This is a genomic window from Enterobacter sp. CRENT-193, assembly GCF_002787395.1.
In the GTDB taxonomy this organism is placed as follows: domain Bacteria; phylum Pseudomonadota; class Gammaproteobacteria; order Enterobacterales; family Enterobacteriaceae; genus Enterobacter; species Enterobacter hormaechei_C.
Genome location: NZ_CP024812.1, coordinates 4449328 through 4680013, shown reverse-complemented (window position 1 = coordinate 4680013; position 230686 = coordinate 4449328). Strand labels below are relative to the sequence as shown.

At 55.0% G+C, this 230686-nt stretch carries 214 protein-coding genes, 2 tRNA genes, 1 other RNA gene, 5 pseudogenes and 1 other annotated feature (1 of these 223 cut by a window edge); of the genes and pseudogenes, 126 read left to right on the top strand and 96 right to left on the bottom strand.

Annotated elements, in window-relative coordinates; all coding sequences use genetic code 11:
- Positions 1 to 677, top strand: the 3' portion of a protein-coding gene (gene dkgB, locus CU081_RS23320; RefSeq protein WP_003863253.1) for a 2,5-didehydrogluconate reductase DkgB. The gene continues 127 nt to the left of window position 1, outside the view; 677 of the gene's 804 nt are visible here — the last part of the coding sequence; its start codon lies off the left edge, out of view; its stop codon occupies positions 675 to 677.
- A gap of 30 nt (positions 678 to 707) precedes the next feature.
- Here the strand turns inward: dkgB and yafC are convergent, their stop codons facing one another.
- Entirely contained in the window at positions 708 to 1613 is a 906-nt protein-coding gene (gene yafC, locus CU081_RS23315; protein WP_003863251.1) for a DNA-binding transcriptional regulator YafC, read from the bottom strand.
- Positions 1614 to 1716: 103 nt separating this feature from the next.
- On the opposite strand from yafC, the gene CU081_RS23310 reads away from it, so the two are divergent.
- From CU081_RS23310 to CU081_RS23300, 3 genes are all read left to right on the top strand, one after another.
- The gene (locus CU081_RS23310) at positions 1717 to 2892 is read left to right on the top strand and encodes an MFS transporter (RefSeq protein WP_003863248.1); all 1176 of its coding nucleotides are present in this window, start codon (positions 1717 to 1719) and stop codon (positions 2890 to 2892) included.
- 137 nt (positions 2893 to 3029) lie between these two features.
- A complete protein-coding gene (locus tag CU081_RS23305) occupies positions 3030 to 3830 on the top strand; it encodes an endonuclease/exonuclease/phosphatase family protein (RefSeq protein WP_003863247.1) in 801 nt (266 codons plus the stop codon).
- Between the two features lie 77 nt (positions 3831 to 3907).
- On the top strand, positions 3908 to 4681 hold the full coding sequence (locus CU081_RS23300) for a class I SAM-dependent methyltransferase (protein ID WP_003863245.1): 774 nt from the start codon (positions 3908 to 3910) through the stop codon (positions 4679 to 4681).
- Positions 4682 to 4733: 52 nt separating this feature from the next.
- On the opposite strand, the gene mltD is transcribed toward CU081_RS23300, so the two are convergent.
- Positions 4734 to 6098 (bottom strand): murein transglycosylase D, encoded by a 1365-nt coding sequence (mltD, locus tag CU081_RS23295; protein WP_022650424.1) that lies wholly within the window; start codon positions 6096 to 6098, stop codon positions 4734 to 4736.
- A 68-nt stretch (positions 6099 to 6166) separates the two neighbouring features.
- Positions 6167 to 6925, bottom strand: coding sequence for a hydroxyacylglutathione hydrolase (gloB, locus tag CU081_RS23290; protein WP_022650425.1), 759 nt, complete (start codon positions 6923 to 6925; stop codon positions 6167 to 6169).
- A 32-nt stretch (positions 6926 to 6957) separates the two neighbouring features.
- Between gloB and CU081_RS23285 the strand changes: the two genes are divergently transcribed.
- Positions 6958 to 7674, top strand: coding sequence for a class I SAM-dependent methyltransferase (locus CU081_RS23285; protein ID WP_003863240.1), 717 nt, complete (start codon positions 6958 to 6960; stop codon positions 7672 to 7674).
- On the opposite strand, the gene rnhA is transcribed toward CU081_RS23285, so the two are convergent.
- A complete protein-coding gene (rnhA, locus tag CU081_RS23280) occupies positions 7675 to 8253 on the bottom strand; it encodes a ribonuclease HI (RefSeq protein WP_160840538.1) in 579 nt (192 codons plus the stop codon).
- Between rnhA and dnaQ the strand changes: the two genes are divergently transcribed.
- On the top strand, positions 8207 to 8938 hold the full coding sequence (dnaQ, locus tag CU081_RS23275; RefSeq protein ID WP_003863237.1) for a DNA polymerase III subunit epsilon: 732 nt from the start codon (positions 8207 to 8209) through the stop codon (positions 8936 to 8938). The genes rnhA and dnaQ overlap by 47 nt on opposite strands.
- A 132-nt stretch (positions 8939 to 9070) precedes the next feature.
- Positions 9071 to 9147, top strand: a tRNA-Asp gene (locus CU081_RS23270).
- A gap of 100 nt (positions 9148 to 9247) precedes the next feature.
- Here CU081_RS23270 and CU081_RS23265 read toward each other — a convergent pair.
- Together CU081_RS23265 and fadE are read right to left on the bottom strand one after the other, a co-directional pair.
- Positions 9248 to 10018 carry an amidohydrolase gene (locus CU081_RS23265; RefSeq protein WP_003863235.1) on the bottom strand — a complete coding sequence of 257 codons (771 nt, stop codon included), beginning with the start codon at positions 10016 to 10018 and terminating at the stop codon, positions 9248 to 9250.
- Between the two features lie 108 nt (positions 10019 to 10126).
- Positions 10127 to 12571 carry an acyl-CoA dehydrogenase FadE gene (gene fadE / locus CU081_RS23260; RefSeq protein ID WP_022650426.1) on the bottom strand — a complete coding sequence of 815 codons (2445 nt, stop codon included), beginning with the start codon at positions 12569 to 12571 and terminating at the stop codon, positions 10127 to 10129.
- 239 nt (positions 12572 to 12810) lie between these two features.
- Between fadE and lpcA the strand changes: the two genes are divergently transcribed.
- Positions 12811 to 13389 carry a D-sedoheptulose 7-phosphate isomerase gene (gene lpcA, locus CU081_RS23255; RefSeq protein WP_003863232.1) on the top strand — a complete coding sequence of 193 codons (579 nt, stop codon included), beginning with the start codon at positions 12811 to 12813 and terminating at the stop codon, positions 13387 to 13389.
- A gap of 48 nt (positions 13390 to 13437) precedes the next feature.
- On the top strand, positions 13438 to 14205 hold the full coding sequence (locus tag CU081_RS23250; protein WP_003863229.1) for a class II glutamine amidotransferase: 768 nt from the start codon (positions 13438 to 13440) through the stop codon (positions 14203 to 14205).
- On the opposite strand, the gene dpaA is transcribed toward CU081_RS23250, so the two are convergent.
- Complete coding sequence (dpaA, locus tag CU081_RS23245) at positions 14176 to 14916, bottom strand: peptidoglycan meso-diaminopimelic acid protein amidase (protein WP_003863227.1); 741 nt, start codon at positions 14914 to 14916, stop codon at positions 14176 to 14178. The two genes, CU081_RS23250 and dpaA, sit on opposite strands and share 30 nt — an antisense overlap.
- A 300-nt stretch (positions 14917 to 15216) precedes the next feature.
- Between dpaA and CU081_RS23240 the strand changes: the two genes are divergently transcribed.
- The 8 genes from CU081_RS23240 to dinB all read left to right on the top strand — a co-directional run bounded on the left by CU081_RS23240 (position 15217) and on the right by dinB (position 22422).
- Positions 15217 to 16560 carry a Na(+)-translocating NADH-quinone reductase subunit A gene (locus CU081_RS23240; RefSeq protein WP_003863224.1) on the top strand — a complete coding sequence of 448 codons (1344 nt, stop codon included), beginning with the start codon at positions 15217 to 15219 and terminating at the stop codon, positions 16558 to 16560.
- 2 nt (positions 16561 to 16562) lie between these two features.
- A complete protein-coding gene (locus CU081_RS23235; RefSeq protein ID WP_022650427.1) occupies positions 16563 to 17798 on the top strand; it encodes an NADH:ubiquinone reductase (Na(+)-transporting) subunit B in 1236 nt (411 codons plus the stop codon).
- Positions 17791 to 18585 carry a Na(+)-translocating NADH-quinone reductase subunit C gene (locus CU081_RS23230; protein ID WP_003863221.1) on the top strand — a complete coding sequence of 265 codons (795 nt, stop codon included), beginning with the start codon at positions 17791 to 17793 and terminating at the stop codon, positions 18583 to 18585. Before CU081_RS23235 ends, CU081_RS23230 begins: the two co-directional genes overlap by 8 nt.
- Positions 18578 to 19216 carry an NADH:ubiquinone reductase (Na(+)-transporting) subunit D gene (locus CU081_RS23225; protein WP_003863219.1) on the top strand — a complete coding sequence of 213 codons (639 nt, stop codon included), beginning with the start codon at positions 18578 to 18580 and terminating at the stop codon, positions 19214 to 19216. The genes CU081_RS23230 and CU081_RS23225 overlap by 8 nt, the downstream gene beginning before the upstream one ends.
- A 6-nt stretch (positions 19217 to 19222) precedes the next feature.
- Entirely contained in the window at positions 19223 to 19819 is a 597-nt protein-coding gene (gene nqrE / locus CU081_RS23220) for an NADH:ubiquinone reductase (Na(+)-transporting) subunit E (protein WP_003863217.1), read from the top strand.
- A gap of 10 nt (positions 19820 to 19829) precedes the next feature.
- Positions 19830 to 21053, top strand: a complete 1224-nt coding sequence (gene nqrF, locus CU081_RS23215) for an NADH:ubiquinone reductase (Na(+)-transporting) subunit F (protein WP_003863214.1) — start codon at positions 19830 to 19832, stop codon at positions 21051 to 21053.
- Between the two features lie 2 nt (positions 21054 to 21055).
- Entirely contained in the window at positions 21056 to 21256 is a 201-nt protein-coding gene (gene nqrM / locus CU081_RS23210; protein ID WP_003863212.1) for a (Na+)-NQR maturation NqrM, read from the top strand.
- A gap of 107 nt (positions 21257 to 21363) precedes the next feature.
- Complete coding sequence (gene dinB, locus CU081_RS23205; protein ID WP_003863209.1) at positions 21364 to 22422, top strand: DNA polymerase IV; 1059 nt, start codon at positions 21364 to 21366, stop codon at positions 22420 to 22422.
- A 55-nt stretch (positions 22423 to 22477) separates the two neighbouring features.
- Here dinB and pepD read toward each other — a convergent pair whose 3' ends face one another.
- Positions 22478 to 23935 (bottom strand): cytosol nonspecific dipeptidase, encoded by a 1458-nt coding sequence (pepD, locus tag CU081_RS23200; RefSeq protein ID WP_003863206.1) that lies wholly within the window; start codon positions 23933 to 23935, stop codon positions 22478 to 22480.
- A gap of 259 nt (positions 23936 to 24194) precedes the next feature.
- On the opposite strand from pepD, the gene gpt reads away from it, so the two are divergent.
- The 3 genes from gpt to crl all read left to right on the top strand — a co-directional run bounded on the left by gpt (position 24195) and on the right by crl (position 26460).
- Entirely contained in the window at positions 24195 to 24653 is a 459-nt protein-coding gene (gpt, locus tag CU081_RS23195) for a xanthine phosphoribosyltransferase (protein WP_003863205.1), read from the top strand.
- Between the two features lie 104 nt (positions 24654 to 24757).
- The gene (frsA, locus tag CU081_RS23190; protein ID WP_023295967.1) at positions 24758 to 26002 is read left to right on the top strand and encodes an esterase FrsA; all 1245 of its coding nucleotides are present in this window, start codon (positions 24758 to 24760) and stop codon (positions 26000 to 26002) included.
- A 56-nt stretch (positions 26003 to 26058) separates the two neighbouring features.
- Positions 26059 to 26460: a sigma factor-binding protein Crl gene (gene crl, locus CU081_RS23185; RefSeq protein ID WP_003863201.1), complete on the top strand. Its 402-nt coding sequence runs from the start codon at positions 26059 to 26061 to the stop codon at positions 26458 to 26460.
- Between the two features lie 132 nt (positions 26461 to 26592).
- On the opposite strand, the gene phoE is transcribed toward crl, so the two are convergent.
- Positions 26593 to 27645, bottom strand: a complete 1053-nt coding sequence (phoE, locus tag CU081_RS23180) for a phosphoporin PhoE (protein ID WP_003863199.1) — start codon at positions 27643 to 27645, stop codon at positions 26593 to 26595.
- A 305-nt stretch (positions 27646 to 27950) separates the two neighbouring features.
- On the opposite strand from phoE, the gene proB reads away from it, so the two are divergent.
- The 3 genes from proB (at position 27951) to CU081_RS23165 (ending at position 30506) form a co-directional block, all read left to right on the top strand.
- On the top strand, positions 27951 to 29054 hold the full coding sequence (gene proB, locus CU081_RS23175) for a glutamate 5-kinase (protein ID WP_003863197.1): 1104 nt from the start codon (positions 27951 to 27953) through the stop codon (positions 29052 to 29054).
- 11 nt (positions 29055 to 29065) lie between these two features.
- On the top strand, positions 29066 to 30319 hold the full coding sequence (gene proA / locus CU081_RS23170; protein WP_003863195.1) for a glutamate-5-semialdehyde dehydrogenase: 1254 nt from the start codon (positions 29066 to 29068) through the stop codon (positions 30317 to 30319).
- Between the two features lie 111 nt (positions 30320 to 30430).
- Positions 30431 to 30506 (top strand) — tRNA-Thr (locus tag CU081_RS23165).
- A 14-nt stretch (positions 30507 to 30520) separates the two neighbouring features.
- Here the strand turns inward: CU081_RS23165 and CU081_RS23160 are convergent.
- The 8 genes and pseudogenes from CU081_RS23160 to CU081_RS26930 form a co-directional block, all read right to left on the bottom strand.
- The gene (locus CU081_RS23160) at positions 30521 to 31684 is read right to left on the bottom strand and encodes a site-specific integrase (RefSeq protein ID WP_058647473.1); all 1164 of its coding nucleotides are present in this window, start codon (positions 31682 to 31684) and stop codon (positions 30521 to 30523) included.
- A 161-nt stretch (positions 31685 to 31845) separates the two neighbouring features.
- Positions 31846 to 31911 (bottom strand): annotated as a pseudogene (locus tag CU081_RS26670) (helix-turn-helix domain-containing protein); the annotation flags it as partial.
- A gap of 2 nt (positions 31912 to 31913) precedes the next feature.
- The gene (locus tag CU081_RS23150) at positions 31914 to 32123 is read right to left on the bottom strand and encodes a hypothetical protein (protein WP_003863189.1); all 210 of its coding nucleotides are present in this window, start codon (positions 32121 to 32123) and stop codon (positions 31914 to 31916) included.
- Positions 32124 to 32159: 36 nt separating this feature from the next.
- Positions 32160 to 32708 carry a hypothetical protein gene (locus CU081_RS23145; RefSeq protein ID WP_032628143.1) on the bottom strand — a complete coding sequence of 183 codons (549 nt, stop codon included), beginning with the start codon at positions 32706 to 32708 and terminating at the stop codon, positions 32160 to 32162.
- 8 nt (positions 32709 to 32716) lie between these two features.
- The gene (locus tag CU081_RS23140; protein WP_003863184.1) at positions 32717 to 32917 is read right to left on the bottom strand and encodes a hypothetical protein; all 201 of its coding nucleotides are present in this window, start codon (positions 32915 to 32917) and stop codon (positions 32717 to 32719) included.
- Positions 32918 to 32925: 8 nt separating this feature from the next.
- On the bottom strand, positions 32926 to 33729 hold the full coding sequence (locus CU081_RS23135) for a hypothetical protein (protein ID WP_225622201.1): 804 nt from the start codon (positions 33727 to 33729) through the stop codon (positions 32926 to 32928).
- Positions 33726 to 33974 (bottom strand): VUT family protein, encoded by a 249-nt coding sequence (locus CU081_RS26935; RefSeq protein ID WP_148983995.1) that lies wholly within the window; start codon positions 33972 to 33974, stop codon positions 33726 to 33728. The genes CU081_RS23135 and CU081_RS26935 overlap by 4 nt, the downstream gene beginning before the upstream one ends.
- Before the next feature lie 343 nt (positions 33975 to 34317).
- A complete protein-coding gene (locus CU081_RS26930) occupies positions 34318 to 34431 on the bottom strand; it encodes a DUF551 domain-containing protein (RefSeq protein ID WP_157787724.1) in 114 nt (37 codons plus the stop codon).
- Between the two features lie 162 nt (positions 34432 to 34593).
- On the opposite strand from CU081_RS26930, the gene CU081_RS26925 reads away from it, so the two are divergent.
- The 4 genes and pseudogenes from CU081_RS26925 to CU081_RS26185 all read left to right on the top strand — a co-directional run bounded on the left by CU081_RS26925 (position 34594) and on the right by CU081_RS26185 (position 37440).
- Positions 34594 to 34758, top strand: coding sequence for a hypothetical protein (locus tag CU081_RS26925; RefSeq protein WP_328227990.1), 165 nt, complete (start codon positions 34594 to 34596; stop codon positions 34756 to 34758).
- A pseudogene (locus CU081_RS23120) lies at positions 34751 to 35143 on the top strand (lytic transglycosylase domain-containing protein); the annotation flags it as partial. The gene CU081_RS26925 and the pseudogene CU081_RS23120, both read left to right, overlap by 8 nt.
- Before the next feature lie 155 nt (positions 35144 to 35298).
- Positions 35299 to 35652 (top strand): annotated as a pseudogene (locus CU081_RS23115) (phage head-binding domain-containing protein); the annotation flags it as partial.
- Between the two features lie 483 nt (positions 35653 to 36135).
- A complete protein-coding gene (locus CU081_RS26185) occupies positions 36136 to 37440 on the top strand; it encodes a hypothetical protein (protein ID WP_123839384.1) in 1305 nt (434 codons plus the stop codon).
- A gap of 23 nt (positions 37441 to 37463) precedes the next feature.
- On the opposite strand, the gene CU081_RS23110 is transcribed toward CU081_RS26185, so the two are convergent.
- Positions 37464 to 38684 carry a hypothetical protein gene (locus CU081_RS23110; protein WP_022650438.1) on the bottom strand — a complete coding sequence of 407 codons (1221 nt, stop codon included), beginning with the start codon at positions 38682 to 38684 and terminating at the stop codon, positions 37464 to 37466.
- 667 nt (positions 38685 to 39351) lie between these two features.
- On the opposite strand from CU081_RS23110, the pseudogene CU081_RS26665 reads away from it, so the two are divergent.
- Positions 39352 to 39531 (top strand): annotated as a pseudogene (locus CU081_RS26665) (S24 family peptidase); the annotation flags it as partial.
- 51 nt (positions 39532 to 39582) lie between these two features.
- On the opposite strand, the pseudogene CU081_RS23095 reads toward CU081_RS26665, so the two are convergent.
- The 6 genes and pseudogenes from CU081_RS23095 to CU081_RS23065 all read right to left on the bottom strand — a co-directional run.
- Positions 39583 to 40263, bottom strand: a pseudogene (locus CU081_RS23095) (SAM-dependent methyltransferase); the annotation flags it as partial.
- A 10-nt stretch (positions 40264 to 40273) separates the two neighbouring features.
- The gene (locus CU081_RS23090; protein WP_003863178.1) at positions 40274 to 40531 is read right to left on the bottom strand and encodes a YjhX family toxin; all 258 of its coding nucleotides are present in this window, start codon (positions 40529 to 40531) and stop codon (positions 40274 to 40276) included.
- A gap of 259 nt (positions 40532 to 40790) precedes the next feature.
- Positions 40791 to 42728, bottom strand: coding sequence for a putative bifunctional diguanylate cyclase/phosphodiesterase (locus tag CU081_RS23080; protein WP_022650439.1), 1938 nt, complete (start codon positions 42726 to 42728; stop codon positions 40791 to 40793).
- A gap of 17 nt (positions 42729 to 42745) precedes the next feature.
- Complete coding sequence (locus CU081_RS23075) at positions 42746 to 43240, bottom strand: molybdopterin-dependent oxidoreductase (RefSeq protein ID WP_022650440.1); 495 nt, start codon at positions 43238 to 43240, stop codon at positions 42746 to 42748.
- Between the two features lie 383 nt (positions 43241 to 43623).
- Positions 43624 to 45408: a diguanylate cyclase gene (locus CU081_RS23070; protein WP_022650441.1), complete on the bottom strand. Its 1785-nt coding sequence runs from the start codon at positions 45406 to 45408 to the stop codon at positions 43624 to 43626.
- A 114-nt stretch (positions 45409 to 45522) separates the two neighbouring features.
- Positions 45523 to 46632, bottom strand: coding sequence for an AI-2E family transporter (locus CU081_RS23065; protein ID WP_003863175.1), 1110 nt, complete (start codon positions 46630 to 46632; stop codon positions 45523 to 45525).
- A gap of 157 nt (positions 46633 to 46789) precedes the next feature.
- On the opposite strand from CU081_RS23065, the gene mmuP reads away from it, so the two are divergent.
- The 6 genes from mmuP to tauD all read left to right on the top strand — a co-directional run bounded on the left by mmuP (position 46790) and on the right by tauD (position 52695).
- Positions 46790 to 48190 carry an S-methylmethionine permease gene (mmuP, locus tag CU081_RS23060; protein WP_017383140.1) on the top strand — a complete coding sequence of 467 codons (1401 nt, stop codon included), beginning with the start codon at positions 46790 to 46792 and terminating at the stop codon, positions 48188 to 48190.
- A complete protein-coding gene (gene mmuM / locus CU081_RS23055; protein ID WP_022650442.1) occupies positions 48177 to 49109 on the top strand; it encodes a homocysteine S-methyltransferase in 933 nt (310 codons plus the stop codon). The genes mmuP and mmuM overlap by 14 nt, the downstream gene beginning before the upstream one ends.
- A 173-nt stretch (positions 49110 to 49282) precedes the next feature.
- Entirely contained in the window at positions 49283 to 50245 is a 963-nt protein-coding gene (tauA, locus tag CU081_RS23050; protein ID WP_022650443.1) for a taurine ABC transporter substrate-binding protein, read from the top strand.
- Positions 50246 to 50255: 10 nt separating this feature from the next.
- Entirely contained in the window at positions 50256 to 51023 is a 768-nt protein-coding gene (tauB, locus tag CU081_RS23045; protein WP_003863171.1) for a taurine ABC transporter ATP-binding subunit, read from the top strand.
- Complete coding sequence (tauC, locus tag CU081_RS23040) at positions 51020 to 51847, top strand: taurine ABC transporter permease TauC (RefSeq protein ID WP_003863170.1); 828 nt, start codon at positions 51020 to 51022, stop codon at positions 51845 to 51847. The genes tauB and tauC overlap by 4 nt, the downstream gene beginning before the upstream one ends.
- Complete coding sequence (tauD, locus tag CU081_RS23035) at positions 51844 to 52695, top strand: taurine dioxygenase (protein ID WP_022650444.1); 852 nt, start codon at positions 51844 to 51846, stop codon at positions 52693 to 52695. Before tauC ends, tauD begins: the two co-directional genes overlap by 4 nt.
- Positions 52696 to 52764: 69 nt before the next feature.
- Here the strand turns inward: tauD and CU081_RS23030 are convergent, their stop codons facing one another.
- Positions 52765 to 54489 carry a lysophospholipid acyltransferase family protein gene (locus CU081_RS23030; RefSeq protein WP_022650445.1) on the bottom strand — a complete coding sequence of 575 codons (1725 nt, stop codon included), beginning with the start codon at positions 54487 to 54489 and terminating at the stop codon, positions 52765 to 52767.
- A 128-nt stretch (positions 54490 to 54617) separates the two neighbouring features.
- Entirely contained in the window at positions 54618 to 55592 is a 975-nt protein-coding gene (gene hemB, locus CU081_RS23025; RefSeq protein ID WP_003859169.1) for a porphobilinogen synthase, read from the bottom strand.
- A gap of 452 nt (positions 55593 to 56044) precedes the next feature.
- On the opposite strand from hemB, the gene CU081_RS23015 reads away from it, so the two are divergent.
- The gene (locus CU081_RS23015; RefSeq protein ID WP_022650446.1) at positions 56045 to 58819 is read left to right on the top strand and encodes an autotransporter outer membrane beta-barrel domain-containing protein; all 2775 of its coding nucleotides are present in this window, start codon (positions 56045 to 56047) and stop codon (positions 58817 to 58819) included.
- A gap of 88 nt (positions 58820 to 58907) precedes the next feature.
- Positions 58908 to 59534 carry a helix-turn-helix domain-containing protein gene (locus CU081_RS23010; RefSeq protein ID WP_003859165.1) on the top strand — a complete coding sequence of 209 codons (627 nt, stop codon included), beginning with the start codon at positions 58908 to 58910 and terminating at the stop codon, positions 59532 to 59534.
- 2 nt (positions 59535 to 59536) lie between these two features.
- On the opposite strand, the gene ampH is transcribed toward CU081_RS23010, so the two are convergent.
- The gene (gene ampH, locus CU081_RS23005) at positions 59537 to 60697 is read right to left on the bottom strand and encodes a D-alanyl-D-alanine-carboxypeptidase/endopeptidase AmpH (RefSeq protein WP_003859164.1); all 1161 of its coding nucleotides are present in this window, start codon (positions 60695 to 60697) and stop codon (positions 59537 to 59539) included.
- A gap of 351 nt (positions 60698 to 61048) precedes the next feature.
- Between ampH and sbmA the strand changes: the two genes are divergently transcribed.
- Complete coding sequence (gene sbmA, locus CU081_RS23000) at positions 61049 to 62269, top strand: peptide antibiotic transporter SbmA (RefSeq protein WP_003859162.1); 1221 nt, start codon at positions 61049 to 61051, stop codon at positions 62267 to 62269.
- 12 nt (positions 62270 to 62281) lie between these two features.
- Positions 62282 to 63379: a DUF1615 domain-containing protein gene (locus CU081_RS22995; RefSeq protein WP_003859160.1), complete on the top strand. Its 1098-nt coding sequence runs from the start codon at positions 62282 to 62284 to the stop codon at positions 63377 to 63379.
- Here CU081_RS22995 and CU081_RS22990 read toward each other — a convergent pair whose 3' ends face one another.
- Complete coding sequence (locus tag CU081_RS22990) at positions 63380 to 63682, bottom strand: DUF2755 family protein (protein WP_003859159.1); 303 nt, start codon at positions 63680 to 63682, stop codon at positions 63380 to 63382.
- 248 nt (positions 63683 to 63930) lie between these two features.
- On the opposite strand from CU081_RS22990, the gene CU081_RS22985 reads away from it, so the two are divergent.
- The gene (locus tag CU081_RS22985; RefSeq protein WP_003859157.1) at positions 63931 to 64152 is read left to right on the top strand and encodes a DUF2754 domain-containing protein; all 222 of its coding nucleotides are present in this window, start codon (positions 63931 to 63933) and stop codon (positions 64150 to 64152) included.
- 3 nt (positions 64153 to 64155) lie between these two features.
- On the opposite strand, the gene ddlA is transcribed toward CU081_RS22985, so the two are convergent.
- The gene (ddlA, locus tag CU081_RS22980) at positions 64156 to 65253 is read right to left on the bottom strand and encodes a D-alanine--D-alanine ligase (protein ID WP_003859156.1); all 1098 of its coding nucleotides are present in this window, start codon (positions 65251 to 65253) and stop codon (positions 64156 to 64158) included.
- A 104-nt stretch (positions 65254 to 65357) separates the two neighbouring features.
- Between ddlA and CU081_RS22975 the strand changes: the two genes are divergently transcribed.
- The 5 genes from CU081_RS22975 (at position 65358) to adrA (ending at position 69714) form a co-directional block, all read left to right on the top strand.
- Positions 65358 to 66041: an extensin-like domain-containing protein gene (locus CU081_RS22975; RefSeq protein ID WP_003859154.1), complete on the top strand. Its 684-nt coding sequence runs from the start codon at positions 65358 to 65360 to the stop codon at positions 66039 to 66041.
- Positions 66042 to 66210: 169 nt separating this feature from the next.
- Positions 66211 to 67425, top strand: coding sequence for a multidrug efflux MFS transporter (locus CU081_RS22970; protein ID WP_015571317.1), 1215 nt, complete (start codon positions 66211 to 66213; stop codon positions 67423 to 67425).
- Between the two features lie 208 nt (positions 67426 to 67633).
- Positions 67634 to 67894 carry an anti-adapter protein IraP gene (gene iraP, locus CU081_RS22965; protein ID WP_003859148.1) on the top strand — a complete coding sequence of 87 codons (261 nt, stop codon included), beginning with the start codon at positions 67634 to 67636 and terminating at the stop codon, positions 67892 to 67894.
- A 293-nt stretch (positions 67895 to 68187) separates the two neighbouring features.
- Complete coding sequence (gene psiF, locus CU081_RS22960) at positions 68188 to 68508, top strand: phosphate starvation-inducible protein PsiF (protein ID WP_022650447.1); 321 nt, start codon at positions 68188 to 68190, stop codon at positions 68506 to 68508.
- Between the two features lie 102 nt (positions 68509 to 68610).
- Positions 68611 to 69714, top strand: a complete 1104-nt coding sequence (gene adrA, locus CU081_RS22955; RefSeq protein ID WP_022650448.1) for a diguanylate cyclase AdrA — start codon at positions 68611 to 68613, stop codon at positions 69712 to 69714.
- A gap of 16 nt (positions 69715 to 69730) precedes the next feature.
- Here adrA and proC read toward each other — a convergent pair whose 3' ends face one another.
- Complete coding sequence (proC, locus tag CU081_RS22950; protein ID WP_022650449.1) at positions 69731 to 70540, bottom strand: pyrroline-5-carboxylate reductase; 810 nt, start codon at positions 70538 to 70540, stop codon at positions 69731 to 69733.
- Positions 70541 to 70637: 97 nt separating this feature from the next.
- On the opposite strand from proC, the gene CU081_RS22945 reads away from it, so the two are divergent.
- From CU081_RS22945 to ppnP, 5 genes are all read left to right on the top strand, one after another.
- Positions 70638 to 71096 carry a YaiI/YqxD family protein gene (locus tag CU081_RS22945; protein ID WP_003859141.1) on the top strand — a complete coding sequence of 153 codons (459 nt, stop codon included), beginning with the start codon at positions 70638 to 70640 and terminating at the stop codon, positions 71094 to 71096.
- 144 nt (positions 71097 to 71240) lie between these two features.
- Positions 71241 to 71765, top strand: coding sequence for a shikimate kinase AroL (aroL, locus tag CU081_RS22940; protein ID WP_003859138.1), 525 nt, complete (start codon positions 71241 to 71243; stop codon positions 71763 to 71765).
- A gap of 44 nt (positions 71766 to 71809) precedes the next feature.
- Positions 71810 to 72001 (top strand): protein YaiA, encoded by a 192-nt coding sequence (gene yaiA, locus CU081_RS22935; protein WP_003859135.1) that lies wholly within the window; start codon positions 71810 to 71812, stop codon positions 71999 to 72001.
- 236 nt (positions 72002 to 72237) lie between these two features.
- Positions 72238 to 72915, top strand: a complete 678-nt coding sequence (locus CU081_RS22930; protein WP_003859133.1) for an AroM family protein — start codon at positions 72238 to 72240, stop codon at positions 72913 to 72915.
- A 71-nt stretch (positions 72916 to 72986) separates the two neighbouring features.
- A complete protein-coding gene (gene ppnP, locus CU081_RS22925; protein ID WP_003859131.1) occupies positions 72987 to 73274 on the top strand; it encodes a pyrimidine/purine nucleoside phosphorylase in 288 nt (95 codons plus the stop codon).
- A 47-nt stretch (positions 73275 to 73321) separates the two neighbouring features.
- Here ppnP and rdgC read toward each other — a convergent pair whose 3' ends face one another.
- The gene (rdgC, locus tag CU081_RS22920) at positions 73322 to 74236 is read right to left on the bottom strand and encodes a recombination-associated protein RdgC (protein ID WP_003859129.1); all 915 of its coding nucleotides are present in this window, start codon (positions 74234 to 74236) and stop codon (positions 73322 to 73324) included.
- 123 nt (positions 74237 to 74359) lie between these two features.
- Here rdgC and mak point away from each other — a divergent pair, with 123 nt between their 5' ends.
- Positions 74360 to 75265 carry a fructokinase gene (gene mak, locus CU081_RS22915; RefSeq protein WP_003859127.1) on the top strand — a complete coding sequence of 302 codons (906 nt, stop codon included), beginning with the start codon at positions 74360 to 74362 and terminating at the stop codon, positions 75263 to 75265.
- A gap of 97 nt (positions 75266 to 75362) precedes the next feature.
- Here the strand turns inward: mak and sbcC are convergent, their stop codons facing one another.
- The gene (sbcC, locus tag CU081_RS22910; protein WP_022650450.1) at positions 75363 to 78494 is read right to left on the bottom strand and encodes an exonuclease subunit SbcC; all 3132 of its coding nucleotides are present in this window, start codon (positions 78492 to 78494) and stop codon (positions 75363 to 75365) included.
- On the bottom strand, positions 78491 to 79696 hold the full coding sequence (gene sbcD, locus CU081_RS22905; protein WP_022650451.1) for an exonuclease subunit SbcD: 1206 nt from the start codon (positions 79694 to 79696) through the stop codon (positions 78491 to 78493). Before sbcD ends, sbcC begins: the two co-directional genes overlap by 4 nt.
- A 187-nt stretch (positions 79697 to 79883) precedes the next feature.
- Between sbcD and phoB the strand changes: the two genes are divergently transcribed.
- From phoB to CU081_RS22870, 7 genes are all read left to right on the top strand, one after another.
- Entirely contained in the window at positions 79884 to 80573 is a 690-nt protein-coding gene (gene phoB / locus CU081_RS22900; RefSeq protein ID WP_003859122.1) for a phosphate response regulator transcription factor PhoB, read from the top strand.
- Between the two features lie 21 nt (positions 80574 to 80594).
- Complete coding sequence (gene phoR / locus CU081_RS22895) at positions 80595 to 81890, top strand: phosphate regulon sensor histidine kinase PhoR (RefSeq protein WP_003859119.1); 1296 nt, start codon at positions 80595 to 80597, stop codon at positions 81888 to 81890.
- Between the two features lie 409 nt (positions 81891 to 82299).
- The gene (gene brnQ, locus CU081_RS22890; protein WP_003859118.1) at positions 82300 to 83619 is read left to right on the top strand and encodes a branched-chain amino acid transporter carrier protein BrnQ; all 1320 of its coding nucleotides are present in this window, start codon (positions 82300 to 82302) and stop codon (positions 83617 to 83619) included.
- Positions 83620 to 83700: 81 nt separating this feature from the next.
- Positions 83701 to 85074 carry a proline-specific permease ProY gene (proY, locus tag CU081_RS22885; RefSeq protein ID WP_003859117.1) on the top strand — a complete coding sequence of 458 codons (1374 nt, stop codon included), beginning with the start codon at positions 83701 to 83703 and terminating at the stop codon, positions 85072 to 85074.
- A 162-nt stretch (positions 85075 to 85236) separates the two neighbouring features.
- Positions 85237 to 87054 carry a maltodextrin glucosidase gene (gene malZ, locus CU081_RS22880; RefSeq protein ID WP_022650452.1) on the top strand — a complete coding sequence of 606 codons (1818 nt, stop codon included), beginning with the start codon at positions 85237 to 85239 and terminating at the stop codon, positions 87052 to 87054.
- Between the two features lie 91 nt (positions 87055 to 87145).
- The gene (locus tag CU081_RS22875; protein ID WP_058647474.1) at positions 87146 to 89755 is read left to right on the top strand and encodes a DUF2339 domain-containing protein; all 2610 of its coding nucleotides are present in this window, start codon (positions 87146 to 87148) and stop codon (positions 89753 to 89755) included.
- Positions 89752 to 91131 carry a DUF3999 family protein gene (locus CU081_RS22870; protein ID WP_058647475.1) on the top strand — a complete coding sequence of 460 codons (1380 nt, stop codon included), beginning with the start codon at positions 89752 to 89754 and terminating at the stop codon, positions 91129 to 91131. The genes CU081_RS22875 and CU081_RS22870 overlap by 4 nt, the downstream gene beginning before the upstream one ends.
- Positions 91132 to 91180: 49 nt before the next feature.
- On the opposite strand, the gene CU081_RS22865 is transcribed toward CU081_RS22870, so the two are convergent.
- Together CU081_RS22865 and acpH are read right to left on the bottom strand one after the other, a co-directional pair.
- Positions 91181 to 91783, bottom strand: a complete 603-nt coding sequence (locus tag CU081_RS22865; protein ID WP_003859113.1) for a peroxiredoxin C — start codon at positions 91781 to 91783, stop codon at positions 91181 to 91183.
- 127 nt (positions 91784 to 91910) lie between these two features.
- Complete coding sequence (gene acpH, locus CU081_RS22860; protein WP_022650455.1) at positions 91911 to 92492, bottom strand: ACP phosphodiesterase; 582 nt, start codon at positions 92490 to 92492, stop codon at positions 91911 to 91913.
- Positions 92493 to 92584: 92 nt separating this feature from the next.
- Here acpH and queA point away from each other — a divergent pair, with 92 nt between their 5' ends.
- The 7 genes from queA (at position 92585) to CU081_RS22825 (ending at position 99243) form a co-directional block, all read left to right on the top strand.
- Positions 92585 to 93655 carry a tRNA preQ1(34) S-adenosylmethionine ribosyltransferase-isomerase QueA gene (gene queA, locus CU081_RS22855; protein WP_006809916.1) on the top strand — a complete coding sequence of 357 codons (1071 nt, stop codon included), beginning with the start codon at positions 92585 to 92587 and terminating at the stop codon, positions 93653 to 93655.
- 53 nt (positions 93656 to 93708) lie between these two features.
- The gene (gene tgt, locus CU081_RS22850; protein WP_003859110.1) at positions 93709 to 94836 is read left to right on the top strand and encodes a tRNA guanosine(34) transglycosylase Tgt; all 1128 of its coding nucleotides are present in this window, start codon (positions 93709 to 93711) and stop codon (positions 94834 to 94836) included.
- 22 nt (positions 94837 to 94858) lie between these two features.
- Entirely contained in the window at positions 94859 to 95191 is a 333-nt protein-coding gene (gene yajC, locus CU081_RS22845; protein WP_003859109.1) for a preprotein translocase subunit YajC, read from the top strand.
- 27 nt (positions 95192 to 95218) lie between these two features.
- Positions 95219 to 97066, top strand: a complete 1848-nt coding sequence (secD, locus tag CU081_RS22840) for a protein translocase subunit SecD (RefSeq protein ID WP_017383164.1) — start codon at positions 95219 to 95221, stop codon at positions 97064 to 97066.
- Between the two features lie 10 nt (positions 97067 to 97076).
- The gene (secF, locus tag CU081_RS22835) at positions 97077 to 98048 is read left to right on the top strand and encodes a protein translocase subunit SecF (protein WP_003859105.1); all 972 of its coding nucleotides are present in this window, start codon (positions 97077 to 97079) and stop codon (positions 98046 to 98048) included.
- Between the two features lie 138 nt (positions 98049 to 98186).
- Positions 98187 to 98552, top strand: a complete 366-nt coding sequence (locus CU081_RS22830) for a VOC family protein (RefSeq protein ID WP_022650456.1) — start codon at positions 98187 to 98189, stop codon at positions 98550 to 98552.
- A 10-nt stretch (positions 98553 to 98562) separates the two neighbouring features.
- Entirely contained in the window at positions 98563 to 99243 is a 681-nt protein-coding gene (locus CU081_RS22825) for a helix-turn-helix transcriptional regulator (RefSeq protein WP_022650457.1), read from the top strand.
- A 118-nt stretch (positions 99244 to 99361) separates the two neighbouring features.
- Here CU081_RS22825 and CU081_RS22820 read toward each other — a convergent pair whose 3' ends face one another.
- Entirely contained in the window at positions 99362 to 100246 is an 885-nt protein-coding gene (locus CU081_RS22820; RefSeq protein WP_032610182.1) for a nucleoside-specific channel-forming protein Tsx, read from the bottom strand.
- 268 nt (positions 100247 to 100514) lie between these two features.
- Positions 100515 to 101054 carry a DUF3251 domain-containing protein gene (locus CU081_RS22815; protein WP_003859100.1) on the bottom strand — a complete coding sequence of 180 codons (540 nt, stop codon included), beginning with the start codon at positions 101052 to 101054 and terminating at the stop codon, positions 100515 to 100517.
- 152 nt (positions 101055 to 101206) lie between these two features.
- On the opposite strand from CU081_RS22815, the gene nrdR reads away from it, so the two are divergent.
- The 5 genes from nrdR (at position 101207) to thiL (ending at position 104812) form a co-directional block, all read left to right on the top strand.
- Positions 101207 to 101656: a transcriptional regulator NrdR gene (gene nrdR, locus CU081_RS22810; protein WP_003859099.1), complete on the top strand. Its 450-nt coding sequence runs from the start codon at positions 101207 to 101209 to the stop codon at positions 101654 to 101656.
- A gap of 4 nt (positions 101657 to 101660) precedes the next feature.
- Positions 101661 to 102764 (top strand): bifunctional diaminohydroxyphosphoribosylaminopyrimidine deaminase/5-amino-6-(5-phosphoribosylamino)uracil reductase RibD, encoded by a 1104-nt coding sequence (gene ribD / locus CU081_RS22805; protein ID WP_022650459.1) that lies wholly within the window; start codon positions 101661 to 101663, stop codon positions 102762 to 102764.
- A gap of 87 nt (positions 102765 to 102851) precedes the next feature.
- Positions 102852 to 103322, top strand: a complete 471-nt coding sequence (ribH, locus tag CU081_RS22800) for a 6,7-dimethyl-8-ribityllumazine synthase (protein ID WP_003859098.1) — start codon at positions 102852 to 102854, stop codon at positions 103320 to 103322.
- A 21-nt stretch (positions 103323 to 103343) separates the two neighbouring features.
- The gene (nusB, locus tag CU081_RS22795) at positions 103344 to 103763 is read left to right on the top strand and encodes a transcription antitermination factor NusB (protein WP_006809908.1); all 420 of its coding nucleotides are present in this window, start codon (positions 103344 to 103346) and stop codon (positions 103761 to 103763) included.
- A gap of 77 nt (positions 103764 to 103840) precedes the next feature.
- A complete protein-coding gene (gene thiL / locus CU081_RS22790) occupies positions 103841 to 104812 on the top strand; it encodes a thiamine-phosphate kinase (protein ID WP_022650460.1) in 972 nt (323 codons plus the stop codon).
- Between the two features lie 69 nt (positions 104813 to 104881).
- Here thiL and CU081_RS22785 read toward each other — a convergent pair whose 3' ends face one another.
- The 4 genes from CU081_RS22785 to xseB form a co-directional block, all read right to left on the bottom strand.
- The gene (locus tag CU081_RS22785; protein ID WP_022650461.1) at positions 104882 to 105856 is read right to left on the bottom strand and encodes an aldo/keto reductase; all 975 of its coding nucleotides are present in this window, start codon (positions 105854 to 105856) and stop codon (positions 104882 to 104884) included.
- Positions 105857 to 105918: 62 nt separating this feature from the next.
- The gene (gene dxs, locus CU081_RS22780; RefSeq protein WP_015571294.1) at positions 105919 to 107781 is read right to left on the bottom strand and encodes a 1-deoxy-D-xylulose-5-phosphate synthase; all 1863 of its coding nucleotides are present in this window, start codon (positions 107779 to 107781) and stop codon (positions 105919 to 105921) included.
- A 24-nt stretch (positions 107782 to 107805) separates the two neighbouring features.
- A complete protein-coding gene (gene ispA, locus CU081_RS22775; protein WP_022650462.1) occupies positions 107806 to 108705 on the bottom strand; it encodes a (2E,6E)-farnesyl diphosphate synthase in 900 nt (299 codons plus the stop codon).
- Positions 108706 to 108948 (bottom strand): exodeoxyribonuclease VII small subunit, encoded by a 243-nt coding sequence (gene xseB, locus CU081_RS22770; RefSeq protein ID WP_003859094.1) that lies wholly within the window; start codon positions 108946 to 108948, stop codon positions 108706 to 108708.
- Positions 108949 to 109126: 178 nt separating this feature from the next.
- On the opposite strand from xseB, the gene thiI reads away from it, so the two are divergent.
- A complete protein-coding gene (gene thiI / locus CU081_RS22765) occupies positions 109127 to 110575 on the top strand; it encodes a tRNA uracil 4-sulfurtransferase ThiI (RefSeq protein WP_022650463.1) in 1449 nt (482 codons plus the stop codon).
- Positions 110576 to 110700: 125 nt separating this feature from the next.
- On the opposite strand, the gene yajL is transcribed toward thiI, so the two are convergent.
- Positions 110701 to 111291 (bottom strand): protein deglycase YajL, encoded by a 591-nt coding sequence (yajL, locus tag CU081_RS22760; protein WP_003859085.1) that lies wholly within the window; start codon positions 111289 to 111291, stop codon positions 110701 to 110703.
- Entirely contained in the window at positions 111254 to 112165 is a 912-nt protein-coding gene (panE, locus tag CU081_RS22755; protein ID WP_022650464.1) for a 2-dehydropantoate 2-reductase, read from the bottom strand. Before panE ends, yajL begins: the two co-directional genes overlap by 38 nt.
- Before the next feature lie 125 nt (positions 112166 to 112290).
- Here panE and CU081_RS22750 point away from each other — a divergent pair, with 125 nt between their 5' ends.
- Positions 112291 to 112782: a YajQ family cyclic di-GMP-binding protein gene (locus CU081_RS22750; RefSeq protein WP_017383179.1), complete on the top strand. Its 492-nt coding sequence runs from the start codon at positions 112291 to 112293 to the stop codon at positions 112780 to 112782.
- A 32-nt stretch (positions 112783 to 112814) separates the two neighbouring features.
- On the opposite strand, the gene CU081_RS22745 is transcribed toward CU081_RS22750, so the two are convergent.
- From CU081_RS22745 to CU081_RS22715, 7 genes are all read right to left on the bottom strand, one after another.
- Positions 112815 to 114176: an MFS transporter gene (locus CU081_RS22745; protein ID WP_022650465.1), complete on the bottom strand. Its 1362-nt coding sequence runs from the start codon at positions 114174 to 114176 to the stop codon at positions 112815 to 112817.
- Positions 114177 to 114291: 115 nt separating this feature from the next.
- Positions 114292 to 114939, bottom strand: coding sequence for an L-fuculose-phosphate aldolase (gene fucA, locus CU081_RS22740; protein ID WP_022650466.1), 648 nt, complete (start codon positions 114937 to 114939; stop codon positions 114292 to 114294).
- A 28-nt stretch (positions 114940 to 114967) separates the two neighbouring features.
- On the bottom strand, positions 114968 to 115963 hold the full coding sequence (locus CU081_RS22735; RefSeq protein ID WP_022650467.1) for a LacI family DNA-binding transcriptional regulator: 996 nt from the start codon (positions 115961 to 115963) through the stop codon (positions 114968 to 114970).
- Positions 115964 to 116023: 60 nt separating this feature from the next.
- Positions 116024 to 117613, bottom strand: a complete 1590-nt coding sequence (locus CU081_RS22730; RefSeq protein WP_032645866.1) for an FGGY-family carbohydrate kinase — start codon at positions 117611 to 117613, stop codon at positions 116024 to 116026.
- 11 nt (positions 117614 to 117624) lie between these two features.
- Positions 117625 to 118575, bottom strand: coding sequence for an ABC transporter substrate-binding protein (locus CU081_RS22725; protein ID WP_000858088.1), 951 nt, complete (start codon positions 118573 to 118575; stop codon positions 117625 to 117627).
- 46 nt (positions 118576 to 118621) lie between these two features.
- Complete coding sequence (locus CU081_RS22720; protein WP_017383183.1) at positions 118622 to 119605, bottom strand: ABC transporter permease; 984 nt, start codon at positions 119603 to 119605, stop codon at positions 118622 to 118624.
- Between the two features lie 2 nt (positions 119606 to 119607).
- A complete protein-coding gene (locus CU081_RS22715) occupies positions 119608 to 121107 on the bottom strand; it encodes a sugar ABC transporter ATP-binding protein (protein ID WP_022650469.1) in 1500 nt (499 codons plus the stop codon).
- A gap of 407 nt (positions 121108 to 121514) precedes the next feature.
- On the opposite strand from CU081_RS22715, the gene fucI reads away from it, so the two are divergent.
- The 3 genes from fucI to fucU are packed head-to-tail and all read left to right on the top strand — an operon-like array spanning position 121515 to position 125167.
- Positions 121515 to 123293, top strand: coding sequence for an L-fucose isomerase (gene fucI / locus CU081_RS22710; RefSeq protein ID WP_022650470.1), 1779 nt, complete (start codon positions 121515 to 121517; stop codon positions 123291 to 123293).
- A 49-nt stretch (positions 123294 to 123342) separates the two neighbouring features.
- Positions 123343 to 124746 (top strand): L-fuculokinase, encoded by a 1404-nt coding sequence (gene fucK / locus CU081_RS22705; RefSeq protein WP_032645896.1) that lies wholly within the window; start codon positions 123343 to 123345, stop codon positions 124744 to 124746.
- Complete coding sequence (gene fucU, locus CU081_RS22700) at positions 124739 to 125167, top strand: L-fucose mutarotase (protein ID WP_022650472.1); 429 nt, start codon at positions 124739 to 124741, stop codon at positions 125165 to 125167. The genes fucK and fucU overlap by 8 nt, the downstream gene beginning before the upstream one ends.
- Positions 125168 to 125208: 41 nt before the next feature.
- Here fucU and cyoE read toward each other — a convergent pair whose 3' ends face one another.
- From cyoE to CU081_RS22665, 7 genes are all read right to left on the bottom strand, one after another.
- Positions 125209 to 126096 carry a heme o synthase gene (gene cyoE / locus CU081_RS22695; protein ID WP_003859062.1) on the bottom strand — a complete coding sequence of 296 codons (888 nt, stop codon included), beginning with the start codon at positions 126094 to 126096 and terminating at the stop codon, positions 125209 to 125211.
- 11 nt (positions 126097 to 126107) lie between these two features.
- A complete protein-coding gene (locus tag CU081_RS22690; protein WP_006809888.1) occupies positions 126108 to 126434 on the bottom strand; it encodes a cytochrome o ubiquinol oxidase subunit IV in 327 nt (108 codons plus the stop codon).
- Positions 126434 to 127048: a cytochrome o ubiquinol oxidase subunit III gene (locus CU081_RS22685; protein WP_003859057.1), complete on the bottom strand. Its 615-nt coding sequence runs from the start codon at positions 127046 to 127048 to the stop codon at positions 126434 to 126436. The genes CU081_RS22690 and CU081_RS22685 overlap by 1 nt, the downstream gene beginning before the upstream one ends.
- Complete coding sequence (cyoB, locus tag CU081_RS22680; protein ID WP_022650473.1) at positions 127038 to 129029, bottom strand: cytochrome o ubiquinol oxidase subunit I; 1992 nt, start codon at positions 129027 to 129029, stop codon at positions 127038 to 127040. Before cyoB ends, CU081_RS22685 begins: the two co-directional genes overlap by 11 nt.
- A 16-nt stretch (positions 129030 to 129045) precedes the next feature.
- Positions 129046 to 129993: a cytochrome o ubiquinol oxidase subunit II gene (gene cyoA / locus CU081_RS22675; protein WP_003859054.1), complete on the bottom strand. Its 948-nt coding sequence runs from the start codon at positions 129991 to 129993 to the stop codon at positions 129046 to 129048.
- A gap of 478 nt (positions 129994 to 130471) precedes the next feature.
- Positions 130472 to 131947 carry a muropeptide MFS transporter AmpG gene (gene ampG, locus CU081_RS22670; RefSeq protein ID WP_022650474.1) on the bottom strand — a complete coding sequence of 492 codons (1476 nt, stop codon included), beginning with the start codon at positions 131945 to 131947 and terminating at the stop codon, positions 130472 to 130474.
- A 45-nt stretch (positions 131948 to 131992) separates the two neighbouring features.
- Positions 131993 to 132571, bottom strand: coding sequence for a lipoprotein (locus tag CU081_RS22665; RefSeq protein WP_003859052.1), 579 nt, complete (start codon positions 132569 to 132571; stop codon positions 131993 to 131995).
- A 303-nt stretch (positions 132572 to 132874) separates the two neighbouring features.
- Between CU081_RS22665 and bolA the strand changes: the two genes are divergently transcribed.
- The 11 genes from bolA to CU081_RS22605 all read left to right on the top strand — a co-directional run bounded on the left by bolA (position 132875) and on the right by CU081_RS22605 (position 143953).
- Positions 132875 to 133192: a transcriptional regulator BolA gene (gene bolA / locus CU081_RS22660; protein ID WP_003859051.1), complete on the top strand. Its 318-nt coding sequence runs from the start codon at positions 132875 to 132877 to the stop codon at positions 133190 to 133192.
- 331 nt (positions 133193 to 133523) lie between these two features.
- The gene (gene tig, locus CU081_RS22655) at positions 133524 to 134822 is read left to right on the top strand and encodes a trigger factor (RefSeq protein WP_015571277.1); all 1299 of its coding nucleotides are present in this window, start codon (positions 133524 to 133526) and stop codon (positions 134820 to 134822) included.
- 260 nt (positions 134823 to 135082) lie between these two features.
- The gene (gene clpP / locus CU081_RS22650) at positions 135083 to 135706 is read left to right on the top strand and encodes an ATP-dependent Clp endopeptidase proteolytic subunit ClpP (RefSeq protein WP_006809880.1); all 624 of its coding nucleotides are present in this window, start codon (positions 135083 to 135085) and stop codon (positions 135704 to 135706) included.
- A 127-nt stretch (positions 135707 to 135833) separates the two neighbouring features.
- Positions 135834 to 137108: an ATP-dependent protease ATP-binding subunit ClpX gene (clpX, locus tag CU081_RS22645; protein WP_006809879.1), complete on the top strand. Its 1275-nt coding sequence runs from the start codon at positions 135834 to 135836 to the stop codon at positions 137106 to 137108.
- A gap of 184 nt (positions 137109 to 137292) precedes the next feature.
- Positions 137293 to 139647, top strand: a complete 2355-nt coding sequence (lon, locus tag CU081_RS22640) for an endopeptidase La (RefSeq protein WP_006809878.1) — start codon at positions 137293 to 137295, stop codon at positions 139645 to 139647.
- Between the two features lie 210 nt (positions 139648 to 139857).
- Entirely contained in the window at positions 139858 to 140130 is a 273-nt protein-coding gene (gene hupB, locus CU081_RS22635; protein ID WP_002444653.1) for a nucleoid-associated protein HU-beta, read from the top strand.
- A 212-nt stretch (positions 140131 to 140342) separates the two neighbouring features.
- A complete protein-coding gene (ppiD, locus tag CU081_RS22630; RefSeq protein ID WP_022650476.1) occupies positions 140343 to 142214 on the top strand; it encodes a peptidylprolyl isomerase in 1872 nt (623 codons plus the stop codon).
- 148 nt (positions 142215 to 142362) lie between these two features.
- Positions 142363 to 142743 carry a helix-hairpin-helix domain-containing protein gene (locus CU081_RS22620; RefSeq protein ID WP_022650477.1) on the top strand — a complete coding sequence of 127 codons (381 nt, stop codon included), beginning with the start codon at positions 142363 to 142365 and terminating at the stop codon, positions 142741 to 142743.
- 97 nt (positions 142744 to 142840) lie between these two features.
- Positions 142841 to 143239: a YbgC/FadM family acyl-CoA thioesterase gene (locus tag CU081_RS22615; RefSeq protein ID WP_023315524.1), complete on the top strand. Its 399-nt coding sequence runs from the start codon at positions 142841 to 142843 to the stop codon at positions 143237 to 143239.
- 47 nt (positions 143240 to 143286) lie between these two features.
- Positions 143287 to 143637, top strand: coding sequence for a type II toxin-antitoxin system RelE/ParE family toxin (locus tag CU081_RS22610; protein WP_022650479.1), 351 nt, complete (start codon positions 143287 to 143289; stop codon positions 143635 to 143637).
- On the top strand, positions 143624 to 143953 hold the full coding sequence (locus CU081_RS22605) for a helix-turn-helix domain-containing transcriptional regulator (RefSeq protein WP_022650480.1): 330 nt from the start codon (positions 143624 to 143626) through the stop codon (positions 143951 to 143953). The genes CU081_RS22610 and CU081_RS22605 overlap by 14 nt, the downstream gene beginning before the upstream one ends.
- Positions 143954 to 143956: 3 nt before the next feature.
- On the opposite strand, the gene queC is transcribed toward CU081_RS22605, so the two are convergent.
- Both queC and CU081_RS22595 read right to left on the bottom strand, forming a co-directional pair.
- Positions 143957 to 144652: a 7-cyano-7-deazaguanine synthase QueC gene (gene queC, locus CU081_RS22600; protein WP_015571271.1), complete on the bottom strand. Its 696-nt coding sequence runs from the start codon at positions 144650 to 144652 to the stop codon at positions 143957 to 143959.
- A gap of 66 nt (positions 144653 to 144718) precedes the next feature.
- Entirely contained in the window at positions 144719 to 146419 is a 1701-nt protein-coding gene (locus tag CU081_RS22595; protein ID WP_022650482.1) for an SgrR family transcriptional regulator, read from the bottom strand.
- 101 nt (positions 146420 to 146520) lie between these two features.
- Here CU081_RS22595 and cof point away from each other — a divergent pair, with 101 nt between their 5' ends.
- Entirely contained in the window at positions 146521 to 147339 is an 819-nt protein-coding gene (gene cof, locus CU081_RS22590) for an HMP-PP phosphatase (protein WP_003859037.1), read from the top strand.
- A 39-nt stretch (positions 147340 to 147378) separates the two neighbouring features.
- Here the strand turns inward: cof and CU081_RS22585 are convergent, their stop codons facing one another.
- On the bottom strand, positions 147379 to 148425 hold the full coding sequence (locus tag CU081_RS22585) for a PLP-dependent cysteine synthase family protein (RefSeq protein ID WP_003859036.1): 1047 nt from the start codon (positions 148423 to 148425) through the stop codon (positions 147379 to 147381).
- Between the two features lie 115 nt (positions 148426 to 148540).
- Here CU081_RS22585 and CU081_RS22580 point away from each other — a divergent pair, with 115 nt between their 5' ends.
- The 5 genes from CU081_RS22580 (at position 148541) to amtB (ending at position 154430) form a co-directional block, all read left to right on the top strand.
- Positions 148541 to 148999 (top strand): Lrp/AsnC family transcriptional regulator, encoded by a 459-nt coding sequence (locus tag CU081_RS22580; RefSeq protein ID WP_015571267.1) that lies wholly within the window; start codon positions 148541 to 148543, stop codon positions 148997 to 148999.
- A 30-nt stretch (positions 149000 to 149029) separates the two neighbouring features.
- A complete protein-coding gene (locus CU081_RS22575) occupies positions 149030 to 150784 on the top strand; it encodes a SmdA family multidrug ABC transporter permease/ATP-binding protein (RefSeq protein ID WP_022650483.1) in 1755 nt (584 codons plus the stop codon).
- Positions 150777 to 152558: a SmdB family multidrug efflux ABC transporter permease/ATP-binding protein gene (locus CU081_RS22570; RefSeq protein ID WP_022650484.1), complete on the top strand. Its 1782-nt coding sequence runs from the start codon at positions 150777 to 150779 to the stop codon at positions 152556 to 152558. Before CU081_RS22575 ends, CU081_RS22570 begins: the two co-directional genes overlap by 8 nt.
- A 211-nt stretch (positions 152559 to 152769) precedes the next feature.
- Complete coding sequence (gene glnK, locus CU081_RS22565) at positions 152770 to 153108, top strand: P-II family nitrogen regulator (protein ID WP_006809867.1); 339 nt, start codon at positions 152770 to 152772, stop codon at positions 153106 to 153108.
- 35 nt (positions 153109 to 153143) lie between these two features.
- Complete coding sequence (amtB, locus tag CU081_RS22560; RefSeq protein WP_022650485.1) at positions 153144 to 154430, top strand: ammonium transporter AmtB; 1287 nt, start codon at positions 153144 to 153146, stop codon at positions 154428 to 154430.
- Positions 154431 to 154523: 93 nt separating this feature from the next.
- On the opposite strand, the gene tesB is transcribed toward amtB, so the two are convergent.
- On the bottom strand, positions 154524 to 155384 hold the full coding sequence (gene tesB / locus CU081_RS22555) for an acyl-CoA thioesterase II (protein WP_022650486.1): 861 nt from the start codon (positions 155382 to 155384) through the stop codon (positions 154524 to 154526).
- A gap of 203 nt (positions 155385 to 155587) precedes the next feature.
- On the opposite strand from tesB, the gene CU081_RS22550 reads away from it, so the two are divergent.
- Complete coding sequence (locus CU081_RS22550; protein WP_003859018.1) at positions 155588 to 156115, top strand: YbaY family lipoprotein; 528 nt, start codon at positions 155588 to 155590, stop codon at positions 156113 to 156115.
- Between the two features lie 37 nt (positions 156116 to 156152).
- Here CU081_RS22550 and CU081_RS22545 read toward each other — a convergent pair whose 3' ends face one another.
- Complete coding sequence (locus tag CU081_RS22545) at positions 156153 to 156464, bottom strand: MGMT family protein (RefSeq protein ID WP_003859016.1); 312 nt, start codon at positions 156462 to 156464, stop codon at positions 156153 to 156155.
- A gap of 170 nt (positions 156465 to 156634) precedes the next feature.
- Here CU081_RS22545 and ffs point away from each other — a divergent pair.
- Positions 156635 to 156731, top strand: an RNA gene (gene ffs, locus CU081_RS22540) — signal recognition particle sRNA small type.
- Positions 156732 to 156852: 121 nt separating this feature from the next.
- On the opposite strand, the gene CU081_RS22535 is transcribed toward ffs, so the two are convergent.
- The gene (locus tag CU081_RS22535; protein WP_225622200.1) at positions 156853 to 159342 is read right to left on the bottom strand and encodes a BsuBI/PstI family type II restriction endonuclease; all 2490 of its coding nucleotides are present in this window, start codon (positions 159340 to 159342) and stop codon (positions 156853 to 156855) included.
- Between the two features lie 422 nt (positions 159343 to 159764).
- Between CU081_RS22535 and CU081_RS22530 the strand changes: the two genes are divergently transcribed.
- Positions 159765 to 160016: a hypothetical protein gene (locus tag CU081_RS22530; protein WP_006809862.1), complete on the top strand. Its 252-nt coding sequence runs from the start codon at positions 159765 to 159767 to the stop codon at positions 160014 to 160016.
- Complete coding sequence (locus CU081_RS22525) at positions 160013 to 160228, top strand: hypothetical protein (RefSeq protein ID WP_015571263.1); 216 nt, start codon at positions 160013 to 160015, stop codon at positions 160226 to 160228. The genes CU081_RS22530 and CU081_RS22525 overlap by 4 nt, the downstream gene beginning before the upstream one ends.
- Before the next feature lie 70 nt (positions 160229 to 160298).
- Here CU081_RS22525 and yczR read toward each other — a convergent pair whose 3' ends face one another.
- Positions 160299 to 161720 carry a MocR-like transcription factor YczR gene (yczR, locus tag CU081_RS22520; protein WP_022650488.1) on the bottom strand — a complete coding sequence of 474 codons (1422 nt, stop codon included), beginning with the start codon at positions 161718 to 161720 and terminating at the stop codon, positions 160299 to 160301.
- A gap of 84 nt (positions 161721 to 161804) precedes the next feature.
- Between yczR and yczE the strand changes: the two genes are divergently transcribed.
- The 3 genes from yczE to CU081_RS22505 all read left to right on the top strand — a co-directional run bounded on the left by yczE (position 161805) and on the right by CU081_RS22505 (position 166757).
- Positions 161805 to 162416: a membrane protein YczE gene (gene yczE / locus CU081_RS22515; protein ID WP_022650489.1), complete on the top strand. Its 612-nt coding sequence runs from the start codon at positions 161805 to 161807 to the stop codon at positions 162414 to 162416.
- 77 nt (positions 162417 to 162493) lie between these two features.
- Positions 162494 to 163564 (top strand): LacI family DNA-binding transcriptional regulator, encoded by a 1071-nt coding sequence (locus tag CU081_RS22510; RefSeq protein ID WP_022650490.1) that lies wholly within the window; start codon positions 162494 to 162496, stop codon positions 163562 to 163564.
- Positions 163565 to 163667: 103 nt separating this feature from the next.
- Positions 163668 to 166757 carry a beta-galactosidase gene (locus CU081_RS22505; protein ID WP_022650491.1) on the top strand — a complete coding sequence of 1030 codons (3090 nt, stop codon included), beginning with the start codon at positions 163668 to 163670 and terminating at the stop codon, positions 166755 to 166757.
- A 51-nt stretch (positions 166758 to 166808) separates the two neighbouring features.
- Here CU081_RS22505 and CU081_RS22500 read toward each other — a convergent pair whose 3' ends face one another.
- A complete protein-coding gene (locus CU081_RS22500; protein ID WP_022650492.1) occupies positions 166809 to 168368 on the bottom strand; it encodes an EAL domain-containing protein in 1560 nt (519 codons plus the stop codon).
- Positions 168369 to 168584: 216 nt separating this feature from the next.
- Between CU081_RS22500 and CU081_RS22495 the strand changes: the two genes are divergently transcribed.
- Both CU081_RS22495 and ykgO read left to right on the top strand, forming a co-directional pair.
- Positions 168585 to 168845 carry a type B 50S ribosomal protein L31 gene (locus CU081_RS22495; protein ID WP_015571255.1) on the top strand — a complete coding sequence of 87 codons (261 nt, stop codon included), beginning with the start codon at positions 168585 to 168587 and terminating at the stop codon, positions 168843 to 168845.
- A gap of 2 nt (positions 168846 to 168847) precedes the next feature.
- Positions 168848 to 168988: a type B 50S ribosomal protein L36 gene (gene ykgO, locus CU081_RS22490; RefSeq protein ID WP_003859006.1), complete on the top strand. Its 141-nt coding sequence runs from the start codon at positions 168848 to 168850 to the stop codon at positions 168986 to 168988.
- Here the strand turns inward: ykgO and CU081_RS22485 are convergent.
- Positions 168985 to 169695: a GNAT family N-acetyltransferase gene (locus CU081_RS22485; protein WP_022650493.1), complete on the bottom strand. Its 711-nt coding sequence runs from the start codon at positions 169693 to 169695 to the stop codon at positions 168985 to 168987. The two genes, ykgO and CU081_RS22485, sit on opposite strands and share 4 nt — an antisense overlap.
- A 101-nt stretch (positions 169696 to 169796) precedes the next feature.
- Between CU081_RS22485 and pdxR the strand changes: the two genes are divergently transcribed.
- Entirely contained in the window at positions 169797 to 171257 is a 1461-nt protein-coding gene (pdxR, locus tag CU081_RS22480; RefSeq protein ID WP_022650494.1) for a MocR-like pyridoxine biosynthesis transcription factor PdxR, read from the top strand.
- Here the strand turns inward: pdxR and CU081_RS22475 are convergent.
- The 6 genes from CU081_RS22475 to acrA form a co-directional block, all read right to left on the bottom strand.
- The gene (locus CU081_RS22475) at positions 171229 to 171696 is read right to left on the bottom strand and encodes a YlaC family protein (RefSeq protein WP_022650495.1); all 468 of its coding nucleotides are present in this window, start codon (positions 171694 to 171696) and stop codon (positions 171229 to 171231) included. The genes pdxR and CU081_RS22475 overlap by 29 nt on opposite strands.
- A 116-nt stretch (positions 171697 to 171812) precedes the next feature.
- Positions 171813 to 172364, bottom strand: coding sequence for a maltose O-acetyltransferase (gene maa / locus CU081_RS22470; protein ID WP_022650496.1), 552 nt, complete (start codon positions 172362 to 172364; stop codon positions 171813 to 171815).
- A 208-nt stretch (positions 172365 to 172572) separates the two neighbouring features.
- Positions 172573 to 172791, bottom strand: coding sequence for an HHA domain-containing protein (locus CU081_RS22465; protein ID WP_015571250.1), 219 nt, complete (start codon positions 172789 to 172791; stop codon positions 172573 to 172575).
- 27 nt (positions 172792 to 172818) lie between these two features.
- Positions 172819 to 173193, bottom strand: a complete 375-nt coding sequence (gene tomB / locus CU081_RS22460; protein WP_006809850.1) for an Hha toxicity modulator TomB — start codon at positions 173191 to 173193, stop codon at positions 172819 to 172821.
- Between the two features lie 510 nt (positions 173194 to 173703).
- Positions 173704 to 176850 (bottom strand): multidrug efflux RND transporter permease subunit AcrB, encoded by a 3147-nt coding sequence (gene acrB, locus CU081_RS22455; protein ID WP_022650497.1) that lies wholly within the window; start codon positions 176848 to 176850, stop codon positions 173704 to 173706.
- 22 nt (positions 176851 to 176872) lie between these two features.
- Positions 176873 to 178066, bottom strand: a complete 1194-nt coding sequence (acrA, locus tag CU081_RS22450) for a multidrug efflux RND transporter periplasmic adaptor subunit AcrA (protein WP_058647476.1) — start codon at positions 178064 to 178066, stop codon at positions 176873 to 176875.
- 141 nt (positions 178067 to 178207) lie between these two features.
- On the opposite strand from acrA, the gene acrR reads away from it, so the two are divergent.
- Both acrR and mscK read left to right on the top strand, forming a co-directional pair.
- Complete coding sequence (gene acrR, locus CU081_RS22445) at positions 178208 to 178861, top strand: multidrug efflux transporter transcriptional repressor AcrR (RefSeq protein WP_032645864.1); 654 nt, start codon at positions 178208 to 178210, stop codon at positions 178859 to 178861.
- Between the two features lie 113 nt (positions 178862 to 178974).
- Positions 178975 to 182322 (top strand): mechanosensitive channel MscK, encoded by a 3348-nt coding sequence (gene mscK / locus CU081_RS22440; protein ID WP_022650500.1) that lies wholly within the window; start codon positions 178975 to 178977, stop codon positions 182320 to 182322.
- Position 182323: 1 nt separating this feature from the next.
- Here mscK and rsmS read toward each other — a convergent pair whose 3' ends face one another.
- On the bottom strand, positions 182324 to 182500 hold the full coding sequence (gene rsmS / locus CU081_RS22435; protein ID WP_022650501.1) for a pleiotropic regulatory protein RsmS: 177 nt from the start codon (positions 182498 to 182500) through the stop codon (positions 182324 to 182326).
- 12 nt (positions 182501 to 182512) lie between these two features.
- Entirely contained in the window at positions 182513 to 183040 is a 528-nt protein-coding gene (priC, locus tag CU081_RS22430) for a primosomal replication protein N'' (RefSeq protein ID WP_022650502.1), read from the bottom strand.
- 50 nt (positions 183041 to 183090) lie between these two features.
- On the opposite strand from priC, the gene CU081_RS22425 reads away from it, so the two are divergent.
- The 9 genes from CU081_RS22425 to CU081_RS22380 all read left to right on the top strand — a co-directional run bounded on the left by CU081_RS22425 (position 183091) and on the right by CU081_RS22380 (position 192458).
- On the top strand, positions 183091 to 183468 hold the full coding sequence (locus tag CU081_RS22425; RefSeq protein ID WP_022650503.1) for a DUF454 family protein: 378 nt from the start codon (positions 183091 to 183093) through the stop codon (positions 183466 to 183468).
- 151 nt (positions 183469 to 183619) lie between these two features.
- Complete coding sequence (apt, locus tag CU081_RS22415; RefSeq protein ID WP_000127359.1) at positions 183620 to 184171, top strand: adenine phosphoribosyltransferase; 552 nt, start codon at positions 183620 to 183622, stop codon at positions 184169 to 184171.
- A gap of 88 nt (positions 184172 to 184259) precedes the next feature.
- Positions 184260 to 186188 (top strand): DNA polymerase III subunit gamma/tau, encoded by a 1929-nt coding sequence (dnaX, locus tag CU081_RS22410; protein WP_017383214.1) that lies wholly within the window; start codon positions 184260 to 184262, stop codon positions 186186 to 186188.
- Positions 185518 to 185582, top strand: a sequence feature (DnaX frameshifting element). Its footprint overlaps the gene before it by 65 nt.
- 53 nt (positions 186189 to 186241) lie before the next feature.
- Positions 186242 to 186574, top strand: coding sequence for a YbaB/EbfC family nucleoid-associated protein (locus tag CU081_RS22405; protein ID WP_003858972.1), 333 nt, complete (start codon positions 186242 to 186244; stop codon positions 186572 to 186574).
- Positions 186574 to 187179 carry a recombination mediator RecR gene (recR, locus tag CU081_RS22400; RefSeq protein ID WP_006809843.1) on the top strand — a complete coding sequence of 202 codons (606 nt, stop codon included), beginning with the start codon at positions 186574 to 186576 and terminating at the stop codon, positions 187177 to 187179. The genes CU081_RS22405 and recR overlap by 1 nt, the downstream gene beginning before the upstream one ends.
- Before the next feature lie 110 nt (positions 187180 to 187289).
- Positions 187290 to 189164 (top strand): molecular chaperone HtpG, encoded by a 1875-nt coding sequence (htpG, locus tag CU081_RS22395; protein ID WP_022650504.1) that lies wholly within the window; start codon positions 187290 to 187292, stop codon positions 189162 to 189164.
- Between the two features lie 195 nt (positions 189165 to 189359).
- Positions 189360 to 190004 (top strand): adenylate kinase, encoded by a 645-nt coding sequence (gene adk, locus CU081_RS22390; protein WP_006809841.1) that lies wholly within the window; start codon positions 189360 to 189362, stop codon positions 190002 to 190004.
- Positions 190005 to 190128: 124 nt separating this feature from the next.
- Entirely contained in the window at positions 190129 to 191091 is a 963-nt protein-coding gene (gene hemH / locus CU081_RS22385) for a ferrochelatase (protein WP_022650505.1), read from the top strand.
- Between the two features lie 62 nt (positions 191092 to 191153).
- Positions 191154 to 192458 (top strand): inosine/guanosine kinase, encoded by a 1305-nt coding sequence (locus CU081_RS22380; protein ID WP_022650506.1) that lies wholly within the window; start codon positions 191154 to 191156, stop codon positions 192456 to 192458.
- A gap of 105 nt (positions 192459 to 192563) precedes the next feature.
- On the opposite strand, the gene ybaL is transcribed toward CU081_RS22380, so the two are convergent.
- Together ybaL and CU081_RS22370 are read right to left on the bottom strand one after the other, a co-directional pair.
- Complete coding sequence (ybaL, locus tag CU081_RS22375) at positions 192564 to 194240, bottom strand: YbaL family putative K(+) efflux transporter (RefSeq protein WP_022650507.1); 1677 nt, start codon at positions 194238 to 194240, stop codon at positions 192564 to 192566.
- A gap of 232 nt (positions 194241 to 194472) precedes the next feature.
- Positions 194473 to 195693 carry an MFS transporter gene (locus CU081_RS22370; RefSeq protein ID WP_022650508.1) on the bottom strand — a complete coding sequence of 407 codons (1221 nt, stop codon included), beginning with the start codon at positions 195691 to 195693 and terminating at the stop codon, positions 194473 to 194475.
- A gap of 164 nt (positions 195694 to 195857) precedes the next feature.
- Between CU081_RS22370 and ushA the strand changes: the two genes are divergently transcribed.
- Entirely contained in the window at positions 195858 to 197510 is a 1653-nt protein-coding gene (gene ushA / locus CU081_RS22365) for a bifunctional UDP-sugar hydrolase/5'-nucleotidase UshA (protein WP_022650509.1), read from the top strand.
- 120 nt (positions 197511 to 197630) lie between these two features.
- Here ushA and ybaK read toward each other — a convergent pair whose 3' ends face one another.
- The 3 genes from ybaK to copA all read right to left on the bottom strand — a co-directional run bounded on the left by ybaK (position 197631) and on the right by copA (position 201652).
- The gene (gene ybaK, locus CU081_RS22360; RefSeq protein WP_003858950.1) at positions 197631 to 198110 is read right to left on the bottom strand and encodes a Cys-tRNA(Pro)/Cys-tRNA(Cys) deacylase YbaK; all 480 of its coding nucleotides are present in this window, start codon (positions 198108 to 198110) and stop codon (positions 197631 to 197633) included.
- A gap of 198 nt (positions 198111 to 198308) precedes the next feature.
- Complete coding sequence (locus CU081_RS22355) at positions 198309 to 199103, bottom strand: TraB/GumN family protein (RefSeq protein WP_022650510.1); 795 nt, start codon at positions 199101 to 199103, stop codon at positions 198309 to 198311.
- 50 nt (positions 199104 to 199153) lie between these two features.
- Positions 199154 to 201652: a copper-exporting P-type ATPase CopA gene (gene copA / locus CU081_RS22350; RefSeq protein ID WP_003858946.1), complete on the bottom strand. Its 2499-nt coding sequence runs from the start codon at positions 201650 to 201652 to the stop codon at positions 199154 to 199156.
- A gap of 108 nt (positions 201653 to 201760) precedes the next feature.
- On the opposite strand from copA, the gene cueR reads away from it, so the two are divergent.
- Positions 201761 to 202171, top strand: coding sequence for a Cu(I)-responsive transcriptional regulator (cueR, locus tag CU081_RS22345; protein ID WP_017383222.1), 411 nt, complete (start codon positions 201761 to 201763; stop codon positions 202169 to 202171).
- Here cueR and CU081_RS22340 read toward each other — a convergent pair.
- From CU081_RS22340 to CU081_RS22330, 3 genes are all read right to left on the bottom strand, one after another.
- Positions 202168 to 202620, bottom strand: a complete 453-nt coding sequence (locus CU081_RS22340; protein ID WP_022650512.1) for an NfeD family protein — start codon at positions 202618 to 202620, stop codon at positions 202168 to 202170. The genes cueR and CU081_RS22340 overlap by 4 nt on opposite strands.
- Positions 202617 to 203531, bottom strand: a complete 915-nt coding sequence (locus CU081_RS22335; protein ID WP_003858941.1) for an SPFH domain-containing protein — start codon at positions 203529 to 203531, stop codon at positions 202617 to 202619. Before CU081_RS22335 ends, CU081_RS22340 begins: the two co-directional genes overlap by 4 nt.
- A 153-nt stretch (positions 203532 to 203684) precedes the next feature.
- Positions 203685 to 204539, bottom strand: a complete 855-nt coding sequence (locus CU081_RS22330; RefSeq protein WP_022650513.1) for a hypothetical protein — start codon at positions 204537 to 204539, stop codon at positions 203685 to 203687.
- Positions 204540 to 204681: 142 nt separating this feature from the next.
- Here CU081_RS22330 and fetA point away from each other — a divergent pair, with 142 nt between their 5' ends.
- Both fetA and fetB read left to right on the top strand, forming a co-directional pair.
- Positions 204682 to 205353, top strand: a complete 672-nt coding sequence (fetA, locus tag CU081_RS22325; protein ID WP_015571235.1) for an iron efflux ABC transporter ATP-binding subunit FetA — start codon at positions 204682 to 204684, stop codon at positions 205351 to 205353.
- Positions 205346 to 206128 carry an iron efflux ABC transporter permease subunit FetB gene (fetB, locus tag CU081_RS22320; RefSeq protein WP_003858937.1) on the top strand — a complete coding sequence of 261 codons (783 nt, stop codon included), beginning with the start codon at positions 205346 to 205348 and terminating at the stop codon, positions 206126 to 206128. Before fetA ends, fetB begins: the two co-directional genes overlap by 8 nt.
- Positions 206129 to 206179: 51 nt before the next feature.
- Here the strand turns inward: fetB and CU081_RS22315 are convergent, their stop codons facing one another.
- Genes CU081_RS22315 through tesA form a run of 3 tightly spaced genes read right to left on the bottom strand, consistent with a single transcriptional unit; the run spans position 206180 to position 208515 of the window.
- On the bottom strand, positions 206180 to 207034 hold the full coding sequence (locus CU081_RS22315; RefSeq protein ID WP_003858935.1) for a co-chaperone YbbN: 855 nt from the start codon (positions 207032 to 207034) through the stop codon (positions 206180 to 206182).
- Positions 207035 to 207092: 58 nt separating this feature from the next.
- Positions 207093 to 207902 carry an SDR family oxidoreductase gene (locus CU081_RS22310; protein WP_006809829.1) on the bottom strand — a complete coding sequence of 270 codons (810 nt, stop codon included), beginning with the start codon at positions 207900 to 207902 and terminating at the stop codon, positions 207093 to 207095.
- A complete protein-coding gene (gene tesA / locus CU081_RS22305; RefSeq protein WP_003858933.1) occupies positions 207883 to 208515 on the bottom strand; it encodes a multifunctional acyl-CoA thioesterase I/protease I/lysophospholipase L1 in 633 nt (210 codons plus the stop codon). The genes CU081_RS22310 and tesA overlap by 20 nt, the downstream gene beginning before the upstream one ends.
- Here tesA and ybbA point away from each other — a divergent pair.
- The 3 genes from ybbA (at position 208486) to CU081_RS22290 (ending at position 212911) form a co-directional block, all read left to right on the top strand.
- Positions 208486 to 209172: a putative ABC transporter ATP-binding protein YbbA gene (gene ybbA / locus CU081_RS22300; RefSeq protein ID WP_003858931.1), complete on the top strand. Its 687-nt coding sequence runs from the start codon at positions 208486 to 208488 to the stop codon at positions 209170 to 209172. The genes tesA and ybbA overlap by 30 nt on opposite strands.
- Entirely contained in the window at positions 209169 to 211583 is a 2415-nt protein-coding gene (ybbP, locus tag CU081_RS22295) for a putative ABC transporter permease subunit YbbP (protein ID WP_022650514.1), read from the top strand. The genes ybbA and ybbP overlap by 4 nt, the downstream gene beginning before the upstream one ends.
- 182 nt (positions 211584 to 211765) lie before the next feature.
- A complete protein-coding gene (locus CU081_RS22290; protein ID WP_022650515.1) occupies positions 211766 to 212911 on the top strand; it encodes a porin in 1146 nt (381 codons plus the stop codon).
- Positions 212912 to 213036: 125 nt separating this feature from the next.
- On the opposite strand, the gene mnmH is transcribed toward CU081_RS22290, so the two are convergent.
- The 5 genes from mnmH to ppiB form a co-directional block, all read right to left on the bottom strand.
- Positions 213037 to 214107 (bottom strand): tRNA 2-selenouridine(34) synthase MnmH, encoded by a 1071-nt coding sequence (gene mnmH, locus CU081_RS22285; RefSeq protein WP_022650516.1) that lies wholly within the window; start codon positions 214105 to 214107, stop codon positions 213037 to 213039.
- Positions 214108 to 214191: 84 nt separating this feature from the next.
- Positions 214192 to 215271 (bottom strand): 5-(carboxyamino)imidazole ribonucleotide synthase, encoded by a 1080-nt coding sequence (gene purK / locus CU081_RS22280; protein WP_058647477.1) that lies wholly within the window; start codon positions 215269 to 215271, stop codon positions 214192 to 214194.
- Entirely contained in the window at positions 215268 to 215777 is a 510-nt protein-coding gene (gene purE, locus CU081_RS22275) for a 5-(carboxyamino)imidazole ribonucleotide mutase (protein WP_003858921.1), read from the bottom strand. The genes purK and purE overlap by 4 nt, the downstream gene beginning before the upstream one ends.
- 118 nt (positions 215778 to 215895) lie before the next feature.
- Positions 215896 to 216618, bottom strand: a complete 723-nt coding sequence (gene lpxH / locus CU081_RS22270; RefSeq protein WP_022650517.1) for a UDP-2,3-diacylglucosamine diphosphatase — start codon at positions 216616 to 216618, stop codon at positions 215896 to 215898.
- 3 nt (positions 216619 to 216621) lie between these two features.
- Entirely contained in the window at positions 216622 to 217116 is a 495-nt protein-coding gene (gene ppiB, locus CU081_RS22265) for a peptidylprolyl isomerase B (RefSeq protein WP_000256009.1), read from the bottom strand.
- Positions 217117 to 217291: 175 nt separating this feature from the next.
- On the opposite strand from ppiB, the gene cysS reads away from it, so the two are divergent.
- Entirely contained in the window at positions 217292 to 218677 is a 1386-nt protein-coding gene (gene cysS, locus CU081_RS22260) for a cysteine--tRNA ligase (protein ID WP_022650518.1), read from the top strand.
- Positions 218678 to 218765: 88 nt separating this feature from the next.
- Here the strand turns inward: cysS and CU081_RS22255 are convergent, their stop codons facing one another.
- The 5 genes from CU081_RS22255 to folD form a co-directional block, all read right to left on the bottom strand.
- Complete coding sequence (locus CU081_RS22255) at positions 218766 to 219293, bottom strand: metal-dependent hydrolase (protein ID WP_022650519.1); 528 nt, start codon at positions 219291 to 219293, stop codon at positions 218766 to 218768.
- A 73-nt stretch (positions 219294 to 219366) separates the two neighbouring features.
- The gene (malI, locus tag CU081_RS22250) at positions 219367 to 220383 is read right to left on the bottom strand and encodes a Mal regulon transcriptional regulator MalI (protein WP_022650520.1); all 1017 of its coding nucleotides are present in this window, start codon (positions 220381 to 220383) and stop codon (positions 219367 to 219369) included.
- 83 nt (positions 220384 to 220466) lie between these two features.
- Positions 220467 to 221966 (bottom strand): PTS transporter subunit EIIC, encoded by a 1500-nt coding sequence (locus CU081_RS22245; protein ID WP_003858916.1) that lies wholly within the window; start codon positions 221964 to 221966, stop codon positions 220467 to 220469.
- Between the two features lie 233 nt (positions 221967 to 222199).
- Positions 222200 to 222412 (bottom strand): ribosome-associated protein YbcJ, encoded by a 213-nt coding sequence (ybcJ, locus tag CU081_RS22240; RefSeq protein ID WP_022650521.1) that lies wholly within the window; start codon positions 222410 to 222412, stop codon positions 222200 to 222202.
- A 2-nt stretch (positions 222413 to 222414) separates the two neighbouring features.
- Entirely contained in the window at positions 222415 to 223281 is an 867-nt protein-coding gene (gene folD / locus CU081_RS22235) for a bifunctional methylenetetrahydrofolate dehydrogenase/methenyltetrahydrofolate cyclohydrolase FolD (protein WP_006809817.1), read from the bottom strand.
- A gap of 310 nt (positions 223282 to 223591) precedes the next feature.
- Between folD and fimA the strand changes: the two genes are divergently transcribed.
- The 6 genes from fimA to sfmF all read left to right on the top strand — a co-directional run bounded on the left by fimA (position 223592) and on the right by sfmF (position 229598).
- Positions 223592 to 224155: a type 1 fimbrial major subunit FimA gene (gene fimA, locus CU081_RS22230; RefSeq protein ID WP_003858911.1), complete on the top strand. Its 564-nt coding sequence runs from the start codon at positions 223592 to 223594 to the stop codon at positions 224153 to 224155.
- Between the two features lie 69 nt (positions 224156 to 224224).
- Complete coding sequence (fimI, locus tag CU081_RS22225; protein WP_003858910.1) at positions 224225 to 224767, top strand: type 1 fimbrial protein subunit FimI; 543 nt, start codon at positions 224225 to 224227, stop codon at positions 224765 to 224767.
- A 34-nt stretch (positions 224768 to 224801) separates the two neighbouring features.
- Positions 224802 to 225494 (top strand): type 1 fimbria chaperone FimC, encoded by a 693-nt coding sequence (gene fimC, locus CU081_RS22220; protein WP_022650522.1) that lies wholly within the window; start codon positions 224802 to 224804, stop codon positions 225492 to 225494.
- 14 nt (positions 225495 to 225508) lie between these two features.
- Positions 225509 to 228067: a fimbrial biogenesis usher protein gene (locus CU081_RS22215; RefSeq protein WP_022650523.1), complete on the top strand. Its 2559-nt coding sequence runs from the start codon at positions 225509 to 225511 to the stop codon at positions 228065 to 228067.
- On the top strand, positions 228060 to 229067 hold the full coding sequence (gene fimH / locus CU081_RS22210; protein WP_003858903.1) for a type 1 fimbria D-mannose specific adhesin FimH: 1008 nt from the start codon (positions 228060 to 228062) through the stop codon (positions 229065 to 229067). Before CU081_RS22215 ends, fimH begins: the two co-directional genes overlap by 8 nt.
- A gap of 9 nt (positions 229068 to 229076) precedes the next feature.
- Complete coding sequence (gene sfmF / locus CU081_RS22205; protein ID WP_003858902.1) at positions 229077 to 229598, top strand: fimbria assembly protein; 522 nt, start codon at positions 229077 to 229079, stop codon at positions 229596 to 229598.
- 50 nt (positions 229599 to 229648) lie between these two features.
- Here the strand turns inward: sfmF and fimZ are convergent, their stop codons facing one another.
- Positions 229649 to 230281 (bottom strand): fimbria biosynthesis transcriptional regulator FimZ, encoded by a 633-nt coding sequence (gene fimZ, locus CU081_RS22200; RefSeq protein ID WP_003858901.1) that lies wholly within the window; start codon positions 230279 to 230281, stop codon positions 229649 to 229651.
- Between the last annotated feature and the right edge of the window lie 405 nt (positions 230282 to 230686).

Below are 230686 nucleotides of genomic sequence, written 5' to 3'. Positions count from 1 at the left end.
CTGCCGTAGGCCAGGCCATCGAAGAGAGCGGCGTACCGCGCGACGAACTTTTCGTCACCACTAAAATCTGGATTGAGAATCTCAGCAAAGACAAGCTGATCCCAAGCCTGAAGGAAAGTCTGAAAAAGCTGCGTACTGACTATGTTGATCTGACGCTGATCCACTGGCCATCTCCTGATGATGCCGTCTCTGTGGAAGAGTTTATGCAGGCGCTGCTGGAAGCAAAAGAGCAAGGCTTAACGCGTGAAATTGGCATCTCTAACTTCACCATCCCGTTGATTGAAAGGGCCATCGCCGCAGTGGGTAAAGAGAATATTGCCACCAACCAAATTGAACTCTCTCCTTACCTGCAAAACCGCAAAGTCGTGGACTGGGCGAAACAGCATAGTATTCACATCACCTCGTACATGACGCTGGCATATGGTAAGGCGCTGAAAGATGAAGTGATTGCGCGCATCGCTAAGAAACACAATGCGACAGCCGCACAGGTGATCCTGGCATGGGCGATGGGTGAGGGCTATGCCGTGATCCCGTCTTCAACCAAACGTGAAAACCTGGCAAGTAACCTGTTAGCGCGGGATCTCCAGCTTGATGATGAAGATAAAAACGCGATCGCTGCACTGGAATGCAACGATCGTCTTGTCAGCCCGGAAGGGTTAGCACCAGACTGGGATTAATAAAAACCCTCCCTCTGTACCTTTAAACCCTCACACAGCTCCTCCGGGAGCTGTTTTTATATGTTCGCTAAGGAAGTCGATAAAAGCGCGTATGCGCGTACTTACCGCTCTGTCACTGTAATACACTGCGCTAAAAGGCATCTCTACAGGTAAGCGTTTGTCAGCCATCAGTTCTACAAGCTGACCCGCAGCTATTTCCTTATCAATCATATAGTCTGATAAACAGGCGATCCCATTTCCTTCAAGACAAAGCTGTTTCAGCGTTTCTCCGCTATTAGACGAAAGTCCGCAGGTGATCTCATGAAGTTGTCCGTCATGACAGGCCACGGGCCAGGTGTTCAGCGAGACAGGCTCCGTAAAGCCCAGGCACAGATGCTGCCTTAACTCCTCAACCGTCTCCGGTTTACCATGCTCTGCAATATATTGCGGTGACGCGATAATTTTGCGGTAGCTGGTGAACAGAGGGCGAGCGCGTAAGCTTGAATCCGTCAGGGTTCCGGCGCGGATCGCCACATCCACTTTACGCTCAATAAGATTGATAAACGTTTCCGAGGAGACCAGAGACAGGGTCATCTCCGGGTAGCGCTCACGAAAGGGCTTAATCAGCGGCATCAAAAAATGAAGCACGACCGGCGTAGCCGCATCGATGCGCAGCAATCCGCGCGGGGTGCTGCGCGATTCCATTATTTCCGTTTCTGCCGCCGCCATCTCCTGCAAAACGGACTGCACGCGTCGAAAATAACGTTCACCTTCTTCCGTCAGGCTGAGCTGCCGCGTTGTCCTATTAAGCAGACTCACTCCGAGCTTCATCTCCAGCTTTTTCACCGAGCGGCTGATGGCGGAGTTCGCCTGCCCGAGCTGTTCGGCCGCACGGCTGAAGCTGCCGCTTTCAACAACGGCAACAAAGATAGTCAGTTCTTCCGATGTGGCTTTCATTATTGCATCATCCGCAAAATTCTATTGAGATTCTAACCATTTTTGTTATTTAAACACTGGCGCATACTGCCTGTCATCTTAATCCTGAAGAGACGGAGTATTTATGCCACTGGCGCTTCTTGCCCTGACGATCAGTGCCTTCGCAATTGGCACGACCGAATTTGTTATTGTAGGACTTGTTCCCACCATTGCTGAACAACTCGCCATTTCGCTGCCTTCTGCCGGGCTGCTGGTATCTATTTACGCTTTAGGCGTCGCTGTTGGGGCGCCTGTGCTGACCGCATTGACTGGGCGCTTTGCGCGTAAAAAACTGTTAGTTGCCCTGATGGTGCTCTTCACCGCCGGCAATATTCTGGCGTGGCAGGCTCCGGACTACACCACTCTGGTCATCGCCCGTTTGCTGACTGGCCTCGCGCACGGTGTCTTCTTCTCCATCGGTTCCACGATTGCAACCAGCCTGGTGCCAAAAGAGAAAGCGGCGTCAGCCATTGCGATTATGTTTGGCGGCTTAACCGTTGCGCTGGTGACCGGCGTGCCGTTAGGAACGTTTATTGGGCAACATTTTGGCTGGCGAGAAACCTTCCTCGCGGTATCGCTGTTGGGCGTGATTGCTCTGGTAGCCAGCCTGCTGCTGGTACCCTCCAGTATTCCGGGGCGCGCGAGCGCCAGCCTGAGCGATCAGGTTAAGGTTCTCACACACCCGCGCCTGCTGCTGATCTATGCCGTTACGGCTCTGGGTTATGGAGGTGTGTTCACTGCGTTCACTTTCCTTGCACCGATGATGCAGGAACTGGCTGGTTTTTCTCCGGGCGCAGTGAGCTGGATTTTACTGGGCTACGGTATCTCCGTCGCAATCGGCAATATCTGGGGCGGCAAACTTGCGGATAAGCATGGTGCGGTACCGGCGCTGAAATTCATTTTCGCCGCGCTGGTTGTCCTGCTGATGATTTTCCAGTTCACCGCGTCGATACAATACGCCGCGCTGGTAACCGTGTTGGTTATGGGAATATTCGCGTTTGGTAACGTACCGGGATTGCAGGTCTATGTTGTACAGAAAGCCGAACGCTATACGCCCAATGCGGTGGATGTCGCATCCGGCCTGAATATCGCCGCATTCAATATCGGCATCGCACTCGGATCGGTTATCGGCGGGCAGACGGTTGAACACGTTGGATTAACCCAAACGCCATGGATTGGTGCGGTAATTGTGCTTGTCGCTTTCCTCCTTATTGGTCTGAGTGGACGGCTTGATAAACCCGCTCGCGTAGCGCTTGGATAGGTATCAGTAAGTGCTTGCTTACAAAACTGGAAAGCGGTTTCTCAGTAATTGCGTTGAAAGTGTGACCTAAAATCCCTATAACATTAGAACCAGTCCGTTTTCCGGGCTGGTTCATGTTACAGAGGTCGTTTCCAAAAGTGCGAAAAAATACCTATGCCATGCGTTATGTTGCCGGAATGCCCGCGGAGAGGATCTTGCCTCCGGGGTCGTTTGCGAGCCTGGGTCAGGCATTACCAGCGGGCACGCCATTAAGCAGTGACGAAAAAATTCGCGTACTGGTGTGGAACATCTTTAAACAACAGCGTGCGGAGTGGTTATCCGTACTTCAAAATTTTGGTAAAGATGCGCATCTGGTTCTGTTACAGGAGGCGCAAACCACGCCTGAGCTGGTCAGGTTTGCAACGACAAACTATCTTGCAGCCGATCAGGTGCCTGCCTTTGTTCTGCCACAGCATCCTTCTGGGGTGATGACCCTTTCAGCCGCACATCCGGTCTATTGCTGCCCGCTGCGTGAACGTGAGCCTATCCTGCGTCTGGCAAAATCGGCGCTGGTCACAGTCTATCCGTTGCCCGACACCCGTCTGCTGATGGTGGTAAACATTCATGCGGTGAACTTCAGCCTCGGTGTTGATGTGTACAGTAAGCAGTTACTTCCCATTGGCGATCAGATTGCTCATCACAGTGGGCCGATCATTATGGCAGGGGACTTCAATGCCTGGAGCCGTCCGCGTATGAACGCGTTGTACCGCTTCGCGCGTGAAATGTCGCTGCGTGAAGTTCGTTTTAACGATGACCAGCGCAAGAAAGCGTTTGGTCGTCCTCTCGATTTTGTCTTCTATCGGGGTTTAAGCGTGCACGACGCCTCCGTTCTGGTGACGCGCGCCTCCGATCATAATCCTCTACTAGTTGAATTCAGTCCCGGCAAACCTGATAAATAATGGTGCGTCAGGTCTGCCGTGGGGCAGGCCTGTGCGGGTGCTGCCCTTTATTTTTTAACCCATAAAAGGACAGCAACATGACAACAACACACTCCCATCATGACAACGTCGAAAAACAGTTTGGTTCGCAGGCAAGTGCCTACCTGAGCAGCGCCGTGCACGCCTCTGGCCGCGACCTGGTGCGTCTCGGCGAGCGGCTCGCCGCGTTTCCTGACGCGCACGTGCTGGACTTAGGCTGCGGGGCAGGGCATGCCAGTTTTACCGCCGCAGAGCAGGTTGCTCAGGTGACGGCGTATGACTTATCGAGCCAGATGCTCGATGTGGTCGCTGAAGCGGCGAAAGCGAAAGGACTGAATAACGTCACGACGCGCCAGGGCTACGCTGAATCATTACCCTTTGAGGATGCATCGTTTGAGGTTGTGATTAGCCGTTACTCTGCACACCACTGGCATGATGTGGGGCAGGCATTACGGGAAGTGAAACGCGTACTCAAACCGGGCGGAATCTTCATCATCATGGACGTGATGTCTCCCGGACATCCGGTACGAAATATCTGGCTCCAGACGGTTGAAGCGCTGCGTGATACCTCGCACGTGCAAAACTACTCCAGTGGAGAGTGGCTTACGTTTATCACCGAAGCCGGCTTGATTTCACGCTCATTGATAACCGACCGTTTGCCGCTGGAGTTTGCGTCATGGATTGCGCGGATGCGCACCCCCGAGGCATTAACTCAGGCGATCCGATTGTACCAGGAGAGCGCCTCTGCTGATGTGAAGGCGTACTTTGAGCTGCATGACGATGGTTCGTTTACTAGCGACACCATTATGGCTGAAGCGCAAAAAGCAGGATAAACAAAAAAGGCACCGAGGGGAATCGGTGCCTTTTTAACAAGCGAACGTACTATCAGGAATCTGGCGTAGCGCTGTTTTTCACAAACAACGTCAGCTGGTCGCCAGGTTGCAGGTTGTCAGTATCGTTGTTCCAGCGCATCACATCTTTGATGTTTACGCCGTGACGCTTAGCAATACTGGACAGCGAGTCGCCTTTACGTACGCGATAGGTAATGCTATCGCTGTTTTTAGCGAGACGCTGTGCGCTGCTACCTGCACCTACGTTCAGCGTTTGACCCACTTTCAGACCAGATCCGCGCAGATTATTCCACTGCTGGAGATCCTTCGCATTCACGCCAAGACGTGATGCAATACCTGAAAGCGTATCACCTGAACGCACCTTATAGCTGCGGCTGCTTACAGGCGACGTATCAGCGATCAGCGTGGACTGAACGGCTGCGATTTCACCTGAAGCTAAAGACTCTCGTAACTGTTCCGCATGTTTCTGCGGAACCATCACATAGCGTGGGCCGCTAGCACCCAGCGTGGAGCCTTTAACACCTGCATTAAAGGTTTTAAGCTTACTTACCGACATACCCGTCATATCGGCAACCTGTTGAATATCAACCGGGCTGCTGAGGCGGACACGCGCCAGTGCACGACTTTCGTCTGGTGTTGGCAGTTGTACACCGTAACGTTTGCTGTTCTTGAGAATGTCACTCAGTGCCAGCATTTTCGGTACGTAAATCTTTGTTTCCTGTGGCAGTGAGAGCGACCAGAAGTCTGTGGATTTTCCACGCGCTTTATTCGCTTTCATTGCCTTCAGTACACGACCTTCACCACTGTTATACGCCGCGACAGTCAATAACCAGTCGCCGTCAAACATCTTGTTCAGACGTTGCATCATGTCGAGAGCGGCTGTCGTTGAAGCGACAACATCACGACGCGCATCGTAGTTGCGGGTCTGCTTTAAACCATAATTTCGCCCTGTGCTCGGAATGATCTGCCAGATGCCTGCTGCATTGGCGCCAGACGTCGCGTGCGGGTCAAAAGCGCTCTCCACTATGGGTAGTAGTACCAGTTCCATAGGCATGTTACGTTTCTTAACTTGCCCGGCTATCCAGTACATATACGGCTCTGCCCGTAATGTTACATCGTGGAGATAGCTCTTATTTCTCAAATACTTCTGTTTCTGTTCGCGAATCCGGCTGTTTTCCGGAATTCCCATCTTTAGCTCGTCGCCAATAGAGGCCCACAAGTCTTGTTCCTGCGCGAAGGAGGTCCCATCGTCCAACCATCGCGCCTGACTCGTAAACTTCCCTGCTTCCCCTTGACCAGCCGCAGAAAGGCTCTGTGCGTGCTGTTGTACGTTGCTGCCGTTTTGTGACTGGCAACCTACAAGCAGGACAGAGGCGAGTAATATCGCTTTTGCCTTCATGTGTGTGTCAATAGTTGCTTAAAAGACGAGCGATGATAACGGCGAAATTTTGAAAAGGCAACCCGCAATTATCTGAAGTTATCTTTCTTTGACCTTAACCATGCAAATCGCGCTTCAGGTTGTAACAAATTTGTTTCTTGATTAATTTTATTAATTAAATCAACATCATCAGTTCTTAAAAATAAATTAATTTGTCGTTCATTTTTCAGAATTACGGGGAGTGTTTTTTGGTTTTTTGCACGTAACTCCTTCACTTTCAGGTAATAATCCTGAATCGCCCGATCCTCAGGCAGCACGCTTGCAGCAAACTTCATATTCCCTAATGTATACTCATGTGCGCAACAAATTACGGTGTCGGCTGGAAGCGCATTAATTTTTTGTAAAGATTGATACATCTGTTCTGGCGTGCCTTCAAACAGCCTTCCACAGCCGCCAGAAAACAGCGTGTCGCCACAAAACAGATAAGGTTTGCTGTAGAAACAGAGATGACCGGAAGTGTGACCTGGCGTAGCAAATACGGAAAACTCCCACCCGAGGATGAGGATACTTTCGCCTTCTTCGACAACTTGCGTCGTACCCTTATCCTGTGTCTCTGCCGGTCCGTAGACGGGAAGATGAGGATAGCGCGCAAGGAGATCGGGAACACCGCCGACATGATCGTGATGGTGATGGGTAAGTAGGATCGCTTCAGGCTGCCAGCCGTTTTCTTTTATCGCGTGCAGGATCGGTGCGGATTCGCCTGGATCAACAATGATGCATCTGCGATCGTCGTCGACTAAAACCCAGATGTAATTGTCCTGAAAGGCGGAAATACTGATAAGATTCATGCATTACCTCTTATAGCGTGGCGGGTGTTTTGATGAAACCGGCAAGGATACCTCATACTGTCGCACCACCGGAACGTTGGGCAGAGTTGCCCTGGGGTGAATATTATCGCGAGGCCTTAGAACTTCAGCTTAAACCCTGGCTCGCGAAAATGTATGGTTTTCACCTGCTTAAGATTGGAAATCTGAGCGCAGAAATCAATACCGAAAGCTGCGCTATCTCGCATCAGGTTAGCGTATCGCTTAATGGCTCCCCGGTTCAGGTGAAAGCGGATCCGCTGCATTTGCCGTTTGCGGAAAAATCCATTGATGCCTGTCTGCTCGCCCATACGCTGCCCTGGTGCAGCGATCCCCATCGTCTGCTGCGGGAAGCCGACCGCGTTTTGATTGATGACGGCTGGCTGATCCTGAGCGGTTTTAATCCGCTGAGTCTGATGGGGCTACGTAAACTGACGCCCGTTCTGCGCCGCACGCCGCCCTATAACAGCAGGATGTTTACCATGATGCGCCAGCTGGACTGGCTTTCACTGTTAAATTTCGAAGTGCTGAGCTATGGGGGTTTGCAGGTCATCCCCTGGACGCGTAAAGGCGGGGTCTTATTAAGCACCCATTTACCCGCGCTGGGCTGCATGCAATTTATTGTCGCGCGTAAGAGGACGATCCCCCTTACGCTCAACCCAATGAAGCAAAGCAAATCAAAAACGCGGATCCGCCAGACCGTGGGGGCCACGCGGCAGTACAAAAAACCGTGATCAGGATTCAGGTTGATAACCTGCATCCTCATGGGTTGGGTTGGATGCCGCCGCGCGAGCCAGCTCGTCACAGCGTTCGTTTTCAGGATGACCGGCGTGCCCCTTTACCCACTCCCATTTGATTTCGTGCTGACCGAGGGCGGCATCAAGACGCTTCCAGAGATCGACATTCTTGACCGGTTTTTTCTCTGCCGTTTTCCAGCCGCGTTTTTTCCAGTTGTGGATCCATTGGGTAATGCCCTGGCGGACATACTGGCTGTCGGTACTCAGCACCACGTCGCAATGTTCTTTTAACGCTTCCAGCGCCACGATGGCCGCCATCAACTCCATGCGGTTGTTGGTGGTCAGGAAATAGCCTTCACTAAAGGTTTTTTCATGCTGGCGATAGCGCATAATGGCACCATAGCCGCCGGGCCCTGGGTTACCGAGACAAGATCCATCGGTGAAAATTTCTACCTGTTTACGCATCTCTGGTAGACTTCCTGTATTTGAAACGTTCAGTAAAACGATAAGTCTGACATAAATGACCGCTATGAGCACTGCAATTACTCGCCAGATTGTTCTCGATACCGAAACCACCGGTATGAACCAGATTGGCGCCCACTACGAAGGGCATAAAATCATTGAGATTGGTGCCGTTGAAGTGGTGAACCGTCGCCTTACGGGCAACAACTTCCACGTTTACCTCAAACCCGATCGGCTGGTGGACCCGGAAGCGTTCGGCGTTCACGGAATTGCCGACGAGTTTTTGCTGGATAAGCCCACCTTTGCCGACGTCGCAGATGAATTTCTCGACTACATCAGAGGTGCGGAACTTGTCATTCATAACGCGTCGTTCGATATCGGCTTTATGGACTATGAGTTCAGCAAGCTCAACCGTGATATTCCGAAGACGAATACGTTCTGTAAAGTCACGGATAGCCTGGCGCTGGCAAGGAAGATGTTCCCCGGCAAGCGTAACAGCCTTGATGCCCTGTGCTCTCGCTATGAGATAGACAACACCAAGCGAACGCTGCACGGCGCGTTGCTCGATGCCCAGATCCTGGCCGATGTCTACCTGACCATGACCGGCGGGCAAACGTCGATGAAATTCAGTATGGAAAATGAATCCCAGCAGACGCGGGATGAAGGGGGAATTCAGCGCATTGTGCGTCAGGCGAATCGCCTGCGGGTTGTTTTAGCCAGTGATGAAGAACTGATGAACCATGAATCTCGTCTCGATTTAGTGCAGAAGAAGGGCGGAAGCTGTTTGTGGCGCACGTGAAAATGTGCCGAAACGTTTGTTAAATCACCGTTTGGATGAATTTTGCAGCAAACGATTCAAAACCTGAGAAAAAGCGTTGACGAGTTCAGAGGCAAACCGTAATATTCGCCTCGTTCCCCAAACGGGAACAGTGGAGCGGTAGTTCAGTCGGTTAGAATACCTGCCTGTCACGCAGGGGGTCGCGGGTTCGAGTCCCGTCCGTTCCGCCACTATTCAGGCCCACGTTATTTATAACGTGGGCCTTTTTCATTTCTGCTTTTCCCTGATGTTACGCAAGGCGATAAGCCAGGGTAACATCGCGGGTTGCGTTTATCCGATCGTAAACTGATCTGCATCCTGCCAGGCCGGAAACTTCTCCCGATACTCCTTTAACGCCGTTAACGAGATCTCAGCGTCAATTCGTGTTGCCTGATGCGGCTCGGCGGTGGCAATAATCTCACCCTGCGGACTGATCACCCGGCTGTCACCGCGATAGTGATGCCCGTTGCCGTCCGTTCCTACGCGGTTACAGCCAACGACATAAGCCTGATTTTCAATCGCGCGCGCGGTCAGTAAAGCCTGCCAGTGCAGGGAGCGTGGGGCGGGCCAGTTGGCGACGTACAACGCCAGGTCATAATCGTTGCGGTTGCGCGACCACACCGGGAAGCGCAGGTCATAGCAGACCAGCGGCAGAATACGCCAGCCACGCCATTCAAATACCACGCGTTCGCTTCCGGCTTCATAATGTTGATGTTCATCCGCCATGCGGAACAGGTGGCGCTTATCGTAGAAATGCACCTTTCCCTCTGGCTCGACCAGCAGGAAGCGGTTAACCGGCCCGCGTTCGGTCTGGAGGGCGACGCTACCGGCAATCAGCGCGTTTGTCTCCTGCGCTTTGGCGTGCATCCAGGCCACAACCTCGTCCTGCGGCATCGACTGTTTTGCAGCCTCCATCGCAAAACCCGTGGTGAACATCTCCGGCAGGACAATCACATCGCGACCGCTAATCTCTTCGAGCTGGCGATCGAAATGGCGAAGGTTGGCTGGACCGTCCATCCAAACTAAAGGCTGCTGCAAAACAGAAATCTTCAAACCAGGCACGATACCGACTCCTTAAAAGATCGCTTTTTGACACTGTAGCACGTCATTACGAGAAAATGTGGCATTAAAAAACCCCGCACGGAGCGGGGTTGATGGACGCTGAACGTCTTATGCGGCTTCAGGTTTGCGGTGCTTCTCCGGCAGCTTTACCGGCTGTGTCGCCAGCTCTTCCGGTTCGAAATCATCCACGTTAATACTGCGCAGACGGCTCTCTTCGGCTTTCACCAGAATCGCAGCTTCGCTGTTGTCGATGATGCCACCCGCCAGCGCCTGTTTTGCCAGCTCATCCAGTCGTGTAAACGGCAGATTTTTGCCCAGCTGTTTGCAGATCTTCTGGTGAATCGGGTCGGCGGCCATCACGTCCAGCAGCGCCTCTTCCAGCAGGCCGACAGGGTTATGCGGGGTAGGGGCCAGATACTGGCCGCGGCCAATACGGGAGCGGGTTGCGCTCGGAACCTGAAGGATCTTCGCCACTTTATGATCCAGCTTGTCAGACGGCGCCAGGTAATGACGACCGGTCGGGAAGATCGCCACGCGCAGGGCACCTGCCACAAAGCGGTTCGGGAAGTTCGCCAGCAGGTCGTCAATAGCCTGTTCTGCCTGATACAGCGCATCCTGTACACCCCAGTGCACCAGCGGCAGATCCGCTTCCTGACGGCCTTCGTCGTCGTAACGTTTTAGAACCGCAGAGGCCAGGAAGATCTGGCTCAGCACGTCGCCCAGACGGGCAGAGATGCGCTCGCGACGCTTCAGGCTTCCGCCAAGAACGGCCATCGAGACGTCAGACAGCAGAGCCAGGTTGGCGCTCAGACGGTTAAGGTGCTGGTAGTAACGTTTGGTCGCATCGCCGGTTGGCGTCGCGCTGGTCAGGCCGCGCGTCAGGCCGAGCCAGAAGCTGCGCACTTCATTGCTGCCCACGTGACCGATATGTTTGAACAGCAGCTTGTCAAAGGCATCCACGTCGTTATTCTGCGCGGCGGCCATCTCTTCCAGCACGTACGGATGGCAGCGAATGGCGCCCTGACCGAAGATCATCATGCTGCGGGTCAGGATGTTTGCCCCTTCAACGGTGATGGCAATCGGAGCGCCCTGATAGCTGCGTGCCAGGAAGTTGCCTTCACCGAGCATGATCCCTTTACCGCCTGCGATATCCATTGCATCAATAATTGACTGCTGTGCACGGTGGGTACAGTGGTATTTCACAATTGCCGACAGCACGGCGGGTTTTTCGCCCAGCATAATTCCGTAGGTAATCAGCGAGGCTGCGGCGTCCATCACGTAGGCATTGCCCGCAATACGCGCTAGCGGCTCTTCGATACCTTCCATCTTGCCGATGGAGATTTTGAACTGACGGCGGATATGCGCGTAAGCCCCAATCCCCATCGCCACCGATTTCAGACCGCCGGTTGAGTTCGACGGCAGGGTAATGCCGCGGCCCACAGACAGACATTCTACCAGCATACGCCAGCCCTGACCGGCCATTTTCGGGCCACCGATGATGTAATCAATCGGGACAAAGATATCCTGACCGCGGGTAGGACCGTTCTGGAACGGTACGTTCAGCGGGAAGTGACGGCGACCAATCTCAACACCTGGGGTCGAGGTTGGGATCAGCGCACAGGTAATGCCCAGATCTTCTTCACCGCCCAGCAGTTTTTCCGGGTCAGAGAGTTTGAACGCCAGGCCCAGCACCGTGGCGATAGGCGCGAGGGTGATATAACGTTTGTTCCAGGTCAGGCGCATGCCCAGCACCTGCTGGCCCTGCCACTCGCCCATGCAAACCACGCCGGTATCGGGGATCGCGCCGGCATCAGAGCCCGCCTCCGGGCTGGTCAGCGCGAAGCACGGAATTTCCTGGCCACGCGCCAGACGCGGCAGGTAGTGATCTTTCTGCTCTTCTGTACCGTAATGCTGTAACAGCTCGCCCGGGCCTAAGGAGTTTGGCACGCCAACGGTAATCGCCAGGATCCCGGAGACACCCGCCAGTTTTTGCAGCACGCGAGCCTGAGCGTAAGCGGAGAATTCCAGACCGCCATACTCTTTCTTAATGATCATCGCGAAGAAGCGATGCTCTTTCAGGTATGCCCACAGCTCAGGCGGCAGGTCGGCCATTTCGTGAGTGATGGCAAAGTCGTTTGCCATGCGGCACGCTTCTTCTACCGGACCATCAATAAAGGCCTGTTCTTCGGCGGTCAGACGCGGCTGTGGATAGTTGTGAAGCTTTTTCCAGTCCGGGTTGCCCTGGAACAGATCGCCTTCCCACCAGGTCGTACCGGCGTCAATCGCTTCTTTCTCTGTACGCGACATCGGCGGCATCACTTTACGGAATCCCCTGAACACCGGCACAGAGATCATCGACTTACGCATCGGCGTCAGGTTAAACGGCAGTAAAATGATGGCCAGGGGAACAAGAACCCAGATATTCCACAGGCCAGCGACGCCAAGTGCAGCCGTCCAGGCCAGAAGAATCAGGCTACTTAGGAATAAACTGACACGGTGATAGAACAACACACCGAGCAGTACAACGGTTGCGAGAATGCTCAAAATCATCATAAAGAAAAGCTCCCTTTCTTGTAGGAGGTCTGACCACTTGTGATGATATGGTTGTAGTTGATGTCATTTCCTTTAGCAATGTGTTTACAAAATAATTACAACCTGGTTCACATTGTTCGCGTTTTAGCCGGCACAAAAAATCAAAACGCCGGACGATTCGCATGGCTTTAGCTTCTCGCTTTTACTGCTATCCGGTACACTCCACTGTGTTATTTCATCAATACTGAAGGATTATCCTCATGTACCAGGATCTTATTCGTAACGAACTGAACGAAGCGGCGGAAACGCTGGCGAACTTTCTGAAAGATGATGCCAATATTCACGCTATTCAGCGCGCGGCGGTCCTGCTTGCCGACAGCTTCAAAGCCGGCGGTAAAGTGCTCTCCTGCGGTAACGGCGGTTCCCACTGTGACGCCATGCACTTCGCCGAGGAGCTGACCGGACGCTATCGCGAAAACCGTCCGGGCTACCCGGCGATTGCGATTTCCGACGTGAGCCACATCTCCTGTGTAGGCAACGACTTTGGTTACGACCACATCTTTTCCCGCTACGTTGAAGCCGTAGGCCGTGAAGGCGATGTGCTTCTCGGTATCTCCACGTCCGGTAACTCCGCTAACGTGATCAAAGCGATCGCCGCCGCGCGTGAGAAGGGCATGAAAGTGATCACCCTGACCGGGAAAGATGGCGGTAAGATGGACGGTACAGCGGACATTGAAATCCGCGTTCCACACTTCGGTTATGCCGATCGCGTTCAGGAAATTCACATCAAAGTGATCCACATCCTGATCCAATTGATCGAAAAAGAGATGGTTAAGTAAGACTTCGCTGGGGGGCGCCGGTGCCCCCCGCTGTTGTGGAGGTGATCTATGTGCGAACTGCTCGGGATGAGCGCCAATGTGCCAACCGATATCTGCTTTAGTTTTACCGGGCTGGTTCAGCGCGGTGGAGGAACCGGGCCGCATAAAGACGGCTGGGGCATTACCTTCTACGAAGGCAAAGGATGCCGCACGTTTAAAGATCCACAGCCCAGCTTTAACTCACCCATTGCCAGACTGGTGCAGGACTATCCTATTAAGTCCTGTTCGGTGATCGCCCATATCCGCCAGGCCAATCGCGGCGAAGTGGCGCTGGAAAATACCCATCCGTTTACCCGTGAACTGTGGGGCCGTAACTGGACCTATGCGCACAACGGGCAGCTCTCGGGCTATAAATCACTGGAAACCGGCAATTTTCGTCCTGTCGGTGAAACGGACAGCGAAAAAGCATTTTGCTGGCTGCTGCACAAGCTGACAGAGCGCTATCCCCGTACGCCCGGCAACATGACCGCCGTTTTTAAGTACATAGCGTCACTGGCGTCTGAGTTACGCGCGAAGGGCGTCTTTAATATGCTGCTGTCTGACGGGCGCTACGTGATGGCGTTCTGCTCGACAAATCTGTTCTGGATCACCCGACGTGCGCCGTTTGGCGTCGCCACGCTGCTCGATCAGGATGTGGAAATTGATTTTCAGAAGGAGACCACACCGAACGATGTGGTCACTGTCATTGCAACGCAGCCACTGACGGGCAACGAAACCTGGCAAAAGATCATGCCAGGCGAGTGGGCGCTATTTTGTCTCGGGGACCGCGTAATTTGACGCCAGCTGCGGCTGAACCACTTCATGGCTGAGCGGTTTACTCACCACGTAACGGCCATTGACGATGGACACCACCGGCGGCTTATGGGTCTGCTCGAAGTAGTCATAGCCCGGTTTTAGCTGTTTCCAGAAATCTGTGTAAACAGAGTACTTATGGCGTGCCATGTTCGCATCCGTCATACGGAACGGATAGATGCTGACCTGAACATTTGGCTGACCGAAGACCAGTGCGCCCGTGACAAACTGGAAGATTTCATCAATGCCGGAATCCGTCATCGCATAACAGCCGACAGACACGCAGGCGCCGTGGATCATCAGGTATTTCCCTTCGTAACCGTGCGCACGGTCGAAGGCATTGGGGAAACCGATGTTAATCGCTTTATAGAAGCGGCTGTCCGGTTTTAGCTGGTTACGCTGAACGTTGTAAAACCCTTCCGGACTTTTGAAGTCACCCTGCCGCTGTTTCGGCCCCAGCCCGCCAGAATAGTTACAGATTTTGTAGCTATCGAGCAGCTGATACGTCTCGCCCATTTTGACAAACAGATCGAGTGTGCGCTCTTCCTTGAAGATTTGAATATAAACCGGGGATCCCATCAACTGCTGTTTATACTCTTTACTGATCGGCGTCGTTGAACTATTACTGCCAAGCAGCCCGGCAAGCGACATGCACGGTATCAGAAGCATCGCAATGAACAATGCGATTTTACGCATACTACTGGTTCCTTGATAAAACAATGACCAACTTGCCAGAACGGCAAAAGACACCCGAAATCAGACTAATCTGGACAGGAGCGCTCACATTAGCACCGATGGAGATTTTCGCAAGAGCCAACCTTTGCGTTTACAAATTAGTTTTACTTTATAACCCATTCACATTGTCCTGACTCCAGGAACTTTGCGCAATAGCTCGCATTTCGGCGCGCCAGACGGCGGATTTGCTGCCCCTGGCAGGGCCTAAAATGGTACACTCCGGCCTCTCTGGATTGTTGTTCATGGATACCTGCTAACCACATGTTTAGAATCAGAAAAGGACTCGATCTGCCAATCTCTGGCGTGCCTGAACAGCACGTTACCACCGGCGCCAGTATTCATCATGTCGCCATTGTAGGTGATGATTACGTGGGCATGCGTCCTGCGATGCTGGTACAGGAAGGCGATCGCGTAATAAAAGGCCAGGCACTCTTCGAGGATAAAAAAAATCCTGGCGTTATGTTTACAGCCCCAGCCAGCGGCACCGTTGTTGCCATCCATCGTGGTGAGCGTCGCGTCCTGCAATCGGTTGTTATTCAAATTGAAGGTGATGAGAAACGCGAATTTGCGCGTTTTGACGCCGCCGATCTCGCCACCCTCAGCCACGACGTGGTGCAGACGCAACTGCTGGAGTCGGGACTGTGGACGGCGCTTCGCACGCGGCCCTATAGCAAAACGCCCGTGCCAGGCACTGTGCCGGCCGCTATCTTCGTTACGGCCATCGACACCAACCCGCTCAGCGCAGATCCGCAGCCTCTTATCCTGGCGGAACGAAAAGCTTTCGATGCCGGCCTCGCCGTGTTAACACGCCTGACGCCGGGCAAAGTGCATGTCTGCCAGGCCAGCGGCGGTAAGCTGGGCGGTCATCCGCAAGGGCAGGTGGCCTTTAATGAATTTGCCGGCCCGCATCCGGCGGGGCTGGTGGGAACGCATATTCATTTCCTGGAGCCGGTAAGCCTGACGAAACAGGTCTGGCATCTTAATTATCAGGACGTGATCGCTATCGGTAAGTTGTTCACCACGGGTGAGCTGTGCGCAGAACGCATTATTGCCATCGGCGGCCCTCAGGCAACCCAACCGCGTCTGGTTCGCACGCTGCTTGGGGCAGACCTGACGGCGCTGTTGGCTGGCGAAACGAAAGAGGGTGAAAACCGTATTATTTCCGGTTCGGTGCTGAGCGGCAGGCACGCGACAGGCCCGATGGCCTGGCTGGGTCGTTTCCATCTTCAGGTGAGTGTGGTTCTTGAAGGACGCGATAAAGAGCTGTTCGGCTGGGTACTGCCTGGCGCAGAAAAATACTCGGTAACCCGCACCACGCTCGGCCACTTCCTGCGTCATAAGCTGTTTAACTTCTCCACCAGCACCAACGGCGGTGAGCGCGCCATGGTTCCGATTGGCAACTACGAACGCGTGATGCCGCTGGATATTCTGCCCACCGTGCTGCTGCGGGATCTCCTGGCCGGTGATACCGACGGTGCCCAGGCGCTGGGCTGTCTGGAGCTGGACGAAGAAGATCTGGCGCTGTGTACCTATGTGTGTCCAGGTAAATACGAATATGGACCCGTATTGCGCGAGGTGTTAACCCGCATTGAGCAGGAAGGATAAACATGGGCTTAAAACACCTCTTTGAAAAAATTGAGCCGCACTTTACCGAAGGGAAGCTCAAAAAGTACTACCCGCTGTATGAAGCGACAACGACCATTTTCTACACGCCGGGTCTGGTAACGAAAGGCGCGGCGCACGTTCGCGACGCCATCGACCTCAAGCGAATGATGATTCTGGTCTGGTTTGCGGTCTTCCCGGCCATGTTCTGGGGGATGTATAACGTTGGGTTGCAGTCTATTCCGGCGCTGCACCATATGTATGATGCAGAGCAGCTGGCGCAGGTGATTCAGTCTGACTGGCACTATCGTCTGGCACAGTCGCTGGGGGTGAGCTTTGCGGCAGATGCCGGCTGGATCAGCATGATGACGCTGGGCGCTGTCTTCTTCCTCCCCATCTATATGACTGTCTTTATCGTGGGCGGTTTCTGGGAGGTGCTGTTCGCCATTATTCGCAAACATGAGATCAACGAGGGCTTCTTTGTTACCTCTATTCTGTTTGCGCTGATTGTTCCGCCAACGCTGCCGCTCTGGCAGGCGGCGATGGGGATCAGCTTTGGCGTGGTGATTGCCAAGGAGATCTTCGGCGGGACCGGACGCAACTTCCTCAACCCGGCGCTGGCAGGACGCGCGTTCCTGTTCTTTGCTTATCCGGCGCAAATCTCGGGCGACCTGGTGTGGACGGCAGCAGACGGATTCTCCGGCGCGACGCCACTTTCACAGTGGGCGGCTGGCGGCGGCGAAACGCTGGTCAATAATGCAACCGGACAGCCTGTCACCTGGTTTGATGCGTTTATCGGCAATATTCCAGGCTCCATCGGTGAAGTGTCTACCCTGATGATTTTGATCGGCGGGGCCATCATCCTCTTTGGCCGCGTGGCGTCCTGGCGCATTGTCGCTGGCGTCATGCTCGGGATGGTACTCACCGCCACGCTTTTCAACTTCATTGGTTCAGACACAAACCCGATGTTCTCCATGCCGTGGTACTGGCACCTTGTGCTGGGAGGCTTTGCGTTTGGCATGATGTTCATGGCCACCGATCCGGTCTCGGCTTCGTTTACCGACAGAGGTAAATGGTGTTACGGCGCGCTCATTGGGGTGATGTGTGTACTGATTCGCGTGGTCAACCCGGCTTATCCGGAAGGGATGATGTTGGCCATTCTGTTTGCCAATCTGTTTGCGCCGCTGTTCGACTACCTGGTCGTGCGCGCCAACATTAAGCGGAGGAAGGCGCGTGGCTGAGATCAAAAATAACGACAGCATCAGCAAAACGCTGCTGGTGGTGCTGGTACTGTGTCTGGTTTGTTCCATTGTCGTGGCCGGTTCTGCCGTAGGGTTGAAACCGCTACAGCAGGAGCAACGTGCGCTGGATAAACAGCGTAACATCCTGGCCGTTGCCGGGCTGATGCAGGAAGGCATGACGAAGGATGACGTCGCAGCGGTGTTTGCCGAACGTATTACCGCACGGCTGGTGGATTTAAAAACCGGGGAGTTAATGGATAAAGACCCGGCGAAATACAACCAGGCGCTGGCGCTAAAAGATCCGCAAATGAGCACCACGCTTGACGCCTCGCAGGATCCGGCAGGCATTAAGCGCCGCAGCAATGTCGCGGAGATTTACCTCGTCCGTGACGAGCAAAAACGCATTCAGAAAATCGTGTTGCCCATCTATGGCAACGGTTTATGGTCAATGATGTACGCCTTTGTGGCGCTGGATACCGACGGCCGTACGGTTAAAGGCATTACTTATTACGATCAGGGCGAAACGCCGGGGCTGGGGGGCGAAGTTGAGAACCCTAACTGGCGGGCACAGTTTGTTGGTAAAAAAGTGCTCGACGACAACGGCCAGCCTGCGCTGAAGGTGGTAAAAGGGGGCGCGCGTCCCGGCGATGAATTTGCCGTTGATGGCCTTTCCGGCGCCACGCTCACCTCAAACGGTGTGCAGCACAGCTTTGATTTCTGGATGGGTGAACTGGGCTTTGGTCCCTTCCTGAAGAATGTACGTGAAGGAGCGCTGAATAATGGCTGATACGGGTGAACTGAAAGAAGTTAAAAAGGTGCTGATTGGCCCGCTGTTAGCCAATAACCCGATAACGCTTCAGGTGCTGGGGGTGTGCTCGGCGCTGGCGGTCACCACCAAGCTGGAAACGGCGGTGGTCATGACGCTGGCGGTAACGCTGGTGACAGCTTTTTCCAGCATGTTTATCTCAATGATCCGCCACCACATACCCAACAGCGTAAGGATCATCGTGCAGATGGCGATCATCGCCTCGCTGGTGATCGTGGTCGATCAGCTCCTGCGCGCCTTCGCCTATGAAACCTCGAAGCAGCTTTCGGTGTTTGTCGGCCTGATTATCACCAACTGTATCGTGATGGGGCGTGCTGAAGCCTATGCGATGAAAATGCCGCCGCTGGCGAGCTTTATGGACGGTATCGGCAACGGCCTGGGTTACGGCGTAATCCTGTTGACGGTTGGTTTCCTGCGCGAACTTATTGGCAGCGGCAAGCTGTTTGGCATTCCGGTGCTGGATACGGTACAGAACGGCGGCTGGTATCTGCCGAACGGCCTGTTCCTGCTGGCCCCAAGCGCATTTTTCATTATCGGTTTGCTGATCTGGCTGATTCGTACGTTGAAGCCTGAACAGCAGGAAAAGGAGTAACCGACAATGGCTCATTACCTGAGTTTATTTGTGCGCGCGGTGTTTGTTGAAAACATGGCGCTCGCTTTCTTCCTGGGCATGTGTACGTTCCTTGCCGTTTCTAAAAAGGTATCGACGGCATTTGGTCTGGGCGTGGCAGTTACCGTTGTGCTGGGGCTTTCCGTTCCGATTAACAACCTGGTATTCAACTTCGTGCTGCGCGATGGCGCGCTGGTGGAGGGGGTTGATCTTAGCTTCCTGAACTTCATCACCTTTATCGGAGTGATTGCGGCGCTTGTTCAGATCCTGGAGATGATCCTCGATAAATACTTCCCGTCGCTGTACAACGCGCTGGGGATCTTCCTGCCGCTGATCGCCGTGAACTGCGCCATTTTTGGCGGTGTTTCCTTTATGGTTCAGCGTGATTACAACTTCAGTGAATCGGTTGTGTATGGCTTCGGTTCCGGTATCGGCTGGATGCTGGCGATTGTTACCATGGCGGGGATCCGTGAAAAAATGAAATATGCCAACGTACCTGCGGGGCTTCGTGGCTTAGGGATCACCTTTATCACCACCGGCCTGATGGCGTTGGGCTTTATGTCCTTCTCCGGTGTGCAGCTATAAGGGCTAACAAATGGAAATTATTCTTGGCGTGGTGATGTTCACGCTGATAGTACTGGTGCTGTCAGGGCTGATCCTGGCGGCGCGTGCGAAGCTGGTCAATTCCGGGGATGTGATCATTGATATCAATGATGATCCGCAGAATCAGATCCGTACCCCGGCAGGGGATAAGCTGATTAACACGCTCTCCGGCAACGGGATTTTTGTCTCGTCTGCCTGTGGCGGCGGTGGCTCCTGTGGCCAGTGCCGTGTGACGGTGAAAGAGGGCGGCGGTGATATTCTGCCAACGGAACTGTCGCATATTACGAAGCGTGAAGCGAAAGAGGGATGCCGTCTGGCGTGTCAGGTCGCTGTGCGCCAGAACATGAAGATTGAGCTGCCGGAGGAGATCTTCGGCGTGAAAAAATGGGAGTGCGAAGTTATCTCTAACGATAACAAAGCCACGTTCATTAAAGAGCTCAAGCTGCGTGTCCCTGAAGGGGAGAGCGTCCCGTTCCGTGCGGGTGGGTATATCCAGATTGAATGTCCGGCACACACCGTCGCGTATGCTGACTTCGACGTGCCCGAAGAGTACCGGGCCGACTGGGATAAATTTAACCTCTTCCGCTTTGTTTCCGAGGTAAAAGAGCCCGCGCTCCGCGCCTATTCCATGGCTAACTACCCGGAAGAGAAGGGCATTATTATGCTCAACGTGCGTATCGCCACGCCGCCACCGAATGTGCCTGATGCCCCCCCTGGCGTCATGTCATCCTATATCTGGTCCCTCAAGCCTGGCGACAAAGTGACGATTTCCGGCCCGTTCGGCGAATTCTTTGCCAAAGATACTGACGCGGAGATGGTCTTTATCGGCGGCGGAGCGGGTATGGCGCCGATGCGTTCGCATATCTTTGACCAGCTCAAACGACTTGGCAGCAAGCGCAAGATCAGCTTCTGGTACGGAGCGCGTTCACTGCGCGAAATGTTCTATGACGATGAGTTTGAACAACTGGCACGTGATAACCCTAACTTTACCTTCCATGTGGCGTTATCCGATCCGCAGCCGGAAGATAACTGGACAGGCTATACGGGCTTCATCCACAACGTGCTGTATGAAAATTACCTCAAACAGCACCCGGCACCGGAAGACTGCGAGTTCTATATGTGTGGTCCACCAATGATGAACGCGGCCGTGATTAAGATGCTAAAAGATCTTGGCGTGGAAGATGAGAACATCATGCTCGATGATTTCGGAGGCTGATTATGCTGACCTTTCTGGCGACCTTTGCGGTGTTTGTGCTGGTGATCTTCGGCATGTCCTTAGGCTGGATCATCAAGCGTAAAAGCATTCAGGGCAGTTGCGGAGGCATCTCTTCCATCGGAATGGAAAAAGTGTGCGATTGTCCGGAACCGTGCGATGCGCGGAAAAAGCGGATGGCTCGCGAGCAGCAACGCATTATTTAGTCTTCCTGGTCGGGTAAGGCAACGCCGCCACCCGACAATTCCCATGCACACTTCTCAACCCTCATTTGTTTACTGTATACTTATCCAGTAACGAGTGAGGGCTTACTATGCGCAAAATAATCCATGTCGATATGGACTGCTTTTTTGCCGCAGTGGAGATGCGTGACAACCCGGCGCTGCGGGATATTCCCATTGCCATTGGCGGCAGCCGGGTACAGCGCGGTGTCATCAGCACCGCCAACTATCCTGCTCGCAAATACGGCGTGCGCAGCGCCATGCCGACAGCGATGGCGCTGAAACTGTGCCCGCATCTCACTCTTTTGCCCGGACGTTTTGATGCCTATAAAGAAGCATCGAGCCACATTCGGGAGATCTTTTCCCGCTACACCTCACTTATCGAACCGTTATCGCTGGATGAAGCCTATCTTGATGTCACCCACAGCGTGCACTGCCACGGCTCCGCCACCCTGATGGCGCAGGAGATCCGCCAGACTATTTTTAACGAGCTGAACCTGACGGCATCGGCGGGTGTCGCGCCGGTCAAATTTCTCGCCAAAATCGCCTCCGATTTAAATAAGCCCAACGGCCAGTACGTTATCACTCCGGAAGAGGTTTCGGCGTTTTTAAAGACGCTGCCGCTCAGCAAAATCCCCGGAGTGGGCAAAGTCTCCGCCGCGAAGCTGGAAAGTATGGGGCTACGCACCTGCGAAGACGTTCAGCGCAGCGATCTGGCGCTGCTGCTTAAGCGTTTTGGCAAGTTTGGCCGCGTACTGTGGGAACGCAGTCAGGGCATTGATGACCGGGATGTGAACAACGAACGGCTGCGTAAATCGGTCGGCGTTGAACGCACGCTGAGCGAAGATATCCATGACTGGACCGAATGTGAAACCATTATTACGGAACAACTCTATCCTGAACTTGAACGACGCTTACTGAAGGTCAAACCTGATCTGCTTATTGCCCGGCAGGGCATCAAACTGAAATTTAACGATTTTCAGCAGACGACGCAGGAACACGTCTGGCCACGCCTCAACAAAGAGGATCTTATCGCGACGGCAAAAAAGGCATGGGAAGAACGGCGGGGCGGGCGAGGGGTGAGGCTGGTGGGGCTGCACGTCACCTTGTTGGATCCGCAGCTGGAGCGTCAGCTGGTGTTGGGACTGTAGATTACGCTAATTGTAGGCCCGGTAAGCGTAGCGCCACCGGGCAACAGACGGCGAATTACTTCGCAGGGATTGCTTTCAGCAGCTCAGTCAGCAGCGTCCAGTAGTGACCGACGCTTTCAATATGAACCTGCTCATCCGGGGAGTGTGGCCCGGTGATGGTCGGCCCAATGGAGACCATGTCCATATCCGGATACGGTTTCTTGAACAGACCACACTCCAGACCCGCGTGAATAACCTGAATGTTCGGGGTGCTGTTGAACAGTCGCTGATAAGTTTCACGCACCAGTGCCATGACCGGAGAACTTGCATCCGGCTGCCAGCCCGGGTAGCTGCCTTTTGCAGACGTTTTCGCGCCCGCCAGGGTACCCAGAGATTCCAGCATGCTCACAACGTACTCTTTACCGCTGTCGATCAGGGAACGGATCAGGCAGATGATCTCTGCGCTGTCGTCACCCATGGTCACCACGCCCACGTTCAGGGAGGTTTCCACCACGCCTTTCGCCACGTCAGAGTTGCGAATAACGCCGTTTGGCGTTGCGTTCAGCAGCTGGACGAACGTGTCACGAGACTGTGCGGTCAGCGCGGCTTTATCCGTCGTAACGGACTCCAGCACCACCGTCAGGTTTTTCTCTTTTGCAGACAGTTCGTTTTTCAGGATCTCCAGATACACGCTGGAGAGTTTTTTCAGTTCGTCCGCTTTCGACGCAGGGACTGCCAAGGTAGCGAAGGCTTCGCGAGGGATCGCGTTACGCAGAGTACCGCCGTTGAAGTCCACCAGACGCAGATCCAGTTCAGCGGCATGGCCCGCCAGGAAACGCGCCAGCAGTTTGTTGGCGTTGCCCAGGCCCAGGTGAATATCACCGCCGGAGTGACCGCCTTTCAGCCCCTTCAGCGTCAGCTTAAAGGTCTCGAATCCGGCAGGGATCGCTTCGCGGGACAGCGGCAGGGTAGAGATGAAATCGATCCCGCCCGCGCAGCCCATGTAGATCTCACCTTCTTCTTCGGAGTCGGTGTTGATTAGAATGTCCGCTTGCAGCCAGTTTGCCTGGAGACCGAACGCGCCATCCATGCCCGCTTCTTCAGTCATGGTCAGCAGCACTTCCAGCGGACCGTGTTCAACGCTGTCGTCAGCCAGCACGGCCAGCGCGGAAGCCATACCAATGCCGTTATCTGCGCCCAGGGTCGTGCCCCGCGCCTTCACCCACTCGCCGTCGATGTACGGCTGAATCGGGTCTTTCGTGAAGTCGTGAACGGTGTCGTTGTTTTTCTGCGGAACCATGTCCAGGTGCGCCTGCAATACCACTGGCTTACGGTTTTCCATACCTGCGGTGGCAGGTTTGCGGATAAGAATATTGCCAACCTGGTCGCGTTCAGCGTGCAGACCTTTTTCCTTTGCCCAGCCCATAATATGTTCGGCAAGCTGTTCTTCGTGATAGGAAGGGTGCGGAATGGAGCAGATTTTGGCAAAAATATCCCACAGCGGCTGTGGAGATAATTGAGACAGTTCAGACACGATAGGTCTCCTTGTCGTTGCGCTGCAAAACAATGTTGCAGGTCACAGGGTTAGCAGGTTAATCGTTACCACAAGTCAGGCTTGCGAGATGCAACTGAGAATACCACTTTCTCCCGTGGCTGGTAGCATTAAGCATGTAAAAACTCAGGCTCATGGCGCGTAACACTGGTTTTTAGTGCGTCAGATCTCTATAATCTCGCGCAACCTGGTTCACCCTCATTTTTTTTAAGCCGTATATAAACAGGCTGGGACACTTCACATGAGCGAAAAATACGTCGTCACCTGGGACATGTTGCAGATTCACGCACGCAAACTGGCTGCGCGTCTGATGCCTTCCGAACAGTGGAAAGGCATTATTGCCGTCAGCCGTGGCGGTCTGGTACCGGGGGCGCTGCTGGCACGTGAGCTGGGTATTCGTCATGTCGATACCGTCTGTATCTCCAGCTACGATCACGACAACCAGCGCGAACTGAAAGTGCTGAAACGCGCGGAAGGCGACGGTGAAGGCTTTATCGTTATCGACGATCTGGTGGATACCGGCGGTACTGCGGTGGCTATCCGCGAAATGTATCCAAAAGCGCACTTCGTCACTATCTTCGCGAAACCAGCGGGTCGCCCACTGGTTGATGATTACGTCATTGATATCCCGCAGGATACCTGGATTGAACAGCCATGGGATATGGGCGTGGTCTTCGTACCGCCTATCTCTGGCCGTTAATTTCAGTACGTAACTTTACACGCCCGGTTATGCCGGGCGTTGTTCTTTTTACCCTGCCACGCGTTACAATGGTCTTCATATGACGTATCCATGGAGGCAACGCAATGACGCAGGCGAATCTCACCGAAACTCTCTTCAAACCCCGTTTCAAGCACCCTGAAACGTCGACGCTGGTGCGTCGGTTTAATCCGGGGACAATGCCTGCCGTTCAGTCAGCGTTAGACGGTAAAAACGTGCCCCACTGGTATCGAATGATTAACCGCCTGATGTGGATCTGGCGCGGCATCGATCCGCGTGAAATCCTCGACGTGCAGGCGCGTATCGTGATGAGCGAGTCCGAGCGTACCGACAGCGATCTCTACGATACGGTGGTGGGCTACCGTGGTGGAAACTGGATCTACGAATGGTCAAAGCAGGCCATGCTCTGGCAGCAAAAAGCGAGCCAGGAAGAAGATGCCACTCTCAGCGGCAAGCACTGGCTGCATGCGGCAAACCTTTACAGCATCGCTGCATATCCGCATCTTAAAGGCGACGAACTGGCAGAGCAGGCGCAGGCGCTGGCAAACCGGGCTTATGAAGAGGCTGCGCAGCGGTTGCCTGGCCGGATGCGTGAAATTGAGTTCGCCATTCCCGGCGGCAGCCCGGTGACCGGATTCCTGCATATGCCGGAGGGGGAAGGGCCGTTCCCGACGGTTCTGATGTGCGGTGGACTGGACTCGTTACAAATTGACTATTACAGCCTGTATGAGCGCTACTTTGCCCCAAACGGAATCGCCATGCTGACGCTTGATATGCCTTCCATTGGTTTTTCATCCAAATGGAAACTTACGCAAGACTCCAGCCTGCTGCACCAGCATGCATTAAAAGCGCTGGAGAATATCCCCTGGGTTGATCACACCCGGGTTGGCGCGTTTGGCTTCCGCTTCGGCGCTAACGTCGCGGTACGGCTTGCCTACCTTGAATCTTCACGCCTGAAGGCCGTCGCCTGTCTTGGTCCGGTGGTGCATGCTCTGTTAAGCGATCCTGCGCGTCAGGGTAGCGTTCCTGAGATGTATCTGGACGTACTGGCGAGCCGACTTGGCATGCATGATGCTTCAGACGAAGCGTTGCGCATTGAACTTAATCGTTATTCATTAAAAACGCAGGGCTTACTCGGCCGCCGCTGCCCAACCCCGATGATGTCCGGTTTCTGGAAGAACGATCCGTTTAGCCCGGAAGAGGAGTCACGCTTAATCACCTCGTCATCTTCTGATGGTAAATTGCTGGAGGTGCCCTTCAGCCCGGTGTACCAGAATTTTGACAAAGCGCTGAAAGAGATCACACGCTGGATCACGCAGAGATTGTGTTAATAGTTTGCTAAATTTCGTTGGTTTGGTAAAACAGTGCTTCACAAAAGGAGATCGCAATGACGTTACCGAGTGGACACCCGAAAAGTAGACTGATTAAGAAGTTCATGGCTCTTGGCCCGTATATTCGAGAAGAGCAGTGTGAAGAGAATCGCTTTTTTTTCGACTGCCTGGCTGTTTGCGTCAACGTGAAGCCTGCACCCGAAAAACGTGAGTTCTGGGGCTGGTGGATGGAAATGGAAGCGCAGGAAAACCGTTTTACCTATACCTATCAGTTTGGCCTGTTTAATAAAGACGGGCACTGGCAGGCGACGAGCATCAAAGATCAGGAAGTGATCGATCGCCTGGAGCATACGCTAAAAGAATTTCACGGCAGAGCTCGCGACCTGCTGGCAACATTGGATCTGAAGCTGGAGCCTGCGGACGATTTTTCCAGCGAAGCGGTGAAACTGAGAGCCTGATGATGTCCCAGCCCCGGGTGGCGGCTACGCCTAACCCGGTCTGAAAAATGTACTATCCCGTACGCCCGGTAAGCACAGCGTCACCGGGCACAAAAAAACCGGCTCAGCGCCGGTTTTTTTATTACCACAACATCAGAACTGGTAGGTCATGCCCAGCGCAACGATATCATCGCTGCTTACGCCCAGTTTATTATCGTCATCAATCTGATTGATCTTATAATCAACAAACGCAGACATATTTTTGTTGAAATAATATGTCGCACCTACGTCGATGTATTTCACGATATCTTCATCGCCGATACCTTCGATATCTTTGCCTTTAGACTGCACGTAACCCAGAGATGGACGCAGACCAAAGTCAAACTGATATTGCGCGACCACTTCGAAGTTTTGCGCTTTATTTGCAAAGCCACCGGAAATAGGGGCCATATTGCGGGTTTCGGAATAGATAGTGGCCAGATAAATATCATTGGCATCATATTTCAAACCGGTTGCCCAGCCTTCTGCTTTTTTACCTTCGCCGCGTGCCTGAAGGTTTTGCTCGTTGGTGCGGTCGGAGCTGGCATACGCACCAATCACAGAAAAATCGCTGCCGCCGAAGTCATAGCTCAGGGAGGTACCGAAGCCGTCACCGTTTTGCTTCTTCACGTCGCGGTTTTCATTTTTGCCCTGGTATTGCAGAGTCATATTCAGGCCGTCAACCAGGCCAAAGAAATCGGTATTACGGTATGTGGCCAGACCGGAGGCGCGTTTCGTCATGAAGTTATCGGTCTGTGCCAGGCCGTCACCGCCGAACTCCGGGAACATATCGGTGTATGCGGCGACGTCATACAGCGCGCCCAGGTTACGGCCATAATCCAGTGAGCCGAAGTCTTTCAGTTTCAGCCCGGCAAATGCCAGACGTGTTTTTTGAGAAGAGTCGCTTTCAGCTTTGTTACCCGCGAACTCAGCTTCCCAACGTCCGTAGCCCGTCAGCTGATCGTTAATCTGCGTTTCACCCTTAAAGCCGAAACGAACATAAGTCTGGTCACCATCCTTAGCGTCATCATCACTGATGTAGTGCATTGCTTTTACTTTGCCGTACACGTCCAGTTTATTCCCGTTTTTATTATAAACTTCTGCTGCCTGAACAGATGCGGAAGCAACTACGCCCATTACCACTAATGCCAGAGTGCTCTTTTTCATTTTCAATCCTGATTTTATAAAAACGCGCTAATATTCGCTGAGTAATAAGATTCGGCTTATTACCCCGTGAAAAACAGGAAGGGTTTTATCGTTCGTGGGTGAAAGTTTTATGACAAAGTAAGAATATGTCTAAAGAAGTATGTTTTAATTTTTCGGTAATAAAATTGTCAAAATCTGCCGCTACGCTTCCTGATCCCGCGCAACAAAGTGACGGGTCATGCGCTAAGGCAGTTGGCAACGGGGCTGACACCTGTTAAAACGTCTGACTGACATCATTTTCCCTTATTGTTGAACGGCAGAGAATCATGAGTGACAGCCAGACGCTGGTGGTAAAACTCGGTACCAGTGTGTTAACAGGCGGATCGCGCCGCCTGAATCGTGCCCATATCGTTGAGCTTGTACGTCAGTGCGCTCAGTTGCATGCCGCAGGGCATCGTATTGTAATTGTGACATCCGGGGCGATTGCCGCCGGGCGTGAACACCTGGGCTACCCCGAACTCCCCGCGACGATCGCTTCCAAACAGCTGCTGGCCGCCGTGGGACAAAGCCGACTCATACAGCTCTGGGAACAACTGTTCTCCATCTACGGCATTCACGTCGGGCAGATGCTGCTGACGCGTGCGGATATGGAAGACAGAGAACGTTTCCTGAATGCCCGCGATACGCTGCGCGCGCTGCTGGATAACCATATCGTTCCGGTCATTAACGAAAACGACGCTGTTGCCACCGCTGAAATCAAAGTGGGCGACAACGATAACCTCTCTGCGCTGGCGGCGATCCTGGCAGGGGCCGATAAGCTGCTGCTTCTGACCGATCAGCAGGGGCTGTTTACCGCTGATCCGCGCTCTAATCCACAGGCTGAACTGATCAAAGACGTTCACGGCATTGACGATGCGCTGCGCGCCATCGCGGGTGACAGCGTTTCTGGTCTGGGGACAGGCGGCATGGGCACCAAGCTCCAGGCCGCGGACGTGGCGTGCCGGGCCGGTATCGACACCATCATCGCCGCGGGCAGCCGTCCGGGCGTAATCGGTGATGTGATGGAAGGCATCTCTGTGGGTACTCGCTTCCACGCCCAGGCGACTCCGCTGGAAAACCGTAAACGCTGGATATTTGGCGCGCCGCCTGCGGGCGAACTCGTCGTTGATGAAGGGGCGACCGCCGCGATTCTGGAACGAGGAAGTTCATTACTTCCTAAAGGAATTAAAAGCGTGACAGGCAACTTCTCCCGTGGTGAAGTGATCCGCATCCGTAACCTCGAAGGCCGCGACATCGCCCACGGCGTAAGCCGCTATAACAGCGATGCCCTGCGCCGCATCGCGGGTCACCATTCGCAGCAGATCGACGCCATTCTGGGCTATGAATATGGCCCGGTTGCCGTGCATCGCGATGACATGATTATTCGTTAAGGAGCCAGAACATGCTGGAACAAATGGGCGCCGCCGCGAAGGCCGCCTCTTACAAACTGGCGCTCCTTTCCAGCCGCGAGAAAAACCGCGTGCTGGAAAAAATCGCTGATTATCTGGAATCTCAGTCGCAGGAAATTTTGCTCGCCAACGAGCAGGATCTGCTGGAAGCGCGTCGCAACGGCTTGAGCGAAGCGATGCTCGACCGTCTGGCGCTGACCCCGGCGCGTTTGAAAGGTATTGCCGACGACGTCCGTCAGGTGTGCAACCTCGCCGACCCGGTAGGGCAGGTGATTGACGGTGGGGTGCTCGACAGCGGGTTACGCCTTGAACGTCGTCGCGTGCCGCTTGGCGTCATTGGGGTGATTTACGAAGCGCGTCCAAACGTGACGGTGGATGTCGCCTCCCTGTGCCTGAAGACCGGTAACGCCGCGATCCTGCGTGGCGGGAAAGAGACCTGGCGCACCAACGCCGCGACGGTAAACGTCATCCAGCAGGCGCTGGAGGAGTGTGGTTTACCGGCGGGTGCCGTGCAGGCGATTGAAAGCCCCGACCGTGCTTTGGTTAACGAGATCCTGCGCATGGACAAATACATCGACATGCTCATCCCACGCGGCGGTGCGGGCCTGCACAAGCTGTGCCGCGAGCAATCTACCATTCCGGTGATCACCGGTGGTATTGGCGTATGCCATATCGTGGTGGATGACACCGCGGAGGTAGAACCTGCGCTGAAGATTATCGTCAACGCTAAAACCCAGCGTCCAAGCACCTGTAATACGGTAGAAACGCTTCTGGTGCATCAGGGCATCGCCAGTACCTTCCTGCCAGCGCTGAGCAAGCAGATGGCGGAAAGTGGCGTCACGCTGCATGCGGACGAGAAGGCTTTCGCCCTGCTGAAAGACGGTCCGGCGAAGGTCGTTCCGGTTAATGCGGAGCAGTACGACGATGAGTATTTGTCGCTGGATCTGAACGTGAAGGTAGTTGCGGATCTCGATGACGCTATTGCGCACATTCGTGAACACGGAACCCAGCATTCTGACGCGATCCTGACGCGCACCCTGCGCAATGCCGATCGGTTTGTGAATGAAGTGGATTCGTCTGCGGTTTACGTCAATGCCTCGACGCGCTTTACCGATGGCGGCCAGTTTGGTCTGGGCGCGGAGGTGGCGGTGAGCACACAGAAGCTGCACGCCCGTGGTCCGATGGGGCTGGAAGCACTGACCACCTACAAGTGGATCGGCTTTGGTGATGATACCATTCGTGCGTAAATAATCGCGGGTGATGCAAAAATAGCCGTTTGATTCAAAAGGGCATTGACGCATCACCCGGTTAGATCTACTCTTTTGCCCCGTGGTTACGCTCGTAACCGGCCTTTCAGGGCCGATATAGCTCAGTTGGTAGAGCAGCGCATTCGTAATGCGAAGGTCGTAGGTTCGACTCCTATTATCGGCACCATTCAAATCAAGTAGTTACGCGTCATTTGTACCTTCCTTATTTTCACTATGGGACAGATTTGGGACTGAACACCCAAAAATCGAGTCTATTTGCCGCGCATGTTCGGTCAAGTGATTGGGTGCCAGATGAGCATAGCGACGAACCATTTCGATTGACTCCCATCCTCCCATCTCCTGCAACACAGAAATAGGCACTCCAGCCTGAACAAGCCAACTTGCCCACGTATGTCTCAGGTCATGAAATCGGAAATCCTCAATCCCTGCTCGTTTTAGCGCACCCCTCCATGCAGTGTTGGCATCGTAGCGCATCTTCCTCACTACAGGTGATTTGGTTCCGTCAGGCTTAGTGCTGCTTTCCTTGTAAACGAACACCCACTTGTGGTGATTTCCGATTTGCTTTTTCAGCACCCTGCAAGCAGTATCATTCAGCGCCACGCCAATGGCCTGATTAGACTTGCTCTGCTCCGGGTGAATCCACGCAACTTTTCTCTGCATGTCTATCTGCTGCCATTCCAGATTGATGATGTTCGAACGTCTTAAGCCAGTAGAAAGCGCAAACTCTACGACTGACTTAAGCGGCTCCGGGCATTCATCAATCAACCTTCTCGCCTCGTGAGGTTCAAGCCATCTGATACGCTTGTTCTTCGGTTGAGGAACTTTGACGATCGGAGCCTTATCCAGCATCTTCCATTCACGTTCTGCTGCCCTGAGCAACGCCTTAATGAATGATAGGTGAGTTGCTTTTGTGGCTACCGCTGCTGGCTTTGGTTTGTATTCTGGAGGCTTCTTCCCTTTCTTGCGACACGCCTCTTCCATGAGCTTCCAGTTCTCCTCGTGACGGCGATTTGTCATCTTCTGGATAGCAGAGTAAATCTTCGTTTCTGTAATGTACTTCAACTGCATCCCTGCAAAATGCTGTAGCCAGAATCCGATCCGGCTCTTGTCGTCGTCCAGTGACTTCTTATGAGACTTCTCCTCAAGCCACCTGACACAAGCCTCCTCAAAGGTCATTTCAGGGGTTTCTCCTAATTTACTCACCCTCCATGTTTCGGCCTTTAGCTTGTCATGAAGCTCCGTGGCCTGCCTTTTGTCCTTTGTCCCAAGAGACTGCTTAAATCTTTTGCCGTCCGGTAATGTGAAGCTGGCGTACCAGGTTTCACCTCTGCGGAATAGTGACATTTCAGTTCCTCTGTTATGCCATCACCCGCGCTCACGCCGACAGTATGCAGCGGAGACTGAAGCGCCGCAATGCAGGCTTGCCGTGTAGTGAGGTATGGGGATTTTGGTTTGGAAGGGTCTTTGCGTGTTGCCTGAAGTCGGCCTGTGCGAATCCAGTTGGTTGCGGTAGGTCTGGATATCTTGAGAAATGCACAGGCCTCATCGAGTGTGAGGCTGTGTGATTCCATGGTTACTCCGATAGCTTGAATCGCTTCTGGAATTCTTTCCTTGTTACGCAATATTCAAGATAACTTTCGTTGAATTTAATCATCGGAAAGTCAGCAAACAGGACGCGGGAGAGTCCAACCACTGTAACGATGAACTTTGAATTATCGCCATCAATATTCTGTGACTCGTAAATGCAGCCGCCTTCGATTTTGATTTCTTCGCTGTCTGACATTATCTATCCCCAATAAAAAACCGCCATTGCGGCGGTCTAGTCGATGCGGATGTGTGGAATCTTTCCTGCTGCAACATCTGCGTACAGTCTGTTTAGTTGCTCTTCTGTAACCGATCCATTTGCCCGGAGAGAATGAGACAGTTGTCGCATTGTCTCGTGGCGTCTCTTATCTGCTTCTGATCGGATAGGGCGGAAAGAGCCTGACTTTTGCACTCCGACACAATCAAGCCCATTGTAAGCCTGGCTATTTGACAGCCATGTAAAGGCGATCCCTTCAGATTTGATTAGCTCAATTCGTACTGGCTGCCATCCATCAAATTTAGTTTCATACTCACATTCACACCCCACAGGAGGCAATCCCTCACCATCCCATTCTGGCTTGCTGGCAACTAGTGCGGCTTCGTATTGCTCGCGGGTTACTTCATCATCACCAAAGTCATCTGCCCTTTGGAACTTAAAGTTACTTTGATAATTAGGACCATCAAACAGAGCCCCATCAGGATATTGCTCAAGGCGTTCAACGCCATCGGGCCACCCGCCCCTAGATGGCAATTCCTTAACCAGCAATTCAAGCAAAGTCATCATCAATCTCCTTACGCTAATTTCTTATACACGCGAGGCTCATCAACAGTAGCCGCGCGAAGTTCGTATTCGTGATGCACCGAGTAGTTGCCGTCATCCCACCTGCACCAGTATTTCGGGTGGTCACCCTCTGGCTCAATCTGGCTCTCAACCATCCCTCTGATGCCTCCAGACTTAAGCTGCACTAACGCGCCCACAGCAAATTTAGCCATTTCACACCTCACGCTGCGTCTGTGAATTCAAATAAAAAACCGGCCTGAGCCGGTTCTTTTGCCTTTCTTTCTACCCACTCCGGTATTGATGGAGGGTGGACATTTTCTATGGCTGCGCGCAGCACAGCTGTGCGAGCTAATTTGTCTGTTATCTCAGGAAATCGTTTCTCGGTTTTTGGTACGTTAATAGCAACATTGGTAGAATCTGCGCTGGCGAATGGGTACATACCAAGCACCCTGACATCTAGCATCCTCAATCCGTGAAGCTTAACTTCCGAATTTCTATTGATGTATAGCTCGGTAAACACCTCATTCATGCGATGCTCCCACCACTTTGAACGTATATGCCTGTGAGGTCCGCAGCATCCTATTGCCACCCATTCATACCGATCTGATAGCCTTACAAGTCTTTCAATTGATTCATCAGAGTGCCAAACTGGAACGGCCTTTGAAGCAAGCCAGTGAGGCACAAGCTCTAACTGCTCATCATTCTCTTCCTCAGACCCCTCAATAACATCAGGTATAAGAAACCACTCAATGCGGCTGAACCATTTCCCTACGAAGTCATAAAACTTCTCACTTCGCCTCCCCCAATCCACGGCTATCTTTTTCTTTTTGGATTTATCCCATGCAGAAAACGCTCCGTTATCAAGCCTGATGTCACATGGAAACATCGCGACTTTCTTCATCTGTTCAGGCCTTGCAAAGGAAATAAACGCCCCACCGTCACGGTACAGAGCCTTTATGAGCATATCTGTAGGTGAATCCTTATCACCCCAAATAGGACCTCCGTGAAAGTGGACTGTCATCATCTCTTCCTTAAAATTAATGACCAGATAAAACCTCCGCCAACCTTAGCAATGAACTGGCCGGCAATGATTCCTGGCATAAGAGAGCCGAATGCGATAAGCGGGAACGATATAGAGTCAATGGCTGAAGCAGTTATATTTGAGGCATTTGCCTTAACTGACCACGGCTTGCGAATCAATAATTGATAGACACTACCGTCACCTAGCGATGCGAGAACGAACGAGATTGAAGAGGCAATGGCTATCATCCCGCCTGCTGGATTTATGGTGTAACTGATGACTCCGGAGAGAACAGAAAGCCCAGTAACCTTTATAAATCCAATCCGTTCATGAAGAACGTCGCGAAGGATGAAGTCGAGTCCAATGAGAACGAAGGAGTTGATGATTGACCACCATGGGCCGAACACAAACACCAGGTAGTTAGCTGCGCAAATTGCTAATACATATACCAGTGCAGCCATAACAAGCCCTCTGACATGTGAATGAGTGAAGAGATAGCCGCCCATGCAATAAGAGCCATGATGACGGCTGCCACTGGGTTGAGTTGCATACGGGCTCCGGATAAAGAAAAACCCGCGATGTGCGGGTTTGTTATTTGGCTGGAGGTGAGGGGAGTGGCATCCAGTGAGTTGGCTGGCAGTAAACTCCACCTCCGTTTGGTAGGGGCGCAAAACGGAAATAACCATCCTGTTCATTGCGCTCCATGTAGCCTACCATTACTGCGGGCTTCCTGCCTATCGGTGACCTGTGCGTCATTCAGATGGGTCCAGGTCGCACAGTAGAGTACGCACAAGCATTCACTAAGGCGTTACGCACAAGCATTCACTAAGGCGTTACGCACAAGCATTCACTAAGGCGTAATGAAATATGGGCGAAGAAAATAAAATCGGTCGCACATCAGATTACTCAGAAGAGTTAGCGGAAAGCATCTGCCTGAGACTGGCGGAGGGTGAATCGCTGCGCTCCGTCTGTCGTGATGATGGGATGCCATGTAAGCAAACGGTGTTGAGATGGATTAGCCGAATCACCTGACCAGTTCCTGCGACAGGTTAACCTGATGTCTAACCAGACTGGAATCGCGTTTAAAGGCCGTGATGCTGCTTATCTGAGAGGGCTGAAGAACTATCTGGAGTCAACGAAGAGAGCGGGGCAGGCAGGGGTAACAACGCCAACCGGACAGCAGGCGATCCCGTTTATAATGGGAATTGGCACTGTAACTAACCCAGCATTATTAGGGGTTGGTGGTGGATATGGATTGCTGGCAAGGATGTATGAGAGCGAGCCAGCACGTAATGCAATGCTGCGTCTGGCAAACACCCCAAGAGGATCCACTGCTTTTGAGAAAGCGCTATCTGACGTCGAGAGAGTCGTTAACTCATTCGCTCAGGGTGCGAAGTCTGAAGCGCTAAGTGAATAGGGCGACGCCAAGACAGATACCGAAAATCAAGAATGCAAAGTTCAACCAGTCTCGTTCCATAATTCCTCCACTTTTTTAACTAATTATAACCGACCTTAACGCAACGCTGCGCAAGTTCTAGCTTGTGCGGCTTTGCTGCGCCCGGAGCACAGTAAATGTCAGATATCACCGCAAATGTTGTAGTGAGTATGCCTAGCCAGTTATTCACTCTGGCGCGTTCATTCAAAGCAGTTGCAAACGGAAAAATCTATATCGGTCAGATTGATACCGACCCAACTATACCCGCTAACCAGATTCAGGTTTACATTGAAGGTGAGGATGGGGATTTAATTCCTGTATCCCAGCCAATCTTGATCAACGCCGGTGGTTATCCAGTTTACAATGGTCAGATAACCAAGTTCGTGACGGTTAAAGGTCACTCCATGTCTGTGTATGATGCATATGGAGTCCAGCAATTTTATTTCCCGAATATTTTAGGCTATGAGCCTGACCAATTTGCAAGCACTCTTAATCTTTCATGGCTAAGGGGGATGAACGGATTTTTGGGCGGGGATGTATACCCGCCATCAATTGGCGTAAATGCAAATGTTGGAGAAATTATTCCTGCCGGCACGAGATATATCAGGCTAAATGGAGTTGTGATGATGCTTAGCGCACCATTATCATCTCCTTTAACTATTGCGAGTTATGACACAACGTCTATCAATGGTTCTGTAGAACTTTACCCTGTAACCTTTTTTCATGAGGTTAATTCAGGGTGGAAAATCGCACAGAATGACACCCAGTTACAGAGGTTGCTTGGTGTTGGTGGAAATATAATTCTGTCCTCAGAAAACTATACGCTGTCAGGCGATTTCACGGTAAATAGTGATTTAACTATTAAATCAAAATGGAAAAAAAACAAAATTCACAGTCAACCAATTTTGGCTGAGAACACCATTAACAGCGTCAATCAGGCAACCATATGACATAATAATTGATGGTTCGATAGATTGGGAATTTCACAGCAATCAGATAACAATGCACCAAATCCATCATTTGCAATCATAACTGGGGGGAAATGTTTCTTAAGGGATATTTCTATGCATGGATCGTGGTACAGCAATGCAGAGTGCAACACTGGAACAGAATTCTATGCATACAACGTATATAGCTACGATGCAGGGCTAGGGAAGCAATCTGGAGGGTCAGGAGATGCAGAAACTAGGCTAGGCTCTGGCCTTGTAGTTAAAAACTTTGGTAAAGTATTTATAGATTGCTTCAGAGGCATAAACACCTACCAGTCAACCCTATTTGTCTACGCTGACATTGCAAACAGAACAAGCACCATTGATATTTCAAGGACTGAAATTAACAGCTCAGGAGGTAACGGTATCAGGGTGATGGGGTCGGATACAGATCACGTTGGTGCAACCAGGGTAGTTATAAGCAACTTCATCATCAAAAACTGTGAGTCTCATGGAATTAGGTGCAACTTTAGACTCGGTGTTATTAACACAGGTTATATTGAGTCTAGCAATGCATCTTTGGCGATAGAATATGCAAGTGATTTGCTGATATCTGATGTAGTGTCTAGCAGGTGTGCCACCGGGATACTATGTAGATATTATCCATTAGATGGCACAGATAAATTAACATTTTCCAATATCAAGATAAGCAACCCATCTGTACAGGCAATTTATTTCGCAAGAAACTCAGGTAACACTACGAACGCGTTGGGAGAAATAAGGTTCTCTGATATTGAGATAGATATCACAGACACAAACGCGAGAGCTATCGATTTTAGCGGGAAACCGACAGGTACATCAGGAAACTGTGATGTAACATTCAGTGATATCTCAATTACAGGAGCCTGGGCTGACACAAACAGGGCTTTTGTCGAGGTTACTGATTGCAGGCATATTAAATTCGCAGGTGTTACATTCCTGTCAACTCAGGGAACGCCTAGTTCATATATCAAAACAGGAGCATCAACAAGCGTCATAATGAAAGAAGTAACAGCTCTTTCGCACTTCGGCTCCTCATCTGTTGTAAGGCCATTTGAGATCTTGACAGGAACCGAAACTGTTAATATTACTGGATGCGTTATACATGTGACCAGTAATGGTAATGTTGCATATTCCAGTACCCCCACATATAGATATGAGTCGTGCAATCAATTTTTGAATAGCAGCAACAATAAAACATGGACACTGACCAACTACTCCACACAAACAAGGAGCGTAGATGCGGCAAGTAACCCTGCATTAGCAACCCTTATTGCAGATATTGCAAGCAACAATGCGATAACAAGGTAAGCCGAATTCAGCTTACCATTCAATCAGCAACCAACGGGAGATGAGGAAAACCCTCTCTCTCTAATACCTTCTTTTCCAAGGGCATACAAGACAAGGCATAGAGGTATTACAGCAGTTCCAGAGTACACAATATGTCCAGCAACGAATGAAACAAAGAGCGTCATCCAAAAAAATGCCACGCAGATTAAATTATTTTTAGCTTCGTAAGTGATCTTGTTGAGGAGTCGTTTTAGCTTATAGAAATAACTTACAAAGAAAATAATTCCTGGAATTCCAAACCATAAGTAAACATCAACAAAGTCCATTTCTGTTGAGCTTTTAACACCAGAGAATGTCAAATAATCCCTTCCAAATCCAAATACGTAACCGGCACTGAAGTCTAGTAAATTCAACTGGTTTAATGCATCTATTATAAACGTATCACGGTCAGAAAGAACCGCCCTTAACAAACCACCAGTCTCATACATCCATGATAATCTGCTAACAATATCTGAAGAAGTCACTTTAGAAATTAAATCGTCAAAAAACAATACTGTAAATATCATTATGATAATAGTAGTGAACGCCTTTACAACTGCATTTGTTCTGCCAAACGCCCAAACAGCAAATATTATTGCAGTAGATGCCAGAGATGCTTTTGTAGAAAGCATGACTGAACAAAAGAGAAGCATTGACATTGCAAATATGCATACAATTTCATTTTTAAAATAGCATACAGAAAATAATGAGAAAATCATAATAACGAAGGAAAGCTCATTTCCCGAGTAAAAGTATCCTTTTACGCCCATGCTATCACCAGCTGATACTAGTTCGTTGCCATATGAAGAATACCCAAAGCCAAAGAAACCAAGCAAGAAATTAACAAAAAGCAATATAAGCAGTATTGCACATATTTTTCCGATAAATTCTTTACTTGGATTTAAATATGTTAATGTTGTCATTACGATGAAGAACATCATGCATCTTATTGCTATCTGCACTGTTTCAGATATTGTTTCTCCACCTCCGCTTAACGCGAGCACAAATGCCGAGCCGCAAACAAGGAATATTACTGCGGAGATATACCATGATACAACTAAAGGTTTTTTTATTATCAAAATGGAAAAGCAAACTAATATAATGAATGATTTGTATATTTGCGAAACCACCCCAGTATCATATGTATTCAATACATAACCGTTAAGCATATCAATGGGGATTGACATGCTTAACAGCGCAGGGAAAATCAAGTTTATCACTTTCATTCTACTTACCTTGCTTATATTCTAATTTATTTAACAACTTATTACACCTAACATAGTATAAGTCAGAATTATTTTTTGCATAAAAGCCGTCCATTTCCTTATTGAAGGACGTTGCGTACCCTTCAAAGTCTTCTTTTAAAGCTGGCAATCTTTTTATGCAATCATCATATTTCAAATCGAATGATGACCTAATTGTGAAGTTAATATTTGAATCAGGCTTGGCGGTGCTTTCATCTGCACTCTTAGGATAAAAAACAAAAACTACAATGAATATTATTAATGTCAATATTAAAAGGTTGATATATTCCATAGTATCTATTATTAATGAATAGTGTTTTATCATGATATCATCTTACGACATTTTTAGTAAATAATTGACATGAAATCATTTTTAACCATGCCATAACATGCTGCCTTTATTTTGACCGGCAAGACAAAAACTCATCCTAACGCCACCTAATTCTGGTGATCTGCGCTGCTGCGTAGAACGGTTCTTTCTGATAAATGCACTGGCAGCATCAATGCTGACTAGGCAACCCTAAAAAATTTAACATGATAAAAATCAGTGAATTCGGAAAGGTCTGAAGTGTAGCACCATAAAGACTATTGATCGATACCGCCGATAGATAATGCTGTATGCATATACAGTAATTATCGGAGGTGAGTTATGGGGTTCCCGAGTCCAGCTGCTGATTACGTTGAAACGCGCCTGTCACTTGATGAGGTGCTTATCCAGAAACCAGCCGCTACGTACTACATGCGAGCTGGTGAGACTATCTACAGGTGCGGCATCATGAAGGATGCGCTCCTTGTCATCGATTCGTCGCTTAAGCCGTGTGACGGATCGCTTCTTATCTGTGACTGCAACGGTGAGTTTAAAGTAAAGAGGTATCGCACATATCGTCAGCTCCGCCCGAACCTCCTGCGCGAAGTCATCATCTGGGTTTTCCTCCAGCCAGCGCCGCATGGTCATCCATTTCGCGGCTTCGTACCTGTCCCAGCCTTCCTGGTCAGCCAGCACCATTTCAACCAGGTCATAGCCCTGTTGATCGAAAGACGCAACCAGACCGGGCAGAGTGAGAAAGTCTGCAATCGACGAGACGCCGCAGGCCTGGGCTGTCTCCTCCGTCGCGGGTACCTGACGCCAGTACGGTTCGCCTATGAGCATTATTCCCCCGGGCTTGAGGCTTTTTGCCAGCAGATCCATTGTCCCGGCTACGCCCCCCGCAATCCAGGTTGCGCCAACGCAGGCCGCCACGTCACATTTTTCATTCGCGACGTAGCCGGCCGCGTCGTTATGAATGAAATGGACGCGTTCGCTGACGCCAAGTTCCTCTGCGCGCAGTGTGGCCTGCGCGGTGAAGAGCTGGCTCATGTCGATGCCGGTACCGGTACCGGTAATACCGTAATCACGTGCCCAGGTACAAAGCATCTCTCCCGTGCCGCTGCCGAGATCGAGAATGCGTGTGCCTGGCTTCATGCGTAGCACACGGCCAAGCGTGGCGTACTTTTCTTCGGTGAACGGGTTATGAATGCGGTGTTCGCTTTCGCTAACAGTAAAAATACGTGGGATATCCATCATCCTCTCCTCAACGATTATCAGGCTGAGCGCGAACGTTGTTCAGCCCCGTAGTGTTAATGCGGTAGGGCTGACCGTTAACGGATTTGATCAGCTTTTTGGTTTTGAGCTTTTTGAAAACGGCGAGCGTGCAGTCAGCCAGCAGTAGTCCTTCGCGGCTATAGCATTCAACGGCGGTGACGCGGCCGGAGGTATCGCGGACGTGCACAATACGGCCACCTTTGGCGAGAACGTGTAAGGTACGTTGTTCCTGACGGGATAAATTCATACTGGAAAACCTGTTTAATCATCATGGGCAAAACGTGCAAACACACAGCGGTGTCCGCATACGGTTTCAGCGCATTGATAATCAGTCCGGCCTGGAATGGTCGGGAAGCTGATTATCGGATGATTACATTCTCCAGCATCAAAGCCTCGGATTGAGTTGATAGATATTTACGGGGTGAATGATAACACCTGTTTATTGTCAGTGAATACCCAGGGGTGAAAAATGTGATCCCGGTTGGTATCGGGCTGAGGAGAGGGACTCATTCCTGGCCGCTCTTGATTTTACTGTCGACCTGAGGCTGTGGTTTGCTGAAAAGATATCCCTGCACAAGCTCGCAACCCAGAGCCTGAAGCCGCTCAAGCTGCTCTTCGGTCTCAACGCCCTCAGCTATGACGCCCATATTAAGGCTTTTAGCCATACCGGTAATCAGCTTCACAATATTAAGCGCATCTTCCTGCGTAGATATCGGATTGACAAAAGATTTATCGATCTTGATTTTATCAAAATTCAGTTCGCTGAGTCTGGAGAGCGACGAATAGCCCGTGCCAAAATCATCAATGGAGATTCTTACGCCCAGTGCGCGGAGTTTTTTCAGAATCGCAATGGGGTTATTTCTGTCACTGAAGAGGGATGACTCCGTGACCTCTAACTCAAGACGGTTAGCCGGGAGCCCGGTTTCAGCCAGAACGGACTGCACCGTATTAATAAATGATTTGCTGCCCAATTGAACAGGCGAGACGTTGACGGAGATCCTGGCCGGAACAGTCCAGGAGACCGCTTCCCTACAGGCCAGTTTAAGTACGGTTTTACCTATCTCGTTGATCATGCCTGTTTTTTCAGCGGCGAAAATAAAGCTATCCGGGGCAAGCATTCCCTTTACAGGATGCATCCAGCGAATAAGCGCTTCATAGCCGTAAATTTCCTTGCTGACGGAATTCACAATAGGCTGGTAATAAACAACAAATTCATCATTCTCTATTGCTCTTGCCATATCATTTTCAAGGGTTCTGCTTTCCTGCAACTTCTGTAGCATTCGCTGGCGGAAGACTTTGATTTGCTGAGAACCTTCTTTCTTGGCTTCATAGAGCGCCAGATCGGCAAACTTATAAAGGTAATCTGAACGTCGTTCGTTATCCGATAAAACAATACCTACACAGGTGGCTATTTTTATGAGTTGATTATTGATTGTATAGGGCTTGCTGATGCTATCACTGATTTCTCGCGCGCGTGAAACGGCTGCGGCTTCGGTTAAGCCACTGGAGAGAAACGCAAATTCGTCGCCGCCCAAACGATAAAATGTCTCTGAAAAGCGGCCCAAAGCATTAAGGCGCGTGGATACCTCACGTAACAGTAAATCCCCGGTATCATGACCGTAGGTATCATTCACCTCTTTGAATCGGTCTAAATCGAATAACATCACCGTGACCGAAATATGTTTTTTCTCAGCCTGTAGATTAAGTTTATTGAGATCATCCCAAAAGAAAAGACGGTTTTTCATGCCGGTAAGGGAGTCATGATAAACATCGTATTCCAGTTTTGTATTCTGGATTTGCAGGGTTTCTTTGGATAGCTGAAGTTCTTCAGCCAGCGTTTTCACCTGCATATGGGCTTTCAGGATATTTTTATTTTGATAGATAATCAAAAAGCCCAGTATGAAGCTTAAAATAACCAGCAACAGCGAAAGTGCCGAATAAATATAATACAGAACCTGTATTTTAAGGTTGGTTTCATTGATTGTATTAACATCTTTTGTTAAAGCCGTGGATGAAAGCTGGCTTAGCGGGGCATCCAGTGAATGCATATTTTTCAGATAGAGCTTTAACTCTGAACGGCTCATTTTCTCAAGATGACCATCCAGATAGTTCAGTATATTTTCCAGGCGTAAGGCGAGCGCCTGATGCGCTTTTTCGCTGTTTATATAACGACCCAGGCCGCCCTCTTTCAATAAATCATTCTGGCTCAGCATGATTTCCAGGCGCATGCGAACCTGGTCTACCGTAACGTCATCAGTCTCGGTTGCGTACAGTCCAATCCATGATTCAAATCGGTAATATTCAGATACCAGTTGGGCTACAGACCAGGACTCAGTGTAGTGAGTCAATTTTTGCAACTCTTGCTGACGATCGTAAACAAGAAATGCTATATATCCCGTAGTGATAAAAAGAGAAAAAATGATACCAACCAGTATCCTGTTCATTATGTTCTCCTGAACTACTATTCAATCTTCATTTTGCTGACCTGCCATGCCGATCGCGAGTAATAAATCTGATTATTAAGTTCAGGAAGACTGTCATAAGGGTAGACGATGAATGACGGACCTTTATCGCGGATGCGCATATATTCGCCATTGACCTTTAAAGCCAGGATGGCGTTGTATTTCTGGAAGTCGCTGAGAGGGATGACGGTAGTGTAATCATTGAGTGCAATCACATTCAGGACAGAACCCTTTGCACCCACATACTCCATGAGTTTGCGCATCGGGATACCCTCAAACTTCGTGCGGCCATTATACCAGGGAGAGGTCGTCTGGAAACTCACCATGCCCAGTTTTTCAAGGCTGGCAATATCAAAAACGGCATTTCCATTTTCGTTCGTATTTTCTATATTACCGGTAATGGTTAAGATGGGTTTGCCCACAGGCTTTGGCAGTTCGCCAGCCCAGCTTAAACTTTGTACCAAAAAGCAGCACAGCATTAGGATTATTCGCATATTGGCCTCCTCTTTTTAACAGAAGTATAAGAATTATAAGTTATTTATCCTATAAGTTTGTCTATTTTGTTGAACGCCACGCCTTTTTGCAAACGCTACTTGATTAAAATCATAAAAATCAAAATGATAGCTGTATTTTGCCCCATGATTGCAGACCGCTGGCTGAAGCTTACGTTTTTTAAAACATAAAAACTTAGTGTAATAAACCACCCGAGTTTAAAAAATGATCGCTTTGATTTATTGATATATTTACGCACCCCCATTTTTTATCAATGGTGGCATCGTTAAGATGAATTTATTTGTACAAAGAATGATAACGCACCCTCAATGTGAGGGAATAAGAGAGTGCGCGTACCTCTGACGTCGTTGGCACTGAGTTTCGCTTAACCCGCCTCCAGCATACTGAAACTGACGATCCGCGAGCGCCCCAGCTCTTTCGCCCGGTAGAGCGCCACGTCTGCCGCGCGCAGCAGGTCGTCGCTTTGGGCGTGCTGCGGGTAACTGGCGATCCCGATCGACACATCTACCGGGCCAATCTCAGCAAGCCCATAACGTAGCGACAGCGTATGGACGCCGTTATAAATCTCCGTTGCGCAGGCGTGAGCCGCTTCCTCATCCGCACCCGTAAGTAGCACCAGAAACTCTTCGCCACCAAAGCGGAAGGCCAGGCCGGCATCGTGCATGGCACGCTGAACAATTGTCGCCACGCTCTTAATCACATGATCGCCAGCCTCATGGCCGAAGCGATCGTTAATGCTTTTAAAGTGATCGATGTCGATCATCATGCAGCTCACCGGTTCATCATTGCGCATCGCCTGAGCTATCTGAGTGCGCAGGGTATCTTCAAGGTGGTGGCGGTTACGCAAGCCGGTGAGCGGGTCGAATAGCGCTTTTTCCAGCAGGGCATCGCGCAGACGCTGGTTGGCCAGCGCCAGACCCAGGGCTTCCGCCATTAATTCGAGATAGGCGCGGGACGGTGCCGTTTCAGGCGTGATGTTCTGAAACGACAGCAAACCAATGGCTTCCCCCTGCGCAATGAGCGGCACGCAGAGTGAACTGTCTTTTTGTGATTCAGGCAGATGCTGGCAACCGATATCCGGCTCGCCATTGACCGGTGGGTGGCTCTGACCACGGCGTATGGCCCAGCATTGATCGGGGTGGAAAGCATTTTTTTCTCCCTGGGGAGATAACCATTCCGCCGCACAGCGCATCTCCCACGGGTTTCGATCCAGAATATACAGACGCCCGGCGACACCCGGCGCAATGTTGGGAGCAAACAGCTCTGCCACCTCAATCACGTCGCTAACGTTCTCGCAGCCCTGCAAGCGCTGGGTCATTCGCGCGAGCAGCTCGCGGATGGCCCAGTCTGCGTCGCGTTCTTTTTCAAGCCGCTGCCTTGCCAGCCCGTTCTCGCGGAAAATGCGAATGGCCTGCGCCATATCGCCTATCTCATCGACCTGGTTGAAATTTGGCGTTTCGACGGCGTAATCCTGTGAGGCCAGCCGGTGAACCACATCACTGAGGCGCACCACCGGGCGCAGCACGCGGTGCTTGAGAATAAAACCCATCACGAATAAGAAGAGCAGGGCGGTCAGGCCGACCATCATTTCAGAGGCGGTACGCAGGGTTTTTGACGTGTTGGTCGCTGCCTGGACATCGGCGATAATGCGCTTATCCAGAAGCACACGAAAATGGTCAATCTTGCTTTGGGCGCGTTCCATTTCAAGTTCGTAGATTTTGCCGAAGAGTAACGCAATGGCCTGTTGTTCCTCCCCCCGGGCGACGCTGGCAATTGCTGCCTGCTGTTCATCCTGTAGGTCATCGACAATCTTCAGCCCTTCGTACAGCAGCGCCAGCTCTTCGCCCGTTGCGCCCGTATCTTTTAACTGGCCCAGCTTGCGCTCGATATTCTTCAGTTCGCCTTCTTTCGCCTGGTACGTTTTCAGCACATCGGGCTCTTTTTTGATGGCGTAAAGGCGCGCTAAGTCGGAGAGCATCCAGGTTTCTGCTTCAATCTCTTCCGTAAGCTGGTCAAAAATTTGTCGTTGCTTAACAGCCTGACGTTCTACGTTGTCGGCATGGGAAGCCATCAGCATGACGATACCGGAAGCAATGGTCAGGCACACCGTGACACCATAGGCCCAGTTTGTGATCGTGGCGATTCGCACCTGTTGGATCCTTCTACGACAAATGTGGAAGAGCGTTCATTAAAGATTATAGAAAACCCCTGATTTATCGCGAAAAAAAAGGCGGCACCGGGCCGCCTGTCAAAACGCGTTTAGTTAGAGATCCGGAGGATTTTTTCCTTCTTCGATAAAATCTGCGTCCAGCTCCTCGGCGTTGCCTGCGTGGTCGCGGCCGGAGAAGAGGTTCCAGCAGGCGATAAACAGGGCGGCAATCAGCGGCCCAATCACAAAGCCGTTAATGCCGTACAGCTCCATACCGCCGAGCGTGGTGATCAGTATCAGGTAGTCCGGCATTTTGGTGTCTTTGCCCACCAGCAGCGGACGTAAAAGGTTGTCCACCAGCCCGACGATAATGACAAAGAAGCCCACAATGAACAGACCCTGCCACAGCTGGTGAGTGGCAAACAGGAAGATGGCGGCGGGAACCCAGACGATAGCCGAGCCGACGGCGGGCACCAGGGAGAGGAACGCCATCAGCGCTCCCCACAGTACGCTACCGTCAATACCGACGATGGCAAAGGCGATACCGCCAAGCGTACCCTGAACCACCGCCACGACCGCCGTACCTTTTACCGTGGCTCGCGAGACGCCGACAAACTTCGCGAACAGGTGCTGTTTGACGAAGTCAGACAGCGGCAGCGAGTCGAGGATCTGGCGCACCAGATAGGGCCCGTCTTTGAGCAGGAAAAACAGCAGGTACAGCATAATGCCGAAGCTAATAGCAAAGCCGAACGTCCCTTTACCAATCAGGAACGCGCTACCCGCCAGATACTGTCCGCCCTGTAACGCGACATCGGAAAGCTTTTTCTGGATCTGCGCGGCGTTGGTCAGGTTGTGATCCGCCAGGAAGCCGCTGGCCCAGTCCGGCAGGCGGTTGAAGATACCGGCGATGACTTCCGGGAACTGCGTGTTGTTCTGTTGCAGCTTGGTGTAAACCATGTTCAGTTCCACCGCGAGCGAGGAAAGGATCACCATCAACGGAATAAACACGATCAGGCAGATAATGCCGAGTGTGAGGAGGGAAGCCAGCCCGTTGCGATCGCCGAGCGCGGTACGCAGCTTGTTTTTCACCGGGTTGAAAATGATGGTCAGGATCGCGGCCCACAGAATCGCCGAGAAATAGGGTGACAGCACGTCAAAGAAAGCCCAGGTTACAAGGGCCAGGATGAGAATAAAGAAACCTTTGGTCAGTCCGTTAAATCGCATAGTGAGTCCTGGTGAAGAAGAAACTGTGTCGACTATAGAACTGATTTAAGGATTTACCAATAATTGCGCCGAAGTCGTGCCGGGTGGCTTTTTGTTAACAATCGCGGTATAACACCCTTCTTTGGATGTTTAGATGTCCATACGTTTAGAAGGTAATATGCAAACAGAACAACAAAACGGGCAGCTTAAGCGCACCATGAAAACCCGCCACCTGATTATGCTCTCGCTGGGTGGCGTTATCGGCACAGGGTTATTCTTCAATACCGGATACATCATTTCGACAACTGGCGCGGCGGGCACGCTGCTGGCGTATCTTATCGGTGCGCTGGTGGTCTGGCTGGTTATGCAATGCCTGGGGGAACTTTCCGTGGCGATGCCGGAAACCGGGGCGTTCCACGTCTACGCCGCTCGTTATCTCGGCCCGGCGACAGGGTATACCGTGGCGTGGCTGTACTGGTTGACCTGGACGGTGGCGCTCGGATCGAGCTTTACCGCAGCCGGGTTCTGTATGCAGTACTGGTTCCCGCAGGTTCCCGTCTGGACGTGGTGCGTCGTCTTTTGCGTGGTGATTTTTGCTCTTAACGTGATTTCCACGCGTTTCTTCGCCGAAGGGGAATTCTGGTTCTCGCTGGTGAAAGTCATCACCATCATCGCCTTCATTATTCTCGGCGGAGCGGCGATCTTCGGTTTTATCCCGATGCAGGATGGTTCACCGGCGCCGGGCTTGAGCAACATTACTGCCGAAGGCTGGTTCCCGCACGGCGGTCTGCCGATCCTGATGACCATGGTGGCGGTCAACTTTGCCTTCTCAGGTACAGAGCTTATCGGCATCGCGGCAGGGGAAACGGAAAACCCACACAAGGTTATTCCGGTTGCTATTCGCACCACCATCGCCCGGCTCATCATCTTCTTTATTGGCACCGTGTTTGTGCTGGCGGCGCTGATCCCCATGCAGCAGGCTGGCGTGGAGAAAAGTCCGTTTGTGCTGGTGTTTGAAAAGGTCGGCATTCCGTATGCGGCGGATATCTTTAACTTCGTGATCCTGACGGCGATCCTCTCGGCGGCGAACTCGGGCCTGTACGCCTCTGGCCGTATGCTGTGGTCTCTGTCTAACGAGAAAACGCTGCCGCGCTGCTTTGCCCGCGTCAACAAAAACGGCGTGCCGCTGACGGCGCTCTCCGTTTCCATGCTGGGCGGCGTGCTGGCGCTGTTCTCCAGCGTGGTCGCGCCGGATACGGTGTTTGTGGCGCTGTCAGCCATTTCCGGTTTTGCGGTGGTGGCAGTGTGGATCAGCATCTGCGCGTCGCACTTTGTGTTTCGTCGCCGTCACGTGCAGTCCGGGCAACCGCTTTCGGCGTTGCAGTATCGCGCGCCATGGTATCCGCTGGTGCCCGTGCTTGGCTTTATCCTCTGCCTGGTGGCCTGCGTCGGCCTGTGGTTTGACCCCAGCCAGCGTATTGCCCTTTATTGCGGGCTTCCGTTTGTCGCCCTGTGTTATGGTGCGTACTACCTGACCCGAAACCTGACCACGCAGGAGCCTGAACATGTCGCAGAATAATCCGCTTACCGCTCTCCTTGAAAACCAGCCGTTTGTCGTGCTGGATGGGGCAATGGCAACGGAGCTGGAAGCGCGCGGTTGTAACCTTGCCGACAGCCTCTGGTCGGCTAAAGTGCTGATGGAAAACCCGGAGCTGATCCGTGACGTACACCTCGACTACTACCGCGCGGGGGCACAGGTGGCGATCACCGCCAGCTATCAGGCGACACCCGCGGGCTTTGCCGCTCGCGGGCTGGACGAGTCGCAATCCCGGGCGTTGATTGGCAAAAGCGTAGAGCTGGCACGCAAAGCGCGGGAAGCGTACCTGGCTGAGAACGCAAATGCAGGCACGCTGCTGGTGGCGGGATCTGTGGGCCCTTACGGCGCGTATCTGGCCGATGGTTCCGAGTATCGCGGCGATTACGTGCGTAGCGCTGAAGAATTCACCGCCTTCCACCGCCCGCGTGTAGAGGCGCTATTGGATGCGGGCGCGGATTTGCTGGCCTGTGAAACGCTGCCTTCGTTCACTGAGATTAAGGCGCTGGCGGCGTTGCTGACGGCGTATCCCCGCGCCCGGGCATGGTTCTCATTTACCCTGCGTGACAGCGAGCACCTGAGTGACGGAACGCCGCTGCGGGATGTCGTTTCTGCGCTGGAAAACTACCCGCAGGTTGTCGCGCTGGGGATCAACTGTATCGCGCTGGAAAACACCACCTCGGCGCTGACGCATCTGCACAGCCTGACATCGCTGCCGCTGGTGGTCTATCCGAATTCCGGCGAGCATTATGATGCGGTGAGCAAAACCTGGCATCACCACGGTGAAGCGTGCGAGACGCTGGCGGGGTATTTACCGCAGTGGCTGGCGGCTGGCGCTAAATTAATCGGGGGATGTTGCCGGACCACGCCGAAAGATATTGCTGCGCTGACGGTTCAGCGCTGAGGTCTTTGCCGGGTGGCGGCTGCGCCTTACCCGGCGAAACAACCGCACAAAATTCACTATCCTTTCCCGCTTTTTTTCTAAAAACGAATCGTCATTAGCGATTCTTTTTTATTCCTTTATCAAAATTCTCGCGCCGGAAATACTGCTCTCATAACAACAAGGGAGCAGACATTATGGCAATTTCATCGCGGATCACACTTCTCGGCGCACTGGCGCTGTGGGCATTTCAGGCGCAGGCGGTGGACGTCACCGTCGCGTATCAGACTTCCGCTGAGCCGGCGAAAGTCGCGCAGGCGGATAACACCTTCGCCAAAGCGAGCGGGGCGAACGTCGACTGGCGCAAGTTCGACAGCGGCGCGGCGATTGTGCGGGCGTTAGCCTCGGGCGACGTGCAGATTGGTAACCTGGGCTCCAGCCCGCTGGCGGTGGCCGCCAGCCAGCAGGTGCCGATTGAAGTTTTCCTGCTGGCGTCGCAGCTCGGAAATTCCGAAGCGCTGGTGGTGAAGAAAAGCATCACGAAACCCGAAGATTTGATCGGCAAACGCATCGCAGTGCCGTTTATCTCCACCACGCATTACAGCCTGCTGGCAGCGCTGAAACACTGGGGCATTAAGCCCGGCCAGGTGCAGATCATCAACCTGCAACCTCCGGCGATTATTGCCGCCTGGCAGCGTGGCGACATCGACGGAGCATACGTCTGGGCGCCCGCCGTCAACGAACTGGAAAAAGAGGGCACCGTGCTGACCGACTCCGAAAAAGTGGGGCAGTGGGGCGCGCCAACCCTAGATGTCTGGGTGGTACGTAAGGACTTTGCCGAGAAACACCCTGAAGTGGTGAAAGCCTTCGCCAAAAGCGCCATCGACGCACAGCAGCCATACATCAGCAACCCGGATGAATGGCTGAAACAGCCCACCAACCTGGAGAAACTCTCACGTCTGAGCGGCGTGCCGGAAGCTGACGTGCCGGGGCTGGTAAAAGGCAACACCTATCTGACGCCTGATCAGCAGGTCCAGCAGCTGAACGGGCCGGTAAGCAAAGCGATTGTTGACACTGCGACGTTCCTGAAAGAGCAGGGCAAAGTGCCTGCGGTGGCGGCGGATTACAGCCAGTTCGTGACCGATCGCTTTGTGAAATAAGGGGGCTGCAATGCTGAACATTACAAACCTGTCTGCCGATTACGGCGGCAAACCCGCCCTGGAAGCGATCAACCTGACGCTGGACAGCGGTGAACTGCTGGTGGTGCTGGGACCGTCCGGCTGCGGGAAAACGACGCTGCTGAACCTGATCGCCGGGTTTGTACCGTATCAGCACGGCTCGATCCAACTGGAAGGGAAACGGGTCACGGGGCCGGGCGCAGAGCGCGGCGTGGTTTTCCAGAACGAAGGGTTACTCCCGTGGCGAAACGTTCAGGAAAACGTTGCGTTTGGTCTGCAACTGGCCGGTGTAGCGCGTGAACAGCGCCTGAATACGGCGCGCGATATGCTGAAAAAGGTTGGGCTGGAGGGGGCTGAAAAACGCTTTATCTGGCAGCTTTCAGGCGGGCAGCGTCAGCGCGTCGGGATCGCCCGTGCGCTGGCGGCTAACCCACAGCTGCTGTTGCTGGACGAACCTTTCGGGGCGCTGGATGCCTTCACCCGCGAGCAGATGCAAACCCTGCTGCTGCGCCTGTGGCACGAAACCGGCAAGCAGGTGCTGTTAATCACCCACGATATCGAAGAGGCCGTGTTTATGGCGACGGAGCTGGTGCTGCTCTCACCGGGGCCGGGACGCGTGCTGGAGCGCCTGCCGCTTGAGTTTGCCCGGCGCTATGTGGCGGGAGAACCGGTACGCAGCATCAAATCCGATCCGCTGTTTATTGAACAGCGTGAATACGTCTTAAGCCGCGTGTTTGAGCAACGGGAGGCGTTCTCATGAGCATTGTTTTCAGTGAAAAAACGCGGCGGACGCGCCTTGCCTTACGCTGGCCGTTCTCTCGCCAGCTCACTTTAAGCGTCAGCACGCTGGTGGTGTTGCTGGCGGTATGGTGGGCGGTTGCCGCGCAGCAGTGGGTCAGCCCGCTGTTTCTGCCCCCGCCAGGCCAGGTTCTGGAAAAACTGATTACTATCGCCGGGCCGCAGGGCTTTATGGATGCCACGCTCTGGCAGCATTTAGGTGCCAGTCTGACGCGTATTCTGGTGGCGCTGTTGGCGGCGGTCATTATTGGCGTTCCGGTGGGGATCGCGATGGGACTGAGCCCGACGGTACGCGGCATTCTCGACCCGCTGATAGAACTTTACCGTCCCGTCCCGCCGCTGGCTTACTTGCCCCTGATGGTGATCTGGTTTGGCATCGGGGAGACGTCAAAGATCTTACTGATATACCTGGCGATTTTTGCGCCGGTCGCGATGTCGGCCCTGGCTGGCGTAAAGAGTGCGCAGCAGGTACGCATACGTGCGGCGCAGTCGCTCGGCGCCAGCCGCGCGCAGGTCCTGCTGTTCGTCATTTTACCGGGCGCGCTGCCGGAGATATTGACCGGGCTGCGCATCGGCCTTGGGGTGGGCTGGTCTACGCTGGTGGCGGCAGAGCTGATAGCCGCCACGCGCGGCCTTGGGTTTATGGTGCAGTCGGCGGGAGAGTTCCTGGCGACCGATGTGGTACTGGCAGGGATCGCAGTGATCGCCGCGATCGCCTTTGGATTAGAACTGGGACTGCGCGCGCTACAGCGTCGCCTGACGCCCTGGCATGGAGAAATACAATGAGTGAACGTCTGACGATTATCCCGTTGGGGCCGTACATTGGCGCGCAAGTGTCGGGCCTGGACGTAACCCGTCCGCTGAGCGATAACCAGTTTGAGCAGCTGTACCACGCGGTGCTGCGTCATCAGGTGGTGTTCCTGCGTGAACAGGCCATTACCCCGCATCAGCAGCGCGCGCTGGCCCTGCGTTTTGGCGACCTGCATATCCACCCCGTCTATCCGCATGCGGAAGGGGTGGAGGAGATTATCGTCCTCGACACCCACAACGATAACCCGCCGGATAACGATAACTGGCATACCGATGTGACCTTTATCGACACACCGCCAGCCGGGGCGATTCTTGCGGCGAAGCTGTTGCCTGAGACGGGGGGCGATACGCTGTGGGCCAGCGGGATCGCAGCGTTTGAGGCGCTCTCCGCGCCGCTCCAGACGCTACTGAGCGGCCTGCGGGCGGAGCATGACTTCAAAAAATCATTCCAGGAATATAAGTACCGTAAAACGGAAGAGGAGCACCAGCGCTGGCTGGATGCGGTCGAAAAACATCCCCCGCTGCTGCACCCGGTGGTGCGTACGCATCCGGTGACCGGAAAGCAGGCGCTGTTTGTGAATGAAGGGTTTACCACGCGTATCGTGGACGTAGCGGAGAAAGAGAGCGAGGCGCTGCTCAGCTTCCTGTTTGCGCATATCACGAAACCCGAGTTTCAGGTGCGCTGGCGCTGGCAGGAGAACGATCTGGCGATCTGGGATAACCGCGTCACGCAGCATTACGCCAATGCGGATTACCTGCCGCAGCGAAGGATTATGCAGCGGGCGACGATTTTGGGGGATAAGCCGTTCTACCGTGCGGTTTGAGCCCCTCACCCTAACCCTCTCCCCAAAGGGGCGAGGGGACTGACCGGTGCGGTTTTCACCCTCTCCCTTTTAGGGAGAGGGCAGGGGGGAGGGTATTAAGTGCGCCTCTATATACCGCTGATAGCGGTTCGCCTTCAGATAACACAGATCCACCAGCACCAGCCCGTCGATACAGTTATTGAACGCCGGATCGCTGCCGAAATCGATAAACTGCACGCCGCCTGGCTCGCATAGCTCGGAATATTGTTTATAAAGCGGCGGAATACCGCAGCCCAGATTGCCGAGCAGGGATTTCAGCTTTGTCAGGTCTTCCACGTAATCCACCCCGCCAAATTGCGCCAGCACGTCCGGGAGTGACGCCGGGTAGGGTTGACGCGAGGCGGCTAACGGGTGGCTGGCCGGAAACCAGAGACGATAAAACGCGACCAGCAGATCCCGGGCGGCAGGCGGTAAGCCGCCGGAGATGGACACCGGACCAAACAGGTAACGGTAATGTGGATAGCGCGCCAGATAGGCGCCAATGCCTGACCACAGGTAGTCCAGACCGCGACGTCCCCAGTAGCGCGGCTGTATAAAGCTGCGCCCCAGCTCAATGCCGTGCTCCAGTATGTCCTGCATTTTTTCGTCGTAGTGGAACAGGCTGTAACTGTACAATCCCTCGACGCCGCGCTTTTCCACCTGCATGGCCGTTGGCATAAAGCGGTACGCGCCGACAATCTCCAGGTCATCGTCATCCCACAAAATGAGGTGCAGATAGTCATCATCGTAGCTGTCCGTATCCCGCCGCTTCCCGCTGCCTTCCTCCACTGCACGAAAGGCAATCTCGCGCAGCCGCCCCAGCTCGCGCAGCAGAGGCGCCTCTTCCTGCCCGTTGCGCTGCCAAAGATAGATGGCCTTACCATCGCTCGTTTTTCCCAGACACTCGGCCTGCGCCAGTTCGCGCTTCAGCGTGGCCCTGTCTTCCGGGCGGGCAATGGCGCACTGGGTTTTAAAGACGCCAGGCAATCCCTTGCCAAGACGTATCACGTGCTGACGACACTGCTCGGCCATCTCACGCGATGAAAGGGTAGAACTAAACCGGTCATTCCAGGCAATCTGCTGGCCGATTTTGATCGGCAACTGACTGTGACGGCGGCGAAACATCTGTTGCATCAACAGCAGCATGGATACCGTTGGCGAGACCAGGGTACTGGCATAAAACAGCAGGCTGTTGTGCGCCTGGATATGTACCGGAAGTAGCGGCACCCGTAATTTGCCAGCCAGCTTGATAAAGCCCGGATGCCATTTTTTATCGCGTATGCCTTTGCGCGTTGGGCGGGAAACTTCGCCCGCCGGAAAGAAGATCAGCACACCGGCGTTTTGCAGGTGCTGCTCCATCTGTATCAGCGAAGCTTTTGCGGTTCTGCCGCCCATATTATCCACGGGAATAAACAATGAACTGAGGGGCTCAAGGTGGGACAGCATCCTGTTGGTAACAACCCTGACGTCGCGGCGCACGCGGGAAACGGCGTACAGCAACGCCAGCCCATCCAGCGTGCCAGTGGGGTGGTTCGCTATCACAATGAGTGGGCCGTGTTCGGGGATTTGTTCGAGATCGCGGGCGGAAACGGAGCAGTGAATATCAAGGTGTTCCAGAACCTGATCCACCATATCCAGCCCTTTCAGGTGACGGTGGCTGGCGGCAAACTGCTGAAATTCGTCTTCGTGAAGCAGTCTTTTTAACAGACTTTTTTGCCAGGGTGCGGGCCTCGCCTGAGGCCAAAGGTCATCAAGAACGCTGTCGAGACTAAACATTGATCACTCCTCCTGCCGTCTTGCCCAGACAGTAGAAGGAGGAGATGTCGTTTGTATTGCAGTTTGGTGAAGATTAGCGCAGAGAGCAGGCCGGGTAAGGCGAAGTCGCCACCCGGCGCTAAAGCGGATTAACGCAGAATTTTCTTCTCGGCCAGATCCAGCGCGAAATAGCTGAAGATCAGATCCGCGCCCGCACGTTTGATCGCCCCCAGGCTTTCGAGGATCACTTTCTCTTCGTCGATGGCACCCGCCTGCGCGGCGAATTTGATCATCGCGTACTCACCGCTCACCTGGTAGGCGCCCAGCGGCAGTTCGGTGCGTTCGCGAATGTCGCGCAGGATATCCAGGTACGCGCCAGCCGGTTTCACCATCAGGCAGTCAGCGCCCTGGGCTTCATCAAGCAGAGATTCACGAATCGCTTCGCGGCGGTTCAGCGGGTTCATCTGATAGGTTTTACGATCGCCTTTCAGCGCCGTGCCCGCTGCTTCACGGAACGGACCGTAGAAAGAGGAGGCGAATTTGGTGGAGTAGGACATGATGGCGGTGTCGGTGAAGCCCGCGGCATCCAGCGCATGGCGAATCGCCTGTACCTGCCCATCCATTGCCGCAGAAGGCGCAATGAAATCCGCACCCGCGGCGGCGGCAACCACCGCCTGCTTGCCCAGATTCAGCAGGGTCGCATCGTTGTCCACGCCGTGATCGCACAGCACACCACAGTGGCCATGAGAGGTGTATTCGCAGAAGCAGGTATCGGACATGACGATCATCTCCGGCACACTCTCTTTGCAGATGCGCGACATGCGTGCCACGAGGCCGTCTTCTTTCCAGGCATCGCTGCCGGTCGCGTCAGTGTGGTGGGAGATACCGAACGTCATCACCGAGCGGATGCCCGCATTCGCAATGCGTTCGATCTCGCGGGCCAGATGCTTTTCAGGAATGCGCATCACGCCCGGCATCGCGTCGATGGCTTTGTAGTCATCGATCTCTTCTTCAACAAAAATCGGCAACACCAGATCGTTTAAGGTCAGTGTTGTCTCTTCAAACATGGCGCGCAGTGCGGGTGACTTGCGCAGGCGACGGGGACGTGCAATTAAATCGGTCATGGTATGCCTGATGTTTGTGGAACAAAGAGGTATAGTGTACCTGAAAGCAGGGAGCGGTGTTTTACTAAAGTTGTCTTTTAGATTTTCGAAATCGACTAATATACGCAGCATGTATTTAGTCTATATTATAAATCTTATTCTGATGTTCAGCGTGGCGTGTAATATTGGTGAGGCTTCTATATTGGTTTGGGATTATAAATATAAATGATTAATTGCTTTTTATTATATGTGTCGAAGCAACTAAAGTAGTTTGCAATCAGTTGAATTTATAATATTTATTCATAATGATTGATATTGCCGTGGGTTTATAAGCTTATTTGTCTCAATACGGACTTAATGGAATCATTCATTGAACCTTTTCGAAGTGAAACTGCATAATTCCTTCCGCAATTTAATGTTGCTAAATGATTTGATGGACAAACTTGCTTACGTCCCTGAGGAGGGATGACCCAATGCAAACATGGAAAAAGAAACTGGTTGTATCACAACTTGCATTAGCCTGCACACTGGCTATCGCTTCTCAGGCCAATGCGAAAGATATATCCGGCACGACATATAATACTTTTGGATATGACAATACTGCGTCCACGCCCTGGTATTATGGTTATGCTGACTGGAATTATTCAGATGCCACACATGATGGTGACATTTATCCGGTCGTCAATAAATCAACCGTAAACGGAGTTATTTCGACATACTATCTGGATGATGGTGTCAATGGCCGTGCGAACGCGTTGAGTATTTCTAACAGCACCATTAATGGCATGATCACCTCAGAGTGTATGACCACGACGTGTGCAGATGGCGTAGATACTGACGGCACCGCTCATACCCAGTATGATCGTTTTAGCCTGACCGTTGATAACTCCACCATCAACGATACCTACGAGCATTACGCGTATGATGTCGTCAATGGCGAAACCACTGAAACGCATTATCTGGACACCTATGATCTGGGTAACGCCATCACGCTGGACGTTGAATCTGATATCGTTATTCAGAACAATTCCCACGTTGCGGGTATCACGCTGACGCAGGGTTACCAGGATCTGGATAACACGCCATACGACGGTGTTGAAGGCGTTGCTAACAGCAGCAATGTCTTTACCGATACGCTGGTGGTGAAAGACTCTGTGCTGACCTCCGGTGCGTACAGCGATCTGGGTACCAGCGGCTTCTACGGTCAAACGGCGAAGCCGAGCGACTACGGTGAAACCAACGCCACGGCTGCGGATGATGCGGCGCTGATCGTTGTGGCTGGCGCGTCTGATAACGCTATGCAGACCACCGCTACCTTCGATCACTCTACCATTACCGGCGACATCCTTTTCTACAGCACCTTTGATAACAACTTCTACGAGAATGGCGATCCGGCAACGGATACCACCGATGACGGCATCTATAACCCAACTACCAACGGCTGGGATGATACCGACAAGCTGGATGTCACGCTGACCAACGGCAGTAAATGGGTGGGTGCCGCGCAGTCCAGCGTTGAGGCCATCGGCACGGCGCAGATGTATGGTGAAGGCTACAGCAATGTAGACTGGCATGCACTTTCTCCAAACAGCATCTGGCCTGATTCTACCTTTGATAGCAACGGTCACGTTGCAGGTGAAGAGGTTTATCAGAGCGGCCTGTTCAACGTGGCGCTGGATAACGGTTCCGAGTGGGATACCCGTAAGATCTCCAACATCGACGCGCTGACGGTGAACAACCAGTCTCAGGTCAATGTTGAAAACTCCGGCCTGCTGGCGGATTCCATCACCCTGACCAATGCGTCTAGCCTGAACATCGGCGACAACGGCGCGGTAGCAACCGATAGCCTGTATCTGGATAGCTACAGCCGTGCGGCACTGACTGAAGAGACAGCTGAGCTGTATGCCAACACCATTACCGTGGACAACGGTGCAGAGCTGGCGCTGGGTCTGGGTCAGGTTGATACGCACAATATGGTGCTGACCGATGGCGGTGTACTCAACGTTGCCAGCCGCGATTATGTGCTGAACAGCGACCTGAACAACGCACGGTATATCACCAACGATCGCAATAAAGCGGACTACGACTATGGTGTTGTCGCGCTGAACTCTGACGGTCATCTGGCGGTGAACGGTGACGTTGCCGGTAACTATAAAGTGCGCATCGACGATGCGACCGGCGCAGGCTCCGTAGCTGACTACAAAAACAAAGAGATCATTCGCGTCTATGACAATAACGCGGATACCGCTGCCAGCTTTACTGCGGCAAATAAAGCTGATTTAGGTGCATACACCTATCAGGCGCAGCAGAAGGGCGACACCGTTGTTCTCCAGCAGGAAGAGCTGACTGACTACGCCAACATGGCGCTGAGCATTCCTTCTGCTAATACCAACATCTGGAATCTGCAACAGGATACCGTGGGTACCCGTCTGACCAACAGCCGTCATGGCCTGGCAGATAACGGCGGCGCATGGGTGAGCTATTTCGGCGGCAACTTTGACGCGGATAATGGCACCGTTAGCTACGATCAGGACGTAAGCGGCATTATGGTAGGTCTGGACACTCAGATCGACGGTAATAATGCGAAGTGGATTGTCGGTGGTGCGGCTGGTTTCGCGAAAGGTGATATCAGCGATCGTACGGGTCAGGTCGATCAGGACAGCCAGACTGCGATGATCTACGCGTCGGCGAAGTTCATGAACGATATCTTCCTCGACAGCTCACTGAGTTACACCCGCTTCAACAACGACCTCTCTGCCACCATGAGCAATGGTCAGTATGTTGACGGTAATACCACGACTGACGCCGTTGGTTTCGGGATGAAACTGGGCTATGACTGGAAACCAAACCTGTCTGGCTACGTCACGCCTTACGCGGCGATCTCTGGCCTGTTCCAGTCCGGTGATGACTACCAGTTAAGCAACGACATGCGTATCGATGGTCAGTCTTACGACAGTATGCGTTATGAAGTCGGCGTGGATGCAGGTTATACCTTCAACTACGGCGGCGAGCAGGCATTAACGCCTTACTTCAAACTGGCTTACGTGTATGACGATGCTGACAACAATGCTGATATCAACAACGACAGCATTGATAACGGCGTAGAAGGCTCTGCGGTTCGCGTGGGACTGGGTACTCAGTTCAGCTTCACGAAAAACTTCAGTGCTTACACTGATGCGACTTATCTGGGCGGCGGCGACGTTGACCAGAACTGGGGAGCAAACCTGGGTGTGAAATATACCTGGTAAGAAAAAAACGCGGGGGATTTTGCCCCCGCTTTTTTATGTGCTTTAAAAATAATAAAGAACCGACAGATACAGATGACTTGAGGTATGCATGAACGTTAATGCGAAACCACTTTCTGAATTAAGCCGGCTCATTAAGTGTCTGGAAATCGCCGGTACCCCATTTAAGACCGAACCACAACAATTAATAACTACCGGCAATAATGATGATGAACCATTGACCGTTGTCATACAATCCGGTCTGACTGCCGTCCACCGTAAATCAGACGAATTACTTATGGGTATTGCGCGGGCACCGTATATCCACGGTTTAAGCGCATGGATAAATGACAACTATCTTGAATATTCTCTGATTGCACAAACACCTTGTACCGGATTTTATTTGCCTGCCTCTACTGCATGCGAACTTATTCAAGAAGCGCATGTTTGGCAAGAAGCTTTCTGCTGGCTGTCATGGCTAAACCATTTACTGGGAAAACGTGATATACAGCTGATTGGAAATAATTCCTATAGCCAAATTCGGGCGATGCTGTTGAATATGGCCGAGTGGGATGACGCGCTACGTTCAAAAATTGGTGTTATGAATCATATTCAGCGTAGCACGCGTATTTCTCGTTCGGTCGTTGCGGAGGTTCTGGCGGCGCTGCGTCAGGGGAACTACATCAATATGAGCCGGGGCAAACTGGTCAGTATCAACCGTTTGCCCACGGACTATTGAGATCAGTTAGAGGCCGTAAGCACCTGCGCTTTATTGGCGCTCAGCTCGGCCACCAGATTATTTACGCCATCACTCATATTCACGAAGCGTGTATTTGGCGACCGGGTGACCACCACAAAAGCACCTACGTTTGATTGCGGAATCATCGCCATATAGGTGATGAATCCGCCACCTCCACCGGTTTTTTGAATAATCCCCGGTCGGCCATCTTTTGGCGCCATATACACCCAGCCCATGCCGAGGGCATCGGCTTTACCGGGTACATCCATGCCAATGACGCGACGTAACTGAGCACGCTGGTAGATGAGCGTCTGCATGCGGTCGGCCTGATTGCTGCGCGCGTAAAAATCCGATGAGAGGAACTGTTGCATCCAGCGCATCATGTCGCCAGGCGTAGAGTAAACTCCACCGCTGCCAATGGCGGCCAGCGTGTTATTGCACGGGCTGGCCCCTTTTTCCGCCACCATCAGACGCTTGCACTGGTCCGGGGAGGGGGTGTAAGTGGTATCTTTCATCCCGAGCGGACGCGTGATCTGCTCTTCAAACAGTTGAGGGTAGGGCTTACCCGAGGCCGTCGCTAAAGCGTCGGCCAGCAGATCAAACGCCAGGTTAGAATAGCCAGCCTGCGAGCCCGGGGCCGATTTCAGGGTTGCTGTGCTCAGGTAGTTCCAGCGTTGCTCACGGGTTGGCCAGACAAAGACAGGGCGATGCGCAGCGCCACCGGGCTGTTCTCGCGGCAGGGCGCTGGTATGGGTCGCCAGATTCACCAGTCTGATCGGCGTTCCCTGATATGTCGGAACGCGAGCGCCGGGCGGCGCATATTTGCTGAGCGGATCGTCGAGTTTCACCACGCCCTGATCGAGCAGTTTCACCAGCATTTCGCTGGTCATCAGCTTGGTTATCGACGCGACACGGATAACGGAATCCAGCTGCGGACGAACGTTATTTCCCGGTCGTGTTTCACCGAAGCTGCGAAACACCCGCTGGTTACCGTCGATCACGACCAGCGCCATTCCCGTCGCACCGCTGCCGTAATAAATAAGGTTCGCGTAGCGATCGGCAATGTCAGAGGCCAGAACCGGGGCCGTCAGAGGCTGGGCTGCCTGGGCGGTGGACAGGCTCACCGCACACAGCGCGGCGATAGAGAGCAGACAACGTTTCAACGAAAAGCATCCATCAAGTGAATAAGGAAAGTTACGGGTAGTTATACTACTAATCGGCGTCGGGCAATGGCCCGATTTGCATAACGATAGCGAGAAAAACGTAACCGTGGGTAAATTTGAACAATTTACTTGCAGCGTGGCTCCCATTTTGTGACATCGACCGTATGATAGACGCTACGATCGCTGTTGCGAATGAAACGCACCGAAACAATTCTTGAAAACGGGGAAGCGAACTAATAATTCACCCGCAGGTCTCACTTTTTTGCCTGAGCCGGGAGGCTGGTACAGGCAAGGTTTCGTGTGGCGATATGTTGAACACAGCAACAGCCATAACAACAAGAAGGAAGCACAATGTTTAAGTCTTTTTTCCCAAAGCCGGGGCCCTTTTTCCTGTCGGCATTTATTTGGGCACTGCTGGCTGTCATTTTCTGGCAGGCCGGTGGCGGCGCGTGGCTGACCCGTCTTACGGGGGCAACGGGCGATATTCCCATTAGCGCAGCGCGCTTCTGGTCCATGAGCTATCTGCTTTTCTACGCTTATTACGTGCTCTGCGTAGGGCTTTTTGCCATGTTCTGGTTTGTCTATTCTCCTCACCGCTGGCAATACTGGTCGATTCTCGGCACGTCGTTAATCATCTTTGTCACCTGGTTCCTGGTTGAGGTGGGCGTAGCGGTCAACGCCTGGTATGCGCCGTTTTACGATCTGATCCAGACGGCGCTGAGTTCGCCGCATAAAGTGACCATTAACCAGTTCTACCATGAGGTGGGGATCTTCCTCGGCATCGCCCTCATCGCCGTGGTGATCGGCGTGATGAATAACTTTTTCGTCAGCCACTATGTGTTCCGCTGGCGTACCGCGATGAACGAACACTATATGGCGCACTGGCAGCACCTGCGACATATCGAAGGTGCCGCACAGCGTGTGCAGGAAGACACCATGCGTTTTGCCTCTACTCTGGAAGATATGGGCGTGAGCTTTATCAACGCCATCATGACGCTGATCGCCTTCCTGCCGGTGCTGGTGACGCTCTCGTCGCACGTTCCGGAGCTGCCGATTGTCGGCCATCTGCCCTACGGCCTGGTGATTGCCGCGATTGTCTGGTCGCTGATGGGAACGGGGCTGCTGGCGGTGGTAGGGATCAAGTTGCCGGGGCTGGAGTTTAAAAACCAGCGCGTGGAAGCGGCCTACCGTAAAGAGCTGGTGTATGGTGAAGACGATGCCAACCGTGCGTCACCGCCTACCGTGCGTGAGCTGTTTGGCGCCGTACGTCGTAACTACTTCCGCCTCTATTTCCATTACATGTATTTCAATATCGCGCGCATTCTTTATCTTCAGGTTGATAACGTTTTCGGGTTGTTCCTGCTGTTCCCGTCCATCGTTGCGGGTACGATTACGCTCGGTCTGATGACCCAAATCACCAACGTCTTTGGTCAGGTTCGCGGTTCGTTCCAGTATCTGATTAGCTCCTGGACTACGCTTGTGGAGCTGATGTCCATCTACAAACGTTTACGCAGTTTCGAGCGTGAGCTGGACGATAAGGACGTGCAGGAAGTCACCCATACATTAGGTTAAAAAGGAATTGCTATGCCATTTGCCGTACCACGTGCATTACCTCTGACGTTACTCGCCGCTTTCGTGCTGGCGGGCTGTGCCGAAAAAGGGGCTGCCCCGCTCAAAGAAGGGGAGAAGCCTGTGGATGTGGCGAGCGTGGTGCGGCAGAAGATGCCCGCCAGCGTGAAGGATCGCAGTGAGTGGGCTGATGCGCTGGCAACGACCTTCAAAAGCCAGAAGATCGCGCCTACCGAAGAGAATATCTGCTCGGTGCTCGCGGTGGCGCAGCAGGAATCGATGTATCAGTCAGATCCTGTTGTGCCTGGCCTGAACAAAATCGCCTGGAAAGAGATCGACCGCCGGGCCGAATCGATGCATATCCCGGTTTTCCTGGTACATACCGCCCTTAAAATCACCTCGCCAAACGGTAAAAGCTATAGCGAACGGCTGGATACGGTGAAAACCGAGAAGCAGCTTAGCGCCATTTTCGATGATTTCATCAATATGGTGCCGATGGGGCAGAAGCTGTTTGGATCGCTGAATCCGGTGCATACCGGCGGTCCGATGCAGGTGAGTATCGCATTTGCGGAAAAGCATACCGACGGCTATCCGTGGGATATCGATGGTACGGTGCGTCAGGAGGTCTTCTCCCTGCGCGGTGGGCTGTGGTTTGGGACGTATCACCTGCTGAATTATCCGGCCAACTACGATAAACCGCTGTATCGCTTTGCCGACTTTAATGCGGGCTGGTATGCCAGCCGAAATGCAGCCTTCCAGAATGCGGTAAGCCGCGCCAGCGGTGTGAAGCTCGCTTTGGATGGCGATCTCATTGCATACGGCAGCAGTGAGGCTGGGACCACCGAACGTGCGGTGCGAAAACTCTCGACGAAGCTGGAAATGAGCAACAGCGACATTCGCCGACAGCTGGAGAAGGGCGACAGCCTGGCGTTTGAGAAAACGGATCTCTATAAGCAGGTCTTTGCGCTGGCCGAGAAGAAAAGTGGAAAGGCATTACCCAGAGCCATTCTGCCAGGGATTCAACTGGAAAGCCCGAAGATCACGCGTAACCTGACGACCGCCTGGTTCGCGAAACGCGTGGACGATCGTCGGGCACGCTGTATGAGACTGTAATCAGTGGCGATTGCGCCAGCGCAGGACGAGGGCAATCACGCCCAGAACCATGCTGCCCGCGAGGAAGGGAATGAGTCCAAATACGGTGCTCACGCCTAAACCGATTTCAACGCGTGGGCGGCCTGTATCCTGCACCTGCATCAGATGCTCATACACGCCAGGAGCATGCACCAGCATATTCAGCAGTTGGGTTCCTGCCCAGAAACAAAACAGAACAAACAGGGCATAGGCAATATTCCCCGCCGTGGAGGTTTTTGGTTGTTTTCCGCCAAAAATCGGTTTCGACAATGTAAAGTCTGCCATAAGACCTCCCGAAAATATCACTCTGTTTTAATACGCGTCGTACAGGGTGAGTGTGACAGGTCATAGCATTTGTCAATATCAGAATCGTGGGAAATTCGGTTCAGGATTTCTCCTGGATTGTCGAATTCTGCATCACGTCACAAATTGATAACATAAGTGAAACTGCGCTGCTTTTCAGAATTTACGTATCCGCCACAGACGCCTTTATCAAACTGTGAGAGGATAGTTTTTTTTCTGCCGGAGTTGTCATGAAGCTCACTTCCAAACTACGCCGTGACTGGCATTACTACGCCTTTGCGATCGGGCTGATCTTTATTCTCAACGGTGTTGTCGGGCTGCTGGGATTTGAAGCGAAAGGCTGGCAAACCTATGCGGTTGGGCTGGTGACCTGGGTAATCAGTTTCTGGCTGGCGGGATTCATTATCCGCCGTCGCCCCGATGAGACGACGACGGCAGAGAAAACCGACTAACCGTTAGTTAACGGAGCTTTTCAGGGCGCTGTCAGCGGCGTGACGCTCCAGCGCCAGTTCAATCAGGCGGGTGATCAGTTCCGGATAGCTTATCCCGCTGGCCTGCCACAGTTTCGGGTACATGCTGATATTGGTAAAGCCCGGCAGGGTGTTGATTTCGTTAATCACCACCTCGTTATCCGGCGTCAGAAACACGTCGACGCGCGCCATCCCACAGCATCCCAGCGCCTGATAGGCTTCAACGGCGATCGCGCGGATCTTGTCGTTAACGTCAGGATCGAGCGCGGCGGGGACCACAACCTGGGCACCTTTGTCGTCAATATATTTGGTGTCGTAGGAATAGAAGTCGCTGTTCAGCACTACTTCACCGCAGGTACTCGCCTGCGGGAAGTCGTTGCCCAGTACGGCGCACTCAATTTCGCGTCCGTTAATTCCCTGCTCAACCACCACCTTATGGTCAAACTCAAAGGCCAGACGAACGGCTTCGTTAAACTGCGCTTCGCTGGTGACTTTGCTGACGCCAACGGACGAGCCCTGATTTGCTGGTTTCACAAATAGCGGCAGGCCGAGTTGCGCCTGGATCTGCGCGAAGCTATGTTTATCGCGGTTGGCACGAGTAAGCGTCACGAACGGCGCAATATTCAGACCGGCGTCGCGCAGGAGACGTTTTGTGACGTCTTTATCCATGCAGGCGGCAGAGCCCAGCACATCGGAACCGACAAACGGCAGGTTCGCCATCCGCAGCATGCCTTGCAGGGAGCCGTCTTCGCCCAGCGTGCCGTGAACGATAGGAAACACCACGTCAATCTGTGCCAGCGCCTGCGCGTTCCCGGCATCGATAAGCTGTCCCTGTACCACGCCTGGAACCGTTGCGACGCTGATATCAGAAGGATTAAGGGCGATGTGCGCCGGATCGTCAGCGTGTAACAGATACTGGCTGGCATCGTTAACATGCCACTGGCCCTGTTTATCTATGCCCAGCAGCACCACGTCAAAACGGCTTTTATCAATCGCATCAACGATATTTTTAGCCGATTGCAATGACACCTCGTGCTCTGCCGATTTTCCCCCAAAGACAATACCTACGCGCTGCTTTGCCATCTCACTCTCTTCCAGTCTGACGAAAAGCCAATAACATACCACGATGCCCGGCGGGTTTCGCGGCCTTCTGCCATAATGTTTTGAGGGATGCTGAAGGGGGGCGCGTGAAAGGAAAAGGTCTGTTTATTCTTATTGTTATTGCCGGGATCGTCACGGTGGGCTACCGCTGGTTGCCGTCGCAGTACAACCCTTTCGTGCCGCTTACGCTTGACGATCCGCCCGGAAAAATAACCCAGTTTAAACTTCGGCGTTTAACCCCCCAGGCGTGCGAAAGCCTGTTAACGCAGGCGAACCAACGTCGGCTTATCCGTACCCAGGCGGTCGCTGACAGCGCCGGGGAGTGTCCACTGAGTAACGTGGTGCGCGTACGTGATTTTGGCCCGGTCAGTCTGAACAGCAGCTTTCTTGCCAGTTGCCCGCTGGCGTTAAGTTCGGCGCTGTTTGTCAGCCAGCAGGCCCGGCCGCTCACCAAAACCTGGACGGGAAGCGAGCTTGCGCGTATTGAACATCTGGGCAGCTTTGCCTGCCGCAATATCTACAGCCGCCCGGATGCGCGGCGCAGCGAACATGCCACGGCGGATGCGCTGGATATCAGCGCTTTCAGGCTGGCAAACGGACAGCGTGTTACCGTTCTAAACGGCTGGAAAGCGGAAAAGACGCAGCCCTGGCTACAGGCGCTGCTCTCGGCAAGCTGTGGTTATTACGGTAACGGTCTGGGACCGGACTATAATGCCGCCCATGCCAACCATTTCCATCTGGGAATGCGCGGATATGGATTATGTCGATGAAGCATAATCTTCCGCCGAAATTTGGATAAATTGTGACTTATTTCACAAATATGATGACTGGGAAGATAAAACACCAAAGTCTGCAAGGCCGCATCTCTGGCGCTATGTCATTGCGCGTAACTTGCTAATCTGTCGGCGAATTCGCCTAAAAATGAAGACTATTTCTGTTATGGAATCCTGGAAAGTTAACCTCATTTCAGTCTGGTTCGGCTGCTTCTTCACCGGACTGGCTATCAGCCAGATATTGCCCTTCCTGCCGCTGTATGTGTCGCAGCTGGGGGTCACTTCCCATGAAGCGCTCTCCATGTGGTCCGGCCTGACGTTCAGCGTGACGTTTCTGGTCTCCGCCATTGTGTCGCCGATGTGGGGTAGCCTGGCAGATCGCAAGGGGCGCAAGTTGATGCTGCTCCGCGCCTCGCTGGGGATGGCGATAGCCATTTTGCTCCAGGCCTTCGCCACCAACGTCTGGCAGCTGTTTATTCTGCGGGCGATAATGGGGCTGACCTCCGGGTACATTCCGAATGCCATGGCGCTGGTGGCCTCACAGGTACCGCGTGAGCGAAGCGGCTGGGCGCTCAGCACGCTTTCCACCGCCCAGATCAGCGGGGTCATTGGCGGCCCGCTGCTCGGCGGCTTCCTGGCGGACCATGTCGGGCTGCGTGCGGTCTTTATCATTACTGCGATCCTGCTGACGATTAGCTTTCTGGTCACCCTTTTTCTGATTAAAGAGGGCGGGCGGCCTGTTGTCAGCAAATCCGAACGCCTGAGCGGAAAAGCGGTTTTCGCCTCGCTGCCTTATCCTGGCCTGATGATTAGCCTCTTTGTGACGACGATGGTGATCCAGCTCTGTAACGGCTCGGTGGGGCCGATTCTGGCGCTGTTTATCAAGTCGATGGCGCCGGACAGCAGCAACATTGCGTTTCTGAGCGGGATGATTGCCGCCGTGCCGGGCGTGTCGGCGCTGATGTCTGCTCCGCGCCTGGGGAAACTGGGCGACAGGATCGGTACGGCACGTATTCTGATGGCAACGCTCATCATTGCGGTGATCCTTTTCTTTGCCATGTCATTCGTCACCACACCTCTTCAGTTGGGCATCCTGCGCTTCCTGCTTGGCTTCGCGGATGGCGCCATGCTGCCCGCTGTTCAGACGCTGCTGGTGAAATATTCCAGTGACCAGGTAACCGGCCGCATTTTTGGCTACAACCAGTCGTTCATGTATTTAGGCAACGTAGCGGGCCCGCTTATTGGCGCCTCGGTCTCGGCGATGGCGGGTTTCCGCTGGGTATTTGCCGCGACGGCGGTGGTGGTACTGCTGAATATTATTCAACTGGCCTTTGCCTTACGCCGTCGCAGGCGAATCGCTGAGGCAAAGTCGGCCCGGTAAACACGATAATATATTATTTATTCTTATGAACGCCGCATTTTTATATAACGAAATGCGGCGTCTTTCTTTTAGAAAAACGTTTCGCTTTCTCCCCGAAATATCTTTTTTGGCAGCGATGTCACTTTTGCATAAGATAAAGCCAATCCATGCTTTTCATTATTCAGTGAGGGTGTTAATTTCAGGGGAAATCACATAAGGAAATAGCACCATGAAAAATCTCATTGCTGAGTTGTTGGTTAAGCTTGCCCAAAAGGAAGAAGAGTCGAAAGAGCTGGTTGCCCAGGTCGAGGCGCTGGAAATCGTTGTGACGGCGCTGCTGCGACAGATGGCAAAACCAGAGCAGGAGGCGTTGATCGACAACGTTGAAGGCGCGCTGGAAAAAGCTCGCCCTGATTCACAGGTTCCCGCAGAGGATGCGGAGCTGCTTCAGCAATACGTAAAAAAGCTTTTGAGGCATCCTCGCAGTTAACCGGCCAGAGGTGAAATGACATGCCACAGAATTGTCATGCAGGATGCCTGGCGTCGCTCTGTTTTTATTTTTACAAATTTTTCAGGGTAAATTAAATTGAGACAGAGCACAGTTTTCACCGCATAATTTCTGCTATTAATTACCGCCTCCCTGCCGGCGAAACCGGATAATGATCATTGTGCCGCTACAGGGCTGAAATAACCGCGAAGCCCGGCGAAAATCAGGTGCGCAGGGTGGTTTTTTTTTCGTAACGAACCAGACTTAACGTGGAACTTCACATAAAGGATGGTGCAATGAAAACAACAATACTGATTACCCTGCTCTCTGGCCTGTGTCTGATGGCATCAGCACATGCGGAAGAGAAAACGTTGACGCCCCAGCAGCAACGCATGACGACCTGTAACCAACAGGCGACATCGCAAAGCCTGAAAGGGGATGCCCGTAAAACGTACATGAGCGACTGCCTAAAAAATGGTGCGACAAAACCCGGTGAAAAAAGCCTGACCCCGCAGCAGCAAAAAATGCGCGAGTGCAATGCCCAGGCGACACAGCAGATGCTGAAAGGCGACGATCGCAGCAAGTTCATGAGCGCGTGCCTGAAAAAACAGGCGTAGTGCTAACGGGTGAGTCACGGCTGTGGCTCACCCAAAATTTCATACTTTCCCCGCTATCCCCCTCTCTATAATTTGGGAAAATGTTTCAGAATATTCCCAAAGATGATGAATGATGAGTTTTATGACAGTCACGAGAACATTCGGGAAGCGTGGCACCAGCAGCTTTCTCAGGATGATTCATACCGTTCCGGTCTGCGATTTGCCCGGCGAATACGGCTGGCACGCATCGTTGGTCTGGCGGCGATATTTGTTCCGCTTGCCAGCGTTCTGGTGAGCCAGTTTCTTTCCGGCGTCTGGTGGTTATTGCTGGTGGGCTGGGTCTTTGTCTGGCCCCAACTGGCCTGGCAGCTGGCTTTTCGTTCGGCTGAACCCCACAGCAGTGAAATTGTTAATCTGAAAATCGATGCCATTCTTGCCGGTGTCTGGATGGGGCTAACAGGGTTCAATGCGCTACCAACGGCGGCGCTGATCATGATGATCGGCATGAATATGATGGGATCGGGGGGATGTCGCTTATTTCTGACAGGACTGGCGCTGCTTGCCCTGTCTGCTCTGCTCACCGTGCAATCCACGGGTACTCCTGTGCTATTGACCTCTGCACCGCTGGCGTTGTGGCTGACGCTCCCCGTGCTGGTGGTCTACCCCATGCTGTTTGCATGGCTCAGCCACCGCACGGCGATCCGGCTGGCAGAGCATAAGCGTCGGCTTGAGCTGATGAGTACCCGCGACGGAATGACCGGCGTGTTCAATCGCCGTCACTGGGAAACGCTGCTGCGTTACGAATTTGAGGCCTGCCGTCGCAGCCATCGACAGGCGACGATACTGCTCATTGATATCGATCACTTCAAGGCGATCAACGACACCTGGGGGCATGACGTGGGAGATGAAGCGATTGTTGCCATCACGCGCCAGCTTCAGCTGACTCTGCGCTCAGGCGATTATATTGGCCGCTTTGGTGGGGATGAGTTCGCGGTGATCATGTCCGGCACGCCTGCCGACAGCGCGATTGCAGCGATGTCGCGCGTCCATGAACGGCTGGTCAACATGCCGCTGCACGGAGCACCAACGGCGAGGTTGTGTATCAGCGTTGGGGTTGCCCCCTGGGGGGCGCAGTTCACCCACTATCGTGAATGGCTAAAGGCGGCGGACGTGGCCCTCTATAAAGCCAAAAATGCCGGACGGGGCCGCACCGAAGTGGCCGCCTGACGCCCGGCGTAGCGCATCAGGACTTACTGAGCTTCTCTGATTTTTCCATGCATTTTTCCATCGCCTCGATCACGGCGGAGCGGAATCCGCGATCTTCCAGCACGCGCACGGCTTCAATGGTTGTGCCCCCCGGCGAGCACACCATATCTTTCAATTCGCCCGGATGCTTACCCGTTTCCAGCACCATTTTGGCCGAGCCCATCACCGCCTGCGCTGCAAATTTGTAGGCCTGCGCGCGCGGCATTCCGCCCAATACGGCAGCATCGGCCATGGCTTCGATAAACATAAAAACATACGCCGGGGCAGAGCCGCTCACGCCGACCACCGGGTGGATCATCGGTTCGGCAATCACTTCCGCTTCGCCGAAGCAGCGGAAGATATTCAGTACATCTGCCACGTCTTCAGATGTGACCAGCGCGTTCGGGGTAACGGAGGTCATACCGGCATTCACCAGCGACGGGGTGTTTGGCATGGCGCGAACAATCTTACGGTCGTGACCCAGCGCGCGGGCGAGCTGATCGAGGGTCACGCCTGCGGCAATCGACACCACCAGGGTCTCTTTGTTAAGGCTGGAGGTGATCTCGCTCAGGACTTTAATCATGATATTCGGCTTAACGGCGCCAAAGACAATATCCGCCACCTGAGCCACTTCCTGCGCGCTTTCGGCAGCGTTGACACCATACTCATCACGCAGCGCCGCGACTTTATCCGGGGATGGGGTATAGACCCAAATCTGCCCCGGCAGCACCTGCCCGCTGGCAATCAGTCCGCCGAGGATAGCTTTGCCCATGTTTCCGCAGCCGATAAACCCGATTTTCTTATCCATCACGTCTCTCCGTTATTATGCGTTGTTATCTCTCATTGATAGCTTAACAACGAAATGCAGGCGACAATAGTCGCCAGAATCATAATGGGGAGAGACGATGGCGATTTGGGTTGATGCGGATGCGTGTCCGAATGTGATTAAAGAGATTTTATTTCGTGCTGCCGAGCGCGTGCAGATGCCGCTAACGCTGGTCGCGAACCAGAATATCCGCGTGCCGCCCTCCAGATACATCCGATCTCTGCGCGTTCCGGCCGGGTTTGACGTGGCGGATAACGAGATAGTACGCCTGTGTGACGCAGGAGATCTGGTGATCACGGCGGATATCCCGCTGGCTGCCGACGTGCTGGCGAAGGGGGCCGCGGCGCTTAACCCGCGCGGCGAGCGCTACTCTCCGGCAACGATCCGGGAGAAGCTCACCATGCGTGATTTTATGGATACGCTGCGTTCCAGCGGCGTGCAAACCGGTGGGCCGGACAGCCTGTCGCAGCGCGATCGCCAGCAGTTTGCCGCCGAGCTGGATAAATGGCTGCTGGAAGTGAAGCGCCGCCCGGCGTAGCCCACCTCCGGGCGGTTTTGTGGTACAGTGTGGCTTCCACAGGCTTGTCATTCCGTACCGCTTTGCAGTAAAGTTAGCGCAACATCTACTGCAATCATTTCTTTACAGCCTTCAGTTATCCGGCAGCAAGGGGAACACCTGGTTATGAGCCCACCCATCTTTTTAGTTGGCCCTCGCGGCTGTGGGAAAACCACCGTTGGTCTGGAGCTGGCGCGTTTGTGCCAGAGTCAGTTTGTCGATACTGACCACTGGCTTCAGGAGAATGCGGGTAAGACTATCGCCGATATCGTTGAAGATGAGGGTTGGGAGAGCTTTCGTGCGCGTGAAACGGCCACGCTGGAAGCGGTGACCGCGCCGTCAACCGTGATTGCGACCGGTGGGGGCATTATCCTGGCGTCGTATAACCGCCAGTTTATGCGCGAAAAGGGTGTCGTGATCTACCTCTGTGCCCCGGTCTCTACGCTGGTGGGGCGGCTGGAGGCGTTTCCGGAAGAGGGGCAGCGCCCGGCGCTGACCGCGAAACCGCTGAGTGAAGAGGTCAGCGAGGTCCTCGCCGAACGCGATGCACTGTACCGCGAGGCGGCACACCACGTTGTGGATGCGTCGGCGTCACCCGAAAAAGTTGCGATTCAGATTATTACCGCCCTGCGTTTGGCTTGCGCCAGCTAACAGCCGTCTATACTCATAGCTCAGACATAAAAAAAGGATGAGCTATGCCAACCAGACCTCCCTATCCACGTGAAGCCCGCATCGTTACCGTTGAAAAAGGTAATGGTGATCAAACCGTAACCTGGTACCAGCTGCGTGCCGATCACCCTAAACCTGATTCGCTGATCAGCGAACATGAAACCGAACAGGAAGCGCTGGATGCGAAACGGCGCTATGAGGATCCTGAGAAGTCCTGACAGGAATCCGAATTCGTTACAACCGTGTCTGAATCACACTTTTAACTTATCGCTGATGTTAAGCAGCAGTTAATATTTAGTTATTACAGGTGGATTCGGAAAGGCCAGTCGATCTTTACACTACGGTGTTGAGATCCCCTGCTACGCTTGGTGCTGTTTTGTTGAATAAATGAACAGTGCAGCGTAGTGAGCCTGCACCTGTGTGGCAGTTGTGGTAGTAACGGAAGGCGATCAAAATGAAGGCGACGTTGGCGATCCTCACGATTGGTGTGGTGCCTGTAAGCGAAGTATTACCGCTCTTAACCGAGCATGTCTCTGAACAACAAATTACGCATCTCAGTCTGTTAGGGAAGCTCAGTCGGGAAGAGGTCATGGAAGACTACGCGGTCGGAGAGGGGGAAGATCCCCTGGCAACGTTACTCAGTGACGGTAAACTGGCGCATGTGTCGCGCCAGAAAATCGAGCGCGCGCTACAGGGCGTGATCGAAGTGCTCGACAATCAGGACTATGACGTCATTTTGCTGATGAGCACGGCACCCGTTAAAGGACTCAGCGCGCGTAATGCCATTCTGCTCGAACCGATGCGGATTATCCCCCCGCTGGTGGCCTCTATTGTTGATGGTCATCAGGTTGGGGTCATCGTTCCCGTTGAGGAATTGCTGGATAACCAGACGGTGAAGTGGGCTGCGCTGGAGCACACCCCGCTGTACGCGCTGGCTAACCCGTTCTGGGACAGCGAAGCGAAGCTGATTGCGGCTGGGCAGGAATTGATCGACAGAGGGGCGGATGTCCTGATGCTCGACTGCCTGGGCTTCCATCAGCGGCATCGTGATTTATTGCAAAAGGCGCTGGATGTTCCGGTGCTGCTCTCTAACGTCCTGATGGCGCGTCTGGCGTCAGAATTACTGGTGTAATGATTTTGCGTGACAGGTCATGAGCATGGCCCCTATAGTGGATTTTTCTCTATAAATATAAGGGCCAGTTCATGCTTCAAAGTAACGAATACTTTTCCGGTAAAGTGAAATCCATTGGTTTTACCAGCAGCAGCACTGGCCGCGCCAGTGTCGGCGTAATGGCGGAAGGGGAATACACCTTTGGCACCGCAGAAGCGGAAGAGATGACGGTGGTCAGCGGCGCGCTGAACGTCCTGCTGCCGGGTGAAACGGAGTGGAAAGTATATAGTGCCGGGCAGGTCTTCAACGTGCCGGGCCACAGCGAGTTCCATTTACAGGTTGCAGAGCCAACCTCTTATCTGTGCCGCTATCTGAAATAAAAGCATGCCGGGTGGCGCATTCGCTTACCCGGCCTACGTTTTGCCTGTCAGCGCTGCGCTTCGCCGCCGAGACCTTCCACCAGGTTCTGAATCAGCGCCGCCAGCTCGCCGGTCATCAGGATAAAGTCTGCGTCAAAGCGCTGAGCATAATCTTCGCGGTCGATATCTTCGTTCTGATCGCGCAGTTCATCGCAGAATTTCAGGCGCTTCACGGAGCCGTCATCACACATCACAAACTGAATGCGCTGCTGCCAGTCGAGTGCCAGTTTAGTCACCACTTTGCCCGCTTCAATGTGCACGGCGATTTCGTCGCTCACCAGTTCCTGTTTCTTCGCGCGGATCACGCCGCCATCTTCCAGCAACGCTTTCAGCTCTGCTTCATCAAGGATCTGGAAGCCCTGCGCGGCAGTCCCGCTGCGCACCCACTCGGTCAGGGTCAGCTCAATCGGCGTTTCCAGCGCCAGCGGTACCACCGGTAATGAGCCAAGGCTCTTACGCAGCAGCGCCAGCGTATCTTCGGCTTTTTTGGCGCTGGCGCAGTCCACCATGATCAGCCCGTTAACGGTGTCGATCCACATCATGGTCTGGCTAAAGCGGCTAAACGCGCGCGGCAGCAGCGAGTGCAGCACTTCATCCTTCAGCGAATCTTTTTCGGTTTTTTTAAGCTTACGGCCCTGTTCAGCTTCCAGCTTGAAGATCTTCGCTTCGAGTGCCTGCTTAACCACGGGCGTCGGCAGGATCTTCTCTTCTTTGCGGGCGCAAACGATGATTTGCCCCGTGCTGCTGGCGTGGGTCAGCGCATCGCTTTGAGAACCCATTGGCGGAACCCAGCCGGTTTTTGCCATATCCTGGCTACCGCAAGGGGTAAAGGAGTAAGCGGCTAACTGTTTTTCCATCTCTTCTGCACGCAGCGAAACGTCGCGGCTGAGACGGTAAACCATCAAATTTTTGAACCACAGCATGATAATTTCCACGGCCTTGTCGTTAAATCAGCGGGCATGATAACGAATTGTCGCATCGCTTGCATTGCTAATCGGGAAGCGGGCTTCTACTCTGTTGATAATCAAAATAATGAGGAGTGTCTTGTGCGTATTGGGATTGATTTGGGCGGCACCAAAACAGAAGTCATTGCGTTGAGCGAGCAGGGGGAGCAACTGTTTCGCCACCGTCTGCCTACGCCGCGCGATGATTATCACCAGACCATAGAGACGATTGCCCGCCTGGTCGATATGGCAGAGCAGGCAACGGGCGAGACGGGCACAGTCGGGATGGGGATCCCTGGCTCCATTTCGCCGTATACCGGCGTGGTGAAAAACGCCAACTCCACCTGGCTCAACGGTCAGCCGTTTGATAAAGACTTAAGTCAACGCCTGAACCGGGAAGTGCGTCTGGCGAATGACGCAAACTGCCTGGCGGTGTCTGAGGCCGTGGATGGCGCAGCGGCTGGCGCGCAGACCGTATTTGCCGTAATTATCGGCACCGGCTGCGGGGCGGGCGTGGCCTTCGGAGGGCGCTCGCATATTGGCGGCAACGGCACCGCGGGCGAGTGGGGGCACAACCCGCTGCCGTGGATGGATGAAGATGAACTCAAATACCGCGCCGAAGTGCCGTGCTACTGTGGCAAGCAGGGCTGTATAGAGACCTTTATCTCCGGTACGGGGTTTGCCACCGATTATCATCGTCTGAGCGGCCAGCCGCTGAAAGGTAACGAGATTATGCGTCTGGTTGAGGAGCAGGATCCGGTGGCTGAACTGGCGCTCAGCCGCTACGAAATGCGGCTGGCTAAGTCACTGGCGCATGTGATCAATATCCTCGATCCGGACGTGATTGTGCTGGGCGGCGGCATGAGCAACGTCGACCGACTTTACGCCACGGTGCCAACGCTGGTGAAACAGTGGGTATTTGGCGGCGAGTGCGAAACGCCGATCCGCAAAGCCGTCCACGGTGACTCCAGCGGCGTGCGAGGCGCGGCGTGGCTGTGGCCGGAATAAACGCAAAACGGCAACTTGCGTTGCCGTTTATGATGTTTGTACCCTCTCCCACAGGGAGAGGGCCAGGGTGAGGGCATCAGACCGCACCGTCCCCCATTCAATTCACCGCAAACTCCCTGTCCAGCCTGCTATACCCCAGCCCGTTGATCTTCTTCACCTTGATCTGCACCGGAATACGCTCTTTCATCGCCTCAACGTGGCTGATCACGCCGATGGTTTTCCCGGTGGCGTTCAGTGCGTCGAGCGCATCCAGCGCGGTGTCCAGCGTTTCACTGTCGAGCGTGCCGAACCCTTCATCCAGGAACAGCGAATCAATGCGCGTTTTGTGACTGACCAGATCGGAAAGCGCTAAAGCCAGCGCCAGACTGACCAGGAAACTCTCCCCGCCGGAAAGGGTACGGGTATCGCGTATCGCATCGGCCTGCCAGGTATCGACCACTTCCAGCTCCAGCGCGTCGCTGGCTTTACGCTGAAGCAGATAGCGGCCATGCAGACGGTTGAGCTGCTGGTTGGCAAGCCACACCAGATTATCCAGCGTTAGCCCCTGGGCGAATTTACGGAATTTATCGCCGGTGCTGGAGCCTATCAGCGCATTGAGATAGCCCCAGTCGTCGGCCTGACGCGCCGCCTCCTCAATCTGCTGCATAAGCGCCTGCTGGTGCAGACGGTTATCGGCGTCCTGTTTGAGCTGCTGGCGGATCTCCCCCTGATGCGTGGTGTTGTCCCGAAGCTGTTGCGCCAGCTGATGTAACTGCGCCTGAAGCGTTGCGGCATCGGTTTCCAGCCCCTCGGGGCGCTGTGCCTGATGCGCCTGAAGCTGCTGGCTTGCCTGCACCGAAAGCGCCGTGGTCTGCTGGAGCTGGTTTTCCAGCGTCTGCTTTTGCTGTTCAAGCTGGCGGATCGACGCTTCATCCAGCAGGGCGGAGAGAAATGCCTCCCGATCGGCAAAGCAGCTCGCGGTCAGCGCGGCGTTGAACTGAGCCTGTGATTGCTGGAGCCGTTCACGCTCAAGCGTCTCCTGCTGCTGGAGGGTGGTGAGCTGGCTTTGCAGCGACACGCATTCGTCGTGGATGCCGCGCCACTTCTCAGGTATAACCGCGTCGGCTTCTGTATCATCGGTAACCGGCAGCGTCTCCAGGATTGGCATCAGGGCGTTAATACGTTCCTGAATCGTACCGTGCTGGGCCTGTTTTTCCTGCCACAGGGTATATTCGCTTTCGCGCGCGCTCAGCCAGGCGCTTTCGGCCCCTTCATCGGGCACGCTAAGCGACAGCGACTCTAGCGAGGCCGCCAGCGCCTGACGCGTCGCCGTCAGCTGCTGCTGGTACTGGCGCGCCTGACCTTCCTGTTCAATGAGCTGGTTTTGCAGCGTCAGACGCTGGCTGAGCTGATACAGCTGGCGTTCATACTGCTCCTGTGCGCTCATCCAGAGTGCTATATCATCCTGAATATTCAGCGCTATGTTCAGGGAGGTGCAGACCTCCAGCCACTCTTTAGTGAGTGCTTGTTCTTCCTGAGAGAGAGCCTGTGCTTCCTCAGTCTCGCGCTGGATCTGTTGGGTCAGCGCATTCACCTGCCCGAGCACCAGCAATCCTTCCTCTTTTAGCGCGGCAACCTCTTTCTCCAGCGCGTCGCGGCGGCGCTGATTGTCAGTCAGTTCAAGCGCCTGATACTGCACAACTGCCGGGTGTTCGCGTGAACCGCAGAGCGGGCAAGGCTTACCCGCTTCCAGCTGAGCACGATAATTCTCAAGATCCTTGATTGTCGCCTCACGCTCACAGAGCGCTTTCAGGTCGGCATAGTGCTGATTTTTTTCTTTGAACTGCTGACGCCGCAGGATCAGCGTTTCATTGAGCTTACCCTGCTCAGCCTGCGCTTTCTGCACGCTTTCCGCATTCTGGCGCAGCCGTTTTTGCAGCGGCTGATAGCGAGCGTGAAGCGCAGTCAGACGCTGGCGGAGCGCCCGCGATTGTGCCTGTTGCTCCATTGCCGTCGCGAGATCCTCAGCCGTCAGCGTCAGCGTACTCTCCGGCAGCTCAGCCAGCTTCTGACGAAGCTCAGCCATGCGCGCTGCCTGGGCAACAAGCTGATTTTTATCGCGATTCAGCTGCGTAAAATGCGCCCGCCAGCCGGCAATTTCCTGTCCCCGCTGACGGAAACGATCGTGTTCGGTTAGCCACTGCGTCAGCGCCGTGTGCTCTGTCTGCAACTGTTCACGGTTGCGCTGCGCACCGTTGCGGATACGCGCGCGCTGTGCCGCTCTGTCGAGTAAGCGAGTATTTACTTCGACAATTCGCTCTGCGGTTTGCGACAGGCGGGCGGTCTGCTCCTGCTGGTGCTCCCATAGCGGACGTAGCTGGGCGGCGGGTTGCGCCAGCTGGAGCTTCGCCAGTTGCGGCGCGGCGTCCGTCAGAGCCTGTTGCGCCTGCTGCTGCGAAGCGGCTGCGCGCTGCTGCTCACGTATCAGCTCGTCGTTACGCGTAAGCCACTGAAAATCTTTCTGTTGGCTCTGCTGCTGTGCCAGCAGGATTTTCTCTTCGTCAGTGAGCGCCTGCAAACTTTGCTGCAAGTGATGCTGCTGTTCCTCGCTCAACAGCACAACCCCTGCGGCCTGCGCTTCGCACATCTCCAGCGCGTTACGTGCCGCTTTGTGTTTTTCAAAAACCATGGCGGAAATCTGGCCGTAAATTTCCGTGCCGGTCAGTTCCTCCAGCAGCTCAGCGCGATCGCTCGGTTTAGCATTCAGGAAGGCGGCAAACTGCCCCTGCGAGAGCAACATCGAGCGGGTAAAGCGACCATAGTCCAGCCCGGTGAGTGCGGCGGTTTGTTCCAGCTTATCCGTGACTTTGTCGGCCAGAATTTTGCCGTCTTCGCAGCGGGCCAGCTCTACGCGCGGTGCCTGTAAGTTCCCGTCCGGCTGGTTGCGGGCGCGGTTCTGGCTCCAGAAAGCGCGATAAGCAACGCCTTTGACCTCAAATTCCACTTCCGCCAGACATTCGGCGGTATCGCGCGTCATCAGGTCGTTTTGCGCCTGAGAGACCTTATTAAGACGCGGCGTTTCGTGGTACAGCGCCAGGCAGATGGCATCCAGCAGCGTGGTTTTACCCGCGCCGGTTGCGCCGGTGATGGCAAACAGCCCGTTGCTGGCGAACGGCTCCGCGGTGAAATCAATTTTCCACTCACCCTTTAGCGAATTCAGATTTTTCAGACGCAGGCTCAGAATTTTCATGCGTTTTCGTCCTCGTCATGGAGGGAGTGCAGGGTCTGGGCAAACAGCTCGTTAAGCCTGGTGCGTCTGGCCTCGTCCACCTCTTCATGCGCAAGCCGCCGCGCGAACACCTCTTCAACCCGAAGTTCGCTAAGCGTTTCACGCTGGGCGTTGAGCAGTATTTTCTCGCGCTGCTCGCGGCTGCGGCGTACCAGCAGTACTTCCACGGGAAGGTCTTCCGTCAGCGTCTGAATTTTACGCTGCATATCGTACAGGTAGTCGTCGGTGGTGATTTCGATATCGAGCCAGACGGGGGGATTAAGCGCTGCGTCGCGCCACTGCTCAAGCTGAGCGGTAATGGCGGCCAGATCGCCTTTCAGCACCGCCAGCGGCTGGGTGACCGGCACCTCGAGCGTCTCAACGGCGCTAAGTTTGCCTTCGGTGAAGCTCACCAGATGCACGGATTTGGCTTTGCCCGTTTCGTCAAAACTGAGCGAAATGGGCGAGCCGCTGTAGCGGATATGCTCGCAGCCGCCGATGATCTGCGCCCGGTGAATATGCCCGAGGGCAATGTAGTCGGCGGGGGGGAAGTTTTGCGCCGGAAACGCGTCCAGCGTACCGATATAGATCTCGCGCACCGCATCACTCTTACTGGCTCCGACGGTGGTGAGGTGTCCGGTGGCAATGATCGGAATGGCCTGATCGCCGCGCAGGGCGCAGGCTTCCGTATGCTGCTGGTGATAATAGCGGGTGATGGCCTGCAACAGATGCTGCTGTTTTTCGCTGCCGGACAGACCCGCCTGGCTTTGCACGATATCTCGCGGGCGTAAAAACGGGATTGGGCACAGCACCGCGCCCGGCGTGCCGTCGCGTTTTTTCAGGATCTGCGGCGCGTGCCCGGCGCTGGCCACCACGGTGGTATTGAGGAACGCCAGAATATCGCGGGATTCATTCAGCGTCGCCACCGAGTCATGATTTCCGGCGACAATCACCAGGTGACAACCGGTTTGCTGGAGGTTGACCACAAAACGGTTGTATAGCTCACGCGCATAGCTCGGCGGCGATCCGATATCAAAAATGTCGCCCGCCACAATAATCGCGTCCACCTCGTGAGCCTGAGCCGTCTCCAGCAGCCAGTTCAGGAACGCTTCATGTTCCGCGGCGCGGCTTTTGCTGTAAAAATTTTGACCCAGGTGCCAGTCTGAGGTGTGAAGTATGCGCATAAAAGATCCGTGGCAATAATAAGAAAGCAGGATTATAAACGTTCGTGGAACGGAAAATAACCGCTGTAATAAAACAACAGTTTGCTATTTATAGTGGTAATGTTTTTCATAAATCTGTCATAAATCTGACGCATAATGACGCCGCATTACAGACTTGTAACTTAAATACGATAAGACAGGGCAAAGTATGGCGAGACGTATTCTGGTCGTAGAAGATGAAGCTCCGATCCGTGAAATGGTGTGCTTCGTGCTTGAACAAAATGGCTTCCAGCCGGTTGAAGCGGAAGATTATGACAGCGCGGTGAACCAGCTGAATGAACCCTGGCCCGATCTGATCCTGCTGGACTGGATGCTGCCTGGCGGTTCCGGATTGCAGTTTATCAAGCATATCAAACGCGAGGCGATGACCCGTGATATCCCGGTGGTGATGCTGACGGCGCGCGGCGAGGAAGAGGATCGCGTGCGCGGTCTGGAAACCGGCGCGGACGATTACATCACCAAACCGTTCTCCCCGAAAGAGCTGGTGGCGCGTATCAAAGCCGTGATGCGCCGTATTTCACCGATGGCGGTGGAAGAGGTGATTGAGATGCAGGGGCTGAGCCTGGATCCTACCTCACACCGGGTCATGACCGGTGAAAATCCCCTCGATATGGGACCGACCGAATTTAAACTCCTGCACTTCTTTATGACCCACCCGGAGCGCGTTTACAGCCGCGAACAGTTGCTGAATAACGTCTGGGGAACTAACGTCTATGTCGAAGACCGAACGGTTGACGTCCATATTCGCCGCCTGCGTAAAGCACTGGAACTGAGCGGCCACGATCGCATGGTACAGACGGTCCGCGGCACGGGTTATCGCTTCTCGACCCGTTTCTGAACAATGACAGGAGTGTGACGCGTGCTGGAACGTCTGTCATGGAAAAGGCTCGTCTTTGAACTGATCTTATGCTGTATTCCGGCCCTCATTCTGGGGGCTATCTTTGGCTATCTGCCGTGGTTTTTACTGGTGGCCGTGACGGGATTGCTCGTCTGGCATTTCTGGAATTTACTGCGTCTTTCCTGGTGGCTGTGGGTCGACAGAAGTATGACACCCCCGCCGGGAAGCGGGAGCTGGGAACCGCTACTCTACGGCCTGCACCAGATGCAGATGCGTAATAAAAAGCGCCGTCGTGAGCTGGGAAGCCTGATCAAACGCTTTCGTAGCGGTGCGGAGTCGCTGCCGGACGCGGTGATCCTGACGACGGAAGAAGGGACCATCTTCTGGTGCAATGGCCTCGCACAGCAGCTGTTGGGCCTGCGCTGGCCGGATGATAACGGTCAGAACATCCTCAACCTTCTGCGCTATCCCGAGTTCACGCTGTATCTGAAAAAGCGAGATTTTTCGCGCCCGCACAATCTGAAGCTCAATAACGGTCGCCATCTGGAGATCCGCGTGATGCCCTACAGCGATCGGCAGTGGCTGATGGTGGCGAGGGACGTTACCCAGATGCACCAGCTTGAGGGCGCGAGACGTAACTTCTTTGCCAACGTCAGCCACGAGCTGCGTACGCCGTTGACGGTGCTTCAGGGCTATCTGGAGATGATGCAGGAGCAAACGCTTGAGGGGGCGCCGCGTGAGAAAGCGCTGCATACCATGCGGGAACAGACGTTCCGCATGGAAGGGCTGGTCAAACAGCTGCTGACGCTTTCAAAAATTGAGGCTGCCCCGTCGCTGGCGCTAAACGACATCATTGATGTGCCGATGATGTTGCGGGTGGTGGAGCGCGAAGCCCAAACGCTGAGTCATAATCAGCACACCCTGAGTTTTGATGTTGATAACACGCTGAAAGTGCTCGGCAGTGAAGATGAGCTGCGAAGCGCTATCTCAAACCTGGTCTATAACGCCGTGAATCATACCCCGACAGGGACGCATATCGCGGTACGCTGGCAGCATACCCCGGCGGGCGCTGAGTTTAGCGTCGAGGACAACGGGCCGGGGATTGGGCCTGAACACCTCCCGCGTCTCACTGAACGGTTCTACCGGGTGGATAAGGCGCGCTCGCGGCAGACCGGCGGAAGCGGACTGGGGCTGGCAATTGTGAAGCATGCCGTCAGCCACCACGAAAGCCGGCTCAATATCGAAAGCACCCTCGGTAAGGGCACGCGCTTTAGCTTCGTGATTCCGGAACGATTAATTGCCAAAAAAAGCGCCTGACAGCGTGTGTGTCAGGCTACCTTTCCACGGGCCAGCGATTGCTGGCCCGTTTGCTTTGCAGTCAAGCGAAACGCGGATGAATATTATACGGCTGGTGCTTTTTTGTTCGCATGATTAGCCATGAGTTTTTCTTATACATGGCATATTATGTTGGTCTGGATTTTCATGCTGGCATATTGTTCTGGTTTTACGATCCCTTCTTGCCTTTAAACGTTATAAGCGTTTAAATTGCCCCCCATATACTGTCAGACCGACTGTATTTGCGTGGTAAATCGAAAAACTATTCTTCGCCACGCCAGGACGGGAGCATATCCCGCTGAAATTGAGCAAATTTTCCGCTGTATCGTCCCATCAGGGATGGCGAAAATCTCAACGTATTCAACACCACATCCACAGGCAGTAAGGTTTTATGACCCATCACTTGAAATCGCGTGACATTATCGCGCTGGGCTTTATGACATTTGCGCTGTTCGTTGGCGCAGGTAATATCATTTTTCCTCCAATGGTTGGCTTACAGGCGGGTGAACACGTCTGGACAGCTGCGTTTGGCTTCCTGCTTACTGCCGTGGGCCTGCCGGTACTGACCGTTATCGCGCTGGCGAAAGTCGGTGGCGGTGTGGACAGCCTCAGCACCCCGATTGGCAAAGTGGCTGGCGTTCTGCTGGCAACCGTCTGCTATCTGGCCGTTGGCCCGCTGTTCGCGACCCCGCGCACGGCGACCGTCTCCTTTGAAGTGGGTATCGCCCCGCTGACCGGTGACGGCGCGATGCCACTGTTTATTTACAGCCTCATTTACTTCGCCATCGTGATTCTGGTTTCTCTCTATCCGGGCAAACTGCTGGATACCGTAGGTAACTTCCTGGCACCACTGAAAATTGTGGCGCTGATTGTGCTGGCGGTTGCGGCCATTGTCTGGCCTGCGGGGCCCATCAGCTCCGCGATGGACGCCTACCAGAACGCGGCGTTCTCAAACGGTTTCGTGAACGGCTATCTGACGATGGATACGCTTGGCGCGATGGTGTTTGGTATCGTTATCGTTAACGCCGCGCGTTCCCGCGGGGTGACCGAAGCGCGTCTGCTGACTCGCTACACCATCTGGGCTGGCCTGATGGCCGGTGTCGGCCTGACGCTGCTGTATCTGGCGCTGTTCCGTCTGGGTTCAGATAGCGCAACGCTGGTCGATCAGAGCGCAAACGGCGCGGCGATCCTGCATGCTTACGTGCAGCACACCTTTGGTGGTGCAGGCAGCATGCTGCTGGCGGCGCTGATTTTCCTGGCCTGTCTGGTGACGGCGGTGGGTCTGACCTGCGCCTGCGCGGAGTTCTTCGCTCAGTATCTGCCGCTCTCTTACCGCACGCTGGTGTTTATCCTCGGCATCTTCTCCATGGCGGTTTCAAACCTCGGTCTGAGCCACCTGATCCAGGTGTCAATTCCGGTGCTGACGGCTATCTATCCGCCATGTATCGTGCTGGTGGTGCTGAGCTTCACCCGCCCGTGGTGGCATAACTCGACGCGAATTATTGCGCCGGCCATGTTTATCAGCCTGATTTTTGGTATCCTTGACGGGATCAAAGCATCAGCATTTGCAGAAATCCTGCCAGCCTGGACACAGCGTCTGCCGCTGTCCGAGCAGGGCCTGGCCTGGCTGATGCCTTCCGTTGTAGCGCTGGTTCTTGCGATTATCTGGGACCGTGCGGCCGGGCGTCAGGTGACATCCAACGCCCATTAATCAACGGCAACAAATTGTTTAACCACGGGGCTTAAGGCCCCGTGGTTTTTTGTTTTTTTCGTGTTGAATGGCAAGATTTTAATGGAAAGCACTAACAAACTTAAACGTGGATTGAGCACCCGCCACATCCGCTTTATGGCGCTGGGCTCGGCTATCGGCACCGGTCTTTTTTATGGCTCGGCAGATGCCATCAAAATGGCCGGTCCAAGCGTTCTGCTGGCCTACATCATCGGCGGTGCCGCGGCCTATATCATCATGCGTGCGCTGGGGGAGATGTCGGTTCACAACCCGTCTGCCAGCTCGTTTTCACGCTATGCACAAGAGAACTTAGGCCCGCTGGCCGGGTTTATCACCGGCTGGACTTATTGCTTTGAAATCCTGATTGTCGCCATTGCCGATGTGACGGCGTTTGGCATCTATATGGGGGTCTGGTTCCCTGCCGTGCCGCACTGGATCTGGGTGCTGAGCGTGGTGCTGATTATCTGCGCCGTTAACCTGATGAGCGTGAAGGTGTTTGGCGAGCTGGAGTTCTGGTTCTCCTTCTTCAAGGTCGCGACCATTATCATCATGATCCTCGCCGGTTTCGGCATCATCATCTGGGGTATCGGCAACGGTGGGCAGCCAACCGGCATCCATAACCTGTGGAGCAACGGCGGCTTCTTTAGCAACGGCTGGCTCGGGATGGTCATGTCGCTCCAGATGGTCATGTTCGCCTATGGCGGAATCGAGATTATCGGCATCACCGCCGGGGAAGCGAAAGATCCGGAGAAGTCTATTCCGCGCGCCATCAACTCGGTGCCGATGCGTATCCTGGTGTTCTACGTGGGCACGCTGTTTGTGATTATGTCCATCTACCCGTGGAACCAGGTGGGCACCAACGGCAGCCCGTTTGTCCTGACTTTCCAGCATATGGGCATTGCGTTTGCCGCCAGCATTCTCAACTTTGTGGTGCTGACCGCCTCGCTGTCGGCCATCAACAGTGACGTGTTCGGCGTGGGCCGTATGCTGCACGGCATGGCGGAGCAGGGCAGTGCGCCGAAGGTGTTTGCCAAAACGTCGCGTCGCGGCACCCCGTGGGTAACGGTGCTGGTCATGACCGTGGCGCTGCTGTTCTCGGTCTACCTGAACTACATCATGCCGGAGAACGTCTTCCTGGTGATTGCGTCACTGGCGACCTTCGCCACCGTGTGGGTATGGATCATGATCCTGCTGTCGCAGATTGCGTTCCGTCGCCGCCTGTCGCCAGAAGAGGCCAAAGCGCTGAAGTTTAAAGTGCCGGGCGGCGTGCCAACGACCATTGTCGGTCTGATCTTCCTGGTCTTCATCATTGGCCTGATTGGTTATCACCCGGATACCCGTATTTCCCTGTACGTGGGCTTCGCGTGGATCGTCCTGCTGCTGGTGGGCTGGATGTTTAAATGTCGCCGCGATCGTCAGCTGGCGGAAGCACAGTAACATTCTTTTCCCCTCTCCCCGTGGGAGAGGGTTAGGGTGAGGGCATCAGGCTGCACTGATGCCTCCTCCCCCGTCCTCCTCCCCCAATAAATCCCATCATGGTGAGCTATCCTTAATCACCCTGTGGCAAGGTGACGTCAATTTCATCAAAGGGGATTCGTGATGTTAAACGCCTGGCACCTTCCGGTTGCCCCATTTGTTAAGCAAAACAAAGACAACCTTGTGATTACGCTCTGGCTGGCAGGGGACAATCAGCCTGAACGTGTGACCCTGCGCGCCGAAGTGGATAACGAAGAAACGTCGCTGAAAATGCACAAAGTGCGCAGCCAGCCGCAGCCGGGCGTCACGGCGTGGCGGGCAAATATCGATTTGCGCAGCGGGCAACCGCGTCGCCGCTACGGCTTCAAGCTGCTGTGGAACAACCGCCAGCTGTGGTTTACCCCGCAGGGTTTCAGCCGTTTCCCTCCGGCCAGGCTGGAGCAGTTTGCCGTGGATCACCCGGATAACGGCCCGCAGTGGGTTAACGATCAGGTCTTTTACCAGATTTTCCCGGACCGCTTTGCGCGCAGTGAAAAGCGCACCGTCGATCAGGACAAGGTTTATTACCATCATGCGGTCGGTCACGACATCATTCTGAAAAAATGGGACGAGCCGCTGACCGCCCAGGCGGGGGGATCGACCTTTTACGGCGGCGATCTCGACGGTATCAGCGAAAAACTGCCGTACCTGAAAAAGCTCGGCGTGACGGCGCTGTACCTGAACCCGGTGTTTAAAGCGCCAAGCGTGCACAAATACGATACGCAGGACTACCGCCACGTTGACGAGCAGTTTGGCGGTGACGAAGCGCTGCTGCGGCTGCGGCACAACACGCAAAAAGAGGGTATGCGCCTGATCCTTGATGGCGTGTTCAATCACAGCGGTGATTCTCATGCGTGGTTTGACCGTCACAATCAGTCGATGGGCGGCGCATGCCATAATCCGGACTCACCGCAGCGTGACTGGTACAGTTTTGACGAGAATGGCCGCGCCCTGGACTGGCTGGGCTACCCGAGCCTGCCGAAGCTCGATTTCCAGTCGCCATCGCTGGTGAATGAGATCTACGGCGGCGACGACAGCATCGTGCGCCACTGGCTGAAAGCGCCGTGGAACATGGACGGCTGGCGGCTGGACGTGGTGCATATGCTGGGTGAAGCAGGCGGGGCGCGGAATAACCTTCAGCATGTCGCCGCCATTACCCGGTCGGCAAAAGCGGCCCGGTCGGAAGCATTCGTCTTCGGGGAGCACTTTGGCGACGCGCGTCAGTGGTTGCAGGCTGATGCAGAAGACGCGGCGATGAACTATCGCGGCTTCACCTTCCCGCTGTGGGGTTTCCTCGCTAACACCGATATCTCTTACGATCCGCAGCATATTGACGCCGAAACCTGCATGGCGTGGATGGAAAACTATCGCGCTGGCCTGTCGCATCAGCAGCAGCTGCGGATGTTTAACCAGCTCGACAGCCACGATACCGCACGCTTTAAATCGTTGCTGGGTAAGGATGTGGCGCGTCTGCCGCTGGCGGTGACCTGGCTCTTTACCTGGCCGGGCGTACCCTGCATCTACTATGGCGATGAAGTCGGGCTGGACGGCAACAACGATCCGTTCTGCCGTAAAACCTTCCCGTGGGAGCCTGAAAAGCAGGCTCAGGATCTGTTCAGCCTCTACCAGCGCATGGCGACGCTGCGCAAGCAGAGCCAGGCCCTGCGATACGGGGGCTGTCAGGTGATGTACGCCCACGATAACGTGGTGGTGTTTGTCCGCGTCTATAACCAGCAGCGCGTGCTGGTGGCGATCAACCGGGGCGAGGCGTGTGAAGTCGTGCTGGAAGATTCACCGCTGCTGGCTGGTAAAATGTGGAAGAGCAAAGAGGGTAAAGCGACGTTCCAGGGGAGCGTGCTCACGCTGCCAGCGATCTCCGCTGCGGTCTGGTTCGGCAGCTAAGCGCAGGCAGAATGGTTTTCACCTTTTAAGATGGCGCAAATGCAACGATTTGTGTCAATCTTAACGGATCGTTTACGGTGAAGGTGGAAACATGGACGAGCTTTACATCCTTGGCTGTTTGTTCCTGGTTTTTGCGCTGGTCGTGGCACCCGTGCTCGCGGTGATAGGCTTTAACCGAAGCACGGCGGCGCGGCAGGAGATCGCCCGGCTTCGCCAGCGCATTGAGGCGCTCGAGCAGCGTAGTGTGGCTGAGAAAGCACCGGAGCAGGTGCACACCGCCGCGCCGGTGAAGACGCCAGCGCCGGTGTCAGAGGCCGTTAACGCACCTGTCGATCCCTGGCGTCCCGAACCGCCCGTCACTGAAGCAGAGCCTGTGCCTGTACCGGCGGCAAAACGTCCTTCCGCCTTTGGCGGCATCCTGTCCTCGCTGACGCGCTGGTTTATGCAGGGCAATCCGCTGGCAAAACTGGGGATTGTACTGCTCTTCCTCGGCCTCTCTTTCCTGCTGCGCTATACCGTTGAACATTCACTGTTTCCGCTTGAGCTGCGTCTTGCCGCCACGGCGCTGTTTGCCATGGTTCTGCTGGCCGTTGGATGGCGGCTGCGGCACAGGCAGCAGATCTACGCGCTGATCCTCCAGGGCGGAGCGACCGGCGTGCTTTATCTGACCGTCTTTGGCGCATTCCGGCTGTGGCAGATGCTGCCGATGACGCTGGCGTTTGCGCTGCTGGTGGTGATTTGCGCGGCGAGCGTCGGGCTGGCCGTGTTGCAAAAGGCGCTGAGCCTTGCCATGCTGGCGAGCCTCGGCGGATATCTTGCGCCGCTGCTCCTGTCTACCGGGGGCGGTAGCTTTGTGGCGCTATTCTCCTTCTATCTCCTGCTGTCCATCGGCATTCTCGTCATCAGCATCTGGCAGCACTGGCGCGAGCTCAACCTGCTCGGGCTGCTCTTCACGTTTGGCGTTGGCGGGGTGTGGGGACTGAGCGACTACCAGCCGGAAGACTATGTTATTTGTCAGCTGTTCCTGATTGCCAATACGCTTATTTTTGGCGTGTTTAGCGTGGCGCTGTCGCTGCGGGCGCAAGAAAAAGGCAAACAGATTATTGACGGCGTACTGCTGTTTGCTCCGCCGCTGATTGGTTTTGGGATGCAGTATGGCATGACGTCTCACTGGACGTACGGCCCGGCGCTAAGCGCGCTGGGCTATGGTGCGTTTTACCTCTCGCTGGCGTTTCTCGCGCTGCGGCGTTACCCCTCCATCGGACGACCGCTGGTTATGGCGGCGCTGGCGATCGGCGGCGGGTTTGCCACGCTTGCCATTCCGCTGGCGCTTTCAGCGCGCTGGACGGCGATGGCCTGGGCGCTGGAAGGGCTGGGTATTCTTTGGTTGGGCGTGCAACAGCAGCAGCGGCGCATGAGCTATAGCGGGACGGCGTTGCTGGTGCTGGCGCTCGGCAGCGCGATATGGGCGCAAATGGACGGCGTCACTTCGCTGAGCCTCCTGCTTATTTTCGCAGTGCTCAGTCTTTGCTGGCTGGCTGCGGCCTGGCTGTGGCAGAAAATCGCGCTGCCGGGCAGCTGGGCATTGCTGGCCGGTGGGTTGCTGTTCTGGTTAGTGGCGTTGCTGGGCGCGTCGCAGTTGTTCCTGAAGCAGGAGTTATCGCTTCTGGCAGGCGTGCTGGCGCTGACGGCGGCGTCGACCTGGGGATGGCGGCAGGCTGCCGCTCGTCTGGCATGGTGGGAGCTGGATGCCAGCAAATGGCTGCTGTGGCCGGTGATGCTGCTGATGGTGCTGTATCAGGTCTCGCACCAGCAGATTCTGGCGGCCGGCTGGGCAAATCTGGCCTGGGCTATCGCGCTGCCTGCCGCCCTGATGCTGCTGCGGCGCGACGAAGATAAACTTCTGCCGCGCATCTCAATGGGGCTGCATCTGTCGCTGTTGTGGATGATTTTACTCGCCATTGCCGCCGAGCTTTACTGGTTTGCCCGCTCCCTGCCATGGGGCATGGCGGCCTGGGGAAGCGGCATTGCGATGGCTGTCGGCGGTGGGGTGATTATGGCGCTCTCCGCGGCCGTACGGCGTCGCGGGTGGCCTTTCCGGGTATGGCCTGCGCTCTACGCCTGCCTTGCCGCGATCCCTGTGGTTGTGGCGCTGGTGGTATTGCTGGTCGTGACCAATTTCCAGGACGGTGTGGTCTATCGAAAGACCTGGCTGCCGCTGGTGAACCCGCTTGAGGAAGGGGCGGCGTTCGCGCTGCTGGGGCTGGTAGTATTTTATCGGGCAGTGGATCGCTACTATCCGGCATCGCTTGCGCAGTCCCGACCTTGGCCCGCTGTTGTGCTGATGGCGCTTGGCTTCTGGTGGCTCAACGGCGCGTTGCTGCGTGCGCTGGCGTGGTACGGCGAGGTGGCCTGGAACATGGAATCGCTGTGGCATTCGCGGCTTATTCAGACCACCTTTGCCCTGTTCTGGATGTTCTGCGCGCTGGTGGTGATGATCCGCGCCACCCGTCAGGCCTCCCGTCATCAGTGGCTTGGCGGTGCGGCGCTGCTGGGGGTGGTGATGCTCAAACTGATGCTGGTGGACAGCGCGGGCGGTGGCGGCCTGGCGCGCGCCGTCGCGTTTATTGGCGTGGCGATCCTGGTCCTGATTGTGGGCTATTTCTCGCCGCTACCGCCTAAAGCAGGAGAAGAAAAATGAAATGGATGAATGCGGTTGTTTATGCAGCACTGCTGGCCATGGCCGGTCCGGCATTCAGCGAGGGCGCGCCAGCGGAATCCCCGCGGGATTATGCCTACGGCCTGTCCCTTGATACCTCTGCCTCTTCGCCGTGGTATCGGGTCATGCTGCCGCTGGCGATTTATCAGCAGAGCACATCGCCCGATCTGCGCGACGTGCGCGTGTTTAATCAGTCGGGAGAGCCTGTACCGTTCAGCCTGGTTACTACGACGCGTCCGCAGCCGGCACCGACCACCACGGCGCTGCGCCTTTTTGCGCTTAACGCCTCGCCGGGCGGGGAAGAGGACAGCGGCGATAAAATTATGCTACGGGCCAGAAACGGTGTGGAAATTGTGCTGGAAGGGCAACACGCTGCGGCTGCCGGACAGCACTATCTGCTGACCCTGCCGGAAAACGCGACGGAGGTTCCGCTCTCTCAGCTCCAGCTTTTCTGGGACACGCCGCAGGGCTCGTGGCAGGGGACGGCATCGGTCTATTACAGCGAGGATCTGAAAAACTGGTATACCTTGCGCGAAGAGATGCCCCTGCTGGACGTGATGAGCGGACGGGAGCGCCTGAAGCTCGACCGCATCGATACCGATCTGGTGTTATCACCTGAGGCGAATCGCTATCTGCTGCTGGTGCTGAACACGGGACGTTCTGCCCTGACGTTAACCGGCGTCAACGCGATTAACGCGCCTGCGCCGCCGGAATCAGAGCACATTAGCTTGGCGGGAGAGGGGGAGCGGTTATCCGAAAGCGAAGCCGTGTGGCGCTGGAAACATCCGCAGCCTCTGAGTGCGATCGCCTTCATGCTGAATGGCGACGGCGTTCTCCCGGCAGAAATAGCCTGGCGGGGGGCGGACAATGATCGATGGCATACGCTGAAAAAAGAGGTGATCTACCAGCTCGGCGGCAAAACGGCTGAACCTGTTCCGCTCCCTAGCGGGCTGGTCGAGGCGGTAAAAATCAAGACCCTCAATGCGCGTTTGCCTGAGAACCTGCCGGGCGTGATAGGGCAGCGCGTGCGCTACGATCTGGTGTTTAACGCGCAGGGGAAGGGGCCGTACCTGCTCGCGTGGGGGAACGGGGCTGCGAAACCGGCGAGCGTGGAGACGGATATGCTGATCCCGACCGAACTGCGTAAAACCTACGATCTGGCAGCCTTGCCGATGGCGGATACGCTGGAACCTGTCCCGCTGGGGGGCGAGGCGCGTTTAACCGCGACGTCTGCGGCTGAGCAGGAAAGCAGAATGAAAACGCTGATGGTCTGGGGCGTACTGATTGCGGGGGTGATGGTGCTTGCGGGTATGGCATGGCGCATCTGGCGCGAGGTAAAAAAAGACGACGCAGCATAAGCCATAAAAAAACCCGCGTATTCGCGGGTTTTTTCGTAAACCGTGTCGATTACAGGCTGGATACGTTCTCAGACAGGTATTTAGCTACGCCGTCTGGGGAAGCCGCCATACCTTCTTTACCTTTTTCCCACTGCGCCGGGCACACTTCACCGTGCTCTTCGTGGAACTGGAGAGCGTCAACCATGCGCAGCATTTCGTCGATGTTACGACCCAGCGGCAGATCGTTCACAACCTGGTGACGAACGATGCCGTTTGCATCGATCAGGAAAGAACCACGCAGTGCAACGCCAGCGTCCGGATGTTCGATACCGTAAGCCTGCTGGATTTCGCGTTTGATGTCCGCAACCATCGCGTATTTCACCGCACCGATGCCGCCGTTTTCGACAGGGGTGTTACGCCATGCGTTGTGTACAAATTCAGAGTCGAAGGAGACGCCAACCACTTCCACGCCACGCTTCTGGAATTCTTCGTAACGTTTGTCGAACGCGATCAGCTCAGACGGGCAAACGAAAGTGAAGTCCATTGGCCAGAAGAACAGAACGGTCGCTTTACCGTTGGTATGCTGTTTGAAGTTGAAGTTTTCAACGATTTCACCATTGCCCAGAACGGCGGCAGCTGTAAAATCCGGAGCCGGACGAGTTACCAGAACCATATGATTCTCCTGTAGATACTAAGGTTATTTGGAACGCAACGCGGGCCAGTATAGAGGCAGTACGGGAATAAGACAAAGAGGTGGTAACAATCGTTCCACCAGCTTTTACCTATCAATCATACCGGCATCACAGTTCTTTATTTTTCGCCTGCGTCATCATACGCGGGTAGAACTGCCAGAAGCGGGTTTCCAGCGCATCGTAATGTTCATCCAGGTCATGCCATGAGTCGCGCAGCGCGTCCAGACGCGGTCGACGGCTCGCCATGCCGTTCAGGACGTTCTGAATGAAATCCATCTCGCGGTATCGCTCCAGCCAGCGTTCAGACCAGAGATAGTTATTCAGATTTACAAAGCGCGGCGGGGAGTCCGGCAAAATGATCGACACCTGCGCGTGGGCGTAGCGCACAAACTCAGGCAGCGACATATCAGGCGACAGCTGCGACCAGTGGCGCGACAGGAAATGATCCCACATGACGTCGAGCGTGATCGGCGCCACCCGTCGCGTTTCGGGGCGGAACCAGGTTTTGGCTTCCCTCACTTCCGGCAGGTTATCGGTCAGCACGTCGATGCGGCGGTGCATAAAAATTCCGTCGACAACCTCAGGGGAATACGCTTCCGCCGGGTTGCCGCGTACAAAATCGGCCAGCAAATTGCCGGAGAGGGAGCTGTCCGCGAGGTGGGCGAGATGCAGGTGAGCGAGAAAATTCATGCGTTTTCGTTGTCCGGTGGCGGCTAGTTGTTGCAGCAAAAGGGTGTGAGCACTAGACTATGCCGCCTGTTTTTAAGTCACGAGTATACGTCATGCGCGTCGCCGATTTCTCCTTTGAACTACCTGAATCCCTGATTGCTCACTACCCCATGCCTGAGCGTAGCAGCTGTCGCTTGCTGTCACTGGACGGGCCAACGGGCGCGCTGACGCACGGTACTTTCACCGATCTGCTCGACAAGCTCAACCCTGGCGATCTGCTGGTCTTTAACAATACCCGCGTGATCCCGGCGCGTCTGTTTGGCCGTAAAGCCAGCGGCGGCAAGATTGAGGTGCTGGTCGAACGTATGCTCGATGATAAACGTATTCTGGCACATATTCGCGCCTCCAAAGCGCCGAAGCCGGGCGCGGAGCTGCTGCTGGGGGATGACGAGAGCATCAAAGCGACCATGACCGCGCGTCACGACGCGCTGTTCGAGGTGGAGTTCAACGACGAACGCACGGTGCTTGATATCCTCAACGCCATCGGCCACATGCCGCTGCCGCCGTACATTGAACGCCCGGACGAAGAGGCCGACCGCGAGCTGTATCAGACCGTCTACAGCCAGAAGCCGGGTGCGGTGGCGGCGCCAACGGCGGGCCTGCACTTTGATGAACCGCTGCTGGAAAAGCTGCGCGCCAAGGGCATTGAGATGGCCTTCGTGACGCTGCACGTCGGCGCGGGGACCTTCCAGCCGGTGCGCGTGGACAGCATCGAAGATCACATCATGCACTCTGAGTATGCCGAAGTGCCGCAGGAGGTTGTGGATGCGGTGCTGGCGGCGAAAGCGCGCGGTAGCCGCGTCGTGGCCGTCGGTACAACGTCGGTACGTTCCCTTGAGAGCGCTGCGCAGGCCGCGAAAAGCGAGCTGATTGAACCGTTCTTTGGCGATACGCAGATTTTTATCTACCCGGGCTATCAGTACAAAGTCATTGATGCGCTGGTGACCAACTTCCATCTGCCTGAATCGACGCTGATTATGCTGGTTTCCGCGTTTGCGGGGTATCAGCATACGATGAACGCCTACAAGTCTGCGGTAGAACAAAAATATCGCTTTTTTAGCTACGGTGACGCGATGTTTATCACGTACAATCCGCAGGCTTTGAATGAGCGTGTCGGGGAATAAGTCCGCGGCACTGTGTTACAACGTTGGACTGTTTTTCTGACGTCGGAGAAAAAATGAAATTTGAACTCGATACCACCGATGGTCGCGCGCGTCGCGGTCGTCTGGTGTTTGATCGCGGCGTGGTAGAAACCCCCGCGTTTATGCCTGTGGGCACGTACGGCACCGTAAAAGGAATGACGCCGGAAGAAGTTGAAGCCACTGGCGCACAGATTATCCTCGGCAACACCTTCCACCTGTGGCTGCGTCCAGGCCAGGAGATCATGAAGCTCCACGGCGATCTGCACGACTTCATGCAGTGGAAAGGCCCCATCCTCACCGACTCCGGCGGTTTCCAGGTCTTCAGCCTGGGCGATATCCGTAAGATCACTGAGCAGGGCGTACACTTCCGTAACCCGATCAACGGCGATCCAATCTTCCTCGATCCAGAAAAATCCATGGAGATTCAGTACGATCTCGGCTCCGATATCGTAATGATCTTCGACGAATGTACGCCATACCCGGCGGACTGGGACTACGCCAAGCGTTCTATGGAGATGTCCCTGCGTTGGGCGAAGCGTAGCCGCGACCGTTTTGACTCCCTGCAAAACAAAAATGCGCTGTTCGGCATTATCCAGGGTAGCGTTTACGAAGATTTACGCGATATCTCGGTTAAAGGTCTGGTAGAGATAGGCTTTGATGGCTACGCTGTCGGCGGTTTGGCTGTGGGTGAGCCGAAGGAAGATATGCACCGCATTCTGGAGCATGTCTGCCCGCAAATCCCGGCGGATAAACCACGATACCTGATGGGTGTGGGTAAACCAGAAGATCTGGTGGAAGGCGTACGTCGCGGCATTGATATGTTCGACTGCGTTATGCCAACCCGAAACGCGCGTAACGGTCATCTGTTCGTTACCGATGGCGTGGTGAAAATCCGAAACGCGAAGCATAAGAGTGACACCAGCCCGCTCGATTCCGAGTGCGATTGCTATACCTGTCGCAATTATTCTCGCGCGTACCTGCATCATCTCGATCGTTGCAACGAGATTTTGGGGGCGCGTCTCAATACCATTCATAATCTTCGTTATTATCAGCGCTTAATGGCTGGTTTACGTAAGGCTATCGAAGAGGGTAAATTAGAGAGCTTCGTGACCGATTTCTACCAACGTCAGGGGCGGGATGTTCCACCGTTGAACGTTGATTAATTTTAATAATGAGGGAATTTGAATGAGCTTTTTTATTTCTGATGCGGTAGCAGCAACGGGTGCACCAGCGCAGGGCAGCCCGATGTCTCTGATTCTGATGCTGGTTGTGTTCGGTCTGATCTTCTACTTCATGATCCTGCGTCCACAGCAGAAGCGTACTAAAGAGCACAAAAACCTGATGAACTCCATCGCGAAGGGCGATGAAGTCCTGACCAATGGTGGCCTGGTGGGTCGCGTAACCAAAGTAGCGGAAAACGGCTACATTGCTATCGCCCTCAACGACACCACTGAAGTGGTTATCAAACGTGACTTCGTAGCTGCCGTTCTGCCGAAAGGCACCATGAAGGCGCTGTAATCCCAACTTTTCCCAAAGGGAACTGCCGTGTTAAACCGTTATCCTTTGTGGAAGTACATCATGCTGGTCGTCGTGATTATCGTCGGCCTGCTGTACGCGCTTCCCAACCTGTATGGTGAGGATCCGGCCGTTCAAATCACTGGCGCGCGCGGTGTCGCCGCCAGTGAGCAAACGCTGATCCAGGTCCAGAAAACGTTACAAGAAGAAAAAATTACCGCTAAGTCTGTGGCACTGGAAGAGGGCGCAATTCTTGCTCGCTTCGACACCACCGACACGCAGCTCCGCGCACGTGAAGCGCTGATGGGCGTGCTGGGTGATAAATATGTCGTGGCGCTTAACCTTGCTCCTGCAACCCCACGCTGGCTGGCTGCGCTGAACGCAGAGCCAATGAAACTGGGTCTTGACCTGCGTGGCGGCGTTCACTTCCTGATGGAAGTGGATATGGATACCGCGCTCGGCAAGCTACAGGAACAGAATATCGACAGCCTGCGCAGCGATCTGCGCGATAAGGGCATTCCGTACACCACCGTACGTAAAGAAGATAACTACGGCCTGAGCATCACGTTCCGCGACAGCGCGGCACGCGATCAGGCTGTCACCTATCTGTCTCAGCGTCACCGCGATCTGGTGATCACCTCTCAGGGCAGCAATCAGCTGCGTGCGGTAATGACCGACGCGCGTCTGAGTGAAGCACGTGAATACGCCGTTCAGCAGAACATTAACATTCTGCGTAACCGTGTAAACCAGCTAGGCGTGGCTGAGCCACTGGTACAGCGTCAGGGTGCTGACCGTATCGTGGTCGAACTGCCGGGTATCCAGGATACCGCCCGTGCGAAAGAGATTCTGGGCGCGACGGCGACCCTGGAGTTCCGTCTGGTTAACTCCAACGTTGACCAGGCTGCTGCGGCTTCAGGCCGTGTGCCGGGCGATTCCGAAGTGAAGCAGACCCGCGAAGGCCAGCCGGTTGTGCTGTACAAACGCGTGATCCTGACCGGTGACCATATCACCGACTCCACTTCAAGCCAGGATGAGTACAACCAGCCGCAGGTTAACATCTCGCTGGATAGCGCAGGTGGCAACATCATGTCTAACTTCACCAAGGACAACATCGGCAAGCCGATGGCGACCCTGTTCGTGGAGTACAAAGACAGCGGTAAGAAAGACGCCAATGGCCGTGCCGTGCTGGTGAAAGAGGAAGAGGTGATTAACATCGCCAACATCCAGTCTCGTCTGGGTAACAGCTTCCGTATTACCGGTATCAGCAACCCGAACGAAGCGCGTCAGCTCTCTCTGCTGCTGCGTGCCGGTGCGCTGATTGCGCCAATTCAGATTGTTGAAGAACGTACCATCGGTCCAACCCTGGGTATGCAGAACATCAAACAGGGTCTGGAAGCGTGTCTGGCCGGTCTGGCGGTGTCCATCATCTTCATGATCTTCTTCTATAAGAAGTTCGGCCTGATTGCGACCTCCGCGCTGATTGCCAACCTGGTGCTGATCATCGGTATCATGTCCCTGCTGCCGGGGGCGACGCTAACCATGCCAGGTATCGCGGGTATCGTTCTAACCCTTGCGGTGGCGGTCGACGCCAACGTACTGATAAACGAACGTATCAAAGAAGAGCTGAGCAACGGTCGTTCTGTACAGCAGGCGATTGAAGAAGGCTACAAAGGGGCGTTCAGCTCCATCTTCGATGCGAACGTAACAACACTGATTAAGGTTCTTATCCTGTATGCAGTGGGTACTGGCGCGATCAAAGGCTTTGCGATTACTACCGGTATCGGTGTCGCAACGTCGATGTTTACCGCTATTGTCGGCACCCGTGCCATCGTGAACCTGCTGTACGGCGGCAAGCGCGTCAAAAAGCTGTCTATCTGAGGAGTGCGTTGTGGCACAGGAATATACTGTTGAACAATTGAACCACGGCCGTAAAGTCTGGGACTTTATGCGCTGGGACTACTGGGCCTTCGGCATTTCAGGTTTTCTGCTGATCTTGTCCATCGTCATTATGGGCGTGAAAGGCTTTAACTGGGGCCTGGATTTCACCGGTGGTACGGTGATCGAAATTACCCTGGAAAAACCGGTCGATATGGACCAGATGCGTGAGTCTCTGCAAAAAGCGGGCTTTGAAGAGCCGCTGCTACAGAACTTCGGCAGCAGCCGCGACATCATGGTGCGTATGCCGCCGGTACACGATGCCAACGGCAGCCAGGAGTTGGGCAGCAAGGTCGTTCAGGTTATTAACGAAACAACCAGCCAGGATGCAACGGTTAAGCGTATTGAGTTTGTAGGCCCGAGCGTTGGTGCTGACCTGGCGCAGACCGGTGCGATGGCGCTGCTTGTGGCGCTGATCTCGATCCTGATTTACGTCGGTTTCCGCTTTGAGTGGCGACTGGCGGCAGGCGTGGTTATCGCCCTGGCGCACGACGTGGTGATCACCATGGGCATACTGTCTCTCTTCCACATTGAGATTGACCTGACGATTGTGGCATCCCTGATGTCCGTTATCGGTTACTCACTGAACGACAGTATCGTGGTATCTGACCGTATTCGTGAAAACTTCCGTAAGATCCGTCGCGGCACGCCGTACGAAATCTTTAACGTGTCGTTGACCCAGACGCTGCACCGTACGTTGATCACCTCCGGCACCACCCTGATGGTGATCCTGATGCTGTTCCTGTTCGGTGGCCCGGTGCTGGAAGGCTTCTCGCTGACCATGCTGATCGGTGTGTCTATCGGTACGGCCTCGTCTATCTACGTCGCGTCCGCGCTGGCGCTGAAGCTGGGCATGAAGCGCGAGCATCTGATCCAGCAGAAAGTCGAGAAAGAAGGGGCGGATCAGCCGTCCATTCTGCCGTAAGCGTCTTATGTAGTATCGAAATCCCGGCCTGCTGGCCGGGATTTTTTTTGTCTGCATCTCACAAACACTCCTGACAGTATGCTGTCAGGAGCCCTGTCGTAGACTCCTTCTGAACTCTAACAACAGGCAGGAGGACGTATGAAAAGTGTCATTAACTGGTTTGAAATTCCGGTCGCCGATATGGATCGCGCCACCAAATTTTATGAGTCGGTGATGCAGGTCGCGCTGCGGCGCGAGAAGATGGACGTGGCTGAGCTGGCGGTTTTCCCGCACGAGGATCCGGCCACCGGCGGCGCGCTGGCGAAATTTGACAGTGTTACACCCTCTTCGCAGGGCGCTATTATTTACCTGCATACTGACAATCTGGCGGCCACGCTCGATCGCATTGCTTCTGCGGGCGGTGAGTGCGTGTTTGGCCCGCTGGAACTGCCGCAAGGCATTGGCACTATAGCCCTGTTTACCGACAGCGAAGGTAATCGCGTCGGCCTCCATCAACCGGTATGAGAGTAAACCGATGACCCGACGCGCTGACCGTTTGTTCCAGATTGTGCAGATCCTGCGGGGCAGGCGTCTGACAACGGCAGCGCATCTGGCGGAAAGGCTTGGCGTGTCCGAGCGCACGGTGTACCGCGATATCCGCGACCTGTCGCTTTCCGGCGTGCCGGTGGAAGGCGAGGCGGGAAGCGGATATCGGCTAATGTCGGGTTTTGATTTACCCCCGTTGATGCTGACCAACAAGGAGTCCGAGGCGCTGATGGTGGCGATCCGTCTGCTCAAAACCTGGGGCGGGGAATCGCTGTCGCGCGAGCTGGAATCGGCCCAGGAAAAAGTGCTGGCGATCCTGCCAGAAGAGAGCCGCCGTAAAGCTGAACAGACGCGAATTTACGCGCCGGATATTGCCCTTCAGCCACACTCCCGTAGTGGTTTCGACGTGATCCACCAGGCAATTTCTGCCCTGCGTGTGCTGGCGCTGCACTATCGCGATGAAGCCGGGCAGTTAACCTGGCGTGAGGTTCAGCCGCTGGGGCTGTTCTTCTGGGGTGAGCACTGGCTGCTGGCCGCGTGGTGTGAACGGCGCGATGACTATCGCTGCTTCCGTCTCGACCGGTGTTTGCATATTACGCTGACGGAAAGACACTTTAGCGAAAGCGCGGACAGGTCGCTGGCGGATTTTTTGCGCAAGGTGAAGCAGTAAAAAGCCGGGTGGCGAGGTAAAAGCAAAACGGCAACGATGTTGCCGTTTTTTGTGTTTGCGCCCTCTCCCGTGGGAGAGGGAAGGGGTGAGGGCACCAGCCCGCACAATCCCGCACTGATTAGAAGTTGTAACCCACGACCAGGTAACCGCCCCAACCGGTAGAACGAACGCTGAAGTCGCCGTTGCCGAAGTTCAGGCTGGCGTCGTCGTTCCACTGACCACCGTTGTGCCAGTAACGCGCAACAACAGAGTAGTGCCAGTGATCGTAGTTCAGCGCCAGGATGTGGCTGGACGCGATGGAGTCGTTAGTGCGCGCTTTTCTGCCGTTCAGGTCGCGGAAATCGTTATCGCCCAGGTCTGAACCCCAGTCAAAGTTGGTGAAGCCGATATAGCTCAGGTTGCCGCCCCACAGTTGGGTAATTGGCACAAAGTATTTCACTTTGAAACGGTAGCCATCCCACTCGTTCTCGTTCGCAGCGCCGTAGTTCTGCCACTGGTATTTTGCGTAGACGTTCATGGACAGGCTCATCGGCAGGCCAGTCTCAATGTCTGTACCCAGACCCATATACCAGGTGCTCTGGCGACCGGACTTGTTGCGGCCCATGTCGTAGATGTAGTTGTTTGCGAAATACCACTCTTTGAACGGACCAAACGCCAGACTGGTACCAGTCAGTTTATCAATGGAGAAGCGTGGTTCGATCTCCATGAACAGTGGGGAACCGTGGTTCCAGATACCTTTCGCGTCGGTGTTACCGCCGAAGAATACCGGTGCGTCCATGTAGCCATAGAAATCAAACCAGTCTTTTTTTGCGAATGCTTCGTACTCGAGGTAAGTATCGTTACGGATCTGCGGTCCGAAACGGGTATGGTAGCTGCCTACCACGTTAACGCTCTGGTGCCACCAGTCGGAGAGGTATTGTGGTTTGTCGTTTTCCGCTGCGTTAACAGTGAAAGAGGAGGACAGAGCCAGAACTGCACCGGCTGCGAGTAATGTTTTTTTCATAATCATGCCACTGATTGAAATTCCCTTCCGGGAGTGAAAAATGCGCGAATTGCGTTTCTAAATATTTCGTGTTTCTGCGGAGCCTATTATAGGAATCCTTGCTCACAAAAATATGTGTTGTTTCACATATCTCTCACATACGTAATCGATTGCGTTCACGTTTGCGTACTTTAGACGGGCGCGATTGTAGCGGCAATCATTTATGTTGCCAATCCATACGAAATGTAAATGTTAGCGGAGTGACATTTCACTCCGCTAAAAGGGCGGGTTATTGCGCGGCGGGTTGAATGTCGTGAATACGGATAAAGCCCAGCTGTTCTGGCGTCAGTCCGCTCAGCTGGAGCGGGATGTCAACATCGCTCGGCGCCAGCGTGCTGGCGGGGGCGGTGAAGAGCTGATTCTTCACGTTCACTTCCTGATAGCTCTCCGTGGTGCCCTGAATCTGGCCCCACTCTACGGTGCCGCTGAACGCGGGCAGCGGATCGTTGGACTCACCCTGAATGCGTAATGTTGCGCGAGTACCATCGGCATTCGCTGCAACATTCACCAGAGACATCTTTAGCGTGCCAATCTGGCTGTTCAGACGCGCGGGCGTGTTTGCACCTGGCAATAAATAAACGCCATTGCTGGATTTGGCATTCAGCGCGTTCTGCTGGGTGATCTTCACGGTTTCTTTATTAAGTTTGTCCATCGCCACGTTAAGCGTATTCACGCTTTGTTTCATCTCGCGGACTTCGCTTTGCTGTGCGCAGGCGCTAAGCGTGAACAGGCTCCCCACCAGCACTATTTTCAGGTAACGTCTTGTCATTGCGTTTAATTCCTTGAAATCACAGATTGCTGCAATGGTAGACAGGATAGTGCCGTCAGGCATAGATCCTTTGTCTCAAAAAGCTCTTCCTTTGTTGTCGGGCCAGTTCAGGGTAAAATAGAAATCAGTTAACCAGATAACAGGGACATCGTATGCATTGCCCATTTTGCTCCGCTGTGGATACCAAAGTCATCGACTCACGTCTTGTAGGCGAAGGGTCTTCCGTGCGTCGTCGTCGGCAGTGTCTGGTGTGCAACGAGCGTTTTACCACCTTCGAGGTGGCAGAGCTGGTAATGCCGCGCGTGGTAAAAAGTAACGATGTGCGCGAACCGTTCAATGAAGAAAAACTGCGTAGCGGGATGCTCAAGGCGCTGGAAAAACGGCCCGTCAGCTCCGATGACGTCGAAATGGCGTTAAACCACATTAAATCTTATCTGCGGGGGTTAGGTGAGCGCGAAGTGCCGAGCAAAATGATCGGCAATCTGGTGATGGAACAGCTGAAAAAGCTCGATAAAGTCGCCTATATCCGCTTTGCCTCCGTTTACCGCAGCTTCGAAGACATCAAAGAGTTTGGCGAAGAGATCGCCCGCTTACAGGATTAAGACCATGCACGACGAGATGTACATGGCGCGAGCCATGAAGCTGGCGCAGCGCGGTCGGTTTACCACTCACCCTAACCCCAATGTCGGGTGCGTCATTGTTAAAGATGGTGAGATCGTGGGGGAAGGTTTTCACTATCGCGCAGGCGAGCCGCATGCTGAAGTGCATGCCTTGCGCATGGCGGGGGAGAAAGCGCGTGGCGCGACGGCCTATGTGACGCTGGAGCCATGCAGCCACCATGGGCGTACGCCGCCGTGCTGTGAAGCGCTGATTGCGGCGGGCGTCTCGCGCGTTGTCGCCGCCATGCAGGATCCTAACCCGCAGGTAGCGGGCCGCGGACTGTATCGTCTGCAACAGGAAGGCATCGACGTCAGCCACGGCCTGATGATGCAGGATGCGGAAGCCCTGAATAAAGGCTTCCTGAAGCGTATGCGCACCGGCTTCCCGTTTATCCAGCTTAAGCTTGGCGCGTCACTGGATGGCCGCACGGCGATGGCGAACGGCGAGAGCCAGTGGATCACCTCGCCACAGGCAAGGCGCGATGTGCAACGTCTGCGCGCGCAAAGCCATGCTATTCTCACCAGCAGTGAAACGGTACTGGCTGACGATCCGGCCATGACCGTACGCTGGGAAGAGCTGAATGCAGATACGCAGGCGCTCTATCCGCAGGAGAACCTGCGTCAGCCGCTGCGCATTATTATTGATAGCCAGAACCGCGTGACGCCGGAGCACCGCATCGTGCAGCAGCCGGGGGAAACCTGGATTGCACGCACCAAAGAAGATACGCGCGAATGGCCGCAAGGCGTGCGCAGCATTACGGTGCCGGAACATAACGGGCATCTGGATCTGGTGGTGCTGATGATGTTGCTCGGCAAACAGCAGGTCAACAGTATCTGGGTTGAAGCCGGTCCGACGCTCGCCGGCGCACTGCTTCAGGCGGGGCTGGTGGATGAGCTTCTCGTCTACGTTGCGCCTAAACTGTTAGGTAACGACGCGCGCGGCCTGTTTGTGCTGCCCGGCCTTGAAAAACTGGCCGATGCGCCGCAACTCTCATTCAGTGAGATTCGTCCGGTAGGCCCGGATGTCTGCCTCCATTTAACGACAGCGTAATTGCTCCTGAAATAGGGAAGCAGTACGCAAAGTATTATGATAAAATCCGCCCCCCTGCGGGGCCAAATGAACCCGTAAAGGAAGAGTATGAACATTATTGAAGCTGCTGTAGCTACCCCGGACGCTCGCGTCGCCATCACCATTGCGCGTTTCAACAACTTCATCAATGATAGCCTGCTGGAAGGTGCGGTTGACGCCCTGAAACGTATCGGCCAGGTTAAAGATGACAACATTACCGTCGTTTGGGTACCAGGTGCTTACGAACTGCCACTGGCAGCGGGCGCGCTGGCGAAAACCGGTAAATACGACGCGGTGATTGCGCTGGGTACTGTTATTCGTGGCGGCACTGCGCACTTCGAATACGTTGCGGGCGGTGCAAGCAATGGTCTGGCGCACGTTGCGCAGGATGCTGAAATTCCTGTCGCGTTCGGCGTGCTGACCACCGAAAGTATTGAACAAGCCATCGAACGTGCTGGCACCAAAGCCGGTAACAAAGGTGCAGAAGCTGCACTGACCGCGCTTGAAATGATCAATGTATTGAAAGCCATCAAGGCCTGATTTTTTTGTAAGGGGAATTCCGTGAAACCTGCTGCTCGTCGCCGCGCCCGTGAATGTGCCGTCCAGGCACTTTACTCCTGGCAGTTGTCCCAGAACGACATCGCTGATGTTGAATACCAGTTCCTGTCAGAACAGGACGTGAAAGACGTTGACGTTCTGTACTTCCGTGAACTGCTGTCGGGAGTGGCGACTAATAGCGCGTATCTCGATGGTCTGATGAAGCCATACCTGTCCCGTCTGCTCGAAGAGCTGGGCCAGGTCGAAAAAGCAGTGTTGCGTATCGCGCTGTTTGAGCTGTCTAAACGTGATGATGTGCCGTACAAAGTGGCCATCAACGAAGCGATCGAACTGGCGAAAACCTTCGGCGCTGAAGACAGCCACAAGTTTGTTAACGGCGTGCTGGATAAAGCCGCACCTGCGATCCGTCCCCACAAAAAGTGATCCGCAAACCGGAGTTCTGCATTGCCTGACGGGCAGTGCGGCTCCGGTTTTTTCTTTTATTTGCTGAGGCATAACGTATGGCATGCGGCGAATTCTCCCTGATTGCCCGTTATTTCGACCGTGTCAGAACCTCTCGTCTTGATGTTGAAACCGGCATTGGCGATGACTGCGCACTTCTCAATATTCCCGAAAAACAGACGCTGGCAATCAGCACCGACACCTTAGTGTGTGGGCGACATTTCCTGCCCGACATCGATCCTGCCGATCTGGCGTATAAAGCGCTGGCGGTGAACGTCAGCGATCTGGCGGCAATGGGCGCCGACCCGGCCTGGCTGACGCTGGCTCTGACCTTGCCAGAGGTGGATGAAGCCTGGCTTGAAGCCTTCAGCGATTCCCTGTTTGAGCAGCTGAATTATTACGATATGCAGCTGATTGGCGGTGATACCACTGCCGGTCCGCTGTCGATGACCCTGGCAATCCACGGCTATGTGCCTGCCGGGCGTGCGCTGAAACGTTCGGGCGCAAAACCGGGCGACTGGATCTACGTGACCGGTACGCCGGGGGATAGCGCGGCAGGGCTGGCAATCCTCCAGAACCGTTTAACGGTTGAAGATGCTGACGATGCGGCGTACCTGGTGAAGCGCCATCTGCGGCCAACGCCGCGTATTTTGCACGGCCAGGCGCTGCGCGAGCGGGCCAGTTCGGCTATCGATTTGTCTGACGGGCTGATCTCCGATCTCGGCCATATCCTGAAAGCCAGCGGCGTGGGCGCGCGGATCGATCTGGATCTGTTTCCTCTGTCAGAGCCGTTGCGTCGCCATGCCGAGCCTGAGCAGGCGCTGCGATGGGCGTTATCCGGTGGAGAAGATTATGAGCTGTGCTTCACGGTGCCTGAGCTGAATCGCGGAACACTGGATGTGGCGTTAGCGCATCTGGGGGCGAAATTTACCTGCATCGGGCAGGTGATGCCGGAAAGTGAAGGGCTGCTGTTTGTCCGCGACGGCGCCCCGGTTACGCTTGACTGGAAAGGGTACGATCACTTCGCGTAATTTTGTGCGCTCTGTATTGCCGGGTGGCGCTGCGCTTACCCGGCCTACGGATTTTGTTCCCTGAATTGTTTATTTAAACCCTACCACCGGATGTTGCTGATACGGCGTCTCCAGCTCGGCAATCTGCTCCGGCGTCAACGATAAGTCCACCGCACTCAACAACTCATCCAGCTGTTCTTCCCGCGATGTGCCCACAATCGGCGCGGCGACACCGCGCTTGCTCAGCAGCCACGTCAGTGCCACCTGCGCGCGCGTTGCACCGATATCGTCGGCGATCCCGGCTAAGCGTTCGGCAATTAACGCATCGCTGGTTTCTGTATCGTCATACAGGTTTTTACCCACTTCGTCCGATACCAGCCGGGCGGTGGTTTCGCCCCACGGACGGGTTAACCTTCCGCGCGCCAGCGGGCTCCACGGGATCACCGCCACGCCTTCCTGGTAGCAAAGCGGCAGCATCTCGCGCTCTTCTTCCCGGTAAATCAGGTTGTAGTGATCCTGCATGGTGACAAAGCGCGCCCAGCCGTGCTGTGCCTGGAGATCGAGCGCCTGGGCAAACTGTGAGGCATGCATGGACGATGCGCCGATGTAGCGCGCTTTACCGGCTTTCACGACGTCGTTCAACGCTTCAAGCGTCTCTTCGATCGGGGTGTTGTAATCCCAGCGGTGGATTTGCAGCAGGTCGACGTAATCCATGTTCAGGCGTCTGAGGCTGTCATCAATAGAACGCAGGATCTGCGCGCGAGAAAGGCCTTCCGCCAGGTCGCCTGACGGGTAGTACACCTTAGTGGCGACCACAACGTCATCACGACGGGCAAAATCTCGCAGGGCGCGGCCAACAATCTCTTCGCTGCTGCCGTCGGAGTAGCTGTTGGCGGTATCGAAGAAGTTGATGCCGCCGTCAATGGCGCGCTTGATGATGGGGCGGCTGCTCTCTTCCGGCAGCGTCCAGGCATGATTTCCCCGGTCAGGCTCGCCAAACGTCATGCATCCCAGGCAAAGCCGGGACACCTTAAGGTCCGTTTTTCCTAATGTCGTGTATTGCATGGTTCCGCTCCTGCTGTTTAAACAATACGTTTAAGCATAGCAGGAGCAGAAAAGGGGAGGGATCAGGCCAGCCAGGTGCGGATTTTGGCTTCGATACCGGCGGCGTCCAGACCAATGTCGGCGCGCGCCTCATCCTGGGTGCCTTGCGGGATGAAGTGGTCCGGCAGGCCGAGATTAAGCACCGGAACGGCTTTACGGTTCGCCATCAGCACTTCGTTCACGCCGCTACCCGCGCCACCCATGATGGCGTTCTCTTCCAGCGTGACCAGCACGTCATGGCTTTCCGCCATGCTCAGAATCAGAGATTCATCGAGCGGCTTCACGAAGCGCATATCGACCAGCGTCGCATTCAGGTTTTCAGCGACTTTTGCCGCTTCCGGCATCAGCGTACCAAAGTTCAGGATCGCCACTTTTTCACCGCGACGTTTCACCAGACCTTTACCGATGTCCAGTTTTTCCAGCGGCTGTAATTCAACGCCAAGGGCATTACCGCGTGGATAGCGTACCGCGCAGGGACCGTCCTGATAGTGGTAACCGGTATACAGCATCTGACGACACTCATTTTCGTCGCTTGGCGTCATGATCACCATGTCCGGGATACAGCGCAGGAAGGAGAGATCAAACGCGCCCTGGTGCGTCTGGCCGTCAGCCCCCACAATGCCCGCGCGATCGATAGCAAACAGCACCGGCAGCTTCTGAATGGCAACGTCATGGATAACCTGATCGTAGGCGCGTTGCAGGAAGGTAGAGTAGATCGCCACCACCGGCTTGTAGCCGCCAATCGCCAGGCCCGCAGCAAAAGTTACCGCGTGTTGCTCGGCAATGGCGACGTCGAAATACTGGTCCGGGTATTTTTTGGAAAACTCCACCATGCCGGAGCCTTCACGCATGGCAGGCGTCACCGCCATCAGCATGTTGTCTTTCGCCGCCGTTTCGCACAGCCAGTCGCCGAAGATTTTTGAGTAGCTCGGCATCCCGCCGCTGCTTTTCGGCAGGCAGCCGCTGGTATGGTCGAACTTAGGCACCGCGTGGAAGGTGATCGGATCTTTCTCCGCCGGTTCGTAACCACGCCCTTTTTTGGTCATGATATGCAGGAACTGAGGGCCTTTCAGGTCGCGCATGTTTTTAAGCGTCGTCACCAGACCCAGCACATCGTGGCCGTCCACCGGGCCGATATAATTAAAGCCCAGCTCTTCGAACAGCGTACCCGGTACGACCATGCCTTTGATGTGTTCTTCGGTACGCTTAAGCAGCTCTTTGATCGGCGGTACGCCGGAGAAGACTTTTTTACCGCCTTCACGCAGTGAGGAGTAAAGCTTGCCGGACAGCAGCTGCGCCAGATGGTTATTCAGCGCGCCGACGTTCTCGGAGATCGACATTTCGTTATCGTTGAGGATCACCAGCATGTCCGGTTTGATATCGCCCGCGTGGTTCATGGCCTCAAAGGCCATCCCGGCGGTGATCGCCCCGTCGCCAATCACGCAGACAGTGCGACGTTGTTTATTCTCTTTTTCGGCGGCAACGGCAATACCAATGCCCGCAGAAATGGAGGTGGAAGAGTGGCCGACGCTTAACACGTCATATTCACTCTCGCCGCGCCACGGGAACGGGTGCAGGCCCCCTTTCTGGCGAATGGTGCCAATTTTATCGCGACGTCCGGTCAGAATTTTGTGCGGATAGGCCTGGTGGCCGACATCCCAGATCAGCTGATCGAACGGCGTGTTATAGACGTAATGCAACGCCACGGTCAGCTCAACCGTGCCAAGTCCGGAGGCGAAGTGGCCGCTGGAGCGGCTAACGCTGTCGAGCAGGTAGCGACGCAGCTCGTCACACAGCTTCGGCAGACTCTCTTTCGGCAACAGACGTAACTCCTGAGTGGAGTCAACTAACGCCAGTGTCGGGTATTTGGCAATATCAAAACTCATCAAAGGCTCATCGAGATTTATAGTTTATTTATCACGCTGGATTATGTAGTCCGCTAGCGCTTCCAGTGCCGAGGTATCCAGCGATTGCGCGGCCAGCTCATTCAGCGACTGGCGGGCATCGTCTATCAGATCCCGGGCTTTACGTTGGGCATGCTCAAGGCCCAACAGGGCGGGATAGGTACTTTTGCCAAGCTGCTGATCCGCACCCTGACGTTTTCCCAATGTTGCAGTATCGCCCACCACATCCAGAATGTCATCCTGAACCTGGAATGCCAGACCGATACTGTCTGCGTATCTGTCCAGAATCGGCAGGGCTTTACGCCCGCGTTCACCCGCGCTCAGCGCGCCCAGGCGAACGGCTGCACGCATCAGTGCGCCCGTTTTGTGACGGTGGATGCGCTCCAGCTGTTCCAGAGTAACCTGACGACCTTCAGCCTCTAAATCCAGCGCCTGGCCGCCGCACATCCCGGCGACGCCGCTGGCCATTGCCAGTTCGGACACCATTGCCAGACGATCGCGATCGCTCACTTCAACCATCGGCGCATCGCTCAGAATGGAGAAGGCCAGAGTTTGCAGCGCATCACCCGCCAGAATGGCATTCGCTTCGCCAAATTTGATATGGCAGGTTGGCTGACCGCGACGTAGATCGTCATCGTCCATGGCTGGCAAATCATCGTGGATCAGCGAATAGGCGTGGATACACTCCACGGCGGCTGCCGGGGCGTCCAGCGTGTTATCGCTGATACCGAACATGTTGCCCGTGGCATATACCAGGAACGGACGCAGGCGTTTACCCCCCAAGAGTGCGCCATAGTGCATGGCTTCAACCAGTGGAGTGTTCTGAAAAGGCTGCGGCTCAATGAATCGGCGCAGCGCATCGTTGGCGCGGATGACGCGCGCCTGAAGCGCGTTGGAGAAATCCATTTACTCGGCGTCCGGTGTGAATGGCGTGGTTTTAGCGTCTTCGCTGTCGGAAAGCAGGATCTGCACACGCTGCTCGGCCTGCTGAAGCTTTACCTGCCCCTGGCGCGCAAGCTGCACACCGCGTTCAAATTCGTTGAGGGCATCTTCCAGCGGTAAATCGCCGCTCTCGAGGCGGGTAACAATCTGCTCAAGCTCACTCAGCGCAGTTTCAAAACTGGCCGGTGCGTCGTTCTTCTTCGGCATAGTGAATTAACTCTTATATTCTTCGCCCCAACATGGTAACGGACTCGGGGCAATTATCAAATAACGCGAGTGGCGCGATGGTGGTATACTTGCGCGCCTGGATGCAGCCACGGGTGTGGGCTGCTGTATCATTTTCCACTACAAGCCTTTATAAGCTTGCCTAAGAAACATTGCCGCCATGAAGTTTATCATTAAATTGTTCCCTGAAATCACCATCAAAAGCCAATCTGTGCGTTTGCGCTTTATTAAAATTCTCACCGGGAACATTCGTAACGTATTAAAACACTACGACGAAACGCTCGCTGTGGTGCGTCACTGGGACCACGTTGAAGTCCGCGCGAAAGACGAAAGCAAACGTCTTGATATTCGCGACGCGCTGACCCGTATTCCTGGTATTCATCATATTCTGGAAGTGGAAGACGTTCCGTTCAGCGATATGCACGATATCTTCGAAAAGGCGCTGGTACAGTACCGCGACCAGATCGAAGGCAAAACCTTCTGCGTGCGCGTGAAGCGTCGTGGTAAACACGAGTTCAGCTCGATTGAAGTCGAGCGCTACGTTGGCGGCGGTCTGAACCAGCACGTTGAGACGGCGCGCGTGCGCCTGACTAACCCGGACGTTACCGTTAATCTTGAGATCGAGAACGATCGTCTGCTGCTGGTTAAGGGTCGTTATGAAGGTATTGGTGGTTTCCCGATCGGCACGCAAGAAGATGTGCTGTCGCTGATCTCGGGCGGCTTCGACTCCGGCGTCTCCAGCTACATGCTGATGCGTCGCGGCTGCCGCGTGCACTACTGCTTCTTCAACCTGGGCGGGGCGGCGCATGAAATCGGCGTACGTCAGGTGGCGCATTACCTGTGGAACCGCTTCGGCAGCTCTCACCGCGTGCGTTTTGTGGCGATCAACTTTGAGCCGGTGGTCGGCGAAATCCTCGAAAAAGTGGACGACGGCCAGATGGGCGTGGTCCTGAAACGTATGATGGTGCGCGCGGCGTCCAAAGTGGCTGAGCGCTACGGCGTGCAGGCGCTGGTCACCGGTGAAGCGCTGGGGCAGGTCTCCAGCCAGACGCTGACCAACCTGCGTCTTATCGACAACGTGTCTGATACGCTGATCCTGCGCCCGCTGATCTCTCACGATAAAGAGCACATCATCGATCTGGCGCGTAAAATCGGTACTGAAGATTTTGCCCGTACCATGCCGGAATATTGCGGTGTGATCTCAAAAAGTCCAACCATTAAAGCGGTGAAGGCGAAGATCGAAGCGGAAGAAGAGAACTTCGATTTCAGCATCCTGGAAAAAGTGGTGGCGGAAGCGTCCAACATCGATATCCGTGAGATCGCCCAGCAGACCGAGCAGGAAGTGGTTGAGGTGGAGACGGTCAGCGGCTTTGGTGCTAACGATACGATTCTGGATATCCGTTCTGTTGATGAGCAGGATGACAAGCCGTTGCAGGTGGAAGGCGTGGAGGTGGTTTCGCTGCCGTTCTACAAGCTGAGCACCCAGTTTGGCGATCTCGACCAGAGCAAAACGTATCTGCTGTGGTGTGAGCGTGGGGTCATGAGCCGTTTGCAGGCGCTGTATCTGCGTGAGCAGGGCTTCGCGAACGTGAAGGTGTATCGCCCGTAGTTTATTGTCGGGGAGTGCGGCCTGATGCCCTCACCCCGTCCCTCTCCCACAGGGAGAGGGCGCAAACATTAAAAACGGCAACCTCGGGTTGCCGTTTTGCTTTTACCTTGCGCCACCCGACTTTTTTATTCGTAGTAGTTATAAATCCCCGCCGCCATCACCAGCGACGAAGCCACTTCGTACGCTTTTTCGCGCCCAACCAGCAGGTCAATAATCTTCAGGCCAAAATCAATGGCGGTGCCCGGCCCCTGGCTGGTGAGCAGGTTAACGCGCGGATCCCAGACCACGCGTTTATCCACCCACTGGTCTTCCGGAATTGTATCCTTCAGACCAGGGAAGCCGGTCATATTGCCGATGGGGAAAATGTCGTGCGGAACCAGCACCGTACCTGCGGCTGCACAGATTGCCGCGACGATACGCCCGGAAAGATGAAACTGACGAACGGTTTCAACCAGCAGCGGGCTGTCGCGGAAACACTCAGCCCCCTTCAGACCACCCGGCAGAACGATAATGTCGTAATCACCGTCCGCCACCTGTACAAGCGGTGCATCCGCCAGAATCTTCACCCCACGCGAGCAGGTAATCGCCAGGCTTCCGTCGCTGGCGACGCTGGCGGTAGTAACCTTAATACCACCACGTACCAGCAAATCAATGGTGGTGACCGCTTCTGTCTCTTCGCTACCAGGGGCGAGGCATACCAGTGCCGATGCGCTCATACTCACTCTCCTTTCGTTTTACTAACTCAAACAGACGGCTATTTTCCGCAACGGTAATGCCGTGTGCCCGGGCGCGTTTTAACAGATAACCGGTAATGTAATCAATTTCGGTATGCCGCATAGCCCGGATATCCTGCAACATTGAGGAGATATTTTCTGCCGTACTCTCAATCACCTGGTCGACATAATAACGTAAATCGGACTCTGAGGTGTGGTAGCCTTCGCGTTCAATGACGGCGGCAACTTCCCGGCAAATCAGCGCTACCCGATCAGGATGCTGGCGCAGTTCACCGTTAGGGCAATCCAGCAGGGCGGTCAGCGGATTAATCGCGCAGTTCACCGCCAGTTTGCGCCACAGTTCCGCGCGAATGTTATTGTGCCAGGCGACGTCAGGCAGCGTGCTTTGCAGGGTATCCGCAAGATAGCTGTAATCGCCGGGCTGTTCACGCGCGGGACCGATATGAGTGATACCACTGGCAACATGGATAATGACGTTACCGTCGCGACGCGCCGCGTGGGTGGTTGTCCCCATCAGCAGCGGTTGCCGGACAGATTTTAGCTCTTCAATGGTACCCATACCGTTGTGAATCAGCAGGATTGGCGTGCTTTCAGGTAACTGGGCGGCCAGGCTTTTCACCGCATCGGAGACCTGCCAGGCCTTCAGCGTGACCAGCAGCAAATCGCTGGTGGCAAGAAATTCCGGATCGTTTGCCGTCAAAGACTCATTAAAAATTGAACCGTCTGTACCCATCACGTTCACACTGCAATAGGGCTGGGGAATTCGCAGCCAGCCCTGAACGTCGTGTCCCTGTTTGCATAGCGCTGTAAGCCAGAGTTGGCCAAGGGCTCCGCATCCAAGCACTGTTACTTTCATCGTTCCTCCTCACCTGCAACGGCGCCAGGTGCTATGACGCTAAGTATAGCGCCATCAGCTAAGCTTCTCGTTATGCCTCGTTGCGGGTATTATGCAACGCAACAAAAATGTAGGGAGAAGAAAAGATGCCATCTTTCGATATTGTTTCTGAAGTTGATTTGCAGGAAGCGCGTAACGGCGTAGAAAATGCTGTCCGTGAGGTTGAGTCACGTTTCGATTTTCGTGGCGTTGAGGCGACCATTGAACTGAACGACGCGAACAAGACGATCAAAGTCCTGAGCGAGTCTGATTTCCAGGTCAACCAGTTGCTGGATATCCTGCGCGCCAAGCTGCTCAAGCGCGGCATTGAAGGGACCTCACTCGATGTGCCGGAAGATTTTGTTCACAGCGGCAAAACCTGGTTTGTGGAAGCGAAGCTGAAGCAGGGGATTGAAAGCGCCGTGCAGAAGAAAATCGTGAAGCTTATCAAAGACAGTAAGCTCAAAGTGCAGGCGCAGATCCAGGGGGAAGAGATCCGCGTGACCGGAAAATCCCGTGATGACCTGCAATCCGTGATGGCGCTGGTGCGTGGCGGCGATCTCGGTCAGCCATTCCAGTTTAAAAACTTCCGCGATTAAGACAATCATGCCCGGCTAAACCGGGCATTTTTTCAGGCCTTCAGCGCCTGCTCTACCTCAAAGCGGTTAGTCACTTTGCTGTCAATTTTGACATACGCACTGCGCTCTTCCGGGACAATCAGCACTTCGCTCACGCCCTCTGTCGCTTCCAGACGCTGTTGTAACGCGTCACCGATTGCCACGTCATCGGGAATTTCTACCCGCAGGCTACTCACGTAACGCGGCTCTTTCATGGTGCTGGCCACAAACAGCCAGAGCATCGCCAGCAGCGCACCGGCGAGGAAAACGGTCTGGGAGTCAAACAGACCATCCACCCAGCCGCCGAGTGACCCGCCGATCGCCACGCCGAGAAACTGGCTGGTGGAGTAAATGCCCATCGCGGTGCCTTTGTATCCTGCCGGAGACTCTTTGCTGATAAGCGACGGCAGCAGGGCTTCCATCAGATTAAAGGCCAGGAAGAACAGTTGTACGCCAGCGATCAGCTCCCAGAAATGCGGGCCGGCGCCCCACAGCACAATCTCGGCAATCAGCAGTAACGCCACGCAGCCCACGAAGACGCGTTTCATTTTGCGCTTCACTTCGGCGTAAATAATGAAGGGCACAACGGAGACAAACGAGATCAGCATTGTGACCAGATAAATTTTCCAGTGCTCTGCCGCCGGAAAACCTGCTGAGGCCAGTTGACCGGGCAGGGCGACAAAGGTGGACATCAGCAGAATGTGCAGGCACATAATGCCGAAGTTCAGCTTAAGCAGGCGCGGCTCGGCGATGACTTTGCTGAAGCAGCCTTTGACCATCCCGGATTCACGGTTGAGGACGTGGTTTTTACTGTCAGGTACAACCCACAGCGTGAGTGCGATCCCGATGGTCGCCAGCACCGCAATCATCCAGAACAGGGCGTGCAGGCCGAGTGAATGGGTGATAACGGGCCCCAGCACCATGGCAATGGCAAACGTGACGCCAAAGCTGACGCCGATAAACGCCATGGCTTTGGTGCGGTTTTGCTCGCGGGTTAAGTCTGACAGCAGCGCCATCACGGCGGCGGCAATCGCCCCGGAACCTTGCAGGGCGCGCCCAAGAATAATTCCCCAGATGGAGTGGGAGAGGGCGGCGATGATGCTGCCGAGCACAAACACCAGCAGCCCGCCGACAATCAGCGGTTTGCGACCCACTCGGTCGGAGAGCAAGCCAAAGGGGATCTGGAATATTGCCTGCGCCAGGCCGTAGATACCGATCGCCAGACCGATCAGCGCTTCGCTGGCACCCTGTAACGCCATGCCATATGTGGTCAGAACGGGCAGGACCATAAACATGCCAAGCATCCGCAGCGAGAAAACAGTCCCTAAACCCCAGGTCGCACGCAGTTCGCCTGGCGTCATTTTATAATCGTTCATTACCACCTCTACCAAAAAGCAGGCCATAGTTTAGGCGGGGTGATAAGTGCGGTAAATAGGTGTTTGTTTAAGAGATATTACGAGGGTGTGATAAAAGCACCCCCGGATAAAAAAATTACGCCTCGACGCGCAATCCGTAGCTTTTGAATTTCTCAAGAACAATGGCAATTTCATCGTCACTGAGTACCGGAACGGGATCCACTATCGCCAGCGTGGTCAGGTAGAGTTTTGCCAGCACCTCTACCTCCTGCGCCAGCCACAGTGCCTTTTCAAGATTTTCTTCGCAGGTTATCAGGCCGTGGTGCTGTAAGAGCGTCGCTTTGCGATCGCGTAACGCGATCGCGACATGCTCTGACAGCGCGCGCGTCCCGAAGGTCGCGTAAGGGGCGCAGGGAATGGAGTTTCCCCCGGCGGCGGCAATCATATAGTGAATAGCAGGAATGGGGCGGTTGAGTATCGAGACGGCGGTACAGTTAACCGCATGGTTATGGACGACGGCGTTAGCATCCGGGCGGGTCTGATACACAACCTGATGAAAACGCCATTCGCTGGAGGGCAGTTTATCTTCTTCGTGTCGCCCCTGTGCATCTACATAGACGATACTCTCTTCGGTCAGATGCTCGTAGGGAATTCCGGTCGGCGTAATCAGCATGCCGTCGCGATAGCGAACGCTGATATTGCCGGCGGTGCCCTGATTTAACCCCATGCGGGTCATCTCAAGGCAGGTGTCGATAATGTCTCTGGCTAATCGGGCTCGTTCCATTTTTTATTCTCCGGGTACAGTTTTATTTTTACTGGCGGGAACGTTTGACCAGCTTCATATCGACTTTCGCCGTCTCGTTGACCGCTTCGCCGTCGATGGCTCGCTGCATCAGTTCAAACGCTTTTTCCGCCCAGGTATCTTCGTCCTGCTGCATGGACCAGACGCTGTTAGGCAGGAACCCCAGCATGGGGTGCTCATCGAAGGTGCCGATATTGATGTGTTGGGGCACGGTGCCGGTACGCGTCCGCAGGGCTTCGATTGCCCCTTCCAGAACGGGTAACGATGAGGCGATAAACGCCTGCGGAACACCCTGGCTGTCGATAAGCGAATCCATCAGGGCATATCCGCCCTCCGGCGTATTGTCCGGCCCTTCGATGACCCACTCGCGATGGTGAATACCGGCTGTTTTCAGGGCCTGTAAGTAGCCGTTCAGACGGTCCGTAATACTGGGCAGTGCGGTATCGCCCACAAGGAACCAGAGCGGCATTTTTCTCTCTGCCAGCATGTTGCGGGCCAGTTCATCCCCCCCGGCCTCGTTATGACTCTCAACCAGCGCGTTGTCAGTAAAGCCAAAATCCCGGTCGAGGAGCACCAGTGGTTTTTGGATCTGCCGCAAATGATGCTGCTGGTTTTCCAGCGTCGAGGGAACGATAAACAAGCCGTCCACGTTGCGCGCCATCAGCGCTTTGACCAGCTTGTTTTCGTAATCCACATCGTTGTAAGTACAGCTGATCATCAGTTGGTAGCCCGAACGGCGGCAGCGCAGTTCGAGTTTCTCGGCGAGCGTTGCAAAGAACACGTTCGAGATGTTGGGCACGATGAGCCCCAGCGTCTCGGTTTTGTTTAGCTTAAGACTGCGCGCCGAATGGTTGAGGGTATAGCCGAAGCGCTCGACGTGCTCATTAATTCGGGACTGTGTTTTCACGCTGATCCGATACTGTTCGGCTTTCCCGCTCAGTACCAGCCGCACGGTGGTGACGGATAAATTCAGATCCTTCGCTATCTGTTCAACTGTTTTGGCCATCGCTACGCCTCAATCCTTAACGTACGTAAAAACTGCTGATAAAGCATACGCATCCTGCCATTACATTTCCTGCTGCATCAGGAGATTAAGCGCCTGCTGCTGGGTCCACAGCATCAGGTACGCCTCATATTTTTGCCGGTGGAAGGCCGCGGTTTCCGGCCGACGGGTGATGATGTCGCCGGCTTTGACCATTTCCCGGGTAGCGTCGGTGAGCGTTGTCCATGCACCGCTCGCCACTGCGCCGCAAATGGCCGCGCCGAGAGTGACGGCATCTTCTTCGGCTAAAAGATGAATATCGCAGCCCGTGGCATCGGCATACTCCCGCAGCCAGAGCCGGTTATGGGTGGCTCCTCCACAAATGACAATGCGCGACAAGGTGTGCCCGTGTTGTTTCAGGGTATCCATAATATGTCGTGTGCCATAGGCTATGGCCTGTAGCGTGGCCAGATAGAGCCTCGCCAGCGCACGTTCACCGGTTTCTAATGTCAGACCGACCACGCTGCCCCGCGCATCCGGACGCGAACGCGGCGAGCGGTTGCCGTGGTGATCGGCCAGAATGTGCAGGTTGCGGGTGGGATATTTTTCTTCCTGTTCAAGCGCGGCTACCCAGTCGTTGAGCAGCGCCACCGGATGGCGTTGCGCCGCTTCTGCTTTTGCAAACAGATCTGCGCTGGCTCCGTGCTCGCGCAATGTCCAGTCGACCAGCGCCCCGGCAGCACTTTGCCCGCCTTCCGTCAGCCAGTAGCCCGGCAGCATGGCGCTCCAGTAAGGCCCCCAGACGCCGGGCGTATGGATCTCCGTCTGACTGGCAAGCATATGGCAGTTCGAGGTTCCGCTGATGAGCGCCAGCGTGCCCTCCGGGTGTGAGCCCGTCAGCGCCACGCCACCCGCGTGGGCATCGATCATGCCGCTTGCCACAACCACCTCTTCGGGCAACCCCAGAGCTTGCGCTGCCTGTGGGCTGAGTTTTCCGACGCATTCAGCGACGTCCAGAATAGTATCGGGAATTTTTGTCAGTAAGGTCTCCAGCCCCACCTCCCTGAGCAGCGATTCGCTGAACTGCGCCTCATGCGCAAGGTAGTTCCATTTGCAGGTGAGGGTGCACAGGCTGGCGGCGTCCTGGCCCGTTGCTTTCCAGACCAGAAAATCGGCAAGGTCGAAAAAGCGCCAGGCCTGATTCCATGTTTCAGGATGATGTCGCTGCAACCACAGCAGTTTTGGCAGTTCCATTTCAATACTCACCTCGCCGCCCACGTAGCACAGGGCCGGATCGCGTGTGGCATTGATGCGAACAGTTTCTTCGTGAGCACGATGATCCATCCACATAATGATGTCCTGCGAAGCCGGACTGTCGGGGGACACGCTCAGGCCGTTACCCTCAGCATCCAGCGCGACCAGCGAGCAGGTGGCGTCGAAGCCAATCGAACGAATGGCGTCGGGTGAGATCCCAGAGGAGTCGACGGCTTCCCGCACCACCGCGCAAACCTGCTGCCAGATCTCCGCGGAGGACTGTTCCACGCGCGCGTTGCTGGCGTGAAACTGCGAAATCGGACGGGTCGCGAAGCTCAAACGCTCGCCTTGCGCAGAGTAAAGCCCAGCACGAACGCTGGCTGAACCCACATCGACCCCGAGGAAATAGCCGTCACTCATCATAAACTTCCTTATTTTTTACCAAACGGATGTAACAGTTTATCAATTTCAGGGGTGTTGATATTCTGCGCATTGACATATTTCACTGGAATATCAATTTCTTTAGCCACCGTCTGTCCGGAAATTACCGCGTTCAGCGCCTTTATGCCCTGATAACCAATCTGGTACGCGTCCTGCACCACGAAGCCCTGAATCACGCCGTTTTTGAGGAAGTTAATGATGGCTTCGGTGCTGTCAAAACCGATGACTTTCACTTTGCCCTTCAGATTCTGGCTGTCGATAGCGTTCGCAACGCCCAAGGTTGAGCCTTCGTTGGTGGCATAAATACCGGCGATATCCGGGTTGGCCTGAACCATATCAATGGTTTTATCCATCGCCTTTTGCGGGTCGCCATCGCTATATTGCACCGGCAGTACCTGAATATTCGGGTACTTCTCTTTCATTCGCTCGCTGAATCCTTCAGAGCGCTCAATGGCGGACGTCGTTCCGGCTACGTGGGCGATAATACCCACTTTCCCCTTCTGACCTACCTGCTCCGCCAGCGCATCCGCAGCCTGTGCGCCCGCCTTACGGTTATTGGTGGCGACAAAGCTGGCTGGGATATCGGAGTTCACGCCCGAGTCGAAGGTCACCACTTTGATCCCCCGGCTGTTGGCGGTTTCGACCAGCGGGGCAAGGGCGTTTGCATCAAGCGCGGCCAGCAACAGGCCGTTTGGCTTTTGTGCCATGGTGTTTTCGACTAACTGGATCTGCTCGGCGATTTGCGTTTCATCGGCAGGGCCAACGTAGCTGGTTTTGTCACCCAACTCTTTTGCGGCAGCTTCCGTCCCCATTTTGACCGTCTGCCAGAATTCGTGCTGGTAACCTTTACTGACTACCGGCAGGTTCAAATCTTTTGCCAGCGCGCTGCTGGACAGGATGGCAACGAGCGACAGGGCGCTCAGGATATGGCTGGTTTTCATTATTTTGCTCCGTTGTAGGGTTGGCAGGGCTTGTTGTATCGAGAACCTAACGCATTCTTTTACGTAACGTGTCCAGGTAGACGGCGGCAACGACGACCACGCCCATCGCCACCATCTGCCAGAACTGGGACACGCCCATGAGATTGAGGCCGTTTTTCAGCACGCTCATAATGAACGCGCCTATGATGGTGCCGCCAATCGTGCCCACGCCGCCCATCAGACTGGTACCGCCGATCACTACCGCCGCAATGGCTTCCAGCTCATAACCCACGCCTACGGTTGGCTGGCCTGAATTGAGACGAGAGGCGAGGATCACCCCGGCCACGCCGGTTAACAGGCCGCATAAGGCGTAAACGAAAATTTTCACTCGCTGGACTTTGATCCCGGAAAGATGTGCCGCCGTTTCATTGCTGCCGACAGCGTAGATATAGCGGCCCATCACCGTTTTCTTCAGGATCCACATGGCGATCAGTGCCACGATGACCAGGTAGAACACCGGGTAAGGCAGGACGTCGAACAGGCGACCCTGCGCTAGCAGCTTGAACTGCGGGTAGTCAGAAAAATAAATTGCGCGGCCATCGGTCATCACCATATTGATGCCGCGTACCGACATCATTAAGCCGAGGGTGGCAATAAACGGTGGTATGGTCATTTTGGTGACCAGAAACGCGTTCACATAGCCGCAAAGCCCGCCGGCGAGCACGCCTGCCAGAATACAGACCGGCAGCGGCATACCAAACCCGGCGGCGATGCCCACCGCAACCCCTGAGAACGCCACCACCGATCCGAGCGACAGGTCGATCCCGGCGGTAATAATCACAAAGGTTACGCCAATGGCCATGATGCCAATCACCGCCGTTTGCAGGGCGATAGTCATGATATTTTCAGTATTAAAGAAGAACGGTGAGCTGAAGCTGAAAAACAGAACCAGCAATACCAGGCTAAAAAGAGGCGCCAGACGCATCAGGAGCGCTTTATTTATTTTCATCGTATGACTTCCGCTTTGCGGCGATGGAACGGTAACGGACATGATTAATCCTCCAGCGTGGCGTATTGCATGATTTTTTCCTGGGTGGCGTGCTCAGCCTCTATTTCGCCGGCAATGTGGCCGCTGCGCATCACAAGTATGCGGTCGCACATTCCTAATACTTCCGGCAGTTCGGATGAAATCATGATGATCGATTTACCTTTAGCGACAAGGCGGTTCATTAGTTCATAAATTTCCAGCTTGGCGCCAACATCAATTCCCCGGGTTGGCTCATCAAAAATTAAAATATCGGTATCTTTACAGACCCAGCGGGCAATAATGATCTTCTGTTGATTACCGCCGCTTAAATTCAGTGCCGCCTGTTCCAGATGCGGCGTTTTTATTCGCAGCGCATCCACCAGTTTCTGGCTGGACTCCCGGCAGCGTTTTTCATCGACATTACCCGCGGCGCCGGCGTAGTCCGGGTAATTGCCGAGCATAATGTTCATCTCAACGGAAAGGCCGAGGGCGAGTCCCTCTTTTTTGCGGTCTTCTGTTAAATAGCTGATGCCTTTCTCAATGGCGTCAGCCACGTCTTTAATCCGTGTGGGGGTGCCGTTCAGCGTCAGGGTACCGGCGTCGATCGCATCGGCGCCAAACAGGGCCCGGCCCAGTTCCGTTCGGCCTGCGCCCATTAAGCCAGCGAGGCCGAGGATCTCTCCGCGCCAGAGGGTAAAGTTGATGTCGTGCAGTACACCATTTCGCGTCAGGCCATTCACCTCCAGCACTTTTTCTCTGCGCTGATGCGGCGGGCGTTTTGGGTAGATGTTATCGAGATTGCGGCCAACCATCATGGCGATAAGCTCGCCGATCTGAACCGTTTCATAATCTACGGTGGCGATGTATTGTCCGTCGCGCATGACGGTCGCGCGATCGGCGATCAGCGCCAATTCTTCCAGACGGTGCGAGATGTAGACTATCCCCGTGCCCTGAGCCTTGAGCATCCGCGTGACGTCAAACAAACTCTCGATTTCACTTTCGGTCAGCGCGGCGGTGGGTTCATCCATGATTAGCACTTTGGCATTGACCGAAATCGCTTTGGCAATTTCCACCATCTGCTGCTGGGCTACGGTTAATTCACTGACGCGCGCGTCCGGGGCGATTTTTAAATTCAGCGTGTGCAGTATTTTCTCAACCGCCTGTCGCTGGGCGCGTTTATCTAACTGCCAGCGGCTATTTTTGCAGAATTCACGGCCAATAAAGATATTCTCTTCCACGGTTAAATCGGGGAAGAGATTAAATTCCTGATGGATAATCGTAATACCTGCGTGCTGAGCACTTAGCGGATCGCTGAATGATACGGATTGCCCTTCAAAGCGAATTTCACCGGAATCGGGTTGGTAAACACCGGATAATATTTTCATCAGCGTCGATTTGCCGGCACCGTTTTCACCTAACAGGGCATGTACTTCGCCGCGGCGTAAATCGAAATCAACCTGATTCAGCGCCAGCACGCCGGGAAAGCGTTTGGTGATGCACGTCATCTGAATAAGAGTCTCTGACATTGCAAAATTCCTGTGTTGGAAAGGCAATGAATCACAAGCCACAGTGATTTGGTTAATAAGCTAACTCGACTTAGCTTTCGTCCTTAAAAGCTATTTTAGGGTCATAATTTAGCCAAATCATTTGTATTCAAATTGTGACGCCGTGCAAAGGTATTTTGTTATTTAATTGAATTTAAACGATATATTTAGTTTTTGCTGAATCGTAATACCTGACGCTGATCGAATTTTGACCTCTCATCGTGAAACTGCTCACAGATCCTGCACATTTATCTTGTCTCGTTTTTAGGGAGAACTCTAAGCTAATTCGAGTTAGCAAATTTCACCACTTTCCGTTCACGGTGCTGCCCGGGCGCTTTTTCACGGCTATGCCCCTGAGACGGATAGGTTAACCAACGTGAGGAAGGGCTATGAAAACGATAAAAGCGTTACCCCGGATTGGCATTCGACCTGTTATTGATGGCCGCCGAATGGGCGTACGCGAATCTCTGGAAGAGCAGACCATGAACATGGCGAAAGCCACGGCGGCGCTACTCACTGAAAAATTACGCCACCCCTGCGGTACGCCCGTAGAGTGCGTAATTGCCGACAGCTGCATTGCCGGAATGGCGGAATCCGCCGCTTGCGAAGAGAAGTTCAGCACGTGTCACGTTGGTCTGACGATCACCGTCACCCCATGCTGGTGCTACGGGAGTGAAACCATTGATATGGATCCGCTGCGCCCGAAAGCGATCTGGGGCTTTAATGGCACCGAGCGTCCGGGGGCGGTATACCTCGCAGCGGCGCTGGCAGCGCATAACCAGAAAGGGATCCCGGCGTTTTCCATTTACGGCCACGATGTACAGGATGCGGGCGACGAGACCATCCCGGCAGACGTTGAGGAAAAATTGTTGCGTTTCGCCCGGGCGGGCCTGGCGGTCGCCAGCATGAAGGGGAAAAGTTATCTGTCGGTGGGCGGTGTCTCAATGGGGATCGCGGGCTCGATTGTCGATCACAACTTCTTTGAATCCTGGCTGGGGATGAAGGTGCAGGCGGTGGATATGACCGAACTGCGTCGCCGCATCGATCATAAGATTTACGACGAGCAAGAACTTGAGCTGGCCCTGAGCTGGGCGAAGGCACATTTCCGTTTCGGCGAGGATAAAAACGCAGAGCAGTATCGTCGCAATGAACAGGAAAATGCCGCGATCCTGCGGGAGAGCCTGCTAATGGCGATGTGCATCCGCGACATGATGCAGGGCAACCCTAAACTCGCCGCAATGGGCCGCGTGGAGGAATCGCTGGGCTATAACGCCATTGCGTCCGGTTTCCAGGGGCAGCGCCACTGGACGGATCAGTATCCAAATGGTGATGCCGCAGAGGCGCTGCTGAACAGCTCTTTCGACTGGAACGGTATTCGCCAGCCGTTGGTGGTGGCGACGGAAAATGACAGCCTTAACGGGGTAGCGATGCTTTTTGGGCATCTGATGACCGGCACCGCGCAGATTTTTGCTGATGTACGCACCTACTGGTCGCCGGAGTCGGTTGAGCGTGTTACCGGCCAGAAGCTCACTGGCCGGGCTGAGCACGGCATTATCCATCTGATCAACTCCGGCTCGGCGGCGCTGGACGGTTCAGCGGAGCAGAAAGACGCCGAGGGGAAACCGACCCTGAAACCACACTGGGACATTACTGAGCAGGAAGCCAGCGCGTGCCTGGCCGCAACCCACTGGTGTCCGGCGGTGCATGAATACTTTCGCGGGGGAGGTTTCTCATCAAACTTCCTCACCCGGGGTGGCGTGCCATTTACCATGACCCGCGTAAACCTCATCAAGGGTGTGGGTCCGGTATTACAGATAGCGGAAGGCTGGAGTGTTGAGCTGCCGGAACACGTACATGACATTCTTAATAAGCGCACTGATTCAACCTGGCCTACCACCTGGTTTGCCCCACGCCTGACCGGTAAAGGCCCGTTCAGCGACGTCTATTCAGTGATGGCGAACTGGGGCGCTAATCACGGGGTATTAACCGTCGGGCACGTCGGCGCTGATTTAATCACCCTGGCGTCCATGCTGCGCATCCCTGTATGCATGCATAACGTACCGGAGGCGCTAATTTATCGGCCGACGGCCTGGGGCGCTCACGGTATGGATCCGGAAGGGCAGGATTACCGCGCCTGTGAAAATTACGGACCGTTATACAAACATTAAGCTGGCCTGCCAGCCTGCTCCGGCGGGCTGGCAGCCTGTGGGGACCGCGATGAAAAAATGTTTTCTGGTTCTCGATTGTGGCGCGACGAACGTGCGCGCCATTGCGCTGGATCCCGAAGGGAATATTGTGGCGCGCGCCGCGGTGGCGAACGAAAGCGAAAGCGCCGCTGAAAATCCGGCCTGGCACCAGTGGTCGCTCGACGCCATCATGCACCGTTTTGCCGTCTGTTGTCAGAAAATCAGCGCAGCGCTGAGCGAGCATCAACTGTGCGGAATGAGTGTGACGACCTTTGGCGTGGATGGCGCACTGGTAGATGAGCAGGGAGAACTGCTTTACCCGATCATCAGCTGGAAGTGCCCGCGAACCGTGCCGGTTATGGAAGCGGTTGCCCGTTCATGCTCCCCGGCAGAACTACAGCAGATCACCGGCGTTGGGCAGTTTAGTTTCAACACGTTGTATAAGCTAGGCTGGCTTCAGGACAACCATCCCGATCTGTTACAGCGTGCTCACGCCTGGCTTTTTATCTCCTCGCTAATCAACCATCGCCTGACCGGAAAGATGACGACCGATCTCACGATGGCCGGTACCAGTCAGATGTTCGATCTGCATCAGCAGCGCTTCAGCGAAACGATCTTAAGCAAGATCGGCGTGCCTCATTCCCTTTTCCCGCCGCTGGTTTCCCCCGGAGAAAGGATTGGTGAATTGCGGCCCGACGCTGCATCCAGGCTCGGATTGCCTTGCGGTGTGCCGGTGATCTCCGCCGGGCACGACACGCAGTTTGCCCTTTTTGGCGCCGGGGCGGGAATTAATGAGCCAGTTCTCTCTTCGGGTACCTGGGAGATTTTAATGGCGCGCACCACGCAGGTTGATACCGCTTTGCTGGGGCAATACCCGGGCGCGACCTGCGAACTGGATAGCCGGACGGGGCTCTATAATCCGGGAATGCAATATCTGGCGTCTGGCGTACTGGAGTGGATCCGCGCGCTGTTCTGGTCGCCTGGTACCGACTGGGACACTATTCTGGCTCAGGCGGCGGCAATTCCGAACGGCGCGGATGGCGTCACGATGAATACCCAACTGCTCGACTCTCCACTCGCCGGCTGGCAGGGCGTTACGCTCACCACCACGCCAGCCCATTTTTACCGCGCAGCCCTGGAAGGACTCACGGTGCATCTGCAAGAAAAATGCCTGGCGCTGGAGACGATCGCGCAATTTAAGGCGCGTGAACTCCTGCTGGTGGGGGGAGGTAGCCGCAATATGCTGTGGAATCAGCTCAAGTCCAATGCGCTTGGGATCCCGGTGAAGGTTCTTGAAGAGGCTGATACGACCGTGCTGGGGGCATCTTTGTACGGATGGTGGGGCGTCGGAGAAACGGCCAGCGCTGAGGCTGCTCGCGATCGGGTCCACTATCGTTACCGTTATTTCTATCCTGAGGAGCAACCTTGTGCTTAAAACGATATCCCCTCTGATTTCACCCGAGCTGCTGAAAACGCTGGCAGAGATGGGTCATGGTGACGAGATTATTTTTGCAGATGCTCACTTTCCCGCACACAGCCTGGGGCCAAAGACGATCCGCGCAGATGGCCTGCTCATCAGCGATTTGCTGGCCGCGGTGATACCGCTGTTTGAACTCGACAGCTATGCGCCACCGCTGGTGATGATGGCCCCTGTCGACGGGGATACGCTCGATATCCAGGTCGAAGCGCGCTATCGCAACGCACTCTTTGGTGAGGCGGAAGGGGAGGGGATTACGCGTATTGACCGTTATGCGTTTTATGCGCGGGCACAGAAAGCGTACGCCATTGTGGTGACGGGCGAGACCGCGAAATACGGCAATATACTGTTAAAGAAAGGGGTTACGCCGTACCCATAAAAAAACGCCGGGTTAAACCCGGCGTTTTTACTTCAGTCTTCTTACCAGACGTAAGTCAGCAGGTTTTGTGAATCAGGCACCATGAAGTCTACGGACATCATCACGGACAGGGAGGTGATGGCGACAATCGAGAACACAAACAGCTTGCGTGCCCAGACCTTGTCATCTTCCACTTTGTAACCGCGCAGGGCCATGCCGAGCCACCAGACGCTCACCGCAGCTGCTACCACCAGATATTTATATCCGGCGTAACCGCCCAGAGAGAGCATCAGCGTTGCCACGGCAAAAGCGATGATGTAGAGCGTGATGTGGTTCTTGGCAACCGAAATGCCTTTCACGACCGGCAGAACCGGAATGTTCGCCGCCTGATAATCCTTAAAGCGGAAAATCGCGATGGCGTAGGAGTGCGGCATCTGCCACAGGCTAAAGATAGCCAGCAGGATCAGCGCACCGCTGTCGAACTCGTTCGTGACGGCGCAGTAGCCAATCACCGGCGGCGCAGCGCCGGAGAGAGAACCAATCAGCGTGCCGTAGACGGAGTGACGTTTCATATACAGGCTGTAGACGCCTACATACACCACGAACCCCATCACCCCCAGCCAGCAGGCCAGCGGGTTAGCACCAAACCACAGCAGCATAAAGCCAGCAATACCCAGCAAGGTGGCGTACACCAGCGAGACGGAAGGGGCAATCAGGCCTTTAACCAGCACCCGATTTTTGGTCCTTTCCATCTTCTTGTCGATATCCATGTCGATGTAGTTGTTAAATACACAACCGGACGCAACCACCAGTGACACACCGACCAGGGTGTAAATAAAGAGGGTGTAATCAATGCTGCCTTTAGAGGCCAGCAGGAACCCTCCGATTACGGAGATCAGGTTGCCAAAGATGATGCCTGGTTTCGTGACTTGCAGGTATTGCTTAAACATACTCGCCGCTCTTAGTGAACCATCATGTTGTAGTTAAGGTTCCACATAATCCAGATGGAACCGACTACCAGGATAGCGATGATAATCACGGTAAAGATAAAGGCCGTCATGTTCCAGCCTTCATCGGACTTGGTGTTCATGTGCAGGAAGCAAACCAGATGCACCAGAATCTGAATCACCGCGGTCACCAGGATTGCGCCCAGGATAACCGGCTTAGATGCAGAACCGTTCATCACCATCCAGAACGGGATCACCGTCAGAATGATCGACAGGATGAAACCTGTCATGTAGGTTTTTACGCTGCCGTGGGAAGCGCCATGATCGTTAGAATGACTCATTACATCGCCCCCATCAGATAGACAACAGAGAACACACAGATCCATACCACGTCCAGGAAGTGCCAGAACAGGCTCAGGCACATAATACGGGTACGGTTAGTACTGGTCAGGCCGCGACGGGAGATCTGGAACATCAGTACCGCCATCCAGATCAGACCCGAGGTCACGTGCAGACCGTGGGTGCCGACCAGCGCGAAGAACGCTGACAGGAAGCCGCTACGATCCGGGCCGAAACCTTCCATGATCAGGTGATGGAATTCATAGATTTCCATCCCGATAAAGCCAGCACCAAACAGCCAGGTCAACGCCAGCCAGGAGACAACCTGGCTCTTGTTGTTTTTGTACATGGCGATAGCCGCCATGCCGTAGGTGATGGAGCTGAATAACAGCAGTGCGGTTTCAACCAGTACGAACGGCAGCTCAAAGATGTCCTTACCGGTCGGGCCGCCCGCTGTGCCGTTCACCAGAACGGCATAGGTTGCGAACAGACAGCAGAACAGGATGCAGTCGCTCATCAGGTAGATCCAGAAACCGAAGACTTTCGTCGGTCCTGTATCATGGTGCGCATGTTCATGCGCGTGGGCAGTCGAGTGCGCCAGAGTATCAGTTGCCATTTTTCAGCCCCGCTTTAGAAATCTCGTCAAAATGCTGGTTTTCCAGCTTTTCAACTTCACGGACTGGTACGTAGTAGTCCACGTCCTCGTCAAAGCTCTTCACAATCCAGCTGATTACGATGCCAGCGAAGCCAACAATCGCCATCCACCAGATGTGCCAGATCATTGCGAAACCAAATACCGTTGCGAAGGCGGCAATGACGATGCCCGCACCGCTGTTTTTCGGCATATGGATCTCTTCGTAATGTTCAGGTTGCTTGTACGCTTCACCTTTTTCTTTCATTTCCCAGAATGCGTCACGCTCATGAATGTGTGGCACTACGGCAAAGTTATAGAACGGAGGTGGAGAAGAGGTAGACCACTCCAGCGTACGGCCACCCCACGGGTCACCGGTCAGGTCGCGGTTCAGGTTACGGTCACGGATAGACACGTAGTACTGAATCAGCTGGCACAGAATACCGCAGGCAATCAGCGCTGCGCCGCCCGCTGCAATCATCAGCATTGGGTGGAACTGCGGATCGATCTGCTGGCTCAGACGACGGGTCATACCCATGAAGCCCAGCACGTACAGCGGCATAAATGCTACGAAGAAGCCAATGATCCAGAACCAGAACGCGCGTTTACCCCATTTCTCGTTCAGCGTGAAGCCGAACGCTTTTGGCCACCAGTAGGTTACGCCAGCGAAGCAGCCGAAGACCACGCCACCGATGATAACGTTATGGAAGTGCGCAATCAGGAACAGACTGTTGTGCAGAACGAAGTCAGCACCAGGTACCGCCAGCAGTACCCCGGTCATCCCACCTACGGAGAAGGTCACGATGAAGCCGATGGTCCACAGCATGGCTGAGTGGAACACGATACGACCCTGGTACATGGTGAACAGCCAGTTGAAGATCTTAACCCCGGTCGGGATCGCGATAATCATGGTGGTAATACCGAAGAAGGCGTTTACGTTGGCACCCGCACCCATGGTGAAGAAGTGGTGCAGCCAGACAATGAACGACAGAACGGTAATACATACGGTTGCCCACACCAGAGAGGTGTAACCAAACAGACGTTTACGCGAGAAGGTTGCCGCGATTTCGGAGAACACACCGAACACCGGCAGAACCAGGATGTACACTTCCGGGTGACCCCAGGCCCAAATCAGGTTGATGTACATCATCATGTTGCCACCCATATCATTCGTGAAGAAATGGGTACCCAGATAGCGATCCAGGGTCAGCAGCGCGATGGTGACGGTCAGAATTGGGAACGACGCGATAATCAGGACGTTGGCGCACAGAGATGCCCAGGTAAATACTGGCATCTTGAACATCGTCATACCTGGTGCACGCATCTTCAGGATGGTCACGAAGAAGTTAATACCGGTCAGAGTGGTACCGACACCGGAGAGCTGAAGCGCCCAAATCCAGTAGTCAACGCCCACGCCCGGACTGTATTCAATTCCCGACAGCGGCGGGTAGGCCAGCCAGCCGGTCTGAGCAAATTCGCCCACACCCAGTGACAGGTTAACCAGGATAACGCCGACAACCGTGAACCAGAAGCTCAGGTTGTTGAGGAACGGGAACGCAACGTCGCGCGCGCCGATTTGCAGCGGAACGACCACGTTCATCAGACCGATTACCAGCGGCATCGCCACGAAGAAGATCATGATAACGCCGTGGGCGGTAAAGATCTGATCGTAGTGGTGCGGTGGCAGGAAGCCGGCTTCGCCCGCAGACGCAAGCGCCTGCTGGCTACGCATCATGATTGCATCCGCAAAGCCACGAATTAACATGACGATACCGACGATGCAGTACATGATACCGAGTTTTTTGTGGTCAACCGAAGTCAGCCACTCATTCCACAGGTAGCTCCACTTACCGAAGTAAGTGATCAGGCCAACTAAGGCCGCGCCACCAATGATAATTGCAGCCACCGTAACCATAATAATCGGTTCATGGTAGGGCACTGCATCCAGTGTCAATTTTCCGAACATTTTCTTCCTCGGCCCCTTAGTGAGCGGTTTCCGCGTGGCTCATGTCCATGCCTTCCATACCCTGGTGCGTGTTGTGCTCGCCTTCAGGCTGGGTCATGTCCATGCTCATGCCGTGATCCATAAATTTGCCAATAACATCTTTGAACAGATTCGGTTTCACGTTAGAGAAGTACTCCACCTTGTTGTATTCGCTAGGTGCAGCCACTTTTTCGAACGCCGCCATGTCAGACATGGTGTTGGTAGACTGCTTCGCTTTTGCAACCCACTGGTCGAAAGTCGCGCGGTCTGGCGTAGCGATAGCTTTGAACTTCATACCCGAGAAGCCCGGGCCACTATAGCTGGCGGAGATACCGTCGTAGGTGCCTGCTTCATTCGCGATCAGGTGCAGGTTAGTCTGCATACCGGCCATCGCGTAAATCTGGCTGCCCAGACGTGGGATGAAGAAGGAGTTCATTACGGAGTTGGAGGTCACTTTGAACTGAACCGGAGTGTTCGCCGGGAAGGCGATTTCATTCACGGTAGCAATGCCCTGCTCTGGATAGATGAAGAACCATTTCCAGTCCATGGAGACCACTTCAATGGTAATAGGTTTTTCATCGTGAACCAGCGGTTTGCTCGGCTCAAGTGCGTGAGTGGTTTTCCAGGTCAGTACAGCAAGGAACAGGATGATCAGAATAGGTACCGTCCAGACCACAGCTTCCACTTTATTGGAGTGTGACCAGTTAGGGCTATACTTCGCATCTTTATTGCTCGCACGATACTTCCAGGCGAAACCAACAGCCATCAAGATGGCAGGAATAACCACAATCAACATCAGGCCAAAAGCCGTCAGTATCAATGAACGTTGTTCCAGTCCAATCTGTCCTTTGGGGTCTAGTAGTGCAGAATCGCAGCCACTGAGTAATACAGTGCCTGCGAATAATGACAACCATCCCAAACTTTTATTGTATTTCCTGAGTCTCATTTAACGACCTCAATTCCACGGGAGTCTGGTGGCGTTTAAAGTGTGGGGGCATTTTACGGGAAGGTTACATTACTGTAAACATCATTAGCCCTGTGTCAGGAAGGTGTTACCGGGTTCTGCCGCACATGTCACAAGTGTTGCAAATTATGTCGCGTTTTCCGGGGGAAGCCGCACGGAGTGGGCGTTATAACGAAAGGGTGCCCCAGCATACCGCAAAAGGGACAATTGGTATAACCATTGCGGAAAATACACAAATAATTAACAATTAATTATCAATAAAAAGACAACTAAAAAACGAAAATTCAATCTTTCGAATGCTGAATCGTTTAACGGAAAATAGCGTAGCGAAATAAGCTCCAATAATTTCCGAATGCTATCCCGCACAAAACAACAAATATTTTTTTTGCCGCTGGCGGTTATTTCGCCGTTATAATTTCGTATCGTTATTACAACGGGAAATAACCTTTCGCTTTTTACTTCATGTCATCTGCGTTTTCCGCAGTGACATGAAATCCAGCATCCCACCGGTCAGGATACCCACGATGGCGAGAAACACGCCTGCATCAAGCAGCTGGGTTTCAAAAGGAAGCGACAAGGTGGTCGTCGCATTGATAATGAGAACCGCGAGCCACACTACCAGCGCAAGACAACCTCCCATCAGCAGACGCAGGGCAAACCGGTAAGCAGCCTGATATTCCGTGCGCGGCATGAAGTGTTCCGTCCGCTGGGTATATTCCAGCGTCTGGCGACAGACCAGCAACAATAAAATCCCCGGCACAGCCGCCACCACCGAGAAGAGATAAAATGTCGGCCAGCCGTGGGCTTCAACAAACCAGCCCGCGACGGGACCTACGTACACGCGCCCGACGGCTGAGAGGGCAGAGAGCAGGGCAAACTGGGTGGCGGAAAATGACTTATTGCACAGCGTCATCAGCAGGGCGACAAATGCCGCAGTGCCCATACCTCCGCACAGATTTTCAAAGAATACCGCCGTCGCCATGCTGATCATATGCTTGTCGGTGATCGACAGCAGCCAGTAACCGGCATTCGAAGCGCCCTGAAGGATGCCGAAGATCAGCAGAGCACGGAACAGCGACAGACGCTGCATCAATACGCCGCCGTACAGCGCGCCGACGATCGTGGCAAACAGCCCCAGGGTTTTGTTCACCACGCCGACCTCGCCCGCATCAAACCCGACGCCGCGGATCAGGAAGGTGGTGGTCAGACTCATGGCGAAAGCGTCGCCGAGCTTATAAAGGACAATCAGCAGCAGGATCAGCCAGGCATTATTGCGACCAAAGAAGTCGCGGAGCGGTGCGGCGACGGCCTGCTCCAGCGAGCGGGGAACCGGAATCACATCGCTCGGTTCAGGCGCGAATAGCGTGGCAAAAATGCAGGGGATCAGCAGAGCGGCCATCAGCCAGTACATTCCCTGCCAGCCGAGATAGCGGTCGGCAAGCCAGAGGGCCAGCCCGCCGGAAACCAGCATACCCAGGCGGTAGCCAAGCACGCTGATTGCCGCACCGGCGCCACGCTCTTCCGCTGGCAGGACGTCCGTCTTCCAGGCGTCAAAAACAATGTCCTGCGAAGCGGAGCAGAAGGCGATGACCACCGCAAGCGCGGCCATCCAGCGCAGCTGTGTTGACGGCTCAAGGAAACCCATTGCGGCAATGGCCAGCAACAGCAGCACCTGCGTCATCGCTAACCAGCCGCGACGGCGCCCGAGGAACGGTGGGGTATAGCGATCCATCACCGGCGACCACAGGAACTTAAAAACGTAAGCCTGGCCGACGAGCGAGAAGAAACCAATGGTTTTAAGATCGATGTTCTCAACCGTCATCCACGCCTGTAACGTGCCGGAGGTGAGCGCAAGGGGCAAACCGGAGGCGAAACCAAGGATCAGCAGAATAGCTGATTTCGGTTGCTGGAAAATGCGTAAGTAGTGACTGGACATGTTCTTATGAACTGACCCGGTGAAGCACCGGGTCAGTCAGCAGGATTAACGGGCGTTCTGCTTGATGAAGTCGTGAATGCTGGTGTCCTGTGCCATGTCGGCAATGGTGTCAGTCAGCACGCTGTTAACCGCGTCAGCGATATTTTTGTTGGAGGCCTGGAATGCGCCTTCAACGGAATAGCTCGCACGGTAGTTTTTGTTCATTTTGTTGCCGTTCTTCGCGGTAGCGATGATGGCGATATCGGCTTTAGTCGCAATGTTGTAGCGAACGTTACCCTGGGAGACGTCAGCGTACAGGTTGTTCACGATGATTTGCAGATCAACCGCGCCGCTTGGGCCAATCATGTAGCCGCGGGAGGTCATCTGTTTCTCCAGCACTTCCTGCAACAGGAAGCGCAGGTCGCGGGAGGCGGTCAGCGTGACCTGTTGGTTGTCGCGAGTCACTTTCGCCAGCGCCTGGTCCTGACGCTGATCGGCGCCATTAATGCTGACCGTAACGCCCATCAGGCTTGGATCCTGCTGAGGCAGGGTAATTTTTGGTGAAACGTCAATGGTCGTCGGCGGAGTCGCGCAGCCGGCGAGCATAAAGAGTGCTACCAACGGAAAGAAGAGTTTTTTTAACATTTTCGGGTTCTCAACGAATCGTAAGCAAAGAGAGAAAAATTGCCGCCATCATAACATCGCTAACGGCCAGGGGAAGTGGTCAACGCATGTAAATTCATCGCCTTGTCCGAAAACTGACCACCTTTCCGCTTTTCTCTGCCTGTAAGTGACAAAACGTATGAACCTCATAGTGAACTTCATTCGTTTGGGTGAGAAAATCAGACGAAAGCTAAATATTTGTTGTCAAGGTGTAATGGAACCGGTAAAAGCGGCTAATATTTAAAGGGATGGGTGACATCTTAGCGTTGTCGGAGGAGTGATTTCATGATGATACGTGAACAGATAGAAGAAAAATTAAGGGCAGCGTTCAACCCTGTGTTTCTCGAAGTTGTCGACGAAAGCTATCGTCATAACGTGCCGGCAGGTTCTGAAAGCCACTTTAAAGTGGTTCTGGTCAGCGATCGCTTCACGGGAGAACGTTTCCTGAACCGACACCGCTTGATCTACAGCACCTTGACGGAAGAACTCTCCACAACCGTACATGCGCTGGCGCTGCATACCTACACCATTAAGGAATGGGAAGGGCTACAGGATACGGTATTCGCATCACCGCCTTGTCGGGGTGCAGGCACCATCGCCTGATAAATCGGATTTGCAACCGCCGGAGTTTTTCCAGTATGTTGCTTACAGATTTCGTCAAGACGGCCTTCGGGCCGTTTTGTTTTGTCTGAGTTTTGAGCGGATGGCGCGTTTTTAAGGCTAAAAATAGCCTTAAAGTGTGAAAAAAGCCGCAGCAACATGCTCCAACCGTTCTCGACTCACCTAAGTGATGCCGCTATAATGCCGCGTCTTATTGAATGTCTTCGGGATGATTCTGGCGACAGGGAATGTGAATCTGCACATAAGAGAGCATCCCGGTATAACAGACAGATTCAGAGTTGACCGAGCACTGTGATTTTTTTGAGGTAACAAGATGCAAGTTTCAGTTGAAACCACTCAAGGCCTTGGCCGCCGTGTAACGATTACTATCGCTGCTGACAGCATCGAAACTGCTGTGAAAAGCGAGCTGGTCAACGTAGCAAAAAAAGTACGTATTGACGGCTTCCGCAAGGGCAAAGTACCAATGAATGTTGTTGCTCAGCGTTATGGCGCTTCCGTGCGTCAGGATGTGCTGGGTGAACTGATGAGCCGCAACTTTATCGACGCGATCATCAAAGAAAAAATCAATCCAGCCGGTGCGCCGAACTACGTTCCAGGCGAATACAAGCAGGGCGAAGACTTCACCTACTCCGTAGAGTTCGAAGTGTACCCGGAAGTTGAGCTGAAAGGTCTGGAATCTATCGAAGTTGAAAAACCGATCGTTTCCGTGACCGACGAAGACGTTGACGGCATGCTGGATACCCTGCGTAAGCAGCAGGCGAACTGGAAAGAGAAAGAAGGCGCTGTTGACGCGGAAGACCGCGTAACCATCGACTTCACCGGTTCTGTAGACGGCGAAGAGTTCGAAGGCGGTAAAGCGTCTGATTTCGTACTGGCGATGGGCCAGGGTCGTATGATCCCAGGCTTCGAAGACGGTATCAAAGGCCACAAAGCGGGCGAAGAGTTCACCATCGACGTGACCTTCCCTGAAGAATACCACGCTGAAAACCTGAAAGGTAAAGCAGCGAAGTTCGTTATCAACCTGAAGAAAGTGGAAGAGCGCGAACTGCCAGAACTGACTGAAGAATTCATCAAGCGTTTCGGCGTGGAAGACGGTTCTGTTGCGGGCCTGCGTACCGAAGTGCGTAAAAACATGGAGCGCGAGCTGAACGGCGCTGTACGTAACCGCGTGAAGTCTCAGGCGATTGAAGGTCTGGTGAAAGCAAACGACATCGACGTTCCTGCTGCCCTGATCGACAGCGAAATCGACGTTCTGCGCCGTCAGGCTGCACAGCGCTTCGGTGGCAACCAGCAGCAAGCGATGGAACTGCCACGCGAGCTGTTCGAAGAGCAAGCGAAACGTCGCGTTGTTGTTGGCCTGCTGCTGGGCGAAGTGATTCGTACCCACGAGCTGAAAGCTGACGAAGAGCGTGTGAAAGGCCTGATCGAAGAGATGGCTTCTGCATACGAAGATCCATCAGAAGTGATCGAGTTCTACGGTAAGAACAAAGAGCTGATGGACAACATGCGCAACGTCGCGCTGGAAGAGCAGGCTGTAGAAGCGGTACTGGCGAAAGCGAAAGTCACCGAAAAAGAGACCTCTTTCACCGAACTGATGAACCAGCAGGCGTAATTTCGCCCCAACGGTTTAAAGTTTGAACAAAAAACCCGTTGCCCTCCGGCGACGGGTTTTTTTTATCACAGCTTTAGTCCTGGAAGGGTGCTAAAACGCCCTTTCAGTGTTAGCGTTACAACAAAACGTTGTTATGCTTGAAATAGGGCATGGCGACCCCCATTAGTATGTAATCACGATGATTGAGACTGGCTGATAATCCGTCCATAAGGTTACAATCAGTACAGCAGGTGTTTTCAATTTTGAACCAGGAGACGGAAATGTCATACAGTGGCGAACGAGATAACTTTGCACCCCATATGGCGCTGGTGCCAATGGTTATTGAACAGACCTCACGCGGTGAGCGTTCTTTCGATATCTATTCCCGTCTGCTCAAGGAACGCGTTATCTTTCTGACCGGCCAGGTGGAAGACCATATGGCTAACCTGATCGTGGCGCAGATGCTGTTCCTGGAAGCGGAAAACCCGGAAAAAGACATTTACCTGTATATCAACTCGCCGGGCGGTGTGATTACGGCGGGCATGTCTATTTATGACACCATGCAATTCATCAAGCCGGATGTCAGCACCATCTGTATGGGGCAGGCGGCGTCCATGGGGGCTTTCCTGTTAACCGCAGGGGCGAAAGGTAAGCGTTTCTGCCTGCCTAACTCCCGCGTGATGATTCACCAGCCGCTGGGTGGTTACCAGGGCCAGGCGACGGATATTGAAATCCACGCCCGAGAAATTCTGAAAGTAAAAGCGCGCATGAATGAACTTATGGCGCAGCATACGGGTCAACCTCTCGAGCAGATCGAGCGCGATACCGAGCGCGATCGCTTCCTCTCTGCGCCAGAGGCAGTTGAGTACGGCTTAGTCGACTCCATTTTGACCCATCGTAATTGATGCCCGCGACGCGAGTGTGCCGCTATACTAAGGTAGGGCGGCACGTTGCCTGTAAGCAGCTTGCGTCTGAGAATGGCATTTGCGTCGTCATGTGCGGCACATAGAACTTAAAAAGAGGTTTGGACTCATGACAGATAAACGCAAAGATGGTTCGGGCAAACTGCTGTACTGCTCTTTTTGCGGCAAAAGCCAGCATGAAGTGCGTAAACTGATTGCCGGGCCGTCCGTGTATATCTGCGACGAATGCGTCGATTTATGTAACGACATCATTCGCGAAGAGATTAAAGAAGTCGCGCCGCACCGTGAGCGCAGCGCGTTACCAACGCCACACGAGATTCGCCACCACCTGGACGACTATGTCATTGGTCAGGAGCAGGCGAAAAAAGTGCTGGCGGTGGCGGTATACAACCACTACAAACGTCTGCGTAACGGCGATACCAGCAATGGCGTAGAACTGGGCAAAAGTAACATTTTGCTGATCGGGCCTACCGGTTCCGGTAAAACCCTGCTGGCAGAAACGCTGGCGCGCCTGCTGGATGTTCCGTTCACTATGGCGGATGCCACCACCCTGACCGAAGCCGGTTATGTGGGTGAAGACGTTGAAAATATTATCCAGAAGCTGCTCCAGAAGTGCGATTACGACGTACAGAAAGCCCAGCGCGGGATCGTCTATATCGATGAGATCGACAAAATCTCTCGTAAATCAGACAACCCGTCCATCACCCGTGACGTCTCGGGCGAGGGCGTGCAGCAGGCGCTCCTGAAGCTGATTGAAGGTACGGTTGCGGCTGTTCCACCGCAGGGTGGGCGTAAACATCCGCAGCAGGAATTCTTGCAGGTTGATACCTCTAAGATCCTGTTTATCTGTGGTGGTGCGTTTGCAGGCCTGGATAAAGTGATCTCTCACCGTGTGGAAACCGGCTCCGGCATTGGTTTTGGCGCAACGGTGAAAGCCACGTCTGAAAAACCAAACGAAGGCCAGCTGCTGGCGCAGGTTGAGCCGGAAGATCTGATCAAATTCGGTTTGATTCCGGAATTTATCGGCCGTCTGCCGGTTGTGGCGACCCTGAACGAACTGAGCGAAGACGCGTTGATTCAGATCCTGAAAGAGCCGAAAAACGCGCTGACCAAGCAGTATCAGGCGCTGTTTAATCTGGAAGGCGTTGAGCTGGAATTCCGTGACGAAGCGTTGGACGCGATTGCCAAGAAAGCGATGGCGCGTAAAACCGGTGCCCGTGGCCTGCGTTCTATCGTGGAAGCAGCATTGCTCGACACGATGTACGATCTTCCTTCTATGGAAGACGTCGAAAAAGTCGTGATCGACGAGTCCGTCATTGGTGGCCAGACCAAGCCGTTACTGATTTACGGTAAACCGGAAGCGCAGCAGGCATCTGGCGAATAATTCACCATTTCATACAATCAGTTAATCAAAAAGGGGGGATTTTATCTCCCCTTTACTTTTTCCGTATTCATGGCGTTGAATGTATGGGAAACATCCCCATATACTGGATTACATGTTAATGGTTGTGTGAAGCACAGTTACATGACCAGTTTACCTGGCGGACACTAAACTAAGAGAGAGCTCTATGAATCCTGAGCGTTCTGAACGCATTGAAATCCCCGTATTGCCGTTGCGCGATGTGGTGGTTTATCCGCACATGGTCATACCCTTATTTGTAGGGCGGGAAAAATCTATCCGTTGCCTCGAAGCCGCCATGGATCATGATAAAAAAATCATGTTGGTCGCGCAGAAAGAAGCATCAACGGATGAGCCGGGTGTAAACGATCTTTTCACCGTCGGGACCGTGGCCTCTATTTTGCAGATGCTGAAGCTGCCAGACGGCACCGTGAAGGTGCTGGTGGAAGGCTTACAGCGTGCGCGTATTACCACTCTGTCAGACGATGGCGAGCACTTCTCTGCGAAGGCAGAGTACCTTGATTCACCGGAACTTGATGAGCGCGAGCAGGAAGTGCTGGTACGCACCGCGATTAGCCAGTTTGAAGGCTATATCAAGCTGAACAAGAAAATCCCACCTGAAGTGCTGACGTCGCTGAACAGCATCGACGATCCTGCACGTCTGGCGGATACCATCGCTGCGCATATGCCGCTGAAGCTGGCTGACAAACAGTCCGTGCTGGAAATGTCCGACGTTAACGAACGTCTGGAATACCTGATGGCGATGATGGAGTCTGAGATCGATCTGCTCCAGGTTGAGAAGCGCATTCGCAACCGCGTCAAAAAGCAGATGGAAAAATCGCAGCGTGAGTACTATCTGAACGAGCAAATGAAAGCCATTCAGAAAGAGCTCGGCGAGATGGACGATGCGCCGGATGAAAACGAAGCGCTGAAGCGTAAGATCGACGCGGCGAAGATGCCGAAAGAGGCGAAAGAGAAAGCTGAAGCTGAGTTGCAGAAGCTGAAAATGATGTCTCCGATGTCGGCGGAAGCGACCGTTGTACGCGGCTACATTGAGTGGATGGTGCAGGTTCCGTGGAATGCCCGCAGCAAGGTCAAAAAAGACCTGCGTCAGGCCCAGGAGATCCTGGATACCGACCACTACGGCCTGGAACGTGTGAAAGACCGCATTCTTGAGTACCTCGCGGTACAGAGCCGTGTGAACAAAATCAAAGGCCCAATCCTGTGCCTGGTAGGGCCTCCAGGGGTGGGTAAAACCTCTCTGGGCCAGTCCATCGCCAAAGCGACAGGGCGTAAGTACATCCGTATGGCGCTGGGCGGCGTGCGTGATGAAGCGGAAATCCGCGGTCACCGCCGTACCTACATCGGTTCCATGCCGGGCAAGCTTATCCAGAAAATGGCGAAAGTGGGCGTCAAAAACCCGCTGTTCCTGCTCGATGAGATCGACAAAATGTCTTCAGACATGCGTGGCGATCCGGCGTCGGCGCTGCTGGAAGTGCTTGATCCAGAGCAGAACGTGGCGTTTAGCGATCACTACCTGGAAGTGGATTACGACCTGAGCGATGTGATGTTCGTGGCGACGTCGAACTCCATGAACATTCCGGCACCGCTGCTGGACCGTATGGAAGTGATCCGTCTGTCCGGTTATACCGAAGACGAGAAGCTGAACATTGCCAAACAGCACCTGCTGCCGAAGCAGATTGAGCGTAACGCGCTTAAAGCCAACGAGCTGACCGTTGAGGACAGCGCCATTGTCGGCATTATTCGTTACTACACCCGTGAAGCGGGTGTGCGTAGCCTCGAACGTGAGATCTCTAAGCTGTGCCGTAAGGCGGTGAAACAGCTGCTGCTGGATAAGAGCCTGAAGCACATCGTGATTAACGGCGACAATCTGCATGCGTACCTGGGCGTTCAACGCTTCGACTACGGTCGCGCAGACAACGAAAACCGTGTTGGTCAGGTGACCGGTCTGGCATGGACGGAAGTGGGCGGCGATCTGCTGACCATCGAAACCGCCTGTGTTCCGGGCAAAGGCAAGCTGACCTACACCGGTTCGCTGGGTGAAGTGATGCAGGAGTCCATCCAGGCGGCGCTGACCGTGGTGCGCGCGCGTGCGGAAAAACTGGGTATCAACCCGGATTTCTACGAAAAACGCGACATTCACGTTCACGTTCCGGAAGGGGCGACGCCGAAAGATGGCCCAAGCGCGGGTATTGCCATGTGTACTGCGCTGGTTTCCTGCCTGACAGGTAATCCGGTTCGTGCTGATGTGGCCATGACCGGTGAAATTACGCTGCGTGGTCAGGTACTGCCTATCGGCGGGTTAAAAGAAAAACTGCTGGCGGCACACCGCGGTGGGATCAAAACCGTATTGATCCCTTACGAGAATAAACGCGATCTGGAAGAGATTCCGGACAACGTTATTGCCGATTTGCAGATCCATCCGGTGAAACGCATTGAGGAAGTTCTGACTCTCGCACTGCAAAATGAACCGTCCGGAATGCAGGTTGTAACCGCAAAATAGTGACCTCGCGCAAAGAGCGCCAATAAAAACAAGGCTGGTAAGTCATTTCGTACTTGCCAGCCTTTTTTTGTATAGCTAATTTAGATTGCTGATTGGGTTAGCCATCAACAACGGGTGTTGTAAGGTCATAGCAGGACTGATATAACTGCTGCGCGGTCGCGCTGTGAAGGATTCAGGTGCGATATAAATTATAAAGAGAGGAAGAGAACAGTGAATAAATCTCAACTGATTGACAAAATTGCTGCGGGTGCTGATATTTCTAAAGCGGCAGCTGGACGTGCTTTAGATGCTTTAATTGCTTCTGTTACTGAATCTCTGCAAGCTGGGGACGACGTTGCACTGGTAGGCTTCGGTACTTTTGCGGTTAAAGAGCGTGCAGCCCGTACTGGCCGCAACCCTCAGACCGGCAAAGAGATCACCATTGCTGCCGCTAAAGTGCCGGGTTTCCGTGCAGGTAAAGCGCTGAAAGACGCAGTAAACTGATTGCTTTCCCGCTCCAGGGAAGCTGAAAAGTACAAGGGCGCATCGTTTGATGTGCCTTTTTTGTTTGTCCAGACCTGATTTGTGCGAGTTTATGCGAGTTGTGGGCTGACAATTGCCCTGTTTTCTTGTCACAATACGCTTTTACGCGCGACGGTCAGGATTTTCCGTCAGCGTCAGGTAACCAGTCACCTACAGCGGAGTGTTGTTACACCATGATGGACAGCTTACGCACGGCTGCTAACAGTCTCGTGCTCAAGATTATTTTCGGTATCATTATCGTGTCGTTCATATTGACCGGTGTGAGTAGTTACCTCATCGGCGGTGGCGCGAACTACGCCGCAAAAGTGAATGGCCAGGAAATTAGCCGTGGGCAGTTCGAGAACGCTTTTGCTGGTGAACGTAACCGCATGCAGCAACAGCTGGGCGACCAATACTCTGAACTTGCAGCCAACGAAGGCTATATGAAAAACCTGCGTCAGCAGACGCTAAACCGCCTTATTGACGAGGCGCTGCTGGATCAGTACGCGAAAAGCCTGGGTCTGGGCATCAGCGATGAGCAGGTTAAAAAAGCCATCTTCTCGACGCAGGCTTTCCAGTCTAATGGGAGGTTCGACAACGCGCGTTACAACAGCATTGTTAACCAGATGGGTATGACGGCTGACCAGTACGCTCAGGCACTGCGTAACCAGTTGACCACGCAACAGCTGATCAACGCGGTGGTGGGCACCGATTTCATGCTGAAAGGTGAAACTGAAGAGCTAGCGGCACTGGTGGCGCAGCAACGCGTGGTGCGTGAAGCGACGATTGATGTCAACGCACTGGCAGCGAAACAGCAGGTTAGCGACGCTGAAGTTAATGCTTACTACGAGCAAAACAAGAACAACTTCATCTCTCCGGAACAGTTCCGCGTAAGCTATATCAAGCTGGATGCAGCTGCGATGCAGGAAAATGCGACTGACGCCGAGATCCAGTCTTATTACGACCAGCATCAGGATCAGTTCACTCAGCCGCAGCGTAACCGTTACAGCGTGATCCAGACCAAAACGGAAGCAGAAGCGAAAGCCGTGCTGGACGAGCTGCACAAAGGCGCTGATTTCGCCACCTTAGCGAAAGCAAAATCTACCGACATTATTTCTGCCAAAAACGGCGGTGATATGGGCTGGCTGGAAGAGTCAACTACCCCGGATGAGCTGAAAAATGCAGGCCTGAAAGAGAAAGGCCAACTGTCTGGTGTAATCAAATCCTCCGTCGGCTTCCTGGTGGCGCGTCTGGACGATGTTGTGGCGGCGAAAACCAAGCCGCTGACTGACGTTCGTGATGATATCGCTGCGAAAGTGAAGCAGGAGAAAGCGCTGGATGCCTTCTATGCGCTGCAACAGAAAGTGAGCGATGCCGCAAGCAACGACAACGAATCACTGGCGGGCGCTGAGCAGGCTGCTGGCGTGAAAGCGGTTGAGACGGGCTGGTTCAGCCACGAAAACCTGCCGGAAGAACTGAACTTCAAACCGGTTTCAGATGCCATTTTCAATGGTGGTCTGGTCGGTGAGAATGGTACGCCGGGCAGCAACTCAGACATCATTACCGTTGACGGTGACCGTGCGTTCGTACTGCGCGTCAGCGAGCACAAAGCCGAGGCAGTGAAGCCCCTGGCGGAAGTGAAAGATCAGGTGGTGGCGCTGGTGAAACACAACAAAGCGGCACAGCAGGCAAAACTGGATGCAGAGAAAATTCTGGCCGACCTGAAAGCCGGTAAGAACGATGCGCTGAAAGCGGCTGGCCTGAGCTTTGGCGAAGCAAAAACGCTGAGCCGTACCGGTCAGGATCCTGTCAGCCAGGCGGCGTTTGGTCTGAGCCTGCCGGCGAAAGACAAACCTGTCTTTGGCACCACGACCGATATGCAGGGTAACGTGGTGGTTCTGGCACTGGATGAAGTGAAAGCCGGCACGCTGCCAGACGCGCAGAAGAAGGCCATGGTTCAGGGAATTACCCAGAACAATGCCCAGATTGCTTTCGAAGCGTTGATGAGCAACCTGCGTAAAGAAGCCAAAATCAAGCTGGGTGATGTGGTCACTCAGGAGCAATAATTACGTGTCTGCTCGCAGATTTTCGTAACGTTCTGCAAAAACTAAAGGCCGCTTTCGCGGCCTTTTCCATTTCTGCAATCTGCTGTTTGTCCCTGTTTTCCCGTGCGGCTATCGTGGCATGGCTGTCAACAAACAAGGAGAAAACAGCATGAAATGTGGAATCAAAGCACTGTTAATTACACTGGCTATTGCCACTTCCGGGATGAGTGCGGGCGCGCTGGCGGCGTCACCCTCGTCTAAAGTCCAGGCTGCACAAACTCAGGCCGATGCAACGTCACAAGGTCAGGTTAAAGCCAACGCGACGGCCAGCACGAAAGCCATTGAGGACGAGGGTACGCGGGTCAGTATTAATACTGCCTCTGCGGACGATCTTGCCCGCGTAATGAATGGCGTGGGCCTCAAAAAAGCGCAGGCCATCGTCAGCTATCGTGAAGAGTATGGTCCTTTCAAAACCCTTGACGATCTCAAGCAGGTGCCGGGTATGGGCAGCGCGCTGGTTGAGCGCAATCTCGCACACCTGACGCTGTAATCGCGTAATCACTTGCACTGCGGCAAAAATTTGCCAGGATAAAGAGGTCATACCAGTTATGACCTCTGAACCTATAACAACGAAAGGCTATTGCGCTATGCAGACACAAATCAAAGTCCGTGGTTATCACCTCGATGTTTACCAGCACGTCAATAACGCCCGCTACCTCGAATTTCTTGAAGAGGCGCGCTGGGACGGCCTGGAGAACAGCGAAAGCTTCCAGTGGCTAACCGCACACAACATCGCGTTTGTGGTCGTCAATATCAACATTAACTACCGCCGCCCGGCTGTGCTGGGGGATGTGCTCACCGTGACCAGTGAGGTCCAACAACTGAATGGCAAAAGTGGTGTATTGAGCCAGGTCGTTACGCTGGAGCCAGAAGGGCAGATTGTGGCCGATGCGCTGATCACCTTTGTCTGTATCGATCTCAAAACCCAGAAAGCGTTGCCGCTGGAAGGGGAGTTGCGCGAAAAGCTGGAGCTGATGATCGCGTAAATTTTTGTCTTTTATAAAAGACAAGAAGGGTTTTCAGGGATAAAATCATGAACAGGGACTACGTTGTTAAACGTTACCGAACCCGCGACGGAAAAATACCGTTTGAGGATTGGGTAGCAAAGTTGAGACGAAAGGATCCGGAGCTGGCGTTTCGGATCCTTCTGCGAATCGACCGCGCTGAGAAGGGGAATTTTGGCGATTACCGTTATCTCAGAGAGGGTGTCTGGGAGTTGAAGGTTGATTGTGGTCCCGGTTATCGAGTCTATTTTGCGGTCCAGCATCGGGAAATCTTATTGTTGCTGATCGGCGGTGACAAAAAGAGCCAGAAAGCGGATGTGATGCTGGCAATAGATTACTGGAAAGATCATCAAAAGGATAAACTCCATGAGCAAAAGTGAGCGAAAATTCTCAAGTACCGTCAGCCATGATGAAGCTGTAGTCAAAATGCTGCGCGAAAATCCTTCTTACGCGCAACTCTATCTGCAAATTGCACTGGATGAAATTTACGAGGACCAGGGGATCCCAGCCTATTTGATTGCCCTCAGACGCGTTATCGAAGCGCGCGGCGGTATTGGAGAGATTTCAGCCAAAGCGGGGCTTTCACGTCAGCAGCTATACCGTACCCTGTCCGAAAATGGTAACCCAACGCTGACTACACTGATGAAAATTACCCGTGCTGCCGGTGTAAAACTGTTCGACAGCACGGTCAGGTAGCCCTTATTTCAGCCCGGTCTTTTTCTGCATTGCGGCCATAACGCCCGCTTTATCCGCAAAATAATGATTCAGACCGTTCGCGCGCAGGTTACAGGCGGCACACTGCCCACAGCCGTCCCCTTTAATGCCGTTGTAGCAGGTCAGGGTCTCGTTGCGAACGACATCCAGCTTGCCCCAGTAGTCGGCCAGCGCCCAGGTTTCAGCCTTATCCAGCCACATCAGCGGCGTTTCGAAGCGGGTCTCTTTTGCCATTCCCAGATCGACGGCGTGATTGAGTGCTTTCACGAATTCATCCCGGCAGTCCGGGTAGCCAGAGAAGTCGGTTTCGCACACGCCCGTGATCACCGCTTCGGCCTTCACCTGATAAGCGTATATTGCCGTCAGGGTCAGGAAGAGAATGTTGCGGCCCGGTACGAAGGTGTTCGGAATGCCGCTGGCATCAGGTTCGTAATCAGGCACCGGAATGCTGTCGCGGGTGAGGCTGCTGACGGCCAGTTCATTTAACAGCGTCACGTCCAGCACTTTATGAGCGCGGGCGCCCAGTTTGAGAGCCAGTTCACGAGCGACATCGATTTCAGCGCGATGACGCTGACCATAATCAAAAGTGACGCAGTGCACTTCATCATACTGGTGAAGCGCCTGAATCAGGCAGGTGGTGGAATCTTGTCCTCCGCTGAACACGACGACGGCACGTTTCATAGATCATCTCGACAGTTACAGTAAAAGCGTCATGTTAACGCCTGGCTAAAGCGGCGACCAGCTTCTTCACGCGTTTGGTGGAGGAAGCCAGGCTTCGGTGAAGTCAAACCAGCCGCGAGTGTTAAGGCGTATGCCGTTGACGCCCGGAGGCGCGCTGATTTGATACTGGTAGTTAAAGAGCGGCGTCAGGACGGCTGTCTCCATTAACCGGCTGAATATAGCCTGAAGTCCTGCGTGTCGGTCACGCTCGTCGGCCTGCGACTGCACCGCATCCAGCGTGGCCTGCAAATGGGCGAATGCCGGTGCGCTCAGCAGATGCGGCCAGAGCGCATCGCAGCGGAGCCACTGCTCAAGCGTGTACGCCGGCGCTTCGCCAATCAGTCTGTCTCCCATCATGATGTCTGCATCGGCAAGCTGCTGGCACCCGTCCCACGTTTTGGCGTCGTGAAAGATGACGGTCAGTTCACAACCCTGCCGCGCAAGGTATGCTTTTAACTGGCTGGCCATGGTGTGAAGCTCAACCGGCAGGTGGTAGACCAGCGTCAATGCCTCTGGCAGCGCAACGTCGGTTAAATCAGGCCACTGGGAGATCGCCCAGCCGGGAAGCAGTTCCTCGGTAGGAGTGATGAGTCCTTCGTTCAGGGGAAGCGTGTGCAGCAGCGTTGAGAGATGAATGATATTAATCAGCCGCTTTGCCTGAAGTTCGCTCAGACGTGGACTCTGTTTCAGCGTGAGGTAGCAGAAGCCCAGACTGGTGCTGTTACTCACCAGCCGCAGGCTGGCCAGTTCGTCGGCCTCGCCAATAGCGATTTGCACCGGGTGGCGACAGCTGGTGCCCAGACTGTAGTCAAAAAGCTGGGGCGTGATCCAGTACTCGATAGCCTTAAGCAACGGATGGCCAAGATGATACTGCTCGTGGCTTTCCAGACGCACCAGTTCAGGCTCAAAAACGCTCAGCCGAAAGGGACCGCTGCCCACCACGGGGTAATCGGGATGTGCCAGACGGCTACAGTAGGTTGCCAGCCTGTGCGCCAGCCAGTAGTCAGGTTGATGGAGAATAAACGTCAGGCACTGCGGGTGCGTGGTTTCGATACGTAAGACGCTGCGGAACAGCGTGCCCATGCCGGGCTGCGATAACAGCGCCGTCAGGCTTTGCCGGAGCTGTGCCGTCTCTATTTTATCGCCGTTATGCCAGTGCAGGGTGGAGCGAATGTAGAAATGCCAGCGCAGGCCGTCAGCAGAGACTTCCCAGTGATGCGCCAGATCGCCCGTGGGTTCACTGCTGTTACCATTAAAACGCGTCAAACCAGAGAATACCTGTCCCGCCAGATGCTGCTCCGCCCGGCCAGGGAGAAACCCCGGCTGAAGCGGCTCCAGCGAGCGATAGTAGGGAATACGCAGCGTCGGCGTATCGTTCTGCCACTGCCCGCCCATAAACGGATGCAGCAGCGATCGCAAATCTTCAGGCGCGAGCTGGGCCAGCTCCAGCGCGTTGTGCTGCTGTCCACTTTTCAGGGCCTCTTCCATCATCGTATTACGCAACGAATCCGGGGTGACGTGAAAGCGTAATTCCCCACGCTTACCTCGTCCGGAGCGGGCGTGCCAGCTTAGCCAGCCCGCCTCCTGCGCCTGGCGCAGCAGGGTGCGAACATGTCGCTCGCTGCAAAAGCAGCGGCTGGCAAGTTCACTGATGGTCACCTGCTGTGGTGCGCCGGCAGACGGGTGCCACAGACGCTGATACTGGTTAAGACGGTTAAGCTGGCGCATGAAAAACCCGGAACAATAATTATCATCTATTCACTATTACTTCCGTATATCCCACGTAATACTGATGCACAAGTTAACCGCATCACATTTCGGGAGTAATCATGGCTCGGCTCGCTGCATTTGATATGGACGGCACGCTGTTAATGCCGGATCACCGTTTAGGGGAGAAAACCCTGAACACTCTTAAGCGCCTGCGCGAGCGTGAAGTTACCCTGACGTTTGCTACTGGTCGTCATGTGCTGGAGATGCGCCATCTGCTGGGGACATTTGCCCTCGATGCGTTCTTGATCACCGGCAACGGAACGCGCATTCACTCCGTCGACGGCGATGTGCTGCACCGTCAGGATCTGAATCCGGAGGTGGCGGACATTGTCCTGCACAGCACCTGGGATACGCAGGCCAGCGTGCATGTTTTTAATGATGAAGGCTGGTTTACCGGGCGTGAGATCCCGGCCTTGCTGCACGCACACGTTTACAGCGGCTTTAAATATCAGCTTATCGATTTGCGCCGCATTCCGGCACACAAGGTGACCAAGATCTGCTTCTGTGGCGATCACGACGATCTCTGCCGTCTGCGTATTCAGCTTAACGAGGCGCTGGGCGAACGGGCGCACCTGACCTTCTCGGCGGTGGACTGTCTTGAAGTGCTGCCGGTGGGCTGTAACAAAGGATCCGCGCTGGCGGTGCTGAGCGATCATCTTGGGCTGACGATGCAGGACTGTATGGCCTTTGGTGACGCCATGAACGACCACGAGATGCTGAGCAACGTAGGTCGTGGGCTGATTATGGGGAACGCGATGCCGCAGCTTATCGCCGCGCTCCCGCATTTACCGGTTATCGGACACTGTCGTAACGAAGCGGTGTCCCATTTTTTGACGCATTGGCTGGACAAAAATAACCTCCCATATTCCCCCGAATAGTGAGACCCTTCCAGCAAGCCAGGCTAAGCCTGGCTTTTTTTATTTCACCAGCTGCGAAATCTGCGCTTTCCACGGCTCAACATCGCCAATATTGGCCTGCACCCATTCTGCGTTGTAATAGGTGTCCAGGTATCGCTCCCCGCTGTCGCACAGCAGCGTGACGACAGAGCCGGTACGGCCTTCTTCACGCATCCTCGCGGCCAGCTGTAGCGCGCCCCACATATTGGTGCCGGTAGAAGCCCCGACTTTACGGCCAAGCTGTGTCTCCAGCCAGTGCGCCGTCGCGACGCTGGCGGCATCCGGCACGCGGAGCATCTCATCCACAACGTCCGGAATGAACGAGGGTTCGACGCGCGGGCGACCAATCCCTTCGATCTTGCTCCCCACGGGGCTGCGCAGGCTCGCATCGCGGGATTGCCAGTAATCGAGGAACACCGAGTTTTGCGGGTCAACCACCATCAGCTGCGTATCATAACCCTGACAGCGGATATAACGTCCGATGGTGGCGGAGGTTCCGCCCGTGCCCGCGCTCATCACAATGTAAGAGGGGACAGGATGCGGCTCATGGGTCATCTGGCGGAAAATGCTGTCCGCAATGTTATTATTGCCGCGCCAGTCGGTGGCGCGTTCGGCGAAGGTGAACTGGTCCATATAGTGACCATTCAGCTCGCGGGCCAGCATTTCGGAGGCCGCATAGATTTCGCAGGCACTGTCCACAAAGTGGCAGCGTCCGCCGTAAAATTCGATCTGTTCAACTTTACGTTTCGCCGTGCATGAGGGCATCACGGCGATAAACGGCAGACCCAACAGGCGGGCAAAGTAGGCTTCGGAGACGGCAGTTGATCCGGACGACGATTCAATAATCGTGGTGCCTTCTTTAATCCAGCCGTTACATAAACCGTATAAAAAGAGTGAACGCGCCAGGCGATGCTTCAGGCTACCGGTAGGATGGGTACTTTCATCTTTCAGATAGAGCTGAATACCGGGAAATCCCGGCAGAGGCAGGCGTATTAAGTGGGTGTCTGCCGAGCGCTGATAGTCGGCATTTATTTCGCTGATGGCATGTTTAACCCAGGTGCTATTCATCGTAGTTATCCGTTTGTCATTTTGTGCCCAGCATAGCGAAAAGCACAGAAAAAATTGTTGCTATCTGACCTTTAAAATAGAATGTAAGGAGAATAATTTTCTCTTCGAGGTGGCTATGTTAGATAAAATTGACCGTAAGCTGCTTTCTTTGCTGCAAAGCGACTGTACCCTCTCTTTGCAGGCGCTGGCAGATGCCGTTAATCTGACCACCACACCGTGCTGGAAGCGCCTCAAGAAGCTGGAAGATGATGGCATTCTGCTGGGACGTGTGGCGCTGCTGGATCCCGAAAAACTGGGGCTTGGACTGACCGCCTTCGTCCTGATAAAAACGCAGCATCACAGCAGCGAATGGTACTGCCGCTTCGTCACGCAGGTTTCCGACATGCCCGAGGTGCTCGGCTTCTGGCGCATGGCGGGGGAATACGACTATCTGATGCGCGTTCAGGTGGCAGACATGAAGCGCTACGATGATTTTTACAAGCGGCTGGTCAATAGCGTACCGGGCTTGTCCGATGTCACCTCCAGCTTCGCCATGGAACAGATTAAATACACCACAGCGTTACCCATTGAATAACTTCTTAAAATACCTTCAGGAAAAGACCGCGTGCGATTATTTGCCCAATTAAGCTGGTACTTTCGTCGGGAGTGGCAACGCTACCTCGGCGCAGTGGCCCTGCTTATTATCATTGCCATTCTGCAACTGTTCCCCCCCAAAGTGGTGGGCTACGTCGTGGATGGCGTTACCGAACAACATTACACCGCCGCACGGGTGATGATGTGGGTCGGTACGCTGGTGCTGACGGCCGTGGTGGTTTACCTGCTGCGTTATGTCTGGCGCGTGCTGCTGTTCGGTGCGTCCTATCAGCTTGCCGTTGAGCTGCGCGAGGACTTTTACCGTCAGCTGAGCCGCCAGCACCCTGAGTTTTATCTGCGTCACCGTACCGGGGATCTCATCGCCCGCGCCACTAACGATGTAGACCGCGTGGTGTTTGCCGCCGGTGAAGGGGTGTTAACGCTGGTGGATTCCCTGGTGATGGGCTGTGCGGTATTGATTGTGATGTCTACGCAAATTAGCTGGGAGCTCACGCTGCTGGCGCTGCTGCCAATGCCGCTGATGGCGCTGGCAATTAACCGCTACGGCGAGCAGCTCCATGAACGCTTTAAGCTGGCGCAGGCGGCGTTCTCGTCGCTGAACGATCGCACCCAGGAGAGCATGACCAGCATCCGCATGATCAAAGCGTTTGGTCTGGAAGACCGCCAGTCCGCGCTGTTTGCCGCCGACGCCGCCGATACCGGCGCGAAAAACATGCGCGTGGCGCGTATTGATGCCCGTTTCGATCCGACAATTTATATTGCGATTGGTATGGCGAACCTGCTGGCGGTGGGCGGCGGCAGCTGGATGGTGGTGCGAGGCACCATGACCCTCGGGCAGTTAACCAGCTTTGCGATGTACCTTGGGCTGATGATCTGGCCGATGCTGGCGCTGGCCTGGATGTTTAATATCGTTGAACGTGGGAGCGCCGCTTACAGCCGCATCCGCGCCATGCTGGCGGAAGTGCCGGTCGTGAACGATGGCAGCGAGCCGGTACCGGAAGGTCCGGGTATTCTCAAGGCTGATATCCGCGCCTTTATCTACCCGCAAACGGAACATCCGGTGCTTGAGAACGTCAGTTTCACGCTGCGTCCTGGTCAGATGCTGGGCATCTGCGGCCCGACGGGCTCCGGTAAAAGCACCATTCTGTCACTGATTCAGCGCCATTTTGACGTGAGCGAAGGCGATATCCGTTTTCACGACATCCCTCTGCCACGTCTGCTGCTGGATGACTGGCGCAGCCGCCTGGCGGTCGTCAGCCAGACGCCGTTTTTGTTTTCAGACACCATTGCCAATAATATTGCGCTCGGGTGTCCGACGGCGACACAGGACCAGATCGAGCACGTGGCGCGTCTGGCCAGCGTCCACGAGGATATTCTGCGCCTGCCGCAGGGCTACGACACGGAAGTGGGTGAGCGGGGCGTTATGCTCTCCGGCGGACAAAAACAGCGTATCTCTATTGCCCGCGCGCTACTGCTGGACGCTGAGATCCTGATTCTGGATGATGCGCTGTCCGCGGTTGACGGGCGTACTGAACATCAAATTCTGCATAACCTTCGCCAGTGGGGAGAGGGGCGCACGGTCATCATCAGCGCGCACCGTCTGTCGGCGCTTACCGAAGCCAGTGAAATTCTGGTGCTTCAGCACGGACATATTGCCCAGCGTGGTCAGCATGAGCAGCTCGCCGGGCAGACCGGCTGGTATCGGGATATGTACCGCTATCAACAGCTTGAAGCCGCGCTGGATGAGGAGGTGGCCGATGCGTAAGTTTGGACAGATGTGGCCGACGTTAAAACGGCTGCTGGCCTATGGCTCACCGTGGCGCAAACCGCTTTCCATCGCCGTGCTGTTGCTGTGGATCGCCGCGATTGCGGAGGTGACCGGTCCGCTGCTTATCAGCTATTTCATCGATAACATGGTAGCGAAAAGCTATTTGCCTCTCGGCCTGGTCGCCGGGCTGGGCGTGGCGTACGTCGGGCTACAGCTGACGGCGGCAGGGCTGCATTACGCGCAGTCACTGCTCTTTAACCGGGCCGCCGTGGGCGTGGTGCAGCAGCTGCGCACGGACGTGATGGATGCCGCGCTGCGCCAGCCGCTGAGCGAGTTTGATACCCAGCCGGTCGGGCAGGTTATTTCGCGCGTCACCAATGACACCGAGGTGATCCGCGACCTCTATGTAACCGTTGTTGCAACGGTTCTGCGCAGTGCCGCGCTAATTGGCGCGATGCTGGTGGCGATGTTCAGCCTGGACTGGCGGATGGCGCTGGTGGCAATCACCATTTTCCCGGCGGTGCTGATCGTGATGGTGATTTACCAGCGCTACAGCACGCCGATCGTGCGCCGCGTGCGCGCTTACCTTGCAGATATCAATGATGGCTTCAACGAAGTGATCAACGGCATGAGCGTTATTCAGCAGTTTCGCCAGCAGGCGCGTTTTGGTGAGCGAATGGGGGAAGCCAGCCGCTCGCATTATATGGCGCGGATGCAGACGTTACGCCTGGACGGTTTCCTGTTACGTCCGCTGCTGAGCCTCTTCTCGGCGCTGGTGCTGTGCGGACTGCTGATGCTGTTCGGCCTGACGACGCGCGGAACCATCGAGGTGGGGGTACTGTACGCGTTTATCAGTTACCTCGGACGCCTTAACGAACCGCTGATTGAACTCACCACGCAGCAGTCGATGCTGCAACAGGCAGTGGTCGCGGGCGAACGTGTATTCGAGCTAATGGACAGGCCGCGTCAGACCTATGGCGATGACGAACGCCCGCTGGAAAGTGGATCCATAGCGTTTGATCATGTCTCGTTTGCCTACCGCGACGACCAGCTTGTCTTGCAGGATATCAACCTCGAGGTACCGTCGCGTGGTTTTGTCGCCCTGGTTGGGCATACCGGCAGCGGCAAAAGCACGCTCGCCAGTTTGCTGATGGGCTACTATCCGTTGACGCAGGGGGAGATCCGTCTGGACGGACGGCCGCTTGCCTCTCTTAGCCACAACGCGTTGCGTAAGGGCGTCGCGATGGTGCAGCAGGATCCGGTGGTGCTGGCGGATACCTTTTATGCCAACGTGACGCTGGGACGTCCTTTCACCCCTGAGCAGGTATGGGAGGTGCTGGAAACGGTGCAGCTGGCGGATCTGGCGCGCGGGTTAAGCGAGGGGATCAATACCCGGCTGGGTGAGCAGGGCAACAACCTCTCCGTCGGGCAAAAGCAACTTCTGGCGCTGGCGCGCGTGCTGATTGAGACGCCGCAGGTGTTAATTCTGGATGAAGCGACAGCAAGCATTGACTCCGGTACCGAGCAGGCGATCCAGCAGGCGCTGGCTGCCGTGCGGGATCACACTACGCTGGTGGTGATCGCCCACCGCCTGTCAACGATCGTCGATGCCGATACCATTCTGGTGCTGCACCGTGGCCAGGCCGTTGAACGGGGTACACACAGAGCGCTGCTTGAGGCAAAAGGACGCTACTGGCAGATGTATCAGTTGCAGCTGGCAGGCGACGAACTGGCCGCCAGCGTGCGCGAGGAAGAGTCACTCAGCGCCTGATGCACCATAACAAGGCAATGCGCTAACAGACTTAACCGTTGGTGCAAAACTGAAACGCACCCTGCACTGCCATGGTGCGTTTTTTTTCACTTTTTCCCGGCGCATGCGCGCTGCGGCGCTTTCCTCCTCACCTTTCACTTCTGGCACACCCTTTGCAATATCACTCTCGTGTTAGCTGCGGCCATTACCGAATTCTGACTGGAGGGGATATATGAAGCTGGTTACGGTGGTAATCAAACCATTCAAACTCGAAGACGTGCGTGAAGCGCTGTCTTCCATGGGTATTCAGGGACTGACTGTCACCGAAGTGAAAGGCTTTGGGCGTCAGAAAGGTCATGCCGAGCTTTATCGCGGGGCGGAATACAGCGTTAACTTCCTGCCAAAAGTGAAAATTGATGTGGCGATTGCCGACGATCAGCTTGATGAGGTGATTGATGTCGTCAGCAAAGCGGCCTACACCGGAAAAATTGGCGACGGCAAAATTTTCGTTGCCGAACTACAGCGCGTTATTCGCATCCGTACCGGCGAATCTGACGAAGCGGCGTTGTAAGTAACTCCTGGCACACAGTGATAGGGATCGAGAAAATGAAGAAAGCAACAATGAAAACAGGTCTGGGGTCGCTGGCACTGCTGCCGGGCCTGGCAATGGCTGCACCTGCTGTGGCAGACAAAGCCGATAACGCCTTTATGATGATTTGCACCGCGCTGGTGCTGTTCATGACGATTCCGGGGATCGCGCTGTTTTACGGCGGCCTGATTCGCGGCAAGAACGTACTCTCCATGCTGACGCAGGTTGCCGTCACGTTCGCGCTGGTGTGCGTGCTGTGGGTAGTTTACGGTTACTCGCTGGCCTTCGGGGAGGGCAACGCCTTCTTCGGCAACGTTAACTGGGCGATGCTGAAAAATATCGAACTGACCGCGGTAATGGGCAGCTTCTATCAGTATATTCATGTCGCGTTTCAGGGCTCATTCGCCTGCATCACCGTGGGGCTGATTGTGGGCGCGCTGGCTGAGCGTATCCGCTTCTCTGCGGTACTGATTTTCGTGGTGGTCTGGCTGACGCTCTCCTATATCCCGATTGCGCATATGGTCTGGGGCGGTGGTCTGTTGGCTTCCCATGGCGCGCTGGACTTTGCGGGTGGTACCGTTGTGCACATCAACGCCGCGGTAGCAGGCCTGGTAGGCGCCTACCTGATTGGCAAGCGCGTGGGCTTCGGGAAGGAAGCATTCAAGCCGCACAATCTGCCGATGGTCTTTACCGGCACCGCCATCCTCTACTTTGGCTGGTTCGGCTTCAACGCAGGTTCAGCCAGCGCCGCTAACGAAATCGCTGCACTGGCCTTCGTGAATACCGTTGTGGCAACCGCCGGCGCTATCCTCTCATGGGTATTTGGCGAGTGGGCCGTTCGCGGCAAGCCATCGCTGCTGGGTGCCTGTTCCGGGGCGATTGCCGGTCTGGTAGGTATTACGCCAGCGTGCGGTTACGTGGGCGTAGGCGGTGCGCTGCTGATCGGTATCGTCGCAGGACTGGCGGGGCTGTGGGGCGTTACCGCACTGAAACGTGTTCTGCGCGTTGACGATCCGTGTGATGTATTCGGCGTGCACGGTGTGTGCGGCATTGTCGGCTGTATCATGACCGGTATCTTTGCTGCCCAATCTCTGGGCGGTGTGGGTTACGCAGAAGGTGTAACCATGGGGCATCAGGTGCTGGTACAGCTGGAAAGTATCGCAATCACCGTTGTCTGGTCGGGTGTTGTGGCCTTTATCGGTTACAAGCTGGCTGATATGACCGTAGGGCTGCGCGTGCCGGAAGAGCAGGAGCGCGAAGGCCTGGACGTCAACAGCCACGGCGAGAATGCCTATAACGCATAATTTGAGTGCCTTGCCGGGCGGCGGCTTCGCCTTACCCGGCCTGAAAAAGCGTAATTTGCAGGCCCGGTAAGCATAGCCACCGGGCTTTTTACATCACCCGCGATTACGCATCACACCTTCCTGCACGGTAGAAGCCACCAGCACACCATCCTGGGTGTAAAATTCCCCGCGAACAAAACCGCGCGCGCTGGACGCAGAGGTACTTTCCACGCTGTAAAGCAGCCATTCATTCATATCGAATGGACGGTGGAACCACATGGAATGGTCAATTGTGGCTACCTGCATCCCTTTTTCGAGGAAGCCCACACCGTGCGGCTGTAGCGCAACCGGCAGGAAGTTGAAATCCGACGCATAACCCAGCAGATACTGATGCACGCGCAAGTCTGCCGGTACGCTGCCGTTGGCGCGGATCCACACCTGACGGGCGGGCTCAGCGGTATGCCCCTTCATTGGGTTATGAAATTCGACCGGGCGGATCTCCAGCGGTTTATCGCACAGAAACTTCTCTTTTACCTGCGGCGGCAACAGATGCGCGAGTGCGCGGGCTATTTCGGTTTCCGATTTCAGATCGTCCGGCGACGGGGCAGGCGGCATCTTTTTTTGATGTTCATAGCCCGGCTCTGGCGCCTGGAAGGAGGCGGTCATGTAGAAGATGGGTTTCCCATGCTGGATGGCCGCCACGCGACGGGCGCTGAAGCTTTGGCCGTCACGCAGAACTTCCACGTCGTACACAATCGGTTTAGCGCTGTCACCGGGGCGTAAAAAGTAGCTGTGGAATGAGTGCACCAGACGGTCTGCCGGAACTGTCTCCTTAGCGGCATATAGCGCTTGCCCCACGACCTGGCCCCCAAAAACCTGGCGTAAGCCTAAATCTTCGCTCTGTCCGCGAAAAAGCCCTTCTTCTATTTTTTCCAGGTTCAGCAATGTCAGCAGATTGTTCAGTGCCTGACTCATAGTGGTCCTCAATAAACGCCGTGGCGAAAGATACGCTGAGTATAACGCAGAAACGATAGTGGTCCGATGGGTAGAATAATCTTAATACCTGGGCAAAATTAGGCATTAATCCGTGATTTGTGCCACACTTGTTTATGTTATGTGAATAAAACGACATCGGATGGGATCGATCCCGCCGGTGCATTGATGATAAGGAGACTTCAATGAAACTCGTGCCTATGTTAAGCGGTGTTGCAATGGCGGTGGCGTTGTCCGCCTGTGCGGATAAGAGTGCCGATGTAGCGGTACCAACGGCGACCCCAAACGGGATTAACACCCTTTCACAGCAAGCTATTCGACAGCCTAACGTGTCCGGTACCATCTGGATCAAACAGAAAGTCGCTCTGCCGCCGGACGCGGTTTTAACGGTCACGTTATCCGATGCGTCTCTGGCGGATGCACCGTCTAAAGTCCTTGCACAGCGTGCAGTTCGTACAGAGGGTAAACAGGCGCCGTTCAGCTTCGTGCTGCCGTACAACCCGTCTGACGTCCAGCCTAACGCGCGTATCCTCCTGAGCGCGGCGGTAACGATCAACGATAAGCTGGTCTTTATCACCGATACCGTACAGGAAGCGGTCAACAAAGGCGGCACCAAAATCGACCTGACCCTGGTACCGGTGCAGCAAACTGAAGTGCCTGTTGCAACGCAAACCAATCAGCCGACTCTGCCTACACCCCCAACACAGATGTAATTTTCCTTCGCCCTCTCCATGTTGACGGGAGAGGGCGTCAGTACTCCCAGCGATACTTCTGCATATCAATCTGTCCTGCCCCGGACACCTGCACCCCTTCTGAGAGTAATGCCTGACGCTGGCGCTGCAAGTCTGGCCCGGTGAGGGAAATGGCGCCATGGCGATTGACGACCCGGTGCCACGGTAACGTGCTTCCCTCCGGTAGCCTTCTCAGCACGCCTCCAACCTGACGCGCCGCGCGCGGAGAACCCGCCAGCCGGGCGACTTCCCCATAGGTCGTGACACAGCCTTCCGGAATCGAAGCCACGATTTGCCACACTCGCTGTGGGAAAGTGTCATGTTCGTCCATTGTTTCTCCTGCGGGAAATCAGCGAAGGGTAATGTTATACGAAGATAAAGAAGATTGTCGGGGCAGTTTGTGCAATAATCCAGCATCCGGTTGCCAGCGGCTTGCAATTGAGGTGCTCCACAGGGATAATGCGCCAGCGCGTTGGTTATCAACGCTCTCAATGGGGGCTCTGTTGGTTCTCCCGCAACGCTACTCTGTTCACCAGGTCAGGTCCGGAAGGAAGCAGCCAGGGCAGACGACGTGGGTGCCGGGATGTAGCTGGCAGGGCCCCCACCCATTTGTGCTTACGCTAAGTCGTATAGCTTAAAACCTCATTTCTTTGCCAACAATCATTCTGATATAGAGCCGATTATATCCGGCTCCCTTAATCGAAGATGACGTTTTCGGTTTAAGTATGGGGTCCAAGGAATCGATCGCCGTTCAGGTGGATCATATGGGTTGGAGCATCAGCTACCCAGACCTCTGTTTCCCAGGATAATTCCATCAGATATTTTGCCATCACTTTCCGGTCAGGGAAGGCTGTAACGTATACCAATCCGGGTTTAGCAGAAGCAAATAATTTTGCTAACTCACCGTGACGCTTTCCATCGACGGGCCCGTGGGAAGTAACTGATTCAATTAACAGTAGCCAGTTGCGTTTTTGCCAATAAAGAACAACATCGGGCGGTTTACCTTTCTGATCAACATTTACTCCCAGTTCCGCAAGTCGATCTTTTCTAAAATGATCTTCCTTCGCGCCAGTATCTCCGATGTAAATAACTTCTGCTTCAGGTGCGAAACGAGGACCAAACTCAACGATGATATCCTTGATTAGCTGGCTATGCGCACCGGGGCTTAATTCTAATTCAGTACCGTCATTCAGCTTTAATGGCACCATCTCCATTTTTCGCGCCATGGCATACTGCTCAACTAAGGTCGGTACGTTGCCCATATGTTCTTCAAGCGCTGTTTTCCATTTGGCAGAACCATAGTTTAATAACACGGTATGTAGTTCAGGCGCTATCTGATAGCAAGCTTTAGGGGAGTTAACGGGGCGATTGGGTTTATCCGGATTGTATATAGCTATTCCGCCATCACAAAACTGATGAAGCGTTTGTCGACGGAAGGTTTCACGCGTGTTCGGGGCGTACTCTTTTCCGTAAACGTCTCTACACCAATCCATGATCGGTGTCACACCCAACATTGGGCGTTCAATTTTCTCCCACTCGCCATCAGGATGAAGATCAAGCAATGCGAGCAAAGTTAAAGCCGAACGCTCGTTTATTTGAGCACGAGGCATTCCAAGTTGACGCAACACATCAAGAGCTTGCTCTATTTTTTCCTGCGCTTTCAACGGGTCAGCGATTTTTCCTTTCGTCATAAGATCTAACTCCCTGTTAATAATTTCGTCAATTTGATTCTGTTTAAGCACTTCCTCATCGAACTCACTACCCATTTTTCGCAATACTTGCATTGATGGATAATGAATTGATCTTAAATCAGAGGCATTTACCTGAGTATGCCCACCAAACTGACGGTAATACTTATCCAGCAAAGTGCAGTTCAGATAGACATAAAGCCCGCGGGCGAGATCCGCATCCATACCCATCTTCTGAATATGGAATACATTGGTTTTATTATCGAAACCGATCAACTCGCCAGGAAGTGAGGAGTCATATAATGTTGCGACAATGCGACGCTTCTCCTCTTTGCTACTAAATCTTTTCAAAATCAGGAAGTAGCCCTGGTTTTTCCATAACCAGGGACGTGATGATTCGGAAACCCTAATTGCATTAGGCTTTTTCCCATCAAGGGGCCAATTCACTTTGCCGTTCAAATGCTGAGGAAAAAGTAGCGGCACTGACCCGGAATCCATTCTTTCTCTGAGGTCCTTTTTAAGGCGAAAGTCAACTACCGGCCCAGTACTAACCTGAATATTAAGCTCGTCCAGAGTTGTTGTAAAAGGGGATAATCTCTCGATTATGTCCTGTTCTCTGGGACTTGCAGCGATATGAATGAACTTTTGTTTGTCTGCTGGGTTAACTATTTTGTCTATCGACACCTTGCGCTGCGTCATATCGGTGGCCGTGATTTGCCCGGATTCTTCATCAAGATGAAAATCTGACGTTGGGCTGGAGGTGATAATAACCTGCCCCTGCGGAACGCCTTTAACACAGTGAATGATGATATTTTCTTGAAGCACTTCATCCTCAGCAAATGCCGCATTACGGGAGTCGAAAATGTGGATGTGCTTGATGGACGTTTCAGTGAGTAAATGCTCACGGAAAGGCTGATAGTAAGGGCCATTACAGAAAGAGCGTGGAATAATCGCCACTAACTCTCCTCCCTTTTTCAGCTGTTTCAAAGCTAACGCCACAAACCCAGAGTATAGGTTGACCGTTTCTATGCCTGCATTGCGTAAAGAGGCCCGGTGAGCGCTCGTCGAGAGAATTTTTTTATAAGGGGGATTCATAATCACATGGCTATAAGTCCCTGGCTCTTCACTAGTCGATATATTTTTAGCCAGAAGACTTGCCTCAAGTATGTAATCTACCTTACTAATTTTATGGGTTAATTTTCCATTTGCAGCCTCATCACAGGCTTTCAGTGTCTTGCTAAGATACGGAAGCATCACGTCTGCAATGTCGATGGCGTCGAGCTCCATCTTGTCGACATCAAGGCGCAACGCTCGTTCTACAAACGCCGCAGAGAGCGACCCCACTCCGCAGCCTGGATCGAGTAGCTTGATGTCACCTTTTATGTCGTCAAACAGGCTTGCCATGAACAGACAAATCGGAGCCGGTGTCATAAACTGACCGAGTGCAGATTTTGTCTTTGGATTTAACAGCTTATTCGCTTCTTTTCTATGCTGATCAGCCAGTTCCAACAAGCGCATCATATTTCCACTAGGTAACAAAAAAGTTCAAATTGCATACTGCTCCTGTGTCATCCGGAACAATATTAAGAGTCAGAATGCGTCACATGCCGACAATGTTACTACAAACAGAGCAGCGATCAGGATATCTTTAGTCCGTAAAAGGCCGCTTTGCCGATCGCCAGCCTATCCTGCGCCACCGCTAATGGTAAACCCAGTGTCAACAGTCCATAGCTGTTCAACGGTTGCTTTACCGGTTCTGCTATCCTGGCGTGTAATACAGCCTTCATTTAACTGAAATAATAATGTCATAAACCTGTAATAATAGACTGTCATTTTATTTTCGGATGCCTTTATTCTGTCATAAGCTAAAAAATATATATCTGGATAACAAACTTATCTTCGTGTATTAAATTAAACACGTGTTCCGAAAGGATGTGACAATCATGGTTACTGCGGTTTTAAACGTTAAAATTGATGAAGCGCTAAAAGAAAGACTTCGCCACTATGCGGAAGACAATAATGAGAATTTAAGCGTGACCACAGAGAAACTGCTGCTGCTGGCATTTGAAGCAGTAGAAGAGGCGGGAGTATCGGAAGAGGATGTTGATAATCAGCATACGGAAGAAGAGAGCGTAACTCCATTTACTCCTAAAGAAATCAAAGCACTACGTAAACTTCTGAAGAAGAGAAAATGAAACAACAACTATCGACTGCCAGTGACTACAACGAGGCCTGCAATCTGTTACGTTCCGGCTACGTGAAACATGTTCGTCTTGGCTGGAATGTAGGAAGTGATGAGTTCTTTCGAATTGCGTCTGACTGGTGTGATACCGGTGCAAAAATAAAGAAAGAAGGGGATAATTTCATTATTTCGCTGAAAGGCTTCCCGATTCCTCCTCAACATTAAGCTGTTCTTCATGAAAACTGCTGACTGCATGCGTTACAGTCAGCAGTTTTTATTGTTTCTGGCGAATAATTTACACCAGGCTCCGTTTTACTGGCGCTACACTTTTATTTAACGCACGCCACAGCGGTTTGATCCGCAATAATGCCTCTTCAAGTTCCGGCGGACTGAGTGAGAAGGGCATTCGCAGATAGCGGTCAAACGCGCCTGAAAGCCCAAAGCGCGTGCCGGTGCCCATAATGATGCCTGTCGTCTCGGCGCGTGCCGCCAGCTGCGTCGCCAGCATGCCGGGTAATTCAATCCAGTATGAGAGCCCTCCCTCCGCTTCCTGAAACCGCCATTCGGGGAAATGTTCCCGCAGCATCTGGCCGCAGCGGTCGCGACGTTCTGCCAGCATTTCCCGCCGGGCAGGCAGGAAGGTTTCACTGTTTTCGATAAGCCACAGCGTGGCCAGTTGTTCCAGCACCGGAGAACCCAGATCCAGCGTGTCGCGCGTCTGCGCGAGCGTGGCGATAGTGCGGGACGAGGCGCGGATCCAGCCGAGACGCAGCCCACCCCAGAAACTTTTGCCTGCGGAACCCAGCGTCATCACCGCGGCCTCCGGGTTAAAGGCGGCCAGCGGCGGCGGCGGGGGAGCATCGAACCAGAGATCAACCATGGTTTCATCCACCACCAGCGTGGTGCGGGTTTGCGCGGCGATGTCGGTTATGGTCTGGCGCGTCGCGGCATCCATGCAACGCCCGGTCGGATTATGAAAATCCGGCATCAGATAGGCCAGACGCGGGGCGGTCTGGGCGAGCGTTGCGGCAAAACCGTCGGTATCCCAACCCGTTTCAGGCAGCGAGACGCCCACGGGCCGGCATAGTGCTCCCTGAATGGCGGCTATTGCCAGCGGGTAAGTGGGATGATCCACCACCACGCGATCCCCGGGACCGGTCATCATTCTTAAGATCAGGGCAAAGCCGCTGACGGCGCCGTTCACCACCATCACTTCGTCTGCCCGGGTGGGCAGACCGCGTGCGGTGTAGCGGGCGGCGATAGCTTCACGCAGCGCCGGAAGCCCAAGCTGATCGTACCCGGTCAGCGCCAGATTCGGCGTGATGGCCGTCAGCGCGTGGGCGTAGGCCTGGTGGATCTCTGGCCCCGCGTTGAGCGCGGCGGTTGAGAGATCCAGCGCCGCACTGGCTGTGGAAAGCGTGGGCACGGCGCGGCTGTCTGGCAGGATCGCCCGCGAACCGCTGCCGTGACGGCTCTCCAGATAACCTTCTTCCCGCAGATGTGCCAGCGCGCTGCTGATGGTGGTGCGGCTTACGCTCAGTGCGGTGGCCAGCTCCCGCTCTCCGGGCAGGCGCGTGTTTAGCGCCAGCCTGCCATCCAGAATTAACAGGCGTAACGCGTCAGCCAGCTGGCGCCACAGCGGGGTACGGGAAGAGGCTTGCTGCCAGTGCCCTAACAGGCGTACCAGAGACTGGCTTCCAAAACGACGTGATGACATGTGCAGTCCACTATTTGAAAACTGGACATTAATCATAGTGCCATTTTCACCGAAGATGGAACCTGGTACTTCGGAGAAGAGAAAATGGTACGTCGTCTGGTACAACTTTATGTCGGTTTAGGCCTGTACGGGCTTTCAACCGCGATGTTTATTCGTTCGGATCTGGGTGTCGACCCTTGGGATGTCTTTCACCTTGGCGTCGCCATCCAGACAGGGATGAGCATCGGCACGGTGATTATTTTAACCGGGGCAGCGGTGCTGCTGCTGTGGATCCCGCTGCGTCAGCTGCCGGGGCTGGGCACTATCAGTAATGTGATTTGTATTGGTCTGGCGGCAGATGCGTCAATGGCGCTGATCCCTGAGCTCACCTCGCTGCCCGTGCGCATCACCCTGCTGGTTTCCGGCATTGTGGTTAACGCCCTTGCCACCGGGATGTATATCGGCGCGGGTTTTGGCGCAGGCCCGCGCGACGGCCTGATGACCGGCATACACGCCCGGCTGGGCTGGTCGATCCGCAGCGTGCGTACCGCGATCGAGGTGACTGTGTTGATCGTCGGCTACCTCCTCGGGGGAGCGTTTGGCGTTGGAACCGTGCTGTATGCATTAACCATCGGCCCGCTGATCCAGCTTTGTTTGCCGTGGTTTCGCCCGAGACCGCGCATTCAGAAAGCTGCACAGCCGGAGCGGATTGTTTAATTTTGCGAAGCGCTCACAGGCTATGATGGCGTAACTGTGTCAGAATAGAGACTTCTCTTTTCACGACGCCAGAATGTATGAAAGCGATCACTCTTTATGACGTTGCCCGCGTGGCAGGCGTTTCTTATCAGACCGTTTCCCGGGTGATTAACGACGCGGAACACGTTTCTGCCCGTACGCGGGAAAAGGTCCGGCAGGCCATGGCGGCGCTACACTATGTGCCCAACCGTGGCGCGCAGCAGCTGGCCGGGAAACGCACCCGTACGCTGGGGCTGATGACCAGCGATCTGGCGCTACATGCGCCGTCGCAAATCGCCTCAGCTGTAAAATCCCGGGCAGTGGAGCAGGGGGCTAGCGTACTCATCTCCATGGTGGAGCAACCCGCGCAGTGTCAGGCTGCTTTGCAGGAATTACTGGCGCAGCGCGTAGAGGCGCTGCTGGTGAACGTTCCGCTGGAAGATGCCCTGGCAGAAATGCTTCAGGAAATGGCCTCGCCGACCCCGGTTCTTTTTCTCGATGTGTCCCCCACAGCTCGGGTTAACAGTCTCGTTTTCAATGCCGAACAGGGCGCTGCCCTGGGGGCAGAGCATCTGCTTTCGCTGGGGCACCAGCGAATTGCGCTGCTCGCCGGGCCGGAAAGTTCTGTCTCTGCCCGGGCTCGTCTGGCGGGATGGAAAACCACGCTGGCTCAGGCCGGCGTGGAGGCGTTTGCGGTGGCGCAGGGCGACTGGAGCGCGGCTTCGGGCTATGAGAAAGGGCATCAGCTCCTGGCGGGCGCGCAGCTGCCGGAGGCGATCCTCGTCGCTAACGATCAGATGGCGCTTGGCGTTTTACGCGCCTGTGCGGAAAAAGGCGTTGCGGTACCGGGGCAGATCTCGGTTGTCGGGTTTGATGATACGGCTGACAGCGCGTGGTTTTCACCTCCGCTCACCACCGTTCGGCAGGCGTTCCGCGAGGCCGGTGAGCGCAGCGTGGAGTGGCTGATGGCACCTGCCCATCACCACGAACGCAGGCAGGAACAACTTCCCGTTACGTTGATCGTGCGTCATTCCACCGCGCCGCGCGCCGCACAGCAGGCCGATCGTGAAGATCTTGCGCAACAGCTCAGAACGCTGGCGCTGCTGGCGGAGAAACTGGCGCGCAGCTAGCACTTTTGTGATCGTGCTCGCCTGGTGACGATCAAAGTCTTTACCGCCACCGTTTACCAGGGCATGTTGGCTAAAATTGTGAGCGCTTCGCAAAGAGGTTGATATGTCTTCTACATTGCCGCTGACCCTCAGCGCACTTCTGGCGCGTCGTGACTGGGAAAACCCGGGTGTGACGCAGTGGAATCGTCTGGCCGCACACGCGCCTTTTCATAGCTGGCGCGATGAAACCTTCGCCCGCGAGGATAAGCCTTCGCGGAGCAAGCGTCTGCTTAACGGCATCTGGCGATTCAGCTTTTTCCCGGCGCCAGAGCAGGTTCCGGAGGCATGGATAACGGACGATCTGGCTGATGCCGTTGAGATGCCCGTGCCGTCGAACTGGCAGATGCAGGGATTTGATACTCCCATCTATACCAACGTCACCTATCCGATAAATGTGAACCCGCCCTATGTTCCGGTTGAAAACCCAACCGGTTGTTACTCGCTCACATTTGAGATGGATGACGCCTGGATGTGCAGCGGGCAAACCCGCATTATTTTTGACGGGGTGAATTCAGCTTTTCATCTGTGGTGTAACGGCCAGTGGATGGGCTATTCGCAGGACAGCCGTCTGCCTGCGGAGTTCGATCTCAGCGCGGTGCTGCGACCGGGGCAGAACCGCCTGGCGGTGATGGTGTTACGCTGGTGCGACGGAAGCTATCTGGAAGATCAGGACATGTGGCGGATGAGTGGCATTTTCCGTGACGTCTCGCTGCTGCACAAGCCGGAAACGCGAATTGCCGATTATCAGATCGTGACCGATCTGAATGCCGAATGCGATCGGGCGATACTCCGGGTTGACGTTGCGCTGGAAGGCACACGCTACGCCGAATGCGAGGTGGCGTTTACCCTGTGGCGTAACGGCGAAGCCTGCGCGCAAACCACGCAGCAGCCCGGATCGGCCATCGTGGACGAACGCGGCAGTTGGGCAGAACGGCTTAGGGTGGCGATACCCGTGAACGCTCCTGCGCTATGGAGCGCTGAAACACCGGAATGCTATCGGCTGACAATGTCGCTTCGGGATGCGCAGGGTAACGTGCTGGAGACTGAAGCCTGCGATGTCGGTTTCAGACGCGTCGAAATCAGCAACGGCCAGCTGAAGCTTAACGGCAAACCGCTGCTGATCCGCGGCGTGAACCGTCACGAACATCATCCTGAGAAGGGGCAGGTGATGGATGAGGCGACCATGCGCCGCGACATCGAACTGATGAAGCAGCATAACTTCAACGCCGTGCGCTGCTCGCATTATCCGAACCATCCTCTGTGGTACACGCTTTGCGATCGCTACGGCCTGTACGTGGTTGATGAGGCGAATATTGAAACCCATGGCATGGTGCCAATGAGCCGCCTGGCGGACGATCCGCGCTGGCTGCCTGCCATGAGCGAACGCGTAACGCGTATGGTGCAGCGGGACCGGAATCATCCGTCCATCATCATCTGGTCCCTGGGGAATGAGTCCGGGCATGGGGCGAATCACGATGCGCTGTACCGCTGGCTGAAAACCACCGATCCCACGCGGCCGGTGCAGTATGAAGGCGGCGGCGCCAGTACGGTGGCAACCGATATTGTCTGCCCGATGTACGCTCGCGTCGATCAGGATCAGCCGTTCCCGGCGGTGCCAAAGTGGTCGATTAAAAAGTGGATTGGTATGCCGGACGAAACCCGTCCGCTGATCCTGTGCGAGTATGCCCACGCGATGGGCAACAGCTTTGGCGGCTTTGCCAGCTACTGGCAGGCATTCCGCAGCCATCCCCGGTTGCAGGGCGGCTTTGTCTGGGACTGGGTCGATCAGGCGCTGACGAAAAAAGCGGAAGACGGCACGGTATTCTGGGCCTACGGCGGCGATTTTGGCGATAAGCCCAACGACCGTCAGTTCTGCCTCAACGGGCTGGTGTTTCCCGATCGCGCTCCGCATCCCGCCCTTTACGAGGCGCAGCGTGCCCAGCAGTTCTTTACCTTTACGCTGGTGAGCACCGCTCCGCTGGTCGTCGAGATCCAGAGCGATTATCTGTTCCGTCATACTGACAACGAGTATCTGCGATGGTCGGTGGCGCGTGACGGTGCGGTACTGGCTTCCGGCGAAATACCCCTTTCTGTTGCGCCCGAGGGGACGCAGCACGTTGAGATCCCGCTGCCTGAACTTGTCGCTGAGCCGGGCGAGGTCTGGCTCAACGTGGAGATCGTTCAGCCGCAGGCCACGTCGTGGTCGCCGCCCGGCCACCGTTGTGCCTGGGATCAGTGGCCGCTCCCGGCGCCGCTGTACCTTGCGCCACCGAAAGCAGGCGGAACCCCTCCGCAGCTAACGGTGCAGGACGAGGCGCTGGACATTACTCATCAGCAGCAGCGCTGGCAGTTTAGCCGTCTCACCGGAAACTTGACCCAGTGGTGGAACGAGGGCGCTGAAACGCTCCGTTCTCCGCTAACGGATAACTTCACCCGCGCGCCGCTGGACAATGACATTGGCGTCAGCGAGGCGACCCGCATCGATCCGAACGCGTGGGTGGAACGCTGGAAAGCGGCAGGGATGTATGAGATGTCCGCGCGCCTCCTCCAGTGTGAAGCGGAGCAGCATAACCGTGAGGTGATAGTGACCACGCAGCACGTCTGGGAGCATCAGGGTAAAGCGCTATTTATGAGCTGCAAGGTCTGGCGGATTGATGACCACGGGGTGCTGCACGGTGATGTGCAGGTGACGGTGGCGTCTGACATTCCTGAGCCCGCTCGCGTGGGCCTGAGCGTTATGCTGGCGGATATCCCGGAAACGGTGCGCTGGCTGGGACTAGGCCCGCTGGAAAACTATCCGGACAGAAAACTGGCGGCGCAGCAGGGACGCTGGGCGTTACCGCTGGAAGAGATGCAGACGCCGTATATCTTCCCGACGGAGAACGGTTTGCGCTGCGACACCCGCGAGCTGACGTTTGGCTCCCATCAGTTGCAGGGACAGTTCCATTTCTCCCTGAGCCGTTATAGCCAGCGGCAGCTGCATGAGACAACGCATCAGCACTTGCTGCGGGAGGAGGCTGGCTGCTGGTTGAATCTTGATGCGTTTCACATGGGCGTAGGGGGGGACGACTCATGGAGCCCGAGCGTAGCCCCGGCCTTCATTCTGCAAAACCGCCGGCTGCGCTACACGTTTAGCTGGCAGCAGAACGGCTGAGCCGAAACGTGCGGCCACTGCCGTGGCCGCACGTAACACCGCACAATCGGTTTATTTCCTGAGGTTGTGCGCGGCCCAGAGAATGAAATCCTCTTTAGGCAGCGCCTTGCTGAAATACCAGCCCTGGCCGTACTGCACGCCGTGGCGATGCAACCATTCGATCTGCCCTTCAGTTTCAATGCCTTCTGCGACCATCGCCAGTTTAAGCGATTTGGCCATTTCGATGATGTGGGGAGTCACGTGCTTGTACTCCAGCGCATCCACAAAGGATTTATCAATCTTCAGAGTATCGACATCCAGATCCTGCAAATAGCTCAGGCTGGAGTAACCCGTGCCAAAATCATCAATGTAGATAGCGTGCCCGGCGCGGCGAAATGCAGCGATAGCAGGTACGCTGACGGCAGGATCGGCAAACCCGCGCTCGGTTAATTCAAGGGCGATCTGGCGCGGGTGGACGCCCCATTTGTTGAGCAACTGACTCAGCTGGCGAGGCAGCTCGGGGGACGTTAAATCCGATGGCGCAAGGTTGACAGAAATATGCAGTTCCGGGTGATGGTGTAGCCAGGCGCCTAGATCCTCAAATACCTCATTTACCACTAGCCGCGTCAGCGTTGAAATAAGCCCTGTCTGCTCAGCCAGCGGAACAAAGAGATTAGGCGACAGGTTACTGCCATCTGGCTGCGGCCAGCGCATCAGCGCTTCAGCACCCACCAGTTTTCCACTACACAGCGCCACGATGGGCTGGTAGTGAACCTCGATCTCCCGGTTGTTGATCGCGTCGATCAGGCGGTGACGCGGGGACAGCAAACGGCGGAGAATGCGCAGGACAATAAGGGCAGCAACCAGGCTTAGCAGTATGCCAGCCGGTAGCCAGATGATCAGTTGCTGGTGCCAGGAAGCCGCCAGCGGTTTTAACGACACCCAAGCGATCACCGTAAACCCCAGTTCGGGTACAGGTTTCATCACGTACATTGAGCCGTTGTATTGCACGCGCGTAACGTCCTGCTGCTCCTTAACGACAGAGAGAATATACGGGTCGAGAACATTGCTTCTGGCAAATATATGATGGGTTGAGCTGCCCACCAGGGCGGCATCCATTGAGATTTCACCAAACGGAACAACATCCACAAGCGACGCCGGATCGACCATTACCAGATAATGTCCTTTCCCCAGAACGGCCATATAACGCTGAATGCCGAGGTCGTTTTGCGAGGTGAGCCACGCGCTATAACCATCTTCTGTGATCCGCATTGGGGGCGGTAAGATCGCCGTATCACTGGATTGTTCAAGCGATGAGCAGAGCGGTTTCAGGTTATCGATATACATCACTTCCTGGATATAGCGCCATGAGAACGCGACCCGGCGCATTTCGCGTAAATGCGGGGGAGTGCAGGGCGGGGCGTGGAATGTCTGTAGGTGCGTGAGCGCCTGTTTTGCCTGCGCAACGACTCTGTCGGTACGGATCAGGACACGCGAGGCATAGCTGTCCAGCGCGTCCACAAATTTCTCCTCAGCCTGACGATGCGCCAGCCAGATACTGAGGCACACAGGGACCAGCACAGAGAAGATCAGTACGCCTGTCACCAGGCTGACCAGATGTCGGGTACGCATGCTGTTTTATCCTTCCCATATGCCCGCCCCGGGCCTGGAGTTTGCGCGCCAGAGGAAAAAGTTTTTATCGGTAAATGATATAGTTATAGCATGCAACCGTCTCAGACAGGTATCTGAATAAACCTTTCAAAAACAGTCTGTGCGTCACAGGGGTTGTTTTTGCAGCAAAGCTCAGATAGTATTTTGTTATGTTATAACAATACATAAAGGCCAGAGATGAAACCGAATATCCATCCAACCTATCGCACCGTTGTGTTTCACGACACCACGGCTAATGAATATTTTAAAGTTGGCTCAACGATTAAGACAGATCGTGAAATTGAGCTTGAGGGGAAAACGTATCCTTACGTTACTCTTGATGTCTCCTCTAAATCACATCCGTTTTATACCGGGAAGCAGAAGACCTTCTCGACAGATGGCAGCGCGGCACGCTTCCGCAAGCGTTTTGGCGGCTTTCTTGATGCGAAGCGAGGCTAATCATGCAGGTGCTTAACTCATTGCGCAGTGCAAAACAGCGTCACCCGGATTGCCAGATAGTCAAACGCAAGGGACGCTTATACGTGATTTGCAAATCTAACCCGCGCTTTAAGGCGGTGCAGGGGCGTAAAAAAAGGCGCTAGACGCGCGTTTCTCGCCAGCTTTCCAGGGATCTTTTCTGTTTGCCATCGGCAGTAAAATTGTCGGTGGCAAGCCAGCTTTCAAAGGCGCTCGCCAGCGCTGGCCACTCTTTGTCGAGAATTGAAAACCAGTCGGTGTCCCGGTTTCGGCCTTTAATGACCAGCGCCTGGCGAAAACGCCCTTCAAACTGAAAGCCAAGACGCAGGGCCGCTTTGCGGGAGGGTTCGTTCAGGCTATTGCACTTCCATTCATAACGCCGGTAGCCCAGGGTATCGAACACGTACCGCATCAGCAGATACTGCGCTTCTGTCGACATGGGCGTGCGGCTTAACAGTGACGAGAAGTGAACATGTCCCACTTCCACGACGCCGTTTTTAGGATCGATCCGCATCAGGGACAGCGTCCCGACAGGAGACTGGGTCTGGTTATCGATAACGGTAAAGTGGATGGGATCGGCTAATTCGCTTACGCTCGCCACCCATTCGGCAAACTCCTCTGCGGTGGCATCGGGCTCACGCAGCAGCCACGTCCAGCTTCGGGTATCTCCGGCCACGGAATACGCAGAGAACAACGCGTGGGCATGCTCCATGCGCAGCGGCTCAAGCCGACAATAGCGACCCTGAAGTACCACCCGGGACGGGTGCGGCCGAGGCTGCCAGTCGATAAGGCTTTCCCCTACAGGTTGACCAAACTCATTGAATGTATTCATCTTTATTTCCATGATGTTAAGAAGATCTCCAGATTAATGAATTGCTGGTTCCTTAAAAAGAACCACCAGGTTATGTTTTTCTGGTACCACAAGGAGGAATGATGAATATACCGGGTGATGAGCTATACACCTTGCTCCATGCTGCGCTGAAAAAACGTGGGACAGAGACGCTCCAGCGCGCGCTCTATCTTGCTTTGCGGGAGGCCATACTGTGCGGAAGGCTTCGTTCCGGCAGCCATTTGCCCGGCTCACGAACGCTGGCGCATCAGATCTCGGTGTCCCGAAATACCGTCAACGCGGCGCTGGACCAGCTCACGCTCGAAGGTTATTTGCTGCGTAGCCGCCAGGGCACGCGGGTGGGGCAATTCGCTCCTCGTACGATTGCCCGGACATTACCGGACCCGGAAGTCAGGCTGACAAAACGTGTCGCCCGGCTGCCCGCGCCTGTGCCGCGTGACACTCCGGTGATGGCGTTTACGCCGGGAACGCCTGCCATCAACTATTTCCCCTTGCCGCTGTGGCGGCGGTTGTACGATCGCGTCCTGCGCGAGGAGGGAAGCGCCCTGTTAGGGTATGGCGACCCTGCCGGCGAGCCGTCGCTACGGGCCGCCATTGCCCGCCATCTTGCGCTCTCCCGCGGCATTGACTGTGACGCCAGCCAGATAGTGATAACCGAAGGGGCGCTGGAGGGCGTCAATCTGTGCACAATGCTGTTAAGCGAGCCGGGGGATGTCGCCTGGGTGGAAAATCCCGGCTATAGCGGCGCCAAAAGCGCTTTTGTCAAAACCGGTCTGGCGATGACCGGCATACCGGTGGATGACGAGGGGATGTGCTGGGAAGGGCTGTGTGCGCCTTCACCCACGCTGATTTTTACCTCGCCATCGCATCAGTTCCCTTACGGAAGCGTACTCAGCGCGCGGCGGCGTCTGGCGCTGCTGGAACTGGCCCGGCAGCACAACGCGTGGATCATTGAGGACGATTACGACAGCGAATTCCGTTATACCGGTGAGCCCGTCCCGGCGATGCTGGGTATGGTCAACAACGCGCCCGTTGTGTATCTGGGGACGTTCAGCAAAACGCTGTTTCCGTCGCTCCGAATGGGGTTCATGGTGTTACCGCCAGCGCTGGCGAAGGCGGCACGTCCCGCCATCGGCTCGCTGCTGCGCGGCGGGCATCGCGCTGAACAGCGCACCCTGGCGCTGTTTATTGAGGAAGGCCACTATGCGCGACATCTTGCCGCCATGCGCCGACTTTATCGTAAGCGATACCGCCAACTGCGAGAGGTGCTAAGCGCAGAGCTTCATACGCCGCACCGTGTTCTTGCCGGAGAAGGAGGGATGCACCTGGCGCTGGCGATTGACGGTATCGACGACCAGCGGCTGGTGGAGCAGGCAAGAGCGTTTCAGCTGGCACCCGCTGCGCTGAGCGGATATTACCTTGAGACGAAGCAGGGGCAAACCGGTCTGGTTTTAGGTTACGGCAATACCTCTGCTTCGCAGTTTGCGCCGGGTATCCGACGTCTTCAGGCGTTAATTACGCAGCAGTGGGGCGGGAAAGGGTAAAGACATCATAAAAAGAGAGCTGGCCCTTGGTGGTGACCATTTTCTGCAACTTCTCTTTTTGCCCGGCTTCGACAGCCGGCGAGTGCAGGATGCTGTCGATCAGCTCCTTCGGCACGTAACGCGTGTTGTACCACTCCCCGTTGTAGCACACGCGGAAATCGAGTACGTCGATATCTTCATACCGGTAACGCGGATTGACGTCGAAAAAGAAAAACGCGTTAAACACCACGAACAGCACTACCAGCAGCCAGACGGAATCGACCAGCGTTTCAGACTTCAGCATGACGATAAGCGTTGCCAGCCAGGCGGCGTACATGGCGACGAACAACCCGGGGTGTTTGCGAATAAAGCTGATGCTAAAGCGCGGGCGATTGTCGCGCTTTTCGCGAGTATTGAGATCGTCGATGGTGGCGGTAAGCAGGCGCTGTATCTCTGTCATTTTTTGCCTTTATGATTGTTGAAAATACAGGTGATCTGCTTATTTTATGAGAGGGGTTTACGCGATGAAAGTAACAGTTATGCCAGGAAAAAGCATAACAGTTACTCAGGATGCGCTTAGAGCATTTTAATGATTTTCGCCGGATTGCCGCCCACGACAGCATTGGCCGGCACGTCTTTGGTCACTACCGCGCCGGAAGCGATAACCGCATTATCGCCAATGGTTACGCCCGGGTTAATGATCGCACGTCCGCCGATCCAGACGTTATCACCAATGGTGACCGGTTTACCGTACTCCAGCCCGCTGTTACGTTCGGTCGCATCCAGAGGATGCGTGGCCGTATAAATGTGCACCCCCGGCGCAAGCATACAGTTATCGCCAATGCGGACAGGGCAGACATCCAGCATGACGCAGTCAAAGTTGGCATAAAAATTTTTGCCCAGATAGATGTTATACCCGTAGTCGCAGCGGAAGCTCGGTTCTATATAGGCGCCTTCGCTTTGGCCCAGCAGGTCAGCTAATAAGGCGCGACGTTCGGCCTTCTCATCGGGTGCGGTATGGTTATAGCGGTGAACAAGATGACGCGCGCGTAAACGGTCAGCCCTCAGCGTGTCATCGCCAGGGCGGTAATATTCACCTGCAATCATCTTCTGTTTTTCTTCACTCATGGGAACCTCTCTGGAATCGTTTTACGCAGCGTAAAGAGGATTAACCAGAAAGGGAACGTTCCCTAAAAGCGGCTGTGACGGGAGTCACAACATTTATGCGCATAAATACGTTTTATACGGGAACCTGGCGTTTGCACTTGAAGCGTAATTCGAAAGGTAAATTCAGCTTAACAACGGGCGTAGTGCCTTTACAGTCTCTCTTCAACGATTAACGAACAAATTTCCATACCGAAGAGGGGATCTTGTCATACAGTTTATTCATGGTTAGTTCAGCCAGACGATGGTCGGCAGCTGAATAAAATACCGCCAGTTCATTATCAGAGAGCTCGTATTTATTTTTTTCAATAACACGTTCGAGGGTGTCAATTGACTGGCAGCGTCGCAGGCGCATCAAATAATCGACTTTTGTTAATGGTTTATCAGACATAAATTCACCTTAGTAATTGTAATAATTTTAACAGGAAAGACTAACCGGATTAGCTCTGCTGACATTAGTGAAGCAGCGAAATAGGCGGTTTCCTGATTTACGCCATTTCTGCAAATCCTGTGCGTTAATGCCGTAGCTGCTGAACAACATAAAGGTGTCGTCCAGGTATTCATCAATTTGCTCTATCAACTTATTATCTTCATTGTACTTAATTTTATAATTAAGTGCGAAGGTGGCGATATGCTCGATCAGCTCGTTAAGCTGTAAATTGATAGCAGACGTTGGATCGTTCACCCAGCCATGGTTACTTTCTTCAAGATTGGCAAGGCAGTCATGGTACAAGGATTCGCAGAGAAATTTCAACTGCGCGATATCATGCCTTTTTGGCGAGTACTCGTCCATAGCGCATCCCCTTCTGAGTGATTTCTTACTCACCGAACATCATGTCGGGATGGATACAACTTGCTTAGCCACATGGGAGCTGTGTTCCTGATAAGTCTAACTATAAGCCACTCTGATCAAGATTTCACCGCGCTATTACGAAAAATTACAATTAAATCGTTACTGTGCGAGCCTTTACGCAAATGTACCTTTTGCAGCAACCACGTTAATCAAATAAAAAACCGTTTTTTATCGGTTCCTTAAAATTCATTGAGTTAGCGCAAAGTTTCATGTGAAGTCCGAAACCAGATATCTTCAGATAATTTCCGTTACTTAGGAATAGTCCGAATAATTTACGCCGCAAAATGATAATAAAAGAAGGCTGAGTTCCTGGTGTAAGTTATCGGCCTATTATGCCAGGCCTCATTTAAAAAGAAGAAAATAAATAGAAAAGCAATAGGTCTATTTTATGATTTTTTCTGAAAATGAAAAAGGCCGCAAATGCGGCCTTTTTATCATGTGAAACCGGTATCAGTGATGTTCTACCGAATGATTGTGCTCAACATCTTCATTTTTGCGGCTGAAGCGGCGACGAACCACCACGAAGAACACCGGTACGAAGAAGATGGCGAGAACGGTCGCCGTGACCATACCACCCATTACACCCGTACCTACCGCGTTCTGTGCGCCGGAGCCCGCGCCGGAGCTGATAACCAGCGGCATAACGCCGAGGATAAACGCCAGGGACGTCATCAGGATTGGACGCAAACGCATACGAACGGCTTCCAGCGTTGCTTCAATCAGGCCTTTTCCTTCTTTCTCCATCAGATCTTTGGCGAATTCGACGATGAGTATCGCGTTCTTCGCCGACAAGCCAATGGTTGTCAGCAGGCCCACCTGGAAGTAAACGTCGTTGGTCAGCCCACGGAAGGTTGCGGCAAGCAGTGCACCGATAACCCCCAGCGGAACCACCAGCATAACGGAGAACGGAATCGACCAGCTCTCATACAATGCCGCCAGACACAGGAACACCACAATCAGTGAAATGGCGTACAGGGCAGGGGCCTGGTTACCGGACAGACGTTCCTGATAGGACATGCCGGTCCAGTCGTAGCCGATACCCGCAGGTAGTTTGCTGGCCAGTTCTTCCATCAGGTTCATGGCTTCACCGGTGCTTCGGCCTGGCGCTGCCTGACCGAGGATTTCCATCGATGGCAAGCCGTTATAACGCTCCAGACGCGGCGAACCGTATTCCCAGCGCGAGGTTGAGAAGGCGGAGAACGGCACCATCTGGCCATCGCTACCGCGAACGTACCAGTTGTTGATATCGTTCGGCAGCATGCGGTATTGCGCTTCGGACATCACGTACACTTTCTTCACGCGACCACGGTCGATGAAGTCGTTGACGTAGCTGCCACCCCAGGCTGCACCCAGCGTGGTATTAATGTCGCTGATGGAAACACCCAGCGCCTGCGCTTTTTCCTGGTCGATATCGATCTTGTACTGCGGCGTATCTTCCAGGCCGTTAGGACGCACGCCCACCAGCAGGTCAGGGTGTTTTGCCACCTCGCCAAACAGCTGGTTACGCGCCTGCGTCAGTTTTTCGTGGCCCAGACCGCCCTGGTCAATCAGCTGGAAGTCGAAGCCGGTCGCCGTACCCAGTTCAACAATCGCTGGCAGGTTAAAGGCAAAGACCATCGCATCTTTAATCTGTGAGAAGGTGCCCATTGCACGGCCGGTAATGGCTTCTACCTTGTTCTCTGCACCTGGACGTTCAGACCAGTCTTTCAGAGAAACGAAGGCGATACCGGTGTTCTGACCACGACCCGCGAAGCCAAAGCCGTTAACCGCAAACACGGATTCGACGTTGTCTTTCTCTTTGGTCAGGAAGTAGTCGGTCATCTCATCCAGCACTTTCTGCGTACGCTCTTGCGTCGCACCGGCCGGAAGCTGCGCCATACTCAGGAACACGCCCTGGTCTTCATCTGGCAGGAACGAGCTTGGCAGACGAACGAACAGGAATGCCATCCCCACCACGATGATGATATAGAGCAGCAGGTAACGACCGGTGCTGCGCAGGATGTTACCCACGCTGTCGGTGTAGTGGTGCGTGCTCTTATCAAACATGCGGTTGAACCAGCCGAAGAACCCTTTATGCTCGCCGTGTCCGCCTTTCTGAATCGGCTTCAGCATCGTCGCGCACAGGGCTGGCGTCAGGATCAGCGCAACCAGTACCGACAGCGCCATCGCCGAAACGATGGTGATGGAGAACTGACGGTAAATCGCACCGGTAGAGCCGCCAAAGAAGGCCATCGGGATAAACACCGCGGACAGTACCATCGCGATACCGACCAGCGCGCCCTGGATCTGGCCCATAGATTTACGGGTTGCTTCCTTCGGCGGCAGGCCTTCTTCCGCCATCACACGCTCGACGTTTTCGACCACCACGATGGCGTCATCCACCAGCAGGCCGATGGCGAGCACCATCCCGAACATCGTCAGGGTGTTTATCGAGTAGCCAAATATCGCCAGAACCGCGAAGGTCCCAAGCAATACAACCGGTACGGCGATGGTTGGGATCAGCGTCGCGCGGAAGTTTTGCAGGAACAGGTACATTACCAGGAAGACGAGGATGATCGCCTCAACCAGGGTTTTTACCACTTCGTGAATCGAAATTTTTACGAACGGCGTAGTGTCATACGGATAAACGATTTTCAGACCTGACGGGAAGAACGGTTCCATCTTCTTCAGCTCTGCACGAATAGCCGTCGCGGTGTCCAGGGCGTTAGCGCCGGTCGCCAGTTTGATACCCAGACCAGATGCCGGCTTGCCGTTGAACTTCGCGATAACGTCGTAGTTCTCGCCGCCCAGCTCCACTTTCGCTACGTCACGCAGGCGAACCTGCGAACCGTCCTGATTCACTTTCAGCAGAATTTTGCTGAACTCATCCGCGGAGGTCAGACGGGTTTGCGCGATGATCGAGGCGTTAAGCTGCTGGCCCTTGACCGGCGGCGTACCGCCTAACTGACCGGCTGCCACCTGGGCGTTCTGCGCTTTGATGGCGTTAATCACGTCAACCGGCGTCAGCTGGAAGTTGTTCAGTTTATTCGGATCCATCCAGATACGCATGGCGTACTGGGAACCAAACAGCTGAACGTCACCCACACCTGACGTACGGCTGATGGCGTCCTTCATGTTGGCGCCCACGTAGTCGGAAATATCCTCCTGCGTCATGGTGCCGTTGGTGTTGATCACGCCGACAACCATCAGGAAGCTACTGGACGATTTCTCGACGCTCACGCCCTGCTGTTGTACTTCCTGCGGCAGCAGAGGCATCGCCAGCTGCAATTTGTTCTGCACCTGAACCTGCGCAATGTCCGCATCCGTACCGGATTCAAAGGTCAGGGTGATCTGAACCGTACCGGTTGAGTCACTGTTTGAGGACATGTACATCAGGTTATCGATACCGTTCATGTTCTGTTCGATAACCTGCGTAACGGTATCCTGCACCGTTTTCGCATCAGCGCCCGGGTAGGTTGCGGAGATCGTTACTGCCGGTGGCGCAATCGTTGGATATTGCGCAACAGGCAGCTTCAGGATCGCAAGTCCCCCGGCCAGCATGATGATAATGGCGATCACCCACGCAAATATGGGGCGATCGATAAAGAAATTAGGCATGTCTTAACGGCTCCTGTTTAAGTTAAGACTTGGTTTGTTCTGACTGGCCAGCGGCCGACGCTTGTTGTTTGTCGTCAGATTTCACTTCCTGCGCTTTGACCTGCGCGCCAGGACGAACTTTTTGCAAACCAGTAATAATCACGCGATCGCCATCTTTCAGACCTTCCGTCACCAGCCACTTGTCGCCAATCGCCTGCGTTGCAGTGATATTGCGCATTTCGACTTTGTTATCGGCACCCACAACCAGCGCGCTCGCATCGCCGCGTGGCGTACGGGTCACACCCTGCTGAGGAACCAGAATGGCGCTTGGGTTAGTCCCTTCCTCAAGACGGGCGCGTACGAACATACCCGGCAGCAGGGTTTTATCCGGATTCGGGAAAATGGCCCGGATGGTGATTGAGCCGGTGGTCTGATCGACGGTCACATCAGAAAATTCCAGTGTACCGGTCTGCGAGAACTCGATACCGTCGTTGGTAACCAGTTCAACCTTGGCTTTACCGTTTTCCTGTTTCAGTTGACCGCTTGCCAGCTCCTGTTTGAGACGCAGGAAATCGTTGCTGGACTGGGTAACGTCAACATAGATCGGGTCAAGCTGCTGCACGGTGGCCAGTGCGTTGGTCTGACCGTTTTGCACCAGTGCACCTTCGGTGACGGCAGATTTACCAATGCGACCGCTGATAGGGGAGGTCACTTTGGTGTAGGCCAGGTTAATACGCGCGGTTTCTACCGCCGCTTTCGCCGCCACAACGGCCGCGTTGGCTTGCTGCGCATCGGCCAGGGCTGAATCATAATCCTGTTGGCTGATGTACTGCGTGCCGAGCAGCTTCTTGTAACGATTCAACGTCAGCTGCGAAATTTTGGCTGCCGCTTCTGCTTTCGCCAGATCGCCTTTAGCGCTCTCATAAGACGCCTGGTAGGTTGCTGGATCAATCTGATACAGAGACTCACCTGCCTTGACATCACCGCCTTCGGTGAAGTTACGTTTCAGGATGATACCGCTTACCTGCGGACGCACTTCCGCAATGCGATAGGCGCTGGTGCGGCCCGGTAGTTCTGTTGTCATCTGGAGAGGTTCGGATTTGAGCGTCACGACGCCAACTTCTGGCACCTGCTGAGCTCCTTGTTGAGCCTCTTTGTCGTCACATCCTGAAAGCGCTAAGCTGCCTGAGAGCATCAGAACGACCGCCAGAGGCGTTAACCCTCTGTTTTTGTTCATATGTAAACCTCGAGTGTCCGATTTCAAATTGATCAAGGGTCCTGAGTCTAAAAACCCATTGCTGCGTTTATATTATCGTCATGCTATGGTACATACATTCATAAATGTATGTAAATCTGACTCCTGTAAATTCATCAACGTATGGCACGAAAAACCAAACAACAAGCGCTGGAAACCCGACAACACATTCTGGATGTGGCAATGCGTTTGTTCTCACAGCAGGGTGTTTCGGCAACCTCGCTGGCACAGATTGCTCAGGCCGCGGGCGTCACGCGGGGAGCGATTTACTGGCATTTCAAAGACAAGTCCGATCTGTTTGGTGAAATCTGGGAGCTTTCAGAGTCCAGCATTAGCGATCTTGAGAGTGAGTATCGGGCAAAATTCCCTCACGATCCACTCTCTGTGTTAAGAGAAATTCTAGTATATATCCTTGAAGCGACAGTTGTTGAAGAGCGCCGCCGTCTGATGATGGAAATCATCTTCCATAAATGTGAGTTCGTTGGCGAAATGGCGGTGGTTCAGCAGGCGCAACGCAACCTGTGTCTGGAAAGCTACGATCGCATCGAACAGGTCCTCACGGAGTGCATGCAGGCCAAAATGCTTCCTGCCACCTTACTCACCCGCCGGGCGGCGATCCTGATGCGCAGCTATATTTCCGGCCTGATGGAAAACTGGCTTTTTGCTCCGGAGTCGTTCGATCTCAGATCAGAGGCGCGCAGCTATGTCGACATTTTTCTTGAGATGTGCCAGCTCTGTCCGACCCTTCAAAGTAAGCATCACCCCCGTTCTGCCTGATCGGGTACGGGAAAAATCGTAGACCCTTTCCGTCGTACTATTCTGCTTCAGCCGGGCGTGATATCCTTCATGCCCGACTATTTCCGGTCATTTCTCACATCACATTCACAACTATGCTGCACACCAATCGCTCGCAACATCCTGTTCTGGCCCTGTTTTTGATCCTGCTGTTTTACTTTGCAGCCGCGCCGCTTTCCTGGGCCCGTGCAGACAACGGCAGTGACATTCCCACGCGTGCTGATGTTCAGGCGCAACTCGACACCCTGAATAAGCAGAAAGATCTGTCCGCCCTGGAAAAACTTGTTCAGCAGGACCTGACGGAAACCCTGGAAACGCTGGACAAGATAGATCGTATCAAAGCCGAAACGGCCCAGCTGAGGCAGAAGGTCGCTCAGGCGCCGGAAAACATGCGTAAGGCTACGGAGGCGCTGAATGCGCTCAGCGACGTCGACAACGACGATGAAACCCGAAAAACGCTTGCCACGCTGTCGTTGCGCCAGCTTGAGTCGCGCGTGGCGCAGCTGCTGGACGATCTGCAAACGGCGCAGTCCGATCTCTCAACCTATAACAGCCAGCTGGTTTCGCTGCAAACCCAGCCTGAGCGCGTGCAGAACGCCATGTACTCCGCATCGCAACAGCTACAGCAGATACGTAACCGTCTGAATGGCGTCACCGTTGGGGAAGGGGCGCTTCGCCCCACCCAGCAAACGCTGCTGAATATCCAGCAGACGCTGCTAAACGCGGAGATTGAACAGCAGCGTAAGAGCCTGGAAGGCAACACGGTGCTACAGGATGCGCTGCAAAAACAGCGTGACTACGTGACCGCGAATATCAACCGGCTTGAGCATCAGCTTCAGCTGTTGCAGGAAGCGGTAAACAGCAAGCGCCTGACCCTGACTGAAAAAACGGCCCAGGAAGCGGTCTCGCCAGACGAGACGGCGCGTATTCAGGCCAACCCGCTGGTGAAGCAGGAGCTGGAGATTAACCACCAGCTGAGCGAACGTCTGATCCAGGCGACTGAAAACGGCAGCGCGCTGGTACAGCAGAATATCAAGGTCAAAAACTGGCTGGATCGCGCGTTGCAGGCCGAGCGTAACGTCAAGGAGCAGATTGCCGTCCTGAAGGGCAGCCTGCTGCTGTCGCGCATTCTCTACCAGCAACAGCAGACGCTGCCGTCCGCCGACGAGCTGGAAGACATGACCAATCGCATTGCGGATTTGCGTCTTGAACAGTTTGACGTCAACCAGCAGCGCGATGCGCTATTCCAGAGCGATACCTTCGTTGCCAAAGTGGAAGAGGGCCATTCAGGTGAAGTGAACGCTGAAGTTCACGACGCGCTGTTGCAGGTGGTGGACATGCGCCGCGAACTGCTCGATCAGCTCAACAAGCAGCTGGGCAACCAGTTGATGATGGCGATTAACCTGCAAATCAACCAGCAGCAGCTGGTGAGCGTTTCTAAAAGCCTCCAGGAGATCCTGACCCAGCAGATTTTCTGGGTGAACAGCAATAAACCCATGGACTGGGACTGGTTTAAATCTTTCCCGGAAACGCTGAAATCCCAGATAAAAAGCATGAAAATTACCGTGAACTGGGAGAAAGCCTGGCCTGCGGTAATGATTGCCTTCCTGGCGGGACTGCCTTTGCTGCTCATCGCTGGCGTAATACGCTGGCGTTTGAAATGGCTGAAACAGTACCAGGCGAAGCTGGCCTCGGAAGTGGGCCAACTGCGTAACGACAGCCAGCTGCACACCCCGAAAGCGATCCTGATCGATCTGATCCGTGCTCTGCCGGTCTGCCTGTTGATACTCGCCGTGGGCCTGATCCTGCTGACCATGCAGTTGAATATCAGCGATCTGCTGTGGGCGTTCAGCAAGAAGCTGGCGCTGTTCTGGCTGGTGTTTGGCCTGTGCTGGAAAGTGCTGGAAAAAGATGGCGTCGCCGTCCGCCACTTCAACATGCCGGAAAAACTCACCAGCCACTGGCGTCGCCAGATTGTACGCATCAGCCTCGCGCTGCTGCCGCTGCACTTCTGGTCAGTTGTGGCCGAGCTTTCGCCGCTGCATCTGATGGATGACGTACTGGGGCAACTGGTGATTATGCTGAACCTGCTGCTGATTGCCGTCCTTATGTGGCCGATGTGCCGCGACAGCTGGCGGGATAAAGAGTCCCATAATCTTCGTCTGGTTACCGTAACGGTGCTGGCGATCATTCCGCTGGCGCTGATGGTGCTGACGGCGACGGGTTACTTCTATACCACGCTGCGTCTGTCAGGCCGCTGGATCGAAACGGTTTATCTGGTGATTGTGTGGAACCTGCTGTTCCAGACCGTGCTGCGTGGTTTGAGCGTAGCGGCGCGCCGCATTGCGTATCGTCGTGCTGTTGCCCGTCGGCAGCATCAGGTGAAAGAGGGGGCTGAAGGGGCAGAGCCGCAGGAAGAGCCGACTATCGCCCTGGAGCAGGTCAACCAGCAAACGATGCGTATTACCATGCTGGTGATGATCGCCCTGTTTGCGGTGATGTTCTGGGCCATCTGGTCTGATTTAATTACCGTCTTCGCCTACCTCGACAGTATCACGCTCTGGCAATACAACGGTACCGAAGCGGGCGCTGCGGTAATGAAAAGCGTCACCATGGGCAGCCTGCTCTTTGCGCTGGTGTCGTCAGTGGTTGCCTGGGCGTTGATCCGCAACCTGCCGGGTCTGCTGGAAGTGCTGGTGCTCTCGAGGCTGAACCTGCGTCAGGGGGCGTCGTACGCCATTACTACCATCCTGAACTACGTCATTATTATTGTCGGGGCGATGACGGTATTCGGCTCGCTGGGCGTCTCGTGGGATAAACTTCAGTGGCTGGCGGCAGCGTTGTCGGTGGGTCTGGGCTTCGGCTTGCAGGAGATCTTCGGTAACTTTGTCTCTGGCCTGATTATCCTGTTCGAACGTCCGGTGCGTATCGGCGATACCGTCACCATCGGCACCTTCTCCGGGACCGTCAGCAAGATCCGCATCCGTGCGACCACCATTACCGACTTCGATCGTAAAGAGGTGATCATCCCGAACAAAGCCTTTGTGACCGAGCGCCTGATCAACTGGTCGCTCTCGGATACCACCACCCGCGTGGTGATCCGACTCGGGGTGGCCTACGGTTCAGATCTGGATAAAGTGAAAGAGGTCCTGCTGGAAGCCGCGAAATCACATCCTAAAGTGATGCACGATCCTGCGCCTGACGTGTTCTTCACCACCTTCGGGCCAAGCACGCTGGATCATGAGCTGCGCCTGTACGTACGCGAACTGCGCGATCGCAGCTACACCGTCGATGAGCTGAACCGCACCATTGACCGTCTGTGTCGTGAAAACAATATAAATATCGCCTTCAACCAGCTTGAAGTGCACCTGCGTAACGAGAAAGGTGACGAGCATACGGAAGTGAAGCGCGAAATTAAGGGGGACGACCCTACTCCTGCTTGAATTATTTCCCTCTCCCCTCTGGGGAGAGGGCAGGGTGAGGGGGAAGTTTCCCCTCAAAATCCCGCCGCACAATCTCCAGCGCTTTCAGCACCGTCTCAGCCGGGATCGCATGATTCTCCAGCAGCATAATTAAATCGACGGCCAGTTTGACCTCATCGGGGGCATTTTCCAGTGACATCCGCTGCTCCTGTTAACGGGTCAGGCGTTCAATGACGCGTTCAATCTCATCCAGCGCCTGACGGCAGCGGACGATGCGGCCTTCCAGCGCGCTGATTTCACGCATTAATAACTGCTGCTCTTCCAGCGTTTCGCTGGTGTTCAGGCGGGCTTCGCGCTCACGCTTCATCTCAAACAGACGGCGCTCAAACTCCTGGTTCTCCAGCCGCTTGCGCTGCCATTTTCCCAGTCCCGGCGAGGCGCTGTCCCACGCCCGTAGCGGCCAGGCGGCGATTTCCCGGTGCAGGGCGGTGATCTGCTCGGTAAGATGCTCCGCAAGCCACGCGACCTGTTCCTGCTGTTCACTCTCAACCGCGTGGCGAAGCTCGTCGAGGTTGGTCTGCGCTTCAGCAAGATAATCCTGAATGACGGTGCTGCGGGTGCGGAAGAGCTGCCGGTCAAAGCGCGGTTTCAGCGTGGCGTGGCCCATCAGCGGTGTGGCCTGCGCCCGCAGCGCGATCAGCTGATTTTGCAGCCTCTCAAGAAGCAGTGCTGTTTTCAAGGCGCTCTCCAGTGGTAAAGTAGCCGTTCAGTTTGATAACGATTCGCATTATGCAGCGTACTATTTTAATCATCATTGGCTGGCTCGCGGTAGTGCTGGGTACGCTGGGTGTGGTTTTGCCCTTGCTGCCGACCACCCCGTTTATCCTGTTGGCCGCCTGGTGCTTCGCCCGCTCGTCGCCGCGTTTTCACCACTGGCTTCTGTACCGCTCGTGGTTCGGCGGCTACCTGCGGCACTGGCAAAAACACCGGGCTATGCCGCCCGGGGCCAAGCCGCGCGCCATTGCCTTCATCCTGATCACCTTCGCCGTCTCGTTATGGCTGGTGAAAATGATGTGGGTGCGCATTCTGCTGCTGGCGATCCTGGCCTGCCTGCTGATCTTTATGTGGCGGATCCCCGTGGTTGATGAAAAGCAACAAAAGCACTGAAGCCTCATCATGGCGGTTGCAATTATGGCGCACAGCCAGTAAATTCGACCGTTTTCGAGCACAGGTGCGCCTGGTCAAAGGTTAAACAACTGTTACTTTGACCGACTCGTCGCGCGCCGTGAGTAACACTGTTTCATTTAGGCACAAACCGATGACCGCAACTGCACAGCAGCTTGAATATCTGAAAAATAGCATCAAAAGTATCCAGGACTATCCAAAACCTGGCATTCTTTTCCGCGATGTCACCAGCTTGCTGGAAGACCCGAAAGCGTACGCCCTCAGCATTGAACTGCTGGTTGAGCGTTATAAAAACGCCGGGATCACCAAAGTAGTAGGTACTGAAGCCCGTGGCTTCCTGTTTGGCGCACCGGTTGCGCTGGCGATGGGCGTGGGTTTTGTGCCGGTGCGTAAGCCGCGCAAACTGCCGCGTGAAACCATTGCTGAGAGCTATGAGCTGGAATACGGCACCGATCAGCTGGAAATTCACGTTGATGCTATCAAGCCAGGCGACAAAGTGCTGGTGGTGGACGATCTGCTGGCAACCGGCGGCACCATCGAAGCGACCGTGAAGCTGATCCGTCGTCTGGGCGGGGAAGTGACCGACGCGGCATTCATCATCAACCTGTTCGATCTCGGCGGCGAGCAGCGTCTGGAAAAACAGGGTATTACCAGCTACAGCCTGGTGCCATTCCCGGGACATTAATCCCATATCTCACAACCTCGCTCAATGGGTGAGGTTGTGATAGCATTCCCCTCCATTAATTCACCTTCCAGCGTTGCAGAGCCTGCCCATGAGTTATCAGGTGTTAGCCCGTAAATGGCGACCACAAACCTTTGCTGACGTTGTCGGTCAGGAACATGTGCTGACGGCCCTGGCGAACGGCTTGTCGCTAGGTCGCATCCATCACGCCTATCTTTTTTCCGGCACCCGCGGCGTCGGTAAAACCTCTATTGCCCGTCTGCTGGCAAAAGGTCTGAACTGCGAAACCGGGATCACCGCCACCCCGTGCGGCGTGTGCGACAACTGTCGTGAGATCGAGCAGGGGCGTTTTGTCGATCTGATTGAGATCGACGCCGCCTCGCGCACCAAAGTGGAAGACACCCGCGATCTGCTGGACAACGTCCAGTACGCCCCGGCGCGCGGCCGCTTCAAGGTCTATCTGATCGATGAAGTGCACATGCTGTCGCGCCACAGCTTCAACGCCCTGCTGAAAACGCTGGAAGAGCCGCCTGCACATGTCAAATTCCTGCTGGCGACCACCGATCCGCAAAAGCTGCCGGTCACGATCCTCTCACGCTGCCTGCAATTCCATCTGAAGGCGCTCGACGTTGAGCAGATCCGCGCTCAGCTTGAGCATATTCTCGATGAAGAGAACATTGTTCATGAACCGCGCGCGCTGCAACTGCTGGCCCGTGCGGCGGACGGCAGCCTGCGCGATGCGCTAAGCCTGACCGACCAGGCGATTGCCAGCGGTGACGGTAAACTCTCCACCGACGCGGTCAGCACCATGCTCGGCACGCTGGATGACGATCAGGCGCTGTCGCTTATTGAAGCGATGATCGCCGCCAACGGTGAGCGGGTGATGACGCTCGTCAACGATGCCGCCGCCCGTGGCATTGAATGGGAAGCGCTGCTGGTCGAGATGCTCAGCCTGCTGCACCGCGTGGCGATGCTGCAATTGTCCCCGTCGGCCATTGGCGCAGACATGGCGACCATTGAGCAGCGGATGCGTGAACTTGCGCGCACCGTGCCGCCGGCTGACGTTCAGCTTTATTATCAGACGCTGCTGATCGGCCGCAAAGAGCTGCCGTTTGCACCGGATCGCCGGATGGGCGTTGAAATGACGCTGCTGCGCGCACTGGCCTTCCATCCGCGCAAGCCACTGCCGGAGCCGGAAACGCCCCGGCAGTCCTTTGCGCCGGTTGCGCCGACCGCGGTAATGTCACCGCAGCAGGTGCCACCGCAACCGGCATCGCCGCCGCCGCAAAACGTGCCGCTGTCGGATGCCACCAGTTCGGTGCTTGCCGCACGAAGCCAGTTGCAACGTGCGCAGGGAGCAACCAAACCAAAAAAGAGTGAACCGGCAGCGCCTGCAAGAGCGCGGCCGGTGAACAACGCCGCGCTTGAACGACTGGCCTCGGTAACGGAGCGCGTGCAGTCGCGTCCGGCACCGTCCGCGCTCGAGCAAAAAGCCCCGGCGAAAGAAGAGGCATACCGCTGGAAGGCGACTACCGTTGTTGAAACGGTCAAGGAAGTGGTCGCCACGCCAAAAGCGCTGAAAAAGGCGCTGGAGCATGAAAAAACGCCGGAGCTGTCCGCGAAGCTTGCGGAAGAGTCCATCGAGCGCGACGCCTGGGCCGCCGAGGTCAGCAAACTCCAGCTGCCGAAGCTGGTTGAGCAGGTCGCGCTGAACGCCTGGAAAGAGCAGGACGGTAATCAGGTGCGTCTGCACCTGCGCCCTGGGCAGCGGCACCTCAACTCCCCTGGCGCGCAAAAGGCGCTGGCCGAGGCGCTTACCGCATTACAGGGTGTGCCGGTTGAATTGACTATCATTGAAGATGATAATCCGGCGGTTAAAACGCCGCTCGAGTGGCGTCAGGCCATTTATGAAGAGAAGCTCGCGCAGGCGCGCGAGGCGATAATTGCGGATAACAACATCCAGACCCTGCGCCGGTTCTTCGACGCCGATCTGGATGAAGAGAGTATTCGCCCCATTTGATCGTGAGTCTGACTTACGGTTGTAATCCTTAACGTGAAAGAAGAGAGAAGCCTATGTTTGGTGGAAAAGGCGGTCTGGGTGGCCTGATGAAGCAGGCTCAGCAGATGCAGGAAAAAATGCAGAAGATGCAGGAAGAGATCGCTCAGCTGGAAGTCACGGGTGAATCCGGTGCCGGTCTGGTCAAGGTGACCATCAACGGTGCGCATAACTGCCGTCGCGTGGAAATCGACCCGAGCCTGCTCGAAGACGACAAAGAGATGCTGGAAGATCTGGTTGCAGCCGCGTTTAACGATGCCGCTCGCCGTATCGACGAAACCCAGAAAGAGAAAATGGCCTCTGTTTCCAGCGGTATGCAACTGCCGCCGGGCTTTAAGATGCCATTCTGATGCAAACCAGTCCGCTGCTCACGCAGTTAATGGAAGCACTGCGCTGCCTGCCGGGCGTTGGCCCGAAGTCGGCGCAGCGTATGGCGTTTACGCTATTGCAGCGCGACCGCAGCGGCGGGATGCGCCTGGCGCAGGCTCTGACCCGCGCCATGTCAGAAATTGGTCACTGTGCGGATTGCCGTACCTTTACCGAGCAGGACGTATGCAACATCTGCACGAACCCGCGTCGTCAGGAAAACGGTCAGATTTGCGTGGTGGAGAGTCCGGCGGACATCTACGCCATCGAACAAACCGGGCAGTTTTCCGGCCGCTATTTCGTGCTGATGGGGCATCTCTCCCCGCTGGACGGCATCGGCCCGGACGATATCGGTCTCGATCGTCTGGAGCAGCGCCTGGAGTCGGAAACCATCAAAGAGGTGATCCTCGCCACCAACCCCACGGTGGAAGGGGAGGCAACCGCCAACTACATCGCCGAACTGTGCGCGCAGTACGGCGTTGACGCCAGCCGCATCGCCCACGGCGTGCCGGTCGGCGGTGAGCTGGAGATGGTCGACGGCACCACGCTGTCGCACTCGCTGGCCGGACGTCACAAGATTATTTTCTGACCAAACGGAGGCTGCGCGCGCGGCCTCCGCTTGAAAATTTCCCCCCTTATCCCCATCTCTCACTCAACGTTTTACAACCCCATTAAATGGCATTGTTGAGGTCGACTTAGATGAAAGGACAAGAAACCCGTGGTTTCCAGTCAGAAGTAAAACAGCTTCTGCACCTGATGATCCATTCCCTGTATTCCAACAAAGAAATTTTCCTGCGTGAGCTGATTTCCAACGCCTCCGATGCGGCGGACAAGCTGCGCTTCCGCGCGCTGTCTAACCCGGATCTGTATGAAGGCGACGGCGAACTGCGCGTGCGCGTCTCGTTCAATAAAGAGAACCGCACCCTGACGATTGCCGATAACGGCATCGGGATGAACCGCGACGAGGTGATCGACCACCTCGGGACCATCGCCAAATCCGGCACCAAAGCGTTCCTTGAGTCCATGGGCTCTGACCAGGCGAAAGACAGCCAGCTGATTGGTCAGTTCGGCGTAGGCTTCTACTCGGCGTTCATCGTGGCGGACAAAGTCACCGTGCGCACTCGCGCCGCGGGCGACAGCGCCGAGAACGGCGTGCTGTGGGAATCCAAAGGGGAAGGCGAGTACACCGTTGATGACATCACCAAAGCGGATCGCGGCACCGAAATCACCCTGCACCTGCGTGAAGGCGAAGACGATTTCCTGAACGACTGGCGCGTACGCTCCATCATCAGCAAGTATTCCGACCACATCGCGCTGCCGGTTGAGATTGAAAAACAGGAAGAGAAAGACGGCGAAACCGTGGTTTCCTGGGAGAAAATCAACAAGGCGCAGGCGCTGTGGACGCGTAACAAAGCTGAAATTAAAGACGACGAGTACAACGAATTCTACAAGCACATCGCCCACGACTTTACCGACCCGCTGACCTGGAGCCACAACCGTGTGGAAGGTAAGCAGGAGTACACCAGCCTGCTGTACATCCCGGCACAGGCGCCGTGGGACATGTGGAACCGCGATCACAAGCATGGCCTGAAGCTGTACGTGCAGCGCGTGTTCATCATGGACGACGCCGAGCAGTTCATGCCGAACTATCTGCGCTTTGTGCGCGGCCTGATTGATTCCAACGACCTGCCGCTGAACGTCTCGCGTGAAATCCTTCAGGACAGCACCGTCACCCGTAACCTGCGTAACGCCCTGACCAAACGTGCGTTGCAGATGCTGGAAAAACTGGCGAAGGACGATGCGGAAAAATACCAGACCTTCTGGAAACAGTTTGGCCTGGTGCTGAAAGAAGGTCCGGCGGAAGACACCGCGAATGTGGAAGCTATCGCTAAACTGCTGCGCTTCGCCTCTACGCACAACGACTCCTCCGCCCAGACCGTGTCGCTGGAAGAGTACGTCTCCCGCATGAAAGAAGGGCAGGAGAAGATCTACTACATCACCGCCGACAGCTATGCGGCAGCGAACAGCAGCCCGCACCTGGAGCTGCTGCGTAAGAAAGGCATCGAAGTGCTGCTGCTGTCTGACCGCATCGACGAGTGGATGATGAACTACCTGACCGAGTTCGACGGTAAATCCTTCCAGTCCGTTGCCAAAGCCGACGAGTCTATCGATAAGCTGGCGGATGAAGTGGACGAAAGCGCGAAAGAAGCCGAGAAGGCGCTGGAGCCGTTCATTGAGCGCGTGAAAACCCTGCTGGGTGACCGCGTGAAAGAGGTGCGCTTCACGCACCGTCTGACCGATACGCCTGCCATTGTCACCACCGATGCGGACGAAATGAGCACCCAGATGGCGAAGCTGTTCGCTGCGGCGGGCCAGGCCGTGCCGGAAGTGAAATATATCTTTGAGCTTAATCCGGATCACCCGCTGGTGAAACGCGCGGCGGATACCCAGGACGACGCCCGCTTTGCGGAGTGGGTTGAACTGCTGCTGGATCAGTCCCTGCTGGCCGAGCGCGGTACGCTGGAAGATCCTAACCTGTTCATTAAACGTGTGAATGCGCTGCTGCTGGCGTAACTGACCACGTCTCCCCTGGTCTTCTCCCTCTCCCCGTGGGAGAGGGCCGGGGTGAGGGCACCAGACCGCACTCTCCCTAATTATCTCCCCTCATTAACCGTTTCAGCCTCCCCGCCTTCCTTGAGCGATACCCGTTCTGGTGGTATTGTTTAGCGCTTTTGAAAAATTGAATCGACATTTGAGGGGATTTTCGCAATGCGTATTATTCTGCTTGGCGCTCCGGGCGCGGGTAAGGGAACTCAGGCTCAGTTCATCATGGAGAAATACGGTATTCCGCAAATCTCTACTGGTGACATGCTGCGTGCCGCTGTTAAATCTGGCTCCGAGCTGGGCAAACAAGCTAAAGACATCATGGACGCAGGCAAGCTGGTGACCGACGAACTGGTTATCGCGCTGGTAAAAGAGCGCATTGCTCAGGAAGACTGCCGCAATGGTTTCCTGCTGGACGGCTTCCCGCGCACCATTCCTCAGGCTGACGCCATGAAAGAAGCGGGCATCAACGTGGATTACGTGCTGGAGTTCGACGTACCGGACGAGCTGATCGTTGACCGTATCGTTGGCCGTCGCGTACACGCTGCTTCTGGCCGCGTTTACCACATTAAATTCAACCCACCTAAGGTTGAAGGCAAAGACGACGTGACCGGCGAAGAGCTGACCACCCGTAAAGACGATCAGGAAGAAACCGTGCGTAAACGCCTGGTGGAATACCATCAGATGACCGCACCGCTGATCGGCTACTACACCAAAGAAGCGCAGGCGGGTAACACCAAATACGCGAAAGTGGACGGCACCAAAGCCGTGGCTGACGTACGTGCAGAGCTGGAAAAAATTCTCGGCTAAGCGCACCTCTCTCACCCGGAGCCCCGGGTGAGAAAAATTCTCATCTCACCTATTGCAGCAATGGGTTTCGTTTAAACGCATTTCCGCTACAATTGACAGCCTATCAAATGGTTAAGAGGCGTGAATGAGTCAGGCGAAAACCGGCATCCTGCTTGCCAATCTGGGCACCCCAGAAGCACCTACTCCAGCGGCGGTAAAACGCTACCTGCGACAATTTTTAAGCGACACGCGCGTCGTGGATACCCCAAGACTGCTGTGGTGGCCACTGCTGCGTGGCGTCATTCTGCCGATTCGTTCCCCGCGTGTGGCAAAGCTCTATCAGTCCGTGTGGATGGAAGAGGGCTCGCCGCTGATGGTGTACAGCCGTCGTCAGGAGAAGGCGCTGGCCGCACGCCTGCCGGACATGCCCGTTGCGCTCGGCATGAGCTACGGTAAGCCGTCCCTGGAAAGCGCCGTTGACTCTCTGCTGGCGCAGGGCGTTGAACACATTGTGGTGCTGGCTCTATATCCGCAGTATTCGTGCTCCACGGTAGCTGCCGTCTGGGACGAACTGGGGCGCATTCTGGCGACCCGCCGCCGTATACCGGGTATCACCTTTATCCGCGACTACGCCGATAACGAGCTGTACATTCAGGCGCTTGCCAGCAGCGCGCGCGCGTCGTTTGAAAAACACGGCGAGCCGGATCTGCTGCTGCTCTCCTATCACGGTATTCCGCAGCGTTTCGCGAACGAAGGGGACGATTACCCCCAGCGTTGCCGCGATACCACCCGCGAGCTGGTCTCCGCCCTCGGCCTGCCGCCTGAGAAGGTGATGATGACCTTCCAGTCGCGCTTCGGCCGTGAACCTTGGCTGACCCCGTATACTGATGAAACGCTAAAAATGCTGGGCGAGAAGGGCGTGAAGCACATTCAGGTGATGTCGCCGGGCTTCTCGGCGGACTGTCTGGAAACGCTGGAAGAAATTGCCGTCCAGAACAAAGAGTTCTTTATGGAGGCGGGCGGAACGAAATACGAATACATTCCTGCGCTTAACGACTCCCCTGAACACATCGACATGATGGTGTCACTGGTCACCACCCGCCGCTGATCGCGTTACGGGCCGGGTTTGTGCTACCATTCCCGGCCCGTATTCTTTGCACAGTTCAGACCATGAAATTTCCCGGTAAACGTAAGTCCAAACACTATTTCCCCGTCGATGCCCGCGATCCGCTGTTACAGCAAATTCAGCAGGAAAGCGAAACCAGCGCTGCCTGGGTGGTCGGTATCGATCAGACGCTGGTGGACATTGAAGCCAAAGTGGATGATGCGTTTGTCGCTCGTTACGGTCTGAGCGCCGGGCACTCGCTGGTGATTGAGGATGACGTTGCTGAAGCGCTGTATCAGGAGCTGGTGCGCGAAAATCTTATCACCCACCAGTTTGCCGGCGGCACTATCGGCAACACCATGCACAACTACTCCGTACTGGCAGACGACCGCTCGGTGCTGCTTGGCGTGATGTGTAGCAATATCGAAATCGGTGGCTACGCCTACCGCTACCTGTGCAATACCTCCAGCCGCACCGATCTGAACTATTTACAGGGCGTTGACGGGCCGATTGGCCGCTGCTTTACGCTGATAAGCGATTCCGGCGAGCGTACCTTTGCCATCAGCCCCGGCCATATGAATAAGCTGCGCGCTGAAAGTATCCCGGAAGAGGTGATCGCGGGCGCGTCTGCGCTGGTACTGACCTCCTATCTGGTGCGCTGCAAGCCGGGCGAACCAATGCCGGACGCAACCATGAAGGCAATTGAGTACGCGAAGAAATACAACGTGCCTGTGGTTCTGACGCTGGGCACCAAATTCGTCATTGCCGACAACCCGGAGTGGTGGCAGGCCTTCCTGAAAGAACACGTCTCGATTCTGGCGATGAATGAAGAAGAAGCCGAAGCGCTGACCGGTGAAAGCGATCCGCTGCTGGCGTCTGATAAGGCGCTGGACTGGGTGGACCTGGTGCTCTGCACCGCCGGGCCGGTCGGGCTGTACATGGCGGGCTTCACGGAAGAAGAGAGCAAGCGTAAAACCCAGCACCCGCTGCTGCCGGGCGCAATCGCCGAATTTAACCAGTACGAGTTCAGCCGCGCTATGCGTCATAAAGACTGCATCAACCCGCTGCGCATCTTCTCTCACATCGCACCGTATATGGGTGGCCCTGAGAAGATCATGAACACCAACGGCGCGGGCGACGGCGCGCTGGCCGCGCTGCTGCACGACATTACCGCCAACGCCTACCACAAAACCAACGTGCCGAATTCCAGCAAACATACCTTCGACTGGCTGACCTATTCCTCGCTGGCGCAGGTGTGTAAGTACGCGAACCGCGTGAGTTATCAGGTGCTGAACCAGCATTCTCCGCGCTTAACGCGGGGGCTGCCGGAACGGGAAGACAGCCTCGAAGAGGCGTACTGGGATAGGTAAAAGAAACCCCTCACCCTAACCCTCTCCCCATAGGGGAGAGGGAACTTGAACACCCTCTCCCCTATGGGGAGAGGGCTGGGGTGAGGGGACCAGACCGCACAAAACTTACCCCGTCACCGCCTCTTCAACCGGCGGTTTCGTCAGCATTGTCAGCATCGTATTCGCAATCTCACGCTCACCCATCACCACCTGATTCGCGCCGCGCTCGGTGATGTACTCCACTTCGTCATCATAATGGGCGCGGGCAATGATTTCGATATGCGGGCATTTTTCACGGGCTGTGGCGACAATCTCGCCAGCCTCGTAACCGTTCGGGATAGTGAGCAGCAGCCAGCGAGCGCAGTCCAGATGCGCCAGATTCATAATCTCTTCGTTAGCCGCGTTGCCCAGCACCGCGCGGATGCCGCGCTCGCGAAGTTCGTCGACGCGGGTGCGTGACGTTTCAATCACTACAAGTGGAATGCCCTGAGCCATCAGTTTTTCACCCAGCAGGCTGCCGACGCGGCCAAAACCGACCAGCAGCGCGTGGTTGCAGATATCCACCGGGATCTGTTTCTCTTCTTCTGTCGCCTCTTCCAGCGTCAGCTCTTCGAGGGTTTCGGTCTTCTCGAGATATTTCTCCAGCAGGGCAAACAATACCGGGTTCAACATGATGGAGAGGATCGCCCCCGCCAGCACCAGATTTTGCCCCGCCTGTGGCAGCAGGTTCAGGGCCATCCCCAGACCGGCAAGAATAAAGGCGAACTCGCCAATCTGCGCCAGGCTGGCGGCGATGGTCAGCGCCGTGCGCGGCGAGTGACCGAACATCCGCACCAGGAAGAAGGCGGCAACGGACTTACCAAAGATGATGATTGCCAGCGTACCCAGTACGGCCAGCGGCTGCTGGATGAGGATCAACGGGTCGAACAGCATCCCGACGGAGACGAAGAACAGCACCGCGAATGCATCACGTAGCGGCAGGGTATCGTGCGCGGCGCGGTGGCTCAGCTCGGACTCGTTCAGCACCATCCCGGCGAAGAACGCGCCCAGCGCAAAGGAGACGTCAAACAGCTCGACGGCGCCAAAGGCAATGCCCAGCGCCAGCGCAAGGACTGAAAGCGTGAACAGTTCACGCGAGCCCGTGGCGGCGCTGCGGGACATGATCCACGGCACCAGACGGCGGCCCACCAGCATCATGATGGCGATAAACGCCACAACCTTACCGATGGTAATGCTCATATCTAGTGCCAGCGAGGCGAAGCCGATATTCTCTTTTTCCATCATCCCGGCGACGGCGGGCAGCAGAACCAGCGTCAACACCATTACCAGATCTTCAACAATCAGCCAGCCTATCGCGATTTGCCCGCGCTGGCTGTCTATCAGCTGCCTCTCTTCAAGCGCGCGCAGCAGCACCACGGTACTGGCGGTTGAAAGACACAGCCCAAATACGATACCGGTCATGATTGACCAGCCCAGCACCGCCGAAAGCGCCATGCCCAGCAGCGTCGCCACCCCTATCTGGGCGATCGCTCCCGGTATGGCGATCGACTTTACCGCCATCAGATCCTTCAGGGAAAAATGCAGCCCGACGCCAAACATCAGCAGGATCACGCCTAATTCCGCCAGCTCAGGCGCCAGTTTGGTATCTGCGACAAAACCCGGCGTAAAGGGCCCTGCCAGCACGCCCGCCAGCAAATAGCCTACCAGGGGCGAAATACGCAGTTTATTGGCAATCATGCCGAGAATAAAAGCGAGCACAAGTCCACCAACAATGGTGGTGATAAGCGGTGTGGCGTGGTGCATTCCGTCTCCTTTTGCGATGGGTGATCCATTTTTGGTGCAAATACCAAAAAGCCGATTAATAGTTTATGACAATTTTTACGCTTATGTTTATGAATAATTGTTGAAAACACAATAAAAAGGCAATAAGCATGAAAAAAGGCAGATTTTGATAAATTTGCTAAGGGGAGGGAGAGGAAAGCCTTATGGTATCAGGTTATCCGGCTGCCAAAGTTTAACTTTGGCAGCCGTGAAGTTACGCTTTATGACGGTTGTCAGGCAGGAATATGGTCAACATCCCCAGAAGTGGCAGGAAAGCGCAGATTTTATAGACCAGGAAGATGCTGGTGTGGTCGGCAACCATCCCTAAAACGGCTGCGCCAAGGCCGCCCATGCCAAAGGCAAAACCGAAAAAGAGGCCGGAAACCATACCGATACGTCCCGGCAGCAGCTCCTGCGCGTAGACCAGGATGGCTGAAAATGCCGATGCGAGAATAAAACCAATAATCACCGTCAATATTCCGGTCCATTCCAGCGTTGCGTAGGGTAAAACAAGCGTAAACGGTGCAACGCCGAGGATAGAGCCCCAAATCACATATTTACGTCCGATTTTATCCCCCACAGGGCCGCCAATCACCGTGCCTGCCGCCACCGCAAACAGGAAGGCAAAGAGATGGAACTGGGCGTTTTGTACCGATAATCCGAATTTTTGCATCAGATAGAAGGTGTAATAGCTGCTGATGCTCGCCATATAGAAATATTTCGAGAAAATCAGCACCAGCAGCACGCTGACGGCAAGGATCACCTTATTGCGCGGAAGGGGGTTGGTTATCTTCACGGCAGGTTTTCCCTTATTTACGCGATGCTGCGCGGCATACCAGCGGCTGATTTGCGCCAGGACGACAATCGCCAGCAGCGCGGCCAGCACAAACCACGCCACGTTGCCTTTACCGTAGGGCGCGATAATCACCGCCGCCAGCAGAGGACCGAGGGAGCTACCAAAGTTCCCCCCCACCTGGAACAGAGACTGCGCCAGCCCGTGGCGTCCGCCGGAGGCCATACGCGCCACGCGGGACGATTCCGGATGGAACACCGATGAACCGGTTCCCACCAGCGCCGCGGCAACCAGTACCGCCTCAAAGCTGCCCGCCATGGCCAGCAGCACCAGCCCGCTCAGGGTGAAGCACATCCCAATGGGCAGCGACCATGGCATCGGGTATTTGTCCGTCCAATAGCCCACCACCGGCTGTAGCAGCGAAGAGGCCAGCTGGAAGGTCAGGGTGATCATCCCGATCTGCACGAAGGTTAATGAGAACTCAGACTGCAACAGCGGGTAGATCGCCAGAATCAGCGACTGGATCATGTCGTTGAGCAGATGAGAGAGACTGATTGCGCCTAATACTTTAAAGGAAGTGCGCGATTTCGGCGGCGACGCCGGAGCGCCCTGGACGGGCTGGGTTGATTCACTGATTGCCATAAATACCACGTCGATTTGTTATTAGAGATGCAGGGAGTAATTATTATCCGACTAACATACCCGTCCGTGACATTTGAAGAAAGTCGCAATTCTGAAAACTTATTTGTCTATTCTTGTGAGTCACTGTAATTTTTGCGTTTGTCTATGGGTCAGGGAGAGAGAAGATGAAGTTAATGAAGCGTGGCGTCGCGCTGGCGCTCATCGCCGCATGGGGGCTAACAAGCCTGCCCGCGCAGGCGTATGAAAAAGATAAAACCTATAAAATTACCATTCTGCATACTAACGATCATCACGGCCATTTCTGGCGCAGCGAATACGGTGAATATGGCCTGGCGGCGCAAAAAACGCTGGTGGACGGCATTCGTAAAGAGGTCGCGGCCCAGGGCGGCAGCGTGCTGTTGCTGTCGGGCGGGGATATTAATACCGGCGTACCGGAATCTGATTTGCAGGATGCCGAGCCTGATTTCCGCGGCATGAATTTAATTGGTTACGACGCGATGGCGGTCGGAAACCACGAGTTTGATAATCCGCTGAGCGTGTTGCGCCAGCAGGAGAAGTGGTCCAAATTCCCGTTCCTTTCCGCCAATATTTATCAGAAAAGCACCGGCGAGCGCTTGTTTAAACCGTGGGCGCTGTTCAAGCGTCAGGATCTGAAGATCGCGGTCATCGGCTTAACCACCGACGATACGGCCAAAATTGGCAACCCTGAATTTTTCACCGACATCGAATTCCGTAAACCGGCGGACGAAGCGAAGCTGGTGATCCAGGAGTTGCAGCAGAATGAAAAACCGGATGTGATTATCGCGACCACCCACATGGGGCATTACGATAACGGTCAGCACGGCTCTAACGCGCCGGGCGACGTGGAGATGGCGCGCAGCCTTCCAGCGGGCTCGCTGGCGATGATTGTGGGCGGTCATTCGCAGGATCCGGTCTGCATGGCTTCTGAGAATAAAAAGCAGGTAGATTATGTGCCCGGCACGCCGTGCGCGCCGGATCGTCAGAACGGGATCTGGATTGTACAGGCCCACGAGTGGGGTAAATACGTTGGCCGCGCGGATTTCGAATTCCGTAACGGCGAGATGAAGCTGGTGCACTATCAGCTCATCCCGGTCAACCTGAAGAAGAAAGTGACCTACCCGGACGGCAAAAGCGAGCGGGTACTCTACACGCCAGAGATCGCTGAAAACCAGCAGATGCTCTCTCTGCTGACGCCGTTCCAGAGCAAAGGGAAAGCGCAGCTGGACGTGAAGATTGGCACGCTTAACGGACGACTGGAAGGAGACCGCAGCAAAGTCCGCTTCGTGCAGACCAACATGGGGCGTCTGGTGCTGGCCGCGCAGATGGCGCGCACGAATGCGGATTTCGCCGTGATGAGCGGCGGCGGTATTCGTGACTCCATCGAAGGCGGAGACATCACCTATAAAGACGTGCTCAAAGTGCAGCCGTTTGGCAACGTGGTGGTCTATGCGGACATGAGCGGGAAGGAGGTGATTGACTACCTGACCGCCGTGGCGCAGATGAAGCCAGATTCCGGGGCGTATCCGCAGTTTGCTAACGTCAGCTTCGTCGCGAAGGACGGTAAGCTCAACGATCTCAAAATCAAAGGCGAACCGGTTGATACGGCGAAAACCTACCGCCTGGCAACGTTAAGCTTTAACGCCACCGGCGGCGACGGCTATCCGCATATCGATAACAAACCGGGCTATGTAAATACCGGGTTTATTGATGCGGAAGTGTTGAAGCAGTTTATCCAGCAAAATTCCCCGATTGACGTGAACGCGTATGAGCCGAAAGGTGAGGTGAGCTGGCAGTAGTGTGGTGCGGCCTGATGCCCTCACCCCAACCCTCTCCCACCGGGAGAGGGCGCGAACACAAAAAACGGTAACGCCTGTTACCGTTTTGCTTTTACCTCGCAGCGCCACCGGGCAATTTTCTCAATCCCGGCGCGCAATATCCGCAAATTTCGCGTCCAGCATTTTCGCCAGATCGCCTGCGGACAGTTCGATATCCAGCCCGCGTTTGCCGCCAGAAATATAGATCGTTTCAAATTCTTGCGAAGGCGCATCGATCAGCGTGGGCAGACGCTTTTTCTGACCGAGCGGGCTGATCCCGCCGACCAGATAACCCGTTGTGCGTTGCGCAACCATCGGGTCTGCCATATCGACCTTTTTCGCTCCCAGCGCTTTGGCCACTTTCTTCAGATCAAGCTGTCCGGCGACGGGCGTTACTGCTACGGCGAGGTGCTTCATATCGCCGTTCACCGCGACCAGCAGCGTTTTGTAGACCTGGTCCGCGTTCAGCCCCAGCTTGCGCACCACTTCATCACCAAAGTTGGTTTCGTTCGGATCGTGATCGTAGGTGTGGATCCGGAAAGAAATTTTGTTTTTTTCGAGTAATTTAACGGCGGGAGTCATGGCTATCCTTCTTACGACAGACGATTCATGCCAGCAGCATACGCCTGACGTTTGTCTAAAAAATAGCACCATCTTGCGCAATAGTATTGGCAGTGATGGTTACTTTGAGCGACAATCGGCGTAGCCGAAGGTCACTTCGGTATAATAAAAACGATGAAATTCCTCTTTGACGGGCCAATAGAAATATTGGCCATTTTTTTATTTCAGCAGCGACGGCAAATTCCCTTCTCCGTACAAATGCAACGCGCCAACCGCGACAACATAACGACCGGCAGGCAGGGCATATAGCGTCTCCCGCCACGCCTGGTTGCGCGCGTTCATCAGCACATCATACAACGATTCACTGAACGTCGACGGTAACGCCAGCTTACCGTCTGCGGGCGGCGCATCCAGCCACCAGCCAATCATCGTTTGCAGCAGACGCGCGTTGGTGTGCCAGTGGGTCAGGGTATCATCCAGTAGCATCTTGCCGTCATCGGGAAGCTGGCGAAGGAGCGCAATCTGGCTGTCCGTGCCTTCCAGTTCAATAACGGACAGGTTGCGCGCCCTTGCCGCATTCAGCAGTTGATAATCGATACCGTAATCGCCGCGCAGCCCCAGGCGCTGCGCCTGGGTTGCCTGTAGCACCATGGCAATTTGCCACAGGGGCAGGGTGTCGAGCATTGAGAGCGAGACGCCGGTCTCATCCGCAAGACGAGTAAGCTCAGCCAACTGCGTCTCGTTAAGACGTTCCGCCAGGGGGCGGTCGCTTTCCAGCCCGGCAAACGGCGATTCATGGCCGGAGATGTCGGCTTCGACGATCAGCGCGTCGGCGCGCTTCAGTAGTTTAATCAGGCCGGAGGGCAGGGGGGACATATCCTGCGTGCCCATATGAATGCTTCCCACCAGGTGCAGATGCTGCCCGCCCGGAAGCGAAATATCCATACCGGGCCAGGCATAACGGCGGGGAAAAAGGGCGCGAAACGATGTTTTTATACGATTAAACAGACCCATACGCGCTCCATAAACGGAAAGGTTCATGCTAGCGCGTACGGGTACAAGGTTCAATCCTTCGGTTTAAACCGCAGCAGACGGTTAGCGTTGCTCACCACGGTAATTGACGAGAGCGCCATCGCCGCACCCGCAACAACCGGGTTCAGCAGGGTACCGGTCAGCGGCCACAAAATCCCGGCGGCAATCGGAATGCCGAGCGAGTTATAGACGAACGCCCCCAGCAGGTTCTGCTTCATGTTGCGCAACGTGGCTTTCGAAATCGCCAGCGCGTCCGCCACGCCCATCAGGCTGTGGCGCATCAGGGTGATCGCCGCGGTTTCAATGGCGACATCGCTCCCGCCGCCCATCGCAATTCCTACGTCAGCCTGCGCCAGCGCCGGGGCGTCGTTGATGCCGTCGCCCACCATCGCCACCTGGCGACCCTGACTTTGCAGGTTCTTGATGGCGTCCGCTTTGCCGTCCGGCAGCACGCCCGCGATCACCTCATCAATACCGGCTTCTTTGGCGATGGCGTTGGCGGTGGTCGGGTTGTCCCCGGTCAGCATCACCAGACGATAGCCCGCGCGGTGCAGGCGCTGTAAGGCATCTACGCTGTCCTGGCGTAACGGATCGCGCACGGCCAGTAGCGCCGCCACCTGACCATCCCTCGCCAGCAGAACCGGCGTCGCGCCCTGAGAGGCCTGCGCGTTCAGCTCTGCGTCCAGCGCGGACGTATCAACGCCGTGTTCAGTCAGCAGTGCCTGGTTTCCCAGCAGCAGCGTATGGCCTTCGGCTTCACCGCTGACCCCTAAACCGCGCAGGGTGCGGAAGTTACTTACCTGCGGCAGACGGGCATCACCGGCTTTCTCCAGGATGGCGCGCGCCAGCGGGTGGCTGGAGCCTTGTTCCAGCGCGGCGGCCAGGCGCAGGGCATCCGTCTCCGTACAGCCAACGGTACTGACGGCTACCACCTGCGGTTTGCCCTCGGTGAGCGTGCCGGTTTTATCAAAAACAAGGGTGTCCAGCGTGCTTGCCCGTTGCAGGGCGTCAGCATCACGGACCAGTACGCCAAATTCGGCGGCGCGTCCGACGCCAGAGATAATCGACATCGGCGTGGCCAGGCCAAGGGCACAAGGGCAGGCGATGATCAGTACCGTGGTGGCGATCACCAGGGTGTAGACAATCTGCGGCGCCGGGCCGAAGAAATACCAGATTGCCGCGCTCAGCAGGGCAATACCGACGACCACCGGCACAAAAATGGCGGAGATTTTATCGGCAAGCTGACCAATCTCCGGCTTACTGCTCTGCGCCTGGCGGACCATGCGAATGATGCGTGACAGCGTGGTATGGCTCCCGACCGCGCTGGCGCGGAACAGCACGCTGCCGTCCTGCACGACCGTACCGGCATGCACGGCGTCGCCCTGAGATTTCTGCTGAGGAATCGGCTCGCCGGTCAGCATCGCTTCATCCAGCCAGGCATCGCCCTGGGTGATTTCACCGTCGACGGGCACGCGGTCGCCGGTGGTCAGGCGCAGCGTCATTCCCGGCTGTACCTCTGAGAGCGGAACGCTTTTTTCCCCGTCGTCCGTGACCACGCGGGCCGTCGGCGGGGTTAAATCGAGTAATCTTTCCAGCGCTTTCGACGAGCGCTGACGCGCGCGGGCTTCGAGCATATGGCCTAAGTTAATCAGACCGATAATCATCGCACTCGCTTCATAATAGAGATGGCGCGCCTCCATCGGGAACCACTGCGGCCAGACGTTAACGCTCATCGAATAGAGCCACGCCGCGCCGGTCCCGAGGGCGACCAGGGTATCCATCGTCGCGGTGCGGTTTTTCAGGCTCTTCCAGGCGCTGGTATAGAAATGCCCGCCTGCAAACACCATCACCGCAAGGGTAATCAGACCAATCACCAGCCACAGGGTGCGGTTGTCAGCGGTGACCATCATGTTGTCACCCATCATGCCCCACACCATCACCGGAATACCGACCAGCAGGGCGACAATCGCCTGCCAGCGGAAGCGCTTCATGGTGGCGACAGCCGTTTCCTGCTGGCGCTCGCGGCGCTCGGCATCATCTTCGATGGCCTCCGCCCCGTAGCCCGCTTTCTCCACGGCCTGCACTAACTCTGCGGCGGAGGCGCTGCCCATCACCAGCGCAGTACGCTCCGCCAGGTTTACCCGTGCCTGTGCTACACCCGGTACCGCCTGTAAGGCGTTTTGTACCCGGGAAACGCAGCTGGCGCAGCTCATGCCGTTGATCAGCAGTTGTTGGCTGTCATCAATGTCATCAGCTACCGGAAGCTCAGGAGTGGCCGCTGTCAGTGCTTCCGACGGGGATGATGACTCTGCCAGCGGTTTAGCCTTTGGGTGGCTTAACTCCGCCCCGTAACCGGCCTGTTTAATGGTATCAATCAGCGCGTCGGCGCTGGCGCTGCCGGTCACGGCGGCATGATCGATAGTCACCTCAGCGCTTTCCACGTCAGGACGCTGCTCCAGGCTTTCTTTAACGCGTTTGACACAGTGGCCGCAGGAGAGGCCGTCCAGTGTCAGGTCAATAGTGTGAGACATAACAAAACTCCCGTATAATGTTCTGGTCAATTGTTGACCTTCACTCTGCTTTTCGCTAACTGTTATGAAGGTTAAACCTTCCATCAAGGGGAAGGTCAAGGGGGAAATGTGAATATCAGCGATGTTGCGAAAAAAACCGGCTTAACCAGCAAAGCGATTCGCTTTTATGAGGAAAAAGGGCTGGTGACGCCACCGTTGCGCAGTGAGAACGGCTACCGCAGCTATACGCAGCTGCATCTTGATGAACTGACGTTACTGCGCCAGGCAAGACAGGTAGGATTTAACCTTGAAGAGTGCGGCGAGCTGGTTAACCTGTTTAACGATCCGAAACGCCACAGTGCCGACGTGAAAAAACGTACGCTGGAAAAAGTGGCGGAGATCGAACGCCATATCATCGAATTACAGGCGATGCGTGAGCAACTGTTACAGCTGGCAGAATCCTGCCCGGGAGATGACAGCGCCGAGTGCCCGATTATCGACAATCTTTCCGGCTGCTGCCACCGTAAAACCCACGCCTAACAGGCTTTAACCCGCAGGGTAATGCCTTCCACCGCAATGACCTCAACCCGCGTGCCGGCGCTGAGGTCATCGTCGGCCACCACCGGCCACGAACTGTCCCCCACGCGCATATGACCGCGTCCGTTGATCAGCGTGTTATCAAGCGTAAAGCGTTTACCCACGATCTGCTGCCCACGCTGGTTGAGATGCGCGTCGACCGGCTTCTGCGCCTTCACCCGTTTGTTCAGCCAGCGCCACCACAGCCAGGCGGCCAGCAGCGTCAGCACGGCAAACAGCGCGCCCTGCCACTCCCAGCCAACAGGCAGCAGCCAGACGACCAGCCCGGTAATCACCGCGGCAACCCCGCTCCAAAGCAGATAACCGTTGCCGCCAAGCATCTCAGCGGCCAGCAGCAGTCCGCCAAGGCTTAGCCAGAACGCATGAGGATGTGCAACGATGAGCTCGATCATTTTTTACGCTCGTTTCCGCCGTCTTTGATCAGTTCGGCAATTCCGGCGATAGACCCCATCAGGCTGCTGGCATCCAGCGGCATCATCACCACCTTGCTGTTGTTCGCGGAGCCGATCTCCTTCAGCGCATCGGTATATTTTTGTGCGACGAAGTAGTTCACGGCCTGGATATCCCCGGCGGCAATCGCCTCGGAGACCATTTGCGTCGCGCGGGCTTCCGCTTCTGCCGAACGTTCACGCGCTTCCGCCTGGAGGAAGGCAGACTGACGGTCGCCCTCGGCTTTCAGGATCTGCGACTGTTTTTCCCCTTCCGCTTTCAGGATTTCAGCCTGACGCACCCCTTCGGCTTCAAGAATATAGGCACGCTTGGTACGCTCGGCCTTCATCTGCGCATTCATGGAAGCAATCAGCTCTGCCGGTGGGCGCACGTCGCGGATCTCAATGCGTGTCACTTTGATCCCCCACGGATTGGTGGCTTCATCCACAATGTGCAGCAGGCGGGTATTAATGCTGTCGCGCTGGGAGAGCATTTCATCCAGCTCCATCGAGCCAAGCACGGTACGGATGTTGGTCATGGTCAGGTTGACGATCGCCAGCTCCAGGTTGCTCACCTCATAGGCCGCTTTTGGCGCATCAATCACCTGAATAAAGCACACCGCATCGATGGTGACGTTGGCGTTATCCTTGGAGATGACTTCCTGAGAAGGGATATCCAGCACCTGCTCCATCATGTTGATCTTGCGCCCAATTCTGTCCATGAACGGGACGATCAGGCTTAAACCCGGCTGAAGGGTATTGGTGTAGCGACCGAAGCGTTCGACGGTCCACTGGTAACCCTGCGGGACAATTTTGACGCCTGCGCCCACGATAACCAGCGCAACGAAAATAAGGACAGGAACAACGATGAGCATAAAAACCTCCTGTTTTGCATGCCGTAACGAGAAAACTGCGTATTTGTTGAACGTAAGTATATCGGCTAACGAACAGGATTTCGCCCCTGTAAAGAGGTGGGAACCGGACTGGCAGAAATAAAACGCCCCGTTCGGGATGCGGGGCGCAAAGCGTTACTTTTCAGACCAGGTATAGCTGAAGTCAGTGATAAACCCATCCCCGGCGTCAGCGATGGCTTTTGATAAGCCCTTATAGTATTTTTCCAGGCCGATGGCCTCTATCTGCTGGATCTGCTCGCGAACGGGAGCGCAGAACAGCACCGCATTGCCCGCTCCGACACGTTTGTTGTTCGGCGGCAGATCGCCAGTAATCGCTTTAAACCAGGTTCTGATCCCTTGCTTTAAGTTGTGCGGCGCTTTTGTAAGATCCTCCTGGCCGGTCAGCACCTGTAGGGTAGGGAATTCATTAGCATTGACGGCGGTTTTCATACGCGCAAAGAACGCGGTAAAAAGCTCAAAAGAGCCGAGATCCGTAACGCGAGGCTTGGTAGTTTTTCCGTTTTTATTGCCCATTTTTCCGGCAGGGGCTGTAGGTGCCGGAACCACATTGACCTTATGCAGATCCAGACCAAACAGCAGATTGCAGTGCGCCCGGCGCTCTTTAAGCGGGTAGGACATCAGCACGTCAATAAACGCCGTCGCCTTCACATCGGCCAGGTCATGGTTAATCAGCCATTGCGAGCGGGCAAATTCCGCAGGGGAAACGAACCAGTCAGGCACCTCAGTAAAGCGTCTGGATTTACCCTTGCCGTCAAACTCGAGAAAGTAAGCCCCATCATCGAAAGCAAAATAGCAGTTTTTAAAGCTACCGATTGTGGTGTTAACGATGAGCGCCTTCTTAACAAAATCGACCACCTCTGCCCCCATGACAAAACGCGTGAGTTCAGAAGAATTGATGACTTCCATTAATGTTTCCACATCAGGAACACCAGGCTTCAGGGAGGAGAACTCATAAAAGATATGTGTCATGTTGCTGACTTCCTGTAGTTATAGAGGTGACAATAAACAGGCAAAAAGTTTAACACTTGCTATAGGTTAAGGCTATTCGCGCTGCGTAGCGGAAAGGATTATGCTAAAGGCTCTTCTTATCACAGCGGTTAATGGAATCGGAATGAATAATAAAAAAAATCTTCTGGATATCAGGGATGTTGGCTTTCGTGTGGGTGATAACACCATCCTTCAGCACGTCGATTTTTGTCTCTCTCCGGGCGAATTTAAACTGATAACCGGTCCCTCCGGCTGCGGCAAAAGCACCCTCCTGAAAATCGTGGCTTCGCTACTGAGCCCAACGGAGGGAACCATCCTGTTTGCAGGAAAAGATATCGCCACGCTTTCACCGGAAAGCTATCGCCAGCAGGTGTCATACTGCGTGCAAACGCCGTCCCTGTTTGGCGACACGGTGTACGACAATCTGGTTTTCCCCTGGCACATCCGCAACCAAACGCCTGATCCGAAAAAGTTTACCGACGATCTGACCCGGTTCGGGCTTTCGCCGGAGACGCTGACCAAATCGATCGCCGAACTGTCGGGAGGGGAAAAGCAGCGCGTCTCGCTGATCCGTAACCTGCAATTCTTGCCGAAGGCGCTGTTGCTGGACGAAATCACCAGCGCGCTGGATGACGCTAACAAGCGCAACGTCAATGACATTATCCATCGCTACGCCCGGGAGCAGAATATTGCCGTGCTGTGGGTGACGCATGATTCAAATGAAATTACCCATGCGGATGATGTCATCACGCTCAGGCCGCAGGGCGGGAAAATGGAGGAGGCTCACCGTGGGTGAACATAACATAACCAACGAATCGCTGGCGCTGTCAATGGTCCTGGTGCTGGTGGCGATTGTGGTCAGCTACCGGGAAAAGCTGGGGCTGGAAAAAGATATTCTTTGGAGTATCGCCCGCGCGGTCATTCAGCTCATCATCGTCGGCTATGTACTGAAATACATCTTCAACGTCAATCATGCCGTGCTGACCCTGTTGATGGTGCTATTTATCTGCTTTAACGCGGCATGGAACGCGCAGAAACGCAGTAAATACATCGATAAAGCGTTCATTTCGTCGTTGATCGCCATCACTACCGGGACCGCGTTAACGCTGGCTGTGCTGGTGCTTTCCGGCTCGATAGAATTTACGCCGATGCAGGTGATCCCCATTTCCGGGATGATTGCGGGCAATGCGATGGTGGCGGTCGGGTTGTGCTACAACAATCTGGGGCAACGGTTCAGCAGTGAACGGCAGCAGCTTCAGGAGAAGCTAAGCCTTGGCGCGACGCCGAAGGTGGCCTCGGCGAGGTTGATCCGCGACAGCATTCGCTCTTCGCTGATCCCAACGGTGGATTCCGCCAAAACGGTGGGGCTGGTGAGCCTGCCGGGCATGATGTCGGGGCTGATTTTTGCCGGTATCGATCCGGTAAAAGCCATTAAATACCAGATTATGGTGACGTTTATGCTGCTCTCTACGGCGAGCCTGTCCACCATCATTGCCTGCTACCTGACCTATCGGAAGTTTTACAACGCGCGCCACCAGCTGGTGGTGACGCAGTTGAAAAAGACGAGGTAATATCTGCTTTTGTAGGCCCGGTAAGCGTTAGCGCCACCGGGCATTTTTTTGCTAGTAGAGCAACGCGTACAGCTGACGACGATATTTCGACGCCAGCGCGTCACCGGTACCCAGCGCGGCCAGGATCTCCTGGAACATCTTCCGCGCCTGTCCGTCTGCGGCGCCCAGGTCCTTTTGAAGATGGCTAAACAGCAGCTCCAGCGCCTCTTCGTTACGCCCCACCTGATGCAGCTGAAGCGCCAGCTGGCTTGCCAGCGCGGCATCCTGCGGGTTGTCCGCAACCTGCTGCTGAAGCTGTTGAATTTCAGGGGTATCGGCCGCCTGTTTAAGCAGGTCAATCTGCGCCACCAGACCCTGATAACGGGTATCCTGATCCTGCATCGGCACCGTTTTCAGCACGGCTTCCGCGTCTTCAGGGCGGTGCAGTGCAATCTGGGTCTCTGCCAGCAGCAGACCAATCTGGCTGTTCTGGTTCGACAGCTGCCACGCGTCTTTTAACAGCGGCAGCGCCTCGTCGTACTTGCCTTCCTGCATCAGCGCCATGGCTTCCTGCGCTTTCAGCTCTTCTTCGCGCGGCAGGACTTTATCCAGCAGGGCGCGGATCGCCTCTTCGGGCTGCGGCCCCTGGAAGCCATCCACCGGCTGACCGTTCTGGAACAGGTAGACGGTTGGGATCGCACGCAGGCCAAACTGGGAAGCCACCATCGGTTCGGCGTCACAATCCAGCTTCGCCAGAATGAACTGACCGTTGTACTGCGCGGCAAGGCTTTCCAGGACCGGCGTCAGTTGCAGGCAGTGTTGGCTGCGTTCAGACCAGAAGTAGAACAGCACCGGTTTAGTCATTGACTGTTCGAGCGTCTGTTGCAGGTTAGCTTCAGTTATGTTGACGATATTCTGTACGGACATGCGGCATTCTCTTTTATCGGTTTACTCTTTACATGGGGGTAAGCGTGGTCGCTTCAACTCAACCCTGCAAAATTTTGTCCATCATCCGCCCCGGCAGCAGGCGTTTCAACCAGCCGACGGCATGGGTCACCAGCGTGACCGGATAGCGCATTTTAGGGGTATCGCTCTCAAACGCGTGGCGCACTTTGGCAACGACGGCTTCTGGCCCAAGCGTAAAACGCGCCGCGATGCCGGGATTTTCGACCGGTTTGTCCGCCTGCGTCTGGTTAACGTTTTCCGTAAAGCGGGTGCGGATCGGGCCGGGTTCAATCAGGCTGACCTTAATACCGCTGTGGCGCAGCTCCATGCGCAACGCATCGGACCAGGCTTCAAGCGCATATTTACTGGCAGCGTAAGCCCCGCGGCCCGGCGTGGAGATCAGGCCCATCACCGAGGAGGTCATGACAATCCGCCCTTCGCCGTGCGGCAGCATGGCCGGGAGAAGGCGCATGGTAAGCTGATGCGCCCCGAAAAAGTTTGCGGAGAACTGCTGCTCCAGCTGTTCCCGTGAGAGAGTCTGTAGCGGGCCGTACACGCCGTAGCCCGCATTGTTGAACAGACCGTAAAGACGGTTGTTGGTCAGGGCGATAACCTCATCGGCGGCCTGCTCTACGCTCTCTGGCGAATCGAGATCCAGCAGAATGCCGGTAAATCCCAGCCCTCGCATGCGTTCGACATCCTCGGGTTTGCGGCAGGCTGCCAGCACCCAAAACCCCTGACGTTTCAGTTCAAGGGCGCTTTCAAGGCCAATTCCGCTGGAACATCCTGTTATTAAGACCGATTTTTGCATAACTTTACCTGTCAGGTTCTCAGCTGTTTGACGAGTCATGTTTTACTAAAGGAGCCAGCCGGGTTGCCATCCAGTCGGCAATAAACGGCTGGGCATCGCGATTGGGGTGAATGCCATCATCCTGCATCCACTGGGGTTTCAGATAGACCTCTTCCATGAAAAATGGCAGCAGCGGAATATCAAACTCTTTGGCAAGCTTAGGATAGATCGCGCTAAACGCCTCATTATACCGACGGCCGTAGTTAGCGGGCAGGCGAATTTGCATCAGCAGCGGCTGGGCATTGGCGGCCTTAATGGTCTGCAAAATGGTCCGCAGCGTTTGCTCCGTTTGCTGAGGCTGGAAGCCGCGCAAACCATCATTACCGCCCAGTTCGACCAGCACCCAACGCGGTTGATGCTGCTTAAGCAGGGCAGGCAGGCGCGATAAGCCTTGCTGCGACGTATCGCCGCTGATGCTGCCGTTCACGACAGAGGCCCGGGACTGCCATTTATCATTGAGCAGGGCGGGCCAGGCCGCACTGGCGGCCATACGATAGCCCGCGCTCAGGCTGTCGCCCAGAATCAATAACGTGTCCGCAGCCGCCGCGCGGAAGGTCATCAGCATCAAAAACAGGAAGGGCAAATGCCAGCGGAAAACATTGTTGAAGTTCATCGTCTTAAGAAGTCCGTCGGTCAGGGGGAACACGAGCTTTCCATCCTCACCGGAGTTGAACTCGTTGTCAAACGTGCCGAAACCATCGCCCTGATTGGTGAATCCGGTTCCGGTAAGTCCACGCTGCTGGCCATTCTCGCCGGTCTGGACGATGGCAGCAGTGGGGAAGTGAACCTGGTCGGCCAGCCCCTCCACGCGCTTGATGAAGAGGCCCGCGCCGCGCTGCGAGCCCGGCATATCGGGTTTGTCTTTCAGTCATTCATGCTGATCCCGACGCTGAACGCGCTGGAAAACGTTGAGCTACCTGGCCTGCTGCGCGGTGAAAATACCCGTGAAAGCCGCGATCACGCGAAGGCGTTGCTGGAACAGCTGGGGCTGGGAAAACGTCTCGACCACCTTCCGGCACAGCTTTCCGGCGGTGAGCAGCAGCGCGTGGCGCTGGCCAGGGCGTTTAACGGGCGCCCGGAAGTGCTGTTTGCCGATGAGCCAACGGGCAATCTCGACCGTAAAACCGGGGACAGAATTGCCGATCTGCTGTTTTCCCTCAACCGCGAGCACGGCACCACGCTGATTCTGGTTACCCACGACCCGCAGCTGGCCGCCCGCTGCGACCGCCGCCTGCGGCTGGTGAACGGTATTCTTCAGGAGGAAGCATGATTGCCCGCTGGTTCTGGCGCGAGTGGCGCTCGCCCTCGCTGCTGATTGTCTGGCTGGCGTTGAGCCTGGCGGTGGCCTGCGTGCTGGCGCTCGGTAGCGTCAGCGATCGTATGGAGAAAGGGCTTAGCCAGCAGAGTCGGGAATTTATGGCCGGGGACCGGGCTCTGCAAAGTTCTCGCCCCGTGCCGCCGGGCTGGATTGAGGAAGCGCGCAAAGAGGGGCTGAAAGTAGGGGAGCAGATCACCTTTCAGACCATGACCTTTGCGGGCGACACGCCGCAGCTTGCCAGCGTAAAAGCCGTGGATGACATCTACCCGATGTACGGTGACTTACAAACCAGCCCGCCGGGGCTAAAACCGACGGCCGGTACGGTCCTGCTGGCATCGCGACTGATGGCGCTGCTGAACCTGAAGCCCGGCGACAGTATCGACGTCGGCGACGCGACACTCAAAATTGCCGGGGAAGTGGTGCAGGAGCCCGACTCCGGATTTAATCCGTTCCAGCTTGCGCCGCGCCTGCTGATGAACACCGCGGATGTGGCGAAAACCCACGCCGTCCAGCCGGGAAGCCGTGTCACCTGGCGGTATAAGTTTGGCGGAACGCCCGCTCAGCTGGAGGCGTACGAAAAATGGCTCCTGCCGCAGCTCAAGCCGGAACACCGCTGGTACGGACTGGAGCAGGATGACGGGGCGCTCGGCAAATCTCTTGAGCGTTCTCAGCAGTTCCTGCTGCTGTCGGCGCTGTTAACCCTGCTGCTAGCCATTGCGGCGGTTGCCGTGGCGATGGGGCACTACTGCCGCAGCCGTTACGATCTGGTGGCGATCCTCAAAACCCTCGGCGCGGGCCGCGCGCAACTGCGCAAGCTGATTGTCGGCCAGTGGCTGATGGTGCTGGCGCTGTCGGCTCTGACCGGCGGGGCGATAGGGCTACTGTTTGAAAAGCTGCTGATGGTGCTGCTCAAACCGGTACTGCCCGCCGCATTACCGCCTGCCAGCCTCTGGCCGTGGCTGTGGGCAATCGGCGCGATGACGACGATCTCCCTGCTGGTGGGGTTACGCCCGTACCGGCTGCTACTCGCCACCCAGCCGCTGCGCGTGCTGCGCCGCGATGTGGTGGCCAGCGTTTGGCCGCTGAAGTTCTACCTGCCGGTGATTATTGCGGTGGCGGTCGGGCTGCTGGCCTGGCTGATGGGCGGCAGTACGCTGCTGTGGGCGGTGCTGGCGGGCGCGGTGGTGCTGGCGCTGCTGTGCGGCGTAGTGGGCTGGATACTGCTTAATGTGCTGAGAAAGCTGACAGTTAAATCACTTTCCATACGGTTAGCGGTTAACCGACTGCTGCACCAGCCGTGGTCTACCCTCAGCCAGCTCTCGGCATTTTCGCTGTCGTTTATGCTGCTGGCGCTTCTGCTGGTGCTGCGCGGGGATCTGCTGGATCGCTGGCAGCAGCAGCTTCCGCCAGAAAGCCCGAACTATTTCCTGATCAACATCGCGCCCGAGCAGGTGACGCCGCTGAAGGGCTTCCTGTCCGAGCATCACATTATTCCCGAGTCGTTCTATCCGATCGTGCGCGCCCGACTGACGCAGATCAACGGCCAGTCGACGGAGGGAAATAAGGATGAATCGCTCAACCGCGAACTCAACCTGACCTGGCAGGCGAAACGTCCGGACCATAACCCGATCGTTGCTGGCACCTGGCCGCCGAAAGCGGGGGAAGTGTCGATGGAGGAGGGGCTGGCGACACGCCTGAACGTGAACCTCGGCGACAGCGTGACCTTCACCGGTGATACCCAGGATTTCACCGCCAAAGTTACCAGCCTGCGTAAAGTGGACTGGGAAAGCCTGCGGCCAAACTTCTTCTTCATCTTCCCGCCGGGTGCGCTGGACGGACAGCCCCAGAGCTGGCTCACCAGCTTCCGCTGGGAAAACGGCAACGGCATGCTGACGCAGCTTAACCGGGAATTTCCGACGGTGAGCCTGCTGGATATCGGCGCGATCCTTAAACAGGTCGGGCAGGTGCTGGAGCAGGTAAGCCGCGCGCTGGAGGTGATGGTGGTGCTGGTGACGATCTGTGGCATATTGCTGCTGCTGGCGCAGGTGCAGGTCGGCATGCGTCAGCGTCATCAGGAGCTGGTTGTCTACCGCACGCTGGGGGCAAGTAAACGGCTGCTGCGCGCCACGCTGTGGAGCGAATTTGCCCTGCTCGGGCTGGTGGCGGGCCTGGTGGCGGCCATCGGGGCGGAAACCGCGCTGGCGGTACTCCAGAGCAAAGTCTTCGACTTCCCGTGGGAGCCCGACTGGCGGCTGTGGCTCACGCTGCCCGTCTGCGGCGCCGTGCTGCTGTCCCTGTGCGGCGGCTGGCTCGGATCCCGGCTGTTGAAAGGTAAAGCGCTATTCCGCCAGTTTGTCAGCTAGTTTACTGACGTGATGATGACGCACCGGCATTTCTGCTGGTGCGTCATTGCTTAACGGCACAAATCGTTAATGCCCCTGCATTTAGTAGCACAAAACATTAAAAACCCGCCCACACAGCCCGAATTTTTCCGGTTAATATTCACCAGCTAAATATTTAGCAGCGTGTCTATCAAGGAAAAAGAATGACTATAAGAAAAACAGCGCTGGCGACAACGATCGGCGCAGCAGTGGCATTGGCTTCTTTCGCATCCCAGGCGGAAATCACTCTTCTGAAACAGGATCCGCAGGCGGGTAACCCGCTGAGCCGCCTGAACTTCACCGTTGGCGGTAGTATTCGTCCTCAGTTCCAGAACATGACCGGCGATGACGGCAAAAACGGCTACAAGCGCAACGGCTTTGACGGCGGTACCCGCTTCCGTTTCGCGGCAGACTACTACCTGTTCGATGACATCAGCTGGATCACTTACTACGAGCTGGGTGTGAACATTCCGGCGCAGTTTAACTGGGATAACCACTACGCCGACGGCGCGCACGATACTTCACGCCGTATGCTCTACACCGGTCTGAAGAGCGACACCTGGGGTACGCTGACCTTCGGCCAGCAGAACAGCGTGTACTATGACGTGGTGGGCGCAAAAACCGATATCTGGGACTACGACATGATTGGTCAGGCGCCAGGTAACGGGATTAATGGCGACTACGACGGCTCTTACCGTTCACGCCAGATGCTGAAGTACAAGAAAACCGTGGGCGATGCTGACATCTACGCCTCTTACCTGTTTGAAGACAGCGAATACCTGCCGGGCAACGGCCTGCGCTACAAGCGTAAAGGCGGCGGTTCACTGGGTATCGATTATCACCTGACCACCGATCTGACCTGGGGCGCAGCGTGGAACTACACCCGCGCGGACATGCGTAACCCGGACAACGGCGACAGCAAATCCTACGACCAGAACATCCTTGGTACCGCCCTGAGCTGGACGCCGGATAACTGGACCTTCTCCGCAGGCGGCGGCTGGTATCAAAACTTCCTGACCACCAAAAAAGTGTCCGTTAACGACTACTTCGCCGGTGATGCATGGGGTATTGAATACTTTGCGGGTTACAAGTTCCCTGTTGGTCAGTATGCGGTGAAATCCATCCAGCCGTACTTCATGGGCGACCGTATCGAGTACGTGAATGGCCGTAACTACCAGCGCATCGACAACGGTGTGGGTATCAGCTTCCAGCTGGATTACGGTTTCCGCGTGGATTACGAACACGTGTTCACCTCCAGCACCGACAACCTGGGCGACATGAACCTGGTGCGTCTGCGTTACGACTTCTAAGTTGTCATGTAGGGTGCGGCCTGATGCCCTCACCCTGACCCTCTCCCACGGGGAGAGGGAAAAAACATTAAAAACGGCAACCCAGGTTGCCGTTTTGCTTTTACCTCGCCACCCGGCTTTATTTTTCAGCGATCGAGCCACTCAGCAATTTCTTCGTACGTCCCGCGATACACAATCTTCTCCGCCTTTTTCTCCAGCTGATAGCCGTACATCGGGTCGTAATAATCCTTCAGCAGCGGCACAAGCCAGCTGAAGTGCGCGTCAGTGCTGCCAGTACGCTGTTGCTCGACAAGCGCGGCATCCAGCAGGGCGGTAAATTCCGCGAAGCGTTGCAGTCCCAGACGGCGACGAATGGCGTACAGGCCGTGATGCAGATATTCGCTATACGCTTTCCAGCCCGCTTTCTCGCCGTAGGCAGCAGAAAAATCGGCCCACATATGGTCGAAATACTCTTCGCGCAGGCGCTCCAGGCGGACTTCAAAGGGGTCTTCGACGACAACGACAGGGGCGTCAACCATGCGGTCGCGCAGGCATTCCGGCAGGTGGTTAGAGCCAATCATCCGGCCTTCATCTTCCAGCACCCAGCGCGCGGCGTCTTTTTTTAGCAGTTCGACGGCAAGGTGATTTTCAAAACTGGCCTGGGAAAGCTGCGGGGTGAGCGTGCGACCAAATGATGAGCCGCGATGGTGCGCCAGCCCTTCCAGATCGATGCCCTGCGCATGCTGCTTAACCAGCAGCGTTTTACCGTTTCCGGTACAGCCGCCGATAAGCACCATCGGTTTTTGTGACTGCTCAATGGTCACCTGAATCGCCGTCTGACGCAGGGCCTTATAGCCGCCGCGGATCAGCGGATAATCGATTCCCGCCTCTTTCAGCCAGGCCTGGGAGATGTGTGAGCGCTGGCCACCGCGCGCGCAGCAAAGGTAGCCCTCAGGATGGGCCAGGCTGGCTTCCCGCCAGGCGTTGATGCGCGCCTCTCGCGTCTCGCCGTTGACCAGGCTATGGCCGAGCGCCAGCGCGGCGTCCGGACCCTGGCGTTTATAGCAGGTGCCGACGGCGGCACGCTCGTCGTCGTTCATTAAGGGCAGGTTGAGTGCGGCGGGCATCGCACCCTGGGCAAATTCGATCGGCGCGCGAACGTCGATTAAAGGGGTATCGGACGCGAGGATCGCGCGATAGTCCGTTCCATCGTTCATGGTGATTCCAGAAGAAAACTGAGCAGCAATGGGCGGGAATTGTACGCCGGGGAAGGGGAAGGTCAACTCCCCGGCGGGGGATACTTACTTCAGTTTTGACTGCGCCCAGACAATGCCGCTCGCGTATTCTGGCGGCAGCAGGGGAACAATCGCTTCCAGCGTAGCGCTCAGGCGGTCCGTGTCGGTATCGTTCAGGTTCAGGTGGCCGACCTTACGCCCCGGACGTACCTCTTTGTCGTACCAGTGCAGGTGCACCAGCGGCAGCTTCAGCCAGTTGTAGTTCAGATCGGTGCCGATCAGGTTGATCATCACCGACGGGCTGGTCACCACCGGCTGCGGCAGCGGCAGGTCAGTGATGGCGCGCAGGTGCAGCTCGAACTGGCTGATGGAGGCGCCGTTTTGCGTCCAGTGACCGCTGTTGTGCACGCGCGGCGCAAGTTCGTTGATCAGCAGACCCGACGGCGTGACGAAACACTCCATCGCCATTACGCCCACATAGCCCAGCTCATGCATGATGGCAGAGAGCATTTCTTCCGCCTGCGCCTGCTGGTCAGCATTGGCCTGCGGGAAGGCGACGCTGGTGCGCAGAATCCCGTCCTGATGCAGGTTATGCGTTAGCGGGTAAAAAACGGTGTGCCCGTCATGCCCGCGCGCGCCAACCAGCGACACTTCACCGCTAAAGTTAATGCCCTGCTCAACGATGCACTCGCCGTAGCAGTCATCCGGCAGCTCGGCGGTGTCGTTCGCGCGCAGGCGCCACTGCCCGCGGCCGTCGTAGCCGCCGACGCGACGCTTCACAATCGCCAGGTCTCCCAGCATCGCAAAGACGTCATCCCATTCGCGCTTATCGGAAAGCAGCTGCCACGGCGCGGTCGCGAGGCCGAGCTTGTCGAAAAGCTGTTTTTGCGTGAGACGGTCGGCAATGATCGGGAAGACGTCGCGGTTTACAAAGGCGTTATGACGCGCCAGCTCGCGGGTCAGGGCGGTTTCCGGCCAGCGTTCAATTTCGGCGGTGATCACGCTCTGATGGAACGGCACGGCTTCCGGCACGGCTTCCGGCTCGGCATCCAGCCCGACGGGCCAGACGGCAATACCCAGCGGCTCACCGGCCTGACGCAGCATCCGGCCAAGCTGACCATTACCAAGAACGCAAACCTGCTTCATGCTGCACCCCGCGGATCCGGGTTATCCAGCACCTCGTCGGTCTGGGCTTTACGCCACTCCGCCAGACGCTGATGTAACTCTTTATCATGCGTCGCCAGGATCTGCGCGGCCAGCAGGGCGGCATTTGCCGCACCCGCTTTACCAATCGCCAGCGTACCGACAGGAATACCGCGCGGCATCTGGACGATAGAGTAAAGGCTATCAACCCCGCTTAACGCGGCGCTTTGCACAGGAACACCCAGTACCGGCACCAGCGTTTTGGCGGCAATCATGCCCGGCAGATGTGCTGCGCCGCCCGCACCGGCAATGATCACCTCGTAACCGTTCTCTTCGGCGCTTTCGGCGAAGCTGAACAGTTTATCCGGCGTACGGTGCGCGGAAACCACTTCGACGTGGTGCGGAACATTCAGGATTTCAAAGATTTCGGCGGCGAACTGCATGGTAGCCCAGTCGCTTTTGGACCCCATCACGATGGCGACACGCGCCGGATTATTGCGGGAAGACATGCGTCTTAAAACTCCTGTGGTGCGGAACACACTGCTTTCGAGGGCACAGAGAATAGCATGTAATACCGGCAAGGAAAACGGTTGCGTGGTCGGGAAATGGGCGAAAAGACGGGGAGGGTTAAAACGGGAAGGCGATCAGTTCAACACCTTCCGGCGTGACTTTGACCATCGATCCTTCGCTGTGCCAGGCCCCTAAAACCACGCGATGGGCGGGCTCGCCGTTGGCAATAAGGGAATGCACATCGGGACGATGGGTATGGCCATGGATCAGCCACTGAACGCGATGCTTCTCCATCACCTTCACCACCGCCTGCGGGTTGACGTCCATGATGGTCATCGATTTGCTGCTGTTGGCGGCCTTGCTGCCCGCGCGCATTCTGGCGGCGATGCGGTTGCGAATAAACAGCGGCAGGGCGAGGAACACTTTCTGGATCCACGGGGTGTGAACTTTGGCGCGAAACGCCAGGTAGCCGGTATCGTCAGTGCAGAGCGTGTCGCCGTGCATGATCAGAATATTGCGGCCATAGAGGTTTAGCACCTGCTCTTCCGGCAGCAGCGTCATGCCGCTCTCGCGGGCGTAGCGCTGGCCGATCAGGAAATCACGGTTGCCGTGAATGAAATAGCAGGGGACGCCGGAATCCACCAGCGTTTTAATGGCCGCAGCCATCTCACGGTGCAGCGGGTTCGGATCGTCGTCGCCAATCCAGGCCTCAAACAGGTCGCCCAGAATGTACAGCGCGTCGGCGTTTTTCGCTTCACCGCGTAAAAAACGCAGAAAACCGGCGGTTATCGCCGGTTCTTCTGTTTGCAGATGCAGATCCGCAATAAAGAGTGTCGCCACGAATTACTCGCTGACGGTCACGCTTGTAATCACAACGTCTTCTTTAGGAACGTCCTGGTGCATACCGCTGCGGCCAGTAGAAACGGCTTTGATCTTGTCGACCACGTCCATCCCTTCAACCACTTCTGCGAATACGCAGTAGCCCCAGCCTTGCAGACTTTCGCCAGAGAAGTTCAGGAAGTCGTTGTCCGCTACGTTGATGAAGAACTGTGCGGTTGCAGAATGTGGCGCCTGAGTACGGGCCATTGCCAGCGTACCACGGGTGTTTTTCAGGCCGTTGTTCGCTTCGTTTTTGATCGCTTCTTTCGTCTCTTTCTGGCGCATGCCAGGCTCGAAACCGCCGCCCTGGATCATAAAGCCGTTGATCACACGGTGGAAAATAGTGTTGTTGTAGAAACCTTCGCGGCAGTAGTCCAGGAAGTTTTTAACTGTTTCAGGCGCTTTGTCATCAAAGGTTTTGATTACGATATCGCCATGATTAGTGTGGAAAGTAACCATTTTTGCATCCTGTTCCGTTATTGTGGTGCGTCGACCCGTGCTCGGGTCACATATAGGGGCTTGTTATAGCATAACCACAGGACACGATCACCTTGCATTGTGTGCTGACCGTACTCCGAATTATGGGTATTATAAGGAACAAACAATCCACACACGTGTTTACATGGAATCTTCGATGTTAAAAATCTTTAATACAATGACGCGCCAAAAAGAGGAATTTAAACCTATCCATGCCGGGGAAGTCGGCATGTACGTGTGTGGTATTACGGTTTACGATCTCTGTCACATCGGCCATGGCCGTACCTTTGTCGCGTTCGACGTGGTGTCACGCTACCTGCGCTTCCTGGGCTACAACCTGAAGTATGTGCGCAATATCACCGACATCGACGACAAAATCATTAAACGTGCTAATGAAAATGGCGAAAGCTTTGTCGCGCTGGTGGATCGCATGATCGCCGAAATGCACAAGGATTTTGACGCCTTAAATATTCTGCGCCCGGACAGCGAGCCGCGTGCGACCCACCATATCCATGAAATCATTGATATCACCCAAAAGCTGATCGAGCGCGGTCACGCCTATGTGGCGGACAACGGCGACGTGATGTTCTCGGTGCCGACGGACCCAACCTACGGTGCGCTTTCCCGCCAGGATCTGGACCAGCTCCAGGCCGGTGCGCGCGTGGACGTGGTTGACGTGAAGCGTAATCCGATGGACTTCGTGCTGTGGAAGATGTCCAAAGCGGGCGAACCGAGCTGGCCATCCCCGTGGGGCGAAGGGCGTCCGGGCTGGCACATTGAATGTTCCGCGATGAACTGCAAACAGCTGGGCAACCATTTCGACATCCACGGCGGCGGTTCAGACCTGATGTTCCCGCACCACGAAAACGAAATCGCGCAGTCCACCTGTGCTCACGGCGGCGAATACGTGAACTACTGGATGCACTCCGGGATGGTGATGGTTGACCGCGAGAAGATGTCGAAATCGCTGGGCAACTTCTTTACCGTGCGCGACGTGCTGAAGTATTACGACGCGGAAACCGTGCGCTACTTCCTGATGTCTGGCCACTATCGCAGCCAGCTGAACTACAGCGAAGAGAACCTGAAGCAGGCGCGCGCTGCGCTGGAGCGTCTGTATACCGCACTGCGCGGCACCGACAAGTCTGTTCCGGCCGCAGGCGGCGAGGCGTTCGAAGCCCGCTTCGTTGAGGTCATGAACGACGACTTCAACACCCCTGAAGCCTATTCCGTGCTGTTCGACATGGCGCGTGAGGTGAATCGCCTGAAGTCAGAAGATATGGCGGCGGCCAATGCGCTGGCGTCTCATCTGCGTAAGCTCTCTTCCGTGCTCGGCCTGCTGGAGCAGGAGCCGGATGTGTTCCTGCAAAGCGGCGCGCAGGCGGACGACGGCGAAGTGGCGGAAATTGAAGCACTGATTAAAGCGCGTCTGGAAGCGCGTCAGGCGAAAGACTGGGCGGCGGCGGATGCGGCGCGTAACCGTCTGACCGAGATGGGCATTATTCTGGAAGATGGCCCGCAGGGAACCACTTGGCGTCGTAAGTAATTTTCTCTTCACTCTAACCCTCTCCCACAGGGAGAGGGAATTGTTAGGTTTTCCCCCTCTCCACGTGGGAGAGGGCCGGGTGAGGGCATCAGCGCGCACGTTTTCTCCACCATAACATCCCCATCAGCACCATCCCCGGCAGCCACACCCACAGCAGTTCTGAGATAATGACCTCATGCCCGTATGGCGTGGTATAGCGCGACAGCGCAAACGGCGCGACTTTGATCACCTGCCACGGCGCAAAGAAGCGCTCATCTGACCAGGGCCACAGCCAGCCGACGCCTTTCCCGCCGGTGGTGATCGAATCCAGCAGGCTGTGCGACAGCAGCGACACGGTTAAAAACAGCCAGCAGCGCGTCAGGCTGGCCCTGAACCATCGTCGGCCTGCCAGCACGCAGAGTATCGGCACCACCAGGGCAAACAGTAGCGAATGAGTGAAACCGCGATGGCCGAAAATATTCCCGTAGGCAACACCGAATTTAAACGCCAGTACATCGGCATCGGGCAGCATGGCGAGGACGATCCCGGCAAACAGCAGGCGGGGTGGGATGACGTTGGTTCCGAGCCCTAAGCCCAGACACAGAGGTACGGCAGCGTGGGTGATAACGGTAGGCATTGCATTTATCCATTGCAAATCATGGAAATATAGCAGTCATCTCGCGCTAAAAGACCCATGCTAAATTCTGATTTTACGCCGATTCCCGCGCGATAAGCTGCCCGGAGAGGGTTATGCGCTGCGTTTGCAGGTCCGGCTCTTTCAGCCTGCGGATCATCAGCCCTGCCGCCTGGCGGCCGGTCTCTTCGCTGGCAGACGAAACGTAAGTCAGTGACGGCGACGTGAGATTAACGTGGAGCATATCTTCAAAACCAATCAGCGCCACCTGCTGGGTTAAAAACACGTCTTTACCCACCGTGCGCCCCACCTGGTGAATACCTGAGATCGAACCGATCATCGCGTCCGGTGAATGACAGAGCAGGGCGGTAATCGTGTTGTTCTTCTCCAGCAGCTGGCGAGTCGCCATGGCCGCCGCCTGCGTGTCATCGGTGCAGGCTGGAGAATATTCCTCACGCCAGATCAGACCGTTCTGCGTCATCGCGCTGCGAAAACCAAGCAGGCGCTGCTCGCGGATACGGCACCCGTCGCGCCCGCCAATGTAGGCGATGGTGCGGTGCCCGCGCTCGATAAGATAACGCGCGGCCAGGTTCGCCGCCTGGCGGTTATCGCGCATCACCAGATTGCATTTCTCTTCCAGCAACGACTGCGAAACCGCCACAAGCGGCAGCGGGCAGTGGCGAATGTGTTCCGGGAGAGAGGCGGTGCGGGTGTCCGACGCCAGGTAGATGACGCCCGCCACGCCCTGCTGCTTAAACGAGAGCAGGGTACGCTCAAGATGTTCGCCGTCATTCAGCGGCTGACCGAGAAACACCATATAACCCTGCTTCTCCAGCTCCTGAACGATGCTCGCCATCACCTTGATGGAAAAGCTGTCGCTGAAGTCGCGCAGGATCAGGCCGATTAAGTTGGAGGTGTTGGCGCGAAGATTGGCAGCGGCGACGTTATGAACATAGCCCAGCGTTGTGATGGCGGCATTGACCTTCCCGATCGTCGCCTCTGAGATCTTCCCTTTCTGGCGCAGCACCAGCGAAACGGTAGAAACCGACACGCCCGCATGCTTTGCGACATCAATAATGCTGACTTTCTTCAAAACCGCTCCCTGAAATTTACCGATTATCAGCCAGATAAGAGGCGACCCCCAGCGTACAGGAGACGCCTCCTTCAGGCATCTTATTATTTGCCAATCATCGTGGACATCGTCTGGGCGATAAACTGTGCTCTGGCCCCGAAAATCACCTGTATCCCGTTATCGCCCACGAACACCACGCCGCGCGCGCCAAGCCCATTCAGCCCGTCCCGGTCCACCGCTTCGCTTTTCGCCACTTCCAGACGCAGACGCGTGATGCAGGAGCCGACGGAATCAATGTTCTGCGCACCGCCCAGCAGGCCGATGATTTCGGTGGCAAGTTCGGAATCGGACTTGTCATTCGCGCTGGCGGTCACTTCGGTGCGGCCCGGCGTTTTCACGTCGAAACGGCGGATCACGAAGCGGAAGGTGAAGTAGTAGATTAATGCCATCGGAATGCCGATGATAATGGCGCTCAGGAAGTTGGTCTGATAGCCGTTAAACGACGGCAGGATCCCGAACGACAGGTAGTCGATAAAGCCCGCCGAGAACGACTTGGCGATATGCGCATGCAGCAGGTACATGGTCATGTACGCCAGGCCTGCCATGATGGCGTTGAAGACGTAAAGGATCGGCGCCACGAAGATAAAGGTAAACTCCACCGGCTCGGTGATCCCCGTCAGGAAACAGGTGAGCGCCGCAGAGAACAGAATACCGGCCGCGATTTTCTTATTTTTGGTGTGCGCTTCGTGGTACATCGCCAGGCACGCCGCGGGCAGCGCGAACAGCATCAGCGGGAACTCGCCCTGCATGAATTTCCCGGCGTTCTGGTAGGTGTCGCTGCTGAAGGATTTCACCCCTTCTTCCAGCATCTTGAACCAGATGGTCTGGTCGCCGTGGATCACCTGGCCCGCCTGGGTAGTGTAATCCCCGAACGAATACCAGAAGGAGGGATACCAGATGTGATGCAGGCCGAGCGGGATCAGCGCGCGCTCCACCAGCCCGAAGATAAAGGTCGAGGCCGCCTGGTTATCGCCGTTCACCACCACGGACAGGGCGTCGATGCCGGACTGAATATGCTGCCAGACGTACGGCAGCAGCAGGCCGAGCAGGAACGACAGAAACGCCGTCGCAATCGCCACAAAGCGCTTGCCGGAGAAGAAGCCGAGGAATTCCGGCAGCTGCATGGTGTGGAAGCGGTTGTAACACCAGGCCGCAAGAATACCGCAGATCAGGCCGCCAAAGACGCCCATCTGTAACGTCGGAATGCCGACGACCATGGCGTATTTCCCGCCCTGGGAGGCCATTTCCGGCGTAATGCTCAGCACGGTGCTGATGGTGATGTTAGTGACAAACACGGAGACCGCCGCAGAGAGAGCGGCAATGCCGGATTCCGAAGCCAGTCCGACGGCAGAGCCGATGGCGAAGAGCATTGGCAGGTTATCAAAGATAACCCCGCCTGCGTTCATCATCAGCGGCAAGTGGAACTTATCGCCGAAGGCCAGCAACAGGCCCGCAGCGGGAAGCAGTGAAATTGGCAGCATTAAGGCGCGACCAATCATCGATAACTTAGACAGCGATTTAACAAACCCTGATATCAGGCTCATGCTGATTTCCCCCGAGTAGCGCTTTTTTCGCGCTGTTATTGTAAGTAGAACGTTTTAGTAGAACGTTTTACTTATCGTGGGGAAAGTCTGAAAATCGCGCAACTTAAATTTCACATTTCGCCAGAGGGAATAGTGATTATTTGAAGTTGATCGATAATTAACCGTGATGGGTGTGAGGGGATGTTTATTCCCTCTCCCTGTGGGAGAGGGTTAGGGTGAGGGCATCAGACAGCTCAGGCCGTCACGGTCACGCTCTGACCTGCGAAGCTCACGGTCTGACCCGCGACAATTTTGCAGCGCTTGCGGGTTTCCACCGCGCCGTCTACTGTTACCTGTCCGTCGGCGATGACGATTTTCGCCTGCGCACCGCTTTCGCTCCAGCCTTCCAGCTTCAGCAGATCGCACAGCTCAACGTGCGGGTGTTTACCTAAAGAAAAAGTTGCCATGATTACGCGTCCTCTACGTCGTGATACTCCTCGCACGCCTGCAAGGTATTCTGAATCAGTGTTGCTACCGTCATCGGGCCAACGCCGCCCGGGACCGGAGTAATATAGGATGCGCGCGCTGCGGCATCTTCATACACCACGTCGCCAACCACTTTGCCGTTTTCCAGGCGGTTAATACCCACGTCCACGACGATTGCGCCCTCTTTGATCCACTCGCCCGGAATAAAGCCCGGCTTGCCGACCGCAACGATCAGCAGATCGGCGTTTTCGACGTGATGACGCAGGTTTTTGGTGAAGCGGTGGGTGACGGTGGTGGTGCAGCCCGCCAGCAGCAGCTCCATGCTCATCGGACGGCCCACGATGTTGGAGGCGCCAATCACCACGGCGTTCAGGCCATAGGTATCGATGTTATAACGCTCCAGCAGCGTCACGATGCCGCGCGGGGTGCATGGACGCAGGCGCGGCGCGCGCTGGCACAGGCGGCCTACGTTATACGGATGGAAACCGTCAACGTCTTTGTCCGGCGCGATACGCTCCAGCACCTTCACGTTGTCGATGCCCGCAGGCAGCGGCAGCTGAACCAGGATGCCGTCGATCTCTTTATCGGCATTCAGGGTGTCGATCAGTTCCAGCAGTTCCGCTTCGCTGGTGGTTTCCGGCAGATCGTAAGAGCGGGAGACGAACCCCACCTCTTCACACGCTTTGCGTTTGCTGCCGACATAAATTTGCGAAGCCGGGTTGCTGCCAACCAGCACAACGGCCAGCCCGGGGGCGCGAAATCCGGCGGCTTTACGCGCCTTCACTTTTTCCGCAACCTCAGAGCGCACCTGCTGCGCAATCGTTTTACCGTCAATAATCTTTGCTGCCATCAGAGAGAAGATTCCGTCTGTAACGTTAGAAAGGGGGGATTGCCTGTATTTTGTCAGAAGCGAGCGCCGCTGTCAGTCACCCTTTACGAGATTTCATCGATGTCCCGCAAAATCCCTTCTCAGGGCATGGTCAATTTCTTAGAGGTGATTAGGATGTGACCTGGCTAAATGGCAGCGTTTTGACATATTACAAAATAGATTCCTGAGCTACTTTGTCCTCTCCGAAATAAGCCTTCAATTTTTTAATTGAACGTATTTCTTATTCCCGAATATGCGCGGGAAGGGTTATTTACATTTTAAAGGAATAGACATGAAACTCAGCAACATTGCTTCTACTGTTATTGCAACTCTGGCCCTGGTCGCGGGTGCCGCTCACGCAGAAGATCCGGTAGCGCCTGTATCTGTAAACGGTGGTACGGTGCATTTTAAAGGTGAATTAGTGAATGCCGCGTGTTCAGTGAATACTGACTCTTCAGAGCAGACGGTTAATCTTGGCCAGTACCGTACCGCGAAATTCACTAAAGTGGGTGACACCACCTCCAATATTCCGTTCACCATCGAACTGAACGACTGCGATCCTGCGGTAGCGAAAACCGCTGCTGTCGCGTTTACCGGCCAGATCGACGCCACCGACAAAACGCTGCTGGCGGTAAGCTCCGGTAACAACGACAACTCCGCGAAGGGCGTAGGTATTGAGATCCTCGACAGCAAATCCTCCACGCTGACCCCGGACGGTGCAACCTTCTCTGCGGCGCAGAACCTGATTGAAGGGACTAACACCCTGAACTTCACCGCACGCTATAAAGCCACGGCGGCGACCACCGAGCCAGGCCAGGCAAACGCGGACGCAACATTCGTAATGAAATACGAGTAATGCCTGAGTACAGGGATGTGGCTGGCCTCAGGGAAGAGGTCTTTTGATCGCCTATACCGGGAGCGAAGGATGACAAGGACTGGGATACTGCTGTGCGCCCTTGCGATTGCCCCAGCGGTAAACGCACATACCGTGGTTATTGACGGCGGCAAAGTACACCTCAGGGGAGAGCTGGTTAACGGCGGCTGCGCCGTGGCTCCGGACAGCCAGAATATGCGCGTGGATATGGGGCAATACCGCACAAACGCCTTTTCCGGCGTCGGCAGCTTTTCCACGGTTAATGTGCCTTTCACCGTACGTCTGCTGGATTGCAGCGTGGACGTCTCCCGCACCGTGGGGATCCAGTTCCAGGGAGTGACACCGGCAGAAGACCCGCAGGTTTTCCTGGCGACATCGCGGCCGGGGGAAAATGCGGTCAGCAGTGGTGTCGGGCTGGCGCTTTTTGACGAACAGCAACGTCAGATCATCCCGAACGCGACGGCGGTGAGCTGGTTACCCATTAACACCCGCGAGCTGGTATTTCATTTCAGCGCCCGCTACCGGGCAATTTCCGAACACCTTGTACCAGGCACTATTCAGTCGAATGTCTGGTTTACGTTGATTTATCCCTGACGCCTGCGAACTAATTATTAAAGGTACGGTTGTGATGAACACCCTGATTAAACCTGGACTGTTTTTATCTTTTATTTTGATGATGGTTTCTGCCAGCGCGAATGCGTCCGGCGGAATTGCGCTGGGCGCGACGCGCGTTATTTATCCGGCCGATGCCAAACAAACGTCGCTGGCGATCACCAACAGCAATAAGCAAGAGCGCTATTTAATTAACGCGTGGATAGAAAATGCCAACGGGCAAAAGGAAAAAACCTTTGCCGTCACGCCGCCGCTGTTTGTCAGCGAGCCGGCCAGCGAAAACACCCTGCGCATTATCTACGCAGGCCCGGCGCTGCCTGCCGATCGCGAATCGCTCTTTTACATGAACGTCAAAGCGATTCCCTCCGTCAGCAAAAAACATCAGGACGGCAACAACGTCCTGCAACTGGCTATTCTGTCACGTATCAAGCTGTTTGTTCGCCCGGCTAACCTGGCGATGCCGCCGGAAGAGGCGCTCTCACAGCTGCGCTTTGAGCGCGTCGGCAACCATCTTAAGGTGAGCAATGCCTCACCGTATTACGTCACGCTGGTCAATCTGAAGCTCGGCGGACAGACGCTGGATAACCTGATGGTTGCTCCTAAAAGCTCGGCGCAGCAGGTGCTGCCTGCCGCTACGAGCGGCACGCTCTCCTGGCAGAGTGTGAATGACTATGGCGCCATTACGCCGGCGCGTAGCGTCAGCCTGTGAGCAGAGACAGGGCGATGAACACTCAATGGCGTTACTGCCCGGTTGCGCTGGCACTGATGGCAACGCTCTGGCCACTCGCTGGCTGGGGCGAAAGCTACTTTAACCCGGCGTTTCTCTCCGATGACACGGCGAACGTCGCGGATTTGTCGCGTTTTGAAAAAGGCCACCAGCAGGCACCGGGCGTCTATCGCGTCGATATCTGGCGTAACGATGAGTTTATCGGCACGCAGGACGTGCGGTTTGAGCAAGCTGACAACACGCCGCCGGTCGCAGGCGGTTTGTCGCCGTGCATTACGCGCGCGATGCTCGATCGCTTTGGCGTCAATATCGCCGCCTTCCCGGAACTGAGCAACGTGCAGGGCGATACCTGCGTTCCGCTCACCACGGCTATTCCGGGCAGCGAAGCGGCGTTCAACTTCGCCTCGTTGCGCCTGAACGTCAGCCTGCCTCAGGTGGCGATGCAAAACAGCGCCCGCGGATATATTCCGCCTGAACAGTGGGATGAAGGCATCCCTGCCGCGCTGCTGAACTACAGCTTTACCGGCAACCGGGGCAGCGACGACGACAGCTACTATCTGAACCTACAAAGCGGGTTGAACTATGGCGCCTGGCGATTACGCAATAACGGCGCGTGGCGTTATACCGAAAGCAACGGCCAGCGGCACAGCAGCTGGCAAAATATTGGTACCTGGGCGCAGCGTACGATCATCCCGCTGAAAAGCGAGCTGGTGCTTGGCGACAGCAACACCGGAAACGATGTCTTCGACAGCGTCGGTTTTCGCGGTGGTCGCCTCTATTCGTCCGACAGTATGTACCCGGACAGTCTGCAAGGCTACGCGCCTACCGTGCGCGGAATCGCCCGCACCCCTGCCAAAGTGGTGATCCGCCAGAACGGATACGTGATTTACCAGAGCTATGTGCAGCCGGGGGCTTTTGCGATAACTGATCTTAACCCGACCTCCTCAAGCGGTGACCTGGAGGTGACGGTGGAAGAGAAGGACGGCAGCCAGCAGCGCTACACCGTCCCGTATTCCACCGTTCCGCTGCTCCAGCGTGAAGGACGCTGGAAATACGATCTGGTGGCAGGGGACTATCGCAGCGGCAACAGCGAGCAGGACACGCCGTTCTTTACTCAGGGTACGATGATTGCGGGCCTTGCCGACGGCTACACGCTGTACGGCGGAACGCAGCTGGCCTCGCGCTATACCGCCATCGCCATTGGCGCGGGTAAAAACCTCGGTGACTGGGGGGCGGTTTCACTTGATCTCACCCATGCCCGCAGCCAGCTTGCCGATGACAGCCGCCATGAAGGGCAGTCCCTGCGGTTCCTGTACGCAAAATCCCTTAACGGATTCGGCACCAACTTCCAGCTGCTGGGCTATCGCTACTCGACCAAAGGCTTCTACACCCTCGACGATGTGGCCTGGCGCACAATGGAAGGCTACCAGTATGGCGACGATCAGGACGATGACGGCGTGCCGGACGTGCAGAGCTATCACAACCTGACGCTGAATAAAAAAGGGCGTTTCCAGCTCAATATCTCCCAGTCTCTTGGCGATTACGGCTCGGTGTACGTGTCGGGCAGCCAGCAAAGTTACTGGGGCACCAGCGAATCCAACGTCTGGTATCAGCTCGGCTACGCGGGCGGGGTGAAAGGGGTCAGCTACGCCTTATCCTGGTCGTGGAACAAGGCCGTCGGCATTGATGGAACCGACCGTATCGCCTCTTTCAACGTCTCCGTACCGTTCAGCCTGTTCACCCGTCACGGCTACCGTCGCGATAGCGCGATCGACAGAGCCTATGCCACGGCCTCTTCCAGCCGAAACAGCAACGGTGATACCAGCTGGCAGACCGGAATAAGCGGAACGCTGCTAAAAGATCGTAACCTGAACTACAGCGTTACGCAGGGCCACACCAGCAATAACGGTGCCAGCGGCAGCGCCAGCGCTAACTGGCAGGCAACGTACGGTACGCTGGGCGTGGGCTACAACTACACGCGGGATCAGCACGACCTCAACTGGCAGCTTTCCGGCGGCGTGGTAGGGCATTCAGACGGCATCACATTCAGTCAGCCGCTGGGCGATACCAACGTCTTGATCAAAGCGCCGGGCGCGTCAGGCGTGAGCGTCGAAAACCAGACCGGTGTCAAAACCGACTGGCGTGGCTATGCGGTGATGCCGTACGCCACGGTGTACCGTTACAACCGCGTGGCGCTCGACACTAACACCATGAGCAACAACACCGACATTGAAAATAACGTTTCCAGCGTCGTGCCGACGAACGGTGCGCTGGTGCGCGCCAGTTTTGACACCCGCATCGGCGTGCGCGCGTTGCTCACCGTTAAGCGTGATAACCAGCCTGTGCCGTTTGGGGCGGTGGTGCGTGAGACGCAGAGCGGCGTAACCAGCATGGTGGGAGATGACGGTCAGATTTACCTGAGCGGGCTGCCACTGAGCGGGGAGCTGCTGATTCAGTGGGGAGACGGGAAGCAGTCCCAGTGTCGTGCGCCCTACAGCCTGCCAGAACAGAGCCTGCAACAGGCGATCACACTTAAGGGGATCCGCTGTGAATAAAATCCATTATCTGGGGCTATCCCTGCTGGCATTTTTGCCGCTATCTCAGGCGTTCGCCACCGTCTGCGTCAATGAAAATGGCGTGCCGACGGAGGTGTATTACGACCTGACGGATAAATTCAACAGCTCCAATAACCAGGTGGGGCAGATTGTCACACTCAGCGAGAAGTCTCAGTGGGTGGGTGTTAACGCCGTCTGTCCTAAGGGAACGTCCGGGAACACCACCAAGCGCAGCTATGTTACCGATTTCCCGGTCACGGGCACCAGCGATGGCTACCAGTATCTGAAGCTTAACGACTATCTGGACGGAGCGATGAAAATCACCGACAGCTACGCTGGCACCTTCTATCCACCCAGAAAGTACATTCAGATGGGGAGCCATCCGAACGTGTCTAAAAACAAACCGTTTGGTGTACAGGATTCCAGCCTCGTCTTCCGGCTTAAGGTGACCCGACGCTTTATTAATATGGTGGTGATCCCCCGGGCGACCATGTTCCGGGTTTACGTCACCACGACCTCCTCGGATCCGCTCACCACGCCGGTTTATACCATCAGCTACAGCGGGACCATTCAGGTGCCTCAGAGCTGTGAAATTAATGCCGGGAATGTGGTGGAGTTCGATTTCGGAGACATCGGCGCCTCCCTGTTCAGTAAAGCGGGCATCGGGAATAAGCCGGAGGGGATCTCAGCGCAAAGCAAAACCATCGGCATAAAATGCACCAACGTCGAGGCGAACGCCATGCTCACGATGCGTGTTGAAGCGGAGAAGGTTTCAGGCAGTACGCTGGTTTCCGATAACGCGGATGTGGGTTTTGTGATTGCCAACAGTAATGGCGTGCCGCTGACGCCCAACAACCTGACCAGCAAAATCCCGTTCCGTCTGGACGACAGCGCTCAGGCACAGGTGGGGATCCGCGCGTGGCCCGTCAGCGTGACCGGTAAAAAACCTGCCGAGGGGCGTTTTACCTCTCGCGGCTATTTACGCGTCGACTACGACTAAGGAGCAGATATGCGAAACGGAATACGGTATTTAGCCGTCGCGCTCTTTGCGCTTTGCTCCCCTGCACACGCAGAGACGGCGCTTGGGGAAATTAACATTCAGCTCTACGGCAATATCGTGGATTTTACCTGCGTGGCGGAGGGGGACGACAGCAATAAAACCGTCACGCTCGGCACCTGGCCCACGAAACAGCTCCGCACAACGGGGAGCCGGACGCAGCCTGTGCCGTTCACCATGAAGCTGACCGGATGCCCGCCGGGGGCAGCTTCGGTCACATTTACGGGGAAGATGGACGGGCATGATAACAGCCTGCTGGCGCTGAATGATGCCAGCGCGGCCAGCAACGTGGCCGTGGAGATCCTTGACCGGGATAAAACGCGCCTCGCGTTGCAGCAGGCCAGCCAGACGGTGGCGGTGGATGCGCAGGGAAATGCAGAACTGTCGTTTTATGCCAATTATATCGCCACGGCGGATAATCCGCAGCCGGGCCGGGCTGACGCCGATGCAACGTTCATGATCAATTATAATTAATCGTATCCACTCTCCCTGTGACGATTATATGTTGCAGGGAGAGAGAGGGATTACAGTAATTCGTGCGCTTTCGCGTAATCAATTAATTCAACGATACTTTGCACGCCCAGCTTGGAAAAGATATTAGACTTATGGGCACTAATTGTTTTGTTGCTAAGTAATAATTGATCCGCAATCTCCTTATTAGATAATCCGTTCGCCAGATATCTCAGAACCGTCACTTCACGATTCGATAATGGCATATCCACAGCGGCGCCCGTCCGCGACCCCAGATGGTTTATAAAACTTAATGTTTCTGAAGGGAAGAAAGAATAGCCCGTCAGTATCATTTCCACCGCGTTATAAATTTCCCCCAGATCTTTTCGCTTACTGACAAAACCATTTGCCCCGGCGCGGATGGCGCGTCCTGCGTAGAAGGCTTCAGATTTTGAAGAGAGGAAAAGAACCTTAATGTCTTTATTTAAGTTCCTGATTCTTTTCAGTAATACGAACCCATCCGTGCCCGTCATTTCAATATCGAGAATGACCAGGTCAATGGGGTGGTTGCGTATACAGTCAAGCACTTCGTGGCTGTCGCCTGACTTCAGTTTGACCTGGATGTTTTTATTTTTCTGTAGCAGGACTTCTATCGACATTCTGACGATAGGGTGTTCGTCCATAATGATAACGGATGCCGGTTTCATTTTTTATGCCTCAGATTGTTAAAAGCGTTATGCTGAGTTTTGTTAAAACTCTCGAAAAGCCGGAAGGATAATTGCGCAGATCCTTGTACGGTAAATGTCCCTGGGAAGAGCGAAAGCATCCTTGTTTACGTAGTGGTGATATCAATGCCTCAGCGCAGTTATCTCATAAGGCTGGTTATGGCAAAATGATTTTTCTTATTCGCGTGTCAAACACGTCTTATTATACCGTTTAAGTATTGTCCGAAAAGCCTGTAAATTAATATCCATATATTGCTGATTATTATGTTCTGGATCTGAATCACTAACTTTTTAAAATTAGCAAAAATGTCCTGATATTGCATTTACCACACACTTTCATCTTTATGTAATAACAAAAAATAAACGATTTTACTGTATGTTAAATGA

Coding starts and splice junctions, on each gene's coding strand:
- sbcD (WP_022650451.1), bottom strand. CDS start 79,696: ATGCGCATACTTCACACCTCAGACTGGCACCTGGGTCAAAATTTTTAC.
- fimA (WP_003858911.1), top strand. CDS start 223,592: ATGAAACTCAGCAACATTGCTTCTACTGTTATTGCAACTCTGGCCCTG.
- CU081_RS22715 (WP_022650469.1), bottom strand. CDS start 121,107: ATGTCAGAGACTCTTATTCAGATGACGTGCATCACCAAACGCTTTCCC.
- CU081_RS22970 (WP_015571317.1), top strand. CDS start 66,211: ATGGAATCCTGGAAAGTTAACCTCATTTCAGTCTGGTTCGGCTGCTTC.
- CU081_RS23310 (WP_003863248.1), top strand. CDS start 1,717: ATGCCACTGGCGCTTCTTGCCCTGACGATCAGTGCCTTCGCAATTGGC.
- CU081_RS22500 (WP_022650492.1), bottom strand. CDS start 168,368: ATGCGTACCCGACATCTGGTCAGCCTGGTGACAGGCGTACTGATCTTC.
- ushA (WP_022650509.1), top strand. CDS start 195,858: ATGAAGTTAATGAAGCGTGGCGTCGCGCTGGCGCTCATCGCCGCATGG.
- nqrE (WP_003863217.1), top strand. CDS start 19,223: ATGGCTCATTACCTGAGTTTATTTGTGCGCGCGGTGTTTGTTGAAAAC.
- fucA (WP_022650466.1), bottom strand. CDS start 114,939: ATGGAACGAGCCCGATTAGCCAGAGACATTATCGACACCTGCCTTGAG.
- CU081_RS22610 (WP_022650479.1), top strand. CDS start 143,287: ATGAACAGGGACTACGTTGTTAAACGTTACCGAACCCGCGACGGAAAA.
- CU081_RS22340 (WP_022650512.1), bottom strand. CDS start 202,620: ATGATCGAGCTCATCGTTGCACATCCTCATGCGTTCTGGCTAAGCCTT.
- CU081_RS22550 (WP_003859018.1), top strand. CDS start 155,588: ATGAAACTCGTGCCTATGTTAAGCGGTGTTGCAATGGCGGTGGCGTTG.
- CU081_RS22475 (WP_022650495.1), bottom strand. CDS start 171,696: ATGACAGAGATACAGCGCCTGCTTACCGCCACCATCGACGATCTCAAT.
- amtB (WP_022650485.1), top strand. CDS start 153,144: ATGAAGAAAGCAACAATGAAAACAGGTCTGGGGTCGCTGGCACTGCTG.
- crl (WP_003863201.1), top strand. CDS start 26,059: ATGACGTTACCGAGTGGACACCCGAAAAGTAGACTGATTAAGAAGTTC.
- CU081_RS22485 (WP_022650493.1), bottom strand. CDS start 169,695: ATGAATACATTCAATGAGTTTGGTCAACCTGTAGGGGAAAGCCTTATC.
- CU081_RS22750 (WP_017383179.1), top strand. CDS start 112,291: ATGCCATCTTTCGATATTGTTTCTGAAGTTGATTTGCAGGAAGCGCGT.
- fadE (WP_022650426.1), bottom strand. CDS start 12,571: ATGATGATTTTGAGCATTCTCGCAACCGTTGTACTGCTCGGTGTGTTG.
- fetA (WP_015571235.1), top strand. CDS start 204,682: ATGAATAATAAAAAAAATCTTCTGGATATCAGGGATGTTGGCTTTCGT.
- CU081_RS22505 (WP_022650491.1), top strand. CDS start 163,668: ATGTCTTCTACATTGCCGCTGACCCTCAGCGCACTTCTGGCGCGTCGT.
- tauB (WP_003863171.1), top strand. CDS start 50,256: ATGCTGAACATTACAAACCTGTCTGCCGATTACGGCGGCAAACCCGCC.
- nrdR (WP_003859099.1), top strand. CDS start 101,207: ATGCATTGCCCATTTTGCTCCGCTGTGGATACCAAAGTCATCGACTCA.
- ribD (WP_022650459.1), top strand. CDS start 101,661: ATGCACGACGAGATGTACATGGCGCGAGCCATGAAGCTGGCGCAGCGC.
- clpX (WP_006809879.1), top strand. CDS start 135,834: ATGACAGATAAACGCAAAGATGGTTCGGGCAAACTGCTGTACTGCTCT.
- CU081_RS23030 (WP_022650445.1), bottom strand. CDS start 54,489: ATGTTTAGTCTCGACAGCGTTCTTGATGACCTTTGGCCTCAGGCGAGG.
- thiI (WP_022650463.1), top strand. CDS start 109,127: ATGAAGTTTATCATTAAATTGTTCCCTGAAATCACCATCAAAAGCCAA.
- CU081_RS22545 (WP_003859016.1), bottom strand. CDS start 156,464: ATGGACGAACATGACACTTTCCCACAGCGAGTGTGGCAAATCGTGGCT.
- ppnP (WP_003859131.1), top strand. CDS start 72,987: ATGCTTCAAAGTAACGAATACTTTTCCGGTAAAGTGAAATCCATTGGT.
- cyoE (WP_003859062.1), bottom strand. CDS start 126,096: ATGTTTAAGCAATACCTGCAAGTCACGAAACCAGGCATCATCTTTGGC.
- adk (WP_006809841.1), top strand. CDS start 189,360: ATGCGTATTATTCTGCTTGGCGCTCCGGGCGCGGGTAAGGGAACTCAG.
- CU081_RS22665 (WP_003859052.1), bottom strand. CDS start 132,571: ATGTTAAAAAAACTCTTCTTTCCGTTGGTAGCACTCTTTATGCTCGCC.
- brnQ (WP_003859118.1), top strand. CDS start 82,300: ATGACCCATCACTTGAAATCGCGTGACATTATCGCGCTGGGCTTTATG.
- CU081_RS23145 (WP_032628143.1), bottom strand. CDS start 32,708: ATGATGACTTTGCTTGAATTGCTGGTTAAGGAATTGCCATCTAGGGGC.
- fucI (WP_022650470.1), top strand. CDS start 121,515: ATGAAAACGATAAAAGCGTTACCCCGGATTGGCATTCGACCTGTTATT.
- acrB (WP_022650497.1), bottom strand. CDS start 176,850: ATGCCTAATTTCTTTATCGATCGCCCCATATTTGCGTGGGTGATCGCC.
- yajL (WP_003859085.1), bottom strand. CDS start 111,291: ATGAGCGCATCGGCACTGGTATGCCTCGCCCCTGGTAGCGAAGAGACA.
- ybbA (WP_003858931.1), top strand. CDS start 208,486: ATGCCAGCGGAAAACATTGTTGAAGTTCATCGTCTTAAGAAGTCCGTC.
- CU081_RS22735 (WP_022650467.1), bottom strand. CDS start 115,963: ATGGCCAAAACAGTTGAACAGATAGCGAAGGATCTGAATTTATCCGTC.
- CU081_RS22825 (WP_022650457.1), top strand. CDS start 98,563: ATGACCCGACGCGCTGACCGTTTGTTCCAGATTGTGCAGATCCTGCGG.
- hemH (WP_022650505.1), top strand. CDS start 190,129: ATGAGTCAGGCGAAAACCGGCATCCTGCTTGCCAATCTGGGCACCCCA.
- CU081_RS22585 (WP_003859036.1), bottom strand. CDS start 148,425: ATGAATAGCACCTGGGTTAAACATGCCATCAGCGAAATAAATGCCGAC.
- CU081_RS23090 (WP_003863178.1), bottom strand. CDS start 40,531: ATGAATTTATCCCGTCAGGAACAACGTACCTTACACGTTCTCGCCAAA.
- CU081_RS22620 (WP_022650477.1), top strand. CDS start 142,363: ATGAAATGTGGAATCAAAGCACTGTTAATTACACTGGCTATTGCCACT.
- tauC (WP_003863170.1), top strand. CDS start 51,020: ATGAGCATTGTTTTCAGTGAAAAAACGCGGCGGACGCGCCTTGCCTTA.
- tig (WP_015571277.1), top strand. CDS start 133,524: ATGCAAGTTTCAGTTGAAACCACTCAAGGCCTTGGCCGCCGTGTAACG.
- ppiB (WP_000256009.1), bottom strand. CDS start 217,116: ATGGTTACTTTCCACACTAATCATGGCGATATCGTAATCAAAACCTTT.
- ispA (WP_022650462.1), bottom strand. CDS start 108,705: ATGGATTTCTCCAACGCGCTTCAGGCGCGCGTCATCCGCGCCAACGAT.
- CU081_RS22290 (WP_022650515.1), top strand. CDS start 211,766: ATGACTATAAGAAAAACAGCGCTGGCGACAACGATCGGCGCAGCAGTG.
- ykgO (WP_003859006.1), top strand. CDS start 168,848: ATGCAGGTGCTTAACTCATTGCGCAGTGCAAAACAGCGTCACCCGGAT.
- CU081_RS23075 (WP_022650440.1), bottom strand. CDS start 43,240: ATGCGAATAATCCTAATGCTGTGCTGCTTTTTGGTACAAAGTTTAAGC.
- CU081_RS22985 (WP_003859157.1), top strand. CDS start 63,931: ATGAAGCTCACTTCCAAACTACGCCGTGACTGGCATTACTACGCCTTT.
- thiL (WP_022650460.1), top strand. CDS start 103,841: ATGGCATGCGGCGAATTCTCCCTGATTGCCCGTTATTTCGACCGTGTC.
- rdgC (WP_003859129.1), bottom strand. CDS start 74,236: ATGCTGTGGTTCAAAAATTTGATGGTTTACCGTCTCAGCCGCGACGTT.
- CU081_RS26935 (WP_148983995.1), bottom strand. CDS start 33,974: ATGATAGCCATTGCCTCTTCAATCTCGTTCGTTCTCGCATCGCTAGGT.
- CU081_RS22315 (WP_003858935.1), bottom strand. CDS start 207,034: ATGTCCGTACAGAATATCGTCAACATAACTGAAGCTAACCTGCAACAG.
- CU081_RS23285 (WP_003863240.1), top strand. CDS start 6,958: ATGAAACCGGCAAGGATACCTCATACTGTCGCACCACCGGAACGTTGG.
- ybbP (WP_022650514.1), top strand. CDS start 209,169: ATGATTGCCCGCTGGTTCTGGCGCGAGTGGCGCTCGCCCTCGCTGCTG.
- tauD (WP_022650444.1), top strand. CDS start 51,844: ATGAGTGAACGTCTGACGATTATCCCGTTGGGGCCGTACATTGGCGCG.
- CU081_RS23065 (WP_003863175.1), bottom strand. CDS start 46,632: ATGCGATTTAACGGACTGACCAAAGGTTTCTTTATTCTCATCCTGGCC.
- CU081_RS22785 (WP_022650461.1), bottom strand. CDS start 105,856: ATGCAATACACGACATTAGGAAAAACGGACCTTAAGGTGTCCCGGCTT.
- CU081_RS22615 (WP_023315524.1), top strand. CDS start 142,841: ATGCAGACACAAATCAAAGTCCGTGGTTATCACCTCGATGTTTACCAG.
- ribH (WP_003859098.1), top strand. CDS start 102,852: ATGAACATTATTGAAGCTGCTGTAGCTACCCCGGACGCTCGCGTCGCC.
- CU081_RS22875 (WP_058647474.1), top strand. CDS start 87,146: ATGGACGAGCTTTACATCCTTGGCTGTTTGTTCCTGGTTTTTGCGCTG.
- recR (WP_006809843.1), top strand. CDS start 186,574: ATGCAAACCAGTCCGCTGCTCACGCAGTTAATGGAAGCACTGCGCTGC.
- CU081_RS23150 (WP_003863189.1), bottom strand. CDS start 32,123: ATGTCAGACAGCGAAGAAATCAAAATCGAAGGCGGCTGCATTTACGAG.
- CU081_RS22495 (WP_015571255.1), top strand. CDS start 168,585: ATGAAACCGAATATCCATCCAACCTATCGCACCGTTGTGTTTCACGAC.
- phoE (WP_003863199.1), bottom strand. CDS start 27,645: ATGAAAAAGAGCACTCTGGCATTAGTGGTAATGGGCGTAGTTGCTTCC.
- glnK (WP_006809867.1), top strand. CDS start 152,770: ATGAAGCTGGTTACGGTGGTAATCAAACCATTCAAACTCGAAGACGTG.
- dpaA (WP_003863227.1), bottom strand. CDS start 14,916: ATGCGTAAAATCGCATTGTTCATTGCGATGCTTCTGATACCGTGCATG.
- lpcA (WP_003863232.1), top strand. CDS start 12,811: ATGTACCAGGATCTTATTCGTAACGAACTGAACGAAGCGGCGGAAACG.
- CU081_RS26925 (WP_328227990.1), top strand. CDS start 34,594: ATGGGCGAAGAAAATAAAATCGGTCGCACATCAGATTACTCAGAAGAG.
- mscK (WP_022650500.1), top strand. CDS start 178,975: ATGCTGCACACCAATCGCTCGCAACATCCTGTTCTGGCCCTGTTTTTG.
- mnmH (WP_022650516.1), bottom strand. CDS start 214,107: ATGAACGATGGAACGGACTATCGCGCGATCCTCGCGTCCGATACCCCT.
- mmuM (WP_022650442.1), top strand. CDS start 48,177: ATGTCGCAGAATAATCCGCTTACCGCTCTCCTTGAAAACCAGCCGTTT.
- CU081_RS22245 (WP_003858916.1), bottom strand. CDS start 221,966: ATGAGCCTGATATCAGGGTTTGTTAAATCGCTGTCTAAGTTATCGATG.
- ybaL (WP_022650507.1), bottom strand. CDS start 194,240: ATGCACCACGCCACACCGCTTATCACCACCATTGTTGGTGGACTTGTG.
- yaiA (WP_003859135.1), top strand. CDS start 71,810: ATGCCAACCAGACCTCCCTATCCACGTGAAGCCCGCATCGTTACCGTT.
- CU081_RS22720 (WP_017383183.1), bottom strand. CDS start 119,605: ATGTCCGTTACCGTTCCATCGCCGCAAAGCGGAAGTCATACGATGAAA.
- panE (WP_022650464.1), bottom strand. CDS start 112,165: ATGAAAGTAACAGTGCTTGGATGCGGAGCCCTTGGCCAACTCTGGCTT.
- rsmS (WP_022650501.1), bottom strand. CDS start 182,500: ATGTCACTGGAAAATGCCCCCGATGAGGTCAAACTGGCCGTCGATTTA.
- malZ (WP_022650452.1), top strand. CDS start 85,237: ATGTTAAACGCCTGGCACCTTCCGGTTGCCCCATTTGTTAAGCAAAAC.
- CU081_RS22255 (WP_022650519.1), bottom strand. CDS start 219,293: ATGCCTACCGTTATCACCCACGCTGCCGTACCTCTGTGTCTGGGCTTA.
- frsA (WP_023295967.1), top strand. CDS start 24,758: ATGACGCAGGCGAATCTCACCGAAACTCTCTTCAAACCCCGTTTCAAG.
- CU081_RS22725 (WP_000858088.1), bottom strand. CDS start 118,575: ATGAAAACCAGCCATATCCTGAGCGCCCTGTCGCTCGTTGCCATCCTG.
- CU081_RS22330 (WP_022650513.1), bottom strand. CDS start 204,539: ATGACACATATCTTTTATGAGTTCTCCTCCCTGAAGCCTGGTGTTCCT.
- bolA (WP_003859051.1), top strand. CDS start 132,875: ATGATGATACGTGAACAGATAGAAGAAAAATTAAGGGCAGCGTTCAAC.
- dnaQ (WP_003863237.1), top strand. CDS start 8,207: ATGAGCACTGCAATTACTCGCCAGATTGTTCTCGATACCGAAACCACC.
- CU081_RS22510 (WP_022650490.1), top strand. CDS start 162,494: ATGAAAGCGATCACTCTTTATGACGTTGCCCGCGTGGCAGGCGTTTCT.
- CU081_RS22730 (WP_032645866.1), bottom strand. CDS start 117,613: ATGAGTGACGGCTATTTCCTCGGGGTCGATGTGGGTTCAGCCAGCGTT.
- gpt (WP_003863205.1), top strand. CDS start 24,195: ATGAGCGAAAAATACGTCGTCACCTGGGACATGTTGCAGATTCACGCA.
- acpH (WP_022650455.1), bottom strand. CDS start 92,492: ATGAATTTTCTCGCTCACCTGCATCTCGCCCACCTCGCGGACAGCTCC.
- cyoB (WP_022650473.1), bottom strand. CDS start 129,029: ATGTTCGGAAAATTGACACTGGATGCAGTGCCCTACCATGAACCGATT.
- adrA (WP_022650448.1), top strand. CDS start 68,611: ATGATGAATGATGAGTTTTATGACAGTCACGAGAACATTCGGGAAGCG.
- tesB (WP_022650486.1), bottom strand. CDS start 155,384: ATGAGTCAGGCACTGAACAATCTGCTGACATTGCTGAACCTGGAAAAA.
- CU081_RS22370 (WP_022650508.1), bottom strand. CDS start 195,693: ATGGCAATCAGTGAATCAACCCAGCCCGTCCAGGGCGCTCCGGCGTCG.
- sbcC (WP_022650450.1), bottom strand. CDS start 78,494: ATGAAAATTCTGAGCCTGCGTCTGAAAAATCTGAATTCGCTAAAGGGT.
- tomB (WP_006809850.1), bottom strand. CDS start 173,193: ATGGACGAGTACTCGCCAAAAAGGCATGATATCGCGCAGTTGAAATTT.
- purE (WP_003858921.1), bottom strand. CDS start 215,777: ATGTCTTCCCGCAATAATCCGGCGCGTGTCGCCATCGTGATGGGGTCC.
- CU081_RS22570 (WP_022650484.1), top strand. CDS start 150,777: ATGCGTAAGTTTGGACAGATGTGGCCGACGTTAAAACGGCTGCTGGCC.
- psiF (WP_022650447.1), top strand. CDS start 68,188: ATGAAAACAACAATACTGATTACCCTGCTCTCTGGCCTGTGTCTGATG.
- CU081_RS23010 (WP_003859165.1), top strand. CDS start 58,908: ATGAACGTTAATGCGAAACCACTTTCTGAATTAAGCCGGCTCATTAAG.
- CU081_RS22535 (WP_225622200.1), bottom strand. CDS start 159,342: ATGATGCGCTTGTTGGAACTGGCTGATCAGCATAGAAAAGAAGCGAAT.
- CU081_RS26930 (WP_157787724.1), bottom strand. CDS start 34,431: ATGGAGCGCAATGAACAGGATGGTTATTTCCGTTTTGCGCCCCTACCA.
- nqrM (WP_003863212.1), top strand. CDS start 21,056: ATGCTGACCTTTCTGGCGACCTTTGCGGTGTTTGTGCTGGTGATCTTC.
- CU081_RS23300 (WP_003863245.1), top strand. CDS start 3,908: ATGACAACAACACACTCCCATCATGACAACGTCGAAAAACAGTTTGGT.
- dxs (WP_015571294.1), bottom strand. CDS start 107,781: ATGAGTTTTGATATTGCCAAATACCCGACACTGGCGTTAGTTGACTCC.
- CU081_RS22605 (WP_022650480.1), top strand. CDS start 143,624: ATGAGCAAAAGTGAGCGAAAATTCTCAAGTACCGTCAGCCATGATGAA.
- CU081_RS22595 (WP_022650482.1), bottom strand. CDS start 146,419: ATGCGCCAGCTTAACCGTCTTAACCAGTATCAGCGTCTGTGGCACCCG.
- CU081_RS22815 (WP_003859100.1), bottom strand. CDS start 101,054: ATGACAAGACGTTACCTGAAAATAGTGCTGGTGGGGAGCCTGTTCACG.
- yafC (WP_003863251.1), bottom strand. CDS start 1,613: ATGAAAGCCACATCGGAAGAACTGACTATCTTTGTTGCCGTTGTTGAA.
- CU081_RS22990 (WP_003859159.1), bottom strand. CDS start 63,682: ATGGCAGACTTTACATTGTCGAAACCGATTTTTGGCGGAAAACAACCA.
- htpG (WP_022650504.1), top strand. CDS start 187,290: ATGAAAGGACAAGAAACCCGTGGTTTCCAGTCAGAAGTAAAACAGCTT.
- CU081_RS22870 (WP_058647475.1), top strand. CDS start 89,752: ATGAAATGGATGAATGCGGTTGTTTATGCAGCACTGCTGGCCATGGCC.
- xseB (WP_003859094.1), bottom strand. CDS start 108,948: ATGCCGAAGAAGAACGACGCACCGGCCAGTTTTGAAACTGCGCTGAGT.
- queA (WP_006809916.1), top strand. CDS start 92,585: ATGCGCGTCGCCGATTTCTCCTTTGAACTACCTGAATCCCTGATTGCT.
- folD (WP_006809817.1), bottom strand. CDS start 223,281: ATGGCAGCAAAGATTATTGACGGTAAAACGATTGCGCAGCAGGTGCGC.
- CU081_RS22425 (WP_022650503.1), top strand. CDS start 183,091: ATGCAGCGTACTATTTTAATCATCATTGGCTGGCTCGCGGTAGTGCTG.
- pdxR (WP_022650494.1), top strand. CDS start 169,797: ATGAATATACCGGGTGATGAGCTATACACCTTGCTCCATGCTGCGCTG.
- proC (WP_022650449.1), bottom strand. CDS start 70,540: ATGGATAAGAAAATCGGGTTTATCGGCTGCGGAAACATGGGCAAAGCT.
- yajC (WP_003859109.1), top strand. CDS start 94,859: ATGAGCTTTTTTATTTCTGATGCGGTAGCAGCAACGGGTGCACCAGCG.
- tauA (WP_022650443.1), top strand. CDS start 49,283: ATGGCAATTTCATCGCGGATCACACTTCTCGGCGCACTGGCGCTGTGG.
- lon (WP_006809878.1), top strand. CDS start 137,293: ATGAATCCTGAGCGTTCTGAACGCATTGAAATCCCCGTATTGCCGTTG.
- CU081_RS22405 (WP_003858972.1), top strand. CDS start 186,242: ATGTTTGGTGGAAAAGGCGGTCTGGGTGGCCTGATGAAGCAGGCTCAG.
- aroL (WP_003859138.1), top strand. CDS start 71,241: ATGAGCCCACCCATCTTTTTAGTTGGCCCTCGCGGCTGTGGGAAAACC.
- ppiD (WP_022650476.1), top strand. CDS start 140,343: ATGATGGACAGCTTACGCACGGCTGCTAACAGTCTCGTGCTCAAGATT.
- sfmF (WP_003858902.1), top strand. CDS start 229,077: ATGCGAAACGGAATACGGTATTTAGCCGTCGCGCTCTTTGCGCTTTGC.
- proA (WP_003863195.1), top strand. CDS start 29,066: ATGCTGGAACAAATGGGCGCCGCCGCGAAGGCCGCCTCTTACAAACTG.
- purK (WP_058647477.1), bottom strand. CDS start 215,271: ATGAAGCAGGTTTGCGTTCTTGGTAATGGTCAGCTTGGCCGGATGCTG.
- CU081_RS22745 (WP_022650465.1), bottom strand. CDS start 114,176: ATGAACGATTATAAAATGACGCCAGGCGAACTGCGTGCGACCTGGGGT.
- proB (WP_003863197.1), top strand. CDS start 27,951: ATGAGTGACAGCCAGACGCTGGTGGTAAAACTCGGTACCAGTGTGTTA.
- CU081_RS23015 (WP_022650446.1), top strand. CDS start 56,045: ATGCAAACATGGAAAAAGAAACTGGTTGTATCACAACTTGCATTAGCC.
- tesA (WP_003858933.1), bottom strand. CDS start 208,515: ATGAACTTCAACAATGTTTTCCGCTGGCATTTGCCCTTCCTGTTTTTG.
- cof (WP_003859037.1), top strand. CDS start 146,521: ATGGCTCGGCTCGCTGCATTTGATATGGACGGCACGCTGTTAATGCCG.
- maa (WP_022650496.1), bottom strand. CDS start 172,364: ATGAGTGAAGAAAAACAGAAGATGATTGCAGGTGAATATTACCGCCCT.
- CU081_RS23250 (WP_003863229.1), top strand. CDS start 13,438: ATGTGCGAACTGCTCGGGATGAGCGCCAATGTGCCAACCGATATCTGC.
- ampG (WP_022650474.1), bottom strand. CDS start 131,947: ATGTCCAGTCACTACTTACGCATTTTCCAGCAACCGAAATCAGCTATT.
- ybcJ (WP_022650521.1), bottom strand. CDS start 222,412: ATGGCAACTTTTTCTTTAGGTAAACACCCGCACGTTGAGCTGTGCGAT.
- CU081_RS22310 (WP_006809829.1), bottom strand. CDS start 207,902: ATGACTCGTCAAACAGCTGAGAACCTGACAGGTAAAGTTATGCAAAAA.
- CU081_RS22335 (WP_003858941.1), bottom strand. CDS start 203,531: ATGCTCATCGTTGTTCCTGTCCTTATTTTCGTTGCGCTGGTTATCGTG.
- CU081_RS23160 (WP_058647473.1), bottom strand. CDS start 31,684: ATGTCACTATTCCGCAGAGGTGAAACCTGGTACGCCAGCTTCACATTA.
- cyoA (WP_003859054.1), bottom strand. CDS start 129,993: ATGAGACTCAGGAAATACAATAAAAGTTTGGGATGGTTGTCATTATTC.
- fimZ (WP_003858901.1), bottom strand. CDS start 230,281: ATGAAACCGGCATCCGTTATCATTATGGACGAACACCCTATCGTCAGA.
- mmuP (WP_017383140.1), top strand. CDS start 46,790: ATGCAAACAGAACAACAAAACGGGCAGCTTAAGCGCACCATGAAAACC.
- iraP (WP_003859148.1), top strand. CDS start 67,634: ATGAAAAATCTCATTGCTGAGTTGTTGGTTAAGCTTGCCCAAAAGGAA.
- sbmA (WP_003859162.1), top strand. CDS start 61,049: ATGTTTAAGTCTTTTTTCCCAAAGCCGGGGCCCTTTTTCCTGTCGGCA.
- CU081_RS22380 (WP_022650506.1), top strand. CDS start 191,154: ATGAAATTTCCCGGTAAACGTAAGTCCAAACACTATTTCCCCGTCGAT.
- CU081_RS22685 (WP_003859057.1), bottom strand. CDS start 127,048: ATGGCAACTGATACTCTGGCGCACTCGACTGCCCACGCGCATGAACAT.
- dinB (WP_003863209.1), top strand. CDS start 21,364: ATGCGCAAAATAATCCATGTCGATATGGACTGCTTTTTTGCCGCAGTG.
- CU081_RS22690 (WP_006809888.1), bottom strand. CDS start 126,434: ATGAGTCATTCTAACGATCATGGCGCTTCCCACGGCAGCGTAAAAACC.
- hemB (WP_003859169.1), bottom strand. CDS start 55,592: ATGACCGATTTAATTGCACGTCCCCGTCGCCTGCGCAAGTCACCCGCA.
- CU081_RS23225 (WP_003863219.1), top strand. CDS start 18,578: ATGGCTGATACGGGTGAACTGAAAGAAGTTAAAAAGGTGCTGATTGGC.
- CU081_RS22525 (WP_015571263.1), top strand. CDS start 160,013: ATGAAACAACAACTATCGACTGCCAGTGACTACAACGAGGCCTGCAAT.
- dnaX (WP_017383214.1), top strand. CDS start 184,260: ATGAGTTATCAGGTGTTAGCCCGTAAATGGCGACCACAAACCTTTGCT.
- CU081_RS22820 (WP_032610182.1), bottom strand. CDS start 100,246: ATGAAAAAAACATTACTCGCAGCCGGTGCAGTTCTGGCTCTGTCCTCC.
- CU081_RS22580 (WP_015571267.1), top strand. CDS start 148,541: ATGTTAGATAAAATTGACCGTAAGCTGCTTTCTTTGCTGCAAAGCGAC.
- fucK (WP_032645896.1), top strand. CDS start 123,343: ATGAAAAAATGTTTTCTGGTTCTCGATTGTGGCGCGACGAACGTGCGC.
- CU081_RS22930 (WP_003859133.1), top strand. CDS start 72,238: ATGAAGGCGACGTTGGCGATCCTCACGATTGGTGTGGTGCCTGTAAGC.
- CU081_RS22995 (WP_003859160.1), top strand. CDS start 62,282: ATGCCATTTGCCGTACCACGTGCATTACCTCTGACGTTACTCGCCGCT.
- ybaK (WP_003858950.1), bottom strand. CDS start 198,110: ATGACTCCCGCCGTTAAATTACTCGAAAAAAACAAAATTTCTTTCCGG.
- CU081_RS23135 (WP_225622201.1), bottom strand. CDS start 33,729: ATGATGACAGTCCACTTTCACGGAGGTCCTATTTGGGGTGATAAGGAT.
- CU081_RS22215 (WP_022650523.1), top strand. CDS start 225,509: ATGAACACTCAATGGCGTTACTGCCCGGTTGCGCTGGCACTGATGGCA.
- CU081_RS23110 (WP_022650438.1), bottom strand. CDS start 38,684: ATGAAAGTGATAAACTTGATTTTCCCTGCGCTGTTAAGCATGTCAATC.
- CU081_RS23080 (WP_022650439.1), bottom strand. CDS start 42,728: ATGAACAGGATACTGGTTGGTATCATTTTTTCTCTTTTTATCACTACG.
- acrA (WP_058647476.1), bottom strand. CDS start 178,066: ATGAACAAAAACAGAGGGTTAACGCCTCTGGCGGTCGTTCTGATGCTC.
- queC (WP_015571271.1), bottom strand. CDS start 144,652: ATGAAACGTGCCGTCGTCGTGTTCAGCGGAGGACAAGATTCCACCACC.
- CU081_RS22945 (WP_003859141.1), top strand. CDS start 70,638: ATGGCGATTTGGGTTGATGCGGATGCGTGTCCGAATGTGATTAAAGAG.
- gloB (WP_022650425.1), bottom strand. CDS start 6,925: ATGAATCTTATCAGTATTTCCGCCTTTCAGGACAATTACATCTGGGTT.
- CU081_RS22465 (WP_015571250.1), bottom strand. CDS start 172,791: ATGTCTGATAAACCATTAACAAAAGTCGATTATTTGATGCGCCTGCGA.
- apt (WP_000127359.1), top strand. CDS start 183,620: ATGACCGCAACTGCACAGCAGCTTGAATATCTGAAAAATAGCATCAAA.
- nqrF (WP_003863214.1), top strand. CDS start 19,830: ATGGAAATTATTCTTGGCGTGGTGATGTTCACGCTGATAGTACTGGTG.
- proY (WP_003859117.1), top strand. CDS start 83,701: ATGGAAAGCACTAACAAACTTAAACGTGGATTGAGCACCCGCCACATC.
- fimC (WP_022650522.1), top strand. CDS start 224,802: ATGAACACCCTGATTAAACCTGGACTGTTTTTATCTTTTATTTTGATG.
- mltD (WP_022650424.1), bottom strand. CDS start 6,098: ATGAAGGCAAAAGCGATATTACTCGCCTCTGTCCTGCTTGTAGGTTGC.
- ddlA (WP_003859156.1), bottom strand. CDS start 65,253: ATGGCAAAGCAGCGCGTAGGTATTGTCTTTGGGGGAAAATCGGCAGAG.
- CU081_RS23140 (WP_003863184.1), bottom strand. CDS start 32,917: ATGGCTAAATTTGCTGTGGGCGCGTTAGTGCAGCTTAAGTCTGGAGGC.
- copA (WP_003858946.1), bottom strand. CDS start 201,652: ATGTCTCACACTATTGACCTGACACTGGACGGCCTCTCCTGCGGCCAC.
- cysS (WP_022650518.1), top strand. CDS start 217,292: ATGTTAAAAATCTTTAATACAATGACGCGCCAAAAAGAGGAATTTAAA.
- CU081_RS22830 (WP_022650456.1), top strand. CDS start 98,187: ATGAAAAGTGTCATTAACTGGTTTGAAATTCCGGTCGCCGATATGGAT.
- yczR (WP_022650488.1), bottom strand. CDS start 161,720: ATGTCATCACGTCGTTTTGGAAGCCAGTCTCTGGTACGCCTGTTAGGG.
- CU081_RS22355 (WP_022650510.1), bottom strand. CDS start 199,103: ATGGGTCTGTTTAATCGTATAAAAACATCGTTTCGCGCCCTTTTTCCC.
- clpP (WP_006809880.1), top strand. CDS start 135,083: ATGTCATACAGTGGCGAACGAGATAACTTTGCACCCCATATGGCGCTG.
- CU081_RS22865 (WP_003859113.1), bottom strand. CDS start 91,783: ATGGTTCTGGTAACTCGTCCGGCTCCGGATTTTACAGCTGCCGCCGTT.
- CU081_RS22530 (WP_006809862.1), top strand. CDS start 159,765: ATGGTTACTGCGGTTTTAAACGTTAAAATTGATGAAGCGCTAAAAGAA.
- tgt (WP_003859110.1), top strand. CDS start 93,709: ATGAAATTTGAACTCGATACCACCGATGGTCGCGCGCGTCGCGGTCGT.
- fimI (WP_003858910.1), top strand. CDS start 224,225: ATGACAAGGACTGGGATACTGCTGTGCGCCCTTGCGATTGCCCCAGCG.
- CU081_RS23240 (WP_003863224.1), top strand. CDS start 15,217: ATGTTTAGAATCAGAAAAGGACTCGATCTGCCAATCTCTGGCGTGCCT.
- acrR (WP_032645864.1), top strand. CDS start 178,208: ATGGCACGAAAAACCAAACAACAAGCGCTGGAAACCCGACAACACATT.
- phoB (WP_003859122.1), top strand. CDS start 79,884: ATGGCGAGACGTATTCTGGTCGTAGAAGATGAAGCTCCGATCCGTGAA.
- CU081_RS23235 (WP_022650427.1), top strand. CDS start 16,563: ATGGGCTTAAAACACCTCTTTGAAAAAATTGAGCCGCACTTTACCGAA.
- yczE (WP_022650489.1), top strand. CDS start 161,805: ATGGTACGTCGTCTGGTACAACTTTATGTCGGTTTAGGCCTGTACGGG.